This window comes from Streptomyces sp. CB02414 (genome assembly GCF_001905385.1).
GTDB lineage: Bacteria > Actinomycetota > Actinomycetes > Streptomycetales > Streptomycetaceae > Streptomyces.
In genome coordinates, this window is the sequence record NZ_LIPF01000001.1 from 1 (window position 1) to 176,698 (window position 176,698).

Annotated in this window: 164 protein-coding genes, 1 tRNA gene, 3 pseudogenes and 1 riboswitch; of the genes and pseudogenes, 78 read left to right on the plus strand and 90 right to left on the minus strand. The window is 72.2% G+C overall.

Annotated elements, in window-relative coordinates; translation table 11 throughout:
• Positions 1-470: 470 nt before the first annotated feature.
• The gene (locus tag AMK11_RS00010; protein WP_073721319.1) at positions 471-1,112 is read right to left on the minus strand and encodes a DNA-3-methyladenine glycosylase; all 642 of its coding nucleotides are present in this window, start codon (positions 1,110-1,112) and stop codon (positions 471-473) included.
• Positions 1,113-1,259: 147 nt separating this feature from the next.
• Between AMK11_RS00010 and AMK11_RS00015 the strand changes: the two genes are divergently transcribed.
• From AMK11_RS00015 to AMK11_RS00025, 3 genes are all read left to right on the plus strand, one after another.
• A complete protein-coding gene (locus AMK11_RS00015) occupies positions 1,260-2,042 on the plus strand; it encodes a sporulation protein (protein ID WP_073721322.1) in 783 nt (260 codons plus the stop codon).
• Between the two features lie 49 nt (positions 2,043-2,091).
• Complete coding sequence (locus AMK11_RS00020; RefSeq protein WP_073721323.1) at positions 2,092-2,631, plus strand: YbhB/YbcL family Raf kinase inhibitor-like protein; 540 nt, start codon at positions 2,092-2,094, stop codon at positions 2,629-2,631.
• A 198-nt stretch (positions 2,632-2,829) separates the two neighbouring features.
• Positions 2,830-3,336 carry an HNH endonuclease gene (locus AMK11_RS00025; protein WP_073721325.1) on the plus strand — a complete coding sequence of 169 codons (507 nt, stop codon included), beginning with the start codon at positions 2,830-2,832 and terminating at the stop codon, positions 3,334-3,336.
• A 93-nt stretch (positions 3,337-3,429) separates the two neighbouring features.
• On the opposite strand, the gene AMK11_RS00030 is transcribed toward AMK11_RS00025, so the two are convergent.
• From AMK11_RS00030 to AMK11_RS00040, 3 genes and pseudogenes are all read right to left on the minus strand, one after another.
• Positions 3,430-4,380 (minus strand): SPFH domain-containing protein, encoded by a 951-nt coding sequence (locus AMK11_RS00030; RefSeq protein WP_073721326.1) that lies wholly within the window; start codon positions 4,378-4,380, stop codon positions 3,430-3,432.
• Between the two features lie 176 nt (positions 4,381-4,556).
• Positions 4,557-4,988 (minus strand): NfeD family protein, encoded by a 432-nt coding sequence (locus AMK11_RS00035; protein ID WP_073721327.1) that lies wholly within the window; start codon positions 4,986-4,988, stop codon positions 4,557-4,559.
• Positions 4,989-5,308: 320 nt separating this feature from the next.
• Positions 5,309-5,839: pseudogene (locus tag AMK11_RS00040) on the minus strand (ABC transporter ATP-binding protein); the annotation flags it as partial.
• A gap of 152 nt (positions 5,840-5,991) precedes the next feature.
• Here AMK11_RS00040 and AMK11_RS00045 point away from each other — a divergent pair.
• Positions 5,992-6,780, plus strand: coding sequence for a hypothetical protein (locus AMK11_RS00045; RefSeq protein ID WP_073721333.1), 789 nt, complete (start codon positions 5,992-5,994; stop codon positions 6,778-6,780).
• A 186-nt stretch (positions 6,781-6,966) separates the two neighbouring features.
• On the opposite strand, the gene chpE is transcribed toward AMK11_RS00045, so the two are convergent.
• The 3 genes from chpE to AMK11_RS00060 form a co-directional block, all read right to left on the minus strand.
• Positions 6,967-7,212, minus strand: a complete 246-nt coding sequence (gene chpE, locus AMK11_RS00050; RefSeq protein ID WP_019329385.1) for a chaplin ChpE — start codon at positions 7,210-7,212, stop codon at positions 6,967-6,969.
• A 155-nt stretch (positions 7,213-7,367) separates the two neighbouring features.
• Positions 7,368-8,009 carry a response regulator gene (locus tag AMK11_RS00055; protein ID WP_073721334.1) on the minus strand — a complete coding sequence of 214 codons (642 nt, stop codon included), beginning with the start codon at positions 8,007-8,009 and terminating at the stop codon, positions 7,368-7,370.
• On the minus strand, positions 8,002-9,147 hold the full coding sequence (locus AMK11_RS00060; RefSeq protein ID WP_073721335.1) for a GAF domain-containing sensor histidine kinase: 1,146 nt from the start codon (positions 9,145-9,147) through the stop codon (positions 8,002-8,004). The genes AMK11_RS00055 and AMK11_RS00060 overlap by 8 nt, the downstream gene beginning before the upstream one ends.
• A 217-nt stretch (positions 9,148-9,364) precedes the next feature.
• Here AMK11_RS00060 and AMK11_RS00065 point away from each other — a divergent pair, with 217 nt between their 5' ends.
• From AMK11_RS00065 to AMK11_RS00075, 3 genes are all read left to right on the plus strand, one after another.
• Positions 9,365-10,063 carry an SDR family NAD(P)-dependent oxidoreductase gene (locus AMK11_RS00065; RefSeq protein ID WP_073721336.1) on the plus strand — a complete coding sequence of 233 codons (699 nt, stop codon included), beginning with the start codon at positions 9,365-9,367 and terminating at the stop codon, positions 10,061-10,063.
• Positions 10,060-11,103: an S-adenosylmethionine:tRNA ribosyltransferase-isomerase gene (locus tag AMK11_RS00070; RefSeq protein WP_073721337.1), complete on the plus strand. Its 1,044-nt coding sequence runs from the start codon at positions 10,060-10,062 to the stop codon at positions 11,101-11,103. The genes AMK11_RS00065 and AMK11_RS00070 overlap by 4 nt, the downstream gene beginning before the upstream one ends.
• Positions 11,104-11,456: 353 nt before the next feature.
• The gene (locus tag AMK11_RS00075; RefSeq protein ID WP_073721338.1) at positions 11,457-12,164 is read left to right on the plus strand and encodes a transglycosylase SLT domain-containing protein; all 708 of its coding nucleotides are present in this window, start codon (positions 11,457-11,459) and stop codon (positions 12,162-12,164) included.
• Between the two features lie 116 nt (positions 12,165-12,280).
• On the opposite strand, the gene AMK11_RS00080 is transcribed toward AMK11_RS00075, so the two are convergent.
• A complete protein-coding gene (locus tag AMK11_RS00080) occupies positions 12,281-14,854 on the minus strand; it encodes an ABC transporter ATP-binding protein/permease (RefSeq protein ID WP_198941277.1) in 2,574 nt (857 codons plus the stop codon).
• A gap of 240 nt (positions 14,855-15,094) precedes the next feature.
• Here AMK11_RS00080 and AMK11_RS00085 point away from each other — a divergent pair.
• Positions 15,095-16,954: pseudogene (locus AMK11_RS00085) on the plus strand (streptophobe family protein); the annotation flags it as partial.
• Between the two features lie 839 nt (positions 16,955-17,793).
• Positions 17,794-19,038, plus strand: coding sequence for a phosphoserine phosphatase SerB (gene serB / locus AMK11_RS00090; protein ID WP_073721340.1), 1,245 nt, complete (start codon positions 17,794-17,796; stop codon positions 19,036-19,038).
• Positions 19,039-19,141: 103 nt separating this feature from the next.
• On the opposite strand, the gene AMK11_RS00095 is transcribed toward serB, so the two are convergent.
• From AMK11_RS00095 to AMK11_RS00105, 4 genes are all read right to left on the minus strand, one after another.
• Entirely contained in the window at positions 19,142-19,660 is a 519-nt protein-coding gene (locus tag AMK11_RS00095; RefSeq protein ID WP_073721341.1) for a SixA phosphatase family protein, read from the minus strand.
• Between the two features lie 94 nt (positions 19,661-19,754).
• Positions 19,755-19,961, minus strand: coding sequence for a hypothetical protein (locus tag AMK11_RS00100; protein ID WP_073721342.1), 207 nt, complete (start codon positions 19,959-19,961; stop codon positions 19,755-19,757).
• Between the two features lie 173 nt (positions 19,962-20,134).
• Positions 20,135-20,251 (minus strand): SGM_5486 family transporter-associated protein, encoded by a 117-nt coding sequence (locus tag AMK11_RS38940; protein ID WP_019329374.1) that lies wholly within the window; start codon positions 20,249-20,251, stop codon positions 20,135-20,137.
• Between the two features lie 47 nt (positions 20,252-20,298).
• Positions 20,299-21,651, minus strand: coding sequence for a CynX/NimT family MFS transporter (locus AMK11_RS00105; protein ID WP_198941278.1), 1,353 nt, complete (start codon positions 21,649-21,651; stop codon positions 20,299-20,301).
• A gap of 58 nt (positions 21,652-21,709) precedes the next feature.
• Here AMK11_RS00105 and AMK11_RS00110 point away from each other — a divergent pair, with 58 nt between their 5' ends.
• Positions 21,710-22,387 (plus strand): FadR/GntR family transcriptional regulator, encoded by a 678-nt coding sequence (locus AMK11_RS00110; RefSeq protein WP_073721344.1) that lies wholly within the window; start codon positions 21,710-21,712, stop codon positions 22,385-22,387.
• A 1-nt stretch (position 22,388) separates the two neighbouring features.
• On the opposite strand, the gene AMK11_RS00115 is transcribed toward AMK11_RS00110, so the two are convergent.
• From AMK11_RS00115 to fabG, 3 genes are all read right to left on the minus strand, one after another.
• Positions 22,389-22,748 (minus strand): hypothetical protein, encoded by a 360-nt coding sequence (locus AMK11_RS00115; protein ID WP_073721345.1) that lies wholly within the window; start codon positions 22,746-22,748, stop codon positions 22,389-22,391.
• A 157-nt stretch (positions 22,749-22,905) separates the two neighbouring features.
• On the minus strand, positions 22,906-23,673 hold the full coding sequence (gene fabI / locus AMK11_RS00120; protein WP_073721346.1) for an enoyl-ACP reductase FabI: 768 nt from the start codon (positions 23,671-23,673) through the stop codon (positions 22,906-22,908).
• A 5-nt stretch (positions 23,674-23,678) separates the two neighbouring features.
• The gene (gene fabG, locus AMK11_RS00125) at positions 23,679-24,383 is read right to left on the minus strand and encodes a 3-oxoacyl-[acyl-carrier-protein] reductase (protein WP_019329369.1); all 705 of its coding nucleotides are present in this window, start codon (positions 24,381-24,383) and stop codon (positions 23,679-23,681) included.
• A gap of 271 nt (positions 24,384-24,654) precedes the next feature.
• Between fabG and AMK11_RS00130 the strand changes: the two genes are divergently transcribed.
• From AMK11_RS00130 to tyrS, 3 genes are all read left to right on the plus strand, one after another.
• The gene (locus AMK11_RS00130; protein WP_073723803.1) at positions 24,655-26,178 is read left to right on the plus strand and encodes a TldD/PmbA family protein; all 1,524 of its coding nucleotides are present in this window, start codon (positions 24,655-24,657) and stop codon (positions 26,176-26,178) included.
• Positions 26,175-27,572 (plus strand): metallopeptidase TldD-related protein, encoded by a 1,398-nt coding sequence (locus AMK11_RS00135; protein ID WP_073721347.1) that lies wholly within the window; start codon positions 26,175-26,177, stop codon positions 27,570-27,572. Before AMK11_RS00130 ends, AMK11_RS00135 begins: the two co-directional genes overlap by 4 nt.
• A 61-nt stretch (positions 27,573-27,633) precedes the next feature.
• A complete protein-coding gene (gene tyrS / locus AMK11_RS00140; protein WP_073721348.1) occupies positions 27,634-28,902 on the plus strand; it encodes a tyrosine--tRNA ligase in 1,269 nt (422 codons plus the stop codon).
• Positions 28,903-29,007: 105 nt separating this feature from the next.
• Here the strand turns inward: tyrS and AMK11_RS00145 are convergent, their stop codons facing one another.
• Positions 29,008-29,289, minus strand: a complete 282-nt coding sequence (locus AMK11_RS00145; protein ID WP_073721349.1) for a GlsB/YeaQ/YmgE family stress response membrane protein — start codon at positions 29,287-29,289, stop codon at positions 29,008-29,010.
• Positions 29,290-29,551: 262 nt separating this feature from the next.
• On the opposite strand from AMK11_RS00145, the gene AMK11_RS00150 reads away from it, so the two are divergent.
• Complete coding sequence (locus AMK11_RS00150) at positions 29,552-29,950, plus strand: DUF3099 domain-containing protein (protein ID WP_198941279.1); 399 nt, start codon at positions 29,552-29,554, stop codon at positions 29,948-29,950.
• A 200-nt stretch (positions 29,951-30,150) separates the two neighbouring features.
• Entirely contained in the window at positions 30,151-30,384 is a 234-nt protein-coding gene (locus tag AMK11_RS00155) for a hypothetical protein (RefSeq protein WP_073721353.1), read from the plus strand.
• 22 nt (positions 30,385-30,406) lie between these two features.
• Here AMK11_RS00155 and moaA read toward each other — a convergent pair whose 3' ends face one another.
• The 3 genes from moaA to AMK11_RS00170 all read right to left on the minus strand — a co-directional run bounded on the left by moaA (position 30,407) and on the right by AMK11_RS00170 (position 33,542).
• Positions 30,407-31,396 (minus strand): GTP 3',8-cyclase MoaA, encoded by a 990-nt coding sequence (moaA, locus tag AMK11_RS00160; RefSeq protein ID WP_073721355.1) that lies wholly within the window; start codon positions 31,394-31,396, stop codon positions 30,407-30,409.
• A 158-nt stretch (positions 31,397-31,554) separates the two neighbouring features.
• Positions 31,555-33,189: a solute symporter family protein gene (locus tag AMK11_RS00165; protein ID WP_073721357.1), complete on the minus strand. Its 1,635-nt coding sequence runs from the start codon at positions 33,187-33,189 to the stop codon at positions 31,555-31,557.
• Positions 33,186-33,542, minus strand: a complete 357-nt coding sequence (locus AMK11_RS00170) for a DUF485 domain-containing protein (RefSeq protein ID WP_073721359.1) — start codon at positions 33,540-33,542, stop codon at positions 33,186-33,188. The genes AMK11_RS00165 and AMK11_RS00170 overlap by 4 nt, the downstream gene beginning before the upstream one ends.
• Before the next feature lie 265 nt (positions 33,543-33,807).
• On the opposite strand from AMK11_RS00170, the gene AMK11_RS00175 reads away from it, so the two are divergent.
• The 8 genes from AMK11_RS00175 (at position 33,808) to AMK11_RS00210 (ending at position 43,143) form a co-directional block, all read left to right on the plus strand.
• Positions 33,808-35,382, plus strand: coding sequence for a S8 family serine peptidase (locus AMK11_RS00175; RefSeq protein WP_073721386.1), 1,575 nt, complete (start codon positions 33,808-33,810; stop codon positions 35,380-35,382).
• A gap of 90 nt (positions 35,383-35,472) precedes the next feature.
• Positions 35,473-36,993, plus strand: coding sequence for a S8 family peptidase (locus tag AMK11_RS00180; protein ID WP_073721388.1), 1,521 nt, complete (start codon positions 35,473-35,475; stop codon positions 36,991-36,993).
• 222 nt (positions 36,994-37,215) lie between these two features.
• Entirely contained in the window at positions 37,216-38,223 is a 1,008-nt protein-coding gene (locus tag AMK11_RS00185; RefSeq protein WP_073721390.1) for a CopD family protein, read from the plus strand.
• A 124-nt stretch (positions 38,224-38,347) separates the two neighbouring features.
• On the plus strand, positions 38,348-39,340 hold the full coding sequence (locus AMK11_RS00190; RefSeq protein WP_073721392.1) for a DEDDh family exonuclease: 993 nt from the start codon (positions 38,348-38,350) through the stop codon (positions 39,338-39,340).
• Positions 39,341-39,446: 106 nt separating this feature from the next.
• Positions 39,447-39,680, plus strand: coding sequence for a hypothetical protein (locus AMK11_RS00195; protein ID WP_071528763.1), 234 nt, complete (start codon positions 39,447-39,449; stop codon positions 39,678-39,680).
• Between the two features lie 56 nt (positions 39,681-39,736).
• Positions 39,737-40,528 (plus strand): SURF1 family cytochrome oxidase biogenesis protein, encoded by a 792-nt coding sequence (locus AMK11_RS00200; protein ID WP_073721394.1) that lies wholly within the window; start codon positions 39,737-39,739, stop codon positions 40,526-40,528.
• A 67-nt stretch (positions 40,529-40,595) separates the two neighbouring features.
• Positions 40,596-42,383 carry a glycoside hydrolase family 15 protein gene (locus tag AMK11_RS00205; protein ID WP_073721396.1) on the plus strand — a complete coding sequence of 596 codons (1,788 nt, stop codon included), beginning with the start codon at positions 40,596-40,598 and terminating at the stop codon, positions 42,381-42,383.
• Between the two features lie 4 nt (positions 42,384-42,387).
• The gene (locus AMK11_RS00210; RefSeq protein ID WP_073721398.1) at positions 42,388-43,143 is read left to right on the plus strand and encodes an SDR family oxidoreductase; all 756 of its coding nucleotides are present in this window, start codon (positions 42,388-42,390) and stop codon (positions 43,141-43,143) included.
• Positions 43,144-43,266: 123 nt separating this feature from the next.
• Here AMK11_RS00210 and amaP read toward each other — a convergent pair whose 3' ends face one another.
• The 5 genes from amaP to AMK11_RS00235 are packed head-to-tail and all read right to left on the minus strand — an operon-like array spanning position 43,267 to position 45,615.
• The gene (amaP, locus tag AMK11_RS00215) at positions 43,267-43,854 is read right to left on the minus strand and encodes an alkaline shock response membrane anchor protein AmaP (protein ID WP_073721400.1); all 588 of its coding nucleotides are present in this window, start codon (positions 43,852-43,854) and stop codon (positions 43,267-43,269) included.
• Positions 43,851-44,537 carry a DUF6286 domain-containing protein gene (locus AMK11_RS00220; protein WP_073721402.1) on the minus strand — a complete coding sequence of 229 codons (687 nt, stop codon included), beginning with the start codon at positions 44,535-44,537 and terminating at the stop codon, positions 43,851-43,853. Before AMK11_RS00220 ends, amaP begins: the two co-directional genes overlap by 4 nt.
• Positions 44,534-44,917 (minus strand): hypothetical protein, encoded by a 384-nt coding sequence (locus tag AMK11_RS00225; RefSeq protein WP_073721404.1) that lies wholly within the window; start codon positions 44,915-44,917, stop codon positions 44,534-44,536. The genes AMK11_RS00220 and AMK11_RS00225 overlap by 4 nt, the downstream gene beginning before the upstream one ends.
• Positions 44,914-45,099, minus strand: coding sequence for a hypothetical protein (locus AMK11_RS00230; RefSeq protein ID WP_073721406.1), 186 nt, complete (start codon positions 45,097-45,099; stop codon positions 44,914-44,916). Before AMK11_RS00230 ends, AMK11_RS00225 begins: the two co-directional genes overlap by 4 nt.
• A gap of 48 nt (positions 45,100-45,147) precedes the next feature.
• Positions 45,148-45,615, minus strand: a complete 468-nt coding sequence (locus AMK11_RS00235) for an Asp23/Gls24 family envelope stress response protein (protein WP_073721408.1) — start codon at positions 45,613-45,615, stop codon at positions 45,148-45,150.
• Positions 45,616-45,703: 88 nt separating this feature from the next.
• Between AMK11_RS00235 and AMK11_RS00240 the strand changes: the two genes are divergently transcribed.
• Entirely contained in the window at positions 45,704-46,432 is a 729-nt protein-coding gene (locus tag AMK11_RS00240; protein ID WP_073721410.1) for a nucleopolyhedrovirus P10 family protein, read from the plus strand.
• A gap of 43 nt (positions 46,433-46,475) precedes the next feature.
• On the opposite strand, the gene AMK11_RS00245 is transcribed toward AMK11_RS00240, so the two are convergent.
• From AMK11_RS00245 to AMK11_RS00255, 3 genes are all read right to left on the minus strand, one after another.
• Entirely contained in the window at positions 46,476-47,279 is an 804-nt protein-coding gene (locus AMK11_RS00245) for an enoyl-CoA hydratase/isomerase family protein (protein ID WP_073721412.1), read from the minus strand.
• 158 nt (positions 47,280-47,437) lie between these two features.
• Complete coding sequence (locus AMK11_RS00250) at positions 47,438-47,659, minus strand: helix-turn-helix domain-containing protein (RefSeq protein WP_003976983.1); 222 nt, start codon at positions 47,657-47,659, stop codon at positions 47,438-47,440.
• 333 nt (positions 47,660-47,992) lie between these two features.
• The gene (locus AMK11_RS00255; protein ID WP_073721414.1) at positions 47,993-49,591 is read right to left on the minus strand and encodes an ABC-F family ATP-binding cassette domain-containing protein; all 1,599 of its coding nucleotides are present in this window, start codon (positions 49,589-49,591) and stop codon (positions 47,993-47,995) included.
• A gap of 305 nt (positions 49,592-49,896) precedes the next feature.
• On the opposite strand from AMK11_RS00255, the gene AMK11_RS00260 reads away from it, so the two are divergent.
• On the plus strand, positions 49,897-50,301 hold the full coding sequence (locus tag AMK11_RS00260) for a VOC family protein (protein ID WP_073723807.1): 405 nt from the start codon (positions 49,897-49,899) through the stop codon (positions 50,299-50,301).
• 28 nt (positions 50,302-50,329) lie between these two features.
• On the opposite strand, the gene AMK11_RS00265 is transcribed toward AMK11_RS00260, so the two are convergent.
• The 3 genes from AMK11_RS00265 to AMK11_RS00275 all read right to left on the minus strand — a co-directional run bounded on the left by AMK11_RS00265 (position 50,330) and on the right by AMK11_RS00275 (position 54,246).
• Positions 50,330-51,751, minus strand: coding sequence for a hypothetical protein (locus AMK11_RS00265; RefSeq protein ID WP_073721416.1), 1,422 nt, complete (start codon positions 51,749-51,751; stop codon positions 50,330-50,332).
• A gap of 583 nt (positions 51,752-52,334) precedes the next feature.
• Complete coding sequence (locus AMK11_RS00270) at positions 52,335-53,462, minus strand: alpha/beta hydrolase family protein (RefSeq protein ID WP_073721418.1); 1,128 nt, start codon at positions 53,460-53,462, stop codon at positions 52,335-52,337.
• 88 nt (positions 53,463-53,550) lie between these two features.
• Entirely contained in the window at positions 53,551-54,246 is a 696-nt protein-coding gene (locus AMK11_RS00275; protein WP_073721420.1) for a class II aldolase/adducin family protein, read from the minus strand.
• 224 nt (positions 54,247-54,470) lie between these two features.
• Here AMK11_RS00275 and AMK11_RS00280 point away from each other — a divergent pair, with 224 nt between their 5' ends.
• From AMK11_RS00280 to cobI, 9 genes are all read left to right on the plus strand, one after another.
• Entirely contained in the window at positions 54,471-55,727 is a 1,257-nt protein-coding gene (locus tag AMK11_RS00280; protein ID WP_073721422.1) for an inorganic phosphate transporter, read from the plus strand.
• Positions 55,728-55,761: 34 nt separating this feature from the next.
• Positions 55,762-55,983 (plus strand): hypothetical protein, encoded by a 222-nt coding sequence (locus tag AMK11_RS00285; protein WP_043374477.1) that lies wholly within the window; start codon positions 55,762-55,764, stop codon positions 55,981-55,983.
• Positions 55,984-56,156: 173 nt separating this feature from the next.
• Positions 56,157-56,295: riboswitch (cobalamin riboswitch) on the plus strand.
• A 106-nt stretch (positions 56,296-56,401) separates the two neighbouring features.
• Positions 56,402-57,367: a cobalamin biosynthesis protein gene (locus AMK11_RS00290; RefSeq protein WP_073721424.1), complete on the plus strand. Its 966-nt coding sequence runs from the start codon at positions 56,402-56,404 to the stop codon at positions 57,365-57,367.
• On the plus strand, positions 57,364-58,872 hold the full coding sequence (locus AMK11_RS00295) for a cobyric acid synthase (RefSeq protein WP_073721426.1): 1,509 nt from the start codon (positions 57,364-57,366) through the stop codon (positions 58,870-58,872). Before AMK11_RS00290 ends, AMK11_RS00295 begins: the two co-directional genes overlap by 4 nt.
• The gene (gene cobN / locus AMK11_RS00300; protein WP_073721428.1) at positions 58,869-62,522 is read left to right on the plus strand and encodes a cobaltochelatase subunit CobN; all 3,654 of its coding nucleotides are present in this window, start codon (positions 58,869-58,871) and stop codon (positions 62,520-62,522) included. The genes AMK11_RS00295 and cobN overlap by 4 nt, the downstream gene beginning before the upstream one ends.
• On the plus strand, positions 62,519-64,534 hold the full coding sequence (locus AMK11_RS00305) for a putative cobaltochelatase (protein WP_073721430.1): 2,016 nt from the start codon (positions 62,519-62,521) through the stop codon (positions 64,532-64,534). Before cobN ends, AMK11_RS00305 begins: the two co-directional genes overlap by 4 nt.
• A complete protein-coding gene (gene cobO / locus AMK11_RS00310; RefSeq protein WP_073721432.1) occupies positions 64,534-65,133 on the plus strand; it encodes a cob(I)yrinic acid a,c-diamide adenosyltransferase in 600 nt (199 codons plus the stop codon). The genes AMK11_RS00305 and cobO overlap by 1 nt, the downstream gene beginning before the upstream one ends.
• Complete coding sequence (locus AMK11_RS00315; RefSeq protein ID WP_073723809.1) at positions 65,130-66,518, plus strand: cobyrinate a,c-diamide synthase; 1,389 nt, start codon at positions 65,130-65,132, stop codon at positions 66,516-66,518. Before cobO ends, AMK11_RS00315 begins: the two co-directional genes overlap by 4 nt.
• A complete protein-coding gene (gene cobI / locus AMK11_RS00320; RefSeq protein ID WP_073721434.1) occupies positions 66,503-67,249 on the plus strand; it encodes a precorrin-2 C(20)-methyltransferase in 747 nt (248 codons plus the stop codon). The genes AMK11_RS00315 and cobI overlap by 16 nt, the downstream gene beginning before the upstream one ends.
• Before the next feature lie 11 nt (positions 67,250-67,260).
• Here the strand turns inward: cobI and AMK11_RS00325 are convergent, their stop codons facing one another.
• Positions 67,261-67,989: a ZIP family metal transporter gene (locus tag AMK11_RS00325; RefSeq protein ID WP_073721436.1), complete on the minus strand. Its 729-nt coding sequence runs from the start codon at positions 67,987-67,989 to the stop codon at positions 67,261-67,263.
• Positions 67,990-68,075: 86 nt separating this feature from the next.
• On the opposite strand from AMK11_RS00325, the gene cobM reads away from it, so the two are divergent.
• From cobM to cobC, 6 genes are read left to right on the plus strand one after another with little or no spacing between them, the layout of a single operon-like run.
• The gene (cobM, locus tag AMK11_RS00330; RefSeq protein ID WP_073721438.1) at positions 68,076-68,912 is read left to right on the plus strand and encodes a precorrin-4 C(11)-methyltransferase; all 837 of its coding nucleotides are present in this window, start codon (positions 68,076-68,078) and stop codon (positions 68,910-68,912) included.
• On the plus strand, positions 68,909-70,150 hold the full coding sequence (locus AMK11_RS00335; RefSeq protein ID WP_073721440.1) for a bifunctional cobalt-precorrin-7 (C(5))-methyltransferase/cobalt-precorrin-6B (C(15))-methyltransferase: 1,242 nt from the start codon (positions 68,909-68,911) through the stop codon (positions 70,148-70,150). Before cobM ends, AMK11_RS00335 begins: the two co-directional genes overlap by 4 nt.
• Complete coding sequence (cobJ, locus tag AMK11_RS00340) at positions 70,147-71,832, plus strand: precorrin-3B C(17)-methyltransferase (protein WP_073721442.1); 1,686 nt, start codon at positions 70,147-70,149, stop codon at positions 71,830-71,832. Before AMK11_RS00335 ends, cobJ begins: the two co-directional genes overlap by 4 nt.
• Complete coding sequence (locus AMK11_RS00345; RefSeq protein ID WP_073721444.1) at positions 71,829-72,446, plus strand: precorrin-8X methylmutase; 618 nt, start codon at positions 71,829-71,831, stop codon at positions 72,444-72,446. Before cobJ ends, AMK11_RS00345 begins: the two co-directional genes overlap by 4 nt.
• Positions 72,443-73,363 carry a sirohydrochlorin chelatase gene (locus AMK11_RS00350; protein WP_073721446.1) on the plus strand — a complete coding sequence of 307 codons (921 nt, stop codon included), beginning with the start codon at positions 72,443-72,445 and terminating at the stop codon, positions 73,361-73,363. Before AMK11_RS00345 ends, AMK11_RS00350 begins: the two co-directional genes overlap by 4 nt.
• Complete coding sequence (gene cobC, locus AMK11_RS00355; RefSeq protein WP_073721448.1) at positions 73,335-74,438, plus strand: Rv2231c family pyridoxal phosphate-dependent protein CobC; 1,104 nt, start codon at positions 73,335-73,337, stop codon at positions 74,436-74,438. The genes AMK11_RS00350 and cobC overlap by 29 nt, the downstream gene beginning before the upstream one ends.
• 352 nt (positions 74,439-74,790) lie before the next feature.
• Here the strand turns inward: cobC and AMK11_RS00360 are convergent, their stop codons facing one another.
• The 3 genes from AMK11_RS00360 to AMK11_RS00370 all read right to left on the minus strand — a co-directional run bounded on the left by AMK11_RS00360 (position 74,791) and on the right by AMK11_RS00370 (position 77,558).
• The gene (locus tag AMK11_RS00360) at positions 74,791-75,738 is read right to left on the minus strand and encodes an SCO1860 family LAETG-anchored protein (protein ID WP_073721450.1); all 948 of its coding nucleotides are present in this window, start codon (positions 75,736-75,738) and stop codon (positions 74,791-74,793) included.
• Positions 75,739-75,924: 186 nt separating this feature from the next.
• The gene (locus tag AMK11_RS00365) at positions 75,925-77,016 is read right to left on the minus strand and encodes an amidohydrolase family protein (protein WP_073721452.1); all 1,092 of its coding nucleotides are present in this window, start codon (positions 77,014-77,016) and stop codon (positions 75,925-75,927) included.
• Between the two features lie 44 nt (positions 77,017-77,060).
• On the minus strand, positions 77,061-77,558 hold the full coding sequence (locus AMK11_RS00370) for a hypothetical protein (RefSeq protein ID WP_073721454.1): 498 nt from the start codon (positions 77,556-77,558) through the stop codon (positions 77,061-77,063).
• 168 nt (positions 77,559-77,726) lie between these two features.
• On the opposite strand from AMK11_RS00370, the gene AMK11_RS00375 reads away from it, so the two are divergent.
• From AMK11_RS00375 to thpD, 5 genes are all read left to right on the plus strand, one after another.
• Positions 77,727-78,866, plus strand: coding sequence for a pyridoxal-phosphate-dependent aminotransferase family protein (locus AMK11_RS00375; RefSeq protein WP_073721456.1), 1,140 nt, complete (start codon positions 77,727-77,729; stop codon positions 78,864-78,866).
• Between the two features lie 329 nt (positions 78,867-79,195).
• Entirely contained in the window at positions 79,196-79,711 is a 516-nt protein-coding gene (gene ectA / locus AMK11_RS00380; RefSeq protein ID WP_073721484.1) for a diaminobutyrate acetyltransferase, read from the plus strand.
• 133 nt (positions 79,712-79,844) lie between these two features.
• Positions 79,845-81,116 carry a diaminobutyrate--2-oxoglutarate transaminase gene (gene ectB, locus AMK11_RS00385; RefSeq protein WP_073721486.1) on the plus strand — a complete coding sequence of 424 codons (1,272 nt, stop codon included), beginning with the start codon at positions 79,845-79,847 and terminating at the stop codon, positions 81,114-81,116.
• Between the two features lie 90 nt (positions 81,117-81,206).
• On the plus strand, positions 81,207-81,605 hold the full coding sequence (locus tag AMK11_RS00390; RefSeq protein ID WP_043374438.1) for an ectoine synthase: 399 nt from the start codon (positions 81,207-81,209) through the stop codon (positions 81,603-81,605).
• 6 nt (positions 81,606-81,611) lie between these two features.
• Positions 81,612-82,511, plus strand: coding sequence for an ectoine hydroxylase (gene thpD, locus AMK11_RS00395; protein ID WP_073721488.1), 900 nt, complete (start codon positions 81,612-81,614; stop codon positions 82,509-82,511).
• A 158-nt stretch (positions 82,512-82,669) separates the two neighbouring features.
• On the opposite strand, the gene AMK11_RS00400 is transcribed toward thpD, so the two are convergent.
• The 4 genes from AMK11_RS00400 to AMK11_RS00415 form a co-directional block, all read right to left on the minus strand.
• A complete protein-coding gene (locus tag AMK11_RS00400; RefSeq protein WP_079187140.1) occupies positions 82,670-83,764 on the minus strand; it encodes an aminotransferase class V-fold PLP-dependent enzyme in 1,095 nt (364 codons plus the stop codon).
• 59 nt (positions 83,765-83,823) lie between these two features.
• Positions 83,824-84,537: a DsbA family oxidoreductase gene (locus AMK11_RS00405; protein WP_073721490.1), complete on the minus strand. Its 714-nt coding sequence runs from the start codon at positions 84,535-84,537 to the stop codon at positions 83,824-83,826.
• A gap of 85 nt (positions 84,538-84,622) precedes the next feature.
• The gene (locus AMK11_RS00410; RefSeq protein WP_073721491.1) at positions 84,623-85,231 is read right to left on the minus strand and encodes a DUF1349 domain-containing protein; all 609 of its coding nucleotides are present in this window, start codon (positions 85,229-85,231) and stop codon (positions 84,623-84,625) included.
• Between the two features lie 129 nt (positions 85,232-85,360).
• Positions 85,361-86,890 (minus strand): aldehyde dehydrogenase (NADP(+)), encoded by a 1,530-nt coding sequence (locus tag AMK11_RS00415; RefSeq protein ID WP_073721492.1) that lies wholly within the window; start codon positions 86,888-86,890, stop codon positions 85,361-85,363.
• A gap of 112 nt (positions 86,891-87,002) precedes the next feature.
• On the opposite strand from AMK11_RS00415, the gene AMK11_RS00420 reads away from it, so the two are divergent.
• The 8 genes from AMK11_RS00420 to AMK11_RS00455 all read left to right on the plus strand — a co-directional run bounded on the left by AMK11_RS00420 (position 87,003) and on the right by AMK11_RS00455 (position 94,291).
• Positions 87,003-87,776, plus strand: a complete 774-nt coding sequence (locus tag AMK11_RS00420) for an IclR family transcriptional regulator (protein ID WP_073721493.1) — start codon at positions 87,003-87,005, stop codon at positions 87,774-87,776.
• A gap of 3 nt (positions 87,777-87,779) precedes the next feature.
• Entirely contained in the window at positions 87,780-88,250 is a 471-nt protein-coding gene (locus AMK11_RS00425) for a GNAT family N-acetyltransferase (RefSeq protein WP_073721494.1), read from the plus strand.
• Positions 88,251-88,330: 80 nt separating this feature from the next.
• Positions 88,331-89,329 carry a hypothetical protein gene (locus AMK11_RS00430; RefSeq protein WP_073721495.1) on the plus strand — a complete coding sequence of 333 codons (999 nt, stop codon included), beginning with the start codon at positions 88,331-88,333 and terminating at the stop codon, positions 89,327-89,329.
• The gene (locus AMK11_RS00435; protein WP_073721496.1) at positions 89,326-90,600 is read left to right on the plus strand and encodes a sensor histidine kinase; all 1,275 of its coding nucleotides are present in this window, start codon (positions 89,326-89,328) and stop codon (positions 90,598-90,600) included. Before AMK11_RS00430 ends, AMK11_RS00435 begins: the two co-directional genes overlap by 4 nt.
• A gap of 37 nt (positions 90,601-90,637) precedes the next feature.
• Complete coding sequence (locus AMK11_RS00440) at positions 90,638-91,330, plus strand: response regulator transcription factor (protein ID WP_073721497.1); 693 nt, start codon at positions 90,638-90,640, stop codon at positions 91,328-91,330.
• A 53-nt stretch (positions 91,331-91,383) separates the two neighbouring features.
• Complete coding sequence (locus AMK11_RS00445; RefSeq protein ID WP_073721498.1) at positions 91,384-92,838, plus strand: peptidoglycan D,D-transpeptidase FtsI family protein; 1,455 nt, start codon at positions 91,384-91,386, stop codon at positions 92,836-92,838.
• A gap of 152 nt (positions 92,839-92,990) precedes the next feature.
• Positions 92,991-93,557, plus strand: a complete 567-nt coding sequence (locus AMK11_RS00450) for a SigE family RNA polymerase sigma factor (protein WP_073721499.1) — start codon at positions 92,991-92,993, stop codon at positions 93,555-93,557.
• Complete coding sequence (locus AMK11_RS00455; protein WP_073721500.1) at positions 93,554-94,291, plus strand: hypothetical protein; 738 nt, start codon at positions 93,554-93,556, stop codon at positions 94,289-94,291. Before AMK11_RS00450 ends, AMK11_RS00455 begins: the two co-directional genes overlap by 4 nt.
• A 24-nt stretch (positions 94,292-94,315) precedes the next feature.
• On the opposite strand, the gene AMK11_RS00460 is transcribed toward AMK11_RS00455, so the two are convergent.
• The 15 genes and pseudogenes from AMK11_RS00460 to AMK11_RS00530 all read right to left on the minus strand — a co-directional run bounded on the left by AMK11_RS00460 (position 94,316) and on the right by AMK11_RS00530 (position 110,968).
• Positions 94,316-95,404 carry a dienelactone hydrolase family protein gene (locus tag AMK11_RS00460; RefSeq protein ID WP_073721501.1) on the minus strand — a complete coding sequence of 363 codons (1,089 nt, stop codon included), beginning with the start codon at positions 95,402-95,404 and terminating at the stop codon, positions 94,316-94,318.
• On the minus strand, positions 95,388-96,515 hold the full coding sequence (locus AMK11_RS00465; protein WP_073721502.1) for a pectinesterase family protein: 1,128 nt from the start codon (positions 96,513-96,515) through the stop codon (positions 95,388-95,390). The genes AMK11_RS00460 and AMK11_RS00465 overlap by 17 nt, the downstream gene beginning before the upstream one ends.
• A 77-nt stretch (positions 96,516-96,592) precedes the next feature.
• Complete coding sequence (locus AMK11_RS00470; RefSeq protein ID WP_073721503.1) at positions 96,593-97,930, minus strand: pectate lyase family protein; 1,338 nt, start codon at positions 97,928-97,930, stop codon at positions 96,593-96,595.
• Positions 97,931-97,964: 34 nt separating this feature from the next.
• Positions 97,965-98,765, minus strand: coding sequence for a rhamnogalacturonan acetylesterase (locus AMK11_RS00475; protein WP_073721504.1), 801 nt, complete (start codon positions 98,763-98,765; stop codon positions 97,965-97,967).
• 123 nt (positions 98,766-98,888) lie between these two features.
• Positions 98,889-100,253 carry an ABC transporter substrate-binding protein gene (locus tag AMK11_RS00480; protein WP_073721505.1) on the minus strand — a complete coding sequence of 455 codons (1,365 nt, stop codon included), beginning with the start codon at positions 100,251-100,253 and terminating at the stop codon, positions 98,889-98,891.
• A 62-nt stretch (positions 100,254-100,315) separates the two neighbouring features.
• Positions 100,316-101,359 (minus strand): annotated as a pseudogene (locus tag AMK11_RS00485) (pectate lyase family protein); the annotation flags it as partial.
• A 38-nt stretch (positions 101,360-101,397) separates the two neighbouring features.
• Positions 101,398-102,930, minus strand: coding sequence for a glycoside hydrolase family 43 protein (locus AMK11_RS00490; RefSeq protein WP_198941280.1), 1,533 nt, complete (start codon positions 102,928-102,930; stop codon positions 101,398-101,400).
• Positions 102,927-103,772, minus strand: coding sequence for a PmoA family protein (locus tag AMK11_RS00495; protein ID WP_073721507.1), 846 nt, complete (start codon positions 103,770-103,772; stop codon positions 102,927-102,929). Before AMK11_RS00495 ends, AMK11_RS00490 begins: the two co-directional genes overlap by 4 nt.
• On the minus strand, positions 103,769-104,944 hold the full coding sequence (locus AMK11_RS00500) for a Gfo/Idh/MocA family protein (RefSeq protein ID WP_073721508.1): 1,176 nt from the start codon (positions 104,942-104,944) through the stop codon (positions 103,769-103,771). The genes AMK11_RS00495 and AMK11_RS00500 overlap by 4 nt, the downstream gene beginning before the upstream one ends.
• Positions 104,941-105,840 (minus strand): carbohydrate ABC transporter permease, encoded by a 900-nt coding sequence (locus tag AMK11_RS00505; RefSeq protein WP_073721509.1) that lies wholly within the window; start codon positions 105,838-105,840, stop codon positions 104,941-104,943. Before AMK11_RS00505 ends, AMK11_RS00500 begins: the two co-directional genes overlap by 4 nt.
• Positions 105,837-106,772, minus strand: coding sequence for a carbohydrate ABC transporter permease (locus AMK11_RS00510; protein WP_073721510.1), 936 nt, complete (start codon positions 106,770-106,772; stop codon positions 105,837-105,839). Before AMK11_RS00510 ends, AMK11_RS00505 begins: the two co-directional genes overlap by 4 nt.
• Before the next feature lie 135 nt (positions 106,773-106,907).
• On the minus strand, positions 106,908-108,647 hold the full coding sequence (gene araD, locus AMK11_RS00515; protein WP_073721511.1) for an L-arabinonate dehydratase: 1,740 nt from the start codon (positions 108,645-108,647) through the stop codon (positions 106,908-106,910).
• A complete protein-coding gene (locus tag AMK11_RS00520) occupies positions 108,644-109,552 on the minus strand; it encodes a dihydrodipicolinate synthase family protein (RefSeq protein WP_073721512.1) in 909 nt (302 codons plus the stop codon). The genes araD and AMK11_RS00520 overlap by 4 nt, the downstream gene beginning before the upstream one ends.
• Entirely contained in the window at positions 109,549-110,217 is a 669-nt protein-coding gene (locus tag AMK11_RS00525; protein WP_073721513.1) for a GntR family transcriptional regulator, read from the minus strand. Before AMK11_RS00525 ends, AMK11_RS00520 begins: the two co-directional genes overlap by 4 nt.
• Before the next feature lie 148 nt (positions 110,218-110,365).
• Positions 110,366-110,968: a TIGR03086 family metal-binding protein gene (locus AMK11_RS00530; RefSeq protein WP_073721514.1), complete on the minus strand. Its 603-nt coding sequence runs from the start codon at positions 110,966-110,968 to the stop codon at positions 110,366-110,368.
• 140 nt (positions 110,969-111,108) lie between these two features.
• Here AMK11_RS00530 and AMK11_RS00535 point away from each other — a divergent pair, with 140 nt between their 5' ends.
• A complete protein-coding gene (locus AMK11_RS00535) occupies positions 111,109-112,347 on the plus strand; it encodes an MFS transporter (protein WP_073721527.1) in 1,239 nt (412 codons plus the stop codon).
• Between the two features lie 68 nt (positions 112,348-112,415).
• On the opposite strand, the gene AMK11_RS00540 is transcribed toward AMK11_RS00535, so the two are convergent.
• Both AMK11_RS00540 and AMK11_RS00545 read right to left on the minus strand, forming a co-directional pair.
• Positions 112,416-113,585 carry a hypothetical protein gene (locus AMK11_RS00540; RefSeq protein WP_073721529.1) on the minus strand — a complete coding sequence of 390 codons (1,170 nt, stop codon included), beginning with the start codon at positions 113,583-113,585 and terminating at the stop codon, positions 112,416-112,418.
• Positions 113,582-114,532, minus strand: a complete 951-nt coding sequence (locus AMK11_RS00545; RefSeq protein ID WP_079187141.1) for a 5-dehydro-4-deoxyglucarate dehydratase — start codon at positions 114,530-114,532, stop codon at positions 113,582-113,584. Before AMK11_RS00545 ends, AMK11_RS00540 begins: the two co-directional genes overlap by 4 nt.
• Positions 114,533-114,728: 196 nt before the next feature.
• Here AMK11_RS00545 and AMK11_RS00550 point away from each other — a divergent pair, with 196 nt between their 5' ends.
• From AMK11_RS00550 to AMK11_RS00585, 8 genes are all read left to right on the plus strand, one after another.
• A complete protein-coding gene (locus AMK11_RS00550; RefSeq protein WP_073721533.1) occupies positions 114,729-115,538 on the plus strand; it encodes an NAD-dependent epimerase/dehydratase family protein in 810 nt (269 codons plus the stop codon).
• 272 nt (positions 115,539-115,810) lie between these two features.
• Positions 115,811-116,581, plus strand: a complete 771-nt coding sequence (locus AMK11_RS00555; RefSeq protein WP_073723812.1) for a DeoR/GlpR family DNA-binding transcription regulator — start codon at positions 115,811-115,813, stop codon at positions 116,579-116,581.
• Positions 116,582-116,674: 93 nt separating this feature from the next.
• Positions 116,675-118,048, plus strand: coding sequence for an ABC transporter substrate-binding protein (locus AMK11_RS00560; RefSeq protein WP_073721535.1), 1,374 nt, complete (start codon positions 116,675-116,677; stop codon positions 118,046-118,048).
• Positions 118,045-118,989, plus strand: coding sequence for a carbohydrate ABC transporter permease (locus tag AMK11_RS00565; RefSeq protein ID WP_073721537.1), 945 nt, complete (start codon positions 118,045-118,047; stop codon positions 118,987-118,989). The genes AMK11_RS00560 and AMK11_RS00565 overlap by 4 nt, the downstream gene beginning before the upstream one ends.
• Positions 118,986-119,873, plus strand: a complete 888-nt coding sequence (locus AMK11_RS00570) for a carbohydrate ABC transporter permease (protein WP_073721539.1) — start codon at positions 118,986-118,988, stop codon at positions 119,871-119,873. Before AMK11_RS00565 ends, AMK11_RS00570 begins: the two co-directional genes overlap by 4 nt.
• Positions 119,870-120,859, plus strand: a complete 990-nt coding sequence (locus tag AMK11_RS00575; RefSeq protein WP_073721541.1) for a zinc-dependent alcohol dehydrogenase family protein — start codon at positions 119,870-119,872, stop codon at positions 120,857-120,859. The genes AMK11_RS00570 and AMK11_RS00575 overlap by 4 nt, the downstream gene beginning before the upstream one ends.
• Before the next feature lie 148 nt (positions 120,860-121,007).
• Positions 121,008-121,253 carry a hypothetical protein gene (locus tag AMK11_RS37250; RefSeq protein ID WP_073721542.1) on the plus strand — a complete coding sequence of 82 codons (246 nt, stop codon included), beginning with the start codon at positions 121,008-121,010 and terminating at the stop codon, positions 121,251-121,253.
• Positions 121,254-121,317: 64 nt separating this feature from the next.
• Positions 121,318-122,544, plus strand: coding sequence for a TerD family protein (locus AMK11_RS00585; protein ID WP_079187142.1), 1,227 nt, complete (start codon positions 121,318-121,320; stop codon positions 122,542-122,544).
• Positions 122,545-122,592: 48 nt separating this feature from the next.
• Here AMK11_RS00585 and AMK11_RS00590 read toward each other — a convergent pair whose 3' ends face one another.
• Entirely contained in the window at positions 122,593-123,168 is a 576-nt protein-coding gene (locus AMK11_RS00590) for a TetR/AcrR family transcriptional regulator (protein ID WP_073721546.1), read from the minus strand.
• A gap of 118 nt (positions 123,169-123,286) precedes the next feature.
• On the opposite strand from AMK11_RS00590, the gene AMK11_RS00595 reads away from it, so the two are divergent.
• Positions 123,287-123,760 (plus strand): hypothetical protein, encoded by a 474-nt coding sequence (locus AMK11_RS00595; RefSeq protein WP_241846877.1) that lies wholly within the window; start codon positions 123,287-123,289, stop codon positions 123,758-123,760.
• A gap of 24 nt (positions 123,761-123,784) precedes the next feature.
• Here the strand turns inward: AMK11_RS00595 and AMK11_RS00600 are convergent, their stop codons facing one another.
• The 4 genes from AMK11_RS00600 to AMK11_RS00610 form a co-directional block, all read right to left on the minus strand.
• Entirely contained in the window at positions 123,785-125,368 is a 1,584-nt protein-coding gene (locus tag AMK11_RS00600; RefSeq protein ID WP_073721550.1) for a TROVE domain-containing protein, read from the minus strand.
• A 358-nt stretch (positions 125,369-125,726) separates the two neighbouring features.
• Positions 125,727-125,796: transfer RNA gene (locus AMK11_RS37895), tRNA-Met, on the minus strand.
• 45 nt (positions 125,797-125,841) lie between these two features.
• Positions 125,842-127,317, minus strand: a complete 1,476-nt coding sequence (locus AMK11_RS00605; RefSeq protein WP_073721552.1) for an alkaline phosphatase PhoX — start codon at positions 127,315-127,317, stop codon at positions 125,842-125,844.
• 174 nt (positions 127,318-127,491) lie between these two features.
• On the minus strand, positions 127,492-128,919 hold the full coding sequence (locus AMK11_RS00610) for a hypothetical protein (protein WP_073721554.1): 1,428 nt from the start codon (positions 128,917-128,919) through the stop codon (positions 127,492-127,494).
• A gap of 288 nt (positions 128,920-129,207) precedes the next feature.
• On the opposite strand from AMK11_RS00610, the gene AMK11_RS00615 reads away from it, so the two are divergent.
• Positions 129,208-131,037 (plus strand): endonuclease/exonuclease/phosphatase family protein, encoded by a 1,830-nt coding sequence (locus AMK11_RS00615; protein ID WP_073721556.1) that lies wholly within the window; start codon positions 129,208-129,210, stop codon positions 131,035-131,037.
• A 22-nt stretch (positions 131,038-131,059) separates the two neighbouring features.
• Here AMK11_RS00615 and AMK11_RS00620 read toward each other — a convergent pair whose 3' ends face one another.
• The 3 genes from AMK11_RS00620 to AMK11_RS00630 all read right to left on the minus strand — a co-directional run bounded on the left by AMK11_RS00620 (position 131,060) and on the right by AMK11_RS00630 (position 132,847).
• Complete coding sequence (locus AMK11_RS00620) at positions 131,060-131,764, minus strand: antibiotic biosynthesis monooxygenase (protein WP_073723814.1); 705 nt, start codon at positions 131,762-131,764, stop codon at positions 131,060-131,062.
• Between the two features lie 136 nt (positions 131,765-131,900).
• Positions 131,901-132,428, minus strand: coding sequence for a DUF3618 domain-containing protein (locus tag AMK11_RS00625; RefSeq protein WP_073721558.1), 528 nt, complete (start codon positions 132,426-132,428; stop codon positions 131,901-131,903).
• Positions 132,425-132,847 carry a phage holin family protein gene (locus AMK11_RS00630; RefSeq protein WP_073721560.1) on the minus strand — a complete coding sequence of 141 codons (423 nt, stop codon included), beginning with the start codon at positions 132,845-132,847 and terminating at the stop codon, positions 132,425-132,427. Before AMK11_RS00630 ends, AMK11_RS00625 begins: the two co-directional genes overlap by 4 nt.
• Positions 132,848-133,003: 156 nt before the next feature.
• On the opposite strand from AMK11_RS00630, the gene dapA reads away from it, so the two are divergent.
• Positions 133,004-133,924, plus strand: coding sequence for a 4-hydroxy-tetrahydrodipicolinate synthase (gene dapA, locus AMK11_RS00635; protein ID WP_073721562.1), 921 nt, complete (start codon positions 133,004-133,006; stop codon positions 133,922-133,924).
• Here the strand turns inward: dapA and AMK11_RS00640 are convergent.
• On the minus strand, positions 133,909-134,139 hold the full coding sequence (locus AMK11_RS00640; protein ID WP_073721564.1) for a hypothetical protein: 231 nt from the start codon (positions 134,137-134,139) through the stop codon (positions 133,909-133,911). The genes dapA and AMK11_RS00640 overlap by 16 nt on opposite strands.
• A gap of 171 nt (positions 134,140-134,310) precedes the next feature.
• Here AMK11_RS00640 and AMK11_RS37255 point away from each other — a divergent pair, with 171 nt between their 5' ends.
• Positions 134,311-134,499 (plus strand): hypothetical protein, encoded by a 189-nt coding sequence (locus tag AMK11_RS37255; RefSeq protein ID WP_073721566.1) that lies wholly within the window; start codon positions 134,311-134,313, stop codon positions 134,497-134,499.
• A gap of 76 nt (positions 134,500-134,575) precedes the next feature.
• Here the strand turns inward: AMK11_RS37255 and dapD are convergent, their stop codons facing one another.
• The 11 genes from dapD to AMK11_RS00700 form a co-directional block, all read right to left on the minus strand.
• Positions 134,576-135,565: a 2,3,4,5-tetrahydropyridine-2,6-dicarboxylate N-succinyltransferase gene (gene dapD, locus AMK11_RS00650; protein ID WP_073721568.1), complete on the minus strand. Its 990-nt coding sequence runs from the start codon at positions 135,563-135,565 to the stop codon at positions 134,576-134,578.
• Positions 135,566-135,661: 96 nt separating this feature from the next.
• Entirely contained in the window at positions 135,662-136,198 is a 537-nt protein-coding gene (locus AMK11_RS00655; protein WP_073721570.1) for a TetR/AcrR family transcriptional regulator, read from the minus strand.
• Complete coding sequence (locus AMK11_RS00660) at positions 136,198-136,518, minus strand: DMT family transporter (RefSeq protein ID WP_073721572.1); 321 nt, start codon at positions 136,516-136,518, stop codon at positions 136,198-136,200. Before AMK11_RS00660 ends, AMK11_RS00655 begins: the two co-directional genes overlap by 1 nt.
• An 85-nt stretch (positions 136,519-136,603) precedes the next feature.
• Positions 136,604-136,936, minus strand: a complete 333-nt coding sequence (locus tag AMK11_RS00665; protein WP_073721574.1) for a metal-sulfur cluster assembly factor — start codon at positions 136,934-136,936, stop codon at positions 136,604-136,606.
• Positions 136,933-137,403, minus strand: a complete 471-nt coding sequence (gene sufU, locus AMK11_RS00670; RefSeq protein ID WP_073721576.1) for a Fe-S cluster assembly sulfur transfer protein SufU — start codon at positions 137,401-137,403, stop codon at positions 136,933-136,935. The genes AMK11_RS00665 and sufU overlap by 4 nt, the downstream gene beginning before the upstream one ends.
• A 17-nt stretch (positions 137,404-137,420) precedes the next feature.
• Positions 137,421-138,677 (minus strand): cysteine desulfurase, encoded by a 1,257-nt coding sequence (locus tag AMK11_RS00675; protein WP_073721578.1) that lies wholly within the window; start codon positions 138,675-138,677, stop codon positions 137,421-137,423.
• Entirely contained in the window at positions 138,674-139,438 is a 765-nt protein-coding gene (gene sufC / locus AMK11_RS00680; RefSeq protein WP_073721580.1) for a Fe-S cluster assembly ATPase SufC, read from the minus strand. The genes AMK11_RS00675 and sufC overlap by 4 nt, the downstream gene beginning before the upstream one ends.
• 7 nt (positions 139,439-139,445) lie before the next feature.
• The gene (locus tag AMK11_RS00685; protein ID WP_073721582.1) at positions 139,446-139,763 is read right to left on the minus strand and encodes a non-heme iron oxygenase ferredoxin subunit; all 318 of its coding nucleotides are present in this window, start codon (positions 139,761-139,763) and stop codon (positions 139,446-139,448) included.
• The gene (gene sufD / locus AMK11_RS00690; protein ID WP_073721584.1) at positions 139,760-140,950 is read right to left on the minus strand and encodes a Fe-S cluster assembly protein SufD; all 1,191 of its coding nucleotides are present in this window, start codon (positions 140,948-140,950) and stop codon (positions 139,760-139,762) included. The genes AMK11_RS00685 and sufD overlap by 4 nt, the downstream gene beginning before the upstream one ends.
• Before the next feature lie 82 nt (positions 140,951-141,032).
• Positions 141,033-142,454: a Fe-S cluster assembly protein SufB gene (gene sufB, locus AMK11_RS00695; RefSeq protein WP_019329248.1), complete on the minus strand. Its 1,422-nt coding sequence runs from the start codon at positions 142,452-142,454 to the stop codon at positions 141,033-141,035.
• The gene (locus tag AMK11_RS00700; protein ID WP_073721586.1) at positions 142,451-143,212 is read right to left on the minus strand and encodes a helix-turn-helix transcriptional regulator; all 762 of its coding nucleotides are present in this window, start codon (positions 143,210-143,212) and stop codon (positions 142,451-142,453) included. Before AMK11_RS00700 ends, sufB begins: the two co-directional genes overlap by 4 nt.
• A gap of 160 nt (positions 143,213-143,372) precedes the next feature.
• On the opposite strand from AMK11_RS00700, the gene AMK11_RS00705 reads away from it, so the two are divergent.
• The 4 genes from AMK11_RS00705 to AMK11_RS00720 all read left to right on the plus strand — a co-directional run bounded on the left by AMK11_RS00705 (position 143,373) and on the right by AMK11_RS00720 (position 147,002).
• Positions 143,373-144,161 (plus strand): aminoglycoside N(3)-acetyltransferase, encoded by a 789-nt coding sequence (locus AMK11_RS00705; protein ID WP_073721588.1) that lies wholly within the window; start codon positions 143,373-143,375, stop codon positions 144,159-144,161.
• An 85-nt stretch (positions 144,162-144,246) separates the two neighbouring features.
• On the plus strand, positions 144,247-145,170 hold the full coding sequence (locus AMK11_RS00710; RefSeq protein ID WP_073721590.1) for an ABC transporter ATP-binding protein: 924 nt from the start codon (positions 144,247-144,249) through the stop codon (positions 145,168-145,170).
• Positions 145,167-145,940, plus strand: a complete 774-nt coding sequence (locus AMK11_RS00715) for an ABC transporter permease (protein ID WP_073721592.1) — start codon at positions 145,167-145,169, stop codon at positions 145,938-145,940. Before AMK11_RS00710 ends, AMK11_RS00715 begins: the two co-directional genes overlap by 4 nt.
• Positions 145,941-145,994: 54 nt before the next feature.
• Positions 145,995-147,002, plus strand: coding sequence for a COX15/CtaA family protein (locus AMK11_RS00720; RefSeq protein WP_073721594.1), 1,008 nt, complete (start codon positions 145,995-145,997; stop codon positions 147,000-147,002).
• On the opposite strand, the gene AMK11_RS00725 is transcribed toward AMK11_RS00720, so the two are convergent.
• From AMK11_RS00725 to AMK11_RS00735, 3 genes are all read right to left on the minus strand, one after another.
• Entirely contained in the window at positions 146,989-148,146 is a 1,158-nt protein-coding gene (locus AMK11_RS00725; protein ID WP_073721596.1) for an amidohydrolase family protein, read from the minus strand. The genes AMK11_RS00720 and AMK11_RS00725 overlap by 14 nt on opposite strands.
• An 82-nt stretch (positions 148,147-148,228) precedes the next feature.
• On the minus strand, positions 148,229-148,576 hold the full coding sequence (locus AMK11_RS00730) for a hypothetical protein (RefSeq protein ID WP_073721623.1): 348 nt from the start codon (positions 148,574-148,576) through the stop codon (positions 148,229-148,231).
• A gap of 86 nt (positions 148,577-148,662) precedes the next feature.
• Entirely contained in the window at positions 148,663-149,616 is a 954-nt protein-coding gene (locus AMK11_RS00735; RefSeq protein ID WP_073721625.1) for a heme o synthase, read from the minus strand.
• A 375-nt stretch (positions 149,617-149,991) separates the two neighbouring features.
• On the opposite strand from AMK11_RS00735, the gene tkt reads away from it, so the two are divergent.
• Genes tkt through pgl form a run of 5 tightly spaced genes read left to right on the plus strand, consistent with a single transcriptional unit; the run spans position 149,992 to position 156,599 of the window.
• Entirely contained in the window at positions 149,992-152,079 is a 2,088-nt protein-coding gene (tkt, locus tag AMK11_RS00745; protein WP_073721627.1) for a transketolase, read from the plus strand.
• A 34-nt stretch (positions 152,080-152,113) separates the two neighbouring features.
• Positions 152,114-153,232 (plus strand): transaldolase, encoded by a 1,119-nt coding sequence (tal, locus tag AMK11_RS00750; protein WP_073721629.1) that lies wholly within the window; start codon positions 152,114-152,116, stop codon positions 153,230-153,232.
• 3 nt (positions 153,233-153,235) lie between these two features.
• Entirely contained in the window at positions 153,236-154,759 is a 1,524-nt protein-coding gene (gene zwf, locus AMK11_RS00755; RefSeq protein WP_073721631.1) for a glucose-6-phosphate dehydrogenase, read from the plus strand.
• The gene (gene opcA / locus AMK11_RS00760) at positions 154,756-155,820 is read left to right on the plus strand and encodes a glucose-6-phosphate dehydrogenase assembly protein OpcA (protein ID WP_073721633.1); all 1,065 of its coding nucleotides are present in this window, start codon (positions 154,756-154,758) and stop codon (positions 155,818-155,820) included. Before zwf ends, opcA begins: the two co-directional genes overlap by 4 nt.
• A complete protein-coding gene (gene pgl, locus AMK11_RS00765; RefSeq protein WP_073721635.1) occupies positions 155,817-156,599 on the plus strand; it encodes a 6-phosphogluconolactonase in 783 nt (260 codons plus the stop codon). The genes opcA and pgl overlap by 4 nt, the downstream gene beginning before the upstream one ends.
• A 131-nt stretch (positions 156,600-156,730) precedes the next feature.
• On the opposite strand, the gene AMK11_RS00770 is transcribed toward pgl, so the two are convergent.
• From AMK11_RS00770 to AMK11_RS00790, 5 genes are all read right to left on the minus strand, one after another.
• Entirely contained in the window at positions 156,731-157,570 is an 840-nt protein-coding gene (locus AMK11_RS00770) for a carbohydrate ABC transporter permease (protein ID WP_073721637.1), read from the minus strand.
• Complete coding sequence (locus AMK11_RS00775; RefSeq protein WP_073721639.1) at positions 157,567-158,931, minus strand: ABC transporter permease; 1,365 nt, start codon at positions 158,929-158,931, stop codon at positions 157,567-157,569. Before AMK11_RS00775 ends, AMK11_RS00770 begins: the two co-directional genes overlap by 4 nt.
• 13 nt (positions 158,932-158,944) lie before the next feature.
• Positions 158,945-160,273: an ABC transporter substrate-binding protein gene (locus AMK11_RS00780; protein ID WP_073721641.1), complete on the minus strand. Its 1,329-nt coding sequence runs from the start codon at positions 160,271-160,273 to the stop codon at positions 158,945-158,947.
• 36 nt (positions 160,274-160,309) lie between these two features.
• Entirely contained in the window at positions 160,310-161,935 is a 1,626-nt protein-coding gene (locus AMK11_RS00785; protein ID WP_073721643.1) for a glycoside hydrolase family 13 protein, read from the minus strand.
• Between the two features lie 169 nt (positions 161,936-162,104).
• The gene (locus tag AMK11_RS00790; protein ID WP_073721645.1) at positions 162,105-163,370 is read right to left on the minus strand and encodes an ABC transporter substrate-binding protein; all 1,266 of its coding nucleotides are present in this window, start codon (positions 163,368-163,370) and stop codon (positions 162,105-162,107) included.
• A 161-nt stretch (positions 163,371-163,531) separates the two neighbouring features.
• Here AMK11_RS00790 and AMK11_RS00795 point away from each other — a divergent pair, with 161 nt between their 5' ends.
• From AMK11_RS00795 to AMK11_RS00805, 3 genes are read left to right on the plus strand one after another with little or no spacing between them, the layout of a single operon-like run.
• Entirely contained in the window at positions 163,532-164,047 is a 516-nt protein-coding gene (locus tag AMK11_RS00795) for a PadR family transcriptional regulator (protein WP_073721647.1), read from the plus strand.
• Positions 164,044-164,811, plus strand: a complete 768-nt coding sequence (locus AMK11_RS00800; RefSeq protein WP_073721649.1) for an ABC transporter ATP-binding protein — start codon at positions 164,044-164,046, stop codon at positions 164,809-164,811. The genes AMK11_RS00795 and AMK11_RS00800 overlap by 4 nt, the downstream gene beginning before the upstream one ends.
• 51 nt (positions 164,812-164,862) lie before the next feature.
• Positions 164,863-167,439: an FtsX-like permease family protein gene (locus tag AMK11_RS00805; RefSeq protein WP_073721651.1), complete on the plus strand. Its 2,577-nt coding sequence runs from the start codon at positions 164,863-164,865 to the stop codon at positions 167,437-167,439.
• Positions 167,440-167,475: 36 nt separating this feature from the next.
• On the opposite strand, the gene pgi is transcribed toward AMK11_RS00805, so the two are convergent.
• From pgi to AMK11_RS00840, 7 genes are all read right to left on the minus strand, one after another.
• A complete protein-coding gene (pgi, locus tag AMK11_RS00810; protein WP_073721653.1) occupies positions 167,476-169,131 on the minus strand; it encodes a glucose-6-phosphate isomerase in 1,656 nt (551 codons plus the stop codon).
• Positions 169,132-169,222: 91 nt separating this feature from the next.
• Entirely contained in the window at positions 169,223-169,510 is a 288-nt protein-coding gene (locus tag AMK11_RS00815; RefSeq protein WP_007448238.1) for an RNA polymerase-binding protein RbpA, read from the minus strand.
• A 248-nt stretch (positions 169,511-169,758) separates the two neighbouring features.
• Positions 169,759-169,989 carry a preprotein translocase subunit SecG gene (secG, locus tag AMK11_RS00820; RefSeq protein ID WP_055416354.1) on the minus strand — a complete coding sequence of 77 codons (231 nt, stop codon included), beginning with the start codon at positions 169,987-169,989 and terminating at the stop codon, positions 169,759-169,761.
• Between the two features lie 132 nt (positions 169,990-170,121).
• Positions 170,122-170,898, minus strand: coding sequence for a triose-phosphate isomerase (gene tpiA / locus AMK11_RS00825; protein WP_073721657.1), 777 nt, complete (start codon positions 170,896-170,898; stop codon positions 170,122-170,124).
• A 5-nt stretch (positions 170,899-170,903) separates the two neighbouring features.
• A complete protein-coding gene (locus tag AMK11_RS00830) occupies positions 170,904-172,121 on the minus strand; it encodes a phosphoglycerate kinase (RefSeq protein ID WP_073721659.1) in 1,218 nt (405 codons plus the stop codon).
• 142 nt (positions 172,122-172,263) lie between these two features.
• Positions 172,264-173,271, minus strand: a complete 1,008-nt coding sequence (gene gap / locus AMK11_RS00835) for a type I glyceraldehyde-3-phosphate dehydrogenase (protein WP_073721661.1) — start codon at positions 173,269-173,271, stop codon at positions 172,264-172,266.
• 226 nt (positions 173,272-173,497) lie between these two features.
• Positions 173,498-176,461 (minus strand): M14 family metallopeptidase, encoded by a 2,964-nt coding sequence (locus tag AMK11_RS00840; RefSeq protein WP_073721663.1) that lies wholly within the window; start codon positions 176,459-176,461, stop codon positions 173,498-173,500.
• Between the last annotated feature and the right edge of the window lie 237 nt (positions 176,462-176,698).

Consider the following 176,698-nt stretch of genomic DNA (forward strand, 5'->3'; position numbering starts at 1 on the left):
GACCGTTCACAGCGTCCTCGCTGTGTTTTTTCAAAGGAACCTCGTACCAGCCTAATGGCTGGTAACGGGGTATCAACATATCTGGCGTTGACTTTTGGCACGCTGTTGAGTTCTCAAGGAACGGTCGCTTCCTTTGTACTCACCCTCTCGGGCTTTCCTCCGGGCGCTTCCCTTCGGTCTTGCGTTTCCGACTCTATCAGATCCTTTTCGGATCCGATTCCCGGTCGGCGGGGTTTGTCGTCGGCTTCCGGCTTTCGCCTGTCGGCCTTTCGACATTCACTACGTTAGCGGATTTCTCCGGAGACTCATAATCGAGTCCCGCGAGATTGAATTCGGGCATGCAAGGCACACCGAATTCGCCCCCGCTGAGGGGAAGCCGTAGGTAGTGGGTTGGCCGCTTCCGGCTGCAGGCGATTGCCGTACCCGGGTCAAGCGGCTCGGGCTACATTACGCGCCCCCCCAAGGGAGAGTCAACTTCGGCGGCGCCTGGGCACATGGGCCCGGTAGGGGCTGACCGTCGGGTCGTCGGCGACCCAGTAGCGCCACGGATGCACGCCGCCTTCGCCGGCCACGCCCGTGCGGGGACCGTTGCGCACCTGGTCAGCGGGGGCGGGGCTGCCGGTCAGGATGCGCAACGGAGTGTCCTCCGTCGTGCAGGCGTCCGTGCCGTTCAGCGCGCGGTCGACGTCCATGGCGGTGGCGAGACGGGCCGGACCTTTGGCTAGTTCCTTGTCGTTGCGAGCGGTATGCCGTCGGGTACGGGCCAGCTCGGCGCCCTCGATGATCTCGCCGGCGCGGAGCAGGACCGCGCTCGCCCGGCCCTCGGGTCCGCACACCAGGTTCATGCAGAACCACATGCCGTAGGTGAAGTAGACGTACACGTGTCCGGGGGGACCGAACATCACGTCGTTGCGGGGTGTGCGGCCCCGGTAGGCGTGGGAGCCGGGGTCGTTCTGGCCGTCGTAGGCCTCCACCTCCGTCAGGCGGAGGGCGATCGGACCGTCCGGGGTGCTGCGCACGAGGACGCGGCCCAGGAGGTCGGGGGCCACGTCGAGGATGGGGCGGTCGAAGAAATCCCTGGGCAGAGGCGTACGGTCGGGGCTCGCGATCATGCCTTCCGAGCGTAACGCAGGTGTGTCCGTGGGAGGGGTGGCCAGGGCTCGTCGCCCTTGCCAGGGTGTGGGGCGTGGAACCGGTCATGGCCGGATCGCGTTTGTAGGGATCAAGGGTTCACACGCAAAGCCTGGAGAGGGAAAAACATGGCGTTCAAGAAGCTGCTCGCGAGCCTGGGGGCCGGTGGGGCTTCGGTGGAGACCGTGCTGAGCGAGGTCAACGTCGTTCCGGGCGGTGTCGTCCAGGGCGAGGTGCGGATTCAGGGTGGCTCCGTCGACCAGCAGATCGAGGCCCTGTCGGTGGGGCTCCAGGCCAAAGTCGAGGTGGAGAGCGGCGACCAGGAGTACAAGCAGGACATCGAGTTCACCAAGAGCCGGCTCGGCGGTGCCTTCGAGCTGAAGGCGAACGCGGTACACGCCGTGCAGTTCGGGCTCGAGATCCCGTGGGAGACGCCGATCACGATGATCGACGGGCAGGCGCTGCGCGGTATGAACATCGGCGTCACCACGGAGCTGGAGATCGCCCGCGCGGTGGACTCCGGTGACCTGGACCCGATCAACGTGCACCCGCTTCCCGCGCAGAAGGCGATCCTGGACGCGTTCATCGGGCTGGGCTTCCGCTTCAAGAGCGCGGACATGGAGCGCGGCCACATCCGGGGCACGCGGCAGAAGCTGCCCTTCTACCAGGAGATCGAGTTCTTCCCGCCGCAGCAGTACCGGGGGCTGAACCAGGTCGAGCTGAGCTTCGTGGCCGACGCGCAGGCGATGGACGTCGTGCTGGAGATGGACAAGAAGCCGGGGCTGTTCAGCGAGGGCAGCGACACGTTCCGTTCCTTCAAGGTGGGGCTGGACGACTACCAGGGCACCGACTGGACGGCGTACCTCAACCAGTGGCTGTCCGAGGTCGGCAGCAAGCGGAACTGGTTCTGAGGGTCCTAGGCTCGGAGATCACTGCACCGAACCATCAGGAGGTACCGAGGTGACCGAGCTCAAGCGGCGTCCGCTCCCCCATGACTTCCACCCGCCCGTGGCGTCGTTCACGGTCACGAGCACGGACGTCCAGGAGGGGGCGACGCTCAAGGACGCTCAGGTCTACGCGGCCGGCAACACCTCGCCGCAGCTGCGGTGGGAGGGCTTCCCGGCCGAGACCAAGAGCTTCGCCGTGACCTGCTACGACCCGGACGCCCCGACGGGGAGCGGTTTCTGGCACTGGGTGGTGTTCGACATCCCGGTCTCGGTGACCGAGCTGCCGGTGGGCGCGGGCAGCGGCAAGTTCGAGGGTCTGCCGGAAGGGGCCGTGCAGGCGCGCAACGACTTCGGGGCCAAGGAGTTCGGTGGTGCCGCGCCGCCGGCCGGCGACGGGCCGCACCGGTACGTGTTCACGGTGTACGCCGTGGACGAGGAGAAGCTGGGTCCGGACGCGGAGGCGACTCCCGCCTTCGTCGGCTTCAACCTTCGGTTCCACACGATCGGTCGTGCGCAGCTGATCGGTGAGTACGAGGTGCCCGCCGAGGGCTGAGTGTCCCGAGCGTTCATGGAACGTTTGCCCGCCCCTGGTCTTGGAATGGATCAGGGGCGGGCATTTTTGTTGCGGGGGTGGTGGGGGCGCGTCCCCCGTAGGAGCAGCAGATATTGCGTTGTCCATCTCGGCGTGCCCGGCCAGAGTTGATCCCAGCCCGCCAGGGGGTGGGCCGGTGCACACGGGAGGTGGGCTGGTATGCGGGACACGCTGGTACTGAACGCGAGCTTCGAGCCGTTGTCGACGGTGACGTTGAATCGAGCCGTCGTTCTGGTGCTCCAGGACAAGGCCGTCGTCGAACAGGCCCACCCCTCCCTGCGGATGCGCGGAGCCGCGCTCGACATGCCGGCGCCCCGGGTGATCAGGCTGTGCCAATACGTACGGGTGCCCTTTCGAAGACGTGCTCCGTGGTCGCGGCGGGGTGTGCTGGTCCGGGACCGGCACCGGTGCGCGTACTGCGGGCGGCGGGCGACGACCGTGGACCACGTGGTGCCGCGGTCGCACGGTGGGCAGGACACGTGGCTGAACACGGTGGCCTCCTGTGCGGAGGACAATCACCGGAAGGCGAACCGGACGCCCGCGCAGGCGGGGATGCCGTTGCTGCGGGAGCCGTTCGAGCCGACGCCTGCGGATGCGATGTTGCTGGCGCTGGCCAGGGACGACCTTGAGGCGCTGCCGGATTGGTTGGTGCTGGACGCTGCGTGAGGGGTCCGCCGTAGGGGTTGGGGCGTGTGCCCGGGTGCGGGCGGTCTGTGGCTGGTCGCGCAGTTCCCCGCGCCCCTTAACTGGCGTTGCCGGCTAGTCGATCGACGGCTTCTCGCGGCGTTCCTGGGCCGGGACGCTCGCGCCTCCGCCGTTGCCCGAGCCGCCGCCCAGGCCGCCGATGTTGCCCATGGCGCCGGAGAGGCCCTTGAGGGCGTCGCCGATTTCGCTGGGGACGATCCAGAGCTTGTTGGCGTCGCCCTCGGCGATCTTCGGGAGCATCTGGAGGTACTGGTAGGAGAGCAGCTTCTGGTCCGGGTCGCCGGCGTGGATGGCCTCGAAGACGGTGCGGACGGCCTGGGCCTCGCCCTCGGCACGCAGGGCGGCGGCCTTGGCCTCACCCTCGGCACGCAGGATCTGGGACTGCTTCTCACCCTCGGCGCGCAGGATCTCGGACTGGCGGACACCCTCGGCCTGGAGGATCGCGGCACGCTTGTCGCGGTCGGCGCGCATCTGCTTCTCCATCGAGTCCTGGATGGAGGTGGGCGGTTCGATGGCCTTGAGCTCGACGCGGTTGACGCGGATGCCCCACTTGCCGGTCGCCTCGTCGAGGACGCCACGCAGGGCCGCGTTGATCTCCTCGCGGGAGGTCAGGGTGCGTTCCAGGTCCATGCCGCCGATGATGTTGCGGAGGGTGGTGACGGTGAGCTGCTCGATGGCCTGGATGTAGCTGGCGACCTCGTAGGTCGCGGCGCGCGCGTCGGTCACCTGGTAGTAGATGACGGTGTCGATGTTGACGACCAGGTTGTCCTGGGTGATGACCGGCTGCGGCGGGAAGGGGACGACCTGTTCGCGCAGGTCGATGCGGTTGCGGATGGTGTCGATGAACGGGACGACGATGTTGAGGCCCGCGTTGAGGGTCCGCGTGTAGCGGCCGAAACGCTCGACGATGGCGGCGCTGGCCTGTGGGATGACCTGGATGGTTTTGATCAGGGCGATGAAGACCAACACCACCAGGATGATCAGAACGATGATGACCGGTTCCATAGTGGCTGTCCGTCCCCTTCTCCGCCTCGGCGCTCCGGCAGATCCTACTGACCCTGACTGCTGTGCATCTTACGGCTGTTGAGGATGTTGAGGATCTTGTCCCGTCGAGTCTGACAGACCGTCGTGTGCCCTGGTGGGTGTTCGGTCCACTTGTGTCCGGCATACGTCCGGCGAGGTCACATGATGATCGCCGTTGCCCCCTCGATGTCCACGACGTCCACTTCCTCACCCGCCTCGTAGGCGCGTGCGGTGTCGAGGGCGCGCGCCGACCAGATCTCGCCGGCGAGCTTGATGCGGCCGCCGGCCCCGTCGACCCGTTCCAGTACGACGGCTTGTCTGCCCTTCAGGGCGTCTACTCCGGTGGCCAGTTGGGGCCGTTGGGCGCGGTGCCGGGCGGCGACGGGCCGTACGACGGCGATGAGGGCGACCGAGACGATGACGAAGACGAGTACCTGGACGACGAGGTCCGCGCCGAAGCCGGAGGCGACGGCGGCGGCGACCGCGCCGACGGCGAACATCCCGAACTCCGGCATCGCGGTCACGACGAGCGGGATTCCGAGCGCTGCCGCGGCGACGAGCCACCACACCCATGCGTCGATGTCGTTCACATGGTCATGGTAGGTCCGGGTGGTGTGCCGGGGACAGGGCGCACGGGGGGCGGTCAGGACAGCGGGAGCCCCTGGGCGGTCCAGCGGTCGCCGGCCTGCTCGACGACGAGCGGGAGTCCGAAGCAGAGGGAGAGGTTGCGGGAGGTGAGTTCGAGCTCCAGCGGGCCGGCGGCCATGACCTTGCCCTGACGGATCATCAGGACGTGGGTGAAGCCCGGGGCGATCTCCTCGACGTGGTGGGTGACCATGATCATCGACGGGGCGATGGGGTCGCGGGCGAGGCGGCCGAGGCGGCGGACGAGGTCCTCGCGGCCGCCAAGGTCGAGGCCGGCGGCCGGCTCGTCGAGGAGGAGCAGCTCGGGGTCGGTCATCAGGGCGCGGGCGATCAGCGTGCGCTTGCGTTCGCCCTCGGAGAGGGTGCCGAACTTCCGGTCCAGGTACTCGGTCATGCCGAGGCGGTCGAGGAAGGCGCGGGCGCGCTGCTCGTCGACGTCCTCGTACTCCTCCTGCCAGCCGGCGGTCATGCCGTAGGCGGCGGTGAGCACGGTCTGCAGGACGGTCTGGCGCTTGGGCAGCTTGTCGGCCATGGCGATGCCGGCCATGCCGATGCGCGGACGCAGCTCGAAGACGTCGGTGCCGGGTTCGCCGAGGGTCTCGCCGAGGATGGTGGCGGTGCCCGTGCTCGGGTAGAGGTAGCTGGACGCGACATTGAGGAGGGTGGTCTTGCCGGCGCCGTTGGGGCCGAGGATGACCCAGCGCTCACCCTCCTTCACCGACCAGGAGACCTGGTCCACCAGAGCCCGGCCCTCGCGGACCACGGATACGTCCTGAAGCTCCAGAACATCGCTCATGAGCGCGTTGTCTCCCCTTGCATTGTGGCCGGTCTCGGCTGTCGCGTACGCCTGTGGCTCGGGCCGCCGCGCCGGTGGGCGCAGGCCCTCCAGGAAATCTACGCCACTGGTCGGCTTCACCGTTCCATCGGTCCGGTCCTTAGGGTGGGGGCATGCTCTCGGAACCACGCGCTGGGCGCCTTGCCGCCTGGGGAAATGCCCTTATTGCCGGAATGGTCTCGCCGGATGACGCCGCGATCGCGATCGTGGGCGAGGACGCGGTGCATCGGGTGGAGGGGCTGCCGGGTGAAGACGCGCCGGTCGGTCTCACGCTGGCGCTGGGGCGGCTGCGGGCGCTCGGGGCGAGGGGGCTGCGGGTCGCGCTGCCCGCGCCGGGGCATCCGCTGGGGCTGAGCGGGCCGCCGGAGTTCAACGCGCGGGCGCTGGAGGCGGAGGAGGCGGTGGTCTGTCACGGGGCGGCGCTGGGGCTGGTGCCGGAGGTGTACGAGGCGGGGCCCGAGGGGGACGTGCACGTCGAGGTCGTCTGGCACTGTCTGCCGGTACGGGAGGCGCCGCCGGCGGACGTGCCGTCGCTCGGGGAGGCCGAGCGGGAGTTGGCGGAGGCGCTGCGGGACGCGACGGAGGTGCTGACGCGGCTGGACGTCGCCGGGTCGGGGCCGGTGGCGGAGGCGGCGGTCGCGGCGTACCGGGCGCGGGCGGAGCAGGGGCGGGAAGTGCTGGCTCCGGGATATCCGTCGCGGGCGGTGCGAGTGCTGGAGATGGCTCAGCGGGTGGGGATGTTGATCTCGCTGGCGTACGAGAACGGGCACGGGGGTGCGGTGAGTGCCGGTGAGATGGCGGCTCGGGGGGAGGCGTTGCGGCCGGTGGAGCGGACGGCTCGGCGGGCGCAGGTCGCGGCGTACAACTCCGTTGTGGAGGAGCGGGAGAAGGGGGTGCGGTGAGCGTCTGACCGACCCGTGCCCCACGTTCGGGTGAGCGTCCTGGGGGCTCCGCCCCCAGACCCCGTTTTCGGCCTGAACGGCCTCGTCCTCAATCGCCGGACGGGCTGGAAGCACCGACGGCATGACGGCGACCGGCCTCCCGGGTGGGGCCGGGAGGCCGGGGGTCTGTGGGTCCTGGGACCTGGGTCAGTGGTTGACGCCCAGGTTGCCGAAGGCCGGGTTCAGGACACCGATGACGTTGACGCTGTTGCCCACGGCGTTGACCGGGATGTGGACCGGCGCCTGGACGACGTTGCCGGAGGCGACGCCCGGGGAGCCGATGGCCTCGCCGTGGGCGGCGGAGCCGTCGGTGGCGGAGGCCATGCCCGCGCCGGCGGCGATCAGCCCGCCGGCCACCATCGTCACGGCCGCTGCCTTCTTCAGGTTCTTCACTTACAAGCCCTCCTTGCGATTGCCGCGGCAGTCGCCGCAGCACGCACTGGAGAACGGCCGGGCGCCGGAGAGGATGCGCCATATGGGGGACATTCCCACGACGGTATGAATCTCGCACCGGAGGGGAACCCTCCGGGTTGCCGCCGCGTACGGGTTCAGCCGGTGACACCGTGGCGTACGGCCCACAGCGCGGCCTGGGTGCGGTCCGCGAGGTCGAGCTTCATCAGGATGTTCGAGACGTGGGTCTTCACCGTCTTCTCGGAGAGGACCAGGGCGCGCGCGATCTCCCGGTTGGAGCGGCCGTCCGCTATCAGGCCCAGCACCTCGCGCTCCCGCTCCGTGAGGGAGCCCGCCCGGCCCGGACCGGAACCGCTCTCCTCCTGGGCCAGCAGGGCGCCCGCCACCTCGGGCTGGAGCAGGATGTGGCCGGCGTGCACGGAGCGGATGGCGCCGGCCAGCGCGTCGGGGTCGACGTCCTTGTAGACGTACCCGGCGGCCCCCGCCCGCAGGGCCGGGACCACGGTGCGCTGCTCGGTGAAGCTGGTGACGATCAGCACGCGCGCGTGGTTGTCCAGCTCGCGGAGCCTGCGCAGCGCGTCCACGCCGTCCATGCCCGGCATCTTGACGTCCATGAGGATCACGTCGGGCTTCAGTTCCTCGGCGCGGTCGACTCCTTGCGCGCCGTCCGCGGCCTCGCCCACGACCTCGATGTCGTCCTGCACCTCCAGGAAGGTGCGCAGGCCCCGGCGGACCACCTGGTGGTCGTCGACGAGCAGCACCTTGATTCCGTCAGCCACCGGGGACCTCCATCTCGATCGTGGTGCCCTTGCCGGGCGCCGATTCCACGGTGAGCCTGCCGCCGACGCCGTTGGTGCGGTCCCGCATCGAGACCAGGCCCAGGTGGCGTCCCGCGCGGCGTACCGTGCGCGGGTCGAAGCCGGTGCCGTCGTCGGTGACCCGGAGCACCGCTTGGGTGCCGCGCCGGTGCAGTGTCACGTCGACGTGGTCCGCCGCGGAGTGGCGCAGGGCGTTGTGCAGGGCCTCCTGGGCGACGCGCAGCATCGCCTCCTCCTGTGCGGCGGGCAGTGCCTTGACGCCGTGCCCGGCGAAGGTCACGCGCGCGGTGTGGGCGCGGTCGAGGACCTGGATCTGGGTGCGGAGGGTGGCGACGAGGCCGTCCTCGTCCAGGGCGGCGGGGCGCAGCTCGACGACGGCGGCGCGCAGCTCGTCGGCGGCCTCGGCGGCGAGCGCGGCGACCTGCTGCAGCTCGCCCTTGGCGCGGGCGGGGTCGCGGTCGACCAGGGCGGCGGCGGCCTGGGCGGTCAGGCGCAGGGAGAAGAGTTTCTGGCTGACCGCGTCGTGCAGTTCGTGGGCGAGACGGGAGCGTTCCTCGGCGATGGTCAGCTCGCGGCTGCGTTCGTAGAGGCGGGCGTTGGTGAGGGCGATGGCGGCGTGCTGGGCGAGGATGCCCAGCAGTTCCTCGTCGTCCGCGGTGAAGCCGCAGCCACCGGTCGGCTTCGGACAGTTCTTGTTGGCCAGGAACAGCGCGCCGATGACCTCGTCGCCGTCCCTGATCGGCAGGCCCAGGAAGTCGACGAGGTCGGGGTGGGCGGACGGCCAGCCCTCGAAGCGGGGGTCCTTGCGGACGTCGGCGAGGCGCTGGGGCGTGGCCTCGTGCAGCATCGCGGCGAGGATGCCGTGCTGGCGGGGCAGGGGGCCGATGGCCTTCCACTGCTCGTCGCTGACGCCGTCGACCACGAACTGGGCGAAGCCGCCGTGGTCGTCGGGGACGCCGAGGGCGGCGTACTGCGCGTCGAGCAGCTCGCGGGCCGAGGCGACGATCGTCTTGAGGACGTCGCGCACCTCGAGGTGCCTGCTCATGGCCAGCAGCGCGGAACTCACCGCGGCGAGGCCGGACCGGGGGCCGTGACTCATGTCCTCACGGTACCGGCGGGGTGTGACGGCGGGATCGGCCTGTGGACGCCGCCGCCTAGGACGGTGGGCCTAGGTCCGAGGTCCCGTCGGCCGGTCCTAGGGCGAAGGGCCCCGCGCGGTTGCGGCCCGTGCCCGAGGCGGCCCGCGCGGTCCGGTTCCTACGTTGAGGACCACGCCGGCCCGATCAGGGGGCGTGGACGACGAGGGGACGTGTGTCATGCCGGTTGCGATCATCACGGGAGCTTCGAAGGGGCTGGGCCGGGCGCTGGCCGAGGCCCTGGCGGCGCGGGGCTGGGACCTGGTGCTGGACGCCAGGACGCCGGACGTGCTCAAGGAGACGGCGGCGGCGCTGGAGGCGTACGGCACGCGTGTGCGGGCGCTGCCCGGTGATGTCACGGACGCCGGGCACCGGGCCGCGCTGGTCGCTCAGGCCCGGCGGCTGGGCGGGGTGGATCTGCTGGTCGGCAACGCCAGCGCGCTGGGGGCCGAGCCGCTGGTGCGGCTGGAGGAGCTGCCGCTGGACGGACTGCGGCGCGCGCTGGAGGTGAACGTGGTGGCGGCGCTGGGCCTCGTCCAGGAGGCACTGCCGTTGCTGCGCGCGGCCCCGGAGGGCGCGGTGCTGGCCGTCAGCTCGGACGCCGCGGCGGAGGCGTACGAGACGTGGGGCGGCTACGGGGCGTCCAAGGCGGCCCTGGACCAGTTGGTGGCGGTGCTGGGCGTGGAGGAGCCGGGGCTGCGGGTCTGGGCGGTCGATCCGGGGGACATGGCCACCGACCTGTACGCGGCGGCCGTACCGGACGACGACGATCCGCGGCCCGATCCGGTGAGTGTCGTCCCGGCGCTGCTGCGGCTGCTGGACGAGCGGCCGGCCGGGGGCCGCTACGGGGCGCCGGCGCTGCTGGAGGGCCGGCGATGACCTTGGCGGTGCGGGTGCCGGAGGAGCTGTCGGCGCGGGTGCCGGCCGAGCAGCGGGGGCCCGGTCTGGAGCGGGACGACGTACGGCTGCTGGTGTCGCGCGGCACCGAGGTGTCGCACCACGGGTTCCGGGAGCTGCCGGGGCTGCTGCGGGCCGGGGACCTGCTCGTCGTCAACACGTCGGCGACGCTGGCCGCCGCCGTGGACGGGCGGGCGGGGCACGCGCGCGTGGTGGTGCACTTCTCCACGCGGGGGGACGACGGCCGGTGGGCGGTGGAGCTGCGGGAGCCGGACGGGCGGGGCACCACGCGCGCGCGTGCGGACAAGGGGGATGGGCTGGAGGTGCGGCTGCCGGGTGGCGGGCGGCTGGTGCTGGAGGAGCCGTTGAGTCCGGGGTCGGGACGGTTGTGGTGGGCGCGCGTGCACGGGGCCGGGGTGCCGGTGCTGCTGCGGGAGCACGGGCGGCCCATTCGCTACTCGTACACGGAGCGGGACCAGCCGCTGTCGGTGTACCAGACGGTGTTCGCGCTGCCGTCCGGTGACGGGACGGGCAGCGCCGAGATGCCGAGCGCGGCCCGTCCCTTCACGGCGCGGCTGGTGGCGGAGCTGGTGAGCCGTGGCGTTCAGTTCGCGCCGGTGCGGCTGGACACGGGGGTGGCTTCGGCGGAGTCGCACGAGCCGCCGTATCCGGAGCGCTTCCGGGTGCCCGAGGCGTCGGCGCGGCTGATCAACGCGGCCCGGGCGGGCGACGGGCGGGTGCTGGCCGTGGGGACGACCGCCGTGCGGGCGGTGGAGTCGGCGGCCGGCGGCGACGGCGTGGTGCGGGCGCGGGCCGGGTGGACCGATCTGGTGGTCACCCCGGGGCGGGGGGTGCGGGTGGTGGACGGGCTGCTGACGGGGCTGCACGAGCCGGAGGCCTCGCATCTGCTGATGCTGGAGGCGGTGGCGGGGCGGGCGGCGATCGACCGCGGGTACGAGGCGGCGGTGCGCGGGCGCTACCTGTGGCACGAGTTCGGCGACGTCCATCTCCTCCTGCCGTAGGAGGGCGGCGACCAGCCCCTCACCCACTGCATTGCTCCAGCAACCAACAGTGAGAAGGGCGGGGGGTGCGTGTGAGCCCGCGCATAGGGCCCACGTCACGTACGAAGGGGAGTAGGAGAACGACTCGTCCGTTTTGAGCGGGGCAGATGGTCCAATCTGTCCCGTTTCTCCCATCCCTGATCCACTACCTCGGATCGTACGTCACACCTTTGCCTCCGAATTTTGCGGCCGCTAAGAATTGCTCTCGTCGCTCAACGCCGTGGGTCGTTTCCCCGCGGCGTTCGTGCCGGAACATCAACTGTCCCCACCGGACGAGAGCGACCTCCGCGCTATTCGAAGAGGTCTATCCCGCCATGCCCAAGAACATCTTCACCCGTGGTCGCAGTCTTCCCCTGAACCGCAAGCACAAGATCGCGGTCGCCGGTGTCGGCGCGCTCGGCGCCGCCGCCGTCGCGCTCACCGCGGTCCCGGCCAGCGGTCAGACGACGACCACGAGCGAGGCCGCTCCGACGGCCAAGGTGGCGTACAGCACCCAGCAGATCCAGGACGTGCACGCCGGCGTCACCGGCCAGCTCGCCGGCGCCAGCCAGAAGGTCGCCGCGATCGAGGCGAAGCAGGAGGCGGCCGCCAAGAAGGAGACCGCCGCGAAGAAGGCAGCCGCCGAGAAGGCCGCCGCCAAGCGTGAGGCGAAGCAGTCCGCCAGCCGCTCCGCCGAGCGCACCGAGGTCAAGAAGTCCTACCCCGACAACCTCGACGGCTGGATCCGCGAGGCCCGGGCGATCATGAAGAAGCACGGCATCCCCGGCTCCTACGAGGGCATCCACCGCAACATCATGCGGGAGTCCTCCGGCAACCCGAAGGCGATCAACCTCTGGGACATCAACGCCCAGAACGGCATCCCGTCCAAGGGTCTGCTCCAGGTGATCCCGCCGACGTTCAAGGCCTACCACGTGGCCGGCACCCCGAAGAACATCTGGGACCCGGTCGCCAACATCGTCGCCGCGTGCAACTACGCGGCGGACAAGTACGGCACCATGGACAACGTCGACAGCGCGTACTGAGGTCGGCGCGGACCTCTTCACGACGTCGCCGACGCCGCACCGTACGCCGAAGGGCGGCACCCTCCTGACGGGGTGCCGCCCTTCGGGGCGTTCACGGGGCCGACGGGCCCCCGCGGTCACTTCCGCATGACCTCGGGCTCGTGGCGGCGCAGGAAGCGCGCCACGAAGAACCCGCAGATCACCCCGAGGGCGATCAGCGCGGCCATGTCCATGGCCCAGGCGCCGACGGTGTGCTCCCACAGCGGGTCGACCTCGGCGCCCTTCTCGGGCGGGCTGATCTTGTTGAAGTCCAGCGTGGCACCGGCCGCGGCCACCGCCCAGCGCGAGGGCATCAGGTACGAGAACTGGTTGACGCCGACCGCGCCGTTCAGGGCGAAGAGGCAGCCGGTGAAGACGACCTGGATGATCGCGAACATGACCAGCAGCGGCATGGTCTTCTCGGCGGTCTTCACCAGCGAGGAGATGATCAGACCGAACATCATCGAGGTGAAGCCCAGCGCCATGATCGGCAGCGACAGCTCGACGAGTGTGAGCCCGCCGAGGACGAGGCCCTCCTCGGGGATCTCCCGGGAGGCGAAGCCGATGACGCCGACCAGCAGGCCCTGGAGCACGGTGATCATGCCGAGCACGAACACCTTGGACATCAGGTACGCCGACCGGGACAGGCCGGTCGCCCGCTCCCGCTCGTAGATCACCCGTTCCTTGATCAGCTCGCGGACCGAGTTCGCGGCGCCGGCGAAGCAGGCGCCGACCGCGAGGATGAGCAGCACCGTGGTCGCCGTGCCGTTCGGGATGATCCGGCCCGCCGCGTTGGGCGGGTTGGGCAGCAGGCCCTTGTCGGCGTCGATGAGGAGGCTCACCGCGCCGAGCACCGCCGGGAGGATCACCATCAGGGCGAGGAAGCCCTTGTCCGAGACGATCACCGAGACGTAGCGCCGCACCAGCGTGACGAACTGCGACATCCAGCCCTGCGGCTTCGGCGGCTTCATCGCCTGCATCGCCGGGACCTGTACGGACTGCGGGGCGACGGCGTCGATGTCCGCGGCGTACATCTGGTAGTGCTGCGAGCCCTTCCAGCGGCCCGCCCAGTCGTAGTCGCGGTAGTTCTCGAAGGCGGAGAAGACGTCGGCCCAGGTGTCGTAGCCGAAGAAGTTCAGCGCCTCCTCGGGCGGGCCGAAGTAGGCCACGGAGCCGCCCGGCGCCATCACCAGCAGCTTGTCGCAGATCGCCAGCTCGGCCACCGAGTGGGTGACGACGAGGACGGTGCGGCCGTCGTCGGCGAGTCCGCGCAGCAGCTGCATGACGTCGCGGTCCATGCCCGGGTCGAGGCCGGAGGTCGGCTCGTCCAGGAAGATCAGCGACGGCTTGGTCAGCAGCTCCAGGGCGACGGAGACGCGCTTGCGCTGGCCGCCGGACAGGGACGTGACCTTCTTGTCCTTGTGGATGTCCAGCTTCAGCTCGCGCAGCACCTCGTCGATGCGGGCGTCGCGTTCGGCGGCCGTGGTGTCGGCCGGGAAGCGGAGCTTGGCCGCGTACTTCAGGGCCCGCTTGACGGTCAGCTCCTTGTGCAGGATGTCGTCCTGCGGGACCAGACCGATGCGCTGGCGCAGCTCGGCGAACTGCTTGTACAGGTTCCGGTTGTCGTACAGCACCTCGCCCTGGTTGGCGGGGCGGTAGCCGGTGAGCGCCTTGAGCAGGGTCGACTTGCCGGAGCCGGAGGGGCCGATGACCGCGATCAGCGACTTCTCGGGGACGCCGAAGGAGACGTCCTTGAGGATCTGCTTGCCGCCGTCGACCGTGACGGTCAGGTGCCGGGCGGAGAAGGACACCTCACCGGTGTCGACGAACTCCTCGAGCCGGTCGCCGACGATCCGGAACGTCGAGTGGCCGACGCCCACGATGTCGGTCGGGCCGAGCAGCTGGGAGCCGCCCTTGGCGATCGGCAGACCGTTGACGTACGTGCCGTTGTGCGAGCCCAGGTCGCGGATCTCCATGCGCCCGTCGGGCGTCGAGTGGAACTCCGCGTGATTGCGGCTGACCTGGAGGTCGGAGACGACCAGCTCGTTCTCCAGGGCACGTCCGATGCGCATCACGCGACCGAGCGAGAACTGGTGGAACGTGGTCGGACTGCGGTCGCCGTGGACCGGTGACGCCCCCGCCGCGCCGCCGGAGCCCTGCTGCTGCGGGAAGTGCGATGCGCCCTGCTGCGGCGCGGCCTGCGGTGACCCGGCCTGCTGCTGGTGCTGCCAGCCGGCCTGCTGCGGCTGCTGCCCGTGCTGCGGCGGAGCCTGCTGTTGCTGCGGCTCTTGGACCGGCGGCGCCTGCTGGGCCCAGCCGGCGTTCGCGCCCTGCGCGGCGTACGGCTGCTGCTGTCCCTGCGCCGTGCCGACCGGGGCCTGCGCGCCGGTCAGGCTGACGCGCGGTCCGTCGGTGGCGTTGCCCAGGTTGAGCACCGTGCCGGCGCCGAGCTCCACGTGCTGGACGCGCTGCCCGTGCACGAACGTGCCGTTGGTGCTGCCGTGGTCCTCGACGACCCAACTGCGGCCGTTGAAGCTGATCGTGGCGTGACGCCAGGACACCCTGGCGTCGTCGAAGACAAGTTCCCCCTGCGGATCGCGTCCGAGCGCGTATGACCGGGACGGATCGAGCGTCCAGGTCTGTCCATTGGATTCCAGTACGAGTTCCGGCACTCCAAGCCCCACTGAGTTGTCCCCCGATGTACCCCCGTCGCGGGGAGTCTAGGGATGTCGAACATCGGGGGGAACTATTTCAGGCTCGGCCCCCTGACCGAAAGTCGGGCCTTGTGAAACTTGCGTAGGCGCCCATCGGCCGATCCCGTTGACGGGGTTGAAACCTGCCCGGAGAGTGGTATTCCACGCGAGGGGGACATGCGCGGCAACTCCGCCGCGCCGCGGATCGGGGGGTCTGCCATGAGCGCGTCCACGAGCGTCGGCACCGAGGGGTACGGCACGAGGGTGCCGTGGGGCGATGTCCTGATGTCCGCGATCGCCTCCGTGAGCTGGGCGTTGATCGGGATGGCGGGCACGGCGGCGCTCGGTCTGCGCCTGCTGGGCGCGGACGCGGCGGGCGCGCTGGGCCCGATGACCGCGGCGGTGGTGGCGCTCGGTGCGGGTGGTTCGGTGTCACCGGCCGGCGATGTGTCCGTCTTCGGGCTGGAAGGGGCCGAGGCGCACACGGCCGTCGAGATCACGCCACTGGGCGTGGGGCTGGTCGGTGCGCTCTTCCTGTCCTTCTTCTTCCTACGGTCCCTGCGGGCGGCCGGAGTTGTGGTCTCGCCCGCGGAACTGCTGGCACGCGCGGGTGCGGTGGTCGCCCTGTTCGTGGCGATGCTGGGCGGACTGGCCTGGGTGGGTCACGATGTCGTCACGATCGACGGCGGCTCGCTGGGACTGGACGACCTGCCGGAGGGCGGTACCGGGGGCATCGAGATTCCCGGGCTCGGCGACGTGGGGGACATCGGGGACATCGGCGGGCTGCTCCCCGACCGGATCGCCGGCCTGGTCGACGCCGAGGCGGCGGTCGGTTTCTCCGTCGACACGGGACCGACGCTGCTGGGCGGGCTGGTCTGGTCCGTCGGGGTCCTGCTGATCGCGCTGCTGGCCTCGCGCCGCACTCCCCTGCCGCGCGGGTGCGAGGCGGTGCACCGGGTGGTCCGTCCGGCCGTGTCCGCCCTGGTCACGGTGGCGCTGACGGCGGTCGCGGCCGGTTGGGCGGCCGCGGCGTACGCGGCGATCGGCGACGACCATCCCCGGCGGATCTTCGGCGCCGCGTTGCTGGGCGCGCCGAACGGGGTCTGGCTCGGCGTTCCCCTCGGCCTGTTCATGCCGTGGGAGGGGCGCGCGACGGGCGCACTGGTCCGAGTGCTTCCGGACCCGCTGGACGAGTTGCTGGGCGCCGGCGGGCGGGAGCCGGTGACGCTCGGGCGGCTCGCGGAGCTGGACGGGCGGGTGTGGCTGCTCGGGGTGACCGCGGTGCTGGTGATGTTGCTGGCCGGGGTGCTGACGGCGGTGCGGACACCCGTGGCGCCCGACGAGGCGCGTTCCCCGGCCTTCGCCGGGCGATGTGCCGTGCGGCTGGGCATCGCGACCGCGGTGACGCTGCCGCTGCTGGCCCGGCTGACGGAGGTGTCGGTGGACGCCTCGCTGTCCGTGCTCGGCGTCGACGCGTTCGGCGCGGGCGTCGACCTGCGCGGGCAGCTCGGTACGGCACTGCTGCTGGGTGCGGTGTGGGGCGCGGGGGCGGGGGCCGCCGGGGCGTTGCTGGCGGGGGCGAGCGGGGCGGCGGGCGCTCGGGCTGCGGCGGTGGCACGGAGTGCCGGGGTGGTGGGGGCGGGGGCATCGGGTGGGGGTGACGGGGACTGGGGCGGCACGGGTGCCGACGAGGGTGGCGCGGACGAGGGTGACGGTTTCGCTGGTGCCGGGGGTGGTGTCCCGGGTGGGGGCGACTCCGGTGGTGGGCGGGGCGGTACCCCGCGCGGGGGCAGCGGTGCCGCTGAGGCGGGAGGGGGGGGCCCGGGCGGGAGTGGCCACGCCGATAGCGGGGGTGGCAGTGGCAGGGCTCCCGGCGGTGCGGCTCGCGCGGGGCAGCCCTCGGGGCCGTACTGGCCGGAGCCTCCGCACCGGCCGCCGAACCCGGACACCAATCCGTACCTGCGGCTGGAGGTGGCGGGGGAACCAGAGGACGCACGGCCGGAGTGGGCACGCACCCGGCCACCGTCCGATGCGGGCCGCGCTGCGGGGAGCGGGCCGCCCGCACCCGGCGTTCGGCCGCACGGCGCCCCTGGGTGGCCGCCACACGGCGGAGACGAGCAGCCCGGCAGCGAAGACCGGTGGCCCGGCAACGGAAGCAGGCCGCCCGGTGGTGGAAACGGGCCATCCGACGGCGAAGACCGGTCGCCCGCACCCGGCGCGCAACCGCACGGCGCCCCTGGGTGGCCGCCACACGGCGGAGACGAGCAGCCCGGCAGCGAAGACCGGTGGCCCGGCAACGGAAGCAGGCCGCCCGGCGGTGGAAACGGGCCATCCGACGGCGAAGACCGGTCGCCCGGCGACGAAAGCAGGTCGCCCGGTGGTGGAAACGGGCCATCCGACGGCGAAGACCGGTCGCCCGGCGACGAAAGCAGGTCGCCCGCACCCGGCGCGCAACCGCACGACACCCCTGAATGGCCGCCACACGGCGCAGACCAGCAGCCCGGCAGCGAACGCCGGTCGCCCGGCGAAGAGTGGTGGACCGGCGGCGGGGACGGAACGTCCGGAAGCGGCGAGGACGATCCCGGTGACGAGGACGTGTACGGCGCTCCCACCGTCATCGGGCCGCTGGGACCACCGCGGCGGCCTCCGCGCCCCGGGGAGCGGCCGGGCAGGCCGGCGTCCCGCTGGGGCGAGGGCCCGCCACCGCCTCCTCCCCCGCCTCCGGCGCCCCCTCGGCGGCCGAAGGGCGGATGACCGGGCGGCGGCGGACCGCGGGCGCGCCCGCCAGAGCCGCCGCGGCGGCAGGGCGGCCGCTGTCGTACGGCTGGTGCTGGTGTGCGGGCCCGCCACGACCGCGCTGTCCGTCAGGCGGACCTCACGGGCGGAAGGCACCGGGTGCCGGATACGGTTGGGGCACCATGAGCGCTTCGCAGACCTCTGACGTTCCCACGCTTCTCGTCAAGATCTTCGGCAAGGACCGACCGGGCATCACGGCCGGCCTGTTCGACACCCTCGCCGCCTACTCCGTCGACGTCGTCGACATCGAGCAGGTCGTCACCCGTGGCCGGATCGTCCTGTGCGCGCTCGTGACCGAGCCGCCCCGGGGTCTGGAGGGCGGTCTGCGGGCGACCGTCCACAGCTGGGCGGAGTCGCTGAAGCTGCAGGCGGAGATCATCTCCGGCATCGGTGACAACCGGCCGCGTGGTCTCGGCCGCTCCCTGGTCACGGTGCTGGGCCACCCGCTCACCGCCGAGGCGACGGCCGCCATAGCGGCCCGGATCACCGAGTCCGGCAGCAACATCGACCGTATCTTCCGGCTCGCCAAGTACCCCGTGACCGCCGTCGAGTTCGCGGTGTCCGGTGTGGAGACCGAGCCGCTGCGCACCGCGCTGGCGACCGAGGCCGCCGCGCTGGGTGTGGACGTCGCGGTCGTGTCGGCCGGCCTGCACCGGCGGGCGCAGCGCCTGGTCGTGATGGACGTGGACTCCACGCTGATCCAGGACGAGGTCATCGAGCTGTTCGCCGCGCACGCCGGCTGTGAGGACAAGGTCGCCGAGGTCACGGCGGCCGCGATGCGCGGGGAGCTGGACTTCGAGCAGTCGCTGCACGCGCGCGTGGCGCTGCTGGCGGGGCTGGACGCCTCCGTGGTGGACAAGGTGCGCAGCGAGGTGCGGCTGACGCCGGGTGCCCGCACGCTGATCCGCACGCTGAAGCGGCTCGGTTACCAGGTGGGGGTCGTCTCCGGCGGCTTCACCCAGGTCACCGACGATCTGCGGGAGAAGCTGGGGCTGGACTTCGCCCAGGCCAACACGCTGGAGATCGTCGACGGGAAGCTGACCGGCCGGGTCACCGGGGAGATCGTGGACCGGGCGGGCAAGGCGCGGCTGCTGCGGCGGTTCGCCGCCGAGGCGGGCGTGCCGCTGTCGCAGACGGTGGCGATCGGCGACGGGGCCAACGACCTGGACATGCTGAACGCGGCCGGGCTCGGCGTCGCCTTCAACGCCAAGCCGGTGGTCCGCGAGGCGGCGCACACCGCGGTGAACGTGCCCTTCCTGGACACCGTCCTGTACTTGCTGGGCATCACCCGCGAGGAGGTCGAGGCGGCGGACACGCTGGAAGAGGGCCTCGGCGACAGCCTGGGCAAGCCCCTCGACCGGATCTGACCGGCCTTGCCCGGCACCTGGCCGCGACCGGCCGACGGGCGGGCAGCCCACTGTGGCGAGGGCCCGGAACCCCTGAGTGCCGGGCCCTGTCGCGCGGGTCGGGTCAGTCGGTCGGCGCCCAGTAGTCGACGAGGGAGGCCACGCCCGGCTCCACGTCCTTCCAGGAGCCGGTGAAGGTCAGCACGGCGAAGGCGGCGGTCGGGAATCCGCGGCGGCCCATCCGCTCGCGGGCGTCGTCCTCGGCCGAGCCCGCCAGGATCTCGGCGAGTCCTTCCATGCCCGGGTTGTGGCCGATCACCAGTACGTTCCGCAGGTCGTCGGGGGTCTCGTTGAGCACGGCGATCAGCTCGCCGGGCGACGCCTCGTAGATCCGCTCCTCGTAGACGGTTTTCGGCCGCTGCGGGAACTCCGCGACGGCGAGCTTCCAGGTCTCGCGGGTCCGGGTGGAGGTGGAGCACAGGGCCTGGTCGAAGGGGACTCCGGTGTCCGCGAGCCGGCGTCCGGCCTCGGCCGCGTCCTTGCGGCCCCGCTCGGCGAGCGGCCGCTCGTGGTCGGTCACCTGTGGCCAGTCGGCTTTCGCATGCCGGAAGAGGACGATCCTGCGGGATTCTGCGACGCTCATGGCATCCAGCTTCGCATGAAACAGGCCACGGGGCGCAGGGAGTTGACATGCGGATTCACCCCCATCGGCGCGCGTCCGGCGCCGTGGTCCGTCCTCAGCGCACGATCAGCTGCCGCAGCCACTCCACGAGGTGGGCGATCCCGGGTTCCCCCGCGGCGGCGTGGGCGTCGGCGGGATTGAGTATCAGCAGAAACAGGAACACGAAGGCGAGCACGGGCAGGGCGAGGGCCCACCAGGGCAGCCGGATGTCGACGGCGCCCCTGGTCGCCTGGGGAGGCCGGGTGTGGGTAGGGGCCGGCATGAGTGCCTCCGCGGGTCTTCGGGCGTCCCTGGTCCGTGCTGCGCGGCCCGCCTGAAGCGGGCACATCTCGAAGCTACGGAATTCGCGGGCCCCGCCCCATCCGGAGGTCCACCCACTTGACCCTGACCCTCACCCCCTAGGGGATGGGGGGTTAACCCCACCCCCGGGCGGCGTCACGGTGAGGCGATCGTCGCCACGATGCCGATGATCACGAAGATCGCGAGGAAGGAGCCGAAGACGATCAGCATCTTCTTCTGGCCGTGCTGGGGGTTCGGGTCGAGGACTGGCATACGGCAAGTCTCGCATCCGCCGCCGGCGCCCGGGACGGGGGTCCGGGTCAGCGGACGGCTTCGTCCTCCACCGTGCGGTCGCGTCCCGCGAGCACGCCCACCACGATCTGCGGCACCATGAGGGCGCTCATCAACGCGATCGGCAGGCCCCAGCCCCCGCTGTGCTGGTAGAGCACACCCACCAGCAGCGGCCCCGGGATGGAGATCAGGTAGCCGGTGCTCTGCGCGAAGGCGGACAGCTGGACGACGCCCGCGCCGGTCCTGGCCCGCATCCCGACCATGGTCAGCGCGAGCGGGAAGGCGCAGTTGGAGACGCCGAGGAGCAGGGCCCAGACCCAGGCGCCGCCGACCGGGGCGAAGTACAGCCCGGCGTATCCGGCCAGACCGCACACGCCCAGCACGACCACGATCGGCCCTTGGTGGGGCAGGCGGGTGGCCACGCGCGGGATGACGAAGGCGAGCGGCACGCCCATCACCATGATGACGGCGAGCAGCAGACCGGCGGTGCCGGCGGAGACGCCGGCGTCCCGGAAGATCTGCGCCATCCAGCCCATCGTGATGTAGGCGGCGGTGGCCTGGAGGCCGAAGAAGACGGCGAGTGCCCAGGCCGTACGGCTGCGGGTGATGCGCAGCCGGGGCTGCTCGGCCCGGCGGCCGTCGGCGTCCGCACGCCGATCGTCGGACCCTGCGGACTCGGCCGACTCGGCGGACGCCGACGCCTTCCGGGCCCGTACGAACGGGATCCACGCCAGGGTGGCCGCCGCGCCCAGCACGGCCCACACCGCGAGGCCGGGCTGCCAGTGCCCGCCCAGCGCGTTCGTCACGGGCACGGTCGCCGCGGCGGCGATCGAGGTGCCGAAGGCGAGGGCCATCGAGTAGAGGCCCGTCATGGAACCGACCCGGTCGGGGAAGAAGCGCTTGACGATGACCGGCATCAGCACATTGCTGAGCGCGATGCCCATCAGGGCGAGGGCGGTGGCGGCCAGGAAGCCCGCCGTACCGCCCGCGTACGGGCGTATCAGCAGGCCGGCGGTGATGGCGACCATGCCGCCGAAGACCACCGCGCCGGGGCCGAAGCGGCGGGCCAGGCGCGGGGCGGCGACGCCGAAGACGGCGAAGCAGAGCGGGGGCACGGACGTGAGCAGTCCGGCCACGCTGCCGCTCATGCCGAGTCCGTCGCGGACCTCCTCCAGGAGGGCGCCCAGGCTCGTGATGGCGGGGCGCAGGTTGACCGCGGCCAGCACGATGCCGAGGACGAGCAGACGGGTCATCCACGGCGTCCACGCGCGCGTGCCGGTCGTCGACCGCGTGGTTTCCGTCTGCCGCATCGTCCGGGTCTCCGTCCGCGTCTCCGTCCGTGTGTCGGTCCGGGTCTCGTCACTAGCCATGAGACCCATCATAGAATCATGGGATGATTGATTGTCCACTCGCTTGTCGACTCGCGCGTGAAGGTGAGCCATGCCTCTGAGCCATCCCCGTCGCTCGGCGCTGTCCGAGCAGGTCATCGCGGCACTGCGGCAACAGATCGCCTCGGGCGAGTGGCCGGTCGGCTCCCGCATCCCGACGGAACCCGAGCTGGTCGACCAGCTCGGCGTCGCCCGGAACACGGTCCGCGAGGCGGTCCGCGCGCTGGCCCACAACGGTCTGCTGGACATCCGCCAGGGCTCCGGCACGTACGTCGTGGCGACCAGCGAGCTGGCCGGCGTGATGCAGCGCCGCTTCGCCGAGGCCGACCCGCGGCACATCGCCGAGCTGCGCTCCACCCTGGAGTCCGCCGCCGCCCGGCTGGCCGCCGAGCGGCGCACGGATAAGGACCTCAGGCAGCTCGACGCGCTCCTCGCGCGCCGTGAGGAAGCGTGGCAGACGGGCGACGCGGAGGCGTACGTGACGGCGGACTCGACCTTCCACCTGGCCGTCGTGGCGGCCTCGCACAACGACGTGATGACCGCGATGTACGCGGACCTCGGCGAGGTGATGCGGGACTGGCTCCGCGTGGACGTCGGCGGCGAGCTGACCCCGGAGACACGCATGGACCACACCAGGCTGGTGGACGCGATCCGCGCGGGGGACGCCGAGACGGCGCACGCGGAGGCCGCGGGCTACCCGTTCCAGTGCCGCGCGGGCCGGATCGGCTGAATCAGCTCCCCCGCGCGTGGCTGACCCAGGCCGCCCGGACCTCCTTCCAGCACCGGCCGTCCAGGCGCACGGTCTGCGCGGGAGCGGCCTCCACCGGGGAGGTGTCGGTGTCCAGGTCCCACCAGCGCTCGCACTCGATGTGCAGGCGCACGTGGTCGGGCTCCGGGTAGGGGTTGTGGCAGTGGGCGGTCACGTCGGACTCGTCGACGCGGACCCGGCACGCGGCCCCGAACGGCTCGGCGTTCCCGCTCTCCCCGGCCTTCATGACCGGCACGCGCGCGTGGGACACCGCTTCGTACGGCAGGACCAGCACGCAGGCGACGGCGAGGGCCGCCGGGGCCAGACGGTGGAGTGGACGCACAAGGGACCTCCTCGGCCGGCTGGGGAGGGAAAGCGCGTGGTGAACTCGTACCTCAGCGTGCGCGGCGGCCGGTCCGGGCGCCCGGCCGACTGGGCCGAACGGGTGACACGCCGAGGGCCCGCACCCGGGTGGGTGCGGGCCCTCGGGGGACGTCCGGTCAGGCGCCGATGGCGTGCAGACCGCCGTCCACGTGGACGATCTCGCCCGTGGTCTTCGGGAACCAGTCGCTGAGCAGCGCGACGATGCCGCGGCCGGCCGGCTCGGGATCCTTGAGGTCCCACTCCAGCGGGGCCCGGCTGTCCCACACCGAGGCCAGTTCCCCGAAGCCGGGGATGGACTTGGCGGCCATGGAGCCGAGCGGGCCGGCCGAGACCAGGTTGCAGCGGATGTCCTGCTTGCCCAGGTCACGGGCCATGTAGCGGCTGGTGGCCTCCAGCGCGGCCTTGGCCGGGCCCATCCAGTCGTACTGCGGCCAGGCGTACTGCGCGTCGAAGGTGAGGCCGACGACCGAGCCGCCGTTCTGCATCAGCGGCAGGCAGGCCATGGTCAGCGACTTCAGGGAGTACGCCGAGACGTGCATGGCGGTGGCGACCGACTCGAACGGCGTGTTCAGGAAGTTGCCGCCGAGGGCGTCCTGCGGGGCGAAGCCGATGGAGTGGACGACTCCGTCGAGGCCGCCCAGCTCCTCGCCGACGACGTCGGCCAGGCGCCCGAGGTGCTCGTCGTTGGTGACGTCCAGCTCGATGACCTTGGTGGGCTTGGGCAGCTTCTTGGCGACGCGCTCGGTCAGCGTGGGCCGCGGGAACGCGGTCAGGATGACCTCGGCGCCCTGCTCCTGGGCCAGCTTGGCGGCGTGGAAGGCGATCGAGGCCTCCGTCAGCACACCGGTGATCAGGACGCGCTTGCCCTCGAGAATTCCGCTCATGGTGATCAGTGACCCATTCCCAGTCCGCCGTCAACGGGGATGACGGCTCCAGTGATGTACGAGGCGTCGTCCGAGGTGAGGAACCGCACCGTCGCGGCGATCTCCTCCGGTCGCGCGTACCGCGCCAGCGGCACCTGCGCGAGGATCTTCGTCTGCTGCTCCTCGGTGAGCTCCCGGGTCATGTCGGTGTCGACGAAACCGGGCGCGACGACGTTGAAGGTGATGTTGCGCGACCCCAGCTCACGGGCGAGGGAGCGCGCGAAGCCGACCAGGGCGGCCTTGGAGGCGGCGTAGTTCGCCTGCCCCGCCGAGCCGAGGAGCCCGACCACCGACGAGATGAGCACGACGCGGCCCTTCTTAGCCCGCAGCATGCCGCGGTTGGCGCGCTTGACGACGCGGAAGGTGCCGGTGAGGTTGGTGTCGACGACGGAGGTGAAGTCCTCCTCCGACATGCGCATCAGGAGCTGGTCCTTGGTGACGCCGGCGTTGGCGACGAGGACCTCGACGGGACCGTGCGTCTCCTCGATCTCCTTGTAGGCCTGCTCCACCTGCTCGCTGTCGGTGATGTCGCACTTGACGGCCAGGAAGCCGGCGGGGGGCTCACCCGAGCGGTATGTGATCGCGACCTTGTCGCCGGCGTCTGCGAATGCGCGGGCGATGGCGAGGCCGATGCCCCGGTTTCCTCCGGTGACGAGAACCGAGCGGCTCAACGGATCACCCTTTCAATAGCGGTCTGGCACACCCGCCCGGACCCGTGGAGAGCAGGCGGCTTCCTCGAAAACCTATCGGTCCCCGTCTGTCCTCAAAGACTCGGGCGCCCACAGTGGCTTACGGGAGTGACTGTCGGATCCCTACAGAACCGTGCGCGTACCGTTCGGAAACCTCTGGTCCGGCAGCGAGATGGGCGACATGATCGGAGCGACCACGGACACACCGGCCCGGTGCGCCCCGACCTCGTCCAGTCGACAGAAAGAGACGCAGGTGCCCCATAGCATCGACGAAGCCTTCACAGCATTCCCCTTGCGCGCCCTCGCCGACGCCGCCCTGGCCCGCGCACGTGCCCTCGGCGCCGAGCACGCGGACTTCCGGCTGGAGCGGGTGCGGGGCGCCTCCTGGCGTCTGAGGGACGCCAAGCCCGCCGGGTCCTCGGACACCACCGACCTCGGGTACGCGGTGCGCGTGGTGCACGGCGGTACCTGGGGCTTCGCGTCGGGGGTCGACCTGACGATGGACGCCGCCGCCAGGGTGGCGTCCCAGGCGGTGGCCATGGCGAAGCTGTCCGCGCAGGTGATCAAGGCGGCGGGGTCCGACGAGAGGGTGGAGCTCGCCGACGAGCCCGTGCACGCCGACAAGACGTGGATCTCGGCGTACGACATCGATCCTTTCACCGTGCCCGACGCCGAGAAGTCGGCCCTGCTGGCCGACTGGAGCGCGCGGCTGCTGGCGGCCGACGGGGTCGATCACGTGGACGCCTCGCTGCTGACCGTGCACGAGAACAAGTTCTACGCCGACACCGCCGGGACCGTGACGACACAGCAGCGGGTGCGGCTGCACCCGGTGCTGACCGCCGTGTCGGTGGACGACTCCAGCGGCGAGTTCGACTCCATGCGCACCCTGGCGCCGCCCGCCGGGCGCGGCTGGGAGTACCTGACCGGCACCGGCTGGGACTGGGACGCCGAGCTGGCCGGCATCCCGGAGCTGCTGGCCGAGAAGATGCGGGCGCCGAGCGTCGAGGCGGGCCTGTACGACCTGGTCGTCGACCCGTCGAACCTGTGGCTGACCATCCACGAGTCCATCGGGCACGCCACCGAGCTGGACCGCGCCCTGGGCTACGAGGCCGCCTATGCCGGCACCTCCTTCGCCACCTTCGACCAGCTCGGCAAGTTGCGCTACGGCTCGCAGCTGATGAACGTCACCGGCGACCGCACCGCCGAGCACGGGCTCGCGACCATCGGGTACGACGACGAGGGCGTGGCGGGCCAGTCCTGGGACCTGGTGAAGGACGGGACGCTGGTGGGTTACCAGCTGGACCGGCGGATCGCGCGGCTCACCGGGTTCGAGCGGTCCAACGGGTGCGCGTACGCCGACTCCCCTGCCCATGTGCCGGTGCAGCGGATGGCCAACGTGTCGCTGCGGCCGGATCCGGGCGGGTTGTCCACGGAGGATTTGATCGGGGGCGTGGAGCGCGGCATCTACGTCGTCGGGGACCGGTCCTGGTCGATCGACATGCAGCGGTACAACTTCCAGTTCACCGGTCAGCGGTTCTTCCGGATCGAGAACGGGCGGCTCGCCGGTCAGCTGCGGGACGTGGCCTACCAGGCGACGACCACCGACTTCTGGGGCTCCATGGCGGCCGTCGGCGGCCCGCAGACCTACGTCCTGGGCGGCGCCTTCAACTGCGGCAAGGCGCAGCCGGGGCAGGTGGCGGCCGTGTCGCACGGCTGCCCGTCCGCCCTCTTCAAGGGAGTCAACATCCTCAACACCACCCAGGAGGCGGGTCGATGAGCGCGCGCACGAGCAGGCCGCACGAGACCGTCGAGCGGGCGCTGGAGCTGTCCCGGGCGGACGGGTGTGTCGTCATCGCCGACGAGGAGTCCACCGCCAACCTGCGCTGGGCGGGCAACGCGCTCACCACGAACGGTGTCACGCGCGGGCGCACGCTCACGGTCGTCGCCACCGTCGACGGGCGGGAGGGCACGGCGTCCGGCGTCGTGTCGCGTTCCGCGGTGACCGTGGACGAGCTGGAGCCCCTGGTGCGCGCCGCCGAGGCCGCCGCGCGCGGTGCCGGACCGGCCGAGGACGCGCGGCCGCTGGTCACGGACGTGCCCGCGTCGCCCGACTTCACCGACGCGCCCGCCGAGACCTCGTCGGCCGTGTTCGCCGACTTCGCGCCCGCCCTCGGGGAGGCGTTCGCACGCGCGCGTGCGGGTGGACGGGAGCTGTACGGCTTCGCCAACCACGAGATGACGTCCACGTACGTGGGCACGTCCACGGGGCTGCGGCTGCGGCACGACCAGCCGAACGGGACGCTGGAGCTGAACGCCAAGTCGCCGGACCGCGCCAGGTCGGCGTGGGCGGGGCGGGCCACGCGGGACTTCAAGGACGTCGACCCGGCGGCGCTCGACGCCGAGCTGGCCGTACGGCTGGGCTGGGCCGAGCGGCGGGTGGAGCTGCCCGCGGGGCGGTACGAGACTCTGCTGCCGCCCACCGCGGTCGCTGACCTGCTCATCTACCAGTTCTGGTCCGCGTCGGGGCGGGACGCGGCCGAGGGGCGCACGGTGTTCTCCAAGCCGGGCGGCGGCACGCGCGTGGGCGAGCGGCTGGGCGAGCTGCCGCTGACGCTGCGCAGCGACCCGCACGAGCCGGGTCTGGAGTGCGCGCCGTTCGTGGTGGCGCACTCCTCGGGCGGTGACCAGTCGGTGTTCGACAACGGGCTGCCGGTCGCGGCGACCGACTGGATCCGCGCGGGCGAGGTGCACCGGCTGACCACCACCCGGCACAGCGCCGGGCTGACCGGGCTCCCGGTGGCGCCCGCCATCGGCAACCTGGTCCTGGACGGCGGCGCCCCGGACCGGTCCCTGGACGAGATGGTCGCCGGCACCTCGCGCGGGCTGCTGCTGACCTGCCTCTGGTACATCCGCGAGGTCGACCCGGCGACGCTGCTGCTGACCGGGCTGACCCGGGACGGCGTCTACCTGGTCGAGGACGGCGAGGTGGTCGGCGAGGTGAACAACTTCCGGTTCAACGAGTCGCCGGTGAGCCTGCTGGGCCGGGCCACCGAGGCCGGGCGGACGGAAAAGACGCTGCCCAGGGAGTGGGGCGACTGGTTCACTAGGGCTGCGATGCCCGCCCTGAGGGTGCCGGACTTCAATATGAGCTCTGTCAGTCAGGGCGTATAACCTCGTAGTCGGCCGCCACCTGGCTGCCGAAGATCATGAGCATGTAGGAGACACGAGAACCGTGACGGACATCGTCGACGAGCTGAAGTGGCGTGGGCTGTTCGCCCAGTCCACCGATGAGGATGCTTTGCGCAAGGCGCTCGCGGACGGTCCCGTCACGTTCTATTGCGGTTTCGACCCGACCGCGCCGTCCCTGCACGTGGGGCACCTGGTGCAGGTGCTCACCGTGCGCCGGCTCCAGCAGGCCGGGCACCGGCCGCTGGCGCTGGTCGGTGGCGCGACGGGCCAGATCGGCGACCCGCGGCCGACCGCCGAGCGCACGCTGAACTCGCCGGAGACCGTCGCGGGCTGGGTCGAGCGGCTGCGCGGCCAGATCGAGCCGTTCCTGTCCTTCGAGGGCGAGAACGCGGCCCTGATGGTCAACAACCTCGACTGGACCGAGGGCCTGTCCGCCATCGAGTTCCTGCGGGACATCGGCAAGCACTTCCGGGTCAACAAGATGCTGACCAAGGACTCCGTCGCCCGGCGCCTGGAGTCCTCCGAGGGCATCAGCTACACGGAGTTCAGCTACCAGCTCCTCCAGGCGATGGACTTCCTCCAGCTCTACCGGCGCTACGGCTGCACGATGCAGCAGGGCGGCAGCGACCAGTGGGGCAACCTGACGGCCGGCCTCGACCTGCTGCACCGGCTGGAGCCGGACGCGTCCGCGCACGCCTACGCGACGCCGCTGATGACCAAGGCGGACGGCACCAAGTTCGGCAAGACCGAGGGCGGCGCCGTCTGGTTGGACCCGGAGATGACCACGCCGTACGCGTTCTACCAGTTCTGGCTGAACGTGGACGACCGGGACATCTCGAAGTACATGCGCATCCTGTCCTTCCGGTCCCGCGAGGAGCTGGAGCAGCTGGAGCAGCAGACCGAGGAGCGTCCGCAGGCGCGGGCCGCGCAGCGCGCGCTGGCCGAGGAGCTGACGACGCTGGTGCACGGCGCCGACCAGACGGCCGCCGTGATCGCCGCCTCGAAGGCCCTCTTCGGCCAGGGCGACCTGGCGGAGCTGGACGAGCGGACGCTGGCCGCGGCCCTGTCCGAGCTGCCGCACGTCCAGGTCGCCGAGCCGGCCCCGGTCGTGGACCTGTTCGCCGAGGTCGGCCTGGTCGCCAGCAAGTCCGCCGCCCGTCGCACGGTGAAGGAGGGCGGCGCCTACGTGAACAACGCCAAGGTCGCCGCCGAGGACGCCGTACCCGCCCGTGAGGAGCTGCTGCACGGACGGTGGCTGGTGCTGCGCCGCGGCAAGAAGAACCTGGCCGCGGTCGAGGTCACCGGCGGCTGAGCGCACGCGTCAGGGGCGGCCTCCGGTGCCACGCGGCTGCCGGAGGCCGCCCCTTCGCCGTACGGGACCGCCGTACGAGACCGTCGTACGGGACCGTGCGGACGCTCAGGCCCGTTCGCGCCGATTGTTGCCGCGCACCGCCATGTAGAGCGCGTCGCCGACGCCCACGATGATGATCGCGGCCACCAGCTGGAACAGGTGCCGCCACCAGTCGATGCCGCGGGTCGCCTCAACGCCGACGGCCCGTGCGATCGCGTTTCCGGCGATGGCTCCGAGCATGCCGAAGATGGTGGTCAGCCACAGGGGGCTGTGCTGCTTCCCGGGAATGATCGCCTTGGCGATCAGACCCAGCACGAATCCGACGATGATCGCCCACAACCAGCCCATGGCTGCCTCCTCATTCGGCTCCACGCGAGCAATACCGCCAGTCTTCGGCCGTACCGCGTACGGCGCATGGCGGGTACGGCCGAATGGGGTACGGGGCTACGCGGTGCGGCGCAGGTCCTGCGGGCGGGCCGGAGGGTGCCCCGGTCTCGTGGACGGCGCAGATGCGGCGTAACGTGGAGAGTTGTCCGGGACCGGAGTCCCCGTGCGGCCGCGGACGGGAGCGGGGCGGGGAGAGTCCGATGCGGGCGGATGGTGGAACCAGATGCGGAAGCAGAGTGCTGGCGGCAAGGCCGAGGTGTTCCGGATCACCGGGGCCCGGACGGGCCTCCAGGAAGACGTGCGCGGCCGGCAGCGCCGGTACATCGTCTCGATGTCGGTCCGTACCCTGTCGGTGGTCCTCGCGGCCTGCCTGTGGAATGTGGAACGGCACGTGGCGATCGTGGCGCTGATCCTGGGCGCGGTACTGCCGTACATCGCCGTGGTGATCGCTAACGCCGGGCGCGAGAACGCGCCATCGTTGCCGTCGACGTTCGTGACCATGCCGACCGCCCCGATGATCACGCCGCCCCGCGACGACGACGGTCCGGCGGAATCCGACCCGGAGGACGCCACGCCCGAAGCGGCTCCGGGCGCCGCTGGTGAACCCCGCGCACGCGCCTGACCGCGGGACGCACGTCGATTCCTCGCCAGGCCGAAGAAATGCTCAGATGAATCATGTGGTTCGGGTGCCGGGCGATGGGTGACCCGTGACATACTTCGTACGCGCTCCGCATCCCCCGTCGGAGCGACGGACCGACGCCGGGCAGCTCCCCCCGTGGCTGCTCGGCGTCGCCTTGTTGTGTGGACCTGTGAGACGAACCTGTGAGTGACGAGACCGCCCCGGAGACCGCCCCGATCTGCTCCGCCAAGGGCTGCCGCACCGCCGCCGTGTGGGTGCTGGCCTGGAACAACCCGAAGATCCACACGCCGGAGCGGCGCAAGACGTGGATCGCGTGCGACGAGCACCGGGAGCACCTGTCGCAGTTCCTCGGAGTGCGCGGCTTCCTGAAGGACGTCGTCCCGCTGGACGAGTGGGAAGCCCCCGCGGGCTCCTAGGGGCCGCCCTGTTGGGCTGCCCCTATCCCCCGATCGCCGACATCGGCCGGTCGGGCTGGACGAAGGTCGGGTCGTCGAGGCCGGCGCCGGCCTTCTTGCCCCACATGGCCAGCCGCCAGATCCGGGCGATCTCCTCGTCCGGGGCGTCGGAGCGCAGGGCGGCCCGCAGGTCGGTCTCCTCGGTGGCGAACAGGCAGGTGCGCACCTGGCCGTCGGCGGTCAGGCGGGTGCGGTCACAGGCCGAGCAGAACGGGCGGGTGACCGAGGCGATGACGCCGACCCGGTGCGGGCCGCCGTCCACGAGCCAGCGCTCTGCGGGGGCCGACCCGCGTTCCTCGGAGCCCTCGGCGGTCAGCTCGAAGCGGGTGCGCAGGGAGGTGAGGATGTCACCGGCGGTGATCATGCCCTCGCGCTTCCAGCCGTGCTGGGCGTCCAGGGGCATCTGCTCGATGAAGCGCAGCTCGTAGTCGTGCTCCACGGCCCAGGCGAGCAGGTCGGGGGCCTCGTCGTCATTGAGCCCCGGCATCAGGACGGAGTTGACCTTGACCGGGGTCAGACCGGCCTCGCGGGCCGCTTCCAGACCCTGAAGGACGTCCTTGTGCCGGTCACGGCGGGTGAGGGTCTTGAAGACGTCGGGACGGAGGGTGTCCAGGGAGACATTGACCCGGTCCAGACCCGCCGCCTTCAGGGCGGGCGCCGTGCGCTTCAGACCGATGCCATTGGTGGTCAGCGACATCTGGGGGCGCGGCTCCAGGGCCGCGACGCGCTCCACGATGCCGACGAGGCCGGGGCGCAGCAGGGGCTCGCCGCCGGTGAAGCGGACCTCCTCGATACCGAGGGAGGTGACGGCGATGTCGATGAGGCGGACGATCTCGTCGTCCGTGAGCAGGTCGGGCTTGGCCAGCCACTGGAGGCCCTCTTCGGGCATGCAGTAGGTGCAGCGCAGGTTGCAGCGATCGGTCAGCGAGACCCTCAGGTCGGTGGCCACTCGGCCGTAGGTGTCGATGAGCACGTAGGCCCCCTCCCTCGACGCGGATCGGTGGAGCACTTCTCTCCTCCGACACCTGCGAGCCTACGTGACGGGTCCGACAACGACAGCGGGCCGATCCCTACGACGTACGGCGGGGCCCCGTCGTAGATCTCTACGACGGGGCCCCCGCGCGGGGTGGATCAGTGGGCTCCGGTGCCGGTCAGGGACCGGACCTCGAGCTCCGCGTACTTCGCCGTGTCGGGCTCCTCCTTCGACAGGACCGTGCCGAGCCAGCCCATGAGGAAACCGAACGGGATGGAGATGAGGCCCGGGTTCTGCAGCGGGAACCAGGCGAAGTCGACGTCGGGGAACATCGCCTTCGGGTCGCCGGAGACCACGGGCGAGAACAGCACCAGGCCGACGGCGACGATCAGGCCGCCGTAGATCGACCACAGGGCGCCCTGGGTGGTGAACCGCTTCCAGAAGAGGCTGTAGAGGATCGTCGGCAGGTTGGCGGAGGCGGCGACCGCGAAGGCCAGGGCGACCAGGCCGGCCACGTTCAGGTCGCGGGCGAGGGCGCCCAGCGCGATGGAGACGATGCCGATGAACACGGTCGCCCAGCGGGCCGCCCTCATCTCCTCCTTCTCGGTGGCCTTGCCCTTGCGGATGACGTTGGCGTAGATGTCGTGCGCGAAGGACGAGGACGAGGCGAGGGTGAGGCCGGCGACCACGGCGAGGATGGTCGCGAAGGCCACCGCCGAGATGGTGGCGAGCAGGATCGCGCCCCAGGCCGAGTCGACGCCGCCGACGTGCAGGGCGAGCAGCGGCGCGGCCGTGTTGCCGGAGGCGTTGGAGGCGATGATCTCCTCCTTGCCGACGAGGGCGGCGGCGCCGAAGCCGAGGGCGATGGTCATCAGGTAGAAGGCGCCGATGATGCCGATGGCCCAGTTCACGGACTTACGGGCGGCCTTGGCGTTGGGCACCGTGTAGAAGCGGATCAGGATGTGCGGCAGGCCGGCGGTGCCGAGCACCAGGGCGAGACCCAGGGAGATGAAGTCCAGCTTGGTGGTGCCGGTGGCGCCGTACTTCAGTCCGGGCTCCAGGAAGGCGGCGCCCTCGCCGCTGCGCTCCGCGGCGGTGCCCAGCAGGTCGGAGATGTTGAAGTCGAACTTCAGCAGCACCAGGAAGGTGATCAGGATGGTGCCGCCGATCAGCAGGACGGCCTTGACCATCTGGACCCAGGTGGTGCCCTTCATGCCGCCGATGGAGACGTACACGATCATCAGGATGCCGACGAGGGCGACGATGAGGATCTTGCCCGCGTCGGAGGTGATGCCCAGCAGCAGCGAGACGAGGATGCCCGCGCCCGCCATCTGGGCCAGCAGGTAGAAGATCGAGACGACGATGGTGGAGGTGCCGGCGGCGGTGCGCACGGGGCGCTGGCGCATGCGGTAGGCGAGGACGTCGCCCATGGTGTAGCGGCCGGAGTTCCGCAGCGGCTCGGCGACCAGGAGCAGGGCGACCAGCCAGGCGACCAGGAAGCCGATGGAGTAGAGGAAGCCGTCGTAGCCGAAGAGGGCGATGGCGCCCGCGATGCCGAGGAAGGACGCGGCCGACATGTAGTCGCCGGAGACGGCGAGGCCGTTCTGGAAGGCGCTGAAGGACCGGCCGCCCGCGTAGAAGTCGGCGGCGTCCTTGGTCTGGCGGCCGGCCCAGACGGTGATGCCGAGCGTCGCCAGGACGAAGAGGGCGAAGAGGGTGATGATCAGCGGCCGGTGCTCGCTGGCCTCGTTGGCGGCGAGTTCGGCGGCGAGAACGGTCTGTGCGGGGCTCATGCGCCGCCCTCCATCCGGGACTTGATGGCCTCGGCCTTGGGGTCGAGCTTCGCGGCGGCGTGCCGCGAGTACCACCAGGCGATGAGGAACGTGGTGACGAACTGGGCGATACCGAAGACGAAGGCGACGTTGATGTTGCCGAAGAGCTTGGTGCCCATGAAGCCGCCGGCGTAGTTCGACAGCAGCACGTACAGCAGGTACCAGGCGACGAAGGCGATCGTCAGCGGGAAGGCGAAGGAGCGGAAGGAGCGGCGCAGTTCGGCGAACTCAGCGCTCCGCTGCACTTCGGAGAACTCCTCGGGTGACGGAAGATGGCGTTCCTCTTTCGAGGGGGGCGGAGCGTCGGTGGCCACGGAGTCTCCTCGTACGACGGACATGACGGCTTGTACCTCGGTGTTCTCGCGGGGGCCTGATCGTGCTCGGACTCCCTGACCAACGACACGGCGCCCCACCGGCACCGGTTCAACCCGAGCGGCACTTTCCGAAGTCACCCGTTGCGGGTCATTGCTGGCCGGCGGCTACGAGGGATAGCTTCACCCTGCACCACTCCGTCATGTACCTGCCCGGTCACCACCCGTGTCTCGGGCCGGTCCCTTTTCCGGATGATGTGGAGACCCCATGGATCATCTGCGTTCGACGCGTTCGTCGCGGCCGCCGCGTTCCAGACGGCGGCTCGCTCTCGCCGTACCGGTCGTGCTGTCGCTCACCGCGTCCCTCGGCTTCCTGCCGGCCGCCGCCTCGGCCGCACCGGGTGCGGGCACCGCCCAGGAGGCCGCCCGGACCGCCGGGACCACGGACGCGCCCGACCTCGCGTACGTGGTCAACACGCGGCCGGACCACCGCACGATCGCGTCGGTGAAGCGGGCGATAGCCGAGGCCGGCGGCAGCGTCGTCGCCACCTACCGGAAGATCGGCGTGATCGTCGTCCACTCGGCCGACCCGGACTTCGGCGAGGAGATACGCGAGGCCCGCGGGGTGCAGTCCGCGGGGGCGACCCGCACCGCGCCGCTGTCCGCCGCCGGGACGACCGGCCAGGGCGCCGCCGAGCTGCTCACCGACGAGCAGGCCGCGCGGACCGCGAAGGCGTCCGAGGCCGCCGGGGCGGGCGAGCCGCTGGAAGCGGACCAGTGGGACCTGCGCGCGATAGGCGCCGACAAGGCCGCGAAGATCAACCCGGGCAGCTCCCGGGTCACCGTCGCCGTCATCGACACCGGCGTCGACGACACCCACCCCGACCTCGCCCCGAACTTCTCCGCCTCACAGTCCGCCAACTGCGTCGGCGGCAAGGCGGACACCAGCGAGGGCGCCTGGCGGCCGTACACCGCCGACGACTACCACGGCACCCACGTCGCCGGTGAGATAGCCGCCGCCCGCAACGGCATCGGTGTCGCCGGTGTGGCACCGGGCGTGAAGGTCTCCAGCATCAAGGTGAGCGACCCGGACAACGGGCTCTTCTACCCCGAGAACGTCGTCTGCGCCTTCATGTTCGCCGCCGACCACGGCGTGGAGATCACCAACAACAGCTACTACGTGGACCCCTGGCTGTACAACTGCATGGACGACCCGGACCAGCGCGCCATCGTCGACGCGGTCAACCGGGCCCAGCTCTACGCCCAGCGCAAGGGCACCCTCCACCTGGCCTCCGCCGGCAACTCCAACCACGACCTGGACTCCGACGCCATCGTCGACGACTCCAGCCCCGACGACTCGACGCCGGTGACGCGGACCATCGACCCGCACGAGTGCTTCGACGTGCCGACCCAGCTGCCCGGCATCGTCACCGTCAGCGCCACGGGCGTCGACAAGGAGAAGTCCTACTACTCCTCGTACGGCAAGGGCGTCGTGGACGTCGCCGCGCCGGGCGGCGACGGGCGCTACCAGACCCCGGACACGCCGTCGAAGAACGGCCGCATCCTGTCGACCATGCCGAACAACGAGTACGCCTGGCTCCAGGGCACCTCGATGGCCTCCCCGCACGCCGCGGGCGTCGCCGCGCTGCTGAAGTCGGAGCACCCCTGGGCGTCCCCGGCGCAGCTCCAGTGGCTGCTGAAGGCCCAGGCCGACAACCCGGGCTGCCCGGCCTCCTACGACCAGGACGGCGACGGCACGCAGGACGCCGACTGCGAGGGCGGCAAGCGGGTCAACGGCTTCTACGGCTTCGGCATCGTCGACGCGCTGCGCGCGGTGAAGTGACCGCCCGGTTCACCGCTCACCGCTCACCGCTCACAAGGCTTTCCTCTCCCTTCCGGCAACGACTGCACGAACGAACTGGAGACACCGCACATGACAGCTCCTCACCCGCGTCACCGCCGTGCCCTCGCGATCCCGGCCGGTATGGCCGTGGCCGCGTCGCTGGCCTTCCTGCCGGGCGTCCCGGCCTCCGCCGCGGAGGCCGCTCCCACGCTGTCGGCGGACTCGTCGTCCTCGATGAGCTACGTCGTCAACGTCCGCCCCGGGCACGGCCTTTCGGCGCACGTGAAGCGGGCGATAGCCAAGGCCGGCGGCACGATCGTGACGTCGTACGACCGGATCGGCGTGGTCGTCGTCCACTCCTCGAACGCGGACTTCGCCAAGACCGTCCGCAAGGCGCGCGGCGTGCAGTCGGCCGGCGCCACCCGCACCGCGCCGCTGCCGTCGGCCGCCACCACCGACACCGGTGCGCCCAAGGTGCTCAGCGGCGAGGAGATCGCCGCCGCCGAGGCCGCCGAGGGCCAGGACCCGCTGCAGTCCCTCCAGTGGGACCTGCCCGCCATCAAGGCGGACAAGGCGCACGAGAAGTCGCTGGGCAGCGCGGACGTCACCGTCGCGGTCATCGACACCGGCGTCGACGACACCCACCCGGACATCGCCCCGAACTTCGACCGTGAGGCCTCCGTCAACTGCGTCTCCGGCAAGCCGGACACCACCGACGGCGCCTGGCGGCCGAGCGCGGCGGAGAGCCCGCACGGCACCCACGTGGCCGGGGAGATCGCCGCCGCCAAGAACGGCGTCGGCATGACGGGCGTGGCGCCCGGGGTGAAGGTCTCCGGCATCAAGGTGTCCAACCCCGACGGCTTCTTCTACGCCGAGGCCGTGGTCTGCGGCTTCATGTGGGCGGCCGAGCACGACGTGGACGTCACCAACAACAGCTATTACACCGACCCCTGGTACTTCAACTGCAAGAACGACCCGGACCAGAAGGCCCTCGTCGAAGCCGTCAGCCGGGCCGCGCGGTACGCGGAGCGGAAGGGCGCGGTCAACGTCGCCGCGGCCGGCAACGAGAACTACGACCTCTCCTCCGACGAGATCACCGACCCGTCCTCCCCGAACGACACCACGCCCGGCGACCGGGTCGTCGACCCGTCCGAGTGCCTGGACATCCCGACCCAGCTGCCCGGCGTCGTGACGGTCGCCTCGACCGGCGCCAAGGGCCTCAAGTCGTCCTTCTCCAACCACGGTCTGGGCGTCATCGACATCGCCGCGCCCGGCGGCGACTCGACGGCCTACCAGACGCCCGAGCCGCCCGCCACCAGCGGACTGATCCTGGGCACCCTGCCCGGCGGCAAGTGGGGCTACATGGCCGGTACGTCGATGGCGTCCCCGCACGTCGCGGGCGTCGCCGCCCTGATCAAGTCGACGCACCCCTACGCTCCCCCGGCCATGGTCAAGGCCCTGCTGTACGCCCAGGCCGACGCCACCGCGTGCACGAAGCCGTACGACATCGACGGCGACGGCAAGGCCGACGCGGTGTGCGAGGGCCCGAAGAACCGCAACGGCTTCTACGGCTGGGGCATGACCGACGCGCTGGACGCGGTCACCTGGTAGTCCGTGCACGGTGACCGCGCCGGTCACCACGCGCGCGTGCGGCGGGCCGGGAGTGATCTCCCGGCCCGCCGTGTGCGTACCGGGGTGTGACGCGTCACTCACTCCCTTCCCGGCTCCCTCGAACCGTACGGCGGCCGAAAACGTCCTCATGTGCGGAATGCCGGACCGCCAGTTGTTTTCCGGAACTTGCCCGGATCTGGGGGAGCTGGTGAAGATCTCGAGGTGACCTTGACAAGACCCCCGTCCCGGACCACCGGCACCGGACGGCACGCGCGGCCCTCCGGCACCGGCCGGGCCGCGGCCGTGCTCGTGCTGGTGGTGCTGGCCGCACTGATACCCGTCCTCGGCCCGTCCCCCGCCCTGCACGGCACGGGGGAGGCCGAGGCCCCCGGCACCGGCGGCATAGCCCTGCTGCGCACGGTGCTCTTCGCCGCCCTGAGCGTCCCGCTCGGCGAACTCTTCGTGAACCGGCTCGCCAAGACGCTCCCCGGCGCTCCGGCGCAGCGCCCCCGCAGCTGGGCGCCGTACGCGAGCGCCGCCGGCTTCGTCGCCGCGCTGGGCCTGGCGTCGGTCGTGGCCACAGGCAACCTGGTGCCGGACGGCGCCGCCGACATCGACGTCGGCGGGCTGTACTCGTCCCGCGACGGCAAACTCGCCCTCCTGGAGGTCAACGGCTTCCTCGCGGCCGGCCTGTGCGCCGGCTCCCGGCGCCCCGGCCTCCAGGTCTGGCCGCTGGCCGCGGTGATAGTCGCCGAGGCGCTGCGCGCGCACCCCACGACCGAGTACAGCCCGCTGCTCGGATCGGGCCTCACCCTCGTCCACCTGACGTGCGCCTCCCTGTGGGTGGGCGGCCTGCTGTACGTGCTGCGGGCCCTGCGCACCTGGCGGGACGCAGAGACGGGGCCCGCGCTGCTGGGCCTCTACGCGCGCGTGGCGGCCGTTCTGCTGGCGGCCATCACGGCGACGGGCGTGTGCAGTTCGCTGCGCCGGATGCCGCCGGGCACGATCACGGACCAGCTGACGGACACGGCGTACGGGCGGGTCCTGCTCGCCAAGGTGATTCTGATGGTCGCGGTCGCGGCTCTCGCCCTGTGGGCCAGGGTCCGGCTGAGCCGCGCGGCCGACCCGCTGGCCGCCTGCTCCCCCGCGCGCGCGGAGGTCGCCGTCCTCGGTGTGGTGGTCGCGGTCTCGGGACTGCTGACGGCCCTTCCGGTGCCGATCCGGTGGTGACCCGGTGGTGAGTCCCGCAACGCCCGCCCCCGGTCGGCCGCTTGACGGAGGAACCGTTTCGCCTGGGCGCCGTGCGGCACCTGCCGCACCGGAGTGTCGGTCGTGGCCCGTATCCTCATGGACCATGCTCGAAGACCGCACGACCGCAGCGCCGTCCGCCACGGCGTGGCCGGCCGCGTATCCGCAGGGGTACGCGGTCGTCGACGTGGAGACCACCGGACTGGCCCGCGACGACCGGATAATCTCCGCGGCCGTCTACCGTCTGGACGCCCGCGGCGAGGTCGAGGACCACTGGTACACCCTGGTCAATCCCCAGCGGGACCCGGGCCCGGTGTGGATACACGGTCTGACGAGCGAGGTGCTCCGGGACGCGCCGCTCTTCCCGGACGTCGCCGAGGAGTTCGCCGCCCGCCTGGACGGGCGGGTGCTGGTCGCGCACAACGCCGTCTTCGACTGGCAGATGATCGCCCGCGAGTACGCCCGCGCCCGGCGCGAGGCCCCGGTGCGGCAACGGCTGTGCACCATCGCGCTCTCCAAGGCGCTGGCCCTGCCGCTGCCCAACCACAAGCTGGAGTCGCTGGCCGCCCACTTCGGCGTCGTACAGCAGCGGGCGCACCACGCGCTGGACGACGCGCGGGTACTGGCGGAGGCGTTCCGGCCGAGCCTGGTCGCCGCGGCGGCGGGAGGTCTGCGACTGCCGCTGCACGAGTGCCGGCCGCTGACCGAGTGGTCGGACGCGCCCGCCCCCCGGATCGGACAGCAGGCCGGTTACGGCGGCTACCGGCCGACGAGTTGGCGCCCCTCCCGCAAAAGGCCCGCATGCCCTTATCCCAACCCGGGCCGGTATGAAGCGGGCAAAGGGCTCAAGCAGGGCATGCGGGTCGCCTTCTCGGGTGACACCTCCGTCGAGCGGGACCTGCTGGAGGACCGTGCCACCGAGGCCGGGCTGCATGTCGCCACCAGTCTGTCCCGGCTGACCAGCCTGCTGGTCACCAACGACCCGGACTCGGGCACATCGAAGGTGGTCAAGGCGCGCCAGTTCGGGACGCCGGTGGTGGACGAGGCGGCCTTCGGCCAGCTCCTGAGGGACGTCGAACCGGCGGACGCCAAGCCCTGAGCCGGGCCGCGCGGGGATCACGGGCGAGCCGTACGGACGGGTGATTCCGGGCGACTCGCCCGGCGCCCGCTCGCCCGCGTCGCGGCGACGGCTCACCCTGTGGCGCATGGCGACATGCGAAGTCTGCGGCAACAACTACGGAATGACCTTCGAGGTCCACGCCCAGGGAGCGGTGCACGTCTTCGACTGCTTCTCCTGCGCGATCCACCGGATGGCCCCCATCTGCGAGCACTGCCGGGTGCAGATCATCGGCCAGGGCGTCGAGGTCGAGGGCCACTGGTACTGCGGCGCCCACTGCGCCCGCGCGGAGGGGAGGGCGGGGATCGTCGACAAGGTCTAGTTCCCGAAGGCGTACCCGCCGCATGGCACCCCACGACCGAGTTGTACCGTCGTGGGGTGTACCGCTTCCTCCTGTCCCGCCAGTGGGTGATCCTCACCCTGATCGCCGTGCTGCTCATCCCCACGATGATCTGGCTGGGCTTCTGGCAGATGCACCGCTACGAGGATCGCACCGCCCGGAACGACCTCGTGGCGCGGGCGCTCGACGCGGCCCCGGTGCCCGCCGAGTCGCTGACCGCTCCCGGCAAGAAGATCACCACGAGTGAGCGGTACCGGACCGTCACCGCGAAGGGTCACTTCGACACGGACCGCGAGGTCGTCGTCCGCCGCCGCACCGACTCCGACGACAACATCGGCTACCACGTGCTGACCCCGTTCGTACTGAACGACGGCAAGATCCTGCTGGTCAACCGGGGCTGGATCCCCGCGGACGGCCCGAGCCAGACCGCGTTCCCCGAGATTCCCGCGCCGCCCGGCGGAGAGATCACCGTCACCGGGCGGCTGATGCCCGACGAGACGACCGAGGCGAGCGGCATCAAGGACCTCGAGGGCCTGCCGGACCGGCAGATCATGCTCATCAACAGCGAGCAGCAGGCCGACCGCCTGGACGCCCCGGTCCTCGGCGGCTACGTCGCCCTCATCGAGCCGGAGCCGGAGAACAACACCCCGGAGCGGATCGGCAAACCCGGCAACGCGGACGCCGCGCTGAACTTCGCGTACGCGATCCAGTGGTGGCTGTTCGCCGCGGCCGTACCGGTCGGCTGGTGGTTCCTGGTCCGTCGCGAGAAGCGCGAACGTGAGACCGCCGAGGACGTGGCACCGGCGCCGGCGGAACCCGCGAAGGTGTAGCCGCCCGACGGGACCCGTCCTCCCGACGGACCCGATTGCTCCGCTCCTCGTCGGGAAGACGGACCCCGTGCACCCCCACATCGAGGACTACGCGCTCATCGGCGACGAGCAGACCGCGGGTCTGGTCGGCACGGACGGTTCCGTCGACTGGCTCTGTCTGCCCCGTTTCGACTCCGCCGCCTGCTTCGCCAAGCTGCTCGGCGACGAGGACAACGGTCACTGGCGCATCGCCCCCAAGGGGGCTCAGCGCTGCACTCGGCGCGCCTACCGGCCGGACACCCTGGTCCTGGACACCGAGTGGGAGACCGCGGACGGCGCGGTCCGGGTCACCGACTTCATGCCCCAGCGCGACCGCGCCCCCGACCTCGTACGCGTCGTGGAGGGCCTGCGCGGCGAGGTCACCGTGCACAGCGTGCTGCGGCTGCGCTTCGACTACGGCTCGGTCGTGCCCTGGATGCGCCGGGCCGACGGCCACCGGGTCGCGGTCGCCGGGCCGGACTCGGCGTGGCTGCGCAGCGAACCGGAGGTGCGCAGCTGGGGGCAGGACTTCGGGACGCACGCGGAGTTCACGGTCGCCGAGGGCGAGAAGGTCGCGTTCGTCCTCACCTGGCACCCCTCGCACGAACCCCGCCCTCCGCTGATCGACCCGTTCATCGCCCTGGAGCACAGCGTCGAGGACTGGCGGGCCTGGGCCGCGCACTGCCGCTACGACGGTCCGCACCGGGACGCCGTCGTCCGCTCGCTGATCACCCTGAAGGCGCTCACCTACAAGCCCACCGGCGGCATCGTGGCCGCGCCGACCACCTCGCTGCCCGAGGAGCCGGGCGGCGTGCGCAACTGGGACTACCGCTTCTGCTGGCTGCGCGACTCCACCCTCACCCTGGGCGCCCTGCTGTCGGCCGGGTACCTGGAGGAGGCCGAGGCCTGGCGCGACTGGCTGCTGCGCGCGGTCGCGGGCAACCCGGCCGACCTGCAGATCATGTACGGCCTGGCGGGTGAGCGGCGGCTGCCGGAGTTCGAGCTGCCGTGGCTGTCCGGCTTCGCCGATTCCACGCCCGTACGGGTCGGCAACGACGCGGTGAACCAGCTCCAGCTGGACGTGTACGGCGAGGTCATGGACTCCCTGTCGCTGGCCCGGCTGGCCGGCATGCACCCGCGGCCGCAGATGTGGGAGCTGCAGTGCGCGCTGATGGACTTCCTGGCCACGGCGTGGCGCGAGCCCGACGAGGGGCTGTGGGAGGTGCGCGGCGGGCGCCGGCAGTTCGTGCACTCGAAGGTCATGACGTGGGTGGCGCTGGACCGGGCGGTGCGCACCCTGGAGAACCATCCCGAGCTGAGCGGCGGTGACCCGGACGGCTGGCGGGCGCTGCGCGACGAGGTCCACCGGGAGGTGTGCGACAAGGGCTACGACCCGGAGCGCAACACCTTCACCCAGTCCTACGGCTCGCGGGAGCTGGACGCCTCGCTGCTGCTCATCCCGCGCGTGGGGTTCCTGCCGCCGGACGACCCCCGGGTCGTGGGGACGGTCGACGCGATCGGCGCGGAGCTGTCCCGGGACGGGCTCGTGCGCCGGTACAGCACCGAGGGCGACCCGGTCGACGGGCTGCCGGGCAGCGAGGGGACCTTCCTGGTGTGCTCGTTCTGGTACGCGGACGCGTTGCACGCGACGGGCCGGACCAAGGAGGCCCGTGCGCTGTTCGAGCGGCTGGTGGGGCTCGCCAACGACGTGGGGCTGCTGGCCGAGGAGTACGACCCGGTCGCCGGCCACCAGCTCGGCAACTTCCCGCAGGCGTTCAGCCACGTCGGCCTGGTGAACACGGCCCTCGCCCTGTTCGGGGACGAAGAGGCAGGATAGGGCCATGGATCTTGGACTGAAGGACCGGGTGTACGTCGTCACCGGAGCCACCCGGGGCCTGGGCAACGCCGCCGCGCGCGAGCTGGTCGCCGACGGCGCGAAGGTGGTCGTCACGGGACGGGACGAGAAGACCGTCGCGGAGGCGGCCTCGGCGCTGGGGCCGAACGCGGTGGGCGTGGCCGCCGACAACGCCCACCCGGAGGCCGCCGGCCGGCTGATCGCGGCCGCCCGTGAGCACTTCGGCCGCTTCGACGGCGTACTGATCAGTGTGGGCGGGCCGCCGCCCGGGTTCGCCGCCGACAACACGGACGCCCAGTGGCAGGCCGCGTTCGAGTCGGTGTTCCTCGGCGCGGTGCGACTGGCCCGGACGGCGGCGGCCGAACTGGAGGGCGGCGGCGTCGTCGGCTTCGTGCTGTCGGGCTCGGTGCACGAGCCGATCCCGGGCCTGACCATCTCCAACGGCCTGCGGCCCGGCCTGGCGGGCTTCGCCAAGTCCCTCGCCGACGAACTGGGCCCGCGCGGCATCCGCGTCGTCGGCCTGCTGCCGGGCCGCATCGACACCGACCGGGTGCGCGAGCTGGACGGCATGTCCGCCGACCCCGAGGCGACGAGGGCGGCGTCCGAGTCCCGCGTCCCGCTGCGCCGCTACGGCGCCCCGGAGGAGTTCGGCCGCACGGCGGCCTTCCTGCTGTCCCCCGCGGCGTCGTACGTCACAGGCGTGATGCTGCCGGTGGACGGCGGGATGCGCCACGGGTTCTAGCTGCGCCAGGGGCCGTACGGCCCTCGCCCCGGTCGGCCGCCGCCGGCAGACTCCGCGCGGCGACGGTCGGTCCGTGGCGGTGGGCAGCCCGGAATCGTGGGGCACGGTCCCCGCTCGCGGCGGTCAGCTGACCCGCTCGGCCCCGTGCTTGACGCCTCGGAGCTGGACCTCGGCCGGGAGGGCCGCGAGGTTCGCCGAGGTGCGGGCGTGGGTCAGGGCGTGGGTGGTGAGGTCGTCCAGGGCGGTGCCGGGGTCGACGTGGGGGGCGAGGAGGAGGCGGACGCGGGCGGCCGGGGAGGCGCGGCGGCCGGTGAGCCGGACCCTGGCCCGTTCGACCCCGTCCACGCGGTCGGCCTCCTGGGCGATGACGGCCTCCAGGGCCCGGCCGCGCAGTGCCGCGCCCTCGCCGTCACCGGTGTCGACGAGCACCTCGGTGAGCCGGCGGCGGCGCACCACGGCCACGAGCCACCACAGGGCGAGCAGCAGCAGAACGGCGAGCGCGGCGATCACGACCGGCCACCACCAGCCGGCCTCCCGCCACCTGGTCCGCTCGGCGGCGCTGAGCAGCACGTCGTGCGGTCCCTGGTGCAGCCACCAGGAGGGCGCGGGGGCGCCGAACCCGATGGCCAGCACCGAGCCGCCGAGGGCGAGCAGAATCAGGCCCACCAGCCCCAGGAGCACTCGGTCGACGGTCCTGAGCACCGCCCTCACCCCTTCTTTCCGGGGCGCGCCACCCTGACGGACACGGCGGGCGGCCGGGCCAGCCCCAGCCCGCGCACCGCGTCGTCGAGCACGCCGTCCAGATCGGTCCGTACGTCGTCCAGTTCCCGGAAGTGGGACAGGGCGCGCACGCGTGCCTTGCGACGGCGCAGCCGCACGCGCGCCGCCTGCACCCCGGCGACCTCCATGGCCCGGTCGCGCAGCACCGTCGCGGCGGCGTCCCGATGGAGCCCGGCGCGTACGCCCGGCAGGGTGCGCCGCATCGGCAGCACCTTGCGCAGGCCGGGCGTGAGGGCCAGGAGGAGCAGCCAGAGCCCGAGGGCCGCTGCGACTCCCGCGCCGACCAGGACCCACGTGTCGTCGAGGGGCCGCTCGGCGAGTTGCCGGGCCAGGTCGCGGCGCCAGCCCAGGGCCGAGCGGCCGGTGCGCACGGCGACGACGTCGTAGAGGAAGGCGGCCGCGACGAGCAGGAGCAGCAGCGCGACGATGCCCGCGGGGACGCGGCGTGCCGACCAGAAGCGGCCGGCCCGTCCGTCGGCGGCGTCGGGTCCGGGCTCCGGCGGTGATTCGGCGCCGGGTGCCTTCCCCTCCGTACCGGTCTCCGCGCCGGGCTCCATGACGGGCAGCCGCCGGGTGCTGCCCTCGGTGCCCTCGGTGCCCTGGGGCTCGCTCATCGCGCCCTCCCCTGCTTCGCGCCGTACTCCGCCGCCAGGTGCAGCCGCTCCACCTGGACGGCGACCTCCGGCACCGCCATGCCCACCAACGCGCGTACCCGCTGCACGACTTGGTGACGCACCTGCCCGCAGCGGGCGCCGATGTCGCAGGGGTAGTCCAGTTCGAGGTGGACCCGGACGCGGGCGGTGTCGTGGTGGACCGCGACGGTGGCGTACGGGCGTGCCGCGTCCGGGTGGAGCGGACCGACCGCCTCGCGCGCCGCCCGCGCGGCGACCTTGGCGACGACCCGGTCGGCGATCCGCGTGGCTCCGCGCTCGCCCGGCGGTACGACGGTCGGGGGTTCGAGGAGCTCACCGGCCCCACCGCTCACGCCGGTCACCGCCGCCGGTCGTCGCGGGAGCGGAAGAAGTCGCCGAGGTCCATGTCCCCCTCCAGCAGGCGGCCCACGACGAAGCCGACGGCTCCCAGGGCCGCCACCAGCACGAAGGCCCCGAAGCCGCCGAAGTACCCGGCGAAACCCAGCGCCATGCCGGCGATCAGGCCGACCACGGCCATGCTCATGGTGCGCTCCCCTCAGTCCGCGTCCGCGTCACTTGATGTCGCTCGATGTCACTTGATCCGAGGCTCCGGCTCCTCGTCCTCCTCGTCGGGCAGTTTCACGTCACTGACCGCGATGTTGACCTCGACGACCTCGAGGCCGGTCATCCGCTCCACCGCCGCCACCACGTTCTCCCGCACGTCACGGGCGACATCCGAGATCGACACGCCGTATTCGACGACGATCTCGAGATCGAGGGCGGTCTGCTTCTCGCCGACCTCGGCCTTGACGCCGCGTGTCACCCCCGACTTGGTCCCGCCGGGCACCCGGTCGCGCACGGCGCCGAAGGTGCGGGACATGCCGCTGCCCATGGCGTGCACACCGGCGACGTCGCGTGCCGCCATTCCGGTGATCTTCTCCACGACGCCGTCGGCGATGGTGGTGCGGCCCCGCTCGCCGGGGGCTCCCCCGGCGCGCCGGACACCTTGTGCTCGCTGGGCCCCGGTCTCGGGCGTGTCCTTCTCCGTCAGGTCACTCATCGCCGCAGTCCTTTCCCGGTCCGTCCTTCTTCGACCACCGTAAGCAAGGTTGCGCGATCGCGCGCCGGGGATGCGGCAGGGTGGAGGAATGACGACGGCGGACCGGTGGGCGCGGGCGGTGCGGGAACAGTTGGGGCTCGGCAGGCTGCTGCCGCTGGGCGGACCGCGGGACGGCGCGTGGATCGCGGAGCGGGCGGTGCGCGACGTGCTGCTGGCCGCTGCCGGGGCCGTGGCGGGTGTACGTCCGGACGGTCTGCGCGTGGCACCCGCCGATCCGGGTGACGCGCGGGAACCCGTGGTGCCGGCACCGCCGAGTGCCCTGTCGCCCGGGCCGTTGCGGGTGACGGCCGACTTCGCGGCGACGGCGGCGGAGCCGCTGCCGGTGACGGCCGCCCGGCTGCGCGCCGCGCTGTCGACGGCGGCCCGCGGGCTGGGGCTGACGGTGACGGACGTGGATCTGCGGGCGACGGCCCTGCTGGATGCGGCTGCGGGGCCCGCCGAGGGACCGGCTCCGGCCCCGGATCGCGAGCCGGGGTCCGGCCGCGCCGTCAGCCGGGGGGAGGGCGACGCGGGTCGCGTGGCCGACGTGGCGCTGGCCGTCCCGGGCGTGTCCCGGCTGACTGCGGCGTTGGGCCATCCGGTGGACATGGCGGAGTTGCCGCAGGCGTCCGCCCTGCCGCGCCGTCACGTCCGGGTGGAACTGGCCGTGCACGCCGGGCACCACGCGGTGGAGGTGGCCCGGCAGGTGCGCACGGCGGTGTCCGATGCCCTGCCGGACCGCCCCTCGGTGGCGGTACTGGTGACGGCGGTCGACTGACCGGACCGGCGCACCGGCTACTTCCGTGCGCCGGTGCTCCCGGTCACTCCCCGAGACCGGCCAGGTCGCGCAGGCGGCGTCCCTGAGCGGCGCGTTCGGCGGCGCGCTGGGCCTCGTAGTCGCGGCCGACGGCGCCCTGGAGGAGCGCCTTGGTCTCGATGACGGCGTCGCGCGGCGCGGCGAGTACGGCGGAGGCCAGGTCGTGGACGGCGCCGTCGAGCTGGTCCGCGGGCACGGCGAGGTTGGCCAGGCCGGTGTTCACGGCCTCCTCGGCCATGACGAAGCGGCCCGTCGCGCAGATCTCCAGCGCGCGGGCGTAGCCGACCAGGGAAACCAGGGGGTGCGTGCCCGTCAGGTCCGGCACCAGGCCGAGGCTGGTCTCGCGCATGGCGAACTGCACGTCGTCCGCGACGACCCGCAGGTCACAGGCGAGGGCCAGCTGGAAACCCGCCCCGATGGCGTGCCCCTGCACGGCGGCGATCGACAGGATGTCGCTGCGCCGCCACCAGGTGAACGCCTCCTGGTACTCGGTGATGGTCGCGTCCAGCTCGGCGTCGCCGCCCCGGGCGAGGTCGATGAACGACGGTTCGCCGTCGAAGCCCTCGGGCGTGAACGCCTGCCGGTCGAGCCCGGCCGAGAAGGACTTGCCCTCGGCGCGCAGCACCACGACCCGGACGGAACCCGGCAGCAGCCGGCCGGCCTCGGTGAGCGCCCGCCACAGGGCGGGACTCTGCGCGTTGCGCTTGGCCGGGTTGGTCAGTGTCACCGTGGCGATCGCGTCGTCGACGGTGAGCCGCACGCCGTCCTTGTCGAGTGCGGGACCGGGGTCGTGGGCGGGCGAAGCCATGGGGCGCCTCCGAAAGGTGCGGTCGTCGTCCCCGTCGTACGCCGGCTTGCACGCCGTGCGACGACGGAGCTAAGTGACTGCACAGTAACCACCCGGACGGTCCGACGACCGACCGGGTGACCACCTTCACTTTCGGAGCCGAGGGGTCGCCCGGAGCGTCAGGCCGATGTGGCCTTCTTGCCCCGGGTAGCCCCACCACGCCCTCGGAGCGTGACGCCCGACTCACTGAGCATGCGGTGCACGAAGCCATACGAGCGGCCGGTTTCCTCGGCCAACGCCCGGATGCTTGCACCGGCGTCGTACTTCTTCTTCAGGTCTGCCGCGAGCTTGTCGCGCGCGGCGCCGGTCACCCGGCTGCCCTTCTTCAGAGTCTCGGCCACCCGTGCCTCCTCATGGGAAGTGCGCTCTGGTCTCCTCATGATCACCCCTCCCGGCCCTGATGGCCACCCATTCGGCAAGGTCGATGAGACAAGGTTGTGACGACAGGAGCGGGTCCCCACATACGGAATCCTGGATTCCAGAGGTTCGCGTCCGTACACCCGAACGGGTTTCTCCACGAAGTTCCAGGTCAGAAAGGCGTCGCGGCCGGACCCCCGGCGATGGGGGTCCGGCCGCGAAATCCGTGTAGGACACACGTCGTGATGAGGAGATCTCACACAGATGGTGGATCACGGATCGACCGAATGATCCATACCGGTGGATCATCCATTCGATCAAGCCAGGGCGACGAGATCCGCGTAGTCGGCGCCCCAGAGGTCCTCGACGCCGTCCGGAAGCAGAATGATCCGTTCCGGCTGGAGCGCCTCGACGGCGCCCTCGTCGTGGGTGACCAGGACGACCGCGCCCTTGTAGGTGCGCAGCGCGCCGAGGATCTCCTCGCGGCTGGCCGGGTCGAGGTTGTTGGTGGGCTCGTCGAGCAGCAGCACGTTGGCCGACGACACCACCAGGGTGGCGAGCGCCAGGCGGGTCTTCTCGCCGCCGGACAGGACACCGGCCGGCTTGTCGACGTCGTCGCCGGAGAACAGGAACGAGCCCAGGGTCTTGCGGACCTCGACCAGGTCCAGGTCGGGGTTGGCCGAGCGCATGTTCTCCAGGACGGTGCGCTCGGGGTCGAGGTTCTCGTGCTCCTGCGCGTAGTAACCGAGCTTGAGGCCGTGGCCCTCGATCACCTGGCCGGTGTCGGGCTTCTCGACGCCGCCGAGGAGGCGGAGCAGGGTGGTCTTGCCCGCGCCGTTGAGGCCGAGGATGACGACCCGGGAGCCCTTGTCGATGGCCAGGTCGACGTCGGTGAAGATCTCCAGGGAGCCGTACGACTTGGACAGTCCCTCGGCGGTGAGCGGGGTCTTGCCGCAGGGTGAGGGCTCGGGGAAGCGGAGCTTGGCGACCTTGTCGGACTGGCGGACCGCCTCCAGGCCGGAGAGCAGCTTGTCCGCGCGGCGGGCCATGTTCTGCGCGGCGACCGTCTTGGTGGCCTTGGCGCGCATCTTGTCGGCCTGCGAGTGCAGGGCGGCGGCCTTCTTCTCGGCGTTGGCGCGCTCGCGCTTGCGGCGCTTCTCGTCGGCCTCGCGCTGCTGCTGGTAGAGCTTCCAGCCCATGTTGTAGACGTCGATCTGGGAGCGGTTGGCGTCCAGGTAGAACACCTTGTTGACGACCGTCTCGACCAGCTCGACGTCGTGGGAGATCACGATGAAGCCGCCGCGGTAGGTCTTCAGGTAGTCGCGCAGCCAGATGATCGAGTCGGCGTCGAGGTGGTTGGTCGGCTCGTCGAGCAGCAGGGTGTCCGCGTCGGAGAACAGGATGCGGGCCAGCTCGATGCGGCGGCGCTGACCGCCGGAGAGCGTGTGCAGGGGCTGGCCGAGCACCCGGTCGGGCAGGTTCAGCGCGGCGGCGATGGTGGCGGCCTCGGCCTCGGCGGCGTATCCGCCCTTGGTGAGGAACTCGGTCTCCTGGCGCTCGTACTGCCTGAGCGCCTTGTCGCGGGTGGCGCCCTGGCCGTTGGCGATGCGCTGCTCGTTCTCGCGCATCTTGCGGATCAGTACGTCCAGGCCGCGGGCGGAGAGGATGCGGTCGCGGGCGAGCACGTCGAGGTCGCCGGTGCGCGGGTCCTGCGGGAGGTAGCCGACCTCGCCGGAGCGGGTGACGGTGCCGCCGGCGGGCTGGCCCTCGCCGGCGAGGACCTTGGTGAGGGTGGTCTTGCCCGCGCCGTTGCGGCCGACCAGGCCGATGCGGTCGCCCTTGGCGACGCGGAAGGTGGCGCTTTCGATGAGGACGCGGGCACCGGCGCGCAGCTCGATGCCGGAGGCGGAGATCACGGTCAGACTCCTGGGCGGGTGGGTGGCGGGACGGGCGGCTGGAGGACGTTCCCGCCGTCTAATGCGCGAGGAGAATGGCCATGGGGCCAGTCTAACGGGGCCGTGCAAGCACTTTTCCCGGGTCCGGCCGTCAGCGGTCCCTTGTTCGGGGCTCCCCTGTTCGGAAGCGCTGGTCCGGGCCGTTGTCAGTGGGCGGTGCCAGACTGGCCACAGGGCTGGATTCCAGGACTTCACTGGCTTCCCGGGGTCCTCGCGGCGTCCGGCCCCCGACACCGGCTCACAAGGGAGTGATCGGCATGGCAGGCATGGACGGCGGCCGTCCCAGCGTCTACCCGACGCTGCTGTACGCGGACGCCAAGGCGGCGGTCCGCCAGCTCACCCAGGCCTTCGGTTTCACGGAACTCGCCGTGTACGAGGGCGAGGACGGCTCGGTGGCCCACGCCGAACTCGCCCAGGGCAACGGCGCGATCATGCTCGGCTCGAAGGGCACCGGCAGTCGCTTCGACGAGGCGATGAAGAACGCCGGGACGACGGGGGTGTACGTCGTGGTGGACGACGTCGACGCCCACCATCGTCGGGCGGCCGAGCACGGCGCGGAGATCTTGATGCCCCCGACCGACCAGGACTACGGCTCGCGGGACTACATGGCCCGGGACCTGGAGGGGAACATCTGGAGCTTCGGCACCTACGCTCCGGAGATCCGCGCCTGAACCCGGGCCGACGCCCTCGGCCCGCCCCTCAGCCGCCTCCGGTGTGCACCTGGAACGCCGCCCGGCGCACGGCCTTGGCCAGGGCGGGGTCGGGGTGGGCGGCGGCGAGCGCGACCAGGACCTGCACCGTGCGCGGATGCCCGACCGCCCGCACCTCGTCGAGCAGGGCCGGGACGGTGGGCTGCACCGCGGACTCCAGGTGCCGCACGAGCAGCGGAGCCTCCCCGTGGTCGGCGACGGCGGCGGCGGTGTCGACCCACAGCCAGGTGGCCTCCCGGCGGGTGAGGGCGTGGTGGGCGTCCTCGGGGTCGGCGCCGTCGTGCTCGGCCAGCCACAGGAGGGCGTAGGGCCGCAGCGCCGGCTCCTCGACGACGGCGCGGACGTCGGGCTCGGCGGGGGCGCCCACGACCCGGAGCGCGTCGAAGGCGAGGCCGCGCAGCAGGGCGTCCTCGCCGCGGGCGGCACCGATCAGCTCGGCGACGGCGCTGCCGACGGGACGGGCGGCGAGCCAGGCGCGGTACTCGGCGCGGGCGGCGTTCGGGCGGAGCCGGCCGCAGCCCCGGAGCATGTCCTCGGCCGGCTGCTCGATGTTGCCGGCGGGGCTCTGCGCGGCGACGCAGATCTGCTCCAGCTTGACCCAGACCGCCCAGCTGCCGAGCGGGGTGAGCGTGGCGTGACCGTCGCCGCAGGTGAGGGCGCCGACGGAGGCGAGGGCGTGCAGGGCCCAGTCGAGGAGGGGGGCGAGGGGGGTGCCGGGGGCGGTGTCCGGGACCGGGGCGGCCTCGGCGGGCTGCGGGGTCCCCGGCTCGAGCCGGGGGCCGTAGGGCACCTCGCAGCGCTCGGTGCGCAGTTCGGTGACGCGCTGCTCCAGCAGGTCCAGGAGCTGCGCCACCGGAACGGGTCCGGCGGACAGCTGGAGGAAGGACAGCACCTGGGGCATCGCGGAGATGACCTCGGCCACGGCGGCGGGCTCCTGCCCGGCGGGCTCCGGGTGGGCGAGCGACCAGGCGTCGAAGAGGGCGACCCAGCCGCGCAGCACGGCGCTGTCGTCGCGGTTCCAGGCGCGCAGCCGCCAGCCGGGGCGGGCGCTGTCGCCGTGCACCTCGACCAGTCCGGCGAGACGGGCGGTGTCCCAGTCGGCGCGGACCTCTGCCGGGGTCAGGCCCAGCTCCCGGGCCGCGCGGTCGGCGGTCGCGTCGGAGAGGGTGGCCTTGCCGTCGGCGGTCGCGCTGCCGCTGCCGAGCGCGGTGTCGGCCCAGCGGGCGACGCGGGCGGCGTCGGCCAGGCCGGAGCGCGCCATTCTGGCCAGCTCCGACCGGGCGGGTGTGCCCTCCGGGGGCCGGGGCGCGGCGCGGCGCGGACGCCGCTGGGTCATCGCTTGGGGGGCGGCGGCCAGGGGTCGCGGGCGGACGAGTCGGAGCCTGGAGTCGCGCGGGATACGGGACGTCACGGGTGCAGTCTTCCGGTTGACCGTCCGAAAACCCAAACGGAATGCGACGCCACCCGTCCGGCACGGGGGACGTATCGGCCTGGAACGCCCTCCGGGGCACGATCAAGCCACCGGTACGGCATTAAACGGAACCGGTAGGGAGCAGGACGGGCACGGTCCCGCCGGGCCGCCCGGCACCCGTCGCCCGGGACACCGGCCGGGCGGCGCCCGGAGCGGACGGCGAGGGTCACCCGCAGTACGCGACAGGCCCGGCGGACACGCGATCACCGGCAGTACGCGACAGGCCCGGCGGATACGCGCGGCACGGACTCGGCGGAGGCACGCGTCCGGGGCGTACCCGGTACGGGGCACGGGGCCACCAGTGCACGGCAGCACCGGACCGGCCCACCGGAGGCGCCGGCGGGGAGGCCGCCCGGGGCGGGCGGCGAAGAGCCGCCGTCTGGGCCGGCGCGGTGCGCCGACGAGGCAGGGAACAGGCCCGCGGGAGGCACCGAGCAGGGGGTTCGAGGGAGTACCGGCACGGGTGCGCGCCGGAGTGCCCGGGACGGACCGCCGGAGGCGACCGGCGCGGAGACCGTCGGAGTCACACCAGCGGGGTCATGAAACGGCGCAGTGTCTCTTCGTAGTCGTCGGGGTCGGCGTTCCACATGGCGCCGTGCGGGGCGCCCTTGACGGGGTGCAGGGCGACCAGACGGGGGTGGGTGTCGGCGAGGCGGCGGGAGAGGCGCCAGGGGGAGACCGCGTCGTCGGGGCCGTGGAAGATCAGGGTCGGGACCGCCGGGCGGTAGAGGCCGGCGGTCCCCGCGTCGTGGTCGGCGTGCAGGCCGGCGCGGCCCTGGGCGGCGCGGACGGCGAGCGGCAGGAGCACGCCCGGGGTACGGCGGGCGGCGGCCAGGGCGCGCAGGGTGGTCTCCCAGCTGAGGACCGGGGAGTCGAGTACGAGCCCCGCGATGCGCTCGCGTACGCCGGAGAGCGCGGCGGTGCGCAGGGCCATGGTGGCGCCGGTGGACCAGCCGAGCAGGACGACCTGGCGGGCGCCGTGGTCGACGGCGTAGCGGACGGCCGCGTCCACGTCGCGCCACTCGGTCTCGCCGAAGTGGTGCAGGCCGTCCGGCGAGGGCGGGGCGCCGACGTCGCCGCGGTAGGCGAGGGCGAGCACCGGGACGCTGCGGCGGTGCAGGGGCGCGATGAGGTTCAGGGCGTGCTCGCGGGTGGCGGCCAGGCCGTGCACGGCGATGACCCAGGTCGGCCGGGACCCGGGCAGGAACCAGGCCGGGAGCGGCCCGAGTTCGCCGGGGACCTCGACGTCGGCGAACTCGAGGTCGAGGGCGGTGCCCGGGTTGCCGACGTACAGGTTCGGCGTGAACCAGGCGCGGTCGCCGGCCGAGAGCGTGCCGTGCGTGACGCGTTCGAGGCGGCGTACGACGGTGTCGGCGCCGTGGTCGGCCGTGCCGAGGACGGGGCCGACGACCGCGTGGGAGCCGTCGCCGGCGAGGCCGTAACGGCCGGGGCGCAGGGCGGCCAGGTCCCGGGTGAGGGTGATCTGGCCGGCGGCGGTGCCGTGCACCGTGAGCCGCGGTTCGGTGGGCAGGGGCCGGCCGGGCGGCGCCTTGAGCGCGGCGTCGCTGGCGAGCCGTCCGGCGGCGACGCTCGCCGCCCCTGCGGCCAGGGCTGCGGTGACGGCGGCGGCCGTCGCGGGGAGGATGCGCACGCCTTTCAGTTTCCCGGGGGGCCGCGGAGTAAGCCACCGGGACGGCGGGTGCGCGGGCCCGTTCGGATCAACGGGGCCGGGGCGGGGGTCAGGGCCGCTGCCCGTATCCGCGCAGCCGGTCCGCCACCTCGGCCAGCTGCTCTTCGGTCAGCAGTGACGGCGATCTGCCCGGCACCGAGGAGGCCGTCAGCCACAGGCGGCACATCCACTCCAGCTGGGCGGTGCGGTCAAACGCCTGGTCCAGGGTGGTGCCGTAGGTGAGGGTGCCGTGGTTCTGGAGCAGGCAGCCGGTGCGGTCGGTGAGGGCGTCGAGCATGTGGCGGGCCAGTGCGTCGGTGCCGTAGGGCGCGTAGGGGGCGACGCGGACGGGGCCGCCGAGCGCCGCGGTCATGTAGTGGACCGGCGGCAGCTCGGGGACGAGGAGTGAGACGGCCGTGGCGTGCACGGCGTGGGTGTGGACGACGGCGCGGGCGTCGGTGGCTCGGTAGACGGCGAGGTGCATGGGCAGTTCGCTGGTGGGGACGAGGGTGCCGAGCACCTGCCGGCCGTCGAGGTCGACGCCGGTGACGTCCCCGGGGGCCAGACGGTCGTAGGGCACACCCGAAGGGGTGACCAGCACCGTGTCGCCGACGCGCACCGAGACGTTGCCCGAGGTGCCGACCACCAGCCCGTCCGTCACCGTCCGCCGGGCCGTGGCGACGAGCGCCTCCCAGGCCTCCCTCCGGTCCCGTTCCTCTTCGGGTTCCGTTTGTCCGGCCGCCCGTCCGGCCCGCGAATACGTCACAGTCACCGTCTCCTCCCCGCCCGCTCCGGGCCCGTTTCCGGCCGCCGCCGACCGGCGTCGCGGCGATCCTGCCAGGCACGTCTCCGGAGAGCATCGGGGCGGACACGCGGAGGGAGGCGGTGGCGCCGGTTCCGGTCACCGTGGCGCCCTGCTCAGTTCATCTTCCGTTCACCATGGTTACCTACGTTCGTCCAGCCAATGACCTCGAACGATTGCCTGGGTAAATGGAAAGCTTCTCGCTGATCCTCGCGATTGTGGTGGTGACCGCTCTCGCGTTCGATTTCACGAACGGTTTCCACGACACCGCCAACGCGATGGCAACGACCATTTCGACCGGTGCGCTCAAGCCCAAGGTGGCGGTGGCGATGTCCGCCGTCCTCAACCTTGTCGGCGCCTTCCTCTCCGTGGAGGTCGCCAACACGATCTCCAAGGGTCTCGTGGACGAGACCGGCATCCGTCCCGAGGTCATCTTCGCCGCTCTGGTCGGCGCGATCCTCTGGAACCTGCTGACCTGGCTGGTCGGACTCCCGTCCAGCTCCTCCCACGCCCTCATGGGCGGTCTGATCGGTGCCGCGGTCGCCTCGGCGGGCGTCGGCGCGGTCAACGGCGACGCGCTCGTCACCAAGGTGCTGATCCCCGCGATCGCCGCCCCGCTCGTCGCGGGTGTCGCGGCGATGCTCGGCGCACGCCTGACGTACCGGCTCGGCCGCAAGGCCGACGGCAAGGCCGCCGCGAAGGGCTACCGCGCCGGGCAGATCGCCTCCGCCGGTCTGGTCTCGCTGGCCCACGGCACCAACGACGCCCAGAAGACGATGGGCATCATCACCCTCGCCCTGGTCGCCGGCGGCTCGCTCGCCCCCGACTCCGACCCGCCCATGTGGGTCATCCTCTCCGCGGGCATCGCCATCGCGCTCGGCACCTACCTCGGCGGCTGGCGCATCATCCGCACCATGGGCAAGGGCCTGACCGACCTCCAGCCGCAGCAGGGCTTCGCCGCCCAGACCAGCGCCGCGACGGTCATCCTCGCCTCCTCGCACCTCGGCTTCTCCCTCTCCACCACGCACTCGGTCTCCGGTGCGGTGATGGGCGCGGGCCTCGGCCGCAAGGGCGGCGTGGTCCGCTGGTCCACGGCCACCCGGATGTTCGTCGCCTGGGGCCTGACCCTGCCGGCCGCCGCCCTGGTCGCCGCGATCGCCGAGTGGGTCTGCGGACTGGGTGACTGGGGCACCGCCCTGGTCGCGGTCTTCCTGGTCGCCTCCAGCGCCGCCATCTGGAAGCTCTCCCGGCGCGAGGTCGTCGACCACACCAACGTCATCGACGCCGACGAGCCCGAGCAGTCCGGCGTGGTGACCCAGGCGATGGCCGCCGTGACCCCGCCCCCGGCGGGCGTGACCGAGGAGCCGGTGGCCGCCGTCGCGTCCTCCGTGGCCGAGTCGCCGGAGTCGTCCGAGTCCAAGGCCCCCTCGGCCACCACCGTCTGAACCCGCGCCCCGGGTACGAAGGAAACGAACCTCCATGAGCATCGACTGGGCAGCTCTCGGCTCCGTCTTCGGGGTCAGCCTCGTGGCCACCGTGGCCCTGGTGGGCCTGTTCACCCTCGGCATCGCCGGCCTCTCCCGCCAGGAGCGGGCCGCCGCCGAGGGAGGCTCCGCGGGCCTCGCGGTCACCGGCGCGTACGCGTGCTTCGCGGCCTGCGCGGCGGCGGTGGCGTACGGCATCTACCTGATCGTCGCCTGAGCCGGTAAGGCAGCGCGGCGCACACCGTGGTGCGGGGCGCGGGACGGACTCCGAGGTCCGTCCCGCGCCCCGCTCTTCTCGTTCCCCGCGCACTCTTCCCCCGCGCCCGCGCACGCCGCCCGCGTGTGGGCCTTCGCACACTCCCCCCTCGCAGGTCAACGGCAAGTTGACGGGTGTTCGCGGCGCGTGGTGGACTGCCGGAGCCAATGCGGCGGCTGGAGAGGAAGCCCGGTGTGAATCCGGCGCGGTCCCGCCACTGTGACCGGGGAGCGATCCCCGGGAGCCAGGAACTCCCACCGCCGTTCTCTTCTAACCAGGGCGCGGACACCCTGAGTGAGGACCTATCGCCATGCGCGGCTGCCGTTCCAGGCTCACCAGCGAGACTCTTCGTCTTTCCCTCCCCACGGCCGGTTGAGCCGTGCGCGCCGAACGCGTCTTCGCGTACGGCGCCGCCGCCGGCCTCCTCGGTGACCTCCTCCTCGGCGACCCGCGCCGCGGACACCCGGTCGCCGCGTTCGGCCGTGCCGCCGGTGCCGTGGAACGGGTGCTGTGGCGTGACCACCGAGGCTGGGGCGCGCTGCACACCGCCGTGTGCGCCGGGGGCGCCGCCGCCCTCGGGCTGGCCGCCGACCGCGCCGTACGCCACTCCCCCGCCGCCTCCGTCGCGCTGACCGCCGCCGCCACCTGGGCGGTCGTCGGCGGCACCTCGCTCGCCCGCGAGGCGAGCGCCGTCGGCCGCGCCCTGGAGGCCGGCGACGTCGAGGCCGCCCGCGCGCGGCTGCCGCACCTGTGCGGGCGGGACCCGCAGGCCCTGGACGCCGACGGGATCGCGCGGGCGGTCGTGGAGTCCGTCGCCGAGAACACCTCGGACGCGGTCGTGGGCGCCCTGGTGTGGGGCGCGGTGGCCGGAGTGCCCGGACTGGCCGGCTTCCGGGCCGTGAACACCCTGGACGCGATGGTCGGCCACAAGTCGCCCAGGTACCGCCGCTACGGCTGGGCCTCGGCCCGGCTCGACGACCTCGCGGGCTGGCCGGGCGCCCGCCTCACCGCCGTCCTGGCCACCGCGGCCGGCGGCGATCCCCGGGGCGCCGTACGGGCCTGGCGCGCCGACGCCGCGCGGCACCCGAGCCCCAACGCCGGTCCCGTGGAGGCCTCGTTCGCGGGCGCCCTGGGCGTGCGGCTCGGCGGGACGCTCTCCTACGGCGGACGGGTCGAGCACCGGCCCGTGCTCAACGGGGCGGCGGGGCGGCCCGTACGGGCCGGTTCCGGCGACATCGAGCGGGCCGTGCGGCTCTCCCGGCGCGTGGGCTGGCTGGCGCTCGGCGCGTGCGCGGGCGCGCGGCTGCTCGTCCGCGGGGTCGTCAAGAAGGGACGTACGTCATGAACGGTGGCCTCCTCGTCGCCGGCACCACCTCCGACGCCGGCAAGAGCGTCGTCACCGCCGGGATCTGCCGCTGGCTGGTGCGCCAGGGCGTGAAGGTCGCGCCCTTCAAGGCGCAGAACATGTCCCTCAACTCGTTCGTGACGCGTGAGGGCGCGGAGATCGGGCGGGCGCAGGCCATGCAGGCCCAGGCGTGCCGGGTGGAGCCGACCGCGCAGATGAACCCGGTGCTGCTGAAGCCGGGCGGGGAGCGCAGCAGCCAGGTCGTGCTGCTCGGCAAGCCGGTCGGCGAGATGAGCGCCCGCGGCTACCACGGCGGACGGCAGCAGCGGTTGCTCGGCACCGTGCTGGACTGTCTGGCCGAACTGCGGGGCACGTATGACGCGGTGATCTGCGAGGGGGCGGGCAGTCCGGCCGAGATCAACCTGCGCCGGACCGACATCGTGAACATGGGGATCGCCCGGGGCGCCGGGCTGCCCGTGCTGGTGGTGGGCGACATCGACCGGGGCGGGGTCTTCGCCTCGTTCTTCGGGACGGTGGCGCTGCTGGCGCCCGAGGACCAGGCGCTGGTCGCCGGGTTCCTCGTCAACAAGTTCCGGGGCGACGTGTCGCTGCTGGAACCGGGGCTGGAGATGCTGCACGGGCTCACCGGGCGGCACACGTACGGCGTGCTGCCCTTCCGGCACGGGCTCGGCATCGACGAGGAGGACGGGCTGCGGGTCTCCCTGCGCGGGACCGTGCGGGAGTCCGTCGTCGCGCCGCCGGTCGGCGAGGACGTGCTGCGGGTCGCCGTCTGCGCGATCCCGCTCATGTCGAACTTCACGGACGTGGACGCGCTCGCCGCCGAACCCGGTGTCGTGGTGCGGTTCGTGGACCGGCCGGAGGAACTGGCCGACGCGGATCTCGTCATCGTGCCGGGGACGCGGGGAACGGTCCGGGCCCTGGAGTGGCTGCGGGAGCGGGGACTCGCGGACGCCGTCGCGCGCAGGGTGGCCGAGCGGCGGCCCGTCCTCGGCATCTGCGGCGGCTTCCAGCTGCTCGGCGAGCACATCGAGGACAAGGTCGAGTCGCGTGCCGGGCACGTGGCCGGGCTCGGACTGCTGCCCGTGCGGGTGCGGTTCGCCCGCGAGAAGACCCTCACCCGGCCGGCCGGCGAGGCCCTCGGCGAGCACGTCGAGGGGTACGAGATCCACCACGGGGTCGCCGAAGTCGTAGGGGGCGAACCCTTCTTGGACGGCTGCCGGGTCGGCCAGACCTGGGGCACGCACTGGCACGGCTCGCTGGAGTCGGACGGCTTCCGGCGGGCGTTCCTGCGCGAGGTGGCCGCCGCCGCGGGCCGCCGCTTCGTGCCGGCTCCCGACACCTCGTTCGCCGCGCTGCGCGAGGAGCAGCTCGACCGGCTCGGCGACCTGATCGAACACCACGCGGACACGGACGCGCTGTGGCGGCTCATCGAGTCCGGCGCGCCGCAAGGACTGCCCTTCATTCCACCGGGAGCGCCCGCATGAGCACAGTGTTGTTGTTGTCGACCGCCGACACGGACCTGCTGGCGGCCCGCGCGTCGGACGCCGCCTACCGGATCGGCAACCCGACCCGGGTCGACGTACGGGAGGAACTGCCGGGGCTCGTCGAGGGCGCGGACGTCGCCGTCGTGCGCCTCCTGGGCGGCAAGCGCGCCTGGGAGGACGGGCTCGCCGCGCTGAAGGCCGCCGGCGTCCCGACCGTCCTGCTGGGCGGCGAGAGCGTGCCGGACGCCGAGTTGATGGCCGAGTCCTCGGTGCCGGCCGGCGTGGTCGCGGAGGCGCTGCGCTACCTCGTCGAGGGCGGGCCCGCCAACCTCACCCAGCTCGCCCGGTTCCTCTCCGACACGGTGCTGCTGACCGGCGAGGGCTTCGAGGAGCCGGAGAAGATGCCGGAGTACGGCGTCCACGGCTCCCGGGACGTGGTCGAGGGCCGCCCGACGGTCGGCGTGCTCTTCTACCGCGCCCACCAGCTCAGCGGCAACACCGCCTTCGTCGACACGCTGTGCGACGCGATCGAGGCGCGCGGCGCCAACGCCCTGCCCGTGTACTGCGGTTCGCTGCGCGGCGCGGACGCCGGGCTGTACGAGCTGCTGGGCCGGGCCGACGCCCTGGTCGCCACGGTCCTCGCGGCCGGCGGCACGCACGCCTCGCAGGCGTCGGCGGGCGGCGACGAGGAGGCCTGGGACATCGGGGCCCTGGCCGACCTGAACGTCCCCGTGCTGCAAGGGCTCTGCCTGACCTCCTCCCGGGCCGCCTGGGAGGAGTCGGACGCCGCTCTCTCCCCCATGGACGCGGCGATGCAGGTCGCCATCCCGGAGTTCGACGGGCGCCTGGTCACCGTGCCGTTCTCCTTCAAGGAACAGGGCCCCGACGACGTACCCGTGTACGTCGCCGACCCCGAGCGGGCCGGGCGGGTCGCCGGGATCGCCGTACGGCACGCGGCGCTGAAGCACAAGGCGAACGCCGACAAGAAGCTCGCGCTGGTCTTCACCGCGTACCCGACCAAGCACTCCCGCGTCGGCAACGCGGTCGGTCTCGACACCCCGGCGTCGGCGGTGCGGGTGCTGGACGCGCTCAGGGACGCGGGGTACGGGGTCACCGGGTACCCCGCCGAGGGCGACGAGCTGATCCACCGGCTGATCGAGGCCGGCGGTCACGACGTCGAGTGGCTGACGGAGGACCAGCTCGCGGCGGCGCCCGCGCGGGTGCCGCTGGCCGACTACCGGGCGTGGTTCGAGAAGCTGGACCCGGAGTTGCGGGACGCGATGCGGGAGGCGTGGGGCGAGCCGCCGGGCTCGCTGTACGTGGACGGCGACGACATCGTCCTCGCCTCCCTCCAGTTCGGGAACGTCGTCGTCATGATCCAGCCGCCGCGCGGCTTCGGCGAGAACCCGATCGCGATCTACCACGACCCGGACATGCCGCCGTCGCACCACTACATGGCCGCCTACCGCTGGCTGGAGAACAGCTTCGGCGCCGACGCGATCGTGCACATGGGCAAGCACGGCACGATGGAGTGGCTGCCGGGCAAGGGCCTCGGCCTGAGCGCCGGCTGCGCGCCGGACGCGGTCCTCGGCGACCTGCCGCTGATCTACCCGTTCATCGTCAACGACCCCGGTGAGGGCACCCAGGCCAAGCGGCGCGGCCACGCCACGGTCGTCGACCACCTGGTGCCGCCGATGGCGCGCGCGGACACCTACGGCGACCTGGCCAAGCTGGAGCAGCTGCTCGACGAGTACGCGCTCGTCTCCGACCTGGACCCGGTGAAGGCGCCGGCGGTGCGCGCGCAGATCTGGACGCTGGTCAAGGCGGCCGAACTCCACCACGACCTGCATGTGGACGACCAGCCGGACGACGACGAGTTCGACGAGTTCGTCATGCACATCGACGGCTACCTCTGCGAGATCAAGGACGTGCAGATCCGCGACGGCCTGCACATCCTGGGCGGCGGCCCGGTCGGCGAGCCGCGCGTGAACCTGGTGCTCGCGGTGCTGCGGGCCTCGCAGGTCTGGGGCGGGCAGGCGAACGCACTGCCGGGGCTCAGGGCCTCGCTGGCCGAGCACTTCGGGCTGGTGGAGAAGGAGCTGCTGGCCGAGCCGGGCGCGCCGGTGAAGGTGCCGGTGGAGCTGACGGACCTGGTGGACGGCCCGGCGCGGTCGGCCGCCGACGCGATCGACCTGCTGGAGCAGCTGTGCCGGCGGATCGCGGAGGGCATGGAGCTGCGGGCCTGGGACACGGCCGCCGCCCCTGGCCTGGTGGGCGAGGTGCTGGGCGCCGAACTCCCCGACGCGGTCGCGGTGCTGGAGTTCGCCTGCACGGAGGTCGTGCCGCGCCTGGCCCGGACCACGGACGAGATCGGGCACATCCTGCGGGCCCTGGACGGCGGTTACGTCCCGGCCGGACCGTCCGGTTCGCCGACGCGCGGCCTGGTCAACGTCCTGCCGACCGGCCGGAACTTCTACTCCGTCGACCCGAAGGCGATCCCGTCCCGGCTGAGCTGGGAGGTCGGGCAGTCACTGGCGGACTCGCTGGTCCAGCGGTACCTGACCGACACCGGCGAGTACCCGAGGTCGGTCGGCCTCACCGTCTGGGGCACGTCCGCGATGCGCACCCAGGGCGACGACATCGCGGAGATCCTGGCGCTGCTGGGCTGCCGTCCGGTCTGGGACGACGCCTCGCGCCGGGTGACGGGCTTCGAGATCGTGCCCCTGGCCGAGCTGGGCCGGCCGCGCGTGGACGTCACCGTGCGCATCTCGGGCTTCTTCCGGGACGCGTTCCCGCACGTCGTCGGGCTGATCGACGACGCGGTGCGGGCGGTGGCGGAACTGGACGAGCCGGCCGAGTCCAACTACGTACGGGCGCACGTGGAGGAGGACGCGGCCGAGCACGGCGACCGGCGGCGGGCCACGGCGCGCATCTTCGGTTCCAAGCCGGGCGCGTACGGTGCCGGGCTGCTGCCGCTGATCGACGCACGGAACTGGCGCAGCGACGCGGACCTCGCCGAGGTGTACGCGGTGTGGGGCGGCTACGCCTACGGGCGCGGGCTCGACGGGCGGGCGGCGCGCGGCGACATGGAGACGGCGTTCCGGCGGATCGCGGTGGCGGCGAAGAACGTCGACACCCGCGAGCACGACCTCGTCGACGCCGACGACTACTTCCAGTACCACGGCGGCATGGTGGCGATGGTGCGGCACCTGACGGGCGAGAGCCCGGAGGCGTATGTCGGCGACTCGGCCACTCCCGACCAGGTCAAGACGCGGACGCTGGGCGAGGAGACGCACCGGGTCTTCCGCGCGCGGGTCGTCAATCCGCGGTGGATGGCGGCGATGCGGCGGCACGGCTACAAGGGTGCCTTCGAGATGGCGGCGACCGTCGACTACCTCTTCGGGTACGACGCCACGGCCGGGGTCGTGGACGACTGGATGTACGAGAAGCTCAGCGCCGAGTACGTCTTCGACGCGGAGAACCGGGACTTCATGAAGAAGTCCAATCCGTGGGCGCTGCGCGGCATCACGGAGCGGCTGCTGGAGGCGGCCGACCGGGGCCTGTGGGCCGAACCGGACGCGGAGACGCTGGAGCGGCTGCGCGCCACGTATCTGGAGCTCGAGGGCGACTTGGAGGGTGACGAGAAGTGAGTACCCCGTTCCCGTTCACGGCCGTCGTCGGTCAGGACGACCTGCGGCTGGCGCTGCTGCTGAACGCCGTCTCGCCGGCCGTCGGCGGTGTGCTGGTGCGCGGCGAGAAGGGCACCGCCAAGTCGACGGCCGTGCGTGCGCTGTCGGCGCTGATGCCGGAGGTGGACGTCGTGGCCGGGTGCCGCTTCTCCTGCGATCCCGGCTCCCCCGACCTCGCCTGCCCGGACGGGCCGCACGAGCCGGGGGCCTCCGGATCCCGGCCGGCCAGGATGGTGGAGCTGCCCGTCGGTGCCTCCGAGGACCGGCTGGTGGGTGCCCTCGACATCGAGCGGGCGCTCGCGGAGGGTGTGAAGGCCTTCGAGCCGGGTCTGCTGGCCGACGCGCACCGGGGCATCCTGTACGTCGACGAGGTCAACCTCCTCCACGACCACTTGGTGGACCTGCTGCTGGACGCGGCGGCGATGGGTGCCTCGTACGTCGAGCGCGAGGGCGTGTCGGTGCGGCACGCGGCGCGGTTCCTGCTCGTCGGCACCATGAACCCCGAGGAGGGCGAGCTGCGGCCGCAGCTCCTCGACCGGTTCGGGCTGACCGTGGAGGTCTCGGCCTCGCGCGAGCCCGACCAGCGGGTGGAGGTCGTGCGGCGCCGGCTCGCCTACGACGACGACCCGGCCGGGTTCGCCGCGCGCTGGGCCGACGAGGAGACCGCCGTACGGGCACGGATCGTGGCGGCGCGGGAGCTGCTGCCCTCGGTCCGGCTCGGGGACGGGGCGTTGCGGCAGATCGCGGCGACCTGCGCCGCCTTCGAGGTGGACGGCATGCGCGCCGACATCGTCATGGCGCGGACCGCGACCGCGCTGGCGGCGTGGGCCGGGCGGACCGACGTACTGGCTGAGGACGTGCGGCAGGCCGCGCTGCTGGCACTGCCGCACCGGCGGCGGCGGAATCCGTTCGACGCGCCCGGTCTCGACGAGGACAAGCTCGACGAGACGCTGGAGGAGTTCGGCGGGCAGGACGGGGACGGCGGCGGGGACGACGATCCCGACCCGGGCCCCGACGGCCCCGGCGGTCCCGGCGGGCAGCCGGAGCCCGACGACGCGCCGCAGGGGGACGGTGACACCGCCGCGCGGCCCGAGGCCGGGGAGGGCGGGGAGCCGCAGCCTTCAGGTGGCGCCGGCGAGCAGTCCCCCGCGCGTGCCGCCGAGCCGTTCCGCACCAAGGTGCTGAGCGTGCCGGGGCTGGGCGAGGGTGCCGCCGGGCGGCGTTCGCGGGCGCGGACCGAGCACGGACGGACCACGGGCGCCCGGCGGCCGCAGGGTGCCCTGACCAAGCTGCATCTGGCCGCCACCGTGCAGGCCGCCGCACCGCACCAGCGGGCGCGGGGACGGGCGGGGCGCGGTCTGGTGGTCCGGCGGGACGATCTGCGGCAGGCGACCCGTGAGGGGCGTGAGGGCAACCTCGTGCTGTTCGTCGTCGACGCCTCCGGGTCGATGGCGGCGCGGCAGCGGATGAGCGCCGTCAAGGGTGCCGTGCTGTCGCTGCTGCTGGACGCCTACCAGCGGCGGGACAAGGTGGGGCTGGTGACCTTCCGGGGTTCGGCGGCCGACGTCGCGCTGCCGCCGACCTCCTCGGTGGACGCGGCGGCGGTGCGGCTGGAGTCGCTGCCGACCGGGGGGCGCACGCCGCTCGCCGCCGGGCTACTCAAGGCGCACGAGGTGCTGCGGGTGGAGCGGCTGCGGGACCCGGCACGGCGGGCGCTGGTCGTGGTGGTGACGGACGGGCGGGCCACCGGTGGTCCCGAGCCCGTCGCGCTGGCGGGGCGGGCGGCGCGGCTGTTCGCGGCCGAGGGGACCGCGTCCGTGGTCGTGGACTGCGAGTCGGGACCCGTGCGGCTGGGGCTGGCCGGGCAGCTCGCGGGTGAGCTGGGCGGTACGGCGGTGACGCTGGACGAGCTGCAGGCGGACGCTATCGCCGGCTTGGTGAGGGACGTGCAGGGGACCAGGAGGGCCGCGTAATGCCGAAGGGGCAGCCGAGTGTCGTGCCGGACGACGGCCTGACGACGCGTCAGCGCCGTAATCGTCCGCTGGTCGTCGTGCACACGGGCATCGGGAAGGGCAAGTCCACCGCCGCCTTCGGGCTGGCGCTGCGTGCCTGGAACCAGGGGTGGCCGATCGGGGTGTTCCAGTTCGTCAAGTCGGCGAAGTGGAAGGTCGGCGAGGAGAACGCGCTGCGGGTGCTGGGCGCCAGTGGTGAGGGCGGGTCCGTCGACTGGCACAAGATGGGCGAGGGCTGGTCCTGGGTCCAGCGGGACGCGCAGATGGACAACGAGGAGAAGGCCCGGGAGGGCTGGGAGCAGGTCAAGCGGGACCTGGTCGCCGAGACGTACCGGCTGTACGTGCTGGACGAGTTCGCCTACCCGATGCACTGGGGGTGGATCGACACCGACGAGGTCGTGTCCGTGCTGCGGGAGCGGCCCGGGACCCAGCACGTCGTGATCACCGGGCGGAACGCGCCGGAGAAGCTGGTGGAGTTCGCCGACCTCGTCACCGACATGTCCAAGGTCAAGCACCCGATGGACGCGGGACAGAAGGGGCAGAGGGGCATCGAGTGGTGACCTCTCCGGATTCCGGTGTTCCTCGGCTGGTCATTGCCGCGCCCTCGTCCGGGAGCGGCAAGACCACCGTCGCCACCGGGCTGATGGCCGCGCTCGCCGGGCGCGGGCTCGCCGTGTCGCCGCACAAGGTCGGGCCCGACTACATCGATCCCGGGTACCACGCGCTCGCCACCGGGCGGGTGGGGCGGAACCTGGACGCCTACCTGTGCGGGCCCGAGCTGATCGGGCCGTTGTTCCTGCACGGGGCGCGCGGGTGTGACATCGCCGTGGTCGAGGGCGTGATGGGGCTGTACGACGGGGCCGCGGGCGAGGGCGAACTCGCCTCCACCGCGCAGGTCGCGAAGCTGTTGCGGGCGCCGGTGGTGCTGGTCGTGGACGCGTCGGCGCAGTCGCGGTCGGTGGCGGCGCTGGTGCACGGATTCGTGTCCTGGGACCCGGAGGTGCGGGTCGGGGGCGTGATTCTGAACAAGGTCGCGTCCGATCGGCACGAGGGGTTGTTGCGGGAGGCGGTGGACTCCGTCGGGGTGCCGGTGCTGGGGGTGTTGCGGCGGGCTCCGCAGGTGGATGTGCCCGCCCGGCACCTGGGGTTGGTTCCCGTTGCCGAGCGGCGGGGAGCGGCAGTGGACGCCGTTGACGCGATGGCGGCGCAGGTCGCCAGTGGGTGTGATCTGGAGGCGTTGGTCGGGTTGGCGCGGGCTGCCGGGCCGCTGCCTGGGGGCTCCGCCCCCTGGGCCCCCTGGCCTGTGCCCACCCACCACCCGTCTCGGTCGGACGAGAAGTCGACGCCACGCGTTGCCGTCGCCGGAGGAGCGGCCTTCACCTTCTCCTATGCCGAGCACACCGAGTTGCTCGCCGCTGCCGGGGCCGAGGTCGTCACGTTCGACCCGTTGCGGGACGAGGAGCTGCCCGAGGGAACCGCCGGGCTCGTCCTCGGAGGCGGGTTCCCCGAGGTGTACGCCTCCGAGCTGTCCGCCAACGAGCCGTTGCGCAAGGCCGTCGCCGAGCTGGCGCTGGGCGGTGCTCCCGTCGCCGCCGAGTGCGCGGGGCTGCTGTACCTGTGCCGGGAGCTGGACGGGCTGCCGATGTGCGGGGTGCTGGACGCCTCGGCCCGGATGTCGGAGCGGTTGACCCTGGGGTACCGGGACGCCGTCGCCGTGTCCGACAGTGCGCTGGCCGTCGCGGGGACGCGGATGCGGGGGCACGAGTTCCACCGGACCGTGGTGGAGCCGGGGGCCGGAGCCGCGCCGGCGTATGGGATGCGGGCGCCCGAGCGGCGCGTCGAGGGATTCGTGGAGCGCGGTGTGCACGCGAGCTATCTGCACACGCACTGGGCGTCCGAGCCCGGTGTCGCCCGTCGGTTCGTGGAGAGGTGCCGGACGTCATGAGCAGCAGCAGGCTGGTGGGGGTCGGGGTCGGCCCTGGTGACCCCGAGCTGGTGACCGTCAAGGGGGTCAACGCGCTGCGGGCCGCCGATGTCGTCGTCGTACCCGTGATGGACACAGGTGAACGCGGGCGCGCCGAGGCGACCGTGCTGCACTACGTGGGCGCCGAGAAGGTCGTACGGGTGGTGTTCGCGCTCAACGAGCGCACCGACCGGGCGCGGCGCGAGGCGGCCTGGGACGCGGCCGGGGAGCGGGTCGCCGGGCTGCTGCGGGAGTACGGGAGCGTCGCCTTCGCCACCATCGGCGATCCGAACGTGTACTCGACCTTCACCTATCTCGCGCAGACCGTCGGTGAGCTGGTGCCGGGCACCGTCGTGGAGACCGTGCCGGGTATCACCGCGATGCAGGACCTCGCGGCGCGGTCGGGGGCCGTGCTGACCGAGGGCACCGAGCCGTTGACGCTGGTGCCGGTGACGGCGGGCGCGGCCGTGCTCAAGGACGCGTTGAACGGGCCCGGGACCGTGGTCGCCTACAAGTTCGGCCGGCAGGCCGCCGAGGTGGCCGAGGCACTGCGGGAGACCGGGCGGCTGGACGACGCCGTGTGGGGGTCGGCGCTGGGGCTGCCCGAGGAGTCCGTGCGGGCGGCCGCCGAGCTGGACGGCGGGCCGCTGCCCTACCTCTCGACGCTCATCGCGCCCGCCCGGCGCGAGGGCGGGCGGGGCGGGAAGTTGTGAACCGCGGTTCGTCACTCCGCCACGCCGACCACCAGCCAGATGAACGCGGCGCCCGCGACCGTGCACAGCAGCGTCGAGCGGGCCGGGTGCTCGTGGTGGGCCTCGGGGAGGATCTCGGCGGCGGCGAGGTAGAGCAGCGCGCCGCCGAAGAGGCCGAGATACGCGCCGAGTACGCCTTCGGGGATCTCGAACAGGAGCGTGGACGCGGCACCGGCCACGGGGGCCACCGCGTCGGCGAACAGCATCGCGACGGCGCGGCGGCGGGCGTTCCCGTACAGGCTGGTGAGCGTGTAGGTGTTGAAGCCGTCCGCGAAGTCGTGGGCGATCACGGCCATCGCGACCGCCGCTCCCATGCCGCCGCCGACCTGGAAGGCCGCGCCGATCGCCACGCCGTCCATCGCGCTGTGCCCGACCATCGCGGCGGCGGCCGTCAGGCCCACCTCGGGCGAGCGGTGTCCGTGCTCCTCGGCGCCGTGCGCGGCGCGGCGGGCGGCCAGCAGGCGTTCCACCAGGTGCGCCAGCAGGAAACCGGCGACGAAGAGGAGCAGTGCCTCGGGCACGCCGAACACCTCGTCGCCGGCCGCCTCCAGGGCTTCCGGGAGCAGGTCGAGGCCAACCACGCCCAGCATCAGGCCGCCGGCCAGGCCGAGGACCAGGTGGCGCCGGTCGGTCACCCGCTGTGCCGTCCAGCCGCCGGCCAGCGTCATCAGGAACGCGCCGAGCGCGACGAAGACCGCCATGGGCCCTTGCTATCCGATCGGAGCGCGAATCCGTGCGCACGACAGCAGCAACGGCAGTAAATATGCGTAGGAAAGGACCCCGTCCCATGGATTCCGTGGCCCGTGATGCCGCCGCCCGTACCGGCAAGGTGACCTTCGTCGGTGCCGGTCCCGGCGCCGCCGATCTGCTGACGTTCCGCGCGGCGCGCGCCATCGCCGAGGCCGACGTCGTGATCTGGGCGGCGAGCCTGGTGCAGGCGGAGGTGCTCCAGCACGCGCGGGAGGGTGCTCAGGTCCTGGACTCGGCGACGATGTCGCTGGAGGACGTCATGGCCGTCTACCGGCGGGCGCTGGCGGAGGGGCTGCGGGTGGCCCGTATCCACTCCGGCGATCCGGCGCTGTGGGGCGGTACGCAGGAGCAGCTGGACCGGTGCGCGGAGATCGGCATCGCGACCGAGGTCGTGCCCGGCGTCTCCGCCTTCTCCGCCGTGGCCGCACTGGCGCAGCGTGAGCTGACGATCCCGGAGGTGGCGCAGTCCGTCGTCCTCACCCGGCTCGGCGGCGGCAAGACGCCGATGCCGCCCGGGGAGGAGGTCCGCGAGTTCGCGAAGCACGGGACGACCATGGCGGTGTTCCTGTCGGCGGCGCGCAGCGGGCAGCTGGTGCGGGAGCTGCTGGAGGGCGGGTATCCGACGGACACGCCGGTCGTCGTGGCGTACCAGGCCACCTGGCCGGAGGAGCTGGTCGTGCGGTGCACGGTCGGCACGCTGGAGGAGACGGTCAAGGAGCACAAGCTCTGGAAGCACACCCTCTTCCTGGTCGGTCCGGCCCTCGACGCGCGCGGCACGCGGTCGCACCTGTACCACCCGGGGCACTTCCACGGTTACCGCAAGGCCGATCCGGAGGCCCGGCGTGAGCTGCGTGCGCGGGGCGCGAGCACGTGATCACCGTCGTGGGAATGGGGGCCGGGGCGCCGCCGGGCGAGGACGTCACCGCCGGGGCCGAGCTGGTCGTCGGCGGGCGGCGCCACCTGGACGCCGTGCGGCTGCCCGAGGGGGCCGGGCGGGTCGTGCTCGGGGCGCTGGCGCCCGCCCTGGAGACGGTCGCCGAGTACGTCGCGGAGGGGCGGCGGGTGGTCGTGCTGGCCTCCGGCGACCCCGGGTTCTTCGGGATCGTGCGGGTGCTGGCCGAGCGGTTCGGGTCGGAGCGGCTGGACGTGCGGCCCGGGGTGTCCTCCGTCGCCGCCGCCTTCGCGCGGGCCGGGCTGCCGTGGGACGACGCCGTGGTGGCCAGCGCGCACGGGCGGGACCTGCGGACGGCGGTGAACCTGTGCCGCGCGCACCCGAAGGTCGCCGTGCTGACCGGGCCGGGGGCCGGCCCGGCGGAGCTGGGCGCCGCGCTGCGCACCGACGCCCGGGTCCTGGTCGTCGCGTCCGCTCTGGGCTCCGGCGAGGAGCGGGTGGAGCGGGTGACGCCCGCCGAGGCCGCCGGGCGGGACTGGGGGGCGGCGGTGAGCGTGGTGCTGTGCCTGGACGAGGCGCGGGCGCTGGGGCCGGTGCGCGCGGTCGCCGGGCCGCGACCGGGGGCCGGTGGATGGGCCCTGGACGAGACGGAGTTCGCCCACCGCGACTCGATGATCACCAAGTTCGAGGTGCGGGCGCTGGCGCTGGCCCGGCTCGGGCCCCGGGCCGGGGACCTGGTGTGGGACGTCGGGGCGGGCTCGGGGTCCGTGGCCGTGGAGTGCGCGCGGCTCGGCGCCGCCGTCACCGCCGTGGAGAAGACGCCGGACGGGGTGGAGCGGGTCCGCGCCAACGCCGCCGCGCACGGCGTGGACGTGCGGGTGGTGCACGGGGCGGCGCCCGCGGTGCTGTCCGGCCTGGACGCTCCGGACGATCCGGACGCCGTGTTCGTCGGGGGCGGCGGGCGCGAACTGCCGTCGATCGTCGCCGCCTGCGCGCGGCGCGCCCGGCGGGCCGTGGTCGTCGCGATGGCCGCGCTGGACCGGGTGCCGGCGGCCCGCGAGGCGCTGCTCGACGCCGGGCTGGAGTGTGACGGGGTGCTGCTGCAGTCGTCCCGGCTGGCGCCGCTGCCGGGTGACGTGACCCGGCTCGCGGCCACCAATCCCGTGTTCCTGCTGTGGGGCGTCAGGCCCCACAGCCGTACCGAAGGAGTTGCCCCTTGATCGGCCTCATTTCCGCCACCGCGGCGGGAGCGGCGGCGCGGGACCGGCTGGCCGCGGCGTGGCCGGACCGCACGCGCGTGTACGGGGGTCCCGTCGCGGACGCCGTACGGACCGCGTTCGCGGAGTGCGAGCAGCTCGTGTGCTTCCTGGCCACGGGGGCCGTGGTCCGGCTGGTGGCGCCGCTGCTGGACGACAAGCGGACGGACCCGGGTGTGGTCTGCGTCGACGAGGGCGGGCGGTTCGCCGTGTCGCTGGTCGGCGGCCACGGCGGCGGCGCCAACGAACTCGCCCGCGCCATCGGCGAGGTACTGGGCGCGGAGCCGGTGGTGACGACGGCGACGGACGCCGTGGGCCTGCCCGGCCTGGACACGCTCGGGCTGCCCGTGGAGGGTGACGTCGCCGGGGTCTCGCGGGCCCTGCTGGACGGTGAGCCGGTGGCGCTGCGGGCGGAGGTGAGCTGGCCGCTGCCGCCGCTGCCGGTCGCCGGAGAGGGGGCGCACACGGTCCGGGTGACCGACCGTCTGGTGGAGCCGGCCCCCGAGCGCGAGGTCGTGCTGCGCCCGCCGTCCCTGGTCGTCGGCGTCGGCGCTTCGAAGGGCGCGCCGGTCGACGAGGTGCTGGGGCTGGTGGAGGAGGCCCTGCGGGAGGCCGGGTTGTCCGTCGCGTCGGTCGCCGAGCTGGCCACCGTGGACGCCAAGGCGGAGGAGCCCGGCATCGTGGGCGCCGCCGAGCGGCTGGGCGTGCCGCTGGTGACGTACGCCGCCGGGGAGCTGGCGGGCGTCGAGGTGCCCAATCCGTCCGACGCCCCGCTGGCGGCCGTCGGCACGCCGTCGGTCGCGGAGGCGGCGGCGCTGGTGCGCGGCGGCGAACTCCTCGTGCCCAAGCGGAAGTCTGCGGCGTCGCCCGCCATGGCGACCTGCGCGGTCGTACGGCGGCCGGGCCGCGGGCGGCTCGCGGTGGTCGGGCTCGGGCCGGGCGCCCGGGACCTGGTGACGCCGCGCGCGCAGGCCGAGTTGCGGCGGGCGTCGGTACTGGTCGGGCTCGACCAGTACGTCGACCAGATCCGCGACCTGCTGCGGCCGGGCACGCGCGTCCTGGAGTCGGGGCTCGGCGCCGAGGAGGAGCGGGCCCGGACGGCGGTCGAGGAGGCCCGGCGGGGTCACGCGGTGGCGCTGATCGGCAGCGGGGACGCCGGGGTGTACGCCATGGCCTCGCCGGCGCTGGCGGAGGCGTCCGACGACATCGACGTGGTCGGGGTGCCGGGCGTGACGGCGGCGCTGGCGGCCGGGGCGATCCTGGGCGCGCCGCTCGGCCACGACCACGTGTCGATCAGCCTGTCCGACCTGCACACGCCGTGGGAGGTCATCGAGCGGCGGGTGCGGGCGGCGGCCGAGGCGGACATCGTCGTGACCTTCTACAACCCGCGCAGCCGGGGCCGCGACTGGCAGCTGCCCAAGGCGCTGGCGATTCTCGCGGAGCACCGGGAGCCGGCGACGCCGGTGGGTGTCGTGCGCAACGCGTCCCGCGTGGACGAGTCGAGCCGGCTGACCACGCTCGCCGCCCTCGACCCGGCGACGGTCGACATGATGACGGTCGTGACGGTGGGCAACACCGCGACCCGGCAGATCGCCGGGCGCATGGTGACGCCGCGCGGTTACCGGTGGCAGGAGGAGCCAGCATGAACCGCGTCGTCCATCCCATCGAGCAGGAGTCCTACCGGCGGCTGCGCGCCCGGCTGGACACCTCGCACTTCCCGCCGCTGACCCGGGCGGTGGTGGAGCGGGTCATCCACTCCGCCGCCGACCTGGAGTACGCCACCGACCTCGTCACCGACGAGGCCGCGCTGGAGAAGGCGTACGCCGCGCTGCACGCCGGGGCGCCCGTCGTGGTGGACGTCGAGATGGTCGCGGCCGGGATCACCCGGCGGGAGACCGTCTGCCGGCTGAAGGACGCCGTGGCCGGGCCGGGTCTGACCCGTTCGGCGCACGCGATCCGGCTCGCGTACGAGCAGGTCGGTCCCGGTGCCCTCTGGGTGATCGGCAACGCGCCGACCGCCCTGGAGGAGCTGCTCACCCTGGACGCGGACCCGGCGCTCGTCATCGGTCTGCCCGTCGGCTTCGTCGGCGCGGCCGAGTCCAAGGCCGCGTTGCGCGACAGCGGGCTGCCCGCCGTCAGCAACGTGTCCGAGAAGGGCGGTTCGGCGGTCGCCGCCGCCGCGCTCAACGCCCTGCTGTACCACCCCACTTCGTACTCCGAGCACTCCGAGTATCCCGAGCATTCCGAGGAGAAATCGTGACCACCCCCCCGCCCGCCCTGCTCGTCGCCGGACACGGCACCCGGGACGAGGCCGGAGCCGAGGCGTTCCGCGACTTCGTGCGCGAGCTGGGCCGCCGCCACCCCGAACTGCCCGTCGCGGGCGGCTTCATCGAGCTGTCCCCGCCGCCGCTCGGCGAGGCCGTCACCGAGCTGGTCGAGCGCGGGGTGCGCCGGTTCGCCGCGGTGCCGCTGATGCTGGTGTCCGCCGGGCACGCCAAGGGCGACATCCCGGCGGCGCTGTCCCGCGAGAAGGAGCGCCACCCCGGCGTCTCGTACACCTACGGGCGTCCGCTGGGCCCGCACCCGGCGCTGCTGCGCGTGCTGGAGCGGCGGCTCGCGGAGGCGGTCGACCCGGCCTGGGACCCCGCCGAGGTGACCGTGCTGCTGGTGGGGCGCGGGTCGACGGACCCGGACGCCAACGCCGAGGTGTTCAAGGCGGCGCGGCTGCTGTGGGAGGGGCGCGGGTACGGGGCCGTGGAGACGGCGTTCGTGTCGCTGGCGAAGCCGGACGTGCCGGGCGGCCTGGAGCGGTGTGTGCGGCTGGGGGCGCGGCGGGTCGTGGTGCTGCCGTACTTCCTGTTCACGGGCATCCTCCCGGACCGGGTCCGGCACCAGACCGAGGAGTGGGCCGCCGCGCACCCGGAGACCGAGGTGCGGTCGGCGGACGTGATCGGCCCGGAGCCGGAGCTGCTGGACCTGGTGTGGGAGCGGTACGAGGAGGCCGTGAAGGGCGACCTTCGGATGAACTGCGACTCCTGCGTGTACCGGATCGCGCTGCCGGGGTTCGAGGACAAGGTGGGGCTGCCGCAGCAGCCGCACTTCCACCCCGACGACGACGGCCATCACCACCACGGGCACCATCACGGGCATGGACACGCACACTCCCACGCACACTGAGGCCCGGGGGCCGCACGCTGAGCACACAGGGCCCGACCTGCGGCACCACGGGGACGCCGAGGTGCGCGACGACGGTTCGGCGCTGGTGGACCTCGCGGTGAACGTCCGCGCGGACACTCCCCCGGCCTGGCTGCGCGAGCACGTCGCCGGTTCGCTCGGCTCGCTCGCGGCCTACCCGGACGGGCGGGCCTCGCGGGCGGCGGTGGCGGCCCGGCACGGGCTGCCGGTGGAGCGGGTGCTGCTGACGGCGGGTGCGGCGGAGGCGTTCGTGCTGCTGGCGCGGGCGCTGAAGGTGCGCCGGCCGGTCGTGGTGCACCCGCAGTTCACGGAGCCGGAGGCGGCGCTGCGGGACGCGGGGCACACGGTCGGCCGGGTGCTGCTGCGGGAGGCGGACGGTTTCCGGCTGGACCCGGCCGCCGTCCCCGAGGACGCCGATCTGGTGGTCGTCGGCAATCCGACGAACCCGACGTCGGTGCTGCACCCGGCGCACACGGTCGCCGGGCTCGCCCGTCCCGGGCGGACGCTGGTCGTGGACGAGGCGTTCATGGACGCGGTGCCGGGTGAGCGGGAGGCGCTGGCCGGGCGCACGGACGTCCCCGGGCTGGTGGTCCTGCGCAGCCTCACCAAGACGTGGGGGCTGGCCGGGCTGCGCATCGGGTACGTCCTCGCCGCCCCGGACACCATCGCGGACCTGGAACGCGCCCAGCCCCTGTGGCCCGTGTCCACGCCCGCGCTGGCGGCGGCCGAGGCGTGCGTGGCGCCGCGGGCGCTGGCGGAGGCCGCACACGCGGCCCACCGCATCGCCGCGGACCGTGCCCACCTGGTCGCCGGGCTCGCGGACCTCGCGGGCGCCGGCCTGCGGGTCGTGGCTCCCGCCGAGGGTCCCTTCGTCCTGCTCCGCCTCCCGCGGGCCACCGCCGTACGCCACCGGCTGCGCGACCTCGGGTACGCGGTACGGCGCGGCGACACCTTCCCGGGGCTGGGTGAGGAGTGGCTGCGGCTGGCGGTACGGGACCGGGCGACGACGGACGGCTTCCTGGGGGCGCTGGGGCGGGCGGTGGCGGAGTCTCCGTGAGCGGGGCGGGACCGTGCGGCCTGCGAGCCTCACGGCCGTTCCGAGTGCCCCGCCCGGGCCGGACGCGCAGCCGTCCCCGTCGGGCCGACGGGACCGCGCGGACCGGCGTGCGTCCGACAGGCACCTTTCCCGGGCCCCGTGCGGAGTCCCTCAGAGCCTGCGCGCAGGAGCCGGACCGGCCCCACGCCCCCAGGAGCCGTGCCGGGCCAGCGCGCCGGACTCTCGCGCCTCCCCCGGAGCTTCGCGCGGTGCTCCGCCCGCAGCCCGGCACGGTCTTGCTCCCTCCCGGAACCGGAACCAGACCGGAATGGGACCGGAACCGGAACCGCCCGGCCGCCGCCCCCGTCGCCGGTCAGCCGCGTCCGCGCCGGGCCAGCACCAGGGAGCCGCCGCCCGCCAGGACCAGCGCGGCGGCGCCCGCGGCGATGTACGGGGTGGCCGAGCTGCCGCCGGTCTCGGCCAGGTCCGCCTCGGCGCGGGCGCCCTGGGGCTGGACGTCGGCGGCCGGTTCCGCCTCCTGCTCGGCGGCGGGGGGCTCCTCGCCCTTCGCCGGGGGCTGTGCGGCCTCCGGCTCCGGGGCGGCCGGGGACTCGCAGGTCGCCTCGGCCAGGGTCAGGGTGCCGTCGACCTCGGCGACGTTCAGGTCGAGCGGGTTGACGGACACCTTGAGTTCGAGCGCGGTGGCGGCGGCCGTGGTCGAGGTGGTCCGCGTCTTGGAGAGGTCGAGCCGCACCTCGCCGACGCCGGGCACCTTCACCTCCGTCGGCCCGCCGGTGGTCAGCGTGACCTTCTTGCCGAGGACGGTCACCGCGCCCAGCAGGTTGGCGTCGGCGACCGGAGCCTTACCGGCCTCGCAGGTCGCCGTGGAGGTGACCTTCCCGACCTCGATCAGGGACAGCAGGGGCAGACCCGGGACGTGCACCTTGGCGTGGGCCAGTTCGGTGCGGCCCTCGCTCTTCGCCGCGGTCGCCGTCGCCTTCGCCTGGGCCACGTCGGCGCGCAGGACGCTGAAGGGCTTGCCGCCGTCGACGCCGTCGAGGCGGGCGGTCAGCGCGGTCTGCTCGGCGCTCTCGGGTGCCCGCACCTCGTTGAGGGTGACCGTGAGCGGGACGTTCACGGTCTTGTTGAGCAGGGACACGTCGAGCCCGGTGCGCAGGACGGTGGCGCTCGCGCGGCCGTGGTCGCCGGTCGCCTGTGCGGTGCCCGCGCCGGCCAGCGCCGCGGGACCGGCGGCGAGGGCGGTGGCCGCCGCGACGGTCACGAGGCGGCGTGCGGGCATGCGGAAGGTGTTGCCGTTCAAGGTGGTGGGACCCCCAGTGAGACATGCGTGCGGGACACGCATGAGCGACATGCTTGGGACCCGGAAAGGATGTCGCCGCGCACGGCGAACCGTCAGCGATAGCGGGGCACTTCACCCCTTCGTGGGGTTTCCGCCCGTCTTTTCGAATCCCACGGCACGGGTGTTCCCCGCCGTCACTCCGGTCGGCTAACCGACGACCCGCCCGTTCAGCACCACCCGGCGCGGAGCGCGGAGCACGCGCACGTCCGCGCGCGGGTCCTCGTCGAACACCACCAGGTCGGCCGGCGCGCCCTCGTCCAGGCCGGGGCGCCCCAGCCAGCGCCGGGCCGCCCAGGTCGTCGCGGCCAGCGCCTCGACGGGCGGGATGCCGGCGGTGACCAGTTCCCCGACCTCCGCCGCCGCCAGGCCGTGCGCCAGCGAGCCGCCCGCGTCGGTGCCGACGAAGACCGGGATTCCGGCGTCGTAGGCGTTGCGCACGGTGTCGTAGCGGCGTTCGTGGAGCCGGCGCATGTGGGCCGACCAGCGGGGGAACCTGGATTCGCCGCCGTCGGCGAGGGCGGGGAAGGTGGCGATGTTGACCAGGGTCGGCACGATGGCGACGCCCCGCTCGGCGAAGAGCGGGATGGTGTCGTCGGTGAGGCCCGTGGCGTGCTCGACGCAGTCGATGCCGGCCTCGACGAGGTCGCGCAGGGAGTCCTCGGCGAAGCAGTGGGCGGTGACGCGGGCACCGAGGCGGTGGGCCTGAGCGATGGCCGCCTCCACGGCGCCGCGCGGCCAGCAGGCGGACAGGTCGCCGAGGTCGCGGTCGATCCAGTCGCCGACCAGCTTCACCCAGCCGTCACCGCGCCGGGCCTCCTGGGCGACGTAGGCGACGAGGTCGTCGGGCTCGACCTCCCAGGCGTAGTTGCGGATGTAGCGGCGGGTGCGGGCGATGTGCCGGCCGGCCCGGATGATCTTCGGGAGGTCGTCGCGGTCGTCGATCCAGCGGGTGTCGGAGGGTGAGCCGGCGTCGCGGATGAGCAGGGTGCCCGCCTCGCGGTCGGTCAGCGCCTGCTTCTCGGCGACGTCCTCGGGCACGGCTCCGTGCTGGTCGAGCCCGACGTGGCAGTGGGCGTCGACCAGGCCGGGCAGGGCCCAGCCGCGCACGGTGCGGATGTCGGCGGCGCCGGCCGGGCGGTCGTACGAGACCCTGCCGTCGACCACCCACAGCTCGTCCCGGACGTCCTCCGGTCCGACGAGCACCCGACCCTTGACGTGCAGCACCGTGCGATCGCTCATGTCCCGCACCTTAGACCGGGTCCCGGGGCCGTTCGAAGGCCCGGTCACCGGCCGCCGTCCCGCCGTACTGCCGCGCGGGCGCGCAGTTCGGTCGCGTACCCGGCCGCGACGGCGCTCGCGACGGCGGTCAGGGCGAGGACGGCGACGCCGGGGTTGACGTAGCCGGGGACGTCGGCGGTGTCGTAGGTCTCGCCGTCGACGGTCTCGCAGCTGAAGCGCAGGGGCAGGTAGGAGACGGAGTAGTCGATGACCTGACCGGACAGTTCCGGGGACACGCCGGCACGGCACGGCCGCAGCGGCGAGGAGCCCGCCCCGCCGTCCTCCGCTTCCAGGGCCGCGAGACCCACGCCCAGCAGACCCCAGAGGTACAGCAGGGCGGCGGCCCAGCCCGCGACCCCGGCGACGACGCGGAAGGGCGCGCCCGGCTTGCGCGGCGCGGGCACGACGGCCGAGGCCGTCCGCACACGGGGATACGCGCCGGCGCCCCGGCGCAGGACGGCGGCCGTCGCCACCGCGACGAGGACGAGCAGAAGGAGGATCACGGGCCGAGTCCATCACCCCGACGATCACCGTGACTGTTGCGGAAGCCACAATTCCGGGCGTGGGGGTGTCGCAACGGAAGCCCTCCGGCGCGAGTGGCGGCGGGGGCGGTGGTTACTCTCGACTGCGTACGCGCCGTACACCTGACCGTTACTGAAGAGAGCACCGCCGTGACCCACCCCTTCCTGGACCTCGCCCCGCTGAGCGCCGGCCGTTTCGCCGCGATCGAGGACCTGGTCGCGCGCCTGCTCGGCACGGGACAGGACGTCGTGATCATGCAGGGCGAGGCGCTGCTGCCGCTGGAGGGCGCCATCCGCGCCGCCGCCGGGCCGGGGACCGTCGCCCTGAACGTGATCACGGGGCCGTACGGGCAGACGTTCGGCAACTGGCTGCGGGACTGCGGCGCGACCGTGCACGACCTCGCCGTGCCGTTCCACACGGCGGTGTCGGCCGAGCAGATCCGCGCGGCCCTCGCCGAGCACCCGGAGATCGACTTCGTGTCCCTGGTGCACGCGGAGGCGGCGACCGGGAACACCAACCCGGTGGCGGAGATCGGCGAGGCGGTGCGGGCGCACGGCGCGCTGTTCTACCTGGACGCCGTGGCCTCCGTGGGCGCCGAGCCGGTGCTCCCGGACGCGTGGGGCGTGGACCTGTGCGTGATCGGCGCGCAGAAGGCGATGGGCGGCCCGGCCGGGGTGTCGGCGGTGTCGGTGAGCGAGCGGGCGTGGGCCCGGATGGCGGCGAACCCAAACGCCCCGCGACGTTCCTACCTGTCCCTCCTCGACTGGAAGGAGCGCTGGATCGACGGCGGGCGCAAGGCGCTGCTGCACGCTCCGGCGCAGTTGGAGATGCTCGCGCTGGAGGCGTGCGTGGAGCGCATCGAGGCGGAGGGGCTGGACGAGGTGACGGCGCGGCACGCGTCGGCCGCGGCGGCCACCAGGGCCGGTGTGCTCGCGCTGGGCGGTCTGGAGCCGTACGTGCACGAGGCGCGGGACGCGGCGCCGGTCGCGACGACGCTGCGCACGCCGCCGGACGTGGACGCCTCGGAACTGGTGGCCCGCGCCCTGGCGTCCGACCCGGCGCTGCCGCTGGCCGCGGGCGGGGGCGCGCTGGCCACGGAGATGATCCGCGTCAACCACTACGGCCCGGACGCCACGCCCGGGGCCGTTCAGGGCTCCCTGGCGGCACTGGGTGCCGCGCTGGCCGAGAAGGGGCTGAAGGCCGATCTGGAGGCCGCCCGGCGGGCCGTCGAGGACGCCTGGGACGGGCCGGCCGGTCCCGGCCATTCGACGGCGGGGACGGGCGCGTGAATTCGGGGTAATTCCCGACGCTCACACAAACAGAATTAAGGAATTACGCTCAGCACAGCTTCCCGTATTCTTCTGCCCGCTTTTCCGGGACCTAAACACAAAGATTCCGCGAAGCCCAAGCTACACATTTCGGGCACGTCTCGCGCGAGTTACGTGATTGTGACCCGATACACATGCTGCCCGTTTTGCGGCTTACGCCCGGCAGAAACCCCCACATAACGCCGTCGCCTCGCGCGGCGGCACGCGCCCGCGTGATAACACACGACGCTCCCATACGTAACCCCACACGGCGATGCAATTTCGAATTTCGCTGGGTAAATTCAATTTGCATGACTGCCGCGCAAGCAGACCTGCAAATCGACCGTCCGAGAGTGGCCGACGGGGCCGCCCTGTGGCGGATAGCAAGGGATTCCAAGGTCCTCGACCTGAACTCGTCCTACAGCTATCTGCTCTGGTGCCGTGACTTCGCCGCCACGTCGGCCGTCGCCCGCGACGAGCGCGGGGAGCCGGTCGGCTTCGTCACCGGGTACGTCCGGCCGGACCGGCCGGACACCCTCCTCGTGTGGCAGGTCGCGGTGGACGAGGCGTACCGCGGACGCCGGCTCGCCGCCGCCCTGCTCGACGGACTGGCCGCCCGCACCGTCGCGGAGCGCGGACTGACCACCCTGGAAACCACGATCTCCCCGGACAACACCGCATCCCAGCGGCTGTTCACCTCGTTCGCCGAGCGCCACGGCGCCCGGCTGGAGCGTGAGGTGCTGTTCGACACCGGCCTGTTCCCCGACGGGCCGCACGAGCCCGAGGTCCTGTACCGCATCGGCCCCCTGCGGGCCACCGCCCGCTGACCGACCGGCGCGCCGGACAGCCCGGCACCCCGTGCCAGTCCGGCCCCTCAGACTTCCCGGCCGGGACCGCACCGGTCCCCCGGACCCGTACGACCTTCCTCTCCCACCCTCACCCAACGAGGAGCGATTCGTCGTGACCATCACCCAGCCCGACCTCAGCGTCTTCGAGACCGTCGAGTCCGAGGTGCGCAGCTACTGCCGCGGCTGGCCCACCGTCTTCGACCGTGCGGTCGGCAGCCGCATGTACGACGAGGACGGCCACGAGTACCTCGACTTCTTCGCCGGAGCGGGCTCGCTCAACTACGGGCACAACAACGCCGTCCTGAAACGCGCGCTGATCGACTACCTGGAGCGGGACGGCGTCACGCACGGGCTCGACATGTCGACCACCGCCAAGCGCCGCTTCCTGGAGACGTTCCAGAACATCATCCTGCGCAAGCGTGACCTGCCCTACAAGGTCATGTTCCCGGGCCCGACGGGCACCAACGCCGTCGAGGCCGCGCTGAAGCTGGCGCGGAAGGTGAAGGGGCGCGAGTCGATCGTGTCCTTCACCAACGCCTTCCACGGCATGTCGCTGGGCTCGCTCGCGGTGACCGGCAACGCGTTCAAGCGGGCCGGCGCCGGCATCCCGCTGGTGCACGGCACACCCATGCCGTTCGACAACTACTTCGACGGCACCGTCGAGGACTTCATCTGGTTCGAGCGGCTGCTGGAGGACCAGGGCTCCGGCCTGAACAAGCCGGCCGCCGTGATCGTCGAGACGGTGCAGGGCGAGGGCGGCATCAACGTCGCCCGGGCCGAGTGGCTGCGCGCCCTGGCCGCCCTGTGCGAGCGCCAGGACATGCTGCTCATCGTCGACGACATCCAGATGGGCTGCGGCCGTACCGGCGCCTTCTTCTCCTTCGAGGAAGCGGGCATCACGCCGGACATCGTCACCGTCTCCAAGTCGATCAGCGGCTACGGCATGCCGATGGCGCTGACCCTGTTCAAGCCGGAGCTGGACGTCTGGGAGCCGGGCGAGCACAACGGCACCTTCCGCGGCAACAACCCGGCCTTCGTCACGGCGACCGCCACGCTGGAGACGTACTGGGCCGACGGGTCGGCGATGGAGAAGCAGACCCGCACCCGCGGTGAGCAGGTCGAGCAGCACATGATCGCCATCACCGAGGAGAACCTCGCCGACGTCAAGGAGTACCGCGGCCGCGGCCTGGTCTGGGGCCTGGAGTTCCACGACAAGGAGCGTGCGGGCCGGGTCGCCAAGCGCGCCTTCGAGCTCGGGCTGCTCATCGAGACCTCCGGTCCCGAGAGCGAGGTCGTCAAGCTGCTGCCGGCGCTCACCATCACGCCCGACGAGCTGGACGAGGGCATGAAGACCCTCGCGCGGGCCGTGCGCGAGACCGCCTGACACCACCACTGCTTCCGGCGCCTTCGGCCCGCGCGGCCGAAGGCGCCGGGGACCATTGCACACCCTTCACCTAGGAGGCATCGCAACACCGTGATCGTCCGTTCGTTCAAGGAGATCGAAGGCACCGACCGGCACGTGAAATCGGCGTCCGGCACCTGGGAGAGCAAGCGCATCGTCCTCGCGAAGGAGAAGGTCGGCTTCTCCGTCCACGAGACGATCCTGTACGCGGGTACGGAGACGTCGATGTGGTACGCGAACCACATCGAGGCAGTCGTCTGCACCAAGGGCGACGCCGAGCTGACCGACCGCGAGACGGGGAAGACTTACCACATCACGCCGGGGACCATGTACCTCCTCAACGGCCACGAGCGGCACACGCTCAAGGTCAAGGAGGACTTCCACTGCATCTGTGTCTTCAACCCGCCCGTCACCGGACGGGAGGATCACGACGAGAACGGCGTCTACCCGCTGCTCACCGAGGAGGTGTGAGTCACCGTGACCACCACGACCACGAACGTCACCGATCTCTATCCCACCCGCGGCGCCACCGAGGTGGCCACTCCTCGGCAGGACCCGGTCGTCTGGGGCTCCCCGGACACGCCCGGTCCCGTCTCGGCGGGTGACCTCCAGTCCCTGGACCGCGACGGCTTCCTCGCCATCGACCAGCTCATCGGGCCGGACGAGGTAGAGGTCTACGCGCGCGAGCTGGAGCGGCTCACCACCGACCCGGCCATCCGCGCGGACGAGCGCTCGATCGTGGAGCCGCAGTCCCAGGAGATCCGGTCGGTCTTCGAGGTGCACAAGATCAGCGAGGTCTTCGCCAAGCTGGTGCGCGACGAGCGCGTGGTCGGGCGGGCCCGGCAGATCCTCGGCTCGGACGTCTACGTCCACCAGTCGCGGATCAACGTGAAGCCGGGCTTCGGCGCCAGCGGCTTCTACTGGCACTCGGACTTCGAGACCTGGCACGCCGAGGACGGCCTGCCCAACATGCGCACGATCTCGGTCTCGATCGCGCTCACCGAGAACTACGACACCAACGGCGGTCTGATGATCATGCCGGGGTCGCACAAGACGTTCCTCGGGTGCGCGGGGGCCACGCCGAAGGACAACTACAAGAAGTCCCTGCAGATGCAGGACGCGGGGACGCCGTCCGACGAGGCGCTGACGAAGATGGCGTCCGAGTACGGCATCAAGCTGTTCACCGGCAAGGCCGGCTCGGCGACCTGGTTCGACTGCAACTGCATGCACGGCTCCGGCGACAACATCACGCCGTTCCCGCGCAGCAACGTGTTCATCGTGTTCAACAGCGTGGAGAACACGGCGGTCGAGCCGTTCGCGGCACCGATCCGGCGGCCGGAGTTCATCGGCGCGCGGGACTTCACTCCCGTCCGGTGACCCGGCTCGGCCGGGGGTCCGGGGGTTGTCCCCCGGAGATGACAGCATCGGCGCGCGGGACTTCACGCCGGTGAAGTGACCCGCGTCTGATCTCGGGCAGGGGCCTTTTCGTGTGGGACGGGAGGCCCCTGCCCGATGTTCTTCCCGGACCTGCCGGGTCAGCCCGCCAGCACGTCCAGCAGCCGGTCCACGTCCGCCGCCGTGTTGTACACGTGGAAGGCGGCCCGCAGGTTGCCCGCCCGGTCGGAGACCTGGATCCCGGACCGGCCCAACTCCTCCTGGCGGTGGCCGAGTCCGGGCACGGACACGATCGCGGAGCCCGGCGCGGGCACCGGCTCGTGGCCCAGGGAGGCGAGCCCCGCGCGGAACCGGTCGGCGAGGGCGGTGTCGTGGGCGTGCACGGCGTCGGCGCCCAGCTCCTCGATCAGGGCCAGGGAGTGCCGGGCTCCCGTGTAGGAGAACAGGGCGGGGCTCTCGTCGAAGCGCCGCGCGGAGTGCGCGAGTTCCTCGACGCGGCCGTAGCAGCTGTCCCAGGGGCGCTCCCCCGACGCCCACCCGCCGAACAGCGGCGTCAGCCCGGCCGCCTCGCCCAGGTCCTCCGGTACGACGAGGAAGGCGACGCCGCGCGGGCAGAGCACCCACTTGTAGGCGACGGCCACCACGAAGTCGAAGTCGTCCGCGGCCAGCGGCAGCCACCCGCCCGACTGCGAGGCGTCGACCAGCGTCCGGGCCCCGTGCGCCCGGGCGGCGTCCCGCACCGCCGCGAGGTCCGCGATCCGCCCGTCGGCGGACTGGACGGAGCTGACCGCGACGAGCGCGGTGTCCGGGCCCACCGACTCGGCGACCCGCTCCAGCGGCACACTGCGCACCTTGAGATCACCGCGCGAGTACAGCGGATTCACCAGGGAACTGAAGTCGCCCTCGGCAGTGAGTACTTCGGCGCCCTGGGGCAGCGAGGCGGCGACGAGCCCGCTGTACGTGGCGACCGACGCGCCGGCCGCGACCCGGGTGACGGGCACCCCCGTCAGCCGGGCGTAGGCGGACCGGGACGCCTCGACGTCGGCGAACATGTCGGACGGCAGCCCGGCCGCCGCCGAGGCCGCCGCGTCCCGCATGGCGACGAGGGTCCGGGCGGGGAGCAGACCGGTGCTGGCGGTGTTGAGGTACGTGGTCTTCGGGGCGAACTCGGTACGGACGAGATTGTCGAAGCTCTCCATGGGACCACTGTGCGGCCCCGGGATCTCCCCGTCCATCGCGTATTTCTACGCGGTACCTCCAAGGGACGCTTATGCGAGCGCGCCCACCTGCGGCTTCACCGCCCGGGCACCGCGCACCCGTCCGGACCGCACGCCTCGGCGCCCCCGTCGTCGATCAGCTTCAGGGGCGTGCGCTCGCCCCACGCCTGGGTCAGCGCCTGCGCGAAGACCTCGGCGGGCTGGGCGCCGGAGACACCGTACTTCCGGTCGAGTACGAAGAACGGCACACCCGTCGCCCCGAGCTGCGCGGCCTCGCGCTCGTCGGCGCGGACCTCGTCGGCGTAGGCGGTGGGGTCGGCGAGCACCGCGCGGGCGGCCTCCGCGTCCAGACCGGCGGCGACGGCCAGGCCGACCAGGCGCTCGTCGTCGTTGAAGACGGAACGCTCCTCGGCGAAGTTGGCCCGGTACAGGGCGTCCAGCAGCGCCTCCTGCCGGCCCTTGTCCTTGGCGAGGTACAGCAGCCGGTGCATGTCGAAGGTGCTGCCGTGGTCGCGGCCCCGGGTGCGGTAGTCCAGGCCCTCGGCGGCGGCCTGCGTGCCGAGGTTGTCCTCACCGGCCTGGGCCTGCGCCTCGCTCATGCCGTACTTCGCGGTGAGCATGGTCAGCACGGGCTGGACGTCGTCCCTGGCCCGCCCGGGGTCCAGCTCGAAGGACCGGTGGACCACCTCGACGCCGTCCCGGTGCTCGAAGGCCGCCAGCGCCTTCTCGAAGCGGGCCTTGCCCACATAGCACCACGGGCAGGCGATGTCGCTCCAGATCTCGACGCGCATGTCTCGGCTCTTCTCCAGGTCGTACGGTGCGGAGGCCCCCTCCGCTACCTGGGTGAACCTTCAACCAGCCGGTCCCATTCCCGCCTCAGCTGCCGTCCCGCGGATCCGCCGGCCAGGCCGGCCGGAACTCCAGCCGGTCGTACGTCACCGTGCAGCCCTCGCCCGTCGGCGCCTGCGCCAGGAAGCCGACCAGGGCGGTGCCGGTCTCCTCCTCGTCGCCCAGCGTGAAGAGCCGGACGAAGGTCCAGCGTTCGCCGTCGAGGGAGGCGTGGAAGGCGAAGGCCCGTCCGGTGCGGCTGACCCGCAGCCACACCGAGTCCCCGTCCACGGTGAAGGAGTTGCAGTCGTCGGAGTGCCCCCGGGTGACCACCGTGCAGACGGTGGCCACGTCCGGGGAGTACTCCAGGCACAGCTTGGCCCAGGCCCGCTCGCCGACGTGCACGTAGAGCACCCCGGCGTCGAAGGCGGCCCCGAACCCGACGGTGACACGGGCGATCAGCTGGAAGTCCCCCTCGGGAGCACCCAGCAGCCGGGGCGCGTCGGAGGCGGGGTCCAGTGCTTCCCCGGTCGGCGGCACGAACCGGTCCTGCCGGGGCCCGGCGGTCCCGGTGAGGACACCGTCCTCGTAGGCCCAATCGCCGTCGGGGCCGTATGGACGGAGGGGAAAGGGCAGTTCGGGAAGTTCAAGCGACATTGCATGATCCTCTCAGGCCGCCGGATCCCACCCAGGGGCGCGGGGCTGCATCGATGTGCGGCTCCGCCGCGTGGGCGCGACCAGCCACAACGGCGCAGCACCCCGCATACGAACCGCACCCCCACGGCGCTACCGCTCAAGCACCCCATTGAACCGCCGAGGCAGCCCCAGCGGATTCCCGTCCCGCAGCTCAGCCGGCAGCAACGCCTCCGGCACCCCCTGATAAGCGACCGGCCGCAGCCACCGCTCAACAGCCGTACCCCCCACCGACGTGGACGTCGAAGTGGTCGCCGGGTACGGCCCCCCGTGATGCTGGGCCGCCGCCACCGCGACCCCCGTCGGCCACCCATTCACCAGCACCCGCCCCGCCAGCGGCGTCACCTCGGCGAGGAGGGCCGCCCCGGCCCCGTCCCCCGCCGCCTCCCCGGCGGAGAGCTGGACCGTCGCCGTCAGGTTCCCCGGCAGCCGCGACAGCACGCCCCGGACCTCGGCCTCGTCCTCGTAGCGGGCCACCACGGTGACCGGCCCGAAGCACTCCTCCAGCAGCAGGTCGTGCTCGCCCCGGGCCGCCAGCCGCGCGGCCGGCACGGTCAGGAAGCCGGCGCTGACGGTGTGCTCGCCGCCCGGGCCCGGCGTCACCGGCGAGTCCACGTCGGGCAGCGCCGCGCGCTCGGCGACCCCGGCGACGAAGTTGTCCCGCATCCGGTGGTCGAGCAGCACCCCGGCGTCGGTGGTGCCGACCGCGTCCGTGAGGGACTTGACCAGGCCGTCCCCGGCGTCACCCGCCGGGACCAGGACCAGGCCGGGCTTCACGCAGAACTGGCCGACGCCCAGGGTCATCGAACCGGCCAGCCCGGCGCCGATCGCCTCCGCCCGCTCCGCGGCCGCCGCCTCCGTGACCACGACCGGGTTCAGCGAGCCCAGCTCGCCGTGGAAGGGGATCGGGACCGGACGTGCCGCCGCCGCGTCGAACAGCGCGCGCCCACCGCGGACCGACCCCGTGAAACCGGCCGCCGCGACCAGCGGGTGCTTGATCAGCTCGATGCCGGCGTCGAAGCCGTGCACCAGGCCGATGACGCCCTCGGGAAGGTCGTGCCGCGCGGCGGCCCGGCGCAGCACCTTCGCCACCAGCTCGGACAGGGCCGGGTGGTCCGGGTGGGCCTTGACCACGACCGGGCAGCCGGCCGCGAGGGCGCTCGCGGTGTCGCCGCCGGGGACGGAGAAGGCGAAGGGGAAGTTCGAGGCGGAGTAGACGGCCACGACGCCGAGCGGCACCTTGTAGCGGCGCAGGTCGGGGATCGGCGGGGTGGCGGTGTCGTCGGGGTGGTTGACGACGACGCCGAGGAACTCGCCCTCGTCGACGATGCCGGCGAAGGCGCGCAGCTGGTAGCAGGTGCGGGCGAGTTCGCCGGTGAGCCGGACCGGGCCGAGCGCGGTCTCCGCGTCGGCGGCCTCGACCAGGGTGGCCTCGGCCGCCTTCAGTTCCTCGGCGGCGGTGCGCAGGAAGGCCGCGCGGACGGTGCGGTCGGCGAGGGCGTCCCGGGCGGCGTGCGCGGCGCGTACGGCGGCGTCCACCTCCCGGGCCGTGGCTTCCACCGCGACCTGTTCACGCTGCTTCCCGGTACGGGGGTCGACACTCCAGACTGGTGCTGCTGCCACCGCGGTCCCTCCACGTGCTCAACATCGGGCTCGTTCGATATACTGAACGCTGTCTCTCATGATGAATATGCTGTTGGAGACTATTTCCCGGCGAACGAAGGGGTCAAGGGCGATGTCGGCTGGCGAGACGGGGGGCGGAGCGCAGGTCAAGTCCGCCGTGCGGACGGTGGAACTGCTCGAGTACTTCGCCGGACGCCCCGGTATGCACTCCCTCGCGTCCGTCCAGGAGGCCGTGGGCTATCCCAAGTCCAGCCTCTACATGCTGCTGCGCACGCTGGTGGAGCTGGGCTGGGTGGAGACCGACTCGACCGGCACCCGGTACGGCATCGGCGTGCGGGCGCTGCTGGTCGGCACGTCGTACATCGACGGCGACGAGGTGGTCGCGGCGGCGCGGCCCACGCTGGACCGGCTCTCCGACGACACCACGGAGACCATCCACCTGGCGCGGCTGGACGGCACCAACGTCGTCTACCTCGCCACCCGGCAGTCGCAGCACTACCTGCGGCCGTTCACCCGGGTCGGCCGCCGGCTGCCCGCGCACTCGACGTCGCTGGGCAAGGCGCTGCTGAGCACCTACAGCGACGAGCAGGTGCGCAAGATGCTCCCGGAGACGCTGCCCGCGCTGACCGAGCACACCATCACCGACCGGGAGAAGCTCATCGAGGAGCTGCGCCAGGTGCGGGAGCAGGGCTTCGCCGTGGACCGCGAGGAGAACACGCTGGGCCTGCGCTGCTTCGGCGTGGCGGTGCCCTACCGCACTCCCGCGCGGGACGCGATCAGCTGCTCGGTGCCGGTGGCGCGGCTGACGCCCGCGCACGAGCAGATGGTGAAGGACGCGTTGTTCGACGCGCGGGACCGGCTGACGCTGGCCACGCGTAGGCTCTGATCCATGGACATCGCACTGCGCGAGGTACACGACAGCGACCTGCCCGTCTTCTTCCGGCAGATGAACGATCCGGAAGCCCTGCGCATGGCGGCCTTCACCCCGCCGGACCCCGCCGACTGGGACGCGTTCACGACGCACTGGCGCAAGATCCGGGCCTCGCGCGACGTCGTGCGCACCATCCTGGGCGACGGTGACGTGATCGGCAGCACGGCGGTGTACGGGGAGCCGGGCGAGCGCGAGGTGACGTACTGGATCGACCGGGCGTACTGGGGGCGCGGGGTGGCCACGACGGCGCTGCGGGCCCTGCTCTCCGAGGTGCGCGACCGCCCGCTGTACGCACGCGCGGCGGCGGACAACGCCGGATCGCGCCGGGTGCTGGAGAAGTGCGGCTTCGAGACGACCGCCCGGGCCCGCGGGTTCGCCCGGGCCCGGGGCGAGGAGATCGACGAGGTCGTGCTGCACCTCGCGGGCTGACCGGCTCTCCGCCGCGCGGCGGAGGCGGATCGTCGCGGCGCAGGACGCGCCCGCGGGGCCGGACACGGGAGCGTGGAGCCATGACGCAGACGCTCGCACCCGCCTCCGCGCCGGCTCCCGGCCGCACCACCCGGACACACCGGCTGCTGCGCGCCACCGCCGTCGCCGCCTGCCTTCCCTACCTCGGGCTCAAGGTCGCCTGGATCGCCGGGAGTCACCTCGGGATACCGGACGGCAGCGTACTGCTGGAGCACCGGACGGCCATGGCGGTGGGCAACGCACTGACCCTGCTGCTGGACAGCTGTGTGATCGTGCTGACCCTGGTGCTGACCCGTCCCTGGGGCCTGCGGGTGCCCGCGTGGGCGCTGGCGTTCCCGGTGTGGGTCGCCACGGGGCTGCTCGCGCCGATCATGGCCGGGTTCCCGTTGCAGCTCCTGACGCGGGCGTTCGGCGGGGACGACGTGTCCGCGTCGGGCTCGGGCAGCGAACCCTTCCTCGACCCATGGGTGTTCACGGTCGTGTACACCGGGTTCATCGTGCAGGGGCTGGCCCTGGGGGCGCTGTTCGTGCTCTACGCACGCGGCCGCTGGGGGCACCTGTGGCGCGGGCGGGTGTGGGACCTGCCGGTGCGCTCCGTCGGGGCGCCGTACAAGGCGCTCGCCGTCGTCGGGGCGGTCCTCGCGTCGTTCCCGGCCGCGGTCCGGCTGTACTGGGCGTGCGGCGGCATCACGGGGCTCGGGGACGGGGAGCGCACCGCCGGCTTCCGGGTGCTGGAGGCCATGCACGTCGCCTTCCTGGCGGCGGCGGTCGCCGGGACCCTGCTGCTCGCCTTCCGCGGCGCGCGGATCCTGCCGGTCAAGATGCCCCTCGCCTCGGCCTGGGTGGGGTCCGGCGCCGCCGCCTGCTGGGGCGGCTGGGTGCTGCTCGCGGCGCTGCTGCCGGCGGACGATTCCGCGGAGCGCCCCACAGCGCTGATGACGTTCACCTACGCTGGTCAGATGACCGTCGGCCTCCTCCTCGCCTCAGTCGGCGCCCACTTCCTCGCCCGGCGGTCGGCCAAGGCCCGCGTCCGGCCGTGACCGCTCTCGTCCGACTCCTGTTCGGCCGGCGGGCCCGGCTGCGGTGGATCCACCTGATCCTCGGCGGCGCGCTCGCCATGCCGTACGTCCTCGTCGGCTCGGTCGTCGTCGGCCCGTTCACCGGCGTCGACAACGTCTTCGGGTCGCTCACCCTCCAGTTGGCCTCGTTCGCGGTGGGCCTGCCGCTCGCCGCGGTCACCTCGCTGTTCCCGCTCACCCGCCCCCTGGAGTCCGGCGTGGTGCGGTGGCTGTGCGGGGTCGGGGCGGACCGGCTGGCGTACGGGCCCGCCCGGACGAAGGGTGAGAAGGGGCGTACGGCGGCCTGGTTCACGCTCCATCTCGGCCTGGGCGGGATCGTCGCGGGAATGTCGCTGGCGGTGCCGCCGTTCGCGGCGGCGCTGATCGCGCTGCCCTTCGTGCCGGCGCTGCGCGACGACCCGGCGGGGCTGCCCGGCGTCCTCGACCACGCGTGGGCGCTCGCGCTCGCGCCGGTCGCGGGTGCCGTGATGCTGGTCGCGCTCGCCGCGTGCGCCGCCGGGTGCGGCACGCTGCTGGCCCGGTGGGCGCCCGCCCTGCTCGGCCCCTCCCCCGAGGACCGGGTGGCGGCGGCCGAGGCACGCGCCGCCGACCTCGCCGTCCGCAACCGGCTGGCGCGCGAACTGCACGACTCCGTGGGCCACGCCCTGAGCGCGGTCACCCTCCAGGCGAGCGCGGCCCGCCGGCTGCTGGACTCCGACCCGGAGTTCGTCCGCGAGGCCCTCGCCGCGATCGAGGACACCACGCGGCGCACGGTCGGCGAGCTCGACGCCGTACTGGGCGTCCTGCGCGACGGCGACGCGCCCGGCACCGCGCCCGCCCCCACCCTCGCCGCCGACCTCGACGGCCTGCTGGACCGCACCCGCGCGGGCGGCCTGCGGGTCACGGCCACCGTCGCCGCCGACCCGCGCGCGCTGCCGCCGCCGGTGTCCCGGGAGGCGTACCGCATCGTGCAGGAGGGACTGAGCAACGCGCTGCGGCACGCGGGCGGCCAGACCCCCGTGGCCCTGTGCGTCGAGGTACGGGACGGCCAGCTGCGGATCACCGTGGAGAACCCCGTCGGCCCGGCGGGCGAGGCGGCCCACCCGTCCGACGGCATCCCGCGCCCCGGCGGCGGCCACGGCCTGCGCGGCATCGCCGACCGGGCCCGCCTGCTGGGCGGGGTGGCGGAGGCGGGTCCCGTCGGCCGGACGTGGCGACTCCACGTACGGCTGCCCCTGGCGAGCACCACGTGACCGACCGCGGTCGCGGGAGAAGACCGAAGGAGACCGTGTGACGGCATCGCAGGAGACCGCAGCGGACCGGGCGGCCCGCCCGCCCGTCCGGATCGTCCTCGCCGACGACGAGCGCATGGTCCGCACCGCCCTGCGCGCCATCCTCTCCGCCGAGCCGGACCTTGAGGTCGCGGGCGAGGCGGCCACCGGGGCCGAGGCCGTCTCGGTCGTGCGGGAGACCCTGCCGGACGTGGTCCTGATGGACGTCCGCATGCCCGGGACCGACGGCATCCGCGCCACCGAGCAGATCCTCGCCACGCTCGCCGACCCGCCCCGCGTCGTGGTCGTCACCACCTTCGAGAACGACGCGTACGTCTACGACGCCCTGCGCGCCGGGGCCGCCGGTTTCCTGCTCAAGCGTGCCGACGCCGACACGCTCGTCCGGGCGGTGCGGCTGGTGGCGCACAGCGACACGCTGCTGTTCCCGTCAGCGGTGCGCGCGCTGGCGGCCGAGCACGCGCGCGCCAACCCCGCCCCGCCGGCGTGGGCGGCACGGCTCACGGGACGTGAGGCCGAGGTGCTGCGCCTGATGGCGACCGGGCTGACCAACGCCGAGATCGCCGGGCGCATGCGGGTGGGGCCGGCCACGGTGAAGACCCATGTGGCGTCGGTGCTGGCGAAGACCGGCAGCCGCGACCGCACCCAGGCGGTCATCCGGGCCTACGAGGCCGGCTTCATGAACGGACGATGAGAAAACGGGCACACGGGAACGTTTCGCTCCGCCCCGTTCGTCCTGCAAGCGGGATGAACAAGACGATCAGGCGCGCATCGGTCTTCACGCTGCTCCTGGTGTTCGCTCTGCTGGTCAGGGCGACCTGGGTGCAGTTCTACAAGGCCGAGGCACTCGCGGACGACAAGGAAAACCGGCGCAACGCGATCGAGACGTACGCGGAGCCGCTGGGGAACATCATCGTGGCCGGCCGGTCGGTCACCGGCTCGGCACCCACGGAGGGGGGTGACCTCGCGTACAAGCGGACGTACGAGAACGGCAAGCTGTACGCCGCGGTGACGGGCTACGCCTCACAGGCGTACGCGCCGACGCAGCTGGAGGGCATCTACCAGGACGTGCTCAACGGCACCGACCCGCGGCTGAAGACGGTGATGGACACGGTCACCGGCACCCGCGCCGAGCCGGGCAACGTGGTCACGACCATCGACCCGGCCGTGCAGAAGGCCGGATTCGAGGCGCTGGGCGAGACCAAGGGCGCCGCCGTCGCGATCGACCCGAAGACCGGCGAGATCCTGGCGGTCGTCTCGACCCCGTCGTACGACCCGACGTCGCTGACCGACGCCAACACCGCAGGTGAGGCCTGGGAGAGGCTGACCAGGGACCCGGACAAGCCGCTGACCAACCGCGCGCTGCGCCAGCCGCTGCCGCCGGGCTCGACGTTCAAGCTGGTCGTGGCGGCCGCCGCGCTGGAGGACGGGCTGTACGGGTCGGTGGACGAGAAGACCGACAGCCCGGACCCCTACACGCTGCCGGGCACCGTGACGGACCTGACGAACGAGAACCCGAACGCGCCCTGCGAGGACGCCACGATCCGCACCGCGCTGCAGTACTCGTGCAACAACGTCTTCGCGAAGATGGCCGTCGACCTCGGCCAAGACAAGCTGCGGGCGATGGCCGAGAAGTTCGGCTTCAACGACGAGACGCAGGACGTGCCGGTGCGCGCCTACACCAGCGTGTACCCGAAGGACATGAACAAGTCGTCGACGGCGCTGACGGGCATCGGCCAGTTCGACGTGACGGCGACCCCGCTGCAGATGGCCATGGTGTCGGCGGCGCTGGCCAACGGCGGTGAGCTGGTCTCGCCGCACATGGTGTCGCAGATCACCGACAGCGGCGGCGAGGTCCTGGAGGACCACACCGACCCCGACTCGAAGCGAATCGTTTCCTCCGACACGGCCGAGCAGCTGCGGTCGGCGATGCAGACGGTCGTCGAGAAGGGCACGGGGTCCAACGCGCAGATCTCCGGCGCGACCGTGGGCGGCAAGACGGGCACCGCCCAGCACGGCGAGAACAACAGCAAGACCCCGTACGCCTGGTTCACCTCGTACGCCAAGTCGGACTCTTCGGACCGGGAGGTGGCCGTGGCGGTCATCATCGAGCAGTCCGACGCGGCCCGCTCCGAGGTCAGCGGCAACGGCCTGGCCGCCCCGGTGGCCAAGGCGATGATGGAGGCGGCGCTCAAGAGCTGACCCAACGGGCAGGCTTCTGCGGCCGGTTCGGCTTGTCACACGGCGTTCGACGCACCGTACGGGTGGTGCGTCGGACGCTGCTACAGTTCCGGACTCCGGCCCGGCGCACGGCTGTTCGACGCCGGGGAAGCCGCTGCGAGGAGGGTCCGCCCGTGGGGACGTTCGTCGACGACGCCGCCTCCGCGGAGTTCCACGCCTTCTTCGAGCGCCACTACGCGGAACTCGCCCGGCTCGCCCATCTGCTGACCGGCGAACCGGACGCCGCCGACGACCTCGCGGCGGACGCCCTGCTGGCCCTGTGGCACCGCTGGGACCGGGTCCGCGCCGCCGACCGTCCGGCGGCGTACGCGCGCGGCGTCGTCGCCAACCTCGCCCGCACCCGTGTCCGCACCGCCGTGCGCGAGCGCAGACGGGTCGCCCTGTTCTGGTCGCAGCGCGAGGAGAGGACGGAGAACCCGGACGTCGCCGGTGTGGTGGACGTGCAGGAGGCGCTGCGCCGGCTGCCGTTCCGCAAGCGGGCGTGCGTGGTGCTGCGCCACGCGTTCGACCTCTCGGAGAAGGACACGGCGCTCGCCCTGGGCGTCTCGGTGGGTACGGTGAAGAGCCAGACGTCGAAGGGGATGGCCGAACTGCAGCGGCTGCTGGGCACGCGGGCGGCCGTCGGGCAGGTGCACGCGGCGATCGCGCGCAGTGGCGGGGCCGCGGGAAGGAACCGATGACCGGGCGGCGGGACGTGGACGAGGAGCTGCGGGCCCGGCTGCACGAGGCGGCCGGTGCGCACCGGCCCGACCGGACGCGCATCCTGGCGCGGGTGGAGCGCGGAATGGCGGGCGGGGACCGCCCGGTCCACCACCGGACGACGCGTCCGCCGCTGCCGGGCTGGGCGCGGGTGGCCGGGGCGACGGCCGCCGTGGCGGGGGTCCTCGCCGTCGGCGGCTACGCGGTCGCCTCCGCGGTGAAGGACGACGCTCCCGGGCGGCGTTCGGTCGCCACCACCTCGTCGGCCCCAAGCACCGCACCCCGGTCGAAGGCCCCGGACGCCCCCGCCGTGGCCGACGGCCCGCTGTGGTCGGACGGCTCGGTGGACCCGCACAGCCACGAGTTCTGGGCGCAGAGCAACGTCACCCTCAGGACCGCCGAGCCCCTGACCGCGCTCACCGTGGAACTGAGGGTGGCGCAGACCGGCGGGGTCGCCTCGACCGGCGCCTGGCGCTCCCTGCCCGAGGACGACTTCGCCTTCGCCGTCGGCGAGCGGGACGGCTTCCTGGTGTACCGGTGGACGCTGAAGGAGGGCCGTACGGTCCCGGCGGGCGAGTGGATGTTCGCCGGCCAGTACGACCACGACCGCGGGGGCCGGGACGCGCGGGACGACCGCTACACCGCGACGGCCACCGGCGGGTCCGGCGGGTTCTCGGTGCGAGGTGACTTCGCACCCCGCGACGGCGGTTCGTGAAACGACCGGCGGGCGTTCCCCGTTTCAGGACCCGGCGTCCGTGACCGAATCCAGCCACGCGACGGCCGCGTCCTGCATGCGCCCCGGGAAGGCGTGCCCTGCGTCCGGCCAGGTCTCGGTGCGCAGCCGGCCGGCGGCGCCGAGCGAGTGCCAGACGGCGCGCAGCCGGGCGTGGGCGGTGCGGACGCCCTCGGCGGTGAACAGCGGGTCCTGTCCACCGCCGAGGAACAGCATGGGCTTCGGTGCGGCGATGCTCGCCACGTCGGGCAGGTCGAGGTGGCGGGCGAGCCCGGGGTGCAGCATGTGGAACGCCGACTGCCCGCGCAGGGTGTTGTTGCCGGGCACCAGCATCCCCTTGAGGCCGGTCATCCAGCACACGCTCACCGCGGCGGCGACGTCGTCGCTGAGGGCGGCGGCCTGCCAGGCGCGGTAGCCGCCCATGGAGAAGCCGACGGCCGCGACCCGGCGGGCGTCCACGCGGTCGAGGCCGGCCAGGAAGCCGGCGGCGCGCTGGTCCTCGCGGGCCAGCAGCCCGGCCAGCGAGCTGCCGAGGTGGAAGAGGTTGCTGGCGAGGGCCTGCTGCCGCTCGTAGGCGAGCGGTTCGCGGTCTCCCCAGCCCAGGGCGTCCGCGCAGAACACCACGTAGCCGCGCCGGGCCAGCTCGTCGCCGGGGAAGCGCCCGTCGAAGTGCCGGTCCGCCCACTCCTCGGCGGCGGCGAGCCGGGTGTCGTCGTACCAGGGCCGGACCGCCTTCTCCTTGCCGATGTCGAAACGCGAGCCGTGGTCGTGCAGGAACAGGACGGCCGGGAAGGGCCCGGGGCCGTGCGGGGTGAGCAGGGCCCCGCGGACCCGTCCGTACCGGGTGAGGGAGAGGGTGACCAGCTCCCGGGTGTACCCGTCGCCGTCCTCGCGGGCGGTGAACTCGGGGGCGTACGGGGTGTCGTCCTGCCGGTCGACGAGGAGGTGCGCCTCCACGGTGGCGCGGGCGGTCCGCCGCCACGCCTCGAAGTCCCGGACCGGCGAGGTGCCCCAGGCGAGCGGGAAGGTCAGCTCGTCCTTGAGCGCCGGGTGGAAGCCGGGGAGCACACCCGGCGGATCACCTCCGGCGCTCATACGGCCGCCAGTCGCCGAGGTACGCCTCCCGCGTGTGGGCGGCGGCCTCGGCGCGGGTGAGCTGCGGCCGGTTCTCCGGCACGGTGACCGCGGCGCCCGGCCCGGTGTTGCGGTACTCGGCGAACCGCTGCTCCTGCCAGGGGTGGGCGTCCCGCATGTTGGCGTACGGCGCCACCGCGTCGATGCCCGCGCCGAGGCGGGTCTCGCGCACGGTGAGCATGGGGCGGGCGGTGGTGTCGGAGCTGGGCACCCAGGGGCGGGCCAGCTTGTAGTAGCCGTCGGGGGCCTCGCTGGTGACCCGGCCGCGCGTCACCAGGTAGCCGCGCGGATTGGCGCCGGCGGTGGACGGCGCGAAGACGAAGCCGTACGGGGCGCCGGACAGGTCGGTGCGGACCAGGGTGCGGAAGTGGCAGTCCTCGTACACGGCCGTGGCCCGGCCGAAGACGAAGTCGACGTCGCCCTCGACGTAGCAGTGGGCGAAGTACTGGCGGGCGAAGTGGCCGAGGTCGCGGGTGTCGGCGTAGAGGGTGTCCTGGTGGCCGAGGAAGCGGCAGTGGTGGAAGGCACTGCGGTCGCCCTGGACCTTGATGGCGACGGCCTGGGTGCCGCTGAAGCCGGGGTGGTCGGCGCGCAGCCAGTCGTTGGCGAAGGTGATCCGGTGGGCGGTGAAGCCGTCCGCCCGCACGGTGGTGGTGGCCGACCCGCTGGTGCCGTGGTTGCCGGAGCCGTCCGGCTTGGGGGTGCCGGCCGCGTTGTCGTAGACGATGACGACGTCGCGGGGGTCGTGGGAGGCGCCGATCCAGGTCGCGTCGGTGCGGTCGGCGGCCACCGACACCGTCTCGCGGTAAGTGCCGGGCGCGAGGACCAGCGTCCAGCCGGGGCCCTCGGCGGCGGTGACGGCGGCCTGGACGGAGGTGAAGTCGCCGCGGCCGTACGGGTCGAGGTACAGGGTCTTCGGGGTGCGGCGGTCGGCCGGGGAACCGTACCGGCCGAACGGGCGCGGGCGGCGGGGACCGCCGGCGACGGCCGGGCCGGCCGCGAGGCCGAGGGCGGCGCCCGTGCCGGCGGTCGTCAGGAGGAAGCCTCGGCGGGACAGGGCGGGTCGGTGCATGCGGGTGCTCTCCTTCGGGGCGCGGGAGGGAAGGGCCGGGGCGGTGCGGGCGCCCCGGCCCGGTTCGGGGGCGGGCGTCAGCGCAGGCGGCCGGCGCCCGCGCCGTGGCCGACGACGAAGGGGACGGCCCAGGCGGGGAGGACCTTGGTGCGCAGGGTGGGTGTCCAGCCCGCGCCCGACTGGAGGGTCTCGTCCGGGACCTGGGCGTTGTGCACGGCGATCAGGTCGACGGAGCGGCCGTTGACCCGGTTGTGCGCGGCGGTGACCGGCGCCTCGCTCCACTTCTTGAGGACCTTCGCGGGGCTGACGCCGTCCGGCAGGGTGAAGGCGTTGTGCTCGGCGACGAGCTGGGACTCCTTGCCGACGCCGAAGCTGTAGGAGTAGTCCTCGCCGGCCACGAAGTGGTTGTTGTAGACGTCGACCTGGCCGAACCGCACCCGGGGCGCGCGCTCGACGAGGTCCTTGAAGAGGTTGTGGTGGAAGGTCGTCTTCAGGTGACCGCGGTCGACGACGGCCGTCGACTCGCTGTCGCTGTTGCCGATGAGGATCGTCTTGTCGTGCTCGGTGAAGACGTTCCAGGAGGCGGTGACGTAGTCGGCGCCCTTCACGATGTCGAGCTGGCCGTCGTGCTGCTGGTACAGCATGCCGAAGTAGGTGGGCGCCGCGCTGTCGGGGTGCTCGCCGTCGGTGAAGGTGTTGTGGTCCAGCCACACGTGCGTCGAGCCGTACACGACGGCGCTGTCGTACTCGGAGTTCCAGTTGCCCTTGTCCCCGTCGGTGGGGTCCCACTGCGGGAAGCAGTCCACGGGGCTCTCGAAGGTCAGGTTGCGGACGATGACGTTGTCCACGCCCTTGATCTGGAGGCTGGCGCCCTTGAGCCCGGCGTCGCGGCCCACGCCGATGATGGTGGTGTTGGAGGGGACGCTCGCCTTGATGGACCGGTCCTGCTGCTCGGCCGAGGCGCGGCGCAGCCCCTCGGGGCTGTCGTCGGGCTCGTCGCTCAGGTCGGTCTCCCTGCCCCAGTTCTCCGGTGCGTACTTCTCCAGGTACGCGTCGAAGTCGTAGCCGGGCGCGGCGAAGGCCTCGCAGCCCTCGGACACGGCGTCGATCGTGCCCTTCACCTTGACGATCCGCGGCGCGGTGCCCTCCACCGCGAGGGCGGCCTTGAACTCGGCCCAGGTGGAGACGGTGAAGACGCGCTCCCGGCCGGCGTCCGCCCCGCCGGTGGTACCGGTGCCGTGGGAGGCCCAGCCGTCGTTGGCGGGCAGGGTCTGCCGGGCGGTGTCGCGGGGGTGGTGGTGACCGGGACGGGCCTGCGCGGTGGCAGCGGCGGTCAGGCTCAGGACGAGGGCGGTGCAGCCGACGAGGGCGGCGGTTCTCTTTGTGGCATGCCCATGCCATCTCGAAGTGCTCATGGTGCGGCTCTCCTTTTCCGGAAGTGTCGGGGTACTACTCGGTGGCCGACGCCGGCCAGTCGATCCAGGACTCGGGAATCTCCTCGTCCAGCCGGCGCACGTCCCGGTGCGCCAGCACCCGCGTGCGCAGCAGCTCCCGCGCGACGAGCCGGGCGACCGCGATCGCGCCGGGCGGGTTGAAGTGGGTGTTGTCCTGCTCGGTGGCGGTCCAGTTGAAGTACGCCTTGGTCCCCTCCGCACCGAGCCGCTGCCACAGCGCGAGCGACAGCGCCTGGACGTCGAGCAGCGCCACGCCCTCCTCCCGGGCGAGCGCCCGCATCGCCGCCGGGTACTCGCCGTGACTCGGCCGCGCGTCGCCCGCCGCGTCGAACCGCCGCCGCTCGACTGGCGTGGCCAGCACCGGCCGCGCCCCACGGGCCCGCGCCCCGTCGACGTACAGCCGCAGATGATCCTGGTACGTCGTCCAGGGCTCGGTGTAGCGGGCGGGGTCCTCCGCCTTCTCGTCGTTGTGCGCGAACTGGATCAGGAGGAAGTCCCCGGGCCGGATCGCGCCGAGCACGACCTCCAGCCGCCCCTCGTCGACGAAGCTCTTGGAACTCCGCCCGTTCACGGCATGGTTGGCGACCCGAAGCCCCTTGCGAAGGAAGAAGGGCAACGCCATCCCCCACCCGGTCTCGGGCGCGGCATCGGCGTACTTCTGCGCGGCGGTGGAATCACCGGCGATGTAGAGCGTGCGGGGGTGGCGCCCGCCAGCACGTGCGGTACCGGCGGCGGCGACCGCCAGAGGAACGGCGGAGACGGCGGCTGCGGTGACTTGTCTTCGGCTGAGTGACACGTCGGGTGCCTTTCAAGAGAGAGATGGACAGTCCCCCAGGGGCGCGGGGAACTGCGCGACCAGCCACGGGCGGCCCGCAGCCCGCAAACCACGGGCCGCCCCACGGCGAAACCCGGAGAACAACTAACCCATCTGCTCGGTCCACTCGGCCTGTGCCTCATTCAGCTTCTCGGCCAGGTCGTCCAGAAAGTCCTTCGCACTCATCTCACCCAGCAGCACCTTCTGGAACCCCGGCTCACTCTCCGACTTGGACAGCGTGTTCCAGTCCGGCAGGTAGTACGGCAGCTGAACAATGGTCGTAGACCCGTCGTTCAGCGCCTCCGCCGCCAGCTTCGTCGGCTCCGCCTTCTGGATCCACGCGTCCTTCGCGGCCTCCGTGTTCGACGGCACCTGCCCTGCCGACTCGTTGAACCGCGAGTTCTGCTCGTGCGACGTGGCGAACTCGATGAACTTCCAGGCGGCCTCCTTGTTCTTGGAGCTCTTGAAGATGCCGAGGCCGTCGACCGGGTTGGAGACCTGGACCCGCTTGCCGGAGGCGCCGACCGGCTGCGGGATGCCGCGGAACTTCTCGACGCCGAGCGCCTTCACGTGGTCCTGGTAGGAGCCCAGGTTGTGGTTGAGCATGCCGATCGTGCCGGTGTCCCACTGGGCCGTCATCTTGGCGAAGTCGTTGTTGACGTCGGCGGCCGGCGTGACCTTCTTGTAGAGGGCCGCGTACTTCTCCAGCGCCTCGACGTTCTTCGGGTCGTTGACGGTCGTCGTCTTCTTGTCCTCGGTCCAGAACGAGGTGATGCCGGACTGCCCGTACATCGCGTCGAGCGCCTGGGCGATCGATCCCGACCCGCCGCGGATGGTGTAACCGAACTCGTTCTTGTCCTCGTCGGTCAGCTTCTCGGCGGCGTCGTAGAACTTGTCCCACGTCGTCGGCCCGTCCAGCCCGGCCTTGTCGAACAGGTCGGTGCGGTAGTAGAGGACGCCGTTGTTGGCGGAGGTCGGCACCGAGAACAGCGTGCCGTCGCCACCGCCGGCCGCCTTCAGGGACTCGACCATGTCCTTGTTGAGCTTGCCGCTCAGGGAGGACTTGGCGAGCCGGTCGTCCAGCGGTTCGAGGGCGCCCTGGGCGGAGAAGCCGGCGAGCATCGCCGCGCCGACACCGCCGACGTCCGGCAGGCCGCCGCCCTGGATGGCGGTGTCGACCTTCGACTGGTACTCGGTGGCGGCGATCCCGACGTACTCGACGTCGATGTCCGGGTTCGCCTTCTCGAAGTCGGCGATGATCTCCTTCCAGACGGCCGTACGGATACCGCCGTTGTTGTCCCAGAAGGTGATCGTCCCCGTGCCGCTGCCCTCGGCGCCCTTGTCGCCGCCCGCCCCGCTGCCGTCGTCACCGCAGGCGGTGGCGGTCAGCGCGAGTACGGCCCCCAGGGCCACGGCGGCGGAGGTCCGGCCCGCGCGCGTGCCTCTGCTGCTGCGATTGCTGATCTTCATTGGTCGGCTCTCTTCTTTCGGACGTGCTGGACACGTGGGGGGGGTCAGTGGGTGTGTGCGTGGGTGCCGAGGTGCTTCTGCGGCCCGGAGAAGCGCTTGACCAGGGCCGGGACGGCGGCCGCCGGGTCCAGCCGGTACGTGTAGAAGTCGCCCGGTTCGAAGGCGTCGCCCCACGCGTCGTGCCGGCCGGTCGTGTTCTTCAGGATCGATCCGCGCTGCACCAGTTCCGCGGTGGCGTCCGCCTGGTACGGGTGCTGGACGCCGTCGTAGTAGCTGTTCTCGATGACCATCCGGGTCGCGCCGCGCGCCCAGTTCCCGTACGTCCACCGCGGGTCGCCGTCGGACACCTGGGCGGAGAGGTAGTTGTTGTAGAGGTGCGCGTAGGCGCAGTTGTCGGCGGACGGGTTGCGCTGCTTGGTGCCGGTGAACCAGTTGTGGTCGATGGTGATCTGGGTGCGGACGTTGTCCGTCCAGCCGATGCCGAGCGCCTTGTTGTGGTTCTCGAACCGGTTGTAGGAGACGGTGATGTACTCGCTGTCCTTGCGGATGTCGAGCAGTCCGTCGCCCATGCGCGTGAGGCGGTTGTGGTCGATCCAGACGTGGTGGACGGAGTCCATCTGGATCGCGTCGAAGTCGTTGGTCTTGCCGTCCCAGTCGCCCTCGACGTAGCTGTCGCGGATGGTCAGATTGCGGATGATGACGTTGTGCGTGCCCGGATTCAGGTGGAGTTCGCCGTGGACGATCTCGCCGGTGTCGCCGACGCCGACGATCGTCTTGTCGGAGGCGACCACGATGTCCGAACCGAAGGGCGCGACCTCGATCGAACCCGCCACCCGGATGACGTACGGCTCCTCGGCCGCCGCGTACTTCGCCAGCGCGGCCTGGTCGGTGACGGTGACGAGCTCACCTCCCGCGCCGCCGGTGGTGCCGCCGGCGAGAGAGGCGAAACCGTGCGGCCGGTCGGAGTGGCGGGGTGCTGCCGTACGCTCGGCCGGGACGGCCCCGGCCTCCCCGGCCGCCCCCAGGGCCAGGGCGGCCACCAGGCCGAGTACGGCGGCCAACGCCCTGCCGGTCCCCGGCAAGCGCTTGCTACGGAGGTGCGTCATTGCGGCTCTCCCAACAGGCGTACGGATGAGGTCGGTGGTTACCGGGGTCCGTTCCGGAACCGGGTGAACGTGGCGGCGCCGGCGTGTCCCTCGCCGGCGGGCGCGAGCGCGAACAGGCCGAGCAGGGCGCCGACCCAGCGCCAGGGGGTGGCGGCGAAGACCTGGCCGGTGGGGTGGGGGCCGTCGCCGAGGTCGTAGGAGAACCGGCAGCGGGCGCCGGGCGCGGTCTCGATCCGCAGCCGTACGCGTCCCCCGGGTGCGACCCGCGGGTGGTCCGCGTCCCGCTCGGTCTCGGCCACCGTCTCGGCGAACCGGTGCACCAGGTGCACGGTCCCGTCCGCTCCCCGCTGGAGCCCGATCCAGCGGTAGGCGTCGCCGAGCACCGCCAGCCCGGCCCGCGCGCCCGGCTCCTCGGCGTCCAGGCGCAGGTCGACCTCGACGGCCGAGGGGACGCCGGGCAGCCGCTGGGTGAGCACGTTCGGCAGCCTGCGCAGGTCGTGCGCGTCGGCCGAGCGGACGCAGGCCAGGCGCAGCCCGTCCCCGGAGTGCTGGGTGGCCCAGCCGTCGCGGGGGTTGGCCGTCCAGGACCACTGGCGGCCGAACCGTCCGCCAGGGAAGTCGTCGTCGGTCGCGGGCGCGGCCGGCGGCTGCGGGGGCAGGGCGGGACGCGCGTGCTCGGCGACCGGGGCGCCGTCGTCGCCCAGGACCGGCCAGCCGTCCGTCCCCCACCTCATCGGCTGGAGGTGGACCACCCTGCCGTACGCGCCGCGCTGCTGGAAGTGCAGGAACCAGTCCTCGCCGGATGGCGTGCGCACCCAGCCGCCCTGGTGGGGGCCGTTGACGTCGGTGTCCTTCTGCTCCAGGACGACCCTCTCCTCGTACGGTCCGAAGAAGTCGCGGGAGCGGAAGGCGCCCTGCCAGCCGGTCTCCACTCCCCCGGCGGGCGCCAGGATCCAGAACCAGCCGTCGTGCCGGTAGAGCTTGGGGCCCTCCAGGGTGAACCAGCCGGGGATGCGGTCGGCGTCGACGATCACCTTGCCCTCATCGAGGAGGCTGGTGCCGTCGGGGTGCATGCGGTGGCCGGTGAGGCGGTTCTTGATACCCGAGCGGGAGCGGGCCCAGGCGTGCACGAGGTAGGCCTCCCCGCTCTCCTCGTCCCAGAGCGGGCAGGCGTCGATCAGACCCTTGCCCGCCTTCACCAGGTGCGGCGCGGTCCACGGGCCGCGGATCTCGGGGGCGTTGACCTGGAAGATCCCGTGGTCGGGGTCGCCCCAGAAGATCCAGAAGCGGTCGGCGTGGTGGCGCAGGGACGGGGCCCAGACGCCGCAGTCGTGGCGCGGCGTCGCGAAGGCCTCCGCCGGTTCCAGGCGGGGCAGCGCGTGCCCGACCAGCGTCCAGTTGACCAGGTCGCGGGAGTGCAGGAGGGGCAGGCCGGGGACGCGGCCGAAGCTGGAGGCGGTGAGGTAGAAGTCGTCGCCGACGCGGACGACGTCCGGGTCGGACCAGTCGGCGTTCAGGACGGGGTTGGTGTACGTGTCCGGGGGCTCGGCACGCAGGTGCTCGGGGCTCACGGGCTCACCGCCTTCCGTACGAGGGTCTCGGCGTCGTCGGGGCCGAGGCGGCCGTCGGCGACGACCGTGACGATCCGGCGCACGAGGGTGTCGCCGGGGGCGATCGCCGGCCGTTCGTCGTACGCGAGGGACGAGCCGACGCCCGGGTACTCCTCGGTGCGCACGAACCACGGGTCGCGTCGGGTCCGCTCGGTGGCCCCGGCGAAGACCAGCGACCAGGTGTCGCCGGTCAGGGCGAGCCAGTCGGCGCGGCTGCCGTGGACCTCGGGCTCGCCCTCGCGGCCGGCGGTGAAGACCCGGGGCGCGGTGGCCTCCTTGCGGGCGCGCCAGAAGAAGCCGCCGTAGGCCGCGCCGGGGCGCCCGTTGGTGGCGGGGCTGCCGATGGTGAGGGGGGCCGGGGTGACGTTGGTGAGGGAGAAGGTGAAGTCCAGCGCCCAGGCGGTGGCGGTGAGTCCGGTGGCGGCGACGGTGCGGCGCTCGCGCAGCAGCTCGGTGCCGGCGGCGACCCAGCGCAGTTCCTCGACGAAGCCGTCGGGGTCGCGGAGCTGGAAGGCGGTGTGCCGCTGGGCGCCGTGGTTGTCCAGCTCGGTCGGTCCCTGGTCGCGTACGTAGGTGCGCCCGCCCCAGAAGTTGTGCCCCTCGACGTCGGGAACGGCGACACCGACGCCGAGGTGATGGAGGTGGTCGGCGGGGCTGAACTCGGTCACGGCCGTGCCGGCCAGGGTGGTGACGGGGTGCAGGCAGGGGCGTGGGGAGAGCCGGGCGGGCAGTTCGGGGCGGGTGACGTAGCGGCCGACGGGGCGGCCCGCCACGCGCAGGATCAGGGAGTCGTGGCCGGTCATCGGGTGCTCACCTCGCTCAGCGGGTGCTCGGTGCGCGGAGCCCAGGGGGCGCCCAGTTCGGAGTAGAGGGAGAGGGTGTCGGCCGCGGCGGCCACCAGCCCGTCGATGCCGGGGACCACGCGGCGGGCCTCGCCGGGGACGCGGCGCCAGGCCGCGTCGGGCAGCCGGTCGGGGTCGGGGGCCCGGCGGATCGCCTCGACGACCCGCATGAAGGCGCCGGTCTCCTCGGGCGGCACCAGCAGGGGCGTGCCGTCGGTGAGATGGGCGACCAGGTTCTCCAGCAGGTCGGTGCGGCCGTGCTCGTACTCCTCGGGGCCGTGGCCGCCGCGCTGGAGCAGGACGCGGTCCTGCTTGTACCAGAAGGTGACGCGGCCGCTGCTGCCGTGCACCAGGACGTACGGATCGTCCGCCCGCTCCGCGCACAGGGTCGCGGCGACGGTGACGCGGTGGCCGCGTGTGGTGCCGATCCGTACGCAGGAGGTGTCGTCGGCCTCGATGTCGTTGGCGTGGCTCAGCTCGGTCTCGATGCCGGTGACGTCCTCGGCACGGGTGCTGCCACCGAGGGCGAGGGCGGTGGCGACGGCGTGCGCGAGCGGGTTGGTCAGCACGCCGTCGATGACGTCGGCGCCGTCCAGCCGCCGCCGGCCCGCCCAGGGCACCCGGCGGAAGTACGCCTCGTCGCGCACCCACGCGCCGGCCCCGCCGATGCCGACGACCTCCCCGATCGCGCCCTCGGCGATCAGCGCGCGGATCGCCGGCAGGGCGTGCGAGCCCAGCGACTGGAACCCGACCTGGCAGGCCACGCCGGCCTCGGCGACCCCGTCGGCCATGCGGCGGAAGTCGGCGTACGACGGCGCCGGGGGCTTCTCCAGCAGCAGGTGGACGCCACGGCGGGCGGCGGTCAGCGCGAGGTCGGTGTGGGTCGGGATCGGCGTGCAGATCACGGCGATCCGGGCGCCGGTGGAGTCGAGCAGGGCACCGAGGTCGGCGGACTGCTCGGGCACCTGCCCGCCGGCCTCTTCCTCGGTCAGCGGGGTCAGTTCGCAGACGCCGGCCAGCCGGACCAGTCCCGCCCGTTCCAGGCGGCGGATGTTGGCGACGTGCCAGCGGCCGTGCCCGCGGGCGCCGGCGAGGACGACGGGGACCGGGCTCGTTCCGGGGGCCGGGCTCATCCCTTCACCGCCCCCGCGCTGAAGCCGGTGATCAGCCACTTCTGGATGAAGGCGAAGACCAGGACGACGGGCACGGCCGCGATGATGCCGCCGGCGGCGAGCGCGCCGAGGTCGACGCTGTCCGCGCTCATCAGGGTGTTGAGGCCGACCGGGATGGTCTGCTTGTCCTGGTTGTTGAGGAACATCAGGGCGAACAGGAAGTGGTTCCAGGAGTGCACGAAGGCGAAGGAGCCGACGGCGATCAGGCCCGGCCGCAGCAGCGGCAGGACGACGACCAGGAAGGCCCGCATCCGCCCGCAGCCGTCGACCCAGGCGGCCTCCTCCAGGGAGTACGGCACGTTCTTGATGAAGTTGCTGATCAGGATGATCGACAGCGGCAGCTGGAAGACCGTCTCGGCGATGATGACGCTGCCGAGTGAGTTGATCAGCTGGAGTTCGGCGAAGATCTCGAACAGCGGGACCAGCAGCAGCGCGCCGGGTACGAACTGGGAGCAGAGCAGGGCCAGCATGAAGACCCGCTTGACCTTGAAGTCGAACCGGGCGAGGGCGTAGCCGCCGGCCAGGGCGACGAGCGTGGTCATCACCAGCGTCGCGAGTCCGACGTACACGCTGTTCTCGAAGAAGGTGCCGAAGGACCGGTCGTTCCAGACCTTCTCGAAGTGGTCGAAGGTCATCGGCCAGGGCACGAGCGAGGTCGAGCCGGCCGGGCGGAGCGCGAAGAGCAGGATCCAGTAGAACGGGACCAGGGTGAAGACGAGGTAGACGCCGAGCGGCAGGTAGATCTGCCAGCGGGGGACCTCGTCCCAGGCCGGGCGGCGCTTCTTCGCCGGCCGGGGCGGTTCGTGGTCGGCCCGCGCGGGCGCGGGGGCGGGCGCGGTGGCCTCCTTGGTGATCACTTGTTCTCGCCTCCGAACTTGCTCAGCCGCAGATAGACGATCGAGCAGAAGAGCAGGATTACGAACGCGACCGTGGTGAGGGCCGACGCGTAGCCGAAGTCGTGGGCGTCGACGCTGGTGTTGGCGATGTAGAGGGGCAGGGTCGTGGTGACTCCCGCGGGACCGCCGCCGGTCAGGGTGTAGAGCAGATCCACGTTGTTGAACTCCCACACCGCGCGCAGCAGCGTGGACAGGATGATGGCGTCCTTCAGGTGCGGCAGCGTGATGTGCCAGAACTGCTTGATCCGGCTGGCCCCGTCGACCTCGGCGGCCTCGTACAGGTCCTTCGAGACGGACTGGAGGTCGGCGAGGATGAGGATCGCGAAGAAGGGCACGCCGCGCCACAGGTCGGCGACGACGGCGGCGGAGAACACGGTGGAGGTGTCCGACAGCCAGCTGGTGCCGTAGTCGCCGATGCCCAGGTCGGCGAGGTAACGGGTGATGCCGGTCTGGGAGTTGTAGAGCAGCACCCAGATCGCGGAGGTCAGCACGCCGGAGACGGCCCAGGGGGAGAAGACCAGGGCGCGCCCGATGCCCCGGCCGACGAAGGTCTGGTTGACGATGAGCGCCAGTGCCAGACCGAAGAGCAGTTGGAGTCCGACCTCGACGAAGACCCACTTGGCGCTGAAGACGAGGGTGTCCCAGAAGATCGGGTCGTCGGTGAAGATCTTGACGAAGTTGTCGAAGCCCGCGAAGCCGTTCCGCCACGGCTTGGTGGGGTTGTACTCCTGCAGGCTGTAGTAGAAGACGCTGATGACCGGGTAGGCGATGAAGCCCAGCATCAGCAGGGCGGCCGGTGCGATCAGCAGGTACGGGAGCCTGCGCGGTGTGGCGGAGGCACGGCGCCGCCGGGGTGGCGCGGGCGGCTTCGCCACGGCTGCGGCTTGGGCCATGACAGTTCTCCGTTCTGGTACGTCAGTGCGTGGGTCGTGCGGTCGCTCGTTCTCGGGTCGTGCGGGAAGCGGTTCGCGCAGGAAGCGCTTTCTCGCCGTGCAGAGGTGTGCGGGGGTGTTCGTGTCGTACGGGGTTCAGCCGGCGTACGGGTCCTGCACCTTGCCCGGGCGGGCCAGGAACTCGAAGTCGCAGCCGGTGTCGGCCTGGGTGATCTGTTCGTTGTAGAGGGCGCCGTAGCCTCGTTCGTAGCGGGCGGGCGGCGGCGTCCAGGCGGCCCTGCGGCGCTCCAGCTCCTCGTCGTCCACGTCGAGCCGGAGGGAGCGGCCCTCGACGTCGAGGGTGATCGGGTCGCCGGTGCGGACGAGGGCGAGCGGTCCGCCGACGTACGACTCGGGGGCCACGTGCAGCACGCACGCGCCGTAACTCGTGCCGCTCATGCGGGCGTCGGAGATCCGGACCATGTCGCGCACGCCCTGCTTGAGCAGGTGGTCGGGGATGGGCAGCATGCCGTACTCGGGCATGCCCGGTCCGCCCTTGGGGCCGGCGTTGCGCAGGACCAGGACGCTGTCGGCGGTGATGCCGAGGGACGGGTCGTTGATGGTGCGCTGCATCGTCTTGTAGTCGTCGAAGACGACCGCGGGGCCGGTGTGCTTGAGCAGGTGGGGCTCGGCGGCGACGTGCTTGATGACGGCGCCGTCGGGGCAGAGGTTGCCGCGCAGGACGGCGACCCCGCCCTCGGCCGCCACCGGGTTGTCGCGGGGACGGATGACGTCGTCGTGGTGCACCCGGGCGCCCGCGATCTGCTCGCGCATCGTGTCGTGCGAGACGGTGGGCCGGTCCAGGTGGAGCAGGTCGGGGATGCGGGAGAGGAAGCCGGGCAGGCCGCCGGCGAAGTGGAAGTCCTCCATCAGGTACGTCTGGCCGCCGGGGCGGACGTTGGCCAGGACCGGGACGGTGCGGGCGACGCGGTCGAAGTCGTCGAGGGTGAGGGTGACGCCGGCGCGGCCCGCCATGGCGATCAGGTGGATCACGGCGTTGGTGGAGCCGCCGAGGCCGAGCACGGTGGTGACGGCGTCCTCGAAGGCGTCGGCGGTGAGGATGTCGCTCAGCTTCCGGTCCCGGTGGACCAGTTCGACGATGCGCAGTCCGGCGGCGGCGGCCATCCGGTCGTGGCCGGAGTCGACGGCCGGGATGCTGGAGGCGCCCGGGACGGTGACACCGAGGGCCTCGGCGGCGGCGGTCAGCGTGGAGGCGGTGCCCATCGTCATGCAGTGGCCGGGCGAGCGGGCCAGGCCGCTCTCCAGCTCCTGCATCTCGCAGTCGCCGATGAGGCCGGCCCGCTTGTCGTCCCAGTACTTCCACATGTCGGTGCCGGAGCCGAGGGTCTCGCCGCGCCAGTGGCCGGGGAGCATGGGCCCGGCGGGCACGAAGACGGCGGGCAGGTCGACGCTGGCTGCGCCCATGAGCAGCGCGGGGGTGGACTTGTCGCAGCCGCCCATCAGCACCGCGCCGTCGACCGGGTAGGAGCGCAGCAGCTCCTCGGTCTCCATGGCGAGGAGGTTGCGGTAGAGCATCGGGGTCGGCTTCTGGAAGGTCTCGCTGAGCGTGGAGACCGGGAATTCGAGGGGGAAGCCGCCCGCCTGCCAGACGCCCCGCTTGACCGCCTGGGCGCGGTCGCGCAGGTGGACGTGGCAGGGGTTGATGTCGGACCAGGTGTTGAGGATGGCGATGACGGGCTTGCCGAGGTGCTCCTCGGGCAGGTAGCCGAGCTGGCGGGTGCGGGCGCGGTGACTGAAGGAGCGCAGGCCGTCGGTGCCGTACCACTGGTGGCTGCGGAGCTGCTCGGGCGACTTCCGGCCGGCCGGGGCTGTCATATCGACCACCCCGCGGCGATGGCGGCGACCTCGGCGCGCTCGTCCTCGGGCAGCGGCTTGCTCGGCGGGCGGACCTCCCGGCGGCACAGGTCCAGCGAGGCCAGGGCCTCCTTGACCACGGTGACGTTGTTGGCGGAGCCGTTGGCGGCGCGCAGCTCCTCGAAGCGGCGGATCTGCTCCCAGACCTTCATGGCGGCCGGGTAGTCGCCGGCTCGAAGCGCTTCGATCATGTTCAGCGAGACGGCCGGGGCGACGTTGACCAGCCCCGAGGTGAAGCCGGTGGCGCCCGCGGAGAAGTATGAGGGCGCGTACGGCTCGGCCAGCCCGGCGACCCACACGAAGCGGTCGAGGCCGGCGTCGCGGGCGAAGGCGGCGAAGCGGGCGGCGTCCGGGACGGCGTACTTGACGCCGATGACGTTGGGGCAGGCGTCGGCGAGCTGGGCGAGGCGGGCGCCGGGCAGCTGCGGGTTGCGCAGGTAGGGCACGACGCCCAGCTCGGGCACGGCCTCGGCGATGGCGCGGTGGTAGTCGACCCAGCCGCCCTGGGAGACGTAGGGGTGGACCGGCTGGTGGACCATGACCATGGAGGCGCCGAGTTCGCGTGCGTGCCGGGCGGAGGCGACGGCGGTCGGCACGTCGTGGCCGACTCCGACGAGGATCGCGGCGCGGTCGCCGGCCTCCTCGACCGTCAGCTCGGTGACGAGGCTGCGCTCGGCCGGGGAGAGGGCGTAGAACTCGCCGGTGTTGCCGTTGGGGGTGAGGGTCGTGATGCCACCGTCGAGAAGACGACGCAGCAGGGCCCGGTAGGTGGCGGGGTCGACGGAGCCGTCCTCGGCGAACGGGGTCACCGGGATCGCCACCACGTCGGCCAGGGCCGCCCGCTGGGTCTCGAACGTCGCTGTCATGCCTGACCGTCCTCTTCCTGGGCCTGGTCTCCCGCTTCGGGGAAGGCCCGCTCGACGAAGGACGCGATGTGCGCGTGCAGGGCGCGTGCCGCGCCGTCCGCGTCACCGGCGAGGGCGAGGCGCAGGATCTCCTGGTGCTCGCCGGCCTCCCGTTCCCAGGAGGGGTCGGCGGCCCAGGCGACGGCGGAGACGAGGGCCGCCTGGTCGCGGACCTCGTCGAGCATCCGGCCGAGCAGCGGGTTGCCGCACGGCACGTACAGGGCGCGGTGGAACTCCCGGTTGGCCAGCGACCGTTCGGCGGTGTCCGTGGCCCGGTCGGCCCGGGTCAGCGCGTCGCTCGCGGCGTCCAGGGAGGCTCCGCGGCGCACGGCGCGCTTGAGCGCCTCGGGCTCCAGGAGCAGCCGCACGTCGTAGACCTCGCGCGCCATGTCCGCGTCCACCATGCGCACCGTGACGCCCTTGTACTGGTTCATCACCACCAGTCCGGTACCGGCCAGCGTCTTGAGCGCCTCGCGCACCGGTGTCTTGGACACCCCGAACTGTGCGGCGAGGTCGGTCTCGACCAGGGCCTGGCCGGGGGTGAGCCGGCCGGTGAGGATGCGGCGTTTGATCTCCTCCAGCACGTACTGCGTGCGGGAGGGGATCGGCGTGGGCACAGAGGTCATGCGCGCCTCTCGGGATATCGCGTATCGCGTCTCATATATGACGTACGGAGTACGACGCGTTGAAGGTAAGAGGGGCGCGGGACGGCGTCAATGCTTCTGACAAAGGAAGTTGAGGTTCTGGTGCCGTTACCGGGAGGTTCCGGTGCCGCTACCGGGCGGGCGGCGTCCAGCGCGGGTCGCGTCCACTCAGGCCCACCGCCCGGTCGAGCAGCGGCGCGTCGGCGGGCACGGGGACGACGGGGCCGAACATGCCGGCGTCCCGGTCGGACTCCTCGGCGGAGGCGGCGAGGAGGCCGTACGCCGCCTGGAGGGCGGCCGGGTCGGGGTCGTACTCCTGGCCGGTGGCGCGAGCCAGGTCCCAGCCGTGGATCACGAGCTCGTCGGCGACGACCGCGCCGGCCACCTCACCGGGCAGATCGACGCCACCGGCCCGGGTCATGCCGGTCCAGGCGGCCGGGTCGCGCCAGGCCTCGGCGAGTTCGCCGAGCACCTTCGGCAGCTCCTCGCGCCAGCCGGGGCCGATGTCGGGCACGGCCGCCTCGGGGCTGGTGTCGGTGGTGGGGCCCAGCTCCTTGCGCGCGGCGTCGCGGAAGGCGACGGCCAGGCCGGTGAGGTGGCCGAGCAGGTTGCGGACGGCCAGGTCCGGGCAGGGGGTCGGGTCGGCGAGCCGCGCGTCGCTCACGCCCTCGGCGAGGCGTGCCAGGACCCGCGTCTGCGGTCCGAGGTCGGGGGTGGCGGGGTCGGCGGTCATCGGCTGCTCCTCGGGAACGGGCGGTCGGCTCTGTCAGGAGGTAGACCGATCACGGTCGCGAAACTCATCGGCGGCCACGCCCGCGCCTACGGCATCTGCCCGATGCCGCCGGCCGCCCCTCAGACCGACGATGACCAGGCATGACGGCAAGGAAGACACACACGACGAAGACGACGCGCGGGGCATGGCCCGTGCCCCGCGTCCTGCGCGACCGCAACGCGGGCCTGTATCTCGCCGGGGTGGTGGTGTCCGGTTTCGGCACCTCGGCGCTGTGGCTGGCGGCCGGCGTCTGGGTGAAGGACCTCACCGGCTCGGACGGACTCGCGGCGCTGTCCATGCTCGCGATGTGGGCGCCCACGCTGGTGGGCCCGGCGCTGGGCACGCTCGCCGACCGCACTCGCCGAAGGCCCCTGCTGATCGGCACCAGCCTGCTGATGGCCGCCCTCCTGCTCACCCTCTTCGCGGTCGACTCGCCGGACACCCTGTGGCTGCTGTTCGCCGTGCTGCTCGTGTACGGCGCGGCGGGCGTCGTGCACGACGCGGCCGAGTCGGCGCTCGTCGCCTCCGCCGTCGACACCCGTCTGCTCGGCGACTTCAACGGGCTGCGCACGACCGCGAACGAGGGCATGAAGCTCGTTGCTCCCGCGGCCGGGGCGGGCCTGTACGCGGCGTACGGCGGCGCGAGTGTGGCCTTGCTGGACGCGGCGACGTTCGTGCTGGCCACGGGGGTGTACGCGGCCTTGCGCGTACGGGAGGCGAAGCCGGAACGGCCCACGGCGAACTGGCGGCGGCAGACTGCCGAGGGCGCCCGGTACCTGTGGGGGCACCCCCGGCTGCGCCCGCTCGTCCTGGCGGGCGGCGTCACGATGCTGTGCGCGGGCGTGAACGGCGCCACGGCCTACGCCGTCGTCGACGCCCTCGGGCACTCCCCCGCGTACGCGGGCGCGCTGTACGCCGTCCAGGGCGCCGGGTCGGTGGTGGTCGGGCTGCTGGCGGGGCCGGCCCTGCGACGGCTGGGCGGACGACGGTTCGCGGCGGCCGGGATCGCCCTGCTGGCGGTGGCGGTGACGGCGCGGGCGGCACCGTACGACGCCGTGGCCCTGGCGTCCGGCGCGGCGATCGGCGCGGGACTGCCCGCGGTGCTGATCGCGTCCCTGACCGCCGTCCAGCACGAGACGCCGGGCGCGCTGCTGGGCAGGGTGACCGCGACGGCCAACTCGTTGGTCTTCGCCCCGAACGTGTTCGGGCTGGCCGTGGGCGCCGTGCTGGTCGAGACGGTCGACCTGCGTCTGCTGATGCCGGCCCTGGGCGTGCTCCTGGCAGCGACGGCGGCGGCACTGCGGCGCCCCTGGAAGGAACGCGGGGAACTGCGCCCCTGAAAGGGGCGCGGGGAACTGCGCGACCAGCCCCCACCGACCCGCACCCGGAACACGAGCCCGCCCCCCACTCACCCCACCCGCAGCCCCTCCCGCACCGCCGCCAGATCCCCGTCCGACGCCAGCCCCGCGTGGTACAGCCGCAGCTCCGTCGCGCCCAGTTCCCCCGCCCGTGCCGCGTCCGCGGCGAGCGTGTCCGGGCGCCCGCCCATCCCGGAGACCACGGTGAGGTTGGCCGCGAGGACGGCCCCGTCGCGGCCCTGCTCGGCGAACGGCGTCAGCAGGCCCGCGCCGCCCGTGCAGGGCACGACCACGCCGTCGGCGACGGAGAGGATGTGCGCGGGGTCGACACCGGCGTTGGCGCCGCAGTGGTACGACACCGGGTCGGCGTGCAGCAGGACCCGGAAGCCGTCGGGAGCGGCGGCGCGCACGGCCGCGACCGCCGCCTCCTGGAGGGTGCGGGCCCGCTCGTCCCGCCAGGCGCGCGTGGCGTTCGCGTCCCCCTCGCCGAGCAGTTTCTCCACGCCCGCCCAGCCCCCGTCCGACGGTGCGCTCCCCCGCCACACCGGCTCCAGCGCGGCGCGCACGGCGGCGGCCAGTGCGTCGGCGTCGAGGCCCCGCGTGCCGTAGCCCTCCCGGCAGTGCGGGCAGAAGCACAGGGACATGAGGTACTGCCCGGCGTCCCCGAGACCGACCCCGCCGGTCTTGTCGTGGGCGTGCAGGTGGGCGAGGCCGTACCAGCCGAGGGACTCCAGCTCGGTGCCGCGTGCCCCGGGACGCGTCGCCGCCTCGGCGGCCAGGTCGGTGAGGTATGCGCGGGTGGCGGGCTGCGCGATGCACGGCGCCCACGGGTAGCGGTCGCCGTAGGCGTTGACGACGGAGGTGTGCGGGTGCTCCGCGCCGAGGCGGGAGTTGTGGGCGAGGACGACCCAGGTGTGCACCTCCAGGCCCGCGTCCGCGAGCGCGGCGGCGGCCTCGCCGTACGCGTCGCCGGGCGCCCAGTCGCCGGCCTCGTACGGGTGCGGCTCGCGGCCCTCCCAGCGGGCGGTGTCCGGCGGGTAGAGGACGGCGGCGTGCTCGGCGGTGACGACGCGGTGGCGCGGGTGGCGGGGGGTCAGGGCGCGGGTGGAGTGGTAGGCGGCGGCGAGCGTCACCTGCTCCACGCCGAGGTCCGCGACGCGCTCCGCCGCCGCCGGGTCCCCGTTGACGTCCCAGGGGTAGACGAACGCCGACGCCCTCACTGGTCGCCCTCCGCGTCCAGCAGCGCCTGGCCCCGCTCGATCAGCAGGGCGAGCTGCTTCACGTGCTCCTCGGCCGGCTCCTGCAACGGCGTCCGCACCTCCCCCACGTCCAGGCCGCGCAGCCGTACACCCGCCTTGACCAGGGCGACGGCGTACCCGCGGCCCTTGGCCCGCAGTTCGACGAACGGCCGGTAGAAGCCGTCCAGCAGACGGTGCACGGTGGCGTCGTCGTCCTCGCGCAGCGCCCGGTGGAAGGCGAGGGCGATCTCGGGGGCGAAGCAGAAGACGGCGGACGAGTAGAGGGTGACGCCGAGGGCGCGGTAGGCGAGCTGGGTCTGCTCGGCGGTCGGCAGCCCGTTGAAGTAGAGGAAGTCGTCGTCCGGGGCCTCGGTGCGCACGGCGCTGACGGTCCGCTGCATGAGGTCGAGGTCGCCGAGGCCGTCCTTGAGGCCGACGATCCCGTCCGTGCGGGCCAGCCCGACCACCGTTTCCGGGGTGAGCACGGCGTTGTCGCGCTGGTAGACGACGACCGGCAGGGCGGTCGCGGCGGCCAGCTCGCGGTAGTGCCGCAGCAGCCCTTCCTGCCCGGCGACGACCAGGTAGGGCGGCATGGCGAGCAGGCCGTCGGCCCCGGCCTCCTCGGCGAGGCGGGCGTAGCGCACGGCGAGGGCGGTGCCGTAGCCCGCTCCGGCGAGGACGGGGACGCGTCCCGCGGTCTCCTCGACGGCCGCCCGTACGCACGCCTCGAACTCCTCGGGCGTCAGCGCGTGGAACTCGCCGGTGCCGCAGCAGGCGAAGACGGCGGCGGCACCGGCGTCCACCCCGCGGCGCACGTGCGCGCGGTAGACGTCGAGGTCCACTCCGCCGTCGGGGCCGTAGGCCGTGACGGGAAAGAACAGCGGCCCGCTGGGGACGGTGAGCCGGGCGGCGAGAGGGGCTGAGGTCACGGGCGCTCCCCATTCCATATGTATGATATGCGTCTACATTTCTGAACGCGACCACGCTAAGCGGCTCCGTGAACACCGTCAAGCAGGCGCCCTCTTGACGCCCGACCACCCGCTCCTTACCGTGTCCACGCATATGAACACCAGGCACGGATCCGTACAACTGTCGCCGCTTCAGGAAACTCAGGAGTCCCGAAGGATGCCCGCTCCCCGCACCGTCCTGCTCACCGGCGCCGCCGGCGGCCTCGGCACCCTGATGCGGGAGCTGCTGCCCGCCCACGGCTACGCGTTGCGCCTGCTCGACCTGCACCCGGTCGAGGGCGAGCCGGACGCGATCGTCGCCGACCTCGCCGACCGGGCGGCGGTGCGCGAGGCGGTCCGGGGCGTCGACGCGATCATCCACCTCGCGGGCATCTCCCTGGAAGCCCCCTTCGACAAGATCCTGAAGGCCAACATCGAGGGCACGTACAACCTTTACGAGGCCGCCCGCGAGGAGGGCGTCGCCCGCATCGTCTTCGCCTCCTCCAACCACGCCGTCGGCTACACCCCGCGCCCCCGGGGAGGCGACCCGCTCATCCCGGTCGACACCCCGCGCCGCCCCGACACCTTCTACGGCCTCTCCAAGTGCTTCGGCGAGGACCTCGCCCAGCTCTACTGGGACAAGCACGGCCTGGAGACGGTCTCCGTCCGCATCGGCTCCTGCTTCCCCGAGCCGACCAGTGTGCGCATGCTCTCGGTGTGGATGAGCCCCGCCGACGGCGCCCGGCTCTTCGACGCCGCCCTGACCGCCCGGAACGTCGGGCACACCGTCGTCCACGGCTCCTCCGCCAACACCCGCCTGTGGTGGGACCTCACCTCCGCGCGGGCGCTCGGCTACGCACCGCAGGACGACTCCGAGCCGTACGCCGCGAAGCTGATCGCCGAACAGGGCGAACTCGACCCGGACGATCCGGCACACGCCTGCCTGGGCGGTCACTTCGTGACCGACCCCCCGATCTGGCCGTACTGACCGGAACCGGTCGGCCAACGGGGCGGGCGGGCACCGAACGGGCCCGCCCGCCCCGGCATGCGGGCGTCCGCACTGCCCGTTCCCACCCTCCCCGCCGCCGACTGCCAGGTCCGGGACGGGCACCCGGCGACCGGAACGGGCACAAACGGGCAGCATCGGCTCCGCGACAGACCTGGTCAGTGCCGCACGGCCGCTGTACAACTTCCCCCATGGGTCCCACGGGCCCGAACGGGCAAGGTCACGGCGACGAGGCGGTGAGGCGGGTGTTCGGCATGGGCACGAGGACGGCGGAGGAACGCCAGCGGGAGATCGTGCGGATCGCCCGAGCCACCGGCTCCGTCGACGTCACCGCGCTCGCCGCCGACCTGGGCGTCGCCAAGGAGACCGTCCGCCGGGACCTGCGCGCCCTGGAGGACCACGGCCTGGTCCGCCGCACCCACGGCGGCGCCTATCCCGTGGAGAGCGCCGGGTTCGAGACCACGCTCGCCTTCCGCGCCACCAGCCACGTGCCCGAGAAGCGCCGGGTCGCCGCCGCTGCGGCCGAACTGCTCGGCGACGCCGAGACGGTCTTCGTCGACGAGGGCTTCACCCCCCAGCTCATCGCCGAGGCCCTGCCCCGGGACCGCCCGCTCACCGTCGTCACCGCCTCCCTGCCGGTCGCCGGCGCGCTCGCCGAGTCCTCGGACACCTCCGTCCTGCTGCTCGGCGGCCGGGTCCGCTCGGGCACGCTGGCCACCGTCGACCACTGGACGACGAAGATGCTGGCCGGCTTCGTCATCGACCTGGCGTACATCGGCGCCAACGGCATCTCCCGCGAGCACGGCCTCACCACCCCCGACCCGGCGGTCAGCGAGGTCAAGGCCCAGGCCATCCGGGCCGCCCGCCGCACCGTCTTCGCGGGCACGCACACCAAGTTCGGGGCGGTCAGCTTCTGCCGGTTCGCGGAGGTCGGCGCCCTGGAGGCGATCGTCACCAGCACCCTGCTGCCCACGGCCGAAGCCCACCGCTACTCACTGCTCGGCCCGCAGGTCATCCGCGTCTGACACACCGAACCACCGACACACCGACCCACGCCCCCGGAGGGCACCCCACACCCTCCGCTGCCCCATACCTCCCCATATGTTCAGGAGCGATCCATGCGAACCCAGAGCCGACGGAGGCTGCCGCGAGCCACGCTCGCCATGGCCGCCGCAGGGACGCTGCTCGCCCCGCTGCTCTCCGGCTGCTGGGTCGGGGCGGGCGGCGCCGGATCCGGCGGCAACTCCATCAACGTCCTGATGGTCAACAACCCGCAGATGGCCGAGTTGCAGAAGCTCACCGCCGACCACTTCACCAAGGACACCGGCATCAAGGTGAACTTCACCGTCCTGCCGGAGAACGACGTCCGCGACAAGATCAGCCAGGACTTCGCCAACCAGGCCGGCCAGTACGACGTCGCCACCCTCTCCAATTACGAGATACCGATCTACGCCCGCAACGACTGGCTGCACGAGATGGACTCCTACGTCGCCGACGACCCGGCGTACGACCAGCAGGACATCCTGAAGCCGATGCGCGAGTCCCTCACCGGCGACGACGGCAAGCTCTACGGCCAGCCCTTCTACGGCGAGTCGTCCTTCCTGATGTACCGCAAGGACGTGTTCGAGCAGGAGGGCCTGACCATGCCCGAGCGTCCCACCTGGACCCAGGTGGCGGACCTCGCGGCCGAACTCGACGGCGCCGAGCCGGACATGAAGGGGATCTGCCTGCGCGGCCTGCCCGGCTGGGGCGAGCTGATGGCGCCCCTGACGACGGTCGTGAACACCTTCGGCGGCACCTGGTTCGACGAGAACTGGAACGCCCGGCTCGACTCCCCCGAGTGGGAGAAGGCGACGAAGTTCTACGTCGACCTGGTCCGCGAGCACGGCCAGTCCGGCGCCGCCCAGTCCGGCTTCGCGGAGTGCCTGAACAACATGACCCAGGGCAACGTCGCCATGTGGTACGACGCCACCTCCGCGGCCGGCTCCCTGGAGTCGGCGAACTCCCCCGTCAAGGGCAAGATCGGCTACGCGCCCGCCCCCGTGGAGAAGACCGACTCCTCCGGCTGGCTCTACACCTGGGCCTGGGGCATCCAGAAGGCCTCCCGCAACCCCGACAAGGCCTGGCAGTTCGTCTCCTGGGCGTCCAGCAAGGAGTACGAGCAGCTGGTCGGCGACGAGATCGGCTGGTCCAACGTCCCGGCCGGCAAGCGCGCCTCGACGTACGAGAACCCGGACTACGTCAAGGAGGCCGCCGCCTTCCAGGAGATGACCCGGGCGGCCATCGAGGGCGCCAAACCCAAGGACCCCGGCGTGCAGCCGCGCCCCGCGCCCGGCATCCAGTTCGTCGGCATCCCCGAGTTCACCGACCTCGGCACCAAGGTCTCCCAGGAGATCAGCGCGGCCATCGCCGGACGCCAGTCCGTCGAGGAGGCCCTGAAGAAGTCCCAGCAGCTCGCCGAGCAGATCTCCGAGGAGTACGAGGGACGATGAGCGCCACGACAACGGCCCCCTCGGCCGCACCCGACCGCGTACCCACCCCCGTCCGCCCGCCGTCCCCACGGCTGAAGGCATGGGCCACCCGGGCCCCGCTTCTCCCCGCCCTCATCTTCATGATCGTGGTCACCCAGCTGCCCTTCGTGGCGACCCTGGTGATCTCCTTCTTCGACTGGAACGCCCTCTACCCCGACGCCCGCTCCTTCACCGGCTTCGGCAACTACGGCGACGTGCTGTCCGACCCGGCGCTGCGCAAGTCAGTGTGGACGACGATCCTGCTGACCGTGGCGGTGGTCCTGGCCAGCCTGGTCCTGGGCCTGGCCCTCGCCCTGCTCCTGGACCGGAAGTTCAAGGGCCGGGGCGTGGTGCGCACCCTGCTGATCGCGCCGTTCCTGGTCGTCCCGGTCGCGGCGGCGCTGCTCTGGAAGCACGTCCTCTACAACCCGGAGTACGGCCTGCTCAACGGCCTGCTGCACTACGTCGGCGGCCCGCAGCCCGACTGGATATCCAACACCCCGCTGCTCGCGGTCGAGGCCGCGCTGGTGTGGCAGTGGACGCCCTTCATGATGCTGATCCTGCTCGCCGGCCTCCAGAGCCGGGACCAGCAGCAGATCGAGGCCGCCCGGGTGGACGGCGCGAGCGACTGGCAGATCTTCGTCCACCTCACCCTGCCCCACCTGCGCCGCTACCTGGAACTCGGCGCCCTGCTCGGCTCCATCTACATCGTCCAGAACTTCGACGCGGTCTTCACGATCACCTCCGGCGGCCTGGGCACGGCCAACCTGCCCTACACCGTCTACCAGAGCTTCTACCAGGCCCACGAGAACGGCCTCGCCTCGGCCGCGGGCGTCCTGGTCGTCATCGGCTCCATCATCATCGCCACCTTCGCGCTGCGCGTGGTGTCGTCCCTGTTCCGCGAGGAGGTCGGCCGCGCATGAGCGCCACCACCGCCGTACGCCCCGCCGCCACCGGCGCCACCACCGACAAGCCCGTACGGGCCCGCCGCAAGGCGGGCGCCGGCCTGGGCCTGGTCGCCTGGCTGGCCGGCATCGTCTTCTTCCTGCCCATCGCCTGGATGGCCCTGACCTCCTTCCACTCGGAGGAGGACGCCGCCACCAACCCGCCGTCCTTCGCGGCCTCCCTCACCCTGGACGGCTACCGCGAGTTCTTCGGCGCGGACGGCGGCGCGAGCCCCTGGCCCGCGCTGATCAACTCGGCGGTCGCGTCGGTCGCCTCGACCCTCCTCGTTCTGGTCCTGGCCCTGCCCGCGGCGTACGCCCTCTCGATCCGCCCGGTGAAGAAGTGGACGGACGTCCTCTTCTTCTTCCTCTCCACCAAGATGCTGCCGGTGGTGGCGGGCCTGCTGCCGATCTACCTGTTCGCCAAGAACACCGACATGCTGGACAACATCTGGCTGCTGGTCATCCTCTACACCTCGATGAACCTGCCGATCGCGGTCTGGATGATGCAGTCCTTCCTGGCCGAGGTCCCGGTCGCGATCATCGAGGCGGCCCGGGTGGACGGCGCGAAACTGCCGACCATCCTCGCCCGGGTGGTCGCCCCGATCGCCCTGCCCGGCATCGCCGCGACCTCCCTGATCTGCTTCATCTTCAGCTGGAACGAACTGCTCTTCGCCCGGGTGCTGACGGGCGTGGTCGCCGAGACCGCCCCCGTCTTCCTGACCGGCTTCATCACCAGCCAGGGCCTGTTCCTGGCCAAGGTGTGCGCCGCGTCGCTCGTCATCTCCCTGCCGGTGCTCGCCGCGGGGTTCGCCGCCCAGGACAAACTGGTCCAGGGCCTGTCGTTGGGAGCCGTGAAATGAAGGCCGCCGTCATCGAGTCCGTGGGCCGTGCCGTCGTCACCGAGGTCCCCGACCCGACGCCAGGGCCGCGCGAGGTCGTCGTCGAGGTCGCCGCCTGCGGCCTGTGCGGCACCGACCTGCACATCCTCCAGGGCGAGTTCGCGCCCAAGCTCCCGATCGTGCCGGGCCACGAGTTCGCCGGCGAGGTGGTCGGCGTCGGAGCCCAGGTCACGGAGGTGGCGGTCGGCGACCAGGTGGCCGTCGACCCGTCCCTCTACTGCTACGAATGCCGCTACTGCCGCACCGGCCACAACAACCTCTGCGAACGCTGGGCGGCCATCGGCGTCACCACGGCGGGCGGCGCGGCACAGTACGCGGTGGCACCCGTCGCGAACTGCGTGAAGCTCCCGGAGCACGTCCGCACCCAGGACGCCGCCCTGATCGAACCCCTGTCCTGCGCCGTCCGCGGCTACGACGTCCTCCAGTCCCGCCTCGGCGCCCACGTCCTGATCTACGGCTCCGGCACGATGGGCCTGATGATGCTGGAGCTGGCCAAGCGCACCGGCGCCGCGAGCGTGGACGTGGTGGACCTCAACCCGGCCCGCCTGGAGACCGCCCGCGGCCTGGGCGTCTCGGCCTCGGCCGCGACCCCCGACGAACTGGACCGCCCCCAGGGCTGGGACCTGGTCATCGACGCCACCGGCAACGCCGCGGCCATCCAGGACGGCCTGGACCGCGTCGCCAAGGCCGGCACCTTCCTCCAGTTCGGCGTCGCCGACTACGCGACCCGGGTACAGATCGACCCGTACCGCATCTACAACCAGGAGATCACCATCACCGGTTCGATGGCGGTCCTGCACAGCTACGAACGCGCGGCCGAGCTGTTCGCGAACGGTGTCCTGGACCCGGACGTCTTCATCAGCGACCGCATCGAGCTGGCCCGCTATCCGGAGGCGCTGGAGCAGTTCGCGGCGGGGGTGGGCCGCAAGATCGTGGTCGTGCCGTGACCGTATAGCCCGTCCGGCGCTTGAGGACGAGGCCGTCCAGGCCGAAAGCGGGGGTCTGGGGGCGGCAGCCCCCAGGGACGGGAAGGGAAGGGGCGGCGGGGGCGAAAACCCCTGGGCCCCCCACCCGCACCCCTCCTACGATTCCCGCATGCCCAAACCGAACGGCTTCGCCTACACCGCAACCGCGACCGGCACCGTCCACATCACCCACCACAACCACCCCGCCACCACCCTCAACGGCTCCCGAGCCGCCCGCTTCCTCCAGGAGGTCACAGCAGGCGACCCCCAGCTGGTCATGGCCCGCTGGACGGGCAACTACAAACACGGAAACGAACGCACGGCCCGCAACCACCCCCGCAACAACCCCCGGAACAACCCCCGGCCCCGCCGCTGACCCGATTGGCCCCCGGGTAAGGGAACGGTAAAACGCCCTCGCTCGTTCACCCGGCATGACAGCTATGACCCCCGGCTCGAACATCCCCCTCTCCGCCGCCCGCGTGACGGTGGACGTCGCCGCGCCCGTGCGGCTCGACGTATCGGGCCTGCTGCTCACCGCCGACGGCAAGGTGCGCTCCGACGACGACTTCATCTTCTACAACCAGCCCACCGGCCAGGGCGTGACGTACCGCTCCGGCGGCGGCACCGCCCCGGACGCGATCGTGGTGGACACCGCCGCCGTCCCGGCGGGCATCGAGAAGATCGTCGTGACCGCCAGCCCGGACGCCGCCGGCCAGTCCTTCCAGGGCATCGAGCCCACCGCCACCATCCGCAACGCGGACGACAACTCCGTCCTCGCCACCTTCACCCCGCCGCAGCTCGGCACCGAGACCGCACTGGTCATCGTGGAGGTCTACCTGCGCAACGGCGCCTGGAAGGCCCGCGCGGTCGGCCAGGGCTACGCGAACGGCCTGGCCGGCATCGCCACCGACTTCGGTGTCACGGTGGAGGAGCCGGCCACCCCGGCCCAGCCCGCCGCGCCCGCACAGCCCGCGCCCCCGGCGCGCTCGCACGCGGCCACTCCTCCGCCCCCGCCCGCCGCCGCGCCGACGATGCCCTCCGCTCCCCCCGCCGCTCCGGCCGCCCCGCCGGCCCCGGCGCCGGGCAGCGGCAAGATCAACCTCGACAAGGGCCGGGTCAGCCTCCAGAAGAACCAGACCGTCTCCCTGGTCAAGGGCGGCCGCCCGGTGCTCTCGCAGGTCAAGATGGGCCTCGGCTGGGAGCCGGCGTACCGCGGCAAGGACATCGACCTCGACGCCTCGGTCATCGCCTACGGCCCGCAGCGCAACCACATCGACAGCTGCTACTTCGGCAAGCTGTCCATCGTCGGCGGCGCGATCAAGCACTCCGGTGACAACCTGACCGGCGAGGGCGGCGGTGACGACGAGGTGATCACCGTCGACCTGGGCCGGCTCCCGCAGGAGGTCAGCGGTCTGGTCTTCACGGTGAACTCGTTCTCCGGGCAGAAGTTCACCGAGGTCGCCAAGGCGTACTGCCGCCTCCTGGACGCCGCGACCGGCGAGGAGCTGGTCCGCTTCGACCTCACCAGCGCCGAGCCGCAGACCGGCGTGATGATGGCGAAGCTGATCCGGCAGTACTCCGGGGAATGGGAGATGACCGCCATGGGCGAGTTCGTGAAGTCCCGCACGGTCCGGGGCATGGTGAAGCCGGCGGCGAAGGCGCTGTAGGCAGCCGGGTGGGGCGTTCCGCACGCGGAGCGCCCCACGAACCGTGGTCTACGCCCGCAGCCCGTCCCACACCAGCGACAGATACCGGCGTACCGACACCGGCTCTCCGTCCTCCCCGTCGCTCGCCCCGGCCGCCGTGGCCACCCCGTGCACCAGCCGCAGCACCTCGATCGGCTCCACGTCCCGCCGCAGCGCCCCCGCCTCCTGCGCCGCCCGCACCAGCCGGCCGGCCGCGTCGCGCAGACAGTCGCCGCACGCCGTGTCCACCGTCGAGCCCCCGGCGGTGACGGCGGTGCCGAGCAGCGCCTTCATCCCGCGGACCTGGATCATTCCAGCGGCCAGCTCCTCCAGCCACTCCCGCAGCGCCTCGCCCGGCGCCCGCTCGGCCGCGACGACGTCCGCCCGCGCCGCGATCGCCTCGATCCGGTCGAGGTAGGCGGCCTCCAACAGAGCCTGCCGTGTCGGGAAGTGCCGGTACAGCGTGCCGGTCCCGACGCCCGCGCGCTTGGCGATGTCGTCCAGGGAAGCACCCTCACCGTGCTCGGCGAAGGCCGCCGCCGCGACCTCCAGCAGCCGCTCACGGTTGCGGCGGGCATCCGCGCGCATGGCCCTGACCTGCGCCATCCCACTACTCCCTGCACACCGGGGTCTTCCGCCGAACCTTACCGCGCGCCCGTGCGCCGCCGCCCGGCCCGCACGAACGGAGGGAACCACTCCGCTCCGGCGGGTCTCCTGTCCAGGGATGACTGCCTTGCTGATGTTGCTGTTCGTGCTGTACGCGGTCGGCGGATGGATCGCGGTCCTCGTGACCTTCGGCTACCTGCTGGGCGCGCTCGCGCGCACCCGGCCGGTGGACCTGATGCGCGACGAGGGGCCGCGGGCGGTGCGACTGCTGTTCCCGACACCCGCCTACCTGCGCCTGGACCGGATCGCGACCCTGTGCCTGGTCCTCTTCGACCTGTGGGTGGTGTCCCTGATCCTGCTCCTCGGTCAGGACGGCGTCTTCACCGAGGACTGGATGGGCGACGCACGCATGATGGACACCACCGCCGCCTCCTACCAGGACGACGCCGTCCACGGTCTGCTCACCGTCATGTGGTGGACGAGCGGCGTCGCGGTCCTCTTCCGCTGGTGGACGGCTGCGGTGGCGCAGCTCTGTGTCCTGTCGGCGGCGGCCTGGTGGGTCGCCTCCTTCGAGACGTGGTGGAGCGGCTGACGCCCGGGACGCCGCGTTCGCGGGTCAGGCCGCCCAGGGCCAGTCGGCGTCCCGGGCGGCTTCGAGCAGCGGAACCATCCGGAACGCCGCGTCCGACAGGCCGCCGAAGGTGTGCCGGTTCGCCTTGCCCGACGGGCCGTGGCCCGCCCGGTACCCGGCGAGGTTCCAGGTGTAGACCGGAACGTGTGCGGGGACCTGCTCGGTCGGGTCGCCGTGCCGGTTGTGCGCGTACTGCTCGTCGGTGACGATCAGCACCCGGTCGTGCCCCTTGTAGTGCCGGCGGACCGCGTCGGTCGTGTCGGTGCCGCCGAGGTCACCGAAGCGCTCCAGGACCTTCAGGACCGACTCGCCCTCGCGGTACTTCACACGGTTGCTCGACGTACCGAACTCGACGAGGTCCGCGTCGGCCGCCCGCAGCGCGAACGCCGTGCCGAAGACCGCCGCCGCGTCGGCCCGGGTGAGCTCCGAGCGGTCCGACATCCGCGAGTAGAACATCGAGCCGGAGCGGTCCACGAGGACGAGCGTCCGGCCGGGCAGCGCGGGAACGTTGGCCAGCGAGTGCCCGAGCGCCTGCTCCAGCGGGTACGACCAGCGCAGCGACGGCGCGTGCCGGTACGCGGCGAGGTAGCGGAAGGGGAACTGCCGCGACCGCGCCACCTCGGCCGGGTCGCTGATCCGCGCCGCCACCCGGGCCGCGACCTCGTCCGAGACCCCGGCCTCGTCGAAGTTGCGGAGGTTTCGCAGCAGCGCCATAACCCCCATGGACGGGATCACGGCCTCCCAGGCCGCCTTGTCCATCGACCCCTGGAGCCAGCCGGCCAGCATCTCCCAGGTGACGCCCGCCGCCGCCAGCCGCTCGGCACCGTCGGGCGCCGTGACGACCGCTCGCCGCTCCTGGACGGGCAGCGCCATCAGCTCCCGGTGCGCCGTGAGGACACGGTTCGAGGCGGGCGGCACCGCGGTGTCCGGGTTGTGGCGGCGGTCCAGCGCGTACTGGAACAGCTCGCCCTGCCACGGCTTGTCCGGGTCCGGCGCCGCGTGCACCAGGTTGAGGATGTCGCCGAAGCGGTAGCCCTTGGACGCGGTGTCGTACTTCAGCAGCGACTTGCCGTGGTAGAGCCGCCGTACGGCGTCGGCGATCCCCCGCTTGACCGGCTTGGGCACGGCACGCCCGTACGTCGACGTCCAGTACGCGAGCAGCTCGCCGGGCTCGTCGGGCCGCTGGAGGACGGAGGCGACGACCTGCCGGTTCGTCGGTCCGCCGGTGGCGCCGGCGTCGAGGCGGGCCGCGACGTACTCGACGGCGCCGACGATCGAGGCGGTGCGCAGGTTGCCCTCGCCGCGCAGCCAGCCGAGCAGGCCGGCCGTCCAGGCCGGGTCGGAGACCGCGAGTTCGCGCACGAGCGTGGCGAACCGGTCGTCGCGGGCGGCGCCGGACTCGTAGAAGGTCTGCTGCGACACGAAGTTCGCGACCGACAGCAGAAAAAGCTCGGAGCGCGCGTCGCGCTCGTGGCCCCGGCCGCCCTCGTAGGTGCGCAGTACGCGGCCCGTCGACGTCACGCGCGAGGTGGGCTGCGCCTTCGCGGCCTTGGTGTTGAAACGCGCCATGGTGAATTCCCCCGAATTCTCTTCGGCGGGATGGCGCGGCGGAAGGTGGGTGCCCGAGGTCGGGATCGGCGACGGGAACATTCGGATGCTCTGCCGTTTGAGCTACACCGACCCGAAGTCGATGACGGGATTCGAACCCGCAACCGTCCGATCAAAGGAAGTATCCGCTGCCTGCGCACCGGGCACCCACCAGTTGCCGCGCCTCCCGAGTTCAAGTCGGCCGCGGCGTCTGATTCGATCACAACGAAGTAGCCGCGGCCTGCGCACCGGGAGGTGCGTGAAGTTCTGGGTGTCCAGAGTTCAGGTCGGCGGAACCGACAAGGTGCTCTAACCCCTGAGCTACACCGGCGCGTTGTGCCGGTGACGGGACTCGAACCCGTGGCCGCCCCATTATGAGTGGAAGTAGGTCCTGCCTTCGCACCTGGACGTTCATCACTCTAAAAGGGCGGCCACCGCTCGGGCGAGCGAATTAATCAGCGGCGCTTCTGGCGCTTCCAGGGCCCGGTGATCGCGAGCATGATGCCGGGGTCCTGGATGTTGGCGTAGAGCGTCTTCCCGTCGGGCGAGAAGGTGACGCCGGTGAATTCGCTGTACTCCGGGTCGTCGTCGCTGCCGACGTTCAGTTCGTTGCGGGCGATGGGGTAGGTGCGCCCGCGGTCGGTGGCGCCGAACAGGTGCTGGACGCCGTCGCCGTCCTCGGCGATGACGAGGCCGCCGTAAGGGGAGACGGTGATGTTGTCGGGGCCGTCGAAGGCGCCGTCCTCGGACGGGTCGGGGTTGACGCCGAGGAGGACCTTGAGGGTGAGGGTGCGGCGCGCGGGGTCGTAGAACCAGACCTGGCCGTCGTGCGGGCGGCCGGGGCTCTCGTCACGGGCGAAGGAGGAGACGACGTAGGCGCCGCCGTCGGCCCACCACATGCCCTCCAGCTTGCGGGCCCGGGTGACCTGGCCGTCGGTGAACTGCCTGCGCACGGAGGTGTCCCGGGCGTCGCGGTCGGGGACGTCGACCCAGTCGACGCCGTAGACCGTGCCGGTCTTCGTGGCGCGGGAGAGGTCGTCGACGAACTTGCCGCCGGAGTCGAAGCACTTGAAGGCCTGGAGGACCCCGGCGTCGTCGGCGAGGGTGCGCAGCCGGCCGCGGCCGTGCCGGAAGCCCTGCGGCGGGACCCAGCGGTAGAAGAGGCCGTTGGGGCCGGAGGCGTCCTCGGTGAGGTAGGCGTGGCCGCGCTTGGGGTCGATGACGACGGCTTCGTGGGCGTAGCGGCCGAGCGCCTTGACCGGCTTGGGGTCGCGGTTGGCGCGGCGGTCCTCGGGGTCGACCTCGAAGACGTAGCCGTGGTCCTTGGTCATCCCCTCATCGCCGGCCTTGTCCTCGGTCTCCTCGCAGGTCAGCCAGGTGCCCCAGGACGTGCTGCCGCCCGCGCAGTTGGTGGCGGTGCCGGCGATGCCGACCCACTCGGCGACGTGGCCGCCGCGGCGGACCTCGACGACCGTGCAGCCGCCGGCGGCGGCGGGGTCGTAGACGAGGCCCTCGGTGAGCGGGACGGGGTGCCGCGAGTCGTCGCGGTGGCCGCCGATCTCGTGGTTGTTGACGAGGAGGGTGGTGCCACGCGGGCCGTCGAAGGCGGCGGTGCCGTCGTGGTTGGACGGGGTGTACTCGCCGGACTCCAGCCTGGTCCGGCCGCAGTAGGTGATGATCTCGTACCGGAAGCCTGCGGGGAGGGCGAGGATGCCGTCCGGGTCGGGGAGCAGCGGTCCGTAGCCGACCCCGCCGTGGTCGTGCCCGTGTCCGTGTCCGTGGCCTCTGCCGTGCCCCTCCGCCGCGCTCTCGGTGTCCGTGGACGCGAGGGCGTTCGGGGCGGTGGCGAGGGCGCCGACGCTGCCCGCCAGCGCGATCCCGGCGCCGGTGAGCGCGGATCGGCCGGCGAAGTCCCTGCGGGTGAGCGACATGGTGTCTCCTGTGACGGTGGACGTGCCGTGGAGGGTGGCGGACCTCGTTCGGCGTCACGGTGGCGCCCGCGCCTGAACGGGAGTTGAACGGTGGTCGGCGCCCGCCGGGCAGCCCGCACAACCACGGGCACGGGCGGGGCGCCGCCTCCGCTCACGCGCCCCGGTCGCCCGGCGTCAGCCCCCGTGCTGCGACCGCGCCTTGAACGCCGCCTTCCGCGCTTCCTTGGCGACCTTCTTGTCGGGGTGCAGCCGCCCCATCGCCTCCAGGACGTCCGGCGTGGCCGGGTGGCCGACCCGCCAGGCCGTGTCGAAGAACCCGCTGTGCTGCTGGGCCAGCCCCTCCACCAGGGCGCGCAGTTCGTCGGAGTTGCCCTCCGCCGCGAGCTGCGCTGCCACGGTGTCGATGGTCAGCCAGAAGACCATCTCCTGCGGCGGCGCCGGCACGTCCCGCGCGCCGTGCTCGGTCAGCCAGACCCGGGCGAGGCCGCCCAGCTCGGGGTCGTCGAGGACCTCCCGCAGCGCGGGCTCCGCCTCGGTGCCGACCAGGGACAGCGCCTGCTGGCAGCGGAGCCGGCGCAGGGGCGCGCCGGGGTCCGTGCCGCGGGCGGCCGCGAGGAGTTCGCGGGCGGCGTCGAGGGGACCGCGGCCGGCCAGCCACAGCTCGGTCTCGGCGTGGGCCGCGGCCGGCGGGAAGGGTGCCGTGCCGTCGAGCAGCGCGTCGGCGCCCTTGCCGGCGAGGTCTCCGACGACGGGTACGTCGAAGCCGGCCTCCCGGAGCCTGGTGCGCAGTCCGTACAGTCCGAGCGGGGTGAGCCGCACCATGCCGTAGCGGGCGACGTCGGCCTCGTCGTCGGGTGCCGCCGGCTCCTCGTCGGCGTCGGCCATCAAGGCCTCGTCGACCGGCCGGTAGGCGACGAGGCCGACCGGCTCCAGCATCCGGAACTGGTCGTCCAGCCGCATCATCGCGTCGGAGACCTGTTCCAGAACGTCGTTGGTGGGCTCGCCCATGTCGCTGGGCACGATCACGGACGCGGCCAGCGCGGGCAGCGGCACCGGGGTGTCGCCGGCCCCGTCCTCGCCGACGGTGAGCAGGTAGAGGTTGCCGAGCACCCCGTCGAGGAACTCCGCCTCGGCCTCCGGGTCCCAGTCCAGGGACGACAGGTCGACCGTGCCGCCGTCGGCCATCGCGTCGACCAGGTCGTCGAGGTCGGGCACGCTCGCGTCCGCGAGCACCGTCTCCAGCGCGGTGAGCCACACGCCGAGCACGTCCTGCGGGGAGCCGCCGGTGAGCAGGGCGAGGTCGTCGCCCCGCTCGACGGTGCCCGCCTCCTCGTCGGTGATCTCGACGAGCCCGGTATCCACGGCGATCCGCCAGGCCTCGCTCGCGTGGGCCGCGGCGTCGTCCCCGGTCAGCCCGAGTTCACCGGCCGCCGCGGGCAGCTGCTCCTCGACGAGCCCGCCGCCGGCGTCCACGCGGGTCTCCGGGCCGGCCCAGCGGGCCAGCCGGGCGGCCCGGGCGAGCAGCGGTGTGGCCAGCGCGTCGCGAGCCAGCTCCGCCTCGGGGCGCAACCGTGCGGGCGGCAGGGTGGAGCGGTCTGACATCGGCTGTTTTCTCCTCGCGCGTTCCGGACGCCGTACGGCTCAGCCGCTCAGCCTAGACGGAATTACACCCATGCCGCCCGGTTCATCTCCCCGACGGGTGCAGTACATGGCCGAAACCTTGACAACTGGCCTGGCCAGGCAGGAGATTGACGCGCGTAGAAAGCGGGGGGACAAGTGTTCACCCAGGTCCACGCACTCAGGTCCCCGTGTGCCCGGCGGCCCCTCGCGTCCCACGCCCCACGTCCCACCCTCGTCCCGGTGCTCCGTCACGTCCCCGGAGGGATTCCGTTGGCCAGCAAGTCCTCCGCGCGCCTCGCCGCGCTCACCGTCGCCGCCGTCTGCTCGGCGGCGTCCACGATCGTGCTCACCTCGCCCGCGCACGCCGACTCCGTGCGCATCCACGACATCCAGGGCGGCACGCGGCTGTCGCCGTACGCGGGCGAGCAGGTCACCGACGTGGCCGGAATCGTCACCGGTGTCCGCGGCTACGGTTCCTCCAGAGGTTTCTGGATCCAGGATCCGCGGCCCGACGCCGACCCGGCCACCAGCGAGGGCGTCTTCGTCTTCACCGGCTCCACCCCGAAGGGCGTCGCCGTCGGTGACGCGGTCACCGTCTCCGGCACGGTCTCGGAGTACGTCCCCGGCGGCACCTCCTCCGGCAACCAGTCGCTGACCGAGATCACCCGGCCGGTGTTCACGGTCGTCTCCAGCGGCAACGAGGTCCCGGCGCCGACGACGATCTCCGCCCGTTCCGTGCCGCGCGCGTACGCCCCCGAGGGCGACGAGGCCGCGAACGGCTCGGTCAACGGCCTGCCGCTGCGGCCCGCGAAGTACGCCCTGGACCACTACGAGTCGCTGGAGGGCATGAACGTCCGCGTCGCCGACGCCCGCGTGGTCGGCGCCTCCGACCCGTACACCGAGCTGTGGGTCACGGTGAAGCCCTGGGAGAACGCCAACCGCCGCGGCGGCACCGTCTACGGCTCGTACGACTCCCAGAACACCGGCCGCCTCCAGATCCAGTCCCTGGGCAAGCCGGCCGACTTCCCCGACGCCAACGTGGGCGACACCCTCGCCGGCACCACCGCGGGCCCGCTGGACTACAGCCAGTACGGCGGCTACACGATGGTCGCGAGCGAGATCGGCACCCTTCGGAGCGGGGGCCTGGAGCGGGAGTCGACGCGCCGGCAGAGCGGCCGAGAGCTGGCGGTGGCGACGTACAACGTCGAGAACCTCGACCCGTCCGACGACACCTTCGCCGCGCACGCCGAGGCGATCGTGCACAACCTCGCCTCGCCCGACATCGTGTCCCTGGAGGAGATCCAGGACGACAACGGCGCCACGGACGACGGCACGGTGACCGCCGGCGCGACGGTCGGCAAGCTGATCGACGCGATCGTCGCGGCCGGCGGCCCGCGCTACGACTGGCGGGGCATCGACCCGGTGGACGGCGAGGACGGCGGCCAGCCCGGCGGCAACATCCGCCAGGCGTTCCTGTTCAACCCCGAGCGGGTCTCCTTCACCGACCGCGGGGCGGGTGACGCGACCACCGCGACCGGGGTGACGAAGGTGCGCGGCAAGGCGGCGCTCACCCACTCCCCCGGCCGCGTCGACCCGGCGAACGCGGCCTGGGAGGACAGCCGCAAGCCGCTGGCCGGCGAGTTCGTCTTCCGCGGCCGGACCGTCGTCGTCATCGCCAACCACTTCAACTCCAAGGGCGGCGACCAGAGCCTGACGGCGCAGTACCAGCCGCCGTCGCGCGGCTCGGAGACGCAGCGCCACGCCCAGGCGAAGGTGGTGAACACCTTCGTCAAGGACATCCTGGCCGTCCAGCGGAACGCGGACGTCATCGCCCTCGGCGACATCAACGACTTCGAGTTCTCGAGGACGACCCGCCTCCTGGAGGACGACGGCGCCCTGTGGTCGGCGGTCAAGTCGCTGCCGAGGAGCGAGCGTTACTCGTACGTCTACCAGGGCAACAGCCAGGTCCTGGACCAGATCCTGGTCAGCCCGTCGATCCGGTGGCACGGGCGGCTGTCGTACGACAGCGTGCACGTCAACGCCGAGTTCCACGACCAGATCAGCGACCACGACCCGCAGGTGCTGCGGTTCCGCCCGTAACCCGTACCGCGTGGGGGCGGGTTCAGCGGGGCACGAGGCCGAGGGCGTGGTCGTAGCGGTTGACCGCGCTGCTCTTCAGACCGGGCCAGTTCTGCACCCGCTCCCACTGGGCGGACCCCGAACCGACGCCGTCGCCCGGTGCGGCGAGGGCGTCGATGTGCGCCTGGGCGCTCTCCCACTCGGCGTAGTTGAGGACGCGGGTACCGTCGGTGCTGAGGTGGAAGTGGGCGGAGATGCCGCCGGGGTGCTGCTCGGGCTCGCTCTCCAGGGCTTCGACGACGGCGTCCACCCAGGCGCGCTGCCGGTCGGGGTCCGGGCCCTCGAACTCGACGTCGACGATGACGACGCAGCCCGGGACGGGCGCCGTGCCGTCCTCGCGGGTGAGGCCGCGGTAGTGCCGGTACCTGCCGAGCCACAGCCGCTCGATGCCCGGCACGGCGGTGTCGATCTCGTCGACGCGCTCCTGCCGGTGTGTCGTGACGAAGGCCTCGTACGCCTGCTCGTCGGCCCACTGGGAGTGGTGCAGCAGGGTGCTGCCGTCGTGGCCGGTGTAGACGTGGTAGCCGAGCAGGTCGTCGGCGGGCCAGGGCCTGCGCTCCCAGGTGCGGGCGATCGCGTCGACGGTCTGCCGCTGCCGTTCGGGGGTGCCCACCGACCAGGTGCTGAAGAAGGGGGCCCGGACGTCGGGGCGGGCGAGTTCGGGGTGGGCGTCGGTACGGCGGGTCATGCCGGCCTCCATCGGTGGGTGGTCGTCGGGTGCACGCACCACCCTCGGGGCTCGACCAAGGTTGAGGTCAAGTGACCTCGGGCCGGACGTGCGTGAGGAGGGGCCCGTTCGCAGGCCCCTCCTCACGCCGTGCCCCTCAGCAGTGCCCGCGGTGACGGTGCCGCAGCACGCCCGCCGCCACGACCGCGCCCGCCGCCGCCCCGGCGACCAGCACCGCCCGGGGATGCCCGAGCCCGGCCCGTACCGCGCCGCGAGCCCGCTGCGGCACGCGCCGCTCGACGGTGTGCCCGGCCCTGCCCGCCTTGTCCTGCACGGTGTGGCCGGCCTGCCCGGCCTTGTCCTGCACCGCGTGACCCGCCTGCCCGGCCTTGTCCTGCACGGCGTGACCGGTCCGGCTCGCCCTGCCCTGCACCGCGTGGCCGGCGTGCGCGGCGGAGCTGCGCAGTTGCACGGTCATGGCGCCGGCCTTGTCCCTGAGGTCGGCGGCCCGGGCCCTGGCACGGCCCTTCACGTCCGCCTTGCCCGCCAGCTCCTCCACGGTGTCGCCGAGCTGGCTGCGGGTCTGCTCGATCTGCTGCCGCAGCTCGTCGGGGCCCTTGGCCCCGCCCACGGGCTGCGCGGTGGAGCCGGCCCTCGTGCCGTCCCCGCTCGTCGCGTCGGTCATCGATGCGCCCTTTCCCTGATCACGTCCACGTCGGTCCTGACGCTGCCGAGAGTCGCCTCGGGTTTCGGGGGCACGGCGCGGCGGAGCTGGGTGCGGCCCATCATGGCCAGTACGCCCGCGATCACGAAGAGCACCGCCGTCACGATGAGCGCCGCGGCCCAGACGGGCAGCGCCAGCGAGAGCGCGGCGGTGGCCGTGCCGGCCAGCGCGAACAGACCGACGTACGCGATGGCTCCCGCGGCGCCGAGCATCCCGCCGCCGCGCCCGGCGCGCTTGCCCTTCTCGGCCAGCTCCATCTTGGCGAGGGCCACTTCCTGGCGCACGAGCCGGGAGAGCTGTTCGGTGGCCTGACCGACGAGTTCGCCCACGGAGTGCTGCTGCTCGTCGCGCACCGGCCTGGTGTGCATGGTCCCGGTCACGGTTCCGCCTCCTCTCGGTTCGGAGCACCCCGGGTACCCCCGGCCGACCGGCGCTACCCCTGCCGGTGTCCGGCCACCGATACCGCAGCATCCCTTACCGGTACCTCGTAGCAGATTTAAGTAGAGCTGCACGGTCGCCGTGCCGACACTACTTCCATGACGACGGACCACCGCTCCCCCGCTCCTTTCGGCCGCGCCCTGTGCGCCATGGTCACGCCCTTCACCGAGTCCGGCGCGCTCGACCTGGACGGTGCGCAGCGGCTCGCCGACCGGCTGGTGTCGGGCGGCTGCGACGGTCTGGTGCTGTCCGGCACCACGGGCGAGTCGCCGACCACCACGGACGCCGAGAAGGCGGCGCTGGTCACGGCGGTGCGCGAGGCGGTCGGCGAGCGCGCGACGCTGGTCGCCGGGGTGGGCACCGCCGACACGCGGCACACGGTGGAGTTGGCGCTGGCCGCGGAGAAGGCCGGCGCGGACGGGCTGCTGGTGGTGTCGCCCTACTACAGCAGGCCCCCGCAGGACGCCCTGGAGGCACACTTCCGGGAGGTCGCGGACGCGTCCGGTCTACCCCTGGTGCTCTACGACATCCCCGGCCGCACCGGCACCCGCATCGAGCCGGCCACACTGGTCCGGCTCGCGGACCATCCGCGGATCGTCGCCGTCAAGGACTGCTCCTACGACCTCCTCGGCACCCAGCAGGTCCTCGCCCGCACCGACCTGGCCTACTACGCGGGCTGCGACGAGCAGGTCCTCGCCCTGTACGCGGTGGGCGCGGCGGGCTGCGTCAGCACGGTCGCGAACGTCGTACCGGAGCTGTTCCGGTCCGTCCTCGACGCCTTCGACGCGAGCGACACCGGGCGGGCCGCCCTGCTGCAGCGCCGGGCGGTCCCGCTGATCGAGGCGATGATGGCGGCGGGTCTGCCCGGCACGGTCACCGCGAAGGCGCTGCTGGGCGCGCTGGACCTGCCCGCGGGGCCGGTCCGGGCCCCGCTGCGGGCCGCGGGCCGGGAGACGACCGGCGCCCTGCTGACGGCGTACGAGGAGCTGGTCGTTGGCACCGGTCAGCTCCAGGTGTAGCCGTCGCCGAGCAGCAGGGTGTGTTCCAGTACGTCCTCGGCCGGGTCGTCGATCTGCCCCACGTTGACGTTGAGGAGGCCGACCCGGGGACCGTTGTGCGAACCGGTGGTGGTCTCGTCGGCGTGCGCGGCCCCCGCCGGGGCCCAGCACACCAGCACGGCGGCGCCCGCCCCGGCCAGCCAACGCGCCACGGTCCTCGCCCGCTCGTTCGTCATACCAGGTCCTCGTTTCGTCGGATCGGCGTCTGATCGGACTCTGCGTCCACCCGTTCATCCGCCAAGACCACCGGAAGGTCACGGCCGTCATCCGTATGTGCCGGGGGCGCTCGAGGCACGCGGCGGCAAATCGTGTTGGCCGGACGCCACCCGCGCGCCTAGGGTCTCGCGGTGAGCAGACGACGTTATGTGGCCCGGGGCGTTCCGGGCGGGTACCGGATCTGGGACAACCGGAGCCGCCGCTTCTGGGGCGAGCACTACGAGCTGTGCCCAGACGACCTCCTGACAGAGCTGAACGGCGCGGCCGACCGGGACCGCATCACCGCCCTGCTGAAGCGGTACCGGGCCCTGAAACGCTGAACGCCCTCCCGGGCGCCGCGCACGGGCGGGTCGGGAGGGCGTTCGGGCAACTCGTTCGGCGCTCTGCCGTCGCCGGTCAGTTGTGGCTGTGCAGGATCTCGTTCAGGCCGCCCCACACCGCGTTGTTCGGGCGGGCCTCGACCGTGCCCGTGACCGAGTTGCGGCGGAAGAGGATGTTGGAGGCGCCGGAGAGCTCGCGGGCCTTGACGACCTGGCCGTCGGGCATGGTCACCCGGGTGCCCGCGGTGACGTAGAGACCGGCCTCGACCACGCACTCGTCGCCCAGCGCGATGCCGACGCCCGCCTCGGCGCCGACCAGGCAGCGCTCGCCGATGACGATGCGCACGTTGCCTCCGCCGGAGAGGGTGCCCATGGTGGAGGCGCCGCCGCCGATGTCGGAGCCGTCGCCGACGACGACGCCCGCGGAGATGCGGCCCTCGACCATCGAGGTGCCCAGCGTGCCGGCGTTGAAGTTGACGAAGCCCTCGTGCATGACCGTGGTGCCCTCGGCCAGGTGCGCGCCGAGCCGGACCCGGTCGGCGTCGGCGATGCGGACGCCCTTGGGGGCGACGTAGTCCGTCATGCGCGGGAACTTGTCGACCGAGGTGACCTGGAGGTGCAGGCCCTCGGCGCGGGCGTTGAGGCGCACCTTCTCGATGTCGTCGACGGCGACCGGGCCGAGCGAGGTCCAGGCGACGTTGGCGAGGTGGGCGAAGATGCCGTCCAGGTTCTGGCCGTGCGGCTTGACCAGACGGTGGGAGAGCAGGTGCAGGCGCAGGTAGACGTCGTGCGTGTCGACCGGCTTCTCGTCCAGCGAGGAGATGACCGTGCGGACCGCGACCACCTCGACGCCGCGGCGGGCGTCGGGACCGACCGCGGCGGTGGCGCCGCCGCCGAGGAGTTCGGCGGCCTGCTCGGCGGTGAGGCGCTCGGTGCCGGACGGGCCGGGCTCGGCGGCGAGTTCGGGGGCCGGGAACCAGGTGTCGAGGACGGTGCCGTCGGCGGCGATCGTGGCGAGCCCGGCGGCCACGGCGCCGGTGGTGCGGGAAGCAGTCGTGTCGGTCATGAGGGCAACCTAACCGGCTGGGGGGTCCGGTTGCGAACCGGCCGCCGGGCATCTCACGTGCCGGTCGCCCCCCGCCCCGGCCCGCACCCGCCCGCCTCAGCCCAGCACCCGCGCCAGCACCTCCCGCGCGTACCCCTCGTCGTACGCCGAGTCCGTCAGCAGCACCTGCAAGCAGATCCCGTCCAGCACCGCGACCAGCGCCCGCGCCGTCACCGGGTCCGTCCGGGTGGCGAGGAGCGCGCCCACCCCCTCGCACCACTCCGCGGCCACCGGGCGCAGCGCGGGACGGCGCAGGGCCGCCAGATACAGCTCGTATTCCAGCTCGACGCCCGTGCGGTCCCCGCCCAGCCACTCGCCGAGGACGCGGGCGAGTTCGGCGGGGAGGTCCGCGCGGGGGTCGGCGAGGGCCGGGTGGCCCGCGACCACCTTGGCGAAGCCCTCGTTGGCCTGGCGCAGGGCGGCGACCAGGAGTTCGTCGAGGGTGGCGAAGTGGTACGTCGTCGAGCCCAGGGGGACGTCCGCCTCGGCGGCTACCGTGCGGTGGCTGAGGCCCGCGATGCCCTGGCGTCCGACCACGCGGATCGCCGCGTCGATGATCCGCTGACGCCGCTCGGGGTCGTGGCGGCGGGGCATCAGTGCGCGCCGCCCAGGTTGAGGACGACGACGCCGATGATGATCAGCGCGATGCCGGCGGCCTTGGCTACGGTCATCCCCTCGCCCATGAACGCCACGCCGATGGCGGCGATGGCCGCCGTGCCGACACCGGCCCAGATGGCGTAGGCGGTGCCGACGGCGAGAGTCTTCAGGGTCTGGGCGAGCAGCGTGAAGGAGAGGACGTAGGCGAGTGCCGTCAGCAGCGAGGGGACCAGCCTGGTGAAGCCCTCGCTGTACTTCATGGCGGTGGTGCCGGCGACCTCGGCGGCGATGGCTCCGGCCAGGAGCAGATATCCCATGTGTACGAGCGTACATAACGAAGCGTCCGCACGCACGAGAACGGCGGCGCCCATCGGGCGCCGCCGTTCTTTCGAGCGGTGTGTCTCAGACGTTGAAGCCGAGCGCGCGCAGCTGCTCGCGGCCGTCGTCCGTGATCTTGTCCGGACCCCACGGCGGCATCCAGACCCAGTTGATCCGCAGCTCGCTGACGAGGCCGTCCGTGGCGGACTTGGCCTGGTCCTCGATCACGTCGGTCAGCGGACAGGCCGCCGACGTCAGGGTCATGTCGATCGTCGCGATGTTCGCGTCGTCGATGTGGACGCCGTAGATCAGGCCCAGGTTGACGACGTCGATGCCCAGCTCGGGGTCCACGACGTCCAGCAGGGCTTCGCGGACCTCCTCCTCGGAGGCGGGCTTCATTTCCACGGTCTCACTCATGCCGTCGTCTCCTTCTCGGCGTCGGCTCCGTCCAGTGCCTGGGACGTCGCGTCCTTCCAGGCCATCCAGCTCAGCAGGGCGCACTTGACCCGGGCCGGATACTTCGAGACCCCGGCGAACGCGACCGCGTCCTCCAGGACCTCCTCCATCGCGTCGTCGGGCTCGATCCTGCCCTTGGACTGCATCAGCTCCAGGAAGGTCTCCTGGATCTGCTGTGCCCGGGCCAGGTCCTTGCCGACCAGCAGGTCGTTCAGCACGGAGGCGCTGGCCTGGCTGATCGAGCAGCCCTGCCCCTCGTAGCTGACGTCACTGACCGTCGTGCCGTCGTACTTCACGCGGAGGGTGATCTCGTCGCCGCATGTCGGGTTGACGTGGTGGACCTCGGCGTCGCCATCCCGCAAGCCCCGCCCGTGCGGGTTCTTGTAGTGGTCCAGGATGACTTCCTGGTACATGGAGTCCAGCTTCATGCTCTTCGCTCGTCCCGTCAGCCGAAGAAGTTCCGTACGTGCTCCAGACCGTCGACCAGGGCGTCGATCTCGGTCTGCGTGGAGTACAGATAGAACGACGCTCGCGTGGTCGCAGGAATTCCGTAGCGCAGGCAGACGGGGCGGGCGCAGTGGTGGCCGACCCGGACCGCGATGCCCTGTTCGTCCAGGACCTGACCGACGTCGTGGGGGTGGATGTCGCCGAGCGTGAAGCTGATCGCCGCGCCGCGCTCCTCGGCCGTGGTGGGGCCGATGATGCGCAGGTCCGGGACCTCCAGCAGCCGCTTGACGGCGTACTCCGTGAGCGCGTGCTCGTGGGCGAGGATCTTGTCCATGCCGATCGAGTTGAGATAGTCGATCGCCGCGCCCAGACCGACCGCCTGCGCGACCGGCGGCGTGCCCGCCTCGAACTTGTGCGGCGCCGGGGCGTACGTGGACGAGTGCATCGAGACGGTCTCGATCATCTCGCCGCCGCCGAGGAACGGCGGGAGGTCCTCCAGCAGCTCCTGGCGGCCCCACAGGACGCCGATGCCGGTCGGGCCGCACATCTTGTGGCCGGTGAAGGCCACGAAGTCGGCCTGGAGGGCCTGGACGTCCAGTGGCATGTGCGGGGCGGCCTGGGAGGCGTCGACGCAGACGAGCGCGCCGACCTCCTGGGCGCGGCGCACGATCGCCTCGACCGGGTTCTGGGTGCCCAGGATGTTGGAGACCAGCACGAAGGAGACGATCTTCGTCTTCTCGGTGATGACCTCGTCGATGTTGGACAGGTCCAGGCGGCCGTCGTCGGTCAGGCCGAACCAGCGGAGCTTCGCGCCGGTGCGCTGCGCGAGCAGCTGCCACGGCACGATGTTGGAGTGGTGCTCCATCTCCGTGATGACGATCTCGGTCTCGTGGTCCACGCGGTAGGGCTCGTCGGCCCAGCCCAGCATGTTGGCCACGAGGTTGAGGGACTCCGAGGCGTTCTTGGTGAAGATCACCTCGTCGCGGGAGGGCGCGTTGATGAACTCCGCGACCTTGTCCCGCGCGCCCTCGTACAGCGCCGTGGCCTCCTCGGCGAGGACGTGCACGCCACGGTGGACGTTGGCGTTGTGCTGCTCGTAGTACTCGTCGAGCACGTCGATGACCTGGCGCGGGGTCTGCGAGGTCGCGGCGTTGTCGAGGTAGACGAGCTTCTTACCGTCGTGGAGCACGCGGTCCAGGATCGGGAAGTCCTTGCGGATCGCCTCGGTGTCGAGGAGGCCCGGCAGCTGTGTCACTCGGATGCGCCACCCTTCGTGTATGCCTCGTAGCCCTCGGCCTCCAGCTTGTCGGCCAGCTCGGCGCCGCCGGACTCGGCGATGCGGCCGTTGGCGAAGACGTGGACGTGGTCGGGCTTGATGTAGCGCAGGATGCGCGTGTAGTGCGTGATCAGCAGGGTGCCGACCTCACCGGTCTCGCGGACCCGGTTGACGCCCTCGGAGACGACGCGCAGGGCGTCGACGTCGAGGCCGGAGTCGGTCTCGTCGAGGATCGCCATCTTCGGCTTGAGCAGCTCCAGCTGGAGGATCTCGTGGCGCTTCTTCTCACCGCCGGAGAAGCCCTCGTTGACGTTGCGCTCGGCGAAGGCGGGGTCCATGTTGAGGCGCTCCATGGCCTCCTTGACCTCCTTCACCCAGGTGCGCAGCTTGGGGGCCTCGCCGCGGACGGCGGTGGCGGAGGTGCGCAGGAAGTTGGAGACGGAGACGCCGGGGACCTCGACCGGGTACTGCATGGCGAGGAAGAGGCCGGCGCGGGCGCGCTCGTCGACGGACATCTCCAGGACGTCCTCGCCGTCGAGGGTGACGGTGCCGCCGGTGATCGTGTACTTGGGGTGACCCGCGAGGGAGTAGGCGAGGGTCGACTTGCCGGAGCCGTTGGGGCCCATGATGGCGTGCGTCTCGCCCTGCTTCACGGTGAGGTCGACGCCCTTGAGGATCTCCTTCGTGGCGTTGTCGGCCTCGACGGTGACGTGCAGGTCTCGGATTTCAAGCGTTGCCATGGGTGCCTCAGGACTCCTGGGTGAGGGAGACGAGCACGTCGTCCCCTTCGATCTTTACGGGGTATACGGGGACGGGGCGCGTCGCCGGCAGACTGTCGGGCTTGCCCGAGCGGAGGTCGAAGCGCGAGCCGTGCAGCCAGCACTCGATGTGGCAGTCGTCGACCTCGCCCTCGGCGAGCGAGACGTTCGCGTGCGAGCAGATGTCGTGGATCGCGAAGACCTCGCCCTCGGTGCGCACGACGGAGATCGGCGTGCCGTCGAGTTCCACCCGCTTGGGGGTGTCCTCCTCCAGCTCGCCCGCTCCACAGACGCGTACGAAGGTCATGCGACCGACGCCTCCAGCTCCTCTTCGATCTTCGCGAGCAGGCGCTCCTCGATGTCCGGGACGCCGATCTGCTGGACCAGCTCGGCGAAGAAGCCGCGGACCACCAGGCGGCGGGCGTCGATCTCGGGGATGCCGCGCGCCATCAGGTAGAAGAGCTGCTCGTCGTCGAAGCGGCCGGTCGCGGAGGCGTGGCCGGCGCCGACGATCTCACCGGTCTCGATCTCCAGGTTCGGCACGGAGTCGACCCGCGCGCCGTCGGTGAGGACGAGGTTGCGGTTCATCTCGTAGGTGTCGGTGCCCTCGGCCTTGGCCTCGATGAGCACGTCGCCGATCCAGACCGCGTGCGCGTCGTCGCCCTGGAGCGCGCCCTTGTAGACGACGTTGGACTTGCAGTGCGGGACGTTGTGGTCGACCAGGAGGCGGTGCTCCTGGTGCTGGCCCTGGTCGGTGAAGTACAGGCCGAACAGCTCGGCCTCGCCGCCGGGACCGGCGTACTGCACGCGCGGGTGGAGGCGGACGACGTCGCCGCCGAAGGTGACGACGACCGACTTGAAGCTCGCGTCGCGGCCGACGAGGGCGTTGTGCTGGCCCACGTGCACGGCCTTGGCGTCCCAGTCCTGGACGGAGACGACGGTGAGCTTGGCGCCGTCGCCGAGGACGTACTCGACGTTGGCGGCGAGCACCGCGTCACCGGTGTGGTCGATGACCACGACGGCCTCGGCGAAGGCCTCCAGCTCGATGACCTGGTGGGCGTAGGCCGTGCCGCCCTCGCCGTGCACGGCGATGCGGACGGGCTCGGTCAGCACCGTCTCCTTGGGCACGGTGATCACGCCGGCCTGCGCGAAGGCGGTGTACGCCTGGGCGGCGACGCGGTCCACGGGCTTGCCGGTGCGGCCGAGCCGGGCGTCGTCGCGGCCGACGGTCTCGACGGTGACGCCCTCGGGGGCCTCGACGGCGACCTTGACGCCCTCGCCGGTGGCGGTGGCGGTGCCGTCGTGCAGGCCGCGCAGCCGCTCCAGCGGGGTGAAGCGCCACTCCTCCTCGCGGCCGTGCGGGACCGGGAAGTCCGCCACGTCGAAGGACGGGGGCGCGCTCATGCGCGTGGCGACGGTCGAGTCGGCCTCGGCGGCCACCGCGATCGCACCGGCGGTGGTGGAGCCCACCGGGATGTTCTGAGCCTCAGCCATGGCTGTCGTAGTGCTCGCTTTCCGTTACGTATGGGGCTGGATGGGACGGCGGGGCGGCCGGTGGGCCGCCCCCGGCCGGTGACTAGCCGACCGCGCCTTCCATCTGGAGCTCGATCAGCCGGTTGAGTTCGAGCGCGTACTCCATCGGCAGCTCCTTGGCGATCGGCTCGACGAAGCCGCGCACGATCATGGCCATCGCCTCGTCCTCGGACAGGCCGCGGCTCATCAGGTAGAAGAGCTGGTCCTCGGAGACCTTGGAGACGGTCGCCTCGTGGCCCATGGACACGTCGTCCTCGCGGACGTCCACGTAGGGGTAGGTGTCCGAGCGGGAGATGGTGTCGACGAGCAGCGCGTCGCAGAGCACGTTGGACTTGGCGCCCGGGGCGCCCTCACCGATCTCGATCAGGCCGCGGTAGGAGGTGCGGCCGCCGCCTCGCGCCACCGACTTGGAGACGATGTTGGAGGACGTGTTCGGGGCCATGTGGACCATCTTGGCGCCGGCGTCCTGGTGCTGGCCCTCGCCCGCGAAGGCGATGGACAGGGTCTCGCCCTTGGCGTGCTCGCCCATCAGGTAGACGGCCGGGTACTTCATCGTCACCTTGGAGCCGATGTTGCCGTCGATCCACTCCATGGTCGCGCCCTCGTACGCCACGGCGCGCTTGGTGACCAGGTTGTAGACGTTGTTCGACCAGTTCTGGATGGTCGTGTAGCGGCAGCGGGCGTTCTTCTTGACGATGATCTCGACGACCGCGGAGTGCAGGGAGTCCGACTTGTAGATCGGCGCCGTGCAGCCCTCGACGTAGTGCACGTAGGCACCCTCGTCGACGATGATCAGGGTCCGCTCGAACTGGCCCATGTTCTCCGTGTTGATGCGGAAGTAGGCCTGGAGCGGGATCTCGACGTGCACGCCCTTCGGCACGTAGATGAAGGAGCCGCCGGACCACACGGCCGTGTTCAGCGCGGCGAACTTGTTGTCACCGGCGGGGATGACGGTGCCGAAGTACTCCTTGAAGAGCTCCGGGTGCTCCTTCAGCGCGGTGTCGGTGTCGAGGAAGATGACGCCCTGCTCCTCCAGGTCCTCGCGGATCTGGTGGTAGACGACCTCCGACTCGTACTGGGCGGCGACACCGGCCACGAGGCGCTGCTTCTCCGCCTCGGGGATGCCGAGCTTGTCGTACGTGTTCTTGATGTCCTCGGGCAGGTCCTCCCAGGACTCCGCCTGCTTCTCCGTGGAGCGCACGAAGTACTTGATGTTGTCGAAGTCGATGCCCGAGAGGTCCGAGCCCCAGTTGGGCATGGGCTTCTTCTCGAAGAGCTTGAGGCCCTTGAGGCGGAGCTTGGTCATCCACTCCGGCTCGGACTTCTTGTCGGAGATGTCCCGGACGACGTCCTCGTCGATGCCGCGCCTGGCAGAGGCGCCGGCCGTGTCGGAGTCGGCCCAGCCGTACTCGTACTTGCCCAGGCCCTCGAGCTCAGGGTGAGCAGTCTCCGTGGGGAGAGTCATGCGGGGTTCCTCCCGGCCGTGCTTGCAGATGCGTTAGCGGTATTCGTGGGCGCCTGCGCCGCGGGTGGCGGCGCGTGCGAAGTCTTCGGAATGAACGTGGTGCAGACCCCGTCGCCGTGCGCGATGGTCGCGAGCCGCTGCACATGTGTACCGAGCAGCTCGGCGAAAAATTCCGTCTCCGCCTCGCACAGCTGCGGAAACTGCTCGGCGACGTGGGCGACCGGGCAGTGGTGCTGGCACAGCTGCTCGCCCTGCTGGGGCCGGGGTGCGCTCCGCGCGACAGCAGCGTACCCGTCCGCGCTCAGGGCCTTGGCCAGCGCTTCCGTGCGCTTCTCGGGCGGCACGGACTCGACCGCCTTGCGGTACGCGCCCGCCTGGCCGGCGATGCGGGCCCGGGCGAAGGCGGCGATCGCCTTCTCCCCGCCCTCCTGCTCGGCGATCCAGCGCAGGGCGTCCGCGGCCAGCTTGTCGTACGACTGGTCGAAGGCGTCCCGGCCGCAGTCGGTGAGCGCGAAGACCTTGGCCGGCCGTCCGCGCGTGCGCGTGCCGTAGACCCGCTGCTCGCGGGCCTCGACCACGTCGTCGGCGACCAGCGCATCGAGGTGGCGCCGGACGGCGGCCTGGGTCAGCCCCAGACGCCCGGCGAGCTCGGCGACGGTCGACGGCCCGTGGTCCAGGATGGAGCGCGCGACGCGGTTGCGGGTGGACCGCTCACCGGTCGCGAGTTCCTCCTGCGGAGCCTCGCCAACGTTTTTCACAACGCCATTGTTGCGTAATTCCTCGGAGCCGGGCAAGCCGCGACCGGATCACCGGAAGGTGCCCTGCGTCACTTAGGCATACCTAATCTGACCTGCGGAAACGATCTTTGATCGATCAATCGGGTGGCGCCCGGGCCGACGCTGCGGGACACTCCCCGGCATGTCCGCACCCCCTCCCACCGGCCCGCTCGTCACCCGCGGCGCGATCGCCGCCGGGCTGCGCGAGCTGGGTGTGCGCAGTGACGACACGCTCCTCGTGCACTCGTCCCTCAGCTCCCTCGGATGGGTCTGCGGAGGGCCCGTCGCGGTGGTCCAGGGGCTGCTCGACGCGCTCGGTCCGGACGGCACCCTGGTGGTCCCCACCCAGACCGGCGACCTCTCGGACCCGGCGCTGTGGCGCAGCCCGCCGGTGCCCGAGGAGTGGTGGGACACCGTCCGCGCCGCGATGCCCGCCTACGACCCGCTGATCACGCCCTCGCGCGGGGTCGGCGTGCTCCCCGAGACCGTGCGCACCTGGCCGGGCGCCCTGCGCAGCGCGCACCCGCAGACGTCGTTCGCCGCCGTCGGCCCGCGCGCCGCCGAGGTCGTCGCCGGGCACTCGACGGACTGCCGGCTCGGTGAGCGCAGTCCGCTGGCGGCTCTGGAGCGGATGGGCGCCCGGGTGCTGCTGCTCGGCGCCGGCTACGAGGCGTGCACCGGCTTCCACCTCGCCGAGTACCGGATTCCCTCCCCGCTGGTGGAGGTGGGGCGGCCGGGTCCGGTGGGCTGGGAGCGGGTCACCGAGGTGTCGATCACCTCGGAGCGGTTCGACGAACTGGGCGACGACTTCGAACGGGACCGGCCCGTCCTGCGCGGGCGGGTCGGCGCGGCGGTGGCCCGCCTCTTCCCGCTGGCCGACGCCGTCGCGTACGCGGAACGGTGGCTGCCGCTGCACCGGCCGCGGGAGTGAGCGACCGGGCGTTCACCGGCCCGTGAGGGGGACTTCCCGCACCCCCACGCCCGGCTCCTGCCCCGCCTACCTAGACTCGTGACCCATGCGAAGCGAGCCCGTGGTCCAGGTCCAGGCCCTGGTGAAGCGGTACGGCACGAAGACCGCGGTGGACGGCCTCGACCTGGTGGCCCGGGCGGGTGTCACCGCCGTACTCGGCCCCAACGGAGCCGGCAAGACGACCACGGTCGAGACCTGCGAGGGGTACCGGAGGCCGGACTCCGGCACGGTGCGCGTCCTGGGCCTCGACCCGGTACGCCAGGGCGGCGAGCTGCGGCCCCGGATCGGCGTGATGCTCCAGTCCGGCGGCGTCTACTCCGGCGCCCGCGCCGACGAGATGCTGCGCCACGTGGCGAAGCTCCACGCCCACCCGCTGGACGTGGACGCGCTGATCGAACGGCTGGGACTCGGCTCGTGCGGCCGGACCACCTACCGCAGGCTCTCCGGCGGCCAGCAGCAGCGGCTCGCCCTCGCGATGGCCGTGGTCGGGCGCCCCGAGCTGGTGTTCCTGGACGAGCCGACCGCCGGACTCGACCCGCAGGCCCGCCGCGCCACCTGGGACCTCGTGCGGGACCTGCGCACCGACGGCGTGTCCGTCATCCTCACCACCCACCACATGGACGAGGCCGAGCAGCTCGCGGACGACGTCGCCGTCATCGACAACGGCCGGGTCATCGCCCAGGGCTCCCCCGAGGAGCTGTGCCGGGGCGGTGCCGAGAACACCCTGCGCTTCACCGGCCGCCCCGGACTCGACGTCGCCTCGCTGCTCAAGGCGCTGCCCGCCGACTCCTCGGCCGCCGAGCTGACGCCGGGCACCTACCGGGTCAACGGCAAGGTCGACCCGCAGCTCCTCGCCACCGTGACGTCCTGGTGCGCCCAGCACGGGGTGATGCCGGACCGGATCTCGGTGGAACGGCACACCCTGGAGGACGTCTTCCTGGAACTCACGGGCAAGGAACTGCGCTCATGACGACGACCACCGGCACCTACACGCCGAAGCCCGGCGCCGCGCCGCTCGGCCGCATGATCGCCGCGCAGGCCGCGCTCGAGACGAAGATGCTGCTGCGCAACGGCGAGCAGCTGCTCCTCACGGTGATCATCCCGACGCTGCTGCTGGTGCTGTTCAGCACCGTCGACATCGTCGACACCGGGGCGGGCGAGGCCGTCGACTTCCTGGCGCCCGGCATCCTGGCGCTCGCCGTGCTGTCGACGGCGTTCACCGGGCAGGCCATCGCGACCGGCTTCGAACGGCGGTACGGGGTGCTGAAGCGGCTGGCCGCGTCCCCGTTGCCGCGCTGGGGGCTGATGACCGCGAAGACGCTGGCCGTGCTGGTCACCGAGGTGCTCCAGATCGTCCTGCTGACCGTGATCGCCTTCGCGCTGGGCTGGTCGCCGCAGGGCAACCCGTTCGCCGTGCTGCTGCTCCTGGTCCTCGGCACGGCCGCCTTCTCCGGGCTAGGGCTGCTCATGGCGGGCACGCTGAAGGCCGAGGCGACGCTGGCCGCCGCCAACCTGGTCTTCCTGCTGCTGCTCGTCGGCGGCGGGGTGATCGTGCCGCTGGACAAGTTCCCGGACGCGGCGCAGAGCGTGCTGGGGCTGCTGCCGATCTCCGCCCTGTCGGACGGCCTGCGGGACGTGCTCCAGCACGGGGCCGGGATGCCGTGGGGCGACCTGGGCATCCTCGCCGTCTGGGGCGTCGTGGGGATCGCGGCGGCCGGGAAGTTCTTCCGCTGGGAGTAGGGACGCGATGCTGGAACCGACCCTCGTGAAAGCGTGCACAAGCAGGCGCCTACGATGGACGGCGTGCCAAACGTGACCCGCGCCGACGCCGCAGCCGCCGTGCGCAACCCGCTCGCCTTCATCGCCGCACGCTGGACCCCGGATCCCCGGACGGTCCGGCGGGCGGCCCTCGTCGCACTCGTCATGTCGGTGGTCATCGTGGTCACCGGCGGCGCGGTGCGCCTGACCGGCTCGGGCCTCGGCTGCCCGACCTGGCCCAAGTGCACCGAGGACTCGCTCACCAACACCAGCGAGATGGGCATCCACGGCGTCATCGAGTTCGGCAACCGCCTGCTGACCTACGTGCTGTGCGCGGCGGTCGGCTGGGCGATCATCGCCGCGCGGTCGCAGAAGCCGTTCCGGCGCAGCCTGACGCGGCTGGGCTGGGCGCAGTTCTGGATCGTGATGGGCAACGCCATCCTCGGCGGCATCGTGGTCCTCGTCGGCCTCAACCCGTACACGGTCGCCGCGCACTTCCTGCTCTCCACCGCGCTGATCGCGGTCGCCACGGCGATGTGGCAGCGCACCCGGGAGGGCGACGCGGCACCGCGCCCCCTGGTCGGCAAGGCGATCCAGCAGCTGGTGTGGGTGCTGGTCGTGGTCTCCGTGCTGCTGATCGCGGTCGGCACCGTGGTGACCGGCGCGGGCCCGCACGCGGGCGACTCCAGCGAGGTCCCGCGGATGCCCGTCGACTGGGAGACGGTGAGCAAGGTGCACGCCGTGCTGGCGTGGGTCGTGGTCACGCTGACGTTCGCGCTGTGGTTCGTGCTGAAGGCGGTCGACGCGCCGAAGGGCCCGCTGGCCCGTACCCGCGACCTCTTCCTGGTGCTGCTCGCGCAGGGCGTCATCGGCTATGTGCAGTACTTCACCGACCTCCCGGAGGTCCTGGTCGGGCTGCACATGTTGGGTTCGTGCCTGGTGTGGATCGCGACACTGAGGGTGCTGCTGGCGCTGCGCGAGCGGCCGCAGGACACGGCCGGCGTGCCCGGACCGGCGGTCGAGGCGACGCTCACCCGGGCCTGAGCGGGCTCACGTTCCCGGTGAAGTGCGCCGGGGCGTGTTCCTCCAGGCCGTACACCCGCCCCGCGTTCCCCGCCGCGATCATCCCCGCCACCCGCTGCGCGTCCCCCAGGGACCACGCCCCCTCGGCCACCCAGGTGCCCAGCACCCGTCCCAGGGCCTCGCGGAACAGCCGGGCGGCGACCACGTGCAGCTCGGGCAGGCCCTGGGCGCCGCTGGAGAACAGGATCTTGCCGAAGGGGGCCAGCTCCAGGATCTCCGCGAGGACGGACGCCGCGCGGGCGCCGGTGCGCACCAGGGCGGCGCCCGAGTCGGCGTAGACGTGCGGGAAGACGCCGGCGAGGTGGGCGGCGTGGCGGTGGTACGGGTAGCCGTGCAGCAGGACCAGGTCGGTGCCGAGGCCGGCGGTGGCCCGCACGAAGTCGGTGAGCAGGACCGGGTCGGTGCGGTCGATGCGCAGGCCGGGCTCGCCGAGGCCGGCGTGCAGCTGGAGCGGCAGTCCGGCGGCCACGGCGATCCAGAGCAGGTGCCTCAGCAGCACCGGGTCGCTCAGCTCGCCGCCGACCTCGCGTCCGCTCAGCCAGCGGGCGGCGGCACCGCGCACCTCGCCCGGCCCCGGCGGTTCCGGCGCCAGCGCCAGACCGTGCCGTACGCCCGCGACCGAGGTGAAGGCGACCGCGTGGGCGGCGGCGCCGTGGACGGCCTCGGCAAGGTTGGCGAGGAAGGACTCGACGGTGCCGGACGTGTCGGCGACCTGCTCGGCCAGCAGCTCCAGGCGGACGATCTCGTGGGCGTCGGCGGCCGCCGCGGAGGCCATCTCCTCGGGGCCGGTGAGGTCGCCGGGCAGGCCCGCGTCGACCAGGTAGGTGGTGATGCCGCTGCCGCGCAGCAGCCGGCGGTCGGCCTCCAGGACACCCAGCTCACGGCGCCGGGCCAGGTAGCGGGCGGGCGGGCAGTGCGGTTCCAGGCCGAGCAGGGGCGGGCACCAGCGGCGTACCGCGAAGCCGGTCTGGGTGTCGAACAGGGTGGTGCCCGGGGCGGGCGGGCCCTCGGTGCGGGCCAGCCGGGCCTCGAAGGTGCCGAGGCCCAGCTCCGTTCTCAGGACGCCGTGGCAGTACTGGTCCACCAGGGACGGCGTTTCGATCATCCGGACTCCCCGCGGTCGGACCGTGCGCCGCACGGCTCGTACGCCGGGCGGCTTCCTACGGTCCTAACGGGTGAACCCGGTCTCAGGTGTTGCTCGGGCCGCCGACCTGGATCCCGGCCATGCGCGACCACTCGTAGCGGCCCGTCGTCACCTTGGCCGCGAACTCGCCGTCGAAGTCCTCGTGGACGGTGATCCCGGCCTTCTCCGCCGCCTTGCGCGCCGTCTCGTAGGAGCGTGCGACCACGTCCCCCCAGGCGCCGTCCTCACCGACCAGCACGATCCGGGCGCCGCGTTCGCCGAGGTAGGCCACCTGGCCCTCGGCACCGCCGTGCGCCTTGGAGAAGGAGTCGATCCGCCGGGCGAGGCGCGTGGTCTCGCGCTCCGCCTTCGCGTCGGCCCGCTGGGTGTCTGCCTGCTCCGTGTCTGCCATGGACAGGATGCTACCGACGGGTAGATCGAACGGCGACGGGCGGGGTGCGTGGCCTTGGCCACGCACCCCGCCCGTACGGAGAGACCTCAGCGCAGGAAGGGGTCCACCGCGATCGCCAGGAAGAGCACCGACACGTAGGTGATCGACCAGTGGAAGAGCCGCATCTCCTTGAGCTTGCCGCCCGTGACCTCGGCCTTGGCGCGGTTCTGGAGGCCGTGCGCCTCCCACAGCCACATGCCGCCGGCCAGCAGGGCGACCGCCGTGTAGAACCAGCCGGTGTAGCCGAGCGGCGTCAGCAGCAGCGACACGGCGACCATCACCCAGCTGTAGATGACGATCTGCCGGGCGACGACCTTGTTGGAGGCGATGACCGGGAGCATCGGCACGCCGACGCGCGCGTAGTCCTCCTTGACCTTCATGGACAGCGGCCAGTAGTGCGGCGGCGTCCAGAAGAACATGACCCCGAAGAGGATGATCGGCGCCCAGGACATCGAGTTCGTCACGGCCGACCAGCCGATGAGCACCGGCAGACAGCCGGCGATGCCGCCCCAGACGATGTTCTGCGAGGTGCGGCGCTTGAGGATCATCGTGTAGACGACGACGTAGAAGAGGAGCGCGCCGAGCGAGAGCCAGGCCGACAGCCAGTTCACGGTGAGGCCGAACAGCAGCGTCGACACGATCGCCAGGGTGATGCCGAAGGCGAGGCACTCGCGCGGGCTGACCATGCCGGTCACCAGTGGCCGCTGCGAGGTGCGGTCCATCAGCGCGTCGATGTCGCGGTCGATGTACATGTTCAGCGCGTTGGCGCCGCCCGCGGACAGGTAGCCGCCGACGCAGGTCAGCAGCACCAGCTTCAGATTCGGAACACCCTGCTCGGCGAGGAACATCACCGGAACGGTGGTGATCAGCAGAAGCTCGATGATCCGCGGCTTGGTCAACGCCACGAACGCCTTGACACGGGCCCCGAACGGCCGGTGACTCGGGCTCTGGCTCGTCCCGATTACCCCCGCAGGACGGGATTCAACGGCCGTCACGCACACCCCTGACAGAGACATCCCAGCGAGCCTCCCCGTGTGAAGTGGCGGTAAAGGCTCGCGCGTACCACGCCACTTTAGACGTTGCCCATACCTCGGCCTTCGCGGGGGTGGGGTCGTGTTGAGAAGGGCGCTCCGACGTGCGTCGGGCGAGTCGATTGAGCGGTCAGATGAGCGCCTCCGTATTCACTTGCCGAATGCGGTTTCGCCCAGTCGACAGGCGGATCGTGAAGAGTCCCGGCAGTCTGGTTTCCAGCGGAAAAACGCACGTACTTACGGGGGTAGGCTCAGCAGCGGCCGGCCGATCTCACGGACGCGCCGGCAGCCGGTGGGCGCCACGCGCACCGGCATCCGACATGTGGAGAGGAGCCCTGACTCAGGGTGAGCACCAAGCCGACCACCACAGACCTCGAGTGGACCGAACTGGACCAGCGGGCCGTGGACACCGCCCGCGTCCTGGCCGCCGATGCCGTACAGAAGGTTGGCAACGGCCATCCGGGTACGGCGATGAGCCTGGCGCCCGCCGCCTACACCCTCTTCCAGAAGGTGATGCGGCACGACCCCGCCGACGCGGACTGGGTCGGGCGCGACCGTTTCGTGCTGTCCGCCGGCCACTCGTCCCTGACCCTCTACACCCAGCTGTACCTGGCCGGCTTCGGCCTGGAGCTGGACGACCTGAAGTCCTTCAGGACGTGGGGCTCGAAGACCCCCGGCCACCCGGAGTACGGGCACACCACCGGCGTGGAGACCACGACCGGTCCGCTGGGCCAGGGTGTCGCCAACGCGGTGGGCATGGCGATGGCCGCCCGCTACGAGCGCGGTCTGTTCGACCCGGAGGCCGCCGAGGGCGAGTCGCCGTTCGACCACTTCGTGTACTGCATCGCCGGTGACGGCTGCCTCCAGGAGGGCATCTCCGCCGAGGCGTCCTCGATGGCGGGCCACCAGAAGCTGGGCAACCTGGTCCTGCTGTGGGACGACAACCACATCTCGATCGAGGGTGACACCGAGACCGCCGTCTCCGAGGACACCTGCAAGCGGTACGAGGCCTACGGCTGGCACGTGCAGCGCGTCGCCCCGAAGCCGGACGGCGACCTGGACCCGAACGCGATCTACGACGCGATCGAGGCGGCGAAGAAGGTCACCGACCGCCCCTCCTTCATCGCGATGCGCTCGATCATCGCCTGGCCCGCCCCGAACGCGCAGAACACCGAGGCCGCCCACGGCTCGGCGCTCGGCGACGACGAGGTCGCGGCGACCAAGCGGGTCATGGGCTTCGACCCGGAGCAGAGCTTCGAGGTCTCCGACGAGGTCATCGGGCACACCCGCAAGGCGCTGGAGAAGGGCCAGGCCGCCCGCGCGGTGTGGGAGAAGGCGTACCAGCAGTGGCGGGACAACAACCCCGAGCGCGCCGCCGAGTACGACCGCGTCGCCAAGGGTGACCTCCCCAAGGGCTGGGAGGAGAAGATCCCGGTCTTCGAGACGGGCAAGGGCGTCGCCACGCGTGCCGCGTCCGGCAAGGTGCTCCAGGCGCTCGGCGCGGTGATCCCCGAGCTGTGGGGCGGCTCGGCCGACCTGGCCGGATCGAACAACACGACGATCGACAAGACGTCGTCCTTCCTCCCGGCGGGCAACCCGCTGCCGGAGGCCGACCCGTACGGCCGCACCATCCACTTCGGCATCCGCGAGCACGCGATGGCCGCGGAGATGAACGGCATCGCGCTGCACGGGAACACCCGTATCTACGGCGGAACGTTCCTGGTCTTCTCCGACTACATGCGCAACGCCGTCCGCCTGTCGGCGCTGATGCACCTGCCGGTGACGTACGTGTGGACGCATGACTCCATCGGCCTCGGTGAGGACGGTCCGACCCACCAGCCGGTCGAGCACCTGGCCTCGCTGCGCGCCATCCCGGGCCTGAACGTGGTCCGCCCGGCCGACGCCAACGAGACGGCGATCGCCTGGCGCGAGATCCTGCGCCGCTGGACGAAGGAGTTCGGCAAGGGCCAGCCGCACGGTCTGGCGCTGACCCGCCAGGGCGTGCCGACGTACGAGCCGAACGAGGACGCGGCCAAGGGCGGCTACGTCCTGTTCGAGGCCGAGGGCGGCGAGCCGCAGGTCGTGCTGATCGCCACCGGCTCCGAGGTGCACGTGGCCGTCGAGGCCCGTGAGGCGCTCCAGGCCGACGGTGTGCCGACGCGTGTGGTGTCGATGCCGTCCGTCGAGTGGTTCGAGCAGCAGGACCAGGGGTACCGGGACAGCGTCCTGCCCCCGTCCGTGAAGGCTCGTGTCGCGGTCGAGGCCGGGATCGGTCTGACCTGGCACAAGTACGTGGGGGACGCCGGCCGCATCGTTTCACTGGAGCACTTCGGTGCTTCGGCCGACGGCAAGGTGCTCTTCCAGGAGTTCGGCTTCACTGCCGAGAACGTGGCCGCCCAGGCGCGGGAATCGATCGCCGCAGCCCAGCGCTGACGCTCACACACGACACGTAGGAGATGCATTTTCCATGACAGACGCACTCAAGCGCCTCTCCGATGAAGGCGTCGCGATCTGGCTGGACGACCTGTCGCGCAAGCGGATCACGTCCGGCAACCTCGCCGAGCTGATCGACCAGCAGCACGTCGTGGGCGTCACCACCAACCCGTCGATCTTCCAGAAGGCGATCTCGCAGGGCGACGGCTACGACCAGCAGCTCTCGGACCTCGCCGTCCGCCGGGTGTCGGTCGAAGAGGCCATCCGGATGATCACCACGGCGGACGTCCGCGACGCCGCCGACATCCTGCGCCCGGTGTACGACAACACCGGCGGCAAGGACGGCCGGGTCTCCATCGAGGTCGACCCGCGCCTGGCCCACAACACCCACGCGACGGTCGCCGAGGCCAAGCAGCTGGCCTGGCTGGTGGACCGGCCCAACACCTTCATCAAGATCCCGGCCACCGAGGCGGGCCTCCCGGCGATCGCCGAGACCATCGGCCTGGGCATCAGCGTCAACGTCACGCTGATCTTCTCGCTGGAGCGCTACCGCAAGGTCATGGACGCCTTCCTGACCGGCCTGGAGAAGGCCAAGGAGCGCGGCCTGGACCTGTCGCAGATCCACTCGGTGGCGTCCTTCTTCGTGTCCCGCGTGGACACCGAGATCGACAAGCGGATCGACGCGCTCGGCACCGACGAGGCCAAGGCGCTGCGCGGCAAGGCCGCCGTCGCCAACGCCCGCCTCGCCTACCAGGCGTACGAGGAGGTCTTCGCCTCCGACCGCTGGGCGGCCCTGGAGAAGGCCGGCGCCAACAAGCAGCGTCCGCTGTGGGCGTCGACCGGCGTCAAGGACAAGGCGTACAGCGACACCATGTACGTCACCGACCTGGTCGCACCCAACACGGTGAACACGATGCCGGAGGCAACGCTGTTCGCCACCGAGGACCACGGCGAGATCAAGGGTGACGCCGTCGCCGGCACCTACGAGCAGGCCCGCGCGGACCTCGACGCGGTCGAGAAGCTGGGGATCTCCTACGACGAGGTGGTCCAGCTCCTGGAGAAGGAGGGCGTCGACAAGTTCGAGGACTCCTGGAACGACCTGCTCAAGTCGACGGAGGCAGAGCTCAAGCGCCTCGCTCCCTCGGAGGGCTAAAAATTGTCAAGCAGCAACCCGCTGCGTGACCCCGCAGACCGACGGCTCCCGCGTATCGCGGGGCCGTCGGGTCTGGTCATTTTCGGCGTCACCGGTGACCTCTCCCGCAAGAAGCTCATGCCCGCCGTGTACGACCTCGCCAACCGGGGTCTGCTGCCGCCGGGCTTCTCGCTCGTCGGGTTCGCGCGCCGCGACTGGGAGCACGAGGACTTCGCCCAGGTCGTGCACGACGCCGTCAAGGAGCACTCGCGCACACCGTTCCGTGAGGAGGTCTGGCAGCAGCTCATCCAGGGGATGCGCTTCGTCCAGGGCACCTTCGACGACGACGACGCCTTCGAGCGACTGCGCGCCACCATCGACGACCTGGACAAGGCGCAGGGCACGGGCGGCAACTTCGCCTTCTACCTGTCGGTGCCGCCGAAGTCCTTCCCGGTCGTCATCCAGCAGCTGAAGAAGCACCAGCTGGCCGACCAGACGAACGGCTCCTGGCGCCGCGCGGTGATCGAGAAGCCCTTCGGCCACGACCTCAAGTCGGCCGAGGAGCTCAACGCGATCGTCCACGAGGTCTTCGCCCCGGACCAGGTCTTCCGCATCGACCACTACCTGGGCAAGGAGACGGTCCAGAACATCCTGGCGCTGCGCTTCGCCAACACGATGTTCGAGCCGATCTGGAACCGGTCCTACGTGGACCACGTGCAGATCACGATGGCCGAGGACATCGGCATCGGCGGCCGGGCCGGCTACTACGACGGCATCGGCGCCGCCCGCGACGTCATCCAGAACCACCTGCTCCAGCTCCTCGCGCTCACCGCGATGGAGGAGCCCGCCTCCTTCGACGCGGACGCGCTGGCCGCCGAGAAGACCAAGGTGCTCGGTGCGGTCCGCCTCCCCAAGGACCTGGGCCGTGACACCGTGCACGCGCAGTACGCGGCGGGCTGGCAGGGCGGCGCGAAGGTCATCGGCTACCTCGACGAGGACGGCATCGACGCCAAGTCGAAGACCGACACCTACGCCGCGATCAAGGTCGGCATCGACAACCGCCGCTGGGCGGGCGTCCCCTTCTACCTGCGCACCGGCAAGCGCCTGGGCCGCCGCGTCACCGAGATCGCGGTCGTCTTCCAGCGGGCCCCGCACTCCCCCTTCGACACGACGGCCACCGAGGAGCTGGGTTCGAACGCGATCGTCATCCGCGTCCAGCCCGACGAGGGCGTCACCGTCCGCTTCGGCTCGAAGGTGCCGGGCACCTCGATGGAGATCCGGGACGTGTCGATGGACTTCGCGTACGGCGAGTCCTTCACGGAGTCCAGCCCGGAGGCGTACGAGCGCCTCATCCTGGACGTCCTCCTGGGCGACGCGAACCTCTTCCCGCGCACGGAGGAGGTCGAGCTGTCCTGGAAGATCCTCGACCCGATCGAGGAGTACTGGGACGAGCACTGCGTCCCGGCCCAGTACCCGGCCGGCACCTGGGGACCCGTCGAGGCGGACGAAATGCTCGAGCGAGACGGACGGAGCTGGCGCCGGCCATGAAGACAGACCTCACGGACACCACGGCCAGCAAGATCAACAAGGCGCTGGTGCTGGGCCGCCGGGCGATCGGCACCCCGGCCATCGGCATGGTGCTCACGCTGGTCATCGTCACCGACGAGGAGAACGCCTACGACGCGCTGAAGGCCGCGAGCGACGCGGCGCACGAGCACCCCTCGCGCACGCTGGTCGTCATCAAGCGCGTCTCCCGCTCGCCCCGGGACCGCACGAAGTCCCGCCTGGACGCGGAGGTCCGCCTCGGCGCCGACGCGGGCACCGGCGAGACGATCGTGCTGCGGCTGTACGGCGACGTGGTCGACCACGCCCAGTCGGTCGTCCTGCCGCTGCTGCTGCCGGACGCGCCGGTCGTGGTGTGGTGGCCGGTGAACGCGCCGCTGGACCCGGCGAAGGACCCCCTGGGCGCCCTCGCCCAGCGCCGGGTCACCGACACCTACGCCTGCGAGGAGCCGGTGCGGGAGCTGGCAGCCCGCGCCGAGGCCTACGCCCCGGGCGACACCGACCTGTCCTGGACCCGCATCACGCCGTGGCGTTCGATGCTGGCGGCGGCCCTGGACCAGGTCGACTGCGAGGTGCAGTCGGTCGAGGTGGAGGGCGAGGAGTACAACCCGAGCTGCGAGCTGCTGGCGATGTGGCTGGCGGACCGGCTGGACGTCCCGGTGCAGCGCACCGCGTCCGAGGGCCCCGGCCTGACCGCGGTCCGCATGGCCACCGACTGCGGCCCGGTCGTCCTGGACCGGGCCGACGGTTCGCTGGCGACGCTGTCCATCAAGGGCCAGCCGTCGCGGGCGGTGGCGCTGAAGCGGCGTGAGACGGCCGAGCTGATCGCGGAGGAACTGCGGCGCCTCGACCCGGACGACACGTACGCGTCGGCGCTGCGGTACGGGGTGAACCGGCTGAACACGCCGGGCGACCCGGCCGACGGGGACAAGGGTGACGAGGCGGCCGCGGTCGCCGTCCCCGCTCCCGTCGAGACGGCCGCGAAGGCTCCCGCGAAGAAGGCGGCGCGGGAGAAGGCACCGGTGAAGAAGGCGGCGGCGAAGTGAGTGCTCCCCAGCTGGTCGTGCACCGCGACAAGGAGCTGATGGCCGAGGCCGCGGCGGCGCGGCTGATCACGAAGATCGTGGACGCGCAGGCCTCCCGGGGCTCGGCGTCCGTGGTCCTCACCGGCGGCCGCAACGGCAACGGCCTGCTGACCGCGATCGCGGGCTCCCCGGCCCGGGACGCCGTCGACTGGTCCCGCCTGGACCTGTGGTGGGGTGACGAGCGCTTCCTGCCGGAGGGCGACCCGGAGCGCAATCTCACCCAGGCGCGGGAGGCCCTGCTGGACTCGGTGCCGCTGGACCCGAAGCGGGTGCACGCGATGCCGGCGTCCGACGGTCCGCACGGCTCCGACGCGGAGGCGGCGGCCGCCGCGTACGCGCGTGAACTGGCCGAGGCGTCGGTCCCCGAGAACCACGCGTCGGTTCCGTCCTTCGACGTCCTCCTCCTGGGCGTCGGCCCGGACACGCACGTGGCGTCCCTGTTCCCGGAGCACCCGGGTGTCCGGGAGACCGCCCGCACGGTCATCGGCGTCCACGGCTCCCCCAAGCCCCCGCCCACCCGCGTCTCCCTCACCCTCCCCGCCATCCGCACCGCCCGCGAGGTGTGGCTGCTGGCGGCGGGCGAGGACAAGGCGAACGCGGTGGCGATGGCCCTCTCGGGAGCGGGCGAGATCCAGGCCCCGGCGGCAGGCGCACGGGGCCGCACCCGCACCCTGTGGCTCCTGGACACGGCGGCGGCATCTCAGTTGCCGAGATCCCTCTACCCACCGGCGTCGGCCTGATCAGCCCGTCCGGCGTTTGAGGACGAGGCCGTCAAGGCCGAAAGCGGGGGTCTGGGGGCGGCAGCCCCCAGGGACGGGAAGGGAAGGGGCGGCGGGGGCGAAACCCCTCCCCGCCGCCCCACCCCCCGCCGTCACTTCACGGACCCCGCCATAACCCCCTGCACAAAGTGCCGCTGGAACGCGAAGAACACCACCACCGGCACCACCAGCGACAGGAACGCCCCCGGCGCCAGCACATCGATGTTGCTGCCGAACTGCCGGATCTGCGACTGGAGTTCCACCGTCAGCGGCTGCGACGAGCTGTCCGCGAACAGCAGCGCGACCAGCATGTCGTTCCACACCCACAGGAACTGGAAGATGGCGAGGCTGGCGATGGCCGGCTTCCCGACCGGCAGCACCAGCCGCGTGAAGATCCGCCACTCGTTGCCCCCGTCCATGCGCGCGGCCTCCAGCATCTCCTTGGGCATCTCGGCGAAGTAGTTCCGCAGCAGGAACACGGCGAACGGCAGCCCGTACGCCACATGGAACAGCACCACACCCGGGATCGTCCCGAACAGCCCCAGCTGCCCGAAGAGCTTGGCGACCGGCAGCAGCCCGATCTGCACGGGCACCACCAGCAGCGCGACGACGACCAGGAAGACCGCCTCGCGCCCCGGGAAGTCCAGCCAGGCGAAGGCGTACCCGGCGAGCGCTCCGACGACCACGACGAGGACGGTCGTCGGCACGGAGATCAGCACCGTGTTCCAGAAGGCCTGCGTGATGCCCGAGTTGCCGAGCAGCGCGGAGTAGTTGTCGAGGGACAGCTGCCCGGGGCTGGCGAGCGCCGTCCACCAGCCGCCCTCGGCCGTGTCCTCGGCGGACCGCAGCGAGGACAGGAACAGCCCCGCCAGCGGCGTCATCCACACCAGCCCGACGAGTACGAGGAAGGCCTGGACGATCCCGTTGCCCAGATACCGCCGCACGGCGTTCATCGCTGACTCCTCTTGAAGCGGCGGACGTTGAAGACCATGGCCGGGACGACGAGCAGCAGGAGCAGCACGCCGAGCGCGCTGCCGAGTCCCTGGTTGTTGCCGCCGCCGAACGACACCAGCCACATCTGCGTCGCGAGTACCGTCGCGTCCTCCTGCACGGGGCCGGGCGCGATGATGTAGACGAGGTCGAAGACCTTCATCACGTTGATCACGAGGGTGATGAAGACGACCGTGAGCACCGGGGCCAGCAGCGGCACGGTGATCCGCCGGAAGATCTGCCACTCGTTGGCACCGTCCATCCGCGCCGCCTCCAGCGCGTCGCGCGGCAGCGAGGACAGCCCGGCGCCGATCAGCACCATCGCGAACCCGGTCCAGATCCACAGGTACGCCCCGATGATCGCGGGGGTGACGAGGGCGGGTCCGAGCCAGGAGACGCCTTCGTAGGGCGGGGCGAAGTTCGAGGCGGGAAGCTTCACGGTGTAGGAGCCCTCGTCCAGCCCTTCGAAACGGAAGGAGCCGTCGTCCCCGGTGGTCGTGGTCGCGACCGTACGGCCGTCGCGCACCGCCTCGACCGTCATCTCGGGCAGCCCGCTCTCCCGCCGGTCCACCCGGCCCTGCTCCCCTCCCCCGCCGGGCGTGAAGTCCAGGTAGACGACCCCGCGCACCTCGTCGGCGGCGGCGTCCTGGTCCGCGGCCCCGTACGCGGTCTTCGCGCCGGACGGCAGGTCGTCGGGCAGTACGCCGACCAGGCCGAGGGCCACCGTGTCGCCGGGTGACACCCCCGCACCGGTCCGGTACGAGCCGTCGGCACCGTTGACCAGGCCGCCGTCCTGGCCCTCCCGCGCCCGGGCGCCCGGGTAGGACGACGTGCCGGCGAAGGCGTCGTGCACACCGGTCACGGCGGCGTTGAGGACGCCCTTGTCCGGGTCGTGGTCGTAGGCGAGCCGGAAGATGATGCCGGCGGCGAGGAAGGAGACCGCCATCGGCATGAAGAGGAGCAGCTTGAAGGCGGTGGCCCAGCGGACCTTCTCCACCAGGACGGCGAGGATCAGGCCGAGGCCGGTCAGCAGGGTGGGCGCGACGACGACCCAGATCGCCGTGTTGCGGATGGCCTTGAGGGTGGTCGGGTCGCGGAACATCTCGGTGTAGTTGTCGCCGCCCACGAAGCGCGTGCCCGAGGCGTCGAAGAAGCTGCGGCCGACGGAGAACAGCACGGGGTAGACGACGAGGGCGCCCAGCAGGAGCAGTGCGGGCAGGACGAAGAGGAGGGCGACGGCCGCCCGGCGGCGCCGGGGGCGCCGCAGGGGCGACGGGCCGGCAGCGGCGGGCGGGCTCGCCTCTTTCACGAGGGTGGAGGTCATGACCGGTCGGCCCTCAGCCCTTGTAGGCCTTGGCCGCCGCGGCCTCCAGCTCGGCGGCGGTGGCCGTCGGGTCGGAGGGGTCGCGCAGGAAGTCCTGGAGGATCTTCCACTCGCCCGTGCCCTTGGTGCCGCCGAAGGCCGCGGGTGCCTGGTCGGACATGTCGAAGCGGACCGAGTTCCCGGCGCCGACGAGGGACTCGGCGGTGGCCCGGGTCACGTCGTCGCCGTAGGAGGCGAGGTCGAGGTTCTTGTTCGGGGAGAGGAAGCCGCCCGCCTCGGCCCAGACGGCCGCGGCCTCGGGCGTCGCGAGGTACTCCAGGAGCGCCATGCCGGCCTCGGAGTTCTTGCCCTCCTTGAGGACGACGGCCGCGTCGCCGCCACTGACCACCGGGGCCTCGCCGCCGTCGACCGCGGGGAACGGGAAGAAGTTCGCGTCCTTGCCGATCTCCTTGCCGAACTGGTCCTTGGCGACCCCGGCGACGAAGTCGCCCTCGTAGACCATGCCGGCCTCGGGCTTCGGTCCGAAGACCTTCTCCACCGAGCCCGGGAAGTCGGTGTTCAGGGCGCCCTTCTGGCCGCCCTCGATCAGCTGCTTGTCCTTGAAGAGCTTGCCGAGGGTGGTGAGCGCCTCGACCACGCTCGCGTCGGTCCACTTCAGTTCGTGGGCGGCGAGGGCGTCGTACTTCTCGGGTCCGGCCTGGGAGAGGTAGATGTTCTCGAACCAGTCGGTCAGCGTCCAGCCGTCCTGACCGGCGACCGAGAAGGCGGCGAGCCCGGAGTCGGAGACGGTCTGCCCGGCCTTCAGCATCTCGTCGTACGTCTTCGGCGGCTCGACCCCGGCCTGGGCGAGGGCGTCGGGGCTGTACCAGACGGTCGACTTGTGGGCGGCCTTGAAGTAGAGGCCGTAGAGGGTGCCGTCGACGGTTCCGTACGTCTGCCAGACGTCCGCGAAGTTGGTGCCGACGGACTTCTGGGCCGTCTTGGACAGCGGCTTCAGCCAGCCGTTGCCGGCGAACTGCTTGAGCACGCCGACCTGGGGGACCATCACGACGTCGGGGGCGTTGCCGCCCTCGATCTTGCTGCCGACGACGGTGGAGACGTTGTCGCCGGTGGAGACGAAGGAGGTCTTGGCGCCGGTCTTCTCGGTGAAGGCGTCGAGCACCTTCTGGAAGTTCTCCTGCTCGGTGCCGGACCAGACGCCGGCCACGGTGACCGACTGCCCGCTGAGCGCCTTGTCGCCGCCGCCGGCCGTGACGGGGCCCGAGCCGCCGCAGGCGGTGGCGCCGAGGGCGAGGACGAGGGCGGTGCAGCCGGTGAGCAGGGAGGTGCGTCGTCGCATCATCGTTGATGTCCCTTCGAAGGGTCGGGTGGAGCGAGGTCAGAGGTCGGCGATCCACCAGGCGGCGGTGGAGCCGGGCAGGACGCCGGGCGGGCATGGCCCGTCGCTGGTGAGCAGCGGGGCGCCGGGGACGGGGGTGGGGGTGGGGGCGGTGCCGAAGTTGACGGCGCAGACCAGACCGTCGCCGCGGACGAAGGCCAGCACGCCGGGCGGGGTGTCCAGCCAGCGCAGGGTGCCCTCGCCCAGCTGGGGCAGTTCGGAGCGGAGTTGCAGGCCGTCGCGGTACAGGTGCCAGAAGGAGCGGGTGTCGGCGAGGGCGCGGTCGGTGGCGTACTCGGCGAAGTACTCGGGCTGCGGCAGCCAGGGCTTGGCACTCCCGTCGCCGGAGGTGAAGCCGAACGGGGACGCCTGCCCCGACCAGGGCAGCGGCACCCGGCAGCCGTCGCGGACGCGGGCACGGCTGCCGGTGCGGTGGAAGATCGGGTCGGTGAGCACGTCGTCGGGCAGGTCGACGACCTCGGGCAGGCCCAGTTCCTCGCCCTGGTAGATGTACGCGGCTCCGGGCAGGGCCAGCATCAGCAGCGCGGCGGCGCGGGCGCGGGCGGTGCCGAGGCCGCTGCCGTCGGTGGCGGGCTCGCCGTACCGCGTCACTGTGCGGACCTGATCGTGGTTGTTGAGGACCCAGGTGACCGTGGAGCCGGTGCCGGCGATGTCCTGCATGGCCTCGGAGATGACCTTGCGGAAGGCGTCGGGGTCCCAGGGGGCGCCGAGGAGGTCGAAGAAGAAGGCCTGGTGGAGTTCGTCGGGGCGGACGTAGCGGGCGTGTTCGCGGGCGCTGGGGACGGAGACCTCGCCGACGAGGAGGCGTTCGCGGCCGTCGCGGGCGGTGTACTCCTCGCAGACCGCGCGCCAGTGCCGCCACACGTCGTGCACCTCGGGCTGGTTCCAGGCGAGCGGGTTGACCGAGTCGCGGGTGCGGGCGTCGGCCTCCGGGTCCGGGGAGTCGGGCAGCCCGGGGTGCTTGTAGAGGCCGGCGGCGACGTCGATGCGGAAGCCGTCGACGCCCCGGTCCAGCCAGAAGCGGAGTATGCCGTCGAACTCGGCGGCGACCTCGGGGGTGCGCCAGTTCCAGTCCGGCTGTTCGGGCGTGAACATGTGCAGGTACCACTGGCCGGGGCGGCCGTCGGGCTCCGTCACGCGGGTCCAGGCGGGGCCGCCGAACATGGCGTGCCAGTTGTTGGGCGGCTCGTCGCCGTCCGGTCCGCGGCCGTCGGCGAAGTGGAAGCGGGCGCGGGCCGGGCTGCCGGGCGCGGAGGCCAGGGCCTCGCGGAACCACGGGTGCTCGCTGGAGCAGTGGTTGGGGACGATGTCGAGCAGGACCCGGATGCCCAGGCGCCGGGCCGCGGCGACCAGCGCGTCGAACTCGTCGAGGTCGCCGAAGAGTGGGTCCACGCCCCGGTAGTCGGCGACGTCGTAGCCGTGGTCGTGCTGGGGCGAGGGGTAGAAGGGGCTCAGCCAGATCCCGTCCACGCCGAGTTTGCGCAGGTACGGCAGTCCGGCCCGGACGCCGGCGAGGTCGCCGACGCCGTCGCCGGTGCTGTCGAGGAAGCTGCGGACGTAGACCTGGTAGATCACCGCGTCACGCCACCAGTGGTGCCTGTTCACCCCGGGAACCTGTCTGTAGAGGGGTCGCTGTTATGCATGCATGTTAGGTAGCGGTGACGCGCGGGTGTCAATGAACGGGACAGAGGCTACTGACCAGTTGGGTCCTTATATGCTGACTTTTCGTCCCACAGCAGACGCAGATGAGACGCTGGCGTTACCTAACGTGCAACTAGGAGATCGCGGCCAGCTCGCGGGCCAGCCGCCGCACCGCCGCCTCGGGCGTCTGCCGCCCGGTCATCGCGTCGTGCACGACCGCCTGCACGGCCAGGCTGACCTGGTCGTAGCGCGGGCTCTTGGGGCGCGGGGCGGCGGCGAGCACGCTCTCGCGCAGGGTCGGCAGGTAGGGGAACGCCTCGATGAGCGCGGGGTCCTCGTACAGGTCGGCCCGTACGGGCGGCAGCGCGCCGCGCGTGAGGACCTGGCGCTGGACGCGCTCGCTGGTGAGGTAGGCGATGAGGCGTGCGGCGGAGTCGGGGTGCCGGGCGTGGGCGCCCACGGCCAGGTTGGAGCCGCCGAGGACACTGGTGCCGGGGCCCTGGGGACCCGGCAGCGGCACGGCGCCGACCTTCCCGGCGACTTCGGAGTCCGGGGCGGAGGCACCGACGTAGGCGTAGGGCCAGTTGCGCAGGAAGAGCAGGCGGCCGTCCTGGAAGGCCTGCTTGGACTCCTCCTCCTTGTAGGCCAGCGCCTCTCGCGGTATCCAGCCCTCGCGCACCCCGCGCGCCAGGAACCCGATGCCCTCGCGGGCCGCCGCCGAGTCGACGGTGACACGTTCGCCCTCGTCGCCGAGGATGCTGCCGCCGGCCGAGTAGACGGCCTCGGCGGCGTTCACGGTCAGGCCCTCGTAGGGCAGGAACTGGCCCGCGTAGCCGTCCAGTCCGTGCTTCGGAGCGATGGTCTCGGCGTACCGCTCCAGCTCCGTCCAGGTGCGCGGCGGCGGGACGCCCTCGGCGGCCAGGACGTCCTTGCGGTACAGGAGCAGACCGGCGTTGGTGACGTACGGGACGGCGTAGAGCCGGCCGTCGTAGGTCGCCGTGTCGACGACCGGCGGCAGGAAGGTGCCGAGCGGGAAGCGGTCGCGGGGCAGCGGGCGTATCCAGTCGGCGGCGGCGAACTCGGAGGTCCAGTTGACGTCGATGTTGAGGACGTCGAAGCGGTGCCGTCCGCCGTCGCGCAGGTCGGTGGCCATCTGCGCGCGGGTCTCGTCGGCGGAGTCGGGCAGTTCGACGAGGGTGACGCGTTCGCCGGGGTGGGCCCGGTTCCAGCCCTCCAGCAGCGGGCCGAGGTAACCGGTGAGGTCGCCCGCGGTGGCCAGGGTGAGCGGTCCGCGACCGCTCGCGGCACCCTCGTCCGCACGGGCGCCGGAGGCCACGTACCCGGTCAGGACGACGAGGAGAACGAGGAGGCCCCTACCGGCGGCGTGGATCCACCGCATAGGTTCCTCCCTGTACACCCTCGTACACCGGGCCCGCTGGCACGCACCGGCACCGGGCGTCCTCGTCCCGGGTCAGAGGCCCATGTATACCTGTTAGGTATGCGCGATACTAGGGCCTGGAGCACATCCGGGGACTCGAACAGAAGCGGGAGGACGGCTGAGTGCGCCTGCACCTCCTGGCTCTCCTGGCCCGCGGTCCGGCCCACGGCTACGAGCTGAAGCAGGACCTTGAGCAACTGCTGGGCTCCGCGTACCCTCAGCCGAACGTCGGCCAGATCTACGTCACCCTCGGCCGTCTCGAGAAGACGGGACTGATCGAGGGCGAGGACATCGAGCAGTCGAGCCGGCCCAACAAGAAGGTCTACCACCTCACCGAGGCCGGGCGCGAGGAGCTGCGGGCCTGGTACGAGGAGACGGCGGACGAGCCGCGGGTGCGGGACGAGTTCTTCATGAAGCTCGCCCTGGCTCCGCAGACCGGGCTCGCCGACCAGATCGCCCTGATCAACAAGCAGCGGCGGCAGTACCTGAACACGATGCGGCAGCTGTCGAAGCTGGCCGCCGCCGAAGACCGGGACAACCGCGTCGCCCACCTCCTCATCGAGGGCGCGATGCTGCACCTGCAGGCCGACCTCGACTGGCTGGAACGGTGCCAGGAAGAGCTGGAGGAGCTGGAGTGAGCGCTGGCGCGAGTGCCGATCCCGCTCCCGTGCTGCGCGCCGAGGGCCTGGTCAAGACGCACCACGGCGAGGGCGCCCCGGCGCACGCCGTGCGCGGGGTCGACCTGTGTGTGCGGCGGGGCGAGTTCGTGGCGATCACCGGGCCGTCCGGTGCCGGGAAGTCGACGCTGCTGCATCTGCTCGGCGGGCTCCAGCGGCCGGACGCCGGACGCCTCTGGCTGGACGGCGCGTGCACGGACGCGTACAGCGAGAAACGCTGGGCGGTCGAGCGCAGGAAGCGGATCGGGATCGTCTTCCAGTTCTTCAACCTGGTCTCCGACCTGTCCGTCGCCGACAACGTCGAGCTGCCCGCCCTGCTCGCCGGGCTGCCGCCGAAGCGGGCGCGCGCCGAGCGGGAGGAGCTGCTGGCCGAGCTGGGCCTGACGGGCAAGGAGCGCGGCATGCCCGGTGAGCTGTCCGGCGGTGAGCAGCAGCGAGTGGCGCTGGCCCGGGCCCTGGTCAATCATCCGCCGCTGCTGCTGGCGGACGAGCCCGCGGGCAGCCTGGACAGCAAGGGCACCCGCGAGGTGATGCGGCTGCTGTCCCGCTTCCACCAGCGGGGCCAGACGATCCTGCTGGTCACCCACGACGCGCGGCTCGCCAGCGCCGCCGACCGGGTGATCAGCTTCTTCGACGGGCGGATCGCCGACGACGCCGAACTGGACGCGGGTGCGCCGCCGCGCCGCCGCCCGGGAGCGTCCGCCGTGCTGGAACTCAAGGACTGACATGCGGGCGTACGACCACCGCGCGCACCGCGCACCGGAAGGCTGAGGCCCGTGCGAGCCACCCTGCGCTGGGCCCACTCCGATCTGCGCACGCACCGGGGCGAGGCGCTGTTCCTCGTCCTCGCCACCGCCGGGATCGTCGCCTCGCTGCTGCTGGCCACGGCCCTGTTCGGTTACGCGACCAACCCCTGGCAGCGGGTCTTCACCGAGGCCCGCGGCGCGCACGTCTGGCTGCACACCGACCGCGCCGCCGACACCGGGAAGCTGGCCGCGCTGGACGGCGTCCAGTCCGTCGCCGGCCCCTACCCCACCGCCTCCGCCACCGTCGCCGTACGCGGCACCCGCGCCTCCGTCGAACTGCGCGGCACCGTCGAGCAGCCCGACGTGGGGCGCCCGCTGCTCACCGCCGGGCACTGGCTCGACGCCGACGACCCCGACGGGGTGGTCCTGGAGAGCCGCCTCGCCCGCGCGCTGCTGGCCCAGCCCGGCGACACCCTCACCCTGCCCGGCACACCGCGCACCCTCACGGTGCTCGGCATCGCCGACAGCCCCGAACGCCGCTACCGGCCGGGCGAGCAGCCGGGTCTGGTGTGGGCGCCGCCGGACGCGGTGCCCGGCCCGGGCGGTCAGGTGATCGGGCTGCGGCTGACCGACCCCGGGGAGACGGACTACGCCGTGCAGCGCGCGGTGACCGTGCTGGGCGCCGGTGCCATCGGGCAGGTCTCCACCTGGGAGCAGGCCCGTGCGGAGGCGCAGGGCGACAACCGGCTGCTCGGTCAGGTGCTCGGCCTGTTCGGGCTGGGCGCGCTGCTGGCCGCGGGGCTGGCGGTGCACGGGGCGATCGGCACCCGGATCCGCGGTCATCTGCGGGACATCTCGGTGCTGAAGGCGATCGGCTTCACCCCGGGCCAGGTCGTGCGGGTCTTCCTGCTCCAGCACCTGGCCTACGCCCTGCTCGGCGCGGTGGCCGCCGCCGGGCTCACCCAGGCCCTCGGCAGCCGGGTCCCGGGACGGCTCGGGGACGCGCTCGGCGTGTGGCAGGGGCTGCCCGGGCACACCGTCGCGCTGTTCGCCGTACCGGCGTGCGTGGTCCTGTTCATCGGCGCCACCACCGGCCTCGCGGCCTGGCGGGCGGGCCGGGTGCCGCCGGTCCCGGTACCGCGCCCGGCGGCGGCGCAGGGCGGCGGGCTGTCGGGGGTGGCCCGGGGGGTGCTGGGGCTGCGGGTGTTCCGGGTGCCGGTGCCGGTGCGGCTACGGGGGCGAGGTGACCGGGGTGCCGGGGAGCCCGGCGTCCGGACCACCACGGCCCCCGGCACACCCGCCCCGACGAAGCCCGACGCCCCGGGCCACGGGGACGCCGGCCTCTCGGGCGGCGGAGGCAGCGACGGCCCGGGGGCCGGAGAGGTCGACGGCCCGAGTCGTGCCGAGGCCAGGGGCCCAGGCAGCCGAGGAGCCGGCACCGGTCGCCGCGGGGCGGCCGGCGAGTGGGCATCCGGCGCGCGCGAGCTGGAGGTGCGGGTGCCGCCCGCGCTCGTGCTCGGCTGGCACAAGGCGTTCGCCCGTCGCCCGCGCTCGTTCGCCACGGTCGCGCGCCTCACGCTGCCGCTGCTGCTGATCGTGGTCGCGATGAGCGCGTGGACCACCATCGACCGCTTCCACGACCGCCCCGAGCAGATCGGCCTGCCGACCGCGCTCACCGTCCGCGCCGAGGCCGGTTCCGGCACGGCCGGCACCCGGGCCCTGCTGGAACGCGACCCAGGGGTGGCCGCCGCCTACCCGGGCGTCGAGGTGGCCGCCCTGGTGCCGGGCCAGACCGCGACGATCGCGCTGCGCGGGCTCGGCACCCGCGAGGACCCGTACCCGTACGCGCTGGCCGAGGGCCGCCGTGCGCACGGGCCGGACGAGGCGGTGGCCGGGCAGGGGCTGCTGGAGCTGCTGGAGGTGGGGGTCGGCGACTGGGTGCGGATGACCGTCGGGGACCGGCCGCAGATCCTGCACATCGTGGGCCGCAGTATCGAGCCGGAGAACGCGGGCCGGGTCATCTCGACGTCCCTGGACACTCTCCGGGAGAACGACCCGCGGCTCGAACCGGCCCTCTACCAGCTGCGCCTGCACGCCGGCGCCGATGCGGACGAGGTCGCCGGCCGGCTCGCCGAGGCCGGGCAGGGACGGCTCGACGTGCACGCCGTGGCGAACCCGGCCGACGGGCTGTCCCCGCTGCGCCCAGTGGTCCTCGGGCTGATCGCCGTTCTCGCGCTCGTCGGGCTGATCGAACTGCTCACCGCGATCGGCGGCACCGTCCGGGAGAGCGAACGGGACCTGCTCGCCCTCAAGGCGATCGGGCTGTCCCCGCGCCAGATCACCGGCATCACGGTCACGGCCACCGGGTGCACCGCCCTGGCGGCCGTGCTCCTCGCAGCCGCTCTCGGGCTGCCGCTCGCCCACTGGCTGATCGACGCCCAGGGCGCCTCCAGCGGCATCGGCGCGGGGATCGCCCAGGCCCCCTCCCCCGTGCTCCTGGTGCTGGTGGGCGCGGCTGCCGTGCTCGGTGCGGCGGCGCTGGCCGCGGTGCCGTCGGCCCGTGTGGCCCGGCGCCGGCTCGCGGACACGCTCAGCGCGGTGGCCTGACCGGACCGGCCGGGCCACCGCGCACGCGCACTCCGCTCACCGCCGGCCGCGCAGCTCCCGGTAGGCGGCGACCAGCGCCTTGGTGGAGGCGTCCAGGCCGGGGACCTCAGCACCCTCCGTGAGGGCGGGTTCGACGCGCTTGGCGAGGACCTTGCCCAGTTCGACGCCCCACTGGTCGAAGGAGTCGATGTTCCAGACCGCGCCCTGGACGAACACCTTGTGCTCGTAGAGCGCGACGAGCTGCCCGAGCACCGACGGGGTCAGCTCGCGGGCGAGGATCGTGGTCGTCGGGTGGTCGCCCTTGAACGTCTTGTGTGGGACCAGCTCCTCCGGCACGCCCTCGGCGCGCACCTCGTCGGGCGTCTTGCCGAAGGCGAGCGCCTGGGTCTGGGCGAAGAAGTTGGCCATCAGCAGGTCGTGCTGGGCCTTCAGCTCGTCGCTGAGCTCGGCGACCGGCTGGGCGAAGCCGATGAAGTCCGCCGGGATCAGCTTCGTGCCCTGGTGGATCAACTGGTAGTAGGCGTGCTGCCCGTTGGTGCCGGGCGTTCCCCACACGACCGGCCCGGTCTGCCACTCCACCTCGCGTCCGTCGCGGCCGACGTACTTGCCGTTGGACTCCATGTCGAGCTGCTGGAGGTAGGCGGTGAACCTCGACAGGTAGTGGCTGTACGGCAGTACGGCATGCGACTGGGCTCCCAGGAAGTTGCCGTACCAGATCCCCAGCAGGCCCATCAGCAGGGGCACGTTGGACTCGGCGGGGGCGGTGCGGAAGTGCTCGTCGACGAGGTGGAAGCCGTCGAGCATCTCGCGGAAGCGGCCCGGGCCGATGGCGATCATCAGGGACAAGCCGATCGCCGAGTCGTACGAGTAGCGGCCGCCGACCCAGTCCCAGAACTCGAACATGTTGGCCGTGTCGATGCCGAACTCGGCGACCTTCTCGGCGTTCGTCGACAGGGCGACGAAGTGCTGGGCGACCGCGGCCTCTTCCCCGTCGAGGGCGTTCAGCAGCCAGGTCCGGGCGGAGGTGGCGTTGGTGACCGTCTCGATGGTGGTGAAGGTCTTGGAGGCGATGACGAACAGCGTCTCGGCCGGGTCCAGGTCACGGGTGGCCTCGTGCAGGTCGGCGCCGTCGACGTTGGAGACGAAACGGACCGTCAGGTCCCGGTCGGTGAAGGCCCGCAGCACCTCGTACGCCATCGCCGGGCCCAGGTCGGAGCCGCCGATGCCGACGTTGACGACGTTCCTGATGCGCTTGCCGGTGTGGCCCTTCCACTCGCCGGAGCGGACCCGGTCGGCGAAGCCCGCCATCTTGTCCAGCACGGCGTGCACCTTGGGGACGACGTTCTCACCGTCGACCTCGATCACCGCGTCCCGCGGGGCGCGCAGCGCGGTGTGCAGGACCGCCCGGTCCTCGGTGGTGTTGATCTTCTCGCCGCGGAACATCGCGTCGCGCAGGCCGAAGACGTCGGTGGCGGCGGCCAGCTCCCGCAGCAGCTGCAGGGTCTCGTCGGTGACGAGGTGCTTGGAGTAGTCGACGTACAGGTCTCCCACCCGGAGCGTGCAGCCGGTGCCGCGGTCCGGGTTGGCGGCGAAGAGTTCGCGCAGCCGCACCTCGCCGAGCTGGTCACGGTGCTTGGCCAGCGCGGTCCATTCGGGCGTCTGATCGAGCCTGGTACGGCCGTCTGCGTTCATGTCGGACGTCAGCCTTCTTCCTTGGGTGTCCCAGCTGTCCCGGCTGGTCCAACCTAATTGATCAGTACGGAAGAAGGATGGCGCTGCGGAACTAGATCTCGCCCCGCAGTTTGGCGAGCGCCTCCGCGAGGATCGCCTCGCCGTCCGCGTCGCTGCGGCGCTCGCGCACGTACGCGAGGTGCGTCTTGTAGGGCTCGGTGCGCGGCGGGTCCGGCGGGTTGTCCCGGTCCTGTCCGGCGGGGAAGCCGCAGCGCGGGCAGTCCCAGGTCTCCGGGACCTGTGCGTCGCTCGCGAAGCTCGGCTGTGTCTCGTGTCCGTTGGAGCACCAGAAGGAGATGCGCAGACGCGGCGCGGACTCGCCGCGCTCGGCCTCGCCCATCGGCCCCGCCCCGACCCGGCTTCCCCGGATCGCGTTGCCACTTGCCACGGTGTAACTCCCTGCGTGATGGTGCCGCGAAGCGAGTCGGCGTTTCGCTTCGCTGCGAGGCGCCTCAGTCTACGTAAGGCCCAACGCGCGTCCAGTGATTGGAGTTACAAGCTCCAGCGCTCAGACGCAAGCCCCATGATAGGCGGCGCCTTGCGGCGCGTACCGGACATGGGGCTTTACGTGCTGGAGTGCGTGACGGGTCAGTTGTTCGCCTTCATCAGCAGGCCGAGCACCATGATGCACGCGAACCACAGCAGACCGACCACCACGGTGATCCGGTCGAGGTTGCGTTCGGCGACCGAGGAGCCGCCGACGGACGACTGCATGCCGCCACCGAACATGTCGGAGAGGCCGCCGCCCTTCCCCTTGTGCATCAGCACCAGCAGCATCAGCAGCAGGCTGAAGACGATCAGGGCGATCGAGAACCCCATAACCACGGCTGGACCAACTTCCTCGGCTTCGGATGAACGACGGGGGCACGGTGACAGCAGGCCACCATGCCCCCGCAAGGGTACGACGTATCGCCGCTAGCGCATACTCACCGGTCGACGTGACCGGCGGTTCTACTGGTCGCGGAAGCGGACGATCTTGACGAACTCGTCCGAGTCCAGGGAGGCCCCTCCGACCAGGGCACCGTCGATGTCGGCCTGCGACATGATCTCGGCGACGTTGCCGGACTTGACGGAGCCGCCGTACTGGATGCGGACCTTGTCGGCCAGCTCCTGCGAGTACAGCTCGGCGAGCTTGCCGCGGATCGCCGCGCAGACCTCCTGGGCGTCCTCGGCGCCGCAGACCTTGCCGGTGCCGATGGCCCACACGGGCTCGTAGGCGATCACGACGGTCTCGGCCTGCTCGGCGGGGAGGTCCTTCAGGCCGCCCTCGACCTGGGCGAGGGTGTGGGCGACGTGGTTGCCCGCCTCGCGGACGTCCAGTTCCTCGCCGACGCACAGGATCGGGGTCAGACCGTGCTTGTATGCGGCCTTGACCTTGGCGTTGACCAGCTCGTCGGTCTCGGCGTGGTACTGCCGGCGCTCGGAGTGGCCGATCGCCACGTAGGTGCAGCGGAGCTTGGACAGCATCGGGCCGGAGATCTCGCCGGTGTAGGCGCCGCCGTCGTGGGCGGAGACGTCCTGGGCGCCGTACTTGATCTTCAGCTTGTCGTGCTCGACCAGGGTCTGCACCGAGCGCAGGTCGGTGAAGGGGACGAGGACGGCGACCTCGACGGCGTCGTAGTCCTTGTCCGCGAGGGCGAAGGCGAGCTTCTGGACGTGGGCGATGGCCTCGAGGTGGTTGAGGTTCATCTTCCAGTTGCCCGCCATCAGCGGCGTGCGGGTGGTCATCGGGGTCAGTCCTCCAGTGCGGCGAGGCCGGGGAGCGTCTTGCCCTCGAGGTATTCGAGGGAGGCGCCGCCGCCGGTCGAGATGTGGCCGAATGCGTTCTCGTCGAAGCCGAGCGTGCGGACGGCCGCGGCGGAGTCGCCGCCGCCGACCACGGTGAAGCCCGGGGCGTCGACGAGGGCCTGGGCGACCGCCTTGGTGCCCTCGGCGTAGTCGGGGTGCTCGAAGACGCCCATCGGGCCGTTCCAGAAGACGGTGGCGGCGTCGGCGAGCTTCGAGGCGTACAGCTTGCGGGTCTCGGGACCGATGTCCAGACCCTCCTGGTCGGCGGGGATGGCGTCCGCGGCGACGGTGGCGGGGTTGGCCGGGGCCTTGGTCTTCAGGTCCGGGAACTCGGACGAGACCAGCACGTCGACCGGGAGGACCAGCTCGACGCCGTTCTTCTCGGCGCGCTCCATGTACTCCTTGACGACCGGGATCTGGTCCTCCTGGAGGAGGGAGATGCCGACCTCGTGGCCCTTGGCCTTGAGGAAGGTGTACGCCATGCCGCCGCCGATGAGGAGCCGGTCGGCCTTGCCGAGCAGCTGGTCGATGACGGCGAGCTTGTCGGAGACCTTGGCGCCGCCGAGGGCGACCACGTAGGGGCGCTGGACGTCGTCGGTGAGCTTCTTCAGGACGCCGACCTCGGTGGCGATGAGGTAGCCGGCGTAGTGCGGGAGCTTCTTCGGCAGGTCGTAGACCGACGCGTGCTTGCGGTGCACGGCGCCGAAGCCGTCGCCGACGTACACGTCCGCGAGGCCGGCGAGCTTGTCGGCGAAGGCGGCGCGCTCGGCGTCGTCCTTGCTCGTCTCGCCCGCGTTGAAACGCAGGTTCTCGATGACCGCGACCTGACCGTCCGCGAGGCCGGCGACCGTGGACTCGGCGGCGGTGCCGACCGTGTCCTCGGCGAAGGCGACGCCGGTGCCCGCACCGAGCAGCTCACCGAGGCGGGCGGCGGCCGGGGCGAGGGAGAAGACCGGGTCCGGGGCGCCCTTGGGGCGGCCCAGGTGCGAGGCGACGATCACGCGCGCGCCCGCGTCGGCCAGGGCCTTGACGGTGGGCACCACGGCGCGGATGCGGCCGTCGTCGGTGATGGTGGTGCCGTCCAGCGGCACGTTGAGGTCGGCGCGGACGAAGACGCGCTTGCCGGTGACGCCTTCGGAGAGCAGTTCGTCGATCGTCTTCATGCAGTGGGCTCCTGGGTTCTCGGATCGCTCGTGATCCTACGAGGGCGGGCAGCCGCGGACGCGACGCAGGGCCCGGACAGCGCGCCCTTGCGCTGCCCGAGCCCTGCTGTCGCATGCGAGGTGCCTGCTGGGTCCGGCTGGATCAGAGCTGGTTGCCGACGAAGACCGTGAGGTCGACGAGACGGTTGGAGTAGCCCCACTCGTTGTCGTACCAGCCGATGACCTTCACGTTCTTGCCGTCCTGGACCATGGTCAGGGACGAGTCGAAGGTGCAGGACGCCGGGGCGTTGACGATGTCGGAGGAGACGATCGCGTCCTCGGTGTACTCCAGGATGCCCTTGAGCTCGCCCTCCGCGGCCTTCTGGAAGGCGGCGTTGACCTCTTCCTTGGTGACCTCGCGGCCGAGCTCCAGGACGAGGTCGGTGACCGAGCCGGTCGGGACCGGGACGCGCATGGCGATGCCGTCCAGCTTGCCCTTGAGCTGCGGGAGGACCAGCGCGGTGGCCTTGGCGGCGCCCGTGGTGGTCGGGATGATGTTCTCCGCGGCGGCACGGGCGCGGCGCAGGTCCTTGTGCGGGAAGTCCAGGATGCGCTGGTCGTTCGTGTACGCGTGGACCGTCGTCATCAGGCCCTTGACGATGCCGAAGTTCTCGTCGAGCACCTTGGCCATCGGCGCCACGCAGTTGGTGGTGCAGGAGGCGTTGGAGATGACGTGGTGGTTCGCCGGGTCGTACTTGTCCTGGTTGACGCCCATCACGATGGTGACGTCCTCGTCCTTGGCCGGGGCCGAGATGAGGACCTTCTTCGCGCCGCCCGCGATGTGCTTCTCGGCGTCGGCCTTCTTCGTGAAGATGCCGGTCGACTCGATGACGACGTCGACGCCCAGCTCGCCCCACGGGATGTCGGCCGGGTTGCGCTCGGCGAGGACCTTGATGGTCTTGTCGCCGACGGTGATGGTGTCCTCGGTGTGCGAGACCTCGTACGGGAGGCGCCCGAGGATGGTGTCGTACTTCAGCAGGTGGGCGGTGGTCGCGGTGTCACCCAGGTCGTTGACAGCCACGATCTCGATGTCTGCACCCTGCTCCAGCAGCGCGCGGAAGTAGTTACGACCGATGCGGCCAAAGCCGTTGATGCCTACGCGGATCGTCACGAACCGATCTCCTCGTTGGTACGCCGGCCCGATGTGCCGGCGAGCTGTATTTGGGATGTCCCCGACCACCTCCGACCCTACCTCTCCGGGGCTCCGGGGGTGACATCGAGACGCCCCATTCCCGGCAGGGCGGCCCGTACCCGCCAGTAGGGGTACGGACCGCCCGGGCGTCGGGGACCGATCACCCGATTTCGCTACACCGGGTCAGTCCCCCGGATCCCGGTTCTCACTCGTCCAGGGCACGCAGCGCCTGCCGGACCAGTGCCGTCCGGGCGGCCGGTTCGGTGAGGTGCTCCAGGCCGAAGCCGAGCAGCACGGTGTCGTCCGTGGTGACGGCGCCGTAGGTCTGGAACAGGGTGCCGGTGCGGGTCCAGTCCTTCAGGACGGCGGGGCTACCGGCGGGCGGTCCGCCCACCTGCCAGGCGCCGAGCGAGGTCTCGAAGCCCTCGGTCTGCGCCGCGGTGCCGCCGACGACCAGCGAGGCCTCGTCGGCGAGGACGCCGCGTCCGCCGCTGCCGGGGTCGGTGACGTAGGCGAGGGAGACCTCGACGGACTTCCCGGCGTAGGCGCTCAGGTCGAACTCGACCTGCCGCCAGCCCCCGGAGGAGCCGGTGAGGCTGTTCCACTGCCCGGTGGTTCCGGTGGCGGTGCAGCCGTCGTCGGACAGGGTCAGGTAGTGCTCCAGCCAGGGGTGCTCGCCCATGTAAAAGCCGGCCGCGCACTCGGTCGGTACGGCGGTGCCGGTCGCGCCACCGGCCTCGGGGAGCGTGGTCCAGTCGTCGGCGCCGGTGGTGTGCGCCTCGACCAGGGCGTGGTCGTAGCCGCCTTCGGTGTCCCACAGGAGCTGGGTGCGCAGGGTGGGACGGTCGGCGGCGGTGACACCGGTGAGGTCGATGGTGCGCGTGAGGCGCTTGTAGGCGTCGTCGGTGTGGACTGCGGCGGCCATCCACTCGCCCGCGTAGGGCCCGTACGGGTTGACCGTCCCGGCGAACTCCCCGGCGCCCGCGCTGGCGAACTGGGGGTAGGTGTCGGGCGACAGCTGGTCCGAGGTGACGCTGTAGGTCCCGGCCGCGTCCAGCGGGTTGCCCGGGGCGTCACCGAGGGCGCCGGTGGTGCCGCCGAGCTTGCCGGAGCCGGAGAATCCGGTGGCTCCGGGGGTGTCGGTGCGGGTGTAGGCGCCCAGGTAGTACTGGCTGAAGTCGTTCGACGGCGTGCCGTCGCCGAGGTCGACGCTGCCGCCGGCCCGCTCGCCCGCCTCGATCAGCCGTCCGCCCTCGTTGAGGTAGGCGCGGAGCTGGAGCTGGGTGGCGTTGCCCGGGTTCGCCGCGCCGGTGTAGTGGACGACGGTGTCGAAGTGGCCGAGGACGCCGAGCGCGTCGGGCGCGCCCTGGGTGGCGACGTCCCAGACGGCCGCCCGCTTGCCGTTGGCCCTGAGGGCGTCCACGTACGTCTGCGCCCGTGTGGCCTTCGCGCCCTCCTCGGCGACGACGAGGACGTCCGCGCGGGGCCGCTCGGCGATCGTGTACGTGAAGTGCTCGCTCTCGGTCCGCTTGCCCCTCTTCGTCTCGCCGGTGAACCAGACCTCGACCTTGTCGCCGCGGTCGCCGTCCTTGACCTTGGCGCGGTACTCGTCGAAGTACAGGTTGTCCTCACCGCCGTACGTCTCGCCGCCGCGCCAGGGCTTCAGGGCCATGTCGTGGACGCGTCCGCCGTTGACCCGGTACTTCAGCTCCTTGTCGCGCACCGACTTGCGTACGACGACGGAGACCTCCTGGTCGGCGCCGCGCGAGTAGGAGGTGGTGAAGGGGGCCGGGGTGAAGTCGGCGGCCTCGATGCCGACGGACGACGACGGCCGGTCAGGGTGCGCGGCGGACTCGGCGACGGAGAGCGCGAAGGGGATGTTCTTCTCGAACTCCTCCTGGATCAGCTTCTCGTCGTCGGGGAAGTTGAAGCCGGACTGGCAGTCGGCCGCGTTCCACTCGTCGTCGGGGTACTGGTCGGAGATCGTCTGGCAGGTCGACATCTCCGGGGTGAACATCGCCACGCCGTTGACGTTGGCCGAGTGGCCGTCCGCCTCGCCGTTGGTGGTGTACAGCTCCGAGGAGACCTGCGGGCGGTAGCCCGGGATCGCGGAGTTCTCGGGCGTGCCGGCGAGCGCCTTGTAGAGGACGTCGTCCGGGGTGTGGGTGGCGACCTGCCAGCCGACGCCGTAGAGGAGGAGCTCGGCGGCGGAGTGGTAGTTGATGCCGTAGGCGAAGCCGATCCGCTTCTGGAAGCGGTCCAGGGCCTTGGTCTCGGGCTCGGAGTTCGGGCCGGCGCCGCGGTAGGTCTGGCTGGTCGGGTTCGGGGAGGAACCCTCGTCGTCGTAGCCCCACTTGTAGGCGAAGTTGCGGTTCAGGTCGACGCCGTCGCCGGTGGCGATGGTGCCGTCGCCGTTGTTGTCGCGCAGGTTCTTGCGCCACAGGCGGTTGTCGTCGTCCTGGAAGGTGTAGTCGTAGCCGTCGGGGTTGGCCGACAGCAGGAACCACAGTTCGGTGCGGTCGACGAGCTTCTTGATCCGCCGGTCCTTCTTGTAGTTGTCCAGGTAGTGGTGCATCAGCCGCCGGGTCATCTCCGGGGTGATCCACTCGCGCGCGTGCTGGTTGGACATGTAGAGGACGGCGGGCTTGGAGCCGTCTCGGGTCTTGTCCGCGTGCTTGGTGAGCTTCAGGGCGAGGATGTCCTGACCGTTCACCGTCTTGCCGATGGAGACGACCTTGGTGAGGCGGGGGTGTTCCTGGGCGGTGCGGAGGATCTCCTCCCTGAGGCCGCCGCTGCCGCTGTAGGGGCGGAAGACGCCCTCGGCGGCGTCCTCGACCCGCTTCTCGGCCCGGGTGGAGAGGGTGTGCTCCTTGAGGTCGACGCCCTGTTTCTCCAGCTTTCCGGCCTGCTGGTCGGTGAGGTAGACCTCGACGGTGGCGGTGCCCTTGTCGGGGACCTGCTCACCGAGTTCGTGGCCGTCCTGGCCGGCGGCCAGCAGCAGGGGTACCTGCTCCTGGGTGACGTCGGCGCGGAAGACCTTGACCTCGTTGGCCTCGTTCGCGTTGGTGTCCGCGGTGTCCGAGGGTTGTGCCTGGGCGATGGGTGCGAAGCTCGCTCCGCCGATCAGGAGCGCGCCGACAGCGAGGATCGATCTCGCTCTTCGTCTCATGAACCCCCCTAGATGGGGCCTGTCCGACAGGCCTGGGTTCGCCACAGCAGCGAACAGATGCCAGGCTCATGACAGCTCATGATCGAGTCAAGAGCACGGGAAGGACACGCGAAAGCCGGTACCGGTCACCCAAGTGGACGCCCGTACTGGGTGGTTGACGGCTCGGGTGGGGCGGGGGTGGGGCGAGGGGGGCGGTGGGGGCCGGCCTTGTGGGGCCAGGGGGGCGGGCGGTGGGGG

What these genes read in the sequence shown, in the direction of transcription:
- AMK11_RS00010 (WP_073721319.1), bottom strand. Translation starts at nt 1,112, where the DNA reads ATGATCGCGAGCCCCGACCGTACGCCTCTGCCCAGGGATTTCTTCGAC.
- AMK11_RS00015 (WP_073721322.1), top strand. Translation starts at nt 1,260, where the DNA reads ATGGCGTTCAAGAAGCTGCTCGCGAGCCTGGGGGCCGGTGGGGCTTCG.
- AMK11_RS00025 (WP_073721325.1), top strand. Translation starts at nt 2,830, where the DNA reads ATGCGGGACACGCTGGTACTGAACGCGAGCTTCGAGCCGTTGTCGACG.
- AMK11_RS00030 (WP_073721326.1), bottom strand. Translation starts at nt 4,380, where the DNA reads ATGGAACCGGTCATCATCGTTCTGATCATCCTGGTGGTGTTGGTCTTC.
- AMK11_RS00045 (WP_073721333.1), top strand. Translation starts at nt 5,992, where the DNA reads ATGCTCTCGGAACCACGCGCTGGGCGCCTTGCCGCCTGGGGAAATGCC.
- AMK11_RS00060 (WP_073721335.1), bottom strand. Translation starts at nt 9,147, where the DNA reads ATGAGTCACGGCCCCCGGTCCGGCCTCGCCGCGGTGAGTTCCGCGCTG.
- AMK11_RS00065 (WP_073721336.1), top strand. Translation starts at nt 9,365, where the DNA reads ATGCCGGTTGCGATCATCACGGGAGCTTCGAAGGGGCTGGGCCGGGCG.
- AMK11_RS00070 (WP_073721337.1), top strand. Translation starts at nt 10,060, where the DNA reads ATGACCTTGGCGGTGCGGGTGCCGGAGGAGCTGTCGGCGCGGGTGCCG.
- AMK11_RS00075 (WP_073721338.1), top strand. Translation starts at nt 11,457, where the DNA reads ATGCCCAAGAACATCTTCACCCGTGGTCGCAGTCTTCCCCTGAACCGC.
- serB (WP_073721340.1), top strand. Translation starts at nt 17,794, where the DNA reads ATGAGCGCTTCGCAGACCTCTGACGTTCCCACGCTTCTCGTCAAGATC.
- AMK11_RS00095 (WP_073721341.1), bottom strand. Translation starts at nt 19,660, where the DNA reads ATGAGCGTCGCAGAATCCCGCAGGATCGTCCTCTTCCGGCATGCGAAA.
- AMK11_RS00100 (WP_073721342.1), bottom strand. Translation starts at nt 19,961, where the DNA reads ATGCCGGCCCCTACCCACACCCGGCCTCCCCAGGCGACCAGGGGCGCC.
- AMK11_RS38940 (WP_019329374.1), bottom strand. Translation starts at nt 20,251, where the DNA reads ATGCCAGTCCTCGACCCGAACCCCCAGCACGGCCAGAAGAAGATGCTG.
- AMK11_RS00105 (WP_198941278.1), bottom strand. Translation starts at nt 21,651, where the DNA reads ATGATGGGTCTCATGGCTAGTGACGAGACCCGGACCGACACACGGACG.
- AMK11_RS00110 (WP_073721344.1), top strand. Translation starts at nt 21,710, where the DNA reads ATGCCTCTGAGCCATCCCCGTCGCTCGGCGCTGTCCGAGCAGGTCATC.
- fabI (WP_073721346.1), bottom strand. Translation starts at nt 23,673, where the DNA reads ATGAGCGGAATTCTCGAGGGCAAGCGCGTCCTGATCACCGGTGTGCTG.
- AMK11_RS00135 (WP_073721347.1), top strand. Translation starts at nt 26,175, where the DNA reads ATGAGCGCGCGCACGAGCAGGCCGCACGAGACCGTCGAGCGGGCGCTG.
- AMK11_RS00145 (WP_073721349.1), bottom strand. Translation starts at nt 29,289, where the DNA reads ATGGGCTGGTTGTGGGCGATCATCGTCGGATTCGTGCTGGGTCTGATC.
- AMK11_RS00150 (WP_198941279.1), top strand. Translation starts at nt 29,552, where the DNA reads ATGCGGAAGCAGAGTGCTGGCGGCAAGGCCGAGGTGTTCCGGATCACC.
- AMK11_RS00165 (WP_073721357.1), bottom strand. Translation starts at nt 33,189, where the DNA reads ATGAGCCCCGCACAGACCGTTCTCGCCGCCGAACTCGCCGCCAACGAG.
- AMK11_RS00175 (WP_073721386.1), top strand. Translation starts at nt 33,808, where the DNA reads ATGGATCATCTGCGTTCGACGCGTTCGTCGCGGCCGCCGCGTTCCAGA.
- AMK11_RS00180 (WP_073721388.1), top strand. Translation starts at nt 35,473, where the DNA reads ATGACAGCTCCTCACCCGCGTCACCGCCGTGCCCTCGCGATCCCGGCC.
- AMK11_RS00190 (WP_073721392.1), top strand. Translation starts at nt 38,348, where the DNA reads ATGCTCGAAGACCGCACGACCGCAGCGCCGTCCGCCACGGCGTGGCCG.
- AMK11_RS00195 (WP_071528763.1), top strand. Translation starts at nt 39,447, where the DNA reads ATGGCGACATGCGAAGTCTGCGGCAACAACTACGGAATGACCTTCGAG.
- AMK11_RS00210 (WP_073721398.1), top strand. Translation starts at nt 42,388, where the DNA reads ATGGATCTTGGACTGAAGGACCGGGTGTACGTCGTCACCGGAGCCACC.
- AMK11_RS00220 (WP_073721402.1), bottom strand. Translation starts at nt 44,537, where the DNA reads ATGAGCGAGCCCCAGGGCACCGAGGGCACCGAGGGCAGCACCCGGCGG.
- AMK11_RS00230 (WP_073721406.1), bottom strand. Translation starts at nt 45,099, where the DNA reads ATGAGCATGGCCGTGGTCGGCCTGATCGCCGGCATGGCGCTGGGTTTC.
- AMK11_RS00235 (WP_073721408.1), bottom strand. Translation starts at nt 45,615, where the DNA reads ATGAGTGACCTGACGGAGAAGGACACGCCCGAGACCGGGGCCCAGCGA.
- AMK11_RS00240 (WP_073721410.1), top strand. Translation starts at nt 45,704, where the DNA reads ATGACGACGGCGGACCGGTGGGCGCGGGCGGTGCGGGAACAGTTGGGG.
- AMK11_RS00245 (WP_073721412.1), bottom strand. Translation starts at nt 47,279, where the DNA reads ATGGCTTCGCCCGCCCACGACCCCGGTCCCGCACTCGACAAGGACGGC.
- AMK11_RS00260 (WP_073723807.1), top strand. Translation starts at nt 49,897, where the DNA reads ATGGACGGCGGCCGTCCCAGCGTCTACCCGACGCTGCTGTACGCGGAC.
- AMK11_RS00280 (WP_073721422.1), top strand. Translation starts at nt 54,471, where the DNA reads ATGGAAAGCTTCTCGCTGATCCTCGCGATTGTGGTGGTGACCGCTCTC.
- AMK11_RS00285 (WP_043374477.1), top strand. Translation starts at nt 55,762, where the DNA reads ATGAGCATCGACTGGGCAGCTCTCGGCTCCGTCTTCGGGGTCAGCCTC.
- AMK11_RS00295 (WP_073721426.1), top strand. Translation starts at nt 57,364, where the DNA reads ATGAACGGTGGCCTCCTCGTCGCCGGCACCACCTCCGACGCCGGCAAG.
- cobN (WP_073721428.1), top strand. Translation starts at nt 58,869, where the DNA reads ATGAGCACAGTGTTGTTGTTGTCGACCGCCGACACGGACCTGCTGGCG.
- cobO (WP_073721432.1), top strand. Translation starts at nt 64,534, where the DNA reads ATGCCGAAGGGGCAGCCGAGTGTCGTGCCGGACGACGGCCTGACGACG.
- AMK11_RS00325 (WP_073721436.1), bottom strand. Translation starts at nt 67,989, where the DNA reads ATGGCGGTCTTCGTCGCGCTCGGCGCGTTCCTGATGACGCTGGCCGGC.
- cobM (WP_073721438.1), top strand. Translation starts at nt 68,076, where the DNA reads ATGGATTCCGTGGCCCGTGATGCCGCCGCCCGTACCGGCAAGGTGACC.
- AMK11_RS00345 (WP_073721444.1), top strand. Translation starts at nt 71,829, where the DNA reads ATGAACCGCGTCGTCCATCCCATCGAGCAGGAGTCCTACCGGCGGCTG.
- cobC (WP_073721448.1), top strand. Translation starts at nt 73,335, where the DNA reads ATGGACACGCACACTCCCACGCACACTGAGGCCCGGGGGCCGCACGCT.
- AMK11_RS00365 (WP_073721452.1), bottom strand. Translation starts at nt 77,016, where the DNA reads ATGAGCGATCGCACGGTGCTGCACGTCAAGGGTCGGGTGCTCGTCGGA.
- ectA (WP_073721484.1), top strand. Translation starts at nt 79,196, where the DNA reads ATGACTGCCGCGCAAGCAGACCTGCAAATCGACCGTCCGAGAGTGGCC.
- AMK11_RS00400 (WP_079187140.1), bottom strand. Translation starts at nt 83,764, where the DNA reads ATGGACGGGGAGATCCCGGGGCCGCACAGTGGTCCCATGGAGAGCTTC.
- AMK11_RS00405 (WP_073721490.1), bottom strand. Translation starts at nt 84,537, where the DNA reads ATGCGCGTCGAGATCTGGAGCGACATCGCCTGCCCGTGGTGCTATGTG.
- AMK11_RS00410 (WP_073721491.1), bottom strand. Translation starts at nt 85,231, where the DNA reads ATGTCGCTTGAACTTCCCGAACTGCCCTTTCCCCTCCGTCCATACGGC.
- AMK11_RS00420 (WP_073721493.1), top strand. Translation starts at nt 87,003, where the DNA reads ATGTCGGCTGGCGAGACGGGGGGCGGAGCGCAGGTCAAGTCCGCCGTG.
- AMK11_RS00425 (WP_073721494.1), top strand. Translation starts at nt 87,780, where the DNA reads ATGGACATCGCACTGCGCGAGGTACACGACAGCGACCTGCCCGTCTTC.
- AMK11_RS00430 (WP_073721495.1), top strand. Translation starts at nt 88,331, where the DNA reads ATGACGCAGACGCTCGCACCCGCCTCCGCGCCGGCTCCCGGCCGCACC.
- AMK11_RS00445 (WP_073721498.1), top strand. Translation starts at nt 91,384, where the DNA reads ATGAACAAGACGATCAGGCGCGCATCGGTCTTCACGCTGCTCCTGGTG.
- AMK11_RS00455 (WP_073721500.1), top strand. Translation starts at nt 93,554, where the DNA reads ATGACCGGGCGGCGGGACGTGGACGAGGAGCTGCGGGCCCGGCTGCAC.
- AMK11_RS00460 (WP_073721501.1), bottom strand. Translation starts at nt 95,404, where the DNA reads ATGAGCGCCGGAGGTGATCCGCCGGGTGTGCTCCCCGGCTTCCACCCG.
- AMK11_RS00465 (WP_073721502.1), bottom strand. Translation starts at nt 96,515, where the DNA reads ATGCACCGACCCGCCCTGTCCCGCCGAGGCTTCCTCCTGACGACCGCC.
- AMK11_RS00470 (WP_073721503.1), bottom strand. Translation starts at nt 97,930, where the DNA reads ATGAGCACTTCGAGATGGCATGGGCATGCCACAAAGAGAACCGCCGCC.
- AMK11_RS00480 (WP_073721505.1), bottom strand. Translation starts at nt 100,253, where the DNA reads ATGAAGATCAGCAATCGCAGCAGCAGAGGCACGCGCGCGGGCCGGACC.
- AMK11_RS00495 (WP_073721507.1), bottom strand. Translation starts at nt 103,772, where the DNA reads ATGACCGGCCACGACTCCCTGATCCTGCGCGTGGCGGGCCGCCCCGTC.
- AMK11_RS00500 (WP_073721508.1), bottom strand. Translation starts at nt 104,944, where the DNA reads ATGAGCCCGGCCCCCGGAACGAGCCCGGTCCCCGTCGTCCTCGCCGGC.
- AMK11_RS00510 (WP_073721510.1), bottom strand. Translation starts at nt 106,772, where the DNA reads ATGGCCCAAGCCGCAGCCGTGGCGAAGCCGCCCGCGCCACCCCGGCGG.
- araD (WP_073721511.1), bottom strand. Translation starts at nt 108,647, where the DNA reads ATGACAGCCCCGGCCGGCCGGAAGTCGCCCGAGCAGCTCCGCAGCCAC.
- AMK11_RS00520 (WP_073721512.1), bottom strand. Translation starts at nt 109,552, where the DNA reads ATGACAGCGACGTTCGAGACCCAGCGGGCGGCCCTGGCCGACGTGGTG.
- AMK11_RS00525 (WP_073721513.1), bottom strand. Translation starts at nt 110,217, where the DNA reads ATGACCTCTGTGCCCACGCCGATCCCCTCCCGCACGCAGTACGTGCTG.
- AMK11_RS00530 (WP_073721514.1), bottom strand. Translation starts at nt 110,968, where the DNA reads ATGACCGCCGACCCCGCCACCCCCGACCTCGGACCGCAGACGCGGGTC.
- AMK11_RS00535 (WP_073721527.1), top strand. Translation starts at nt 111,109, where the DNA reads ATGACGGCAAGGAAGACACACACGACGAAGACGACGCGCGGGGCATGG.
- AMK11_RS00550 (WP_073721533.1), top strand. Translation starts at nt 114,729, where the DNA reads ATGCCCGCTCCCCGCACCGTCCTGCTCACCGGCGCCGCCGGCGGCCTC.
- AMK11_RS00555 (WP_073723812.1), top strand. Translation starts at nt 115,811, where the DNA reads ATGGGCACGAGGACGGCGGAGGAACGCCAGCGGGAGATCGTGCGGATC.
- AMK11_RS00560 (WP_073721535.1), top strand. Translation starts at nt 116,675, where the DNA reads ATGCGAACCCAGAGCCGACGGAGGCTGCCGCGAGCCACGCTCGCCATG.
- AMK11_RS00565 (WP_073721537.1), top strand. Translation starts at nt 118,045, where the DNA reads ATGAGCGCCACGACAACGGCCCCCTCGGCCGCACCCGACCGCGTACCC.
- AMK11_RS00570 (WP_073721539.1), top strand. Translation starts at nt 118,986, where the DNA reads ATGAGCGCCACCACCGCCGTACGCCCCGCCGCCACCGGCGCCACCACC.
- AMK11_RS00575 (WP_073721541.1), top strand. Translation starts at nt 119,870, where the DNA reads ATGAAGGCCGCCGTCATCGAGTCCGTGGGCCGTGCCGTCGTCACCGAG.
- AMK11_RS37250 (WP_073721542.1), top strand. Translation starts at nt 121,008, where the DNA reads ATGCCCAAACCGAACGGCTTCGCCTACACCGCAACCGCGACCGGCACC.
- AMK11_RS00585 (WP_079187142.1), top strand. Translation starts at nt 121,318, where the DNA reads ATGACCCCCGGCTCGAACATCCCCCTCTCCGCCGCCCGCGTGACGGTG.
- AMK11_RS00590 (WP_073721546.1), bottom strand. Translation starts at nt 123,168, where the DNA reads ATGGCGCAGGTCAGGGCCATGCGCGCGGATGCCCGCCGCAACCGTGAG.
- AMK11_RS00595 (WP_241846877.1), top strand. Translation starts at nt 123,287, where the DNA reads ATGACTGCCTTGCTGATGTTGCTGTTCGTGCTGTACGCGGTCGGCGGA.
- AMK11_RS00600 (WP_073721550.1), bottom strand. Translation starts at nt 125,368, where the DNA reads ATGGCGCGTTTCAACACCAAGGCCGCGAAGGCGCAGCCCACCTCGCGC.
- AMK11_RS00605 (WP_073721552.1), bottom strand. Translation starts at nt 127,317, where the DNA reads ATGTCGCTCACCCGCAGGGACTTCGCCGGCCGATCCGCGCTCACCGGC.
- AMK11_RS00610 (WP_073721554.1), bottom strand. Translation starts at nt 128,919, where the DNA reads ATGTCAGACCGCTCCACCCTGCCGCCCGCACGGTTGCGCCCCGAGGCG.
- AMK11_RS00620 (WP_073723814.1), bottom strand. Translation starts at nt 131,764, where the DNA reads ATGACCCGCCGTACCGACGCCCACCCCGAACTCGCCCGCCCCGACGTC.
- AMK11_RS00625 (WP_073721558.1), bottom strand. Translation starts at nt 132,428, where the DNA reads ATGACCGACGCGACGAGCGGGGACGGCACGAGGGCCGGCTCCACCGCG.
- dapA (WP_073721562.1), top strand. Translation starts at nt 133,004, where the DNA reads ATGACGACGGACCACCGCTCCCCCGCTCCTTTCGGCCGCGCCCTGTGC.
- AMK11_RS00640 (WP_073721564.1), bottom strand. Translation starts at nt 134,139, where the DNA reads ATGACGAACGAGCGGGCGAGGACCGTGGCGCGTTGGCTGGCCGGGGCG.
- dapD (WP_073721568.1), bottom strand. Translation starts at nt 135,565, where the DNA reads ATGACCGACACGACTGCTTCCCGCACCACCGGCGCCGTGGCCGCCGGG.
- AMK11_RS00655 (WP_073721570.1), bottom strand. Translation starts at nt 136,198, where the DNA reads ATGCCCCGCCGCCACGACCCCGAGCGGCGTCAGCGGATCATCGACGCG.
- AMK11_RS00660 (WP_073721572.1), bottom strand. Translation starts at nt 136,518, where the DNA reads ATGGGATATCTGCTCCTGGCCGGAGCCATCGCCGCCGAGGTCGCCGGC.
- AMK11_RS00665 (WP_073721574.1), bottom strand. Translation starts at nt 136,936, where the DNA reads ATGAGTGAGACCGTGGAAATGAAGCCCGCCTCCGAGGAGGAGGTCCGC.
- sufU (WP_073721576.1), bottom strand. Translation starts at nt 137,403, where the DNA reads ATGAAGCTGGACTCCATGTACCAGGAAGTCATCCTGGACCACTACAAG.
- sufC (WP_073721580.1), bottom strand. Translation starts at nt 139,438, where the DNA reads ATGGCAACGCTTGAAATCCGAGACCTGCACGTCACCGTCGAGGCCGAC.
- AMK11_RS00685 (WP_073721582.1), bottom strand. Translation starts at nt 139,763, where the DNA reads ATGACCTTCGTACGCGTCTGTGGAGCGGGCGAGCTGGAGGAGGACACC.
- sufD (WP_073721584.1), bottom strand. Translation starts at nt 140,950, where the DNA reads ATGGCTGAGGCTCAGAACATCCCGGTGGGCTCCACCACCGCCGGTGCG.
- sufB (WP_019329248.1), bottom strand. Translation starts at nt 142,454, where the DNA reads ATGACTCTCCCCACGGAGACTGCTCACCCTGAGCTCGAGGGCCTGGGC.
- AMK11_RS00705 (WP_073721588.1), top strand. Translation starts at nt 143,373, where the DNA reads ATGTCCGCACCCCCTCCCACCGGCCCGCTCGTCACCCGCGGCGCGATC.
- AMK11_RS00710 (WP_073721590.1), top strand. Translation starts at nt 144,247, where the DNA reads ATGCGAAGCGAGCCCGTGGTCCAGGTCCAGGCCCTGGTGAAGCGGTAC.
- AMK11_RS00715 (WP_073721592.1), top strand. Translation starts at nt 145,167, where the DNA reads ATGACGACGACCACCGGCACCTACACGCCGAAGCCCGGCGCCGCGCCG.
- AMK11_RS00720 (WP_073721594.1), top strand. Translation starts at nt 145,995, where the DNA reads ATGGACGGCGTGCCAAACGTGACCCGCGCCGACGCCGCAGCCGCCGTG.
- AMK11_RS00725 (WP_073721596.1), bottom strand. Translation starts at nt 148,146, where the DNA reads ATGATCGAAACGCCGTCCCTGGTGGACCAGTACTGCCACGGCGTCCTG.
- AMK11_RS00730 (WP_073721623.1), bottom strand. Translation starts at nt 148,576, where the DNA reads ATGGCAGACACGGAGCAGGCAGACACCCAGCGGGCCGACGCGAAGGCG.
- tal (WP_073721629.1), top strand. Translation starts at nt 152,114, where the DNA reads ATGACAGACGCACTCAAGCGCCTCTCCGATGAAGGCGTCGCGATCTGG.
- opcA (WP_073721633.1), top strand. Translation starts at nt 154,756, where the DNA reads ATGAAGACAGACCTCACGGACACCACGGCCAGCAAGATCAACAAGGCG.
- AMK11_RS00770 (WP_073721637.1), bottom strand. Translation starts at nt 157,570, where the DNA reads ATGAACGCCGTGCGGCGGTATCTGGGCAACGGGATCGTCCAGGCCTTC.
- AMK11_RS00775 (WP_073721639.1), bottom strand. Translation starts at nt 158,931, where the DNA reads ATGACCTCCACCCTCGTGAAAGAGGCGAGCCCGCCCGCCGCTGCCGGC.
- AMK11_RS00780 (WP_073721641.1), bottom strand. Translation starts at nt 160,273, where the DNA reads ATGATGCGACGACGCACCTCCCTGCTCACCGGCTGCACCGCCCTCGTC.
- AMK11_RS00790 (WP_073721645.1), bottom strand. Translation starts at nt 163,370, where the DNA reads ATGCGGTGGATCCACGCCGCCGGTAGGGGCCTCCTCGTTCTCCTCGTC.
- pgi (WP_073721653.1), bottom strand. Translation starts at nt 169,131, where the DNA reads ATGAACGCAGACGGCCGTACCAGGCTCGATCAGACGCCCGAATGGACC.
- AMK11_RS00815 (WP_007448238.1), bottom strand. Translation starts at nt 169,510, where the DNA reads ATGGGCGAGGCCGAGCGCGGCGAGTCCGCGCCGCGTCTGCGCATCTCC.
- secG (WP_055416354.1), bottom strand. Translation starts at nt 169,989, where the DNA reads ATGGGGTTCTCGATCGCCCTGATCGTCTTCAGCCTGCTGCTGATGCTG.
- tpiA (WP_073721657.1), bottom strand. Translation starts at nt 170,898, where the DNA reads ATGACCACCCGCACGCCGCTGATGGCGGGCAACTGGAAGATGAACCTC.
- AMK11_RS00830 (WP_073721659.1), bottom strand. Translation starts at nt 172,121, where the DNA reads ATGAAGACGATCGACGAACTGCTCTCCGAAGGCGTCACCGGCAAGCGC.
- AMK11_RS00840 (WP_073721663.1), bottom strand. Translation starts at nt 176,461, where the DNA reads ATGAGACGAAGAGCGAGATCGATCCTCGCTGTCGGCGCGCTCCTGATC.